Origin of the sequence: Mycolicibacterium celeriflavum (assembly GCF_010731795.1) — a bacterium.
GTDB lineage: Bacteria > Actinomycetota > Actinomycetes > Mycobacteriales > Mycobacteriaceae > Mycobacterium > Mycobacterium celeriflavum.
The window spans coordinates 3,127,060-3,357,745 of the sequence record NZ_AP022591.1; the positions used below are offsets into that span (position 1 = coordinate 3,127,060).

215 protein-coding genes, 3 tRNA genes and 4 pseudogenes (2 of these 222 running past the window's edge) are annotated in these 230,686 nt (G+C 67.1%); 110 read left to right on the forward strand and 112 right to left on the reverse strand.

The window, feature by feature from the left end; all coding sequences use genetic code 11:
• The 12 genes and pseudogenes from G6N18_RS15170 to G6N18_RS15215 form a co-directional block, all read left to right on the forward strand.
• Positions 1–471, forward strand: the 3' portion of a protein-coding gene (locus G6N18_RS15170; protein WP_083003650.1) for a type VII secretion target. The gene continues 243 nt to the left of window position 1, outside the view; the window shows 471 of its 714 coding nt (coding positions 244–714); its start codon lies off the left edge, out of view; its stop codon occupies positions 469–471.
• Between the two features lie 218 nt (positions 472–689).
• Positions 690–1,604, forward strand: a complete 915-nt coding sequence (locus tag G6N18_RS15175; protein ID WP_234806196.1) for an ESX-1 system-associated protein — start codon at positions 690–692, stop codon at positions 1,602–1,604.
• Positions 1,605–1,608: 4 nt separating this feature from the next.
• A pseudogene (locus tag G6N18_RS24955) lies at positions 1,609–1,941 on the forward strand (WXG100-like domain-containing protein); the annotation flags it as partial.
• Positions 1,942–2,727: 786 nt separating this feature from the next.
• The gene (locus G6N18_RS15180; RefSeq protein ID WP_234806195.1) at positions 2,728–3,816 is read left to right on the forward strand and encodes an EspK C-terminal domain-containing protein; all 1,089 of its coding nucleotides are present in this window, start codon (positions 2,728–2,730) and stop codon (positions 3,814–3,816) included.
• Between the two features lie 67 nt (positions 3,817–3,883).
• Entirely contained in the window at positions 3,884–5,143 is a 1,260-nt protein-coding gene (locus tag G6N18_RS15185) for an HNH endonuclease signature motif containing protein (protein WP_083003836.1), read from the forward strand.
• Between the two features lie 278 nt (positions 5,144–5,421).
• A complete protein-coding gene (locus G6N18_RS15190; protein ID WP_083003644.1) occupies positions 5,422–6,600 on the forward strand; it encodes a zinc-dependent alcohol dehydrogenase in 1,179 nt (392 codons plus the stop codon).
• 5 nt (positions 6,601–6,605) lie between these two features.
• Positions 6,606–8,066, forward strand: a complete 1,461-nt coding sequence (locus G6N18_RS15195; RefSeq protein WP_083003642.1) for an aminotransferase class I/II-fold pyridoxal phosphate-dependent enzyme — start codon at positions 6,606–6,608, stop codon at positions 8,064–8,066.
• Positions 8,067–8,147: 81 nt separating this feature from the next.
• Positions 8,148–9,980: a hypothetical protein gene (locus tag G6N18_RS15200; RefSeq protein WP_083003638.1), complete on the forward strand. Its 1,833-nt coding sequence runs from the start codon at positions 8,148–8,150 to the stop codon at positions 9,978–9,980.
• Positions 9,977–10,147 (forward strand): hypothetical protein, encoded by a 171-nt coding sequence (locus G6N18_RS24265; protein ID WP_165606491.1) that lies wholly within the window; start codon positions 9,977–9,979, stop codon positions 10,145–10,147. Before G6N18_RS15200 ends, G6N18_RS24265 begins: the two co-directional genes overlap by 4 nt.
• A complete protein-coding gene (locus G6N18_RS15205) occupies positions 10,144–10,575 on the forward strand; it encodes a hypothetical protein (RefSeq protein ID WP_067224632.1) in 432 nt (143 codons plus the stop codon). The genes G6N18_RS24265 and G6N18_RS15205 overlap by 4 nt, the downstream gene beginning before the upstream one ends.
• A complete protein-coding gene (locus G6N18_RS15210) occupies positions 10,575–11,903 on the forward strand; it encodes a hypothetical protein (RefSeq protein WP_067224636.1) in 1,329 nt (442 codons plus the stop codon). The genes G6N18_RS15205 and G6N18_RS15210 overlap by 1 nt, the downstream gene beginning before the upstream one ends.
• A gap of 10 nt (positions 11,904–11,913) precedes the next feature.
• Positions 11,914–12,465 carry an isochorismatase family protein gene (locus G6N18_RS15215; protein WP_083003635.1) on the forward strand — a complete coding sequence of 184 codons (552 nt, stop codon included), beginning with the start codon at positions 11,914–11,916 and terminating at the stop codon, positions 12,463–12,465.
• Here G6N18_RS15215 and G6N18_RS15220 read toward each other — a convergent pair.
• Positions 12,462–13,280: an enoyl-CoA hydratase/isomerase family protein gene (locus tag G6N18_RS15220; RefSeq protein ID WP_083003632.1), complete on the reverse strand. Its 819-nt coding sequence runs from the start codon at positions 13,278–13,280 to the stop codon at positions 12,462–12,464. The two genes, G6N18_RS15215 and G6N18_RS15220, sit on opposite strands and share 4 nt — an antisense overlap.
• Positions 13,281–13,389: 109 nt before the next feature.
• Between G6N18_RS15220 and glgX the strand changes: the two genes are divergently transcribed.
• Complete coding sequence (gene glgX / locus G6N18_RS15225) at positions 13,390–15,540, forward strand: glycogen debranching protein GlgX (protein WP_234806194.1); 2,151 nt, start codon at positions 13,390–13,392, stop codon at positions 15,538–15,540.
• Between the two features lie 13 nt (positions 15,541–15,553).
• On the opposite strand, the gene G6N18_RS15230 is transcribed toward glgX, so the two are convergent.
• The 3 genes from G6N18_RS15230 to treS are packed head-to-tail and all read right to left on the reverse strand — an operon-like array spanning position 15,554 to position 19,095.
• Entirely contained in the window at positions 15,554–15,901 is a 348-nt protein-coding gene (locus G6N18_RS15230) for a hypothetical protein (RefSeq protein WP_067224643.1), read from the reverse strand.
• Positions 15,902–15,952: 51 nt separating this feature from the next.
• On the reverse strand, positions 15,953–17,287 hold the full coding sequence (locus G6N18_RS15235; protein ID WP_083003626.1) for a maltokinase N-terminal cap-like domain-containing protein: 1,335 nt from the start codon (positions 17,285–17,287) through the stop codon (positions 15,953–15,955).
• On the reverse strand, positions 17,287–19,095 hold the full coding sequence (treS, locus tag G6N18_RS15240; RefSeq protein WP_083003623.1) for a maltose alpha-D-glucosyltransferase: 1,809 nt from the start codon (positions 19,093–19,095) through the stop codon (positions 17,287–17,289). Before treS ends, G6N18_RS15235 begins: the two co-directional genes overlap by 1 nt.
• A 211-nt stretch (positions 19,096–19,306) precedes the next feature.
• On the opposite strand from treS, the gene G6N18_RS15245 reads away from it, so the two are divergent.
• From G6N18_RS15245 to pyrE, 3 genes are read left to right on the forward strand one after another with little or no spacing between them, the layout of a single operon-like run.
• Positions 19,307–19,696 carry a hypothetical protein gene (locus G6N18_RS15245; RefSeq protein WP_083003832.1) on the forward strand — a complete coding sequence of 130 codons (390 nt, stop codon included), beginning with the start codon at positions 19,307–19,309 and terminating at the stop codon, positions 19,694–19,696.
• 43 nt (positions 19,697–19,739) lie between these two features.
• A complete protein-coding gene (locus G6N18_RS15250; RefSeq protein ID WP_067224650.1) occupies positions 19,740–20,540 on the forward strand; it encodes a HugZ family pyridoxamine 5'-phosphate oxidase in 801 nt (266 codons plus the stop codon).
• Positions 20,541–20,555: 15 nt separating this feature from the next.
• Positions 20,556–21,134, forward strand: coding sequence for an orotate phosphoribosyltransferase (gene pyrE, locus G6N18_RS15255; protein WP_067224653.1), 579 nt, complete (start codon positions 20,556–20,558; stop codon positions 21,132–21,134).
• Here the strand turns inward: pyrE and G6N18_RS15260 are convergent.
• From G6N18_RS15260 to G6N18_RS15275, 4 genes are read right to left on the reverse strand one after another with little or no spacing between them, the layout of a single operon-like run.
• On the reverse strand, positions 21,121–22,176 hold the full coding sequence (locus tag G6N18_RS15260; RefSeq protein WP_067224655.1) for an ABC transporter ATP-binding protein: 1,056 nt from the start codon (positions 22,174–22,176) through the stop codon (positions 21,121–21,123). The two genes, pyrE and G6N18_RS15260, sit on opposite strands and share 14 nt — an antisense overlap.
• A complete protein-coding gene (locus G6N18_RS15265) occupies positions 22,173–22,955 on the reverse strand; it encodes an ABC transporter permease (protein ID WP_067224658.1) in 783 nt (260 codons plus the stop codon). Before G6N18_RS15265 ends, G6N18_RS15260 begins: the two co-directional genes overlap by 4 nt.
• Positions 22,952–23,773: an ABC transporter permease gene (locus tag G6N18_RS15270; RefSeq protein ID WP_234806193.1), complete on the reverse strand. Its 822-nt coding sequence runs from the start codon at positions 23,771–23,773 to the stop codon at positions 22,952–22,954. The genes G6N18_RS15265 and G6N18_RS15270 overlap by 4 nt, the downstream gene beginning before the upstream one ends.
• Positions 23,774–23,803: 30 nt before the next feature.
• A complete protein-coding gene (locus G6N18_RS15275; RefSeq protein ID WP_067224663.1) occupies positions 23,804–24,928 on the reverse strand; it encodes an ABC transporter substrate-binding protein in 1,125 nt (374 codons plus the stop codon).
• A 205-nt stretch (positions 24,929–25,133) separates the two neighbouring features.
• On the opposite strand from G6N18_RS15275, the gene G6N18_RS15280 reads away from it, so the two are divergent.
• From G6N18_RS15280 to G6N18_RS15290, 3 genes are all read left to right on the forward strand, one after another.
• Positions 25,134–25,682 (forward strand): hypothetical protein, encoded by a 549-nt coding sequence (locus G6N18_RS15280; RefSeq protein ID WP_083003616.1) that lies wholly within the window; start codon positions 25,134–25,136, stop codon positions 25,680–25,682.
• A gap of 36 nt (positions 25,683–25,718) precedes the next feature.
• Positions 25,719–26,126: a TIGR03668 family PPOX class F420-dependent oxidoreductase gene (locus G6N18_RS15285; RefSeq protein WP_083003612.1), complete on the forward strand. Its 408-nt coding sequence runs from the start codon at positions 25,719–25,721 to the stop codon at positions 26,124–26,126.
• Between the two features lie 109 nt (positions 26,127–26,235).
• Positions 26,236–28,416 (forward strand): elongation factor G-like protein EF-G2, encoded by a 2,181-nt coding sequence (locus G6N18_RS15290; protein ID WP_083003609.1) that lies wholly within the window; start codon positions 26,236–26,238, stop codon positions 28,414–28,416.
• 1 nt (position 28,417) lies between these two features.
• Here G6N18_RS15290 and G6N18_RS15295 read toward each other — a convergent pair whose 3' ends face one another.
• The gene (locus tag G6N18_RS15295) at positions 28,418–28,774 is read right to left on the reverse strand and encodes an STAS domain-containing protein (RefSeq protein WP_067224673.1); all 357 of its coding nucleotides are present in this window, start codon (positions 28,772–28,774) and stop codon (positions 28,418–28,420) included.
• 183 nt (positions 28,775–28,957) lie between these two features.
• Here G6N18_RS15295 and G6N18_RS15300 point away from each other — a divergent pair, with 183 nt between their 5' ends.
• The gene (locus tag G6N18_RS15300) at positions 28,958–30,925 is read left to right on the forward strand and encodes a SpoIIE family protein phosphatase (protein ID WP_083003605.1); all 1,968 of its coding nucleotides are present in this window, start codon (positions 28,958–28,960) and stop codon (positions 30,923–30,925) included.
• 202 nt (positions 30,926–31,127) lie between these two features.
• A complete protein-coding gene (locus G6N18_RS15305; protein ID WP_083003602.1) occupies positions 31,128–31,439 on the forward strand; it encodes an STAS domain-containing protein in 312 nt (103 codons plus the stop codon).
• Positions 31,440–31,459: 20 nt separating this feature from the next.
• Here G6N18_RS15305 and G6N18_RS15310 read toward each other — a convergent pair whose 3' ends face one another.
• Positions 31,460–32,350 carry a DMT family transporter gene (locus G6N18_RS15310; RefSeq protein WP_179962312.1) on the reverse strand — a complete coding sequence of 297 codons (891 nt, stop codon included), beginning with the start codon at positions 32,348–32,350 and terminating at the stop codon, positions 31,460–31,462.
• Positions 32,351–32,444: 94 nt separating this feature from the next.
• Between G6N18_RS15310 and G6N18_RS15315 the strand changes: the two genes are divergently transcribed.
• A complete protein-coding gene (locus G6N18_RS15315) occupies positions 32,445–32,855 on the forward strand; it encodes an aminopeptidase (RefSeq protein WP_407663522.1) in 411 nt (136 codons plus the stop codon).
• Here G6N18_RS15315 and G6N18_RS15320 read toward each other — a convergent pair.
• The 8 genes from G6N18_RS15320 to G6N18_RS15355 form a co-directional block, all read right to left on the reverse strand.
• Entirely contained in the window at positions 32,852–33,127 is a 276-nt protein-coding gene (locus G6N18_RS15320; RefSeq protein WP_083003599.1) for a hypothetical protein, read from the reverse strand. The genes G6N18_RS15315 and G6N18_RS15320 overlap by 4 nt on opposite strands.
• Positions 33,124–34,431, reverse strand: coding sequence for an MFS transporter (locus G6N18_RS15325; RefSeq protein ID WP_083003596.1), 1,308 nt, complete (start codon positions 34,429–34,431; stop codon positions 33,124–33,126). Before G6N18_RS15325 ends, G6N18_RS15320 begins: the two co-directional genes overlap by 4 nt.
• Before the next feature lie 109 nt (positions 34,432–34,540).
• Positions 34,541–36,154 carry an HNH endonuclease signature motif containing protein gene (locus G6N18_RS15330; protein ID WP_163689893.1) on the reverse strand — a complete coding sequence of 538 codons (1,614 nt, stop codon included), beginning with the start codon at positions 36,152–36,154 and terminating at the stop codon, positions 34,541–34,543.
• A 156-nt stretch (positions 36,155–36,310) separates the two neighbouring features.
• Entirely contained in the window at positions 36,311–36,733 is a 423-nt protein-coding gene (locus G6N18_RS15335; protein ID WP_109749352.1) for a hypothetical protein, read from the reverse strand.
• A complete protein-coding gene (locus tag G6N18_RS15340; RefSeq protein WP_083000027.1) occupies positions 36,730–37,983 on the reverse strand; it encodes a DUF58 domain-containing protein in 1,254 nt (417 codons plus the stop codon). Before G6N18_RS15340 ends, G6N18_RS15335 begins: the two co-directional genes overlap by 4 nt.
• Positions 37,980–38,945 (reverse strand): AAA family ATPase, encoded by a 966-nt coding sequence (locus G6N18_RS15345; protein WP_083000028.1) that lies wholly within the window; start codon positions 38,943–38,945, stop codon positions 37,980–37,982. Before G6N18_RS15345 ends, G6N18_RS15340 begins: the two co-directional genes overlap by 4 nt.
• A complete protein-coding gene (locus tag G6N18_RS15350) occupies positions 38,942–39,427 on the reverse strand; it encodes a hypothetical protein (RefSeq protein ID WP_083000029.1) in 486 nt (161 codons plus the stop codon). Before G6N18_RS15350 ends, G6N18_RS15345 begins: the two co-directional genes overlap by 4 nt.
• On the reverse strand, positions 39,424–40,449 hold the full coding sequence (locus G6N18_RS15355; protein ID WP_234806084.1) for a DUF4129 domain-containing protein: 1,026 nt from the start codon (positions 40,447–40,449) through the stop codon (positions 39,424–39,426). Before G6N18_RS15355 ends, G6N18_RS15350 begins: the two co-directional genes overlap by 4 nt.
• Between G6N18_RS15355 and G6N18_RS15360 the strand changes: the two genes are divergently transcribed.
• On the forward strand, positions 40,448–41,110 hold the full coding sequence (locus G6N18_RS15360; protein ID WP_083000234.1) for an O-methyltransferase: 663 nt from the start codon (positions 40,448–40,450) through the stop codon (positions 41,108–41,110). The genes G6N18_RS15355 and G6N18_RS15360 overlap by 2 nt on opposite strands.
• Here the strand turns inward: G6N18_RS15360 and G6N18_RS15365 are convergent.
• Positions 41,103–41,936 carry a hypothetical protein gene (locus G6N18_RS15365; RefSeq protein ID WP_083000031.1) on the reverse strand — a complete coding sequence of 278 codons (834 nt, stop codon included), beginning with the start codon at positions 41,934–41,936 and terminating at the stop codon, positions 41,103–41,105. The two genes, G6N18_RS15360 and G6N18_RS15365, sit on opposite strands and share 8 nt — an antisense overlap.
• Before the next feature lie 10 nt (positions 41,937–41,946).
• The gene (locus G6N18_RS15370) at positions 41,947–42,795 is read right to left on the reverse strand and encodes a rhomboid family intramembrane serine protease (protein ID WP_083000236.1); all 849 of its coding nucleotides are present in this window, start codon (positions 42,793–42,795) and stop codon (positions 41,947–41,949) included.
• Positions 42,796–43,110: 315 nt separating this feature from the next.
• Here G6N18_RS15370 and G6N18_RS15375 point away from each other — a divergent pair, with 315 nt between their 5' ends.
• The 3 genes from G6N18_RS15375 (at position 43,111) to lipE (ending at position 45,362) form a co-directional block, all read left to right on the forward strand.
• Positions 43,111–43,509, forward strand: a complete 399-nt coding sequence (locus G6N18_RS15375) for a heme-binding protein (protein ID WP_067214312.1) — start codon at positions 43,111–43,113, stop codon at positions 43,507–43,509.
• A 101-nt stretch (positions 43,510–43,610) separates the two neighbouring features.
• Complete coding sequence (locus G6N18_RS15380) at positions 43,611–44,108, forward strand: Rv1352/Rv1906c domain-containing protein (protein ID WP_067214313.1); 498 nt, start codon at positions 43,611–43,613, stop codon at positions 44,106–44,108.
• Positions 44,109–44,117: 9 nt separating this feature from the next.
• Positions 44,118–45,362: a lipase LipE gene (gene lipE / locus G6N18_RS15385; protein ID WP_083000032.1), complete on the forward strand. Its 1,245-nt coding sequence runs from the start codon at positions 44,118–44,120 to the stop codon at positions 45,360–45,362.
• Here lipE and G6N18_RS15390 read toward each other — a convergent pair.
• From G6N18_RS15390 to G6N18_RS15415, 6 genes are all read right to left on the reverse strand, one after another.
• A complete protein-coding gene (locus G6N18_RS15390) occupies positions 45,342–46,472 on the reverse strand; it encodes an FAD-dependent oxidoreductase (protein ID WP_083000238.1) in 1,131 nt (376 codons plus the stop codon). The genes lipE and G6N18_RS15390 overlap by 21 nt on opposite strands.
• A 36-nt stretch (positions 46,473–46,508) precedes the next feature.
• Entirely contained in the window at positions 46,509–47,510 is a 1,002-nt protein-coding gene (locus G6N18_RS15395; protein WP_083000033.1) for a tocopherol cyclase family protein, read from the reverse strand.
• Between the two features lie 38 nt (positions 47,511–47,548).
• Positions 47,549–48,355, reverse strand: a complete 807-nt coding sequence (locus G6N18_RS15400; RefSeq protein ID WP_067214316.1) for a glutaminyl-peptide cyclotransferase — start codon at positions 48,353–48,355, stop codon at positions 47,549–47,551.
• A gap of 66 nt (positions 48,356–48,421) precedes the next feature.
• Positions 48,422–52,333, reverse strand: coding sequence for an ATP-dependent RNA helicase HrpA (gene hrpA, locus G6N18_RS15405; RefSeq protein WP_083000034.1), 3,912 nt, complete (start codon positions 52,331–52,333; stop codon positions 48,422–48,424).
• On the reverse strand, positions 52,311–53,468 hold the full coding sequence (locus G6N18_RS15410) for an FUSC family protein (RefSeq protein ID WP_083000035.1): 1,158 nt from the start codon (positions 53,466–53,468) through the stop codon (positions 52,311–52,313). The genes hrpA and G6N18_RS15410 overlap by 23 nt, the downstream gene beginning before the upstream one ends.
• A 39-nt stretch (positions 53,469–53,507) precedes the next feature.
• Positions 53,508–54,401 carry a mycobacterial-type methylenetetrahydrofolate reductase gene (locus tag G6N18_RS15415; protein WP_067214319.1) on the reverse strand — a complete coding sequence of 298 codons (894 nt, stop codon included), beginning with the start codon at positions 54,399–54,401 and terminating at the stop codon, positions 53,508–53,510.
• A gap of 139 nt (positions 54,402–54,540) precedes the next feature.
• Here G6N18_RS15415 and G6N18_RS15420 point away from each other — a divergent pair, with 139 nt between their 5' ends.
• The 3 genes from G6N18_RS15420 to G6N18_RS15430 all read left to right on the forward strand — a co-directional run bounded on the left by G6N18_RS15420 (position 54,541) and on the right by G6N18_RS15430 (position 57,416).
• On the forward strand, positions 54,541–56,031 hold the full coding sequence (locus G6N18_RS15420; protein ID WP_234806095.1) for a protein adenylyltransferase SelO: 1,491 nt from the start codon (positions 54,541–54,543) through the stop codon (positions 56,029–56,031).
• A gap of 22 nt (positions 56,032–56,053) precedes the next feature.
• Positions 56,054–56,284 carry a hypothetical protein gene (locus G6N18_RS15425; RefSeq protein ID WP_067214321.1) on the forward strand — a complete coding sequence of 77 codons (231 nt, stop codon included), beginning with the start codon at positions 56,054–56,056 and terminating at the stop codon, positions 56,282–56,284.
• Between the two features lie 64 nt (positions 56,285–56,348).
• Positions 56,349–57,416, forward strand: coding sequence for a M42 family metallopeptidase (locus G6N18_RS15430; RefSeq protein ID WP_083000037.1), 1,068 nt, complete (start codon positions 56,349–56,351; stop codon positions 57,414–57,416).
• On the opposite strand, the gene G6N18_RS15435 is transcribed toward G6N18_RS15430, so the two are convergent.
• The 4 genes from G6N18_RS15435 to G6N18_RS15450 all read right to left on the reverse strand — a co-directional run bounded on the left by G6N18_RS15435 (position 57,417) and on the right by G6N18_RS15450 (position 60,359).
• Complete coding sequence (locus G6N18_RS15435) at positions 57,417–58,070, reverse strand: hypothetical protein (RefSeq protein ID WP_067214323.1); 654 nt, start codon at positions 58,068–58,070, stop codon at positions 57,417–57,419.
• A gap of 166 nt (positions 58,071–58,236) precedes the next feature.
• Entirely contained in the window at positions 58,237–58,944 is a 708-nt protein-coding gene (locus G6N18_RS15440; protein WP_083000239.1) for a DUF899 domain-containing protein, read from the reverse strand.
• A gap of 66 nt (positions 58,945–59,010) precedes the next feature.
• Positions 59,011–59,232 carry a DUF7218 family protein gene (locus tag G6N18_RS15445; RefSeq protein ID WP_067214324.1) on the reverse strand — a complete coding sequence of 74 codons (222 nt, stop codon included), beginning with the start codon at positions 59,230–59,232 and terminating at the stop codon, positions 59,011–59,013.
• 14 nt (positions 59,233–59,246) lie between these two features.
• The gene (locus tag G6N18_RS15450) at positions 59,247–60,359 is read right to left on the reverse strand and encodes an alpha/beta hydrolase (protein WP_067214325.1); all 1,113 of its coding nucleotides are present in this window, start codon (positions 60,357–60,359) and stop codon (positions 59,247–59,249) included.
• Positions 60,360–60,575: 216 nt separating this feature from the next.
• Here G6N18_RS15450 and G6N18_RS15455 point away from each other — a divergent pair, with 216 nt between their 5' ends.
• On the forward strand, positions 60,576–61,550 hold the full coding sequence (locus G6N18_RS15455) for an aldo/keto reductase (protein WP_083000038.1): 975 nt from the start codon (positions 60,576–60,578) through the stop codon (positions 61,548–61,550).
• Here the strand turns inward: G6N18_RS15455 and G6N18_RS15460 are convergent.
• The 4 genes from G6N18_RS15460 to G6N18_RS15475 form a co-directional block, all read right to left on the reverse strand.
• On the reverse strand, positions 61,547–63,376 hold the full coding sequence (locus G6N18_RS15460; RefSeq protein ID WP_083000039.1) for a fatty acyl-AMP ligase: 1,830 nt from the start codon (positions 63,374–63,376) through the stop codon (positions 61,547–61,549). The genes G6N18_RS15455 and G6N18_RS15460 overlap by 4 nt on opposite strands.
• A 90-nt stretch (positions 63,377–63,466) precedes the next feature.
• Complete coding sequence (locus G6N18_RS15465; protein ID WP_083000040.1) at positions 63,467–64,564, reverse strand: acyl-CoA dehydrogenase family protein; 1,098 nt, start codon at positions 64,562–64,564, stop codon at positions 63,467–63,469.
• 7 nt (positions 64,565–64,571) lie between these two features.
• Positions 64,572–65,747: an acyl-CoA dehydrogenase family protein gene (locus tag G6N18_RS15470; RefSeq protein WP_083000041.1), complete on the reverse strand. Its 1,176-nt coding sequence runs from the start codon at positions 65,745–65,747 to the stop codon at positions 64,572–64,574.
• Positions 65,748–65,831: 84 nt separating this feature from the next.
• Positions 65,832–66,551, reverse strand: a complete 720-nt coding sequence (locus tag G6N18_RS15475; RefSeq protein ID WP_067214330.1) for an NUDIX hydrolase — start codon at positions 66,549–66,551, stop codon at positions 65,832–65,834.
• A gap of 91 nt (positions 66,552–66,642) precedes the next feature.
• Here G6N18_RS15475 and G6N18_RS15480 point away from each other — a divergent pair, with 91 nt between their 5' ends.
• From G6N18_RS15480 to G6N18_RS15490, 3 genes are read left to right on the forward strand one after another with little or no spacing between them, the layout of a single operon-like run.
• The gene (locus G6N18_RS15480) at positions 66,643–66,891 is read left to right on the forward strand and encodes a BatC protein (RefSeq protein ID WP_067214331.1); all 249 of its coding nucleotides are present in this window, start codon (positions 66,643–66,645) and stop codon (positions 66,889–66,891) included.
• Positions 66,892–66,913: 22 nt separating this feature from the next.
• Positions 66,914–68,131 carry a cupin domain-containing protein gene (locus G6N18_RS15485; protein ID WP_067214332.1) on the forward strand — a complete coding sequence of 406 codons (1,218 nt, stop codon included), beginning with the start codon at positions 66,914–66,916 and terminating at the stop codon, positions 68,129–68,131.
• Complete coding sequence (locus tag G6N18_RS15490; RefSeq protein WP_067214333.1) at positions 68,128–69,021, forward strand: ferredoxin family protein; 894 nt, start codon at positions 68,128–68,130, stop codon at positions 69,019–69,021. The genes G6N18_RS15485 and G6N18_RS15490 overlap by 4 nt, the downstream gene beginning before the upstream one ends.
• Before the next feature lie 16 nt (positions 69,022–69,037).
• Here the strand turns inward: G6N18_RS15490 and G6N18_RS15495 are convergent, their stop codons facing one another.
• The 4 genes from G6N18_RS15495 to G6N18_RS15510 form a co-directional block, all read right to left on the reverse strand.
• Entirely contained in the window at positions 69,038–69,649 is a 612-nt protein-coding gene (locus tag G6N18_RS15495; RefSeq protein ID WP_083000043.1) for a TetR/AcrR family transcriptional regulator, read from the reverse strand.
• 20 nt (positions 69,650–69,669) lie between these two features.
• A complete protein-coding gene (locus G6N18_RS15500; protein WP_083000044.1) occupies positions 69,670–72,537 on the reverse strand; it encodes an MMPL/RND family transporter in 2,868 nt (955 codons plus the stop codon).
• Positions 72,534–72,974 carry an MmpS family transport accessory protein gene (locus tag G6N18_RS15505; RefSeq protein WP_067214336.1) on the reverse strand — a complete coding sequence of 147 codons (441 nt, stop codon included), beginning with the start codon at positions 72,972–72,974 and terminating at the stop codon, positions 72,534–72,536. The genes G6N18_RS15500 and G6N18_RS15505 overlap by 4 nt, the downstream gene beginning before the upstream one ends.
• 182 nt (positions 72,975–73,156) lie before the next feature.
• Positions 73,157–74,014: an acyl-CoA thioesterase gene (locus G6N18_RS15510; protein WP_234806085.1), complete on the reverse strand. Its 858-nt coding sequence runs from the start codon at positions 74,012–74,014 to the stop codon at positions 73,157–73,159.
• 44 nt (positions 74,015–74,058) lie between these two features.
• Here G6N18_RS15510 and G6N18_RS15515 point away from each other — a divergent pair, with 44 nt between their 5' ends.
• Positions 74,059–74,541, forward strand: a complete 483-nt coding sequence (locus G6N18_RS15515) for a MarR family winged helix-turn-helix transcriptional regulator (RefSeq protein WP_067214338.1) — start codon at positions 74,059–74,061, stop codon at positions 74,539–74,541.
• Entirely contained in the window at positions 74,538–75,788 is a 1,251-nt protein-coding gene (locus G6N18_RS15520) for an MFS transporter (protein WP_083000046.1), read from the forward strand. Before G6N18_RS15515 ends, G6N18_RS15520 begins: the two co-directional genes overlap by 4 nt.
• 10 nt (positions 75,789–75,798) lie before the next feature.
• On the opposite strand, the gene G6N18_RS15525 is transcribed toward G6N18_RS15520, so the two are convergent.
• Genes G6N18_RS15525 through G6N18_RS15535 form a run of 3 tightly spaced genes read right to left on the reverse strand, consistent with a single transcriptional unit; the run spans position 75,799 to position 79,621 of the window.
• Positions 75,799–76,638 carry an SDR family oxidoreductase gene (locus G6N18_RS15525; protein ID WP_083000047.1) on the reverse strand — a complete coding sequence of 280 codons (840 nt, stop codon included), beginning with the start codon at positions 76,636–76,638 and terminating at the stop codon, positions 75,799–75,801.
• Between the two features lie 30 nt (positions 76,639–76,668).
• Positions 76,669–78,027, reverse strand: coding sequence for a WS/DGAT/MGAT family O-acyltransferase (locus tag G6N18_RS15530; RefSeq protein WP_083000048.1), 1,359 nt, complete (start codon positions 78,025–78,027; stop codon positions 76,669–76,671).
• 16 nt (positions 78,028–78,043) lie between these two features.
• Positions 78,044–79,621, reverse strand: coding sequence for an FMN-binding glutamate synthase family protein (locus G6N18_RS15535; RefSeq protein ID WP_083000241.1), 1,578 nt, complete (start codon positions 79,619–79,621; stop codon positions 78,044–78,046).
• A gap of 104 nt (positions 79,622–79,725) precedes the next feature.
• Between G6N18_RS15535 and G6N18_RS15540 the strand changes: the two genes are divergently transcribed.
• The 3 genes from G6N18_RS15540 to G6N18_RS15550 all read left to right on the forward strand — a co-directional run bounded on the left by G6N18_RS15540 (position 79,726) and on the right by G6N18_RS15550 (position 82,598).
• Positions 79,726–80,457, forward strand: a complete 732-nt coding sequence (locus G6N18_RS15540) for a ZIP family metal transporter (protein ID WP_067214342.1) — start codon at positions 79,726–79,728, stop codon at positions 80,455–80,457.
• A 155-nt stretch (positions 80,458–80,612) separates the two neighbouring features.
• Positions 80,613–81,080, forward strand: a complete 468-nt coding sequence (locus G6N18_RS15545; RefSeq protein WP_067214377.1) for a hypothetical protein — start codon at positions 80,613–80,615, stop codon at positions 81,078–81,080.
• Between the two features lie 48 nt (positions 81,081–81,128).
• Positions 81,129–82,598 (forward strand): amidase, encoded by a 1,470-nt coding sequence (locus tag G6N18_RS15550; RefSeq protein ID WP_083000049.1) that lies wholly within the window; start codon positions 81,129–81,131, stop codon positions 82,596–82,598.
• On the opposite strand, the gene G6N18_RS15555 is transcribed toward G6N18_RS15550, so the two are convergent.
• The gene (locus G6N18_RS15555; protein ID WP_067214344.1) at positions 82,595–83,764 is read right to left on the reverse strand and encodes an RNA polymerase sigma factor; all 1,170 of its coding nucleotides are present in this window, start codon (positions 83,762–83,764) and stop codon (positions 82,595–82,597) included. The genes G6N18_RS15550 and G6N18_RS15555 overlap by 4 nt on opposite strands.
• Positions 83,764–84,171 carry a YciI family protein gene (locus G6N18_RS15560; protein WP_067214345.1) on the reverse strand — a complete coding sequence of 136 codons (408 nt, stop codon included), beginning with the start codon at positions 84,169–84,171 and terminating at the stop codon, positions 83,764–83,766. The genes G6N18_RS15555 and G6N18_RS15560 overlap by 1 nt, the downstream gene beginning before the upstream one ends.
• A gap of 101 nt (positions 84,172–84,272) precedes the next feature.
• On the opposite strand from G6N18_RS15560, the gene G6N18_RS15565 reads away from it, so the two are divergent.
• Positions 84,273–85,046: an enoyl-CoA hydratase/isomerase family protein gene (locus G6N18_RS15565; RefSeq protein WP_067214346.1), complete on the forward strand. Its 774-nt coding sequence runs from the start codon at positions 84,273–84,275 to the stop codon at positions 85,044–85,046.
• A 9-nt stretch (positions 85,047–85,055) separates the two neighbouring features.
• Here the strand turns inward: G6N18_RS15565 and G6N18_RS15570 are convergent, their stop codons facing one another.
• From G6N18_RS15570 to G6N18_RS15615, 10 genes and pseudogenes are all read right to left on the reverse strand, one after another.
• Positions 85,056–85,901 (reverse strand): SDR family NAD(P)-dependent oxidoreductase, encoded by an 846-nt coding sequence (locus G6N18_RS15570; RefSeq protein ID WP_067214347.1) that lies wholly within the window; start codon positions 85,899–85,901, stop codon positions 85,056–85,058.
• The gene (locus G6N18_RS15575; RefSeq protein ID WP_407663524.1) at positions 85,898–87,400 is read right to left on the reverse strand and encodes a flavin-containing monooxygenase; all 1,503 of its coding nucleotides are present in this window, start codon (positions 87,398–87,400) and stop codon (positions 85,898–85,900) included. The genes G6N18_RS15570 and G6N18_RS15575 overlap by 4 nt, the downstream gene beginning before the upstream one ends.
• Positions 87,401–87,585: 185 nt before the next feature.
• The gene (locus G6N18_RS15580; RefSeq protein ID WP_067214348.1) at positions 87,586–88,260 is read right to left on the reverse strand and encodes a L,D-transpeptidase family protein; all 675 of its coding nucleotides are present in this window, start codon (positions 88,258–88,260) and stop codon (positions 87,586–87,588) included.
• A 112-nt stretch (positions 88,261–88,372) separates the two neighbouring features.
• On the reverse strand, positions 88,373–89,509 hold the full coding sequence (locus tag G6N18_RS15585; RefSeq protein WP_067214379.1) for a glycoside hydrolase 5 family protein: 1,137 nt from the start codon (positions 89,507–89,509) through the stop codon (positions 88,373–88,375).
• A gap of 104 nt (positions 89,510–89,613) precedes the next feature.
• Positions 89,614–90,780 carry an acyl-CoA dehydrogenase family protein gene (locus G6N18_RS15590; RefSeq protein WP_067214349.1) on the reverse strand — a complete coding sequence of 389 codons (1,167 nt, stop codon included), beginning with the start codon at positions 90,778–90,780 and terminating at the stop codon, positions 89,614–89,616.
• A complete protein-coding gene (locus G6N18_RS15595; RefSeq protein ID WP_083000050.1) occupies positions 90,773–91,966 on the reverse strand; it encodes an acyl-CoA dehydrogenase family protein in 1,194 nt (397 codons plus the stop codon). Before G6N18_RS15595 ends, G6N18_RS15590 begins: the two co-directional genes overlap by 8 nt.
• A 129-nt stretch (positions 91,967–92,095) precedes the next feature.
• Entirely contained in the window at positions 92,096–92,926 is an 831-nt protein-coding gene (locus G6N18_RS15600; RefSeq protein WP_083000051.1) for an LLM class F420-dependent oxidoreductase, read from the reverse strand.
• A gap of 69 nt (positions 92,927–92,995) precedes the next feature.
• Positions 92,996–93,574, reverse strand: a complete 579-nt coding sequence (locus tag G6N18_RS15605) for a COG4315 family predicted lipoprotein (protein WP_244960057.1) — start codon at positions 93,572–93,574, stop codon at positions 92,996–92,998.
• Positions 93,575–93,722: 148 nt separating this feature from the next.
• Positions 93,723–94,748, reverse strand: coding sequence for a zinc-dependent alcohol dehydrogenase family protein (locus G6N18_RS15610; RefSeq protein ID WP_197931639.1), 1,026 nt, complete (start codon positions 94,746–94,748; stop codon positions 93,723–93,725).
• A 206-nt stretch (positions 94,749–94,954) separates the two neighbouring features.
• Positions 94,955–96,575 (reverse strand): annotated as a pseudogene (locus G6N18_RS15615) (AMP-binding protein).
• 341 nt (positions 96,576–96,916) lie between these two features.
• On the opposite strand from G6N18_RS15615, the gene G6N18_RS15620 reads away from it, so the two are divergent.
• Positions 96,917–97,507, forward strand: coding sequence for a TetR/AcrR family transcriptional regulator (locus tag G6N18_RS15620; RefSeq protein ID WP_067214354.1), 591 nt, complete (start codon positions 96,917–96,919; stop codon positions 97,505–97,507).
• 19 nt (positions 97,508–97,526) lie between these two features.
• Here G6N18_RS15620 and G6N18_RS15625 read toward each other — a convergent pair whose 3' ends face one another.
• The gene (locus G6N18_RS15625; RefSeq protein ID WP_067214355.1) at positions 97,527–98,525 is read right to left on the reverse strand and encodes a glycoside hydrolase family 6 protein; all 999 of its coding nucleotides are present in this window, start codon (positions 98,523–98,525) and stop codon (positions 97,527–97,529) included.
• Between the two features lie 96 nt (positions 98,526–98,621).
• On the opposite strand from G6N18_RS15625, the gene G6N18_RS15630 reads away from it, so the two are divergent.
• Positions 98,622–99,653 carry a fused (3R)-hydroxyacyl-ACP dehydratase subunits HadA/HadB gene (locus tag G6N18_RS15630; protein ID WP_083000054.1) on the forward strand — a complete coding sequence of 344 codons (1,032 nt, stop codon included), beginning with the start codon at positions 98,622–98,624 and terminating at the stop codon, positions 99,651–99,653.
• Between the two features lie 12 nt (positions 99,654–99,665).
• Here the strand turns inward: G6N18_RS15630 and G6N18_RS15635 are convergent, their stop codons facing one another.
• Positions 99,666–100,490, reverse strand: a complete 825-nt coding sequence (locus G6N18_RS15635; RefSeq protein WP_067214357.1) for an alpha/beta fold hydrolase — start codon at positions 100,488–100,490, stop codon at positions 99,666–99,668.
• 75 nt (positions 100,491–100,565) lie between these two features.
• On the opposite strand from G6N18_RS15635, the gene G6N18_RS15640 reads away from it, so the two are divergent.
• From G6N18_RS15640 to G6N18_RS15655, 4 genes are all read left to right on the forward strand, one after another.
• Positions 100,566–101,153, forward strand: coding sequence for a TetR/AcrR family transcriptional regulator (locus G6N18_RS15640; RefSeq protein WP_083000055.1), 588 nt, complete (start codon positions 100,566–100,568; stop codon positions 101,151–101,153).
• Positions 101,154–101,327: 174 nt separating this feature from the next.
• The gene (locus G6N18_RS15645; RefSeq protein WP_083000056.1) at positions 101,328–102,329 is read left to right on the forward strand and encodes a Bug family tripartite tricarboxylate transporter substrate binding protein; all 1,002 of its coding nucleotides are present in this window, start codon (positions 101,328–101,330) and stop codon (positions 102,327–102,329) included.
• Positions 102,326–102,871 (forward strand): tripartite tricarboxylate transporter TctB family protein, encoded by a 546-nt coding sequence (locus G6N18_RS15650; RefSeq protein WP_083000057.1) that lies wholly within the window; start codon positions 102,326–102,328, stop codon positions 102,869–102,871. Before G6N18_RS15645 ends, G6N18_RS15650 begins: the two co-directional genes overlap by 4 nt.
• A complete protein-coding gene (locus G6N18_RS15655) occupies positions 102,871–104,406 on the forward strand; it encodes a tripartite tricarboxylate transporter permease (RefSeq protein ID WP_083000058.1) in 1,536 nt (511 codons plus the stop codon). The genes G6N18_RS15650 and G6N18_RS15655 overlap by 1 nt, the downstream gene beginning before the upstream one ends.
• A gap of 144 nt (positions 104,407–104,550) precedes the next feature.
• On the opposite strand, the gene G6N18_RS15660 is transcribed toward G6N18_RS15655, so the two are convergent.
• From G6N18_RS15660 to G6N18_RS15690, 7 genes are all read right to left on the reverse strand, one after another.
• The gene (locus G6N18_RS15660) at positions 104,551–105,942 is read right to left on the reverse strand and encodes an alanine/glycine:cation symporter family protein (protein WP_083000059.1); all 1,392 of its coding nucleotides are present in this window, start codon (positions 105,940–105,942) and stop codon (positions 104,551–104,553) included.
• 170 nt (positions 105,943–106,112) lie between these two features.
• On the reverse strand, positions 106,113–106,526 hold the full coding sequence (locus tag G6N18_RS15665) for a type II toxin-antitoxin system VapC family toxin (protein WP_264007177.1): 414 nt from the start codon (positions 106,524–106,526) through the stop codon (positions 106,113–106,115).
• Positions 106,523–106,741: a type II toxin-antitoxin system CcdA family antitoxin gene (locus tag G6N18_RS15670; protein WP_109749356.1), complete on the reverse strand. Its 219-nt coding sequence runs from the start codon at positions 106,739–106,741 to the stop codon at positions 106,523–106,525. Before G6N18_RS15670 ends, G6N18_RS15665 begins: the two co-directional genes overlap by 4 nt.
• Positions 106,742–106,809: 68 nt before the next feature.
• On the reverse strand, positions 106,810–107,883 hold the full coding sequence (locus tag G6N18_RS15675; protein ID WP_083000060.1) for a zinc-binding dehydrogenase: 1,074 nt from the start codon (positions 107,881–107,883) through the stop codon (positions 106,810–106,812).
• A 14-nt stretch (positions 107,884–107,897) separates the two neighbouring features.
• Complete coding sequence (locus tag G6N18_RS15680) at positions 107,898–109,148, reverse strand: sulfotransferase family protein (protein WP_109749357.1); 1,251 nt, start codon at positions 109,146–109,148, stop codon at positions 107,898–107,900.
• Entirely contained in the window at positions 109,145–110,230 is a 1,086-nt protein-coding gene (locus G6N18_RS15685; protein WP_083000061.1) for a DUF1214 domain-containing protein, read from the reverse strand. Before G6N18_RS15685 ends, G6N18_RS15680 begins: the two co-directional genes overlap by 4 nt.
• Positions 110,227–110,772 (reverse strand): TetR/AcrR family transcriptional regulator, encoded by a 546-nt coding sequence (locus G6N18_RS15690; RefSeq protein ID WP_083000062.1) that lies wholly within the window; start codon positions 110,770–110,772, stop codon positions 110,227–110,229. The genes G6N18_RS15685 and G6N18_RS15690 overlap by 4 nt, the downstream gene beginning before the upstream one ends.
• A 129-nt stretch (positions 110,773–110,901) precedes the next feature.
• Between G6N18_RS15690 and G6N18_RS15695 the strand changes: the two genes are divergently transcribed.
• Entirely contained in the window at positions 110,902–112,389 is a 1,488-nt protein-coding gene (locus tag G6N18_RS15695) for a sugar porter family MFS transporter (RefSeq protein WP_197931640.1), read from the forward strand.
• Positions 112,390–112,399: 10 nt separating this feature from the next.
• Here G6N18_RS15695 and G6N18_RS15700 read toward each other — a convergent pair whose 3' ends face one another.
• Positions 112,400–113,035 (reverse strand): TetR/AcrR family transcriptional regulator, encoded by a 636-nt coding sequence (locus G6N18_RS15700; RefSeq protein WP_067214381.1) that lies wholly within the window; start codon positions 113,033–113,035, stop codon positions 112,400–112,402.
• Between the two features lie 53 nt (positions 113,036–113,088).
• On the opposite strand from G6N18_RS15700, the gene G6N18_RS15705 reads away from it, so the two are divergent.
• Genes G6N18_RS15705 through G6N18_RS15720 form a run of 4 tightly spaced genes read left to right on the forward strand, consistent with a single transcriptional unit; the run spans position 113,089 to position 117,652 of the window.
• Positions 113,089–114,096, forward strand: coding sequence for an alpha/beta hydrolase (locus tag G6N18_RS15705; RefSeq protein ID WP_083000063.1), 1,008 nt, complete (start codon positions 113,089–113,091; stop codon positions 114,094–114,096).
• 27 nt (positions 114,097–114,123) lie between these two features.
• A complete protein-coding gene (locus G6N18_RS15710; protein WP_083000064.1) occupies positions 114,124–115,050 on the forward strand; it encodes a reductase in 927 nt (308 codons plus the stop codon).
• Positions 115,047–116,510 (forward strand): flavin-containing monooxygenase, encoded by a 1,464-nt coding sequence (locus G6N18_RS15715; protein WP_083000065.1) that lies wholly within the window; start codon positions 115,047–115,049, stop codon positions 116,508–116,510. Before G6N18_RS15710 ends, G6N18_RS15715 begins: the two co-directional genes overlap by 4 nt.
• On the forward strand, positions 116,507–117,652 hold the full coding sequence (locus G6N18_RS15720; RefSeq protein WP_083000066.1) for an acyl-CoA dehydrogenase family protein: 1,146 nt from the start codon (positions 116,507–116,509) through the stop codon (positions 117,650–117,652). The genes G6N18_RS15715 and G6N18_RS15720 overlap by 4 nt, the downstream gene beginning before the upstream one ends.
• Here G6N18_RS15720 and G6N18_RS15725 read toward each other — a convergent pair.
• A complete protein-coding gene (locus G6N18_RS15725) occupies positions 117,649–118,944 on the reverse strand; it encodes a DUF2786 domain-containing protein (RefSeq protein WP_083000067.1) in 1,296 nt (431 codons plus the stop codon). The genes G6N18_RS15720 and G6N18_RS15725 overlap by 4 nt on opposite strands.
• A gap of 78 nt (positions 118,945–119,022) precedes the next feature.
• Positions 119,023–119,643: a TenA family protein gene (locus tag G6N18_RS15730; RefSeq protein ID WP_067214370.1), complete on the reverse strand. Its 621-nt coding sequence runs from the start codon at positions 119,641–119,643 to the stop codon at positions 119,023–119,025.
• 65 nt (positions 119,644–119,708) lie between these two features.
• Here G6N18_RS15730 and G6N18_RS15735 point away from each other — a divergent pair, with 65 nt between their 5' ends.
• Both G6N18_RS15735 and tnpB read left to right on the forward strand, forming a co-directional pair.
• Positions 119,709–120,290 (forward strand): IS607 family transposase, encoded by a 582-nt coding sequence (locus G6N18_RS15735; RefSeq protein WP_083000068.1) that lies wholly within the window; start codon positions 119,709–119,711, stop codon positions 120,288–120,290.
• Positions 120,290–121,939: an IS607 family element RNA-guided endonuclease TnpB gene (gene tnpB / locus G6N18_RS15740; RefSeq protein ID WP_083000069.1), complete on the forward strand. Its 1,650-nt coding sequence runs from the start codon at positions 120,290–120,292 to the stop codon at positions 121,937–121,939. The genes G6N18_RS15735 and tnpB overlap by 1 nt, the downstream gene beginning before the upstream one ends.
• 65 nt (positions 121,940–122,004) lie before the next feature.
• Here tnpB and G6N18_RS15745 read toward each other — a convergent pair whose 3' ends face one another.
• Positions 122,005–122,442, reverse strand: coding sequence for a hypothetical protein (locus G6N18_RS15745; protein ID WP_067226638.1), 438 nt, complete (start codon positions 122,440–122,442; stop codon positions 122,005–122,007).
• 125 nt (positions 122,443–122,567) lie between these two features.
• Here G6N18_RS15745 and G6N18_RS15750 point away from each other — a divergent pair, with 125 nt between their 5' ends.
• Together G6N18_RS15750 and G6N18_RS15755 are read left to right on the forward strand one after the other, a co-directional pair.
• Positions 122,568–123,200, forward strand: a complete 633-nt coding sequence (locus G6N18_RS15750; protein ID WP_067226635.1) for a dihydrofolate reductase family protein — start codon at positions 122,568–122,570, stop codon at positions 123,198–123,200.
• A gap of 116 nt (positions 123,201–123,316) precedes the next feature.
• Entirely contained in the window at positions 123,317–125,554 is a 2,238-nt protein-coding gene (locus G6N18_RS15755) for a beta-glucosidase family protein (protein WP_234783761.1), read from the forward strand.
• On the opposite strand, the pseudogene G6N18_RS24920 reads toward G6N18_RS15755, so the two are convergent.
• From G6N18_RS24920 to G6N18_RS15780, 5 genes and pseudogenes are all read right to left on the reverse strand, one after another.
• A pseudogene (locus tag G6N18_RS24920) lies at positions 125,481–125,875 on the reverse strand (type II toxin-antitoxin system RelE/ParE family toxin). The gene G6N18_RS15755 and the pseudogene G6N18_RS24920 overlap by 74 nt on opposite strands.
• Before the next feature lie 13 nt (positions 125,876–125,888).
• Positions 125,889–126,578, reverse strand: a complete 690-nt coding sequence (locus G6N18_RS15765) for a type 1 glutamine amidotransferase domain-containing protein (RefSeq protein ID WP_067226625.1) — start codon at positions 126,576–126,578, stop codon at positions 125,889–125,891.
• 41 nt (positions 126,579–126,619) lie between these two features.
• Entirely contained in the window at positions 126,620–127,018 is a 399-nt protein-coding gene (locus tag G6N18_RS15770; protein ID WP_067226622.1) for a VOC family protein, read from the reverse strand.
• A gap of 85 nt (positions 127,019–127,103) precedes the next feature.
• Positions 127,104–127,601, reverse strand: coding sequence for a flavin reductase family protein (locus G6N18_RS15775; RefSeq protein ID WP_067226619.1), 498 nt, complete (start codon positions 127,599–127,601; stop codon positions 127,104–127,106).
• Positions 127,585–128,094, reverse strand: coding sequence for a hypothetical protein (locus tag G6N18_RS15780; RefSeq protein WP_067226616.1), 510 nt, complete (start codon positions 128,092–128,094; stop codon positions 127,585–127,587). Before G6N18_RS15780 ends, G6N18_RS15775 begins: the two co-directional genes overlap by 17 nt.
• Positions 128,095–128,282: 188 nt before the next feature.
• Between G6N18_RS15780 and G6N18_RS15785 the strand changes: the two genes are divergently transcribed.
• The 5 genes from G6N18_RS15785 to G6N18_RS15805 all read left to right on the forward strand — a co-directional run bounded on the left by G6N18_RS15785 (position 128,283) and on the right by G6N18_RS15805 (position 132,056).
• Positions 128,283–128,450 carry a hypothetical protein gene (locus tag G6N18_RS15785; protein ID WP_163689895.1) on the forward strand — a complete coding sequence of 56 codons (168 nt, stop codon included), beginning with the start codon at positions 128,283–128,285 and terminating at the stop codon, positions 128,448–128,450.
• Positions 128,451–128,470: 20 nt separating this feature from the next.
• Positions 128,471–129,334, forward strand: coding sequence for an SDR family NAD(P)-dependent oxidoreductase (locus G6N18_RS15790; protein WP_067226613.1), 864 nt, complete (start codon positions 128,471–128,473; stop codon positions 129,332–129,334).
• 10 nt (positions 129,335–129,344) lie between these two features.
• Complete coding sequence (locus tag G6N18_RS15795; protein WP_067226610.1) at positions 129,345–130,418, forward strand: NAD(P)H-dependent amine dehydrogenase family protein; 1,074 nt, start codon at positions 129,345–129,347, stop codon at positions 130,416–130,418.
• 1 nt (position 130,419) lies between these two features.
• Positions 130,420–131,064, forward strand: coding sequence for a TetR/AcrR family transcriptional regulator (locus G6N18_RS15800; RefSeq protein ID WP_067226607.1), 645 nt, complete (start codon positions 130,420–130,422; stop codon positions 131,062–131,064).
• 188 nt (positions 131,065–131,252) lie between these two features.
• A complete protein-coding gene (locus tag G6N18_RS15805) occupies positions 131,253–132,056 on the forward strand; it encodes a DUF1906 domain-containing protein (protein WP_067226603.1) in 804 nt (267 codons plus the stop codon).
• Between the two features lie 65 nt (positions 132,057–132,121).
• Here G6N18_RS15805 and G6N18_RS15810 read toward each other — a convergent pair whose 3' ends face one another.
• A complete protein-coding gene (locus G6N18_RS15810) occupies positions 132,122–133,150 on the reverse strand; it encodes a VldE C-terminal domain-containing protein (protein ID WP_067226641.1) in 1,029 nt (342 codons plus the stop codon).
• A gap of 358 nt (positions 133,151–133,508) precedes the next feature.
• Here G6N18_RS15810 and G6N18_RS15815 point away from each other — a divergent pair, with 358 nt between their 5' ends.
• The gene (locus G6N18_RS15815) at positions 133,509–135,497 is read left to right on the forward strand and encodes an aconitate hydratase (protein ID WP_083000072.1); all 1,989 of its coding nucleotides are present in this window, start codon (positions 133,509–133,511) and stop codon (positions 135,495–135,497) included.
• A gap of 1,024 nt (positions 135,498–136,521) precedes the next feature.
• Here G6N18_RS15815 and dnaB read toward each other — a convergent pair.
• From dnaB to G6N18_RS15855, 8 genes are all read right to left on the reverse strand, one after another.
• On the reverse strand, positions 136,522–137,916 hold the full coding sequence (gene dnaB, locus G6N18_RS15820) for a replicative DNA helicase (protein ID WP_067226593.1): 1,395 nt from the start codon (positions 137,914–137,916) through the stop codon (positions 136,522–136,524).
• A gap of 483 nt (positions 137,917–138,399) precedes the next feature.
• Entirely contained in the window at positions 138,400–138,858 is a 459-nt protein-coding gene (gene rplI / locus G6N18_RS15825; RefSeq protein WP_067226589.1) for a 50S ribosomal protein L9, read from the reverse strand.
• A gap of 13 nt (positions 138,859–138,871) precedes the next feature.
• Positions 138,872–139,126: a 30S ribosomal protein S18 gene (gene rpsR, locus G6N18_RS15830; protein WP_083000074.1), complete on the reverse strand. Its 255-nt coding sequence runs from the start codon at positions 139,124–139,126 to the stop codon at positions 138,872–138,874.
• Positions 139,127–139,169: 43 nt separating this feature from the next.
• Positions 139,170–139,673, reverse strand: a complete 504-nt coding sequence (locus G6N18_RS15835; protein ID WP_067226584.1) for a single-stranded DNA-binding protein — start codon at positions 139,671–139,673, stop codon at positions 139,170–139,172.
• 91 nt (positions 139,674–139,764) lie between these two features.
• Entirely contained in the window at positions 139,765–140,055 is a 291-nt protein-coding gene (gene rpsF / locus G6N18_RS15840) for a 30S ribosomal protein S6 (protein ID WP_014818429.1), read from the reverse strand.
• Positions 140,056–140,190: 135 nt separating this feature from the next.
• Positions 140,191–141,852: a glycosyltransferase family 87 protein gene (locus tag G6N18_RS15845; RefSeq protein ID WP_407663525.1), complete on the reverse strand. Its 1,662-nt coding sequence runs from the start codon at positions 141,850–141,852 to the stop codon at positions 140,191–140,193.
• Positions 141,849–144,383: a transglycosylase domain-containing protein gene (locus tag G6N18_RS15850; RefSeq protein WP_083000075.1), complete on the reverse strand. Its 2,535-nt coding sequence runs from the start codon at positions 144,381–144,383 to the stop codon at positions 141,849–141,851. The genes G6N18_RS15845 and G6N18_RS15850 overlap by 4 nt, the downstream gene beginning before the upstream one ends.
• The gene (locus tag G6N18_RS15855; protein ID WP_067225567.1) at positions 144,376–144,810 is read right to left on the reverse strand and encodes a DUF5318 domain-containing protein; all 435 of its coding nucleotides are present in this window, start codon (positions 144,808–144,810) and stop codon (positions 144,376–144,378) included. The genes G6N18_RS15850 and G6N18_RS15855 overlap by 8 nt, the downstream gene beginning before the upstream one ends.
• A gap of 128 nt (positions 144,811–144,938) precedes the next feature.
• Here G6N18_RS15855 and G6N18_RS15860 point away from each other — a divergent pair, with 128 nt between their 5' ends.
• The 10 genes from G6N18_RS15860 to G6N18_RS15905 all read left to right on the forward strand — a co-directional run bounded on the left by G6N18_RS15860 (position 144,939) and on the right by G6N18_RS15905 (position 154,251).
• The gene (locus G6N18_RS15860) at positions 144,939–145,781 is read left to right on the forward strand and encodes a thioesterase family protein (RefSeq protein ID WP_109749359.1); all 843 of its coding nucleotides are present in this window, start codon (positions 144,939–144,941) and stop codon (positions 145,779–145,781) included.
• 28 nt (positions 145,782–145,809) lie between these two features.
• Complete coding sequence (locus G6N18_RS15865; protein WP_179962442.1) at positions 145,810–146,682, forward strand: DUF1707 SHOCT-like domain-containing protein; 873 nt, start codon at positions 145,810–145,812, stop codon at positions 146,680–146,682.
• A gap of 122 nt (positions 146,683–146,804) precedes the next feature.
• Positions 146,805–147,359 carry a PadR family transcriptional regulator gene (locus tag G6N18_RS15870; protein WP_067225573.1) on the forward strand — a complete coding sequence of 185 codons (555 nt, stop codon included), beginning with the start codon at positions 146,805–146,807 and terminating at the stop codon, positions 147,357–147,359.
• Between the two features lie 38 nt (positions 147,360–147,397).
• Entirely contained in the window at positions 147,398–148,474 is a 1,077-nt protein-coding gene (locus G6N18_RS15875; protein WP_067225240.1) for an inositol-3-phosphate synthase, read from the forward strand.
• A 79-nt stretch (positions 148,475–148,553) separates the two neighbouring features.
• Entirely contained in the window at positions 148,554–149,459 is a 906-nt protein-coding gene (locus G6N18_RS15880) for an Rv0045c family esterase (RefSeq protein ID WP_083000077.1), read from the forward strand.
• Positions 149,460–149,626: 167 nt separating this feature from the next.
• Complete coding sequence (locus G6N18_RS15885) at positions 149,627–150,427, forward strand: LLM class F420-dependent oxidoreductase (RefSeq protein ID WP_067225242.1); 801 nt, start codon at positions 149,627–149,629, stop codon at positions 150,425–150,427.
• Positions 150,428–150,506: 79 nt separating this feature from the next.
• The gene (locus G6N18_RS15890) at positions 150,507–151,184 is read left to right on the forward strand and encodes a GntR family transcriptional regulator (protein ID WP_083000078.1); all 678 of its coding nucleotides are present in this window, start codon (positions 150,507–150,509) and stop codon (positions 151,182–151,184) included.
• An 81-nt stretch (positions 151,185–151,265) separates the two neighbouring features.
• Entirely contained in the window at positions 151,266–153,014 is a 1,749-nt protein-coding gene (locus tag G6N18_RS15895; RefSeq protein ID WP_407663582.1) for an ABC transporter substrate-binding protein/permease, read from the forward strand.
• Positions 153,014–153,748, forward strand: a complete 735-nt coding sequence (locus G6N18_RS15900) for an amino acid ABC transporter ATP-binding protein (protein WP_067225244.1) — start codon at positions 153,014–153,016, stop codon at positions 153,746–153,748. The genes G6N18_RS15895 and G6N18_RS15900 overlap by 1 nt, the downstream gene beginning before the upstream one ends.
• Before the next feature lie 56 nt (positions 153,749–153,804).
• Positions 153,805–154,251 carry a MarR family winged helix-turn-helix transcriptional regulator gene (locus G6N18_RS15905; protein ID WP_083000079.1) on the forward strand — a complete coding sequence of 149 codons (447 nt, stop codon included), beginning with the start codon at positions 153,805–153,807 and terminating at the stop codon, positions 154,249–154,251.
• Between the two features lie 4 nt (positions 154,252–154,255).
• Here G6N18_RS15905 and ggh read toward each other — a convergent pair whose 3' ends face one another.
• Positions 154,256–155,596, reverse strand: coding sequence for a glucosylglycerate hydrolase (gene ggh / locus G6N18_RS15910; protein ID WP_067225577.1), 1,341 nt, complete (start codon positions 155,594–155,596; stop codon positions 154,256–154,258).
• 53 nt (positions 155,597–155,649) lie between these two features.
• On the opposite strand from ggh, the gene G6N18_RS15915 reads away from it, so the two are divergent.
• A complete protein-coding gene (locus tag G6N18_RS15915; protein ID WP_083000080.1) occupies positions 155,650–156,318 on the forward strand; it encodes an SDR family oxidoreductase in 669 nt (222 codons plus the stop codon).
• Between the two features lie 37 nt (positions 156,319–156,355).
• Here the strand turns inward: G6N18_RS15915 and G6N18_RS15920 are convergent, their stop codons facing one another.
• Complete coding sequence (locus tag G6N18_RS15920) at positions 156,356–157,213, reverse strand: PDDEXK-like endonuclease domain-containing protein (protein WP_083000081.1); 858 nt, start codon at positions 157,211–157,213, stop codon at positions 156,356–156,358.
• A 98-nt stretch (positions 157,214–157,311) separates the two neighbouring features.
• The gene (gene leuS, locus G6N18_RS15925; RefSeq protein ID WP_083000082.1) at positions 157,312–160,155 is read right to left on the reverse strand and encodes a leucine--tRNA ligase; all 2,844 of its coding nucleotides are present in this window, start codon (positions 160,153–160,155) and stop codon (positions 157,312–157,314) included.
• A gap of 176 nt (positions 160,156–160,331) precedes the next feature.
• On the opposite strand from leuS, the gene G6N18_RS15930 reads away from it, so the two are divergent.
• Entirely contained in the window at positions 160,332–161,339 is a 1,008-nt protein-coding gene (locus G6N18_RS15930; protein ID WP_083000083.1) for an LpqN/LpqT family lipoprotein, read from the forward strand.
• 78 nt (positions 161,340–161,417) lie between these two features.
• The gene (locus G6N18_RS15935) at positions 161,418–161,765 is read left to right on the forward strand and encodes a hypothetical protein (protein ID WP_083000255.1); all 348 of its coding nucleotides are present in this window, start codon (positions 161,418–161,420) and stop codon (positions 161,763–161,765) included.
• Positions 161,766–161,772: 7 nt separating this feature from the next.
• Here G6N18_RS15935 and G6N18_RS15940 read toward each other — a convergent pair whose 3' ends face one another.
• Positions 161,773–162,378: a YqgE/AlgH family protein gene (locus G6N18_RS15940; protein ID WP_059100502.1), complete on the reverse strand. Its 606-nt coding sequence runs from the start codon at positions 162,376–162,378 to the stop codon at positions 161,773–161,775.
• A gap of 112 nt (positions 162,379–162,490) precedes the next feature.
• Between G6N18_RS15940 and G6N18_RS15945 the strand changes: the two genes are divergently transcribed.
• Both G6N18_RS15945 and G6N18_RS15950 read left to right on the forward strand, forming a co-directional pair.
• On the forward strand, positions 162,491–163,774 hold the full coding sequence (locus G6N18_RS15945; RefSeq protein ID WP_083000084.1) for an MFS transporter: 1,284 nt from the start codon (positions 162,491–162,493) through the stop codon (positions 163,772–163,774).
• A gap of 9 nt (positions 163,775–163,783) precedes the next feature.
• Positions 163,784–164,560, forward strand: a complete 777-nt coding sequence (locus tag G6N18_RS15950) for a TIGR03084 family metal-binding protein (protein ID WP_083000085.1) — start codon at positions 163,784–163,786, stop codon at positions 164,558–164,560.
• A 105-nt stretch (positions 164,561–164,665) separates the two neighbouring features.
• On the opposite strand, the gene G6N18_RS15955 is transcribed toward G6N18_RS15950, so the two are convergent.
• The 4 genes from G6N18_RS15955 to G6N18_RS15970 all read right to left on the reverse strand — a co-directional run bounded on the left by G6N18_RS15955 (position 164,666) and on the right by G6N18_RS15970 (position 169,408).
• A complete protein-coding gene (locus tag G6N18_RS15955) occupies positions 164,666–165,397 on the reverse strand; it encodes a hypothetical protein (protein WP_133052437.1) in 732 nt (243 codons plus the stop codon).
• Between the two features lie 1,410 nt (positions 165,398–166,807).
• Positions 166,808–167,164 (reverse strand): hypothetical protein, encoded by a 357-nt coding sequence (locus tag G6N18_RS15960; protein WP_083000086.1) that lies wholly within the window; start codon positions 167,162–167,164, stop codon positions 166,808–166,810.
• Between the two features lie 173 nt (positions 167,165–167,337).
• Positions 167,338–167,826: a pullulanase gene (locus G6N18_RS15965; RefSeq protein ID WP_083000087.1), complete on the reverse strand. Its 489-nt coding sequence runs from the start codon at positions 167,824–167,826 to the stop codon at positions 167,338–167,340.
• A gap of 136 nt (positions 167,827–167,962) precedes the next feature.
• Positions 167,963–169,408, reverse strand: a complete 1,446-nt coding sequence (locus G6N18_RS15970) for a CCA tRNA nucleotidyltransferase (RefSeq protein ID WP_083000088.1) — start codon at positions 169,406–169,408, stop codon at positions 167,963–167,965.
• A gap of 85 nt (positions 169,409–169,493) precedes the next feature.
• Between G6N18_RS15970 and G6N18_RS15975 the strand changes: the two genes are divergently transcribed.
• The 8 genes from G6N18_RS15975 to G6N18_RS16010 all read left to right on the forward strand — a co-directional run bounded on the left by G6N18_RS15975 (position 169,494) and on the right by G6N18_RS16010 (position 180,470).
• On the forward strand, positions 169,494–170,315 hold the full coding sequence (locus tag G6N18_RS15975; RefSeq protein WP_067225254.1) for an NUDIX hydrolase: 822 nt from the start codon (positions 169,494–169,496) through the stop codon (positions 170,313–170,315).
• Positions 170,312–172,738, forward strand: coding sequence for a DUF6049 family protein (locus G6N18_RS15980; protein WP_234806088.1), 2,427 nt, complete (start codon positions 170,312–170,314; stop codon positions 172,736–172,738). Before G6N18_RS15975 ends, G6N18_RS15980 begins: the two co-directional genes overlap by 4 nt.
• Entirely contained in the window at positions 172,735–176,388 is a 3,654-nt protein-coding gene (gene murJ / locus G6N18_RS15985; RefSeq protein WP_083000090.1) for a murein biosynthesis integral membrane protein MurJ, read from the forward strand. Before G6N18_RS15980 ends, murJ begins: the two co-directional genes overlap by 4 nt.
• Before the next feature lie 65 nt (positions 176,389–176,453).
• Positions 176,454–177,029: an RNA polymerase sigma factor SigM gene (sigM, locus tag G6N18_RS15990; protein ID WP_083000091.1), complete on the forward strand. Its 576-nt coding sequence runs from the start codon at positions 176,454–176,456 to the stop codon at positions 177,027–177,029.
• A gap of 57 nt (positions 177,030–177,086) precedes the next feature.
• The gene (locus G6N18_RS15995; RefSeq protein ID WP_083000092.1) at positions 177,087–177,704 is read left to right on the forward strand and encodes an RsmA family anti-sigma factor; all 618 of its coding nucleotides are present in this window, start codon (positions 177,087–177,089) and stop codon (positions 177,702–177,704) included.
• Between the two features lie 94 nt (positions 177,705–177,798).
• Entirely contained in the window at positions 177,799–178,773 is a 975-nt protein-coding gene (trxB, locus tag G6N18_RS16000) for a thioredoxin-disulfide reductase (RefSeq protein WP_083000093.1), read from the forward strand.
• 10 nt (positions 178,774–178,783) lie between these two features.
• Positions 178,784–179,119: a thioredoxin gene (gene trxA, locus G6N18_RS16005; RefSeq protein ID WP_083000094.1), complete on the forward strand. Its 336-nt coding sequence runs from the start codon at positions 178,784–178,786 to the stop codon at positions 179,117–179,119.
• A gap of 154 nt (positions 179,120–179,273) precedes the next feature.
• The gene (locus G6N18_RS16010; protein ID WP_067225261.1) at positions 179,274–180,470 is read left to right on the forward strand and encodes an N-acetylmuramoyl-L-alanine amidase; all 1,197 of its coding nucleotides are present in this window, start codon (positions 179,274–179,276) and stop codon (positions 180,468–180,470) included.
• Positions 180,471–180,486: 16 nt separating this feature from the next.
• On the opposite strand, the gene G6N18_RS16015 is transcribed toward G6N18_RS16010, so the two are convergent.
• From G6N18_RS16015 to rpmH, 9 genes are all read right to left on the reverse strand, one after another.
• Positions 180,487–181,260, reverse strand: coding sequence for an acetyltransferase (locus G6N18_RS16015; protein ID WP_067225262.1), 774 nt, complete (start codon positions 181,258–181,260; stop codon positions 180,487–180,489).
• Positions 181,261–181,468: 208 nt separating this feature from the next.
• Complete coding sequence (locus tag G6N18_RS16020) at positions 181,469–182,467, reverse strand: ParB/RepB/Spo0J family partition protein (RefSeq protein ID WP_067225263.1); 999 nt, start codon at positions 182,465–182,467, stop codon at positions 181,469–181,471.
• A 22-nt stretch (positions 182,468–182,489) separates the two neighbouring features.
• On the reverse strand, positions 182,490–183,533 hold the full coding sequence (locus tag G6N18_RS16025; RefSeq protein WP_083000095.1) for a ParA family protein: 1,044 nt from the start codon (positions 183,531–183,533) through the stop codon (positions 182,490–182,492).
• On the reverse strand, positions 183,530–184,210 hold the full coding sequence (gene rsmG / locus G6N18_RS16030) for a 16S rRNA (guanine(527)-N(7))-methyltransferase RsmG (RefSeq protein ID WP_109749364.1): 681 nt from the start codon (positions 184,208–184,210) through the stop codon (positions 183,530–183,532). Before rsmG ends, G6N18_RS16025 begins: the two co-directional genes overlap by 4 nt.
• Before the next feature lie 65 nt (positions 184,211–184,275).
• Positions 184,276–184,821, reverse strand: coding sequence for a Jag family protein (locus tag G6N18_RS16035; protein ID WP_067225266.1), 546 nt, complete (start codon positions 184,819–184,821; stop codon positions 184,276–184,278).
• A 35-nt stretch (positions 184,822–184,856) separates the two neighbouring features.
• Positions 184,857–185,960 (reverse strand): membrane protein insertase YidC, encoded by a 1,104-nt coding sequence (gene yidC, locus G6N18_RS16040; RefSeq protein WP_083000096.1) that lies wholly within the window; start codon positions 185,958–185,960, stop codon positions 184,857–184,859.
• The gene (gene yidD, locus G6N18_RS16045; RefSeq protein WP_234806089.1) at positions 185,953–186,333 is read right to left on the reverse strand and encodes a membrane protein insertion efficiency factor YidD; all 381 of its coding nucleotides are present in this window, start codon (positions 186,331–186,333) and stop codon (positions 185,953–185,955) included. Before yidD ends, yidC begins: the two co-directional genes overlap by 8 nt.
• Positions 186,330–186,689 (reverse strand): ribonuclease P protein component, encoded by a 360-nt coding sequence (gene rnpA, locus G6N18_RS16050; protein WP_083000098.1) that lies wholly within the window; start codon positions 186,687–186,689, stop codon positions 186,330–186,332. Before rnpA ends, yidD begins: the two co-directional genes overlap by 4 nt.
• Before the next feature lie 32 nt (positions 186,690–186,721).
• A complete protein-coding gene (gene rpmH / locus G6N18_RS16055) occupies positions 186,722–186,865 on the reverse strand; it encodes a 50S ribosomal protein L34 (protein WP_059165437.1) in 144 nt (47 codons plus the stop codon).
• A gap of 555 nt (positions 186,866–187,420) precedes the next feature.
• Here rpmH and dnaA point away from each other — a divergent pair.
• The 11 genes and pseudogenes from dnaA to G6N18_RS16105 all read left to right on the forward strand — a co-directional run bounded on the left by dnaA (position 187,421) and on the right by G6N18_RS16105 (position 199,402).
• Positions 187,421–188,908 carry a chromosomal replication initiator protein DnaA gene (dnaA, locus tag G6N18_RS16060; RefSeq protein WP_083000099.1) on the forward strand — a complete coding sequence of 496 codons (1,488 nt, stop codon included), beginning with the start codon at positions 187,421–187,423 and terminating at the stop codon, positions 188,906–188,908.
• A gap of 563 nt (positions 188,909–189,471) precedes the next feature.
• Positions 189,472–190,665 carry a DNA polymerase III subunit beta gene (gene dnaN, locus G6N18_RS16065; RefSeq protein ID WP_179962313.1) on the forward strand — a complete coding sequence of 398 codons (1,194 nt, stop codon included), beginning with the start codon at positions 189,472–189,474 and terminating at the stop codon, positions 190,663–190,665.
• Between the two features lie 40 nt (positions 190,666–190,705).
• Positions 190,706–191,614, forward strand: a pseudogene (gnd, locus tag G6N18_RS16070) (phosphogluconate dehydrogenase (NAD(+)-dependent, decarboxylating)); the annotation flags it as partial.
• 5 nt (positions 191,615–191,619) lie between these two features.
• Positions 191,620–192,777, forward strand: a complete 1,158-nt coding sequence (recF, locus tag G6N18_RS16075) for a DNA replication/repair protein RecF (protein WP_083000101.1) — start codon at positions 191,620–191,622, stop codon at positions 192,775–192,777.
• The gene (locus G6N18_RS16080) at positions 192,774–193,328 is read left to right on the forward strand and encodes a DUF721 family protein (RefSeq protein ID WP_083000102.1); all 555 of its coding nucleotides are present in this window, start codon (positions 192,774–192,776) and stop codon (positions 193,326–193,328) included. Before recF ends, G6N18_RS16080 begins: the two co-directional genes overlap by 4 nt.
• A 234-nt stretch (positions 193,329–193,562) precedes the next feature.
• A complete protein-coding gene (gene gyrB / locus G6N18_RS16085; protein ID WP_067225275.1) occupies positions 193,563–195,599 on the forward strand; it encodes a DNA topoisomerase (ATP-hydrolyzing) subunit B in 2,037 nt (678 codons plus the stop codon).
• A 22-nt stretch (positions 195,600–195,621) separates the two neighbouring features.
• Positions 195,622–198,117, forward strand: a complete 2,496-nt coding sequence (gene gyrA / locus G6N18_RS16090; RefSeq protein ID WP_083000103.1) for a DNA gyrase subunit A — start codon at positions 195,622–195,624, stop codon at positions 198,115–198,117.
• Positions 198,118–198,146: 29 nt separating this feature from the next.
• On the forward strand, positions 198,147–199,049 hold the full coding sequence (locus tag G6N18_RS16095; RefSeq protein WP_083000104.1) for a DUF3566 domain-containing protein: 903 nt from the start codon (positions 198,147–198,149) through the stop codon (positions 199,047–199,049).
• 71 nt (positions 199,050–199,120) lie between these two features.
• Positions 199,121–199,194, forward strand: a tRNA-Ile gene (locus G6N18_RS16100).
• 16 nt (positions 199,195–199,210) lie between these two features.
• Positions 199,211–199,339 (forward strand): hypothetical protein, encoded by a 129-nt coding sequence (locus G6N18_RS24740; protein WP_264007176.1) that lies wholly within the window; start codon positions 199,211–199,213, stop codon positions 199,337–199,339.
• Positions 199,330–199,402: transfer RNA gene (locus G6N18_RS16105), tRNA-Ala, on the forward strand. The genes G6N18_RS24740 and G6N18_RS16105 overlap by 10 nt, the downstream gene beginning before the upstream one ends.
• A 31-nt stretch (positions 199,403–199,433) precedes the next feature.
• Here G6N18_RS16105 and cwsA read toward each other — a convergent pair.
• Positions 199,434–199,841, reverse strand: a complete 408-nt coding sequence (cwsA, locus tag G6N18_RS16110) for a cell wall synthesis protein CwsA (protein WP_083000105.1) — start codon at positions 199,839–199,841, stop codon at positions 199,434–199,436.
• A 106-nt stretch (positions 199,842–199,947) separates the two neighbouring features.
• On the opposite strand from cwsA, the gene G6N18_RS16115 reads away from it, so the two are divergent.
• A complete protein-coding gene (locus G6N18_RS16115; protein WP_083000106.1) occupies positions 199,948–200,475 on the forward strand; it encodes a peptidylprolyl isomerase in 528 nt (175 codons plus the stop codon).
• Positions 200,476–200,484: 9 nt separating this feature from the next.
• Here G6N18_RS16115 and G6N18_RS16120 read toward each other — a convergent pair whose 3' ends face one another.
• A complete protein-coding gene (locus G6N18_RS16120) occupies positions 200,485–200,907 on the reverse strand; it encodes a PH domain-containing protein (protein WP_083000107.1) in 423 nt (140 codons plus the stop codon).
• Between the two features lie 155 nt (positions 200,908–201,062).
• On the reverse strand, positions 201,063–201,326 hold the full coding sequence (gene crgA, locus G6N18_RS16125; RefSeq protein ID WP_067225281.1) for a cell division protein CrgA: 264 nt from the start codon (positions 201,324–201,326) through the stop codon (positions 201,063–201,065).
• A gap of 102 nt (positions 201,327–201,428) precedes the next feature.
• Between crgA and G6N18_RS16130 the strand changes: the two genes are divergently transcribed.
• Together G6N18_RS16130 and G6N18_RS16135 are read left to right on the forward strand one after the other, a co-directional pair.
• Positions 201,429–202,199, forward strand: coding sequence for a DUF881 domain-containing protein (locus tag G6N18_RS16130; protein WP_234806090.1), 771 nt, complete (start codon positions 201,429–201,431; stop codon positions 202,197–202,199).
• Between the two features lie 67 nt (positions 202,200–202,266).
• Positions 202,267–202,947 carry an aminodeoxychorismate/anthranilate synthase component II gene (locus tag G6N18_RS16135; RefSeq protein ID WP_083000109.1) on the forward strand — a complete coding sequence of 227 codons (681 nt, stop codon included), beginning with the start codon at positions 202,267–202,269 and terminating at the stop codon, positions 202,945–202,947.
• On the opposite strand, the gene pknB is transcribed toward G6N18_RS16135, so the two are convergent.
• From pknB to G6N18_RS16170, 7 genes are all read right to left on the reverse strand, one after another.
• Positions 202,925–204,802 carry a Stk1 family PASTA domain-containing Ser/Thr kinase gene (gene pknB / locus G6N18_RS16140; RefSeq protein WP_083000110.1) on the reverse strand — a complete coding sequence of 626 codons (1,878 nt, stop codon included), beginning with the start codon at positions 204,800–204,802 and terminating at the stop codon, positions 202,925–202,927. The two genes, G6N18_RS16135 and pknB, sit on opposite strands and share 23 nt — an antisense overlap.
• Positions 204,799–206,142 carry a protein kinase domain-containing protein gene (locus G6N18_RS16145; RefSeq protein WP_067225285.1) on the reverse strand — a complete coding sequence of 448 codons (1,344 nt, stop codon included), beginning with the start codon at positions 206,140–206,142 and terminating at the stop codon, positions 204,799–204,801. Before G6N18_RS16145 ends, pknB begins: the two co-directional genes overlap by 4 nt.
• Positions 206,139–207,617 carry a D,D-transpeptidase PbpA gene (gene pbpA / locus G6N18_RS16150; protein ID WP_083000111.1) on the reverse strand — a complete coding sequence of 493 codons (1,479 nt, stop codon included), beginning with the start codon at positions 207,615–207,617 and terminating at the stop codon, positions 206,139–206,141. The genes G6N18_RS16145 and pbpA overlap by 4 nt, the downstream gene beginning before the upstream one ends.
• Positions 207,614–209,026, reverse strand: coding sequence for a peptidoglycan glycosyltransferase RodA (locus tag G6N18_RS16155; RefSeq protein WP_083000112.1), 1,413 nt, complete (start codon positions 209,024–209,026; stop codon positions 207,614–207,616). Before G6N18_RS16155 ends, pbpA begins: the two co-directional genes overlap by 4 nt.
• The gene (locus tag G6N18_RS16160; RefSeq protein WP_083000113.1) at positions 209,023–210,609 is read right to left on the reverse strand and encodes a PP2C family protein-serine/threonine phosphatase; all 1,587 of its coding nucleotides are present in this window, start codon (positions 210,607–210,609) and stop codon (positions 209,023–209,025) included. The genes G6N18_RS16155 and G6N18_RS16160 overlap by 4 nt, the downstream gene beginning before the upstream one ends.
• On the reverse strand, positions 210,606–211,073 hold the full coding sequence (locus tag G6N18_RS16165) for an FHA domain-containing protein FhaB/FipA (protein ID WP_059100541.1): 468 nt from the start codon (positions 211,071–211,073) through the stop codon (positions 210,606–210,608). Before G6N18_RS16165 ends, G6N18_RS16160 begins: the two co-directional genes overlap by 4 nt.
• 142 nt (positions 211,074–211,215) lie before the next feature.
• Positions 211,216–212,652 carry an FHA domain-containing protein gene (locus G6N18_RS16170; RefSeq protein ID WP_083000256.1) on the reverse strand — a complete coding sequence of 479 codons (1,437 nt, stop codon included), beginning with the start codon at positions 212,650–212,652 and terminating at the stop codon, positions 211,216–211,218.
• 260 nt (positions 212,653–212,912) lie between these two features.
• Here G6N18_RS16170 and G6N18_RS16175 point away from each other — a divergent pair.
• The 5 genes from G6N18_RS16175 to G6N18_RS16195 all read left to right on the forward strand — a co-directional run bounded on the left by G6N18_RS16175 (position 212,913) and on the right by G6N18_RS16195 (position 216,583).
• Positions 212,913–212,995 (forward strand) — tRNA-Leu (locus G6N18_RS16175).
• A gap of 285 nt (positions 212,996–213,280) precedes the next feature.
• Complete coding sequence (locus G6N18_RS16180; RefSeq protein ID WP_083000114.1) at positions 213,281–214,468, forward strand: DUF7373 family lipoprotein; 1,188 nt, start codon at positions 213,281–213,283, stop codon at positions 214,466–214,468.
• Between the two features lie 50 nt (positions 214,469–214,518).
• Positions 214,519–215,019, forward strand: a complete 501-nt coding sequence (locus G6N18_RS16185) for a pyridoxamine 5'-phosphate oxidase family protein (RefSeq protein ID WP_083000115.1) — start codon at positions 214,519–214,521, stop codon at positions 215,017–215,019.
• A 4-nt stretch (positions 215,020–215,023) separates the two neighbouring features.
• The gene (locus tag G6N18_RS16190; protein WP_067225300.1) at positions 215,024–215,503 is read left to right on the forward strand and encodes a nitroreductase family deazaflavin-dependent oxidoreductase; all 480 of its coding nucleotides are present in this window, start codon (positions 215,024–215,026) and stop codon (positions 215,501–215,503) included.
• 120 nt (positions 215,504–215,623) lie between these two features.
• Positions 215,624–216,583: a hypothetical protein gene (locus G6N18_RS16195; protein ID WP_067225301.1), complete on the forward strand. Its 960-nt coding sequence runs from the start codon at positions 215,624–215,626 to the stop codon at positions 216,581–216,583.
• A gap of 194 nt (positions 216,584–216,777) precedes the next feature.
• Here the strand turns inward: G6N18_RS16195 and G6N18_RS16200 are convergent, their stop codons facing one another.
• Genes G6N18_RS16200 through G6N18_RS16210 form a run of 3 tightly spaced genes read right to left on the reverse strand, consistent with a single transcriptional unit; the run spans position 216,778 to position 218,519 of the window.
• Entirely contained in the window at positions 216,778–217,110 is a 333-nt protein-coding gene (locus tag G6N18_RS16200; protein WP_067225302.1) for a GNAT family N-acetyltransferase, read from the reverse strand.
• Between the two features lie 7 nt (positions 217,111–217,117).
• The gene (locus tag G6N18_RS16205; RefSeq protein WP_067225303.1) at positions 217,118–218,083 is read right to left on the reverse strand and encodes a pirin family protein; all 966 of its coding nucleotides are present in this window, start codon (positions 218,081–218,083) and stop codon (positions 217,118–217,120) included.
• A gap of 16 nt (positions 218,084–218,099) precedes the next feature.
• Positions 218,100–218,519: an EVE domain-containing protein gene (locus G6N18_RS16210; protein WP_067225304.1), complete on the reverse strand. Its 420-nt coding sequence runs from the start codon at positions 218,517–218,519 to the stop codon at positions 218,100–218,102.
• Between the two features lie 94 nt (positions 218,520–218,613).
• On the opposite strand from G6N18_RS16210, the gene G6N18_RS16215 reads away from it, so the two are divergent.
• The gene (locus tag G6N18_RS16215; protein ID WP_083000116.1) at positions 218,614–220,182 is read left to right on the forward strand and encodes an acyl-CoA carboxylase subunit beta; all 1,569 of its coding nucleotides are present in this window, start codon (positions 218,614–218,616) and stop codon (positions 220,180–220,182) included.
• 211 nt (positions 220,183–220,393) lie between these two features.
• Here the strand turns inward: G6N18_RS16215 and G6N18_RS16220 are convergent, their stop codons facing one another.
• Positions 220,394–220,684, reverse strand: a complete 291-nt coding sequence (locus G6N18_RS16220; RefSeq protein WP_059165408.1) for a WhiB family transcriptional regulator — start codon at positions 220,682–220,684, stop codon at positions 220,394–220,396.
• Positions 220,685–220,996: 312 nt separating this feature from the next.
• Between G6N18_RS16220 and G6N18_RS16225 the strand changes: the two genes are divergently transcribed.
• A complete protein-coding gene (locus G6N18_RS16225; RefSeq protein ID WP_083000117.1) occupies positions 220,997–221,728 on the forward strand; it encodes a helix-turn-helix domain-containing protein in 732 nt (243 codons plus the stop codon).
• A 10-nt stretch (positions 221,729–221,738) separates the two neighbouring features.
• On the opposite strand, the gene G6N18_RS16230 is transcribed toward G6N18_RS16225, so the two are convergent.
• Positions 221,739–223,103 (reverse strand): MinD/ParA family ATP-binding protein, encoded by a 1,365-nt coding sequence (locus G6N18_RS16230; RefSeq protein ID WP_083000118.1) that lies wholly within the window; start codon positions 223,101–223,103, stop codon positions 221,739–221,741.
• Positions 223,104–223,709: 606 nt separating this feature from the next.
• Between G6N18_RS16230 and G6N18_RS16235 the strand changes: the two genes are divergently transcribed.
• The 6 genes in view from G6N18_RS16235 to eccCb are tightly spaced (at most 40 nt apart) and all read left to right on the forward strand, a layout consistent with a single transcriptional unit that may run on beyond the window.
• Positions 223,710–224,543 carry an ESX secretion-associated protein EspG gene (locus tag G6N18_RS16235; protein ID WP_083000119.1) on the forward strand — a complete coding sequence of 278 codons (834 nt, stop codon included), beginning with the start codon at positions 223,710–223,712 and terminating at the stop codon, positions 224,541–224,543.
• A gap of 40 nt (positions 224,544–224,583) precedes the next feature.
• On the forward strand, positions 224,584–225,078 hold the full coding sequence (locus tag G6N18_RS16240) for a secretion protein EspD (protein ID WP_083000120.1): 495 nt from the start codon (positions 224,584–224,586) through the stop codon (positions 225,076–225,078).
• A complete protein-coding gene (eccA, locus tag G6N18_RS16245; RefSeq protein WP_083000258.1) occupies positions 225,071–226,792 on the forward strand; it encodes a type VII secretion AAA-ATPase EccA in 1,722 nt (573 codons plus the stop codon). The genes G6N18_RS16240 and eccA overlap by 8 nt, the downstream gene beginning before the upstream one ends.
• 2 nt (positions 226,793–226,794) lie before the next feature.
• Complete coding sequence (gene eccB / locus G6N18_RS16250; RefSeq protein WP_083000121.1) at positions 226,795–228,276, forward strand: type VII secretion protein EccB; 1,482 nt, start codon at positions 226,795–226,797, stop codon at positions 228,274–228,276.
• Positions 228,273–230,507: a type VII secretion protein EccCa gene (gene eccCa / locus G6N18_RS16255; RefSeq protein WP_083000122.1), complete on the forward strand. Its 2,235-nt coding sequence runs from the start codon at positions 228,273–228,275 to the stop codon at positions 230,505–230,507. The genes eccB and eccCa overlap by 4 nt, the downstream gene beginning before the upstream one ends.
• A protein-coding gene (gene eccCb / locus G6N18_RS16260; RefSeq protein ID WP_083000123.1) for a type VII secretion protein EccCb crosses the window boundary here: on the forward strand, positions 230,504–230,686 show its 5' portion. It continues 1,575 nt past the right edge of the window; the window shows 183 of its 1,758 coding nt (coding positions 1–183); its start codon is at positions 230,504–230,506; its stop codon lies beyond the right edge, outside the window. Before eccCa ends, eccCb begins: the two co-directional genes overlap by 4 nt.

Here is a 230,686-nt window from a genome sequence, read left to right on the forward strand (position 1 = left end):
GACGCGGTAGACAGCCAACTCGCCGAGGAGATTCTCAAGCGCCTCGAATTGCTCGACGAGGCCGCGCGTACGGGCGGCGACGGTGCCTCAGGGGGTGGCGTTTCGGGTGCAGCGCTAGGCGCAACAGGCGTTGCTCCGGGCGGGGCCATGCCAGCGGCTTCGCCAGTCCAAGGTGTGGCGCAACAGCCGATGCAGGTGCCGCAGCAGGCGGCGCAGGCACCGATACAGATGGCCGGCATGGCCGGGGCGATTCCGCAAGCAATGACGCAGGGCACGCAACAGGCAATGCAGCAGGCCGGTCAGTTGTCGGACGCGGTCCGCACGGGCGACGAGGAGGCCACGCCCGAAACGACTTCCGGCCCTGTGCGGGATGAGGCAGAACCGGCCGATCGTGCAGAGCGTGTGCCGGATGGTGCGCTCGCACCGAGCCCGATGCGTTCCGCTGAGGGGGGACCGGAGATCACCCTGTGAGCTATCCGCCGCCACCAGGAGGTCCGCCGCCAGGAGGCCCGCCGCCAGGGGATTATGGGCCCCCGCAAGGGAATCCGGGCCAATGGGGTCCGCCGCATCAGCCGCCGTGGCCGCAGCAGCAGTGGTCGCCGGGCCCACCTCCGAAGAAGCGGGGCAATGGCTGGAAGTGGGCGCTTGCCGGAGTAGCTCTCCTGGCTGTCATCGGAGTGACTGCAGCAGTGACGATTTCGGTGACTTCAGATGAGGGGGACGACGGAGACCCGACACCATCGGGCGAGACCTATGGCCTAGCAAGCGCTGACGATAGGGGCCCAGCCAACATCATCACCGAGGACCCGACTTGCGCTGCCTGGACACCGATCAATAACACTCTCGTTGAAATTGAGAAGAAGGGCTGGGATAAGCGAGATATCGCTATCCCTGCATCAGCTTGGGCGCCCGACCTGCGACAGCAGTACGAGGAGGTTCGCCGGGCGATGCTGGCCGCGGCGGACCAAACGGTCACGTTAGCGAAGCTGACCACCCACCGTGTCTTGCGTGAGCTGTACGAACAATTCATCGCATACGCGCGAGCGTATTCTGCAGCGGTCCCGACGTATGTGCCCTCGGACAATCATCTGGTCGGCACGGTGGCGGCTACCTCTATCGCACTCGTTCATATCTGCACCGCAATCGACAACGGCTCAGCCGACGCGAGGTCTCCGTTGGTGCCAAAGCCGAACCCGCCGAAGAGATTTTCTTCCCTGATGGATCCAGCGAATCCGAAGAAGTTCATGCCTGAGCCGGATCCGACCTGCCATGAGTGGGACCGCCTCCTGAACGATTTCGCTTCGAGCACACGCGAATGGCAGGCGTTGAATGCTGCAACCCCGGCAAGCGGCTGGACACCCGAGGAACGCGCGACAGTCGACGCAGTAGTTCCTGTAATGGCTAAGTTCGCTGACGATGTTGAGGAGCTTGGACGGCGTAGCGATAATCCGTACATTCAAGATTTCGCAAGTTTGGCTGCGCAGTATCGCCGGGCATACGCGGCCGCGCTTCCCAGCTATACCCCGGCTGATTCATATCTATCTGGCGCTTCAGCCAACGCTGGCTCGGCAATCTTCGAGGCTTGCAAAGCGTCTGGAGCCTAAGGGGATGGGTATAGGCAGACCGCCCGATCCATACGATTTGACCGCTCCCCCCGCGTGGCCTGAAGTTGACGAGGACGTACTTCGAACTTCTGCCGATGCGTTCGAAACCATTTCGAACTCTGTTGCTTCCGTGCTCGAATTGGCGAAACAAGAGCGCGCACAATTGTTCAACGGAGCCGGCATTTGGTCGGGTGCTGCCGGGAGCGCTGCCAACCAGGCGCTACATGAACGAATCTCTAGCATGGAAACGTTAACAAGAAATCTGGACCATGCCGCCAAGCTTTTTCACGACAGCTTCACAGCGACAATCACCGCGAAGAATCAAATAGCGAGCAACGTAGAGATTGCCAACAAGATCCTCGACTGGGTAAGGACCCATCCCGACATACCCGATGATGCGAAGAGGACTTTCCTTTTGGAGGGCGTTGCCGCCGCTCGCAACGAGAACCTGTCGGTGGTCGCAATGGCTGCCATCAGCATCTCCGGTGTTTCGGCAGAAGTTCATGCTGATCCTCAACTTCCAGAGGGCGATGTTGCAGTGTTCGGGCCTCAAGAAGAGGCCAACACGGACGTAAGTCCCGTCAGTAACATCGTCTCTCCCAGCAAAAGCGGAACTGGCGAGCTAGGGAACGCGGGCGCGACGCCGCATAATCCGCCGATTGAAGCCAATGGTGACGTTGAGCCCGCTAGAAGCGGAACCGGTGAAGAAACCGACGCTTTCGGCGAGTCGAATTCAACGCCTACACTGCCCGGTCAACACGTCGACCCCTCTCGAGGGGGAGTCGGTGAGGAGGCCAGTTCGCCTGCACCTGCGATACCCGCTGCGCCCCTAGCCCCTTCGGCCGGACCTGGCATAGCTGGCGCCCCTGGCGGTTCCGGCGCATCGGCACCTCCACGCATTAGCGTCCCAGCGACTCCTCTATCGTCCGGTACCTCTGCGCCGTCGACACCATCCGCTCCCTCGACACCATCGACTTCTACCACGCCAAGCACACCCAGCACCATGAATCATGCTGCGGCGGCACCGAATCAACCGCAGGTGACCGACCTTCAGCGGTCATTTGCCGAGGCGGCAACCCGAGCTGCGCAAGCGCCTATTCCGCCGCTTCAACCATCCGCTCCGATGCCCGCCGGGCAACCAGCTGCTCCTCCCCCACTTTCCGACGCACCCGCAGCAACGCAGCCCAGCCAAGCCCCGTCTGCCGCCGCCTCGACGACCAGTGGCGGCCCGGCACCCGTCGCGCCGCCGCCAACCGCGGCCGCCCCAGCTCCGGCGCCGCCCGTCCAACTCGGTCCGCCCGCGACACCTCCACCCGCGGCACCTGTCGCCCCCGCCGTTCCGGCTGGCCCTGGCATTCCCCCGGCCGCCGCAGCCGCGGGTTCGGGAACCGTCGGCGCCCCTGCGCCCGTTCCGGTTTCGGCTGCCCGCGCCCAACGCGAGGCGGTCGCCGCAGCCACCCTACGGAGGTCCGGCAGCGATCCCGCCCAGTTGGCCCACCGTATCGCCGCAGCCCTCAACGTCGGCAACACCGACATGGGCTTCTTCTGGGTCACCGGGCTGGCGAAAGACGGAACCATCGTCGTCGCCAACAATTACGGTCTCGGCTACATCCCCGAAGGCGTGAACCTGCCCGAACGGGTCACGATGGCCACCGCCGACGAGAGCATCCCTGCCAATGTTCGTGGCAGCTGGACGACGTATCCCATTCTCGCACTTCATGGTTGGTCGCAGCAACACAACACCGACCTGCGCGCCGTTATCGCCACCGAAGACCAGTTCAAAGGATTCGATGCGGGCGCACCGAAGATCGTCCTGCGCCCCGACGACATTCCCGAGAACGGGCGGATGGAAGGCCGCCACCGACTCCAAGTCATATCACCAGAGGCAGCAACAAAATTGGCGGCCATCGCCCCCAGCGGACTCACCGAGGTACTTCCCCCGCCACCCGCCGACGCCACCCCACCCGATGACAACCGCGCGCTGCTGTGGTTCGAGGTCTTCCGTCCCTTGCTCAGCAATACCCCGGAGCGCAGTCAAGTCCAATTGCAGCATTTCGTCACCTATGCCGACCACGCCCAGGAACTCGCGCTGCACAAGGCGCACACCGCGACAGAAGTCGCCGACCAGCGTGCCGCGATCGCCGACTGGATCTACTGGCAGCACCTCAGCGTGCTGAACTCCGAGGCGATCACCACCAACGCCACCGTCTGACACGGGGGCACACCTTCGCGCCATCGGCTGGCCCGGATTTGTCATACCCCGCTGCGATGATGTGGTCATGGTTTCGTTCGCTCCTTCCGGCGTGGAGGTGGATTTGAGCCGCCTCGAGCGTCTGGAGGTGTTGTTCGAAGAGTTGGCGGAGTTGGCGGGTCAGCGCAATGCCATTGATGGGCGCATCGTGGAGATCGTCGCCGAGCTCGAGCAAGACCGGTTGTGGGGGATCACTGGGACGCGCTCGGTCAAGGCGCTGGTGGCTTGGAAGCTGGGCATGTCCGAGGCGACGGCCAAGACGGTCGCCGCGATCGCGCATCGGTTCCAGGAATTCCCTGTTTGTACCCAGGGTCTACGGGAGGGCCGGTTGTCGCTGGATCAGGTCGGCATCATCGCCAAGCGAGGGGGCAGAGGTTCTGATGAGCACTACGCGCAGCTGGCGTCGGTGGCCACGGTCAACCAGTTGCGCACCGCGATCCGCCTCGAGCCGCGCCCCGAGCCCGACCCCGTACCTGAGCCTGAGCCGGCGCGTTCGATCAGCAAGCACACCGACGAGCAGTTCAATTATTACCGGATCAAGCTGCCCCACACCGATGGGGCGGTGTTCGACGCGGCGTTGCAGTCGCATCTAGACGCGTTGATCACCGAATACAAACGTGAGCACGACGCCACCGGTCCGGTATGTGAGCAGCAGCCCCCGTTCCCGGACACCGCGGATGCGTTTATGCGGTTGGTCGAAGCCGGGTGGGACGCCGAGGTCGCGCGGCGCCCGCACGGGCAGCACACCACCGTGGTGGTGCATCTGGATGTCAAGGACCGTGTCGCCGGGCTGCATCTGGGTCCGCTGCTGTCGGATGCTGATCGCCAATACCTGTTGTGTGATGCCACGTGTGAGGCCTGGTTCGAACGCGACGGCCAGCTCATCGGCGCCGGGCGCACGACGCGCCAGATCAGCCGCCGGCTGCGCCGCGCGCTCGAGCACCGCGACCGCACCTGCGTGGTTCCCGGCTGCGAGGCCACCCGCGGTCTGCATGCGCACCACATCGTGCATTGGGAAGACGGCGGCGCGACCGAGTTGGACAACCTGGTGCTGGTGTGTCCCTATCACCATCGGCTGCATCATCGCGGCGGCATCACCATCACCGGACCCGCACGCGACCTGACCGTCACCGATCCCACCGGCCGACCGCTGGCAGACGCATCACTGGCCCGGCCCCCGACCCAACCTCCACCGGCGGTCCCACCATGTCGCGGACCGATCGGTGAACGCGCCGACTGGTGGTGGTACGACCCCTTCGAACCACAACCACCACCCTCCACCAACTGAACCGGCCACCGCGGCCGACCCCAACACCACGTCAAGTCTCAAACCCTTTGATGCTCAAAAGGATTCACCAGCAGCCGGCGCATGGTCGGACCGGCCCAGTGCGTAGGTCGCGGCGTGTAGACCGCCGCGCGCCGGACCGCGCGGCGACCGAGCCCCGGACCGCGCGGCAACCGCGCGCGCCGTCCGGAACTCCGAAGCGATCGCAACACCTCAGTACCCGCAGGATTAGACACCCTCCGCAGTGGGCACGCCTTCATCCAGATAATCAGGAGGCACCCATGCGAGCAGTGACGTGGCAGGGCCGACGGAAGGTGTCCGTCGACAACGTGCCCGACCCGGCGATCAAGGAACCGACCGACGCGATCATCCGGGTCACCAGCACCAACATCTGTGGCTCGGACTTGCATCTCTACGAGGTGCTCGGCGCCTTCATGACTCCCGGCGACATCCTCGGCCACGAAGCGATGGGCATCGTGGAGGAAGTCGGGCGCGAGGTCGACGGTCTGCAACCCGGCGACCGCGTCGTGATCCCGTTCAACATCTCCTGCGGGCACTGCTTCATGTGCGACCACGGGCTGCAGAGCCAGTGCGAGACCACGCAGAACCGCGACCAAGGCACCGGTGCCGCATTGTTCGGTTACTCCAAGCTCTACGGCGAAGTCGCCGGCGGGCAGGCGGAATACCTGCGCGTCCCGCAGGCCCAGTACACCCACATCAAAGTGCCCGAAGACGGGCCCGACGACCGCTACGTCTACCTCTCCGACGTGCTGCCCACCGCCTGGCAGGCCGTCGAGTACGCAGCCGTGCCCGACGGCGGCACGCTCGTCGTCCTCGGCCTGGGACCGATCGGCTCGATGGCGTGCCGTATCGCGGCGCATCGCAAGGGCTGCAAGGTGATCGGCGTCGATCTGGTCGACGAACGGATCTCACGCGCCCGCGCCTATTGCGACGAGCTCATCGACCTCCGAACCGACAACGCCGACGAGGTCGTCAAGAGCCAGACCGACGGCCGCGGCGCCGACTCCGTCATCGACGCCGTCGGAATGGAAGCCCACGGTTCACCCGTCGCCGAAACCATGCAGACCGCAAGCGGATTCTTGCCCTCGCCGATCGGGCGCGTCGTGATGAAGAATGCCGGCGTCGACCGGCTCGCTGCCCTGAATTCCGCCATCTCCCTGGTCCGCCGTGGCGGCACCATCTCTCTTTCCGGCGTCTACGGCGGCGCCGCGGATCCGATCAACATGATGACGTTGTTCGACAAGCAGATTCAGCTGCGGATGGGCCAGGCCAACGTCAAGAAGTGGGTGCCCGACATCATGCCGCTGCTGACCGCCGAGGACCCATTGCGCCTCGAGCAGTTCGCGACCCACCGGCTCCCCCTCGATGCCGCACCCGAGGCTTATGAGACCTTCCAGAAAAAGGAGGACGGCATGGTGAAGGTGGTCCTCAAGCCGTGAGCCACATGGACCAATCAGAAGCACCGCTGCTCGACGCGCTTGTCGACTATCGAAAGCGCAACCGCTACGGCTTCACCCCGCCGGGGCACCGGCAAGGTCGCGGCATCGATGACCGCGTCCTCGAGGTGCTCGGCCGTGAGGCGTTCGCCGACGACCTGCTCGCCAACGGCGGACTCGACGACCGTCGCAGCAGCAACAAATACCTCCAGCGCGCCGAGGACCTGATGGCCGAAGCGGTCGGCGCCGAGGTCGCCTGGTTCTCCACCTGCGGCAGCTCACTGTCAGTGAAGGCCGCGATGATGGCCGTCGCCGGCGGGGATGGCGGTCTGCTCGTCCCCCGCGACAGCCACAAGTCCATCGTCGCCGGCCTCATCTTCTCCGGCGTCCAACCGCACTGGGTCACCCCGCGCTGGGACGCCGAGCGACACTTCAGCCATCCGCCGTCTGCGCAGGACTTCCGCGATGCCTGGGACCGTCATCCCGACTCCGCCGGAGCCCTCGTCGTCAGCCCCAGCGCGTACGGCACCTGCACGGACCTCTCCGAAATCGCCGAAGTCTGCCACGAACGCGGCAAGCCGCTGATCGTCGACGAGGCCTGGGGCGCACACCTGCCGTTCCATGAAGACCTGCCGACCTGGGCGATGGACGCTGGGGCCGACGTCTGCGTGGTGAGCGTGCACAAGATGGGCGCCGGTTTCGAGCAGGGTTCGGTCTTTCATCTGCAGGGCGACCTCGTCGACCAGGACCGCCTCTCGGCGTGCGCCGACCTGCTGATGACGACCAGCCCGAACGTGTTGATCTATTCCGCGATGGACGGCTGGCGCCGGCAGATGGTCGAATGCGGCCGCGAACTGCTCGGCGACGCACTGGGACTGGCGCGTCAGCTGCGCCAGGACATCGACCTCATTCCCGACGTCGCGGTGATGGAGGACGAACTGCTCGGCAATGAGGCGTCCCACGACCTCGACCCCTTGCAGGTCCTGATCGACGTCTCCGCCACCGGCACGTCCGGTTACCAGGCACACGACTGGCTGCGCGAACACAAGCAACTCGACCTCGGCATGAGCGACCACCGGCGCATCCTGGCGACCATGTCGTTCGCCGACAACAAGGCCAGCGCGGAACGGTTGCTCGACGCGCTGTGGGCGTGGCGCAAGCAGGCCAACGACTTCGATCCGCCTCCGCCGATGCACCTGCCGTCACCCGAGGAGATCGAACTGGAGACCGTCGACCTGCCTCGTGACGCGTTCTTCGGGCGGGTCGAGGAGGTGCCGATCGAGAAGGCGAGCGGGCGCGTCTGCGCGGAGCAGATCACCCCCTATCCGCCGGGCATCCCGGCGGTCGTCCCCGGCGAACTGCTGAATGAAGCGGTGCTCGACTACCTACGAACCGGATTGAAAGCGGGCATGAACATTCCCGACGCGGCAGACACATCGCTTGAGACAATTCGCGTAGTCGCCACCTGATACCCCTGGTTTCGGGTCGGCGGCTTCTGGCAACATTACCGACGAGTAAGAAGTTTCCTCCGACAGTCAGCAGGTGGGCAGATGACGGGAAGTACGGAAATTTCGTTTATCGCGCAGGACGAGGGCGGGGGTGCCGCGCTCAACGAAGTGATCGGCCTCTCGGTCGCCGGCGCGGTGGTCGCGGCATTGCTGTTGTGGATCGGCTGGATGCACCGCAACCACAAGATCACCTGGTTGGCACGCCTCGGCGACTGGTCCGGACGGCGTTTCAAGCGCCCGTCTTGGGTGGCGCTGCCCATCGCGTTGTTCATCGCGTCGATCATCTGCGCCTTGTTCGGCTTCATCTGGGACGTCAGCCTGCACATCGGCAACGGCCGTGACGACGGCGCACTGGCCAATCCGGCGCACTACTTCATCCTGATCGGCCTGTTCGGCATCTTCGTCGCGGGCTGCACCGCGATGGTGCTGCCCTATGAAAAGCCCGGTCCGGCCGCCGTTCGCATCACCGACGACTGGTACGCCCCGGTCGGCGGGGTCGTGATGGCCGGCTGCGGGCTCTACGCACTGATGGGTTTCCCGCTCGACGACATCTGGCACCGCATCTTCGGCCAGGACGTCACGCTGTGGGGCCCGACGCACCTGATGATGATCGGTGGTGCCGGCTTTTCCACGTTGGCCGCGCTGTACCTGGAGAAAGAAGGCCAGCGCGTCCGGACGGACGACACCCCACCCGACGGCATCGGCCTCAAGTTCGTGCAGTACCTGGCGTTCGCCGGCGTGCTCATCGGCGCGTCCGTCTACCAGATCGAATTCGACTTCGGGGTACCGCAGTTCCGGCAGGTGTTCCAGCCCATGCTGATCGCCGCCGCCGCGGCGCTGGCGCTGGTGGCCGCCCGCATATACATGGGCCGAGGCGCGGCCCTGCTCGCGGCGATCATCGCGATCGGGCTGCGCGGCCTGGTAGCGCTGGTGGTCGGCCCCGTCCTCGATGCGCCGATCAACTGGTTCCCGCTCTACCTCGGGGCGGCACTGGTCGTCGAACTCCTGGCACTGACCCCTCTGTTGAAGCGGCCCGTCGTGTTCGGTCTGGTCGCCGGCCTCGGTATCGGCACCGTGGGGCTGTGGCTGGAATCGCTTTGGATCAACGCCGTCTATCACCTGCCGTGGCCCACCAGCCTCTGGCCGGAAGCATTGGCCATGGCGGTTCCGGTCGCGGTGCTCGTCGGCGCCTGCGGCGCGATGGTCGGCATGGTGTTGACCTCGCAGCGGCTACCCCGCCGCGCCGTCGGGGTCGGCCTCGTCGTGCTGACGGTGTTGGCCATCGGCGGTGCAACGGCCAACGGACTTCGCTATGACGTCCCCGAAAGTGCCTCGGCGGCAATCACTCTCACCGAGGTCCCGAACGCCGAGGGTGAGCGGTACGTGACCGCGGACGTGCAGATCACGCCCGCGAACCTGGTGAGCGACGATCCGAACTGGGTTTCCGTGCTCGGGTGGCAGGGTGAACTGCCCAATGACCGCGGCATCTTCATCGACCACCTCGAACAGGTGGGGCCGGGCCACTACCGATCCACCGAACCGATGCCGGTGTCCGGTACGTGGAAGACGTTGCTGCGCGTGCACGACGGCCGCACGCTGGCCGCGGTGCCGATCTACCTGGCGGGCGATCCGGGGATCGGCGCCGAAGAGGTGCCCGCCGAGGCGTCGATGACACGTCCCTTCGTCTCCGAGATCACGATTCTGCAGCGTGAGCGCAGCCCGGACATTCCCCAGTCGCTGTGGCTGATCGGCTGCCTGATCGTGCTGGTCTGCAGCCTCGCGATGGTCGCGGGCGTCACCTGGGGCGGCGGCCGGATCAACAACAGCGAACCGTCGGGCAGGGAAGCAGAACTACAGCCGACCGCCCAAGCATGATCGGCCAACCGGACGGCCCAGATGTCCTGATTCTGGCCGACCACCCGGTGTGGCTTGCGGTGCCCGCTTTCGCCCCGGCGATCGTCGTCGCCGGGGTGGTGGTGTATATCGCGGTGAAGAACCGTCGCAAACGCGAAACCCGACCGACCGACGAAGGGACACCGTGATTCCCACCCTCAGCCGACGATCCGCAATCGGCATCGTGGCCGCTGTCGCGCTCCTGACCGCCGGGTGCGGCGGCTCCCAGAGCACCGACACCGAAGCAGGCAGTCCGGCGCAGTCGACGGTGAGTCCGTCCGACATGCCCGATCAGCAGCGGCCGCCTGATCGGCTCACCATCGACATCACGATCGAGGGCGGCAACGTCACCCCCACCAACGCACAGGTGCAGGGCAAGGTGAATGAGCCGATTGTGCTGCGGGTCAACAGCGACGCGGCAGACGAGCTACACGTGCACTCGGTGCCTGAGCACACGTTCAAGGTGGCGCCGAAGCCCGGTCAACAGTTCCAGTTCACCGTGGATGTGCCCGGCAACGTCGACATCGAACTGCATGAGCTGAACCGGGTCGTCGCCACCGTCCAAGTCCAGCAGTGATGCCGGGGCCGTCGGTTTCCGTACTGGCCCACGGTCTCGGTGGTTCGACCGATCTGCCGATTCCTTTCACCTATGCGCTGATCGGTGCGGCGTGGGCGTTGACGTTCACGTTCGCGGTGGTCGCGCTCGCTTGGCGGAAGCCGCGGTTCGATCCGGCCAATTCCGTACGGCCCCTTCCCCGTTGGGTGTCGACGGCGGTGGACGCGCCGGTGACCCGCTGGATCGTCGCGCTCGCCGGGTTGGCGTTCGCGGTGTGGGTGGGCATCGCCGCGGTGGCGGGCCCCCAAGACGAGAGGAATCCGCTACCCGGCGTGTTCTACGTCTTGCTGTGGGTCGGCCTGGTGGCGGTGTCGCTGATCATCGGCCCCGTGTGGCGGGCGATATCGCCGGTGCGGGCGGTTCTTCGCCTGTTGGGCGGTCGTTCGCTGGGCCTGATCTACCCGGCGTGGCTGGGCTACTGGCCGGCGGTCTTCGGCCTGTTCGCGTTCGTCTGGCTGGAACTGGCCAGCCCCAACCCGGGTTCCGTTGCCGCCATCCGGATCTGGCTGCTGATCTACCTCGGGGTCACCCTGGCCGGCGCGCTGCTTTGTGGTGAGCGGTGGTGTGCGCGGGCCGATCCGTTCGAGGTGTACAGCGTGGTGGCGTCACGCGTGTCGCCGTTCCGCCGGGATCCCGACACCGGCCGGGTCGCGATCGGCAATCCGTTCGACCACCTTGTGTCGCTGCCGGTGCGACCGGGCACCGTCGCGGCCGTCGCCGTCCTATTGGGATCGACTGCGTTCGACAGCTTTTCGGCGATGCCGGCCTGGCGAACCTTCGTCGACGACAACTCCTCGTCAGGGCTGACGGCAACCCTGATCAGAACCGCAGGCCTGTTCTCGTTCGCGGCGATCGTCGCCTGCACGTTCTGGCTCGCGTCGATCGCCACCGGCGGTGTCGACCGCGACCGCCGCCGCCGACTGCCCGGCCTGATGGCGCATTCGCTGATCCCGATCGTCATCGGATATGTGTTCGCCCACTACCTGACGTACCTCATCGAGCGTGGACAACAGACCATCATCTTGCTGGCCGATCCGCTGGGCCGCGGCTGGAACCTCCTCGGACTCGGCAACGCCGAGGTGAGCTATTTCCTGTCCCAACATCCCACGGTGCTCTCGACCCTCAAGGTCGGGTTCGTCGTCGCCGGCCACATCGCCGGGGTGGTCGCGGCGCACGACAGAGCGCTGCGGATACTGCCGTCCGGCTATCAGCTGACCGGACAACTCGCGATGATGCTGGTCATGGTGGGCTACACCTTCACCGGGCTGTACCTGCTGTTCGGGGGGTAGCGTCGGAAGGATGAAGGCGCTCATCATCGTCGACGTGCAGAACGACTTCTGCGAGGGCGGTTCGCTGGCCGTCACCGGCGGCGGCGACGTCGCACGGGCCATCAGCGAGTTGCTCGCGGGCCAGACCGACTACGCACATATCGTGGCCACCAAGGACTTTCACGTCGATCCCGGCGACCACTTCTCCGACAACCCGGATTTCGTGACGTCCTGGCCGCGGCATTGTGTGGTCGGCTCGGCCGGCGTCGACTTCCATCCGCAATTCCGACCCGACGCGGTCGAGGCCGTCTTCACCAAGGGTGAATACTCGGCCGCCTACAGCGGGTTCGAAGGCACCGACGACGACGGCACGTCGCTGGCCGACTGGCTGCGCAACCGCGGGGTCGACGAGGTGGACGTGGTCGGCCTCGCGACCGACCACTGCGTCAAGGCGACCGCCGCCGACGCCGCGGCCAACGGCTTCTCCACCCGGGTGCTGCTCGACCTGACGGCCGGTGTCGCGCCCGAGTCGACCGCCAAGGCACTCGCCGACTTACGCGAGGCGGGCGTCGAAATCGCCTAGCCGGCCGTCGGATCCACCGGCCTGCCCGTCCACGACGGCGCCCGCCCCTGCAGGTAGGCACGCACGCCTTCCCTCGCGTCGTCATGGCCCATGAGCGCGAGGTGAATCGCCGTCTCGCGTGCGCCCACCGCAGCGCGGTCGAGGTCGAACGAGTCCCACAGCAACCGCTTGCTGGCCGCCACCGACATCGGCGCGGTATTCGTCGCGATGTCGTGGGCGACCTCCAATGCCGCAGGCAATACCTCCTCGGCCGGCAGCACCCTGTTGGCCACACCCAGCTCGACAGCTCGGTGGCCGTCGAAAACCGCACCGGTCAAGAGTATTTCGGCGGCCCGCGCGATGCCGACCACCCGCGGCAGCACCCAATGTGAAGAGGCGTCTCCGACGACGCCGCGCCGCACCTGCACCACGCCGTAGCGCGCATCCGCCGCGAAGAAACGGATGTCGCACTGCAAGGCCAGGGTGAGTCCGAGCCCGATGGCGTGCCCGTTGACCGCCGCGATGACGGGTTTGCCCAACGTCCATGCGGGAACGTCGATGCCCGCGGCGCTGAAGCCCACACCGGGCGCGGCGAAGGTGTCCTCGCCGGACCCGAGGTCGGCACCCGCGCAGAAAGCGGGCGGGGTCCCGGTGAGCACGACGACGCGGATCCGGTCGTCACGGTCGAGCCTTTGATAGGCGTCGGCCAGTTCTTCGCGCATGCCGTCGCCGACCGCGTTGCGTTGCCGCGGCCGGTTGAGCGTGACAGTGGCCACACCAGCATCGACGTCGGTCAACAACGTCCGATAAGTGGGCAGGTCGGGACGGCTGGACACATGATCTCCCTGCGCTGGCGGACTTCGGTGCGATGTGGTTGCGATGTTGCCTCACCGGGCACACCCGTATGGTTCGGATGGTCTGTTCGTTCGTCGTCTGGAGTGTGCATTGACCCAAGCCGCCACCCCGCAAGCCGCTCCCGTGGAGATCTGGCCGGGCAAGCCCTATCCACTCGGTGCCACCTACGACGGCTTCGGCACCAACTTCGCGGTGTTCAGCGAAGCCGCCGAGAAGGTCGAGCTGTGCCTGTTCGACGCACAGGGCACCGAGACCCGGGTGACGCTGCCCGAGGTCGACGCGTTCGTGTGGCACGGCTTCATCCCGAACATCGAGCCCGGCCAGCGCTACGGGTACCGGGTGCACGGGCCTTATGAGCCGGTCGCAGGGCATAGGTGCAACCCGAACAAGCTGCTGATCGACCCGTACGCGAAGGCCATCGACGGCCAATTCGATTGGGGCCAGTCGCTGTTCAGCTACAACTTCGGTGACCCCGACAGCCGCAACGACGACGACTCGGCGCCGAACATGCCGAAGTGCGTGGTGATCAACCCGTACTTCGACTGGGGCGTGGACCGCCCGCCGGGCCACGAGTACGCCGATTCGATCATCTACGAGGCTCACGTAAAGGGCCTGACCCAAACGCATCCCGACATCCCCGAACAGATCCGTGGCACCTACGCCGCGGTGGGCCACCCGGTCATCATCGAGCACCTCAAGTCGCTGGGCGTGACCGCGATCGAGTTGATGCCGGTGCACCATTTCGCCAACGACTCGACCTTGGTCGACAAGGGCCTGTCCAACTACTGGGGTTACAACACCATCGCCTTCCTCGCACCGGATTCCAAGTACAGCTCGAACCCCAATCCGGGCGGTCAGGTGCAGGAGTTCAAGGCGATGGTGCGCGCGCTGCACGAAGCCGACATCGAGGTGATCCTCGACGTGGTCTACAACCACACCGCCGAGGGCAATCACCTGGGCCCGACGCTGTCGTTCCGCGGTATCGACAACTCCGCGTACTACCGGCTCGTCGACGACGACAAGCGCTACTACATGGATTACACCGGCACGGGCAACAGCCTCAACGTCGGCCACCCGCATTCACTGCAGTTGATCATGGATTCGCTGCGGTACTGGGTCACCGAGATGCACGTCGACGGCTTCCGGTTTGACCTGGCCTCAACGCTGGCCCGCGAGTTCTACGACGTGGACAAGCTCTCCACGTTCTTCGAACTCGTGCAACAGGATCCAACCGTCAGCCAGGTCAAGCTGATCGCCGAGCCGTGGGACGTCGGCCCCGGCGGCTATCAGGTCGGCGGCTTCCCGCCGCAATGGACGGAGTGGAACGGCAAATACCGCGACACCGTCCGCGACTACTGGCGCGGCGAATCCGCGACCATCGACGAGTTCGCGTCTCGGCTCACCGGTTCGTCGGACCTCTACGAGCACACCGGCCGCCGTCCGGTCGCCTCCATCAACTTCGTCGTCGCGCACGACGGCTTCACGCTGCGGGACCTGGTGTCCTACAACGAGAAACACAACGAGGCCAACGGCGAGGACAACCGCGACGGCGAGAGCCACAACCGGTCGTGGAACTGCGGCGCCGAGGGGCCCACCGACGACCCGCAGGTCAACGCGCTGCGGGCCCGCCAGCAACGCAACTTCCTCACCACGCTGCTGCTGTCGCAGGGCGTGCCGATGATCGCGCACGGCGACGAACTCGGCCGCACACAGCAGGGCAACAACAACGTCTACTGCCAGGACAACGAGCTGTCCTGGATCGACTGGGCCACCGCGGATGCCGACCTGATGGACTTCACCCGCACGGTGTCGGCCCTACGCGCCGCGCACCCGATATTCCGTCGGCGCCGGTTCTTCTCCGGCCGTCCCGTGCGGCAGCGCGGCGGTGAGCGGCTGCCAGATATCTCCTGGTTCGCACCCGACGGTTCGGAGATGAGCGACGAAGACTGGGAAAGCGGCTTCGCCAAGACGATCGCGGTCTACCTCAACGGCAACGGAATCCCCGACCGCGACGTCCGTGGGCAGCGCGTGGTCGACGACTCGTTCGTGCTGTGCTTCAACGCCCACCACGAGGCCATCGAGTTCACGCTCCCGAGTGAACAGTTCGGTCCGGCGTGGACGCCGGTGATCAACACCGGGAAGGACCCGGCCGACGAGTCGGAGCCCAAGCCGCTCAACGCCGGTACCGCCATCACGGTCGAGGCCCGGTCAGTGGTGGTGCTGCAGGCGCAGAGCGGCTAACCGAGGGACCAACTCATTCGACGACCGGAAAGAACGAATCCCCGTCTTCCGGCGTCCCACTGACCTGGCCCTCGTCGGAGCCGTGGTCGTCCGGATTGATGCGGTCCATCTGCACGCCCTCGTCGGTCGGCCGCTGGGCCACGTCGGGCTCCTCGGCAGCGAGTTTCTCGTCGAGGGTCTCGTCGACCTCACCATCGGCGTTGACCTTGTCGGCCTCCCGCCACTCCTCCGGCGGGTCGACGGTTTCGTCGCCGTCGTCATTGCGCACGTCGTCGGAGTCGAACGCCTCCGTCGGGCTCAGCGTGTCGCCGACACCGCCGTCGTCGTTGGGTGAAGAACCTGGGTCCGGATTTGCGCTCACAGTAGTTCGGTTGCCCGCCTGCCCCGTCGCTAAACGCGGCCGCGGGCCGGGTCAGCCGACGATCCGGGCGATCGACTTCAGCGGGATCGGCAACCAACTCGGCCGGAAGCGCGCCTCGTAAGCGGCCTCGTAGACCGCCTTGTCCAGCTCATAGGCCGCCAGCAGCTGCCCGGAGTCGCGCGGATCCGCGCCGGACACCTCGGCGTAGCCCTCGCAGAACGACGCGGCGTTGCGGTCCACCCACTCGCGTGCCCGCGCCCCGAGCTGACGGTCGTGGTCCTCGTCGGAGGACTGTTCCATCAGGCGTTGATAGGCGGCGTACTCGAAGGACCTCAGCAGCCCGGCCACATCGCGCAGCGGTGAGTCGGGGCGACGGCGTTCCTCGAGCGGCTGGCCTGGCTCGCCTTCGAAGTCGATCAGCAGCCAACCCTCCGGAATGCGCAGCACCTGGCCGAGATGCAGGTCGCCGTGGATGCGCTGAACCTTTACGGTCTCCTCGGAAAGCTTGCGGTATCGCTCCTCGATCAGCGGCGCGTACTGCTCGAGGGCGGGCACCGACCTGGCCGCCGACGCCAGCCGCTCCAGCGCGGTGTCGGCCGGGAACACCGTGGTCTCGGTGCCCAGTTCGTCGGCCAGCGTCGCATGCACCGACGCGACCGCCTCGCCGAGCCGGTAGGACTCCCCGGCGAAGTCGCCGCCCACCTCGTCGGCGTACAGGTCCCCTTCGGCGAACAGGTCGCGGGTGCTGGCGGTCGCCATGTCCCAGCCCTCGGCCGAGGTCGCCGCGAACTCCGTGAGCATGCCCAGCGCGCACGGTTCGCCGTCCCAGGTCGTCTCGAAAGAACCCAGCAGCCGCGCCACATGCGGGTTGCCGGCGCGCGCCAGCACGCGGTTCAACTCGATGTCGGGGTTCGTCCCGGGCGTGATGCGGCGGAACAGCTTGAGGATCGCCTCCTCCTCGAACACCACGCTGGTGTTGCTCTGTTCGGCCGCGGACACCCGCGGTGCGGCTTCCAGCGGTAACTCGACCCCGGGCTCCTTGACGAAGCGCACGGTGTTCTCGCCGGAGCCCACGGTCGCCGACGAGTCGATGAGCGACAGCAGGTACTGCGCGGCGGCCGGCTCGTAGAGCGCGTCGTAGGCGGTGCGGTCGCCCTCGGCACCGATCGTCGCGACGTCGAGGAACTCCTCGATCGGCCCGGTATCCCACCGCACCAGTAACTGATACCGCTCACTCGAGCCGTCGGTGTAGGACACGTCGAGCAGCATGAGGTCCAGATCGTCGCGCAAGGAAACGCGTGCGGCCTCCTGAACCGAGGCCAACTCGCGGCTGCGGCCGGCATACCACCGCTGGTGGGGTAGCCATTCGTCGAAGGGCAGGGACATCACTGTTCTCCAAGCTCGGGGCTGGGCGCCTTCAGCGAGAACCAGTAGAACCCGTGGCCGGGCAGGGTCAGCAGGTAGGGCAGCTGGCCGATGCGGGGGAACTCAACGTACCCGGTCATCTCTACCGGCGTGTACCCGTTGTAGGCCTGCAGATTCAACTCGATGGGTTGCGGGAAACGGGACAGGTTGTTGACGCACAGCACGGTGTCCTTCTCGCCGCTTTCCTTCTCGATCTCGCGGACGTAGGTGAGCACGGACGGGTTCGAGCCGCCCAATTCGTGGAAGCTGCCGATGGCGAACGCGTCGTGGCGGCTGCGCACGGCGAGCATGGTGCGGGTCCAGTTGAGCAGCGAGTTCGAGATGTCGCGCTGGGCTTCGACGTTGACCGCTTGATAACCGTAGATCGCATCCTGGTTCGGCGGCAGATACACCCGGCCGGGCGTCGCGGTCGAGAAGCCGGCGTTGCGGTCGGGCGTCCACTGCATCGGGGTCCGCACCGCGTCGCGGTCGCCGAGCCAGATGATGTCGCCCATCCCGATCTCGTCGCCGTAGTACAGCACCGGCGAACCGGGCAGCGACAGCAGCAGCGCGGTGAACAACTCCATCTGATTGCGGTCGTTGTCCAGAAGCGGTGCCAGCCGTCGCCGGATCCCGACGTTGGCCTTCATCCGCGGATCCTTGGCGTACTCGGAGTACATGTAGTCGCGCTCTTCGTCGGTGACCATCTCCAACGTCAACTCGTCGTGGTTGCGAAGGAAGATGCCCCACTGCGCCATCTCCGGGATGTCGGGCGTATGCGCCAGGATCTCGGAGATCGGGAACCGCGATTCGCGGCGGACCGCCATGAAGATCCGCGGCATCAAAGGGAAGTGGAACGCCATGTGGCATTCGTCGCCGCCGGTGTCCGGGTCGCCGAAGTACTCGACCACGTCGGCGGGCCACTGGTTCGCCTCGGCCAACAGCACGCGGCCCGGGTACTCGTCGTCGATCACCTTGCGGCAGTGCTTGAGGAACGCATGCGTCTCGGGCAGGTTCTCGCAGTTGGTGCCCTCTCGCTCGAACAGGTACGGCACCGCGTCCAACCGGAAGCCGTCGATGCCGATGTCGAGCCAGAACCGCAGGACGTCGAGCATCGCCTCCTGCACGGCGGGGTTGTCGTAGTTGAGGTCGGGCTGATGGCTGAAGAACCGGTGCCAGTAGAACTGCCGCCGCACCGGGTCGAAGGTCCAGTTCGATTCCTCGGTGTCGACGAAGATGATCCGGGCGTCTTTGTACTTGTCGCTGGTGTCGCTCCACACGTAGAAGTCGCCGTACGGCCCGTCCGGGTCCCTACGTGACTCCTGAAACCATGCGTGCGAGTCGGACGTGTGGTTCATGACGAGATCGGTGATGACCCGGATGCCCCGGCGGTGCGCTGCGTCGAGCAGATCGACGAAGTCGTCGACGGTGCCGAATTCGGGCAGCACCTTGTAGAAGTCCCGGATGTCGTAGCCGCCGTCGCGCAGCGGCGAATCGTAAAACGGGGGCAGCCAAAGGCAGTCCACCCCAAGCCACTTCACGTAGTCGAGTTGTTCTGTCAGCCCGCACAGGTCGCCGATGCCGTCGGAGTTCGAGTCGTAGAACGCGCGCACCAGCACTTCGTAGAAGACGGCGCGCTTGAACCACGTGCGATCCTCGGGCAGCACCCGGGCGTGGCCGAAGTCTTCGGCGGTGGGGTGCTCGACGACACCATCCTCGACGTGACTGCCCTCCGCCGGGTCGTGGTCGGCGGATGCGTCGGAAGCTCGGACACCGCTGCGTTGATCCATACGGTCTCCAACCTACCCACGACGCTAAGAATCGAATCGCCGTAGCTCCGTGCCCTGGGCGCGTGGAGCGGTTGAATCGGCGTTCCAGACAAGCTACGGTTTCGACGTCTTGCGATCTTGATCCCCGAACGAAGCGAGTGTTGTGGCTGATTCGACGCCGAACGACGGTGAAGCTCCGGTAATTGTCGGGATGGCCGATGCGGCCATGCACATGTACGACGCCGCCATCGAAGCACTTCCCGGCCATGGCGATCCGGAGTTCTCGGAGCGCGCAGGTGTCATCCTCGCCGGACTGCGCAAGCTGCAAGGCTCGCTGACGGAGGCGGCGGGTCGCAGCCGCCCCACACCGTCGGTCATCGTCGCGCTCAGCGGTGTCCGCAAGCGCTACGACGAGTTGATGGAGAACGCCGCGACGGGACCGAACGCCACGCTCGGACAGCGCCTCTACGTCGCGCGGGTCAACGCCAAGCTGTCGAGCAAGGAAGCCGCGAACGGCGTCGGACTGCGCAAGGACCTGATCGAAGCCGTGGAGGCGGAGGAACCCGCCACCGAGGAAGAAACCACCCGGATCAAGGACCTGATCGCCGCGCTCGGTGGCTGAGGCTCGAGGCGGCGACGGGCGGCCGCTTCGGTATCGTTCCGGCGTGGCAACACGTGATCACGGCGACCCCGGTGACGCACCGTCCGTTCCTCCGCCGCTGACGGAGGTGGTCAACGCGGTCCGGCCGTCGGCGGCCGAGGAAGCCCGCACGATCGCCGCGTCCACCAACACCGGAACACTCGCGACGCTGACCGCCGACGGCGACCCGTGGGCGTCGTTCGTGACGTACGGGCTGCTCGACGGCTCCCCGGTGCTGTGCGTGTCCAACCTCGCCGAGCACGGCCGCAACCTCGGCAAGGATCCGCGGGCCAGCATCGCGATCGTCGCGCCGGCCTCGGAGACCGACCCGCTTGCCAGCGGACGGATCACGCTGGCGGGCGTGGCGGACCGACCCGTCGGCGACGAGTTGGCCGCCGCGCGGGAAGCGCACCTGTCGGCCGTCGCGGCCGCGAAGTACTACATCGACTACAGCGATTTCACGCTGTGGGTGCTGCGGGTGCACCGCGTGCGGTGGGTCGGTGGGTACGGCCGCATGGACTCGGCGACGGGTGAGGCCTACGCCGCCGCGCGCCCGGACCCGGTGCAGCCACTGGCGGCCGGCGCCGTCGAACACCTCAACGCCGACCATGGCGACGCGCTGGTCGCGATGGCCAAAGTCCTCGGCGGCTATCCGGACACCACCGCGGCGACCTGCACGAGCGTCGACCGCTACGGCCTGGACCTGCGGATCATGACCGACCGGGGCATGGCCTACACCCGGATCGGCTACCGCGCGCCGATCGACTCCATCGGCGAATTGCGTTCGGCCGCCGTGGAGCTGACGCGGCTGGCGCGCCGGGGCTGAAATACGATCGCGGGTATGTCTGCAGCCGCCGGGCGACCGGCCTCCTGGCAAGCGGCGTTCGACCTCATCGCCACCCGCGGTCACGAACGTCGCGAGGAGCCGTTCAAGTTGGCCAGCGGCCAGCTCAGCCACGACTACATCGACGGCAAATACGCGATCGACACCGGTGAGCGGTTGACGATCGTCAGCCGTGCGGTCGCGGAGTTGGCCGAGCGCCGCGGCATCGAGTTCGACGCGGTCGGCGGGCTGACCATGGGCGCAGACCCGTTGGCGCACGGCGTCGCGATGGTGACGGGCAAGGCCTGGTTCTCGGTCCGCAAGGAACAGAAGCAGCGGGGCCGCGAGCAGTGGATCGAGGGCACGCGCTTGCAGGCGGGTACGCGGGTACTGCTCGTCGACGACGTGATCAGTACCGGCGGCTCGACCGAGATCGCCTTCGACCGGGTGACCGCGGTGGGCGCGGTGGTCACCGGGGTGATTCCGATGGTGGACCGCGGCGACATCGCGGCCAAGCGCTTCGCCGATCGCAACGTGCCGTTCGCCGCGCTGGTGACCTACCGCGACCTGGGCATCGAGCCGGTCAAGGACGTCTAGCTCCCGGAGGCACCACCAGCACGCCGTCGGCCTGGACTCCGACCGTCACGGCGTCCCCCGGCGCGAAGGCGCGGGCCGCCGAACTGACCATCTGCGCGCTGACGCTCACGCCGTCGGGCAGCGTCAGGTACACGCGGGATGACGGACCGAGGAACACCACCGAGCGCACCGTCGACGTGCCGGCCGGGTCCGCGGTCACCGTGACCGCTTCCGGACGCACCATCGCCAGCCCCGCTCCGGAGGCCAGTGACCCCGGCAGCGTTGGCACCGACGTGTCGAGCAGATGCGCACGGCCGTCGGAGATCACCGCCGGCACTTTGTTGTTCAGCCCGACGAAGTCTGCGACGAACGGCGTCGCCGGGTTGGCGTAGAGGTCTGCGGGCGCCGCCACCTGTTCGAGCTTGCCCTGGCTCATCACCGCGACGCGGTCGGCGACGGCGAGCGCCTCCTCCTGGTCGTGGGTGACGAACAGCGTCGTCGTGCCGACTTCGGACTGCACACGGCGGATCTCGTCACGCAACTGCGACCGGACCTTGGCGTCCAGTGCCGAAAGCGGCTCGTCGAGCAGCAGCACGCGCGGCTGGATGGCCAGGGCGCGACCCAGCGCGACGCGCTGCTGCTGCCCACCCGACAACTCGCTTGCGAATTTGTGGGTGTGTTCGGACAGCCCCACCAAGTCGATCATGTCGGCAGCCCGAGATAGCCGCTCACGCTTGGGCGTTCGACGCATCTTCAGGCCGAACGCAATGTTGTCGAGCACCGTGAGGTGCGGAAAGAGGCTGTAGGCCTGAAACACCATGCCCATGTCGCGCTTGTTCGCCGGCACCGCGCTCACGTCGCGGCCGTCGACGGACACCGTCCCCGAGGTGGCTCGGTCGAGGCCCGCGAGGATGCGCAGCGCGGTGGTCTTGCCGCAGCCGGACGGGCCGAGTAACGCGACCAGTTCACCCGGTTCGATGTGCAGGGTCAGTCCGTCGAGGGCCTTCACCGGCCCGTAGACGCGCGTCAGGTCGTTGAGTTCGACGGCCACTCCGGCGGTCATGGCGCGACTCCCCGCACGCCCCGACGCCCGCGGCTCACGAGCGAAAGGGCAAGCAGCAGAATGAAAGCGAGTAGCAGCACGGCCAACGACGCCGCCACCGAGGTCGGGCCGTCGGACTTACCGATCGCCACGATCTGCACCGGCAACGTCTGGTACCCGCTGAGCGACGCGATCGTGTACTCGCCGAGCACGACGGCGATCGAGATGAACGCCGCGGAGAGGATGCCCGACCAGATGTTGGGCACCACGACGCGCAGAATCGTCGACGTCCATCCGGCGCCGAGCGAGCGCGCCGCCTCGGTGAGCGTCGGCAGGTCGATCGACGACAGCGCCGCGTCCAGCGCGCGGTAGGCGAACGGGAACACCAACACGAGGTAGACGAACGTCAGCGTCAATGCGGATTCACCGAACAGGTACGTGACCCAGAGGTACACGTTGCGCAGGCCGACGACGATGACCAACGCCGGAATCGTCAAGGGCAGCAGGCAGGAAAATTCCAGCACTCCACTCATCCACCGCGCACGCAGGCGCACCCAGATCATCGTCGGCAGCAGGATCACCAACACCCCGATCACGGTGAGCACCGCAAGCAGCAGTGAGACCACGATGGACTGGTACAGCGCATCGTCGGCCACGAGGTTCGCCCACGCCGCCAGAGTGCGTCCGTCCGCAATCATGTTGCGCGTGGAGAAGTCGGCCATCGCATACAGCGGGAACAGGAAGAACAATCCGAACAACACCCACAGCGTGGCTCGAAACAGCTTGGCGCCGAGGTTCATCGAAGCCACCCCGCCGTGCGTCGCACCAACCTGCTGTAGGCCACCATCACCACGGCCACGACGACGATCATCTCCAGCGCCAGCGCGTAGGCGAAGCCCGCCTGACCCAACACCACCTCGCTGGTGAGCGCCGCCCGGATCAGCAAGGGCACGATCGGACTGCCCTGGCTGACCAACGCCGCAGCCGTCGCGTACGCCGCAAAAGCGTTGGCGAACAACAGCAGCGTGGCCCCCAGGAATGCCGGCATCAGCAACGGCACGACCACTTCGCGGAAGTACTGGCCACGCGATGCCCCCAGGCTCACCGCCGCTTCCCGCCACTGCTCCCGCAGACCCTCCAGTGCCGGCACGAACACGATCACCATCAGCGGGATCTGAAAGTAGGCGTAGACGACGATCAGTCCGGGGAGACCGTACAGCCAGCCCGACGCCGCCAGATTCCACCCGAGCAGCTGCTCGATCCACAGCGTCAGGACTCCGTTCAGCCCGATCGTCGCGAGGAACGCGAAAGCCAGTGCCACGCCGCCGAACTGCGCCAGCACGCTACACAGCGCGGTCACCGCGCGGCGCACCATCGAAGTGGCTGGGCTGGACACGATCAACCACGACAGCACGGCGCCGGCCAGCGCGCCGATGAGCGCGGTGCTGCCCGACAACACCAGGCTCCTTGTCAGCGCCGAGAGCGCCGGGCCGGAGAACAACGCGCTGATGCGGGTCAGCGTGAACACGCCGTCGGCGAAGAATGCGTTGACGATCACCGTGACGGTCGGGACGACCAGGAACGTCACCACCACGGCCAGAAACGGCAGCAGCGGCACGGCATCCCGCAGTTTCTTCAGCGTCGCTCCTCAGCCGATCGCGGCGGCCCAGTGCTCGGACAGGTACTTGGTGGCCGCCTTCGTCTGCTGCGGAGAAGGCACGGTCACCGGCCCGTCGATGACCGGGACCGTTGCCGCGGCGTCCAATTTGCCGTCGGCGGCCATGATGTCGGCGCGGACCGGTCGCACACCGCCGAGCGCGTACAGATTCTGTCCCTCGTCGCTGTACAGGAATTCCTGCCACAACCGGGCGGCGGCCGGATGCGGCGCATCTTTGTTGATCGCCTGGTAGTAGTAACCCGCGACCGCGTGTGCCGGCGGCACCAGCACCCGCCACGACGGCAACCTCTTGGTTTCGGCGGCGTTGGTGAAGTTCCAATCGATGACGACCGGTGTCTGCCCGGACTCGATGGTGGCCGGCGTCGGATCGACGGGCAGGAAGTTGCCGGCGTCGGCGAGCTTTGCGAAGAACTCGACGCCCGGCGCGATGTCGTCGACCGAACCGCCTTGGGAGAGCGCAACCATCAGCACACCGGAGAACGCGGCACCGGCCTGGGTGGGGTCGCCGTTGAGCGCGACCATGCCGCGGTAGTCCGGCTTGAGGAGATCGTCGATAGCCGTCACCGGCGGCACCTTGGCCGAGTCGTATCCGATCGACATGTATCCGCCGTAGTCGTTGACCCAGGTGGCGTTCGCGTCCTTGAACGCCGCGGGGATGTCGTCGAAGTTGGCCACCTTGTACGGCGCGAACATCGCGGTGTTGGCCAGCGCAACGGACTGGCCGAGGTCGAACACGTCGGGAGCGGTGCTCTTACCCTTCTGCTGGGTGGCCGCGTTGATCTCATCCTGGCTCGACGCGTCGGGCTGCGCGGAGTTCACCTTGATGCCGTACTTGTCGGAGAAGGCCTTGATGATGGCGCCGTAGTTGGCCCAATCCGGCGGCAGCGCAATGACATTGAGCTCGCCCTCCTTCTTGGCCGCCGCCACGAGCCCATCGATTCCACCGAAATCCTCGGCGGAGGTGGCTTCGGCGGCTTTTCCGCCGGACTCCGTCTGTACGCCGTCATCGCCCTTCTGCGGCGGTGCGCACGCGGTCGAACCGGCCAGCAGGAGAACGGATGCGGCCGCTGCGGCCACCGGGCCTGTGAAGTTCATTGCCGAACCTTCCAATGGTCTCTTCAGAAACTGGTCGGGAACGGCGCAGTGGCGCTGCGGTTACCGCACCCGATCGCCGCGGTGAATCAATCCATGCGAGGCGCTCGAACCTTATCGCGAACGGCCAGCGGACATGAACGCGCTTTCTCCCTTCAGTTTGTCCGACCGGACGTTTGTGCAGGTCTTTCGGCGTTAGCATTCCTGTGTGGCGGAACGCGAAGCCTCGGGGGACTTCGACGACCTGTGCGATGACATCGTCGACGTCGCGGACGCCGATGAGGCGGGCGACGACGAACTGCCCGAACCGGACAGGACGTTCGACGCGTTCGACGAGCGCACCTGGTATTTCGAACCCGCCCCGCCGCCCTGGTATCGAACCAAGCCCATGTTGACGGTGCTGGTCGCCGCGGCGGTCGCGGCCGTCGCACTGGTCGTCTCCGGTGTCCTGCTCATCGTCCGCGGCTCCGGCGAGCCCGCCCGCGAGGAGGCCACCACGGTCAGCCCGACCGCGCAGACCACGGCCGCCCCGGCGCGCACCGAATCGGCGGCCAGAAAGTCGCCGCCACCGCCTGCGCCACCGCCGCCGGTCCAGAGGTCGGCGGCCCCCGACGCCCCGCCGCCTGCCGCGACGTTCCGGCCACGCTCCCCGTCGACGAGGGCCAGCCGCGCTCCGGAATTCGACGTGACGCGGACCCAGGTGACCCGATCGCCGATCAGCGTCGCCCCGCAGCGGCCGGCCCAGAGTCAACGATGACGCCACCGCCGCAAGCATCCGGAATACGCTGAACGCATGGCCGAATTCGATGCCGAGGCCATGTTCGCCGAGTCTCCGGTGGCGATGCTGGCCACCGTGGGTCCGGAGGCGGCGCCGCACGTTGTGCCGGTGGTGTTCGCCGTGCACCGCGACGTCGTCTACACCGCGGTGGACGCCAAGCGGAAGTCGACGCACCGGCTGCGCAGGCTGGCCAACATCGAAGCCAACCCGCAGGTGAGCATGCTGGTCGATCACTACGACGACGACTGGACCAAGCTGTGGTGGGTGCGCGTCGACGGCCGCGCCGAAATTCATTACAGCGGCGAGGAAATGGCGACCGGTTACGCGCTGCTGCGCCGCAAGTATCCGCAGTACCAGCGGCTCGAGCTGGCCGGTCCGGTGGTGACCGTCGACATCGAGCGATTGTCGTCGTGGCAGGCGTGAACAGCTGCGCCCAGCCCTTGTGCTCGCTGACGGTTAGCGGAATTGTGGTCTAACACACACTGCGGCGGCTGGGCGGCCGCCATCGGACAGGCGGTGGGAAGGGAACGTCATGGCCGACAAGACGACACATGCCCAGGGCGCCGGAGCCGCTCCAACCGCGGACAGTCCGGCCGCCATCCGCAACGTGGTGCTGGTGGGCCCATCGGGTGGCGGCAAAACCACACTGGTCGAGGCGCTTCTGCTGGCCTCGGGTGTCCTGACCAGAGCCGGCACCGTGCAGGACGGCACCACCGTCTGCGACAGCGACGAGGCCGAGATCTCCCAGCAGCGTTCGGTGGGCCTTGCGCTCGCGTCGCTGCGCCATGACGGCATCAAGGTCAACCTGATCGACACGCCCGGGTATGCGGACTTCGTCGGCGAACTGCGCGCGGGGCTGCGGGCCGCCGACTGCGCGCTGTTCGTGATCGCCGCAAACGAGGGCATCGACGGACCCACCAGGTCGCTGTGGATGGAGTGCAGCCAGGTCGGCATGCCGCGCGCGGTGGTGATCACCAAACTCGACCACGCCCGCGCGAACTACGACAACGCGTTGGCCGCAGCGCAGCAGGTGTTCGGCGACAAGGTGCTTCCGCTGTATCTGCCCGCGAACTCACCGTGCACGGGTCTGATCGGACTGCTGTCCCAGACGCACTACGAGTACGCCGACGGCAAACGCACCGCCACCCACGACCCCGACGACTCTTACGCCGACGCGATCGAGGAGCACCGCGGCGCGCTGATCGAGGGCATCATCGAGGAGTCCGAGGACGAGACGCTGATGGAGCGCTACCTCGGCGGTGAACAGATTGATCAGTCGGTGCTCATCGACGACCTGGAGAAGGCCGTCGCGAGGGCGTCGTTCTTCCCGGTCATCCCGGTGTGCAGCAGCACCGGGGTGGGCACCGCCGAACTCCTCGAGATCATCACCGCGGGCTTCCCGTCACCGCCTGAGCATCAGCTGCCGGAGGTCTTCACGCCGCAGGGCAAAACACGCGACCGGCTGCCGTGCGACCCGGCCGGCCCGCTGCTGGCCGAGGTCGTCAAGACCAACTCCGATCCCTACGTCGGGCGGGTCAGCCTGGTCCGGGTGTTCTCCGGGACCATCTCACCCGACGCGACCGTCCATGTGTCCGGCCACTTCTCGTCGTTCTTCGGCGGCAACGGTTCCCTCACCGGTTCACCGGCCGGCTCGCTGGCCGGGCATGTGGACCACGACGAGGACGAGCGCATCGGCACGCTGTCCTTCCCGCTCGGCAAGCAGCAGCGGCCCGCACCGTCGGTGATCGCCGGTGACATCTGCGCGATCGGGCGGCTCAGCCGCGCCGAAACCGGAGACACGCTGTCGGACAAGACCAATCCGCTGGTGTTGCGGCCGTGGACCATGCCCGAGCCGCTGTTGCCGATCGCGGTGCAACCCCGAGCGAAGACCGACGAGGACAAGCTTTCCGTGGGGTTGCAGAGGTTGGCTGCCGAAGACCCCACTCTGCGCATCGAACAGAATCCCGAGACGCACCAGATCGTGCTGTGGACCATGGGTGAGGCGCACGCCAACGTCGTGCTCGACGCGCTGTCGCGACGCTACGGTGTCGCCGTCGACACCGTCGAACTGCGAGTGCCACTACGAGAAACGTTCGCGGGCAAGGCCAAAGGTCACGGCAGACACGTCAAGCAGTCCGGCGGTCACGGTCAGTACGCGGTCTGTGACATCGAGGTCGAACCGCTGCCGGAGGGCTCGGGTTTCGAATTCGTCGACAAGGTGGTCGGCGGCGCGGTGCCCCGCCAGTTCATTCCGAGCGTCGAGAAGGGCGTGCGCGCGCAGATGGAGAAGGGGGTCGGGCCGGGCTACCCGGTCGTCGACATCCGCGTCACGCTGTTCGACGGTAAGGCCCACAGCGTGGACTCGTCGGATTTCGCCTTCCAGATGGCGGGCGGACTGGCGCTGCGCGAGGCGGCCGCGGCGACGAAGGTGAACCTGCTCGAACCCGTCGACGAGGTGTCGATACTGGTTCCCGACGACTTCGTCGGCGCGATCATGGGCGATCTGGCGGGGCGGCGGGGCCGTGTGCTGGGCACCGACAAGGTCGGCGAAGACCGCACGCTGGTGAAGGCCGAGATCCCCGAGGTCGAGTTGACCCGTTACGCCGTCGATCTGCGTTCGCTGGCCCACGGCGCCGGAACCTTCACCCGCTCGTTCGGTCGATACGAACCGATGCCCGAGCACGCCGCCGCGAAGGTCAAGGCGTCGGCCTGACTCAACCGGACTTCAGCGCGGCGAGGGCCTCGTCCAACGTCGAATACAGCGAGAACACCTGATCGAGCCCGGTCAGCTGGATCGGTCGACTTGTCGCCGGGCCGTCTGCCACCACCGCGAAGCGGGCGGCCTTGCTGACACTCTCGTGTGTCGCGACCAGCGCCTGCAGCCCCGCGGATGCGAGGAAGTCCACCGCCGACAGATCCACCACCAGCGCCGACGGCTCCTGTGTGAGTGCCTCGGTGATCGCCGCCTGGAACGCTGGGACGGTGGCGAGGTCGACGTCGCCGCCCACCTTCAGCACAGCGATACCGCCCTCGTACGAGATCGAGGTGGAAATCGGGTCAGTACGTGACAAGGCCGTCCTCCGGTCAGCGCCGCCACCACGACGGCAATGGGCCGAGCTTAACCCGTGACGTGCGGTCGGATATCGAAGCTTCAGCTGATCGGGCTGCGATGCGCAGGCTACTGTCGAATCGACAGACCTGAGGTGCTCGGGGATTCCGGTGAGCGCGAGCGGGGAGGGCCGACTGCGTCGAACATGACCGACCCCGGAGATTTGTACCACCGCTATGAGCGGGAACGGGCGCGCGCCGACGATCTGGCCGATCGCGACGAGTTCCGCGGCGCCTTGGTCAATTCGTTGCAAGAGGGCTTCTTCGTCGCCGACAACCACGGGTGCGTCGTCGAGATCAACGACGCCTTCGCCGAGATCACCGGGTACGGCCAAGAAGGCCTGCCCTACCCGATGCCTCATCCGTGGGTGATCGACGAAGCAGCGGCCGACGAGCGGAAGACGGCGCTCCTCCGCGACGGCAGGGACACCGCCGAGATCAGGATCCGGCACCGCGACGGGCGCCTCCGGTGGGTGGCGGTCAGCATCAATGCGGTCCCGGATCATCACTCCCGCCGAGGTCTGTACGTGGGCACCATCCGCGACGTCACCGGGCCGCGCGCCGCCGCGGAGCGCGACCGTGCGGTTGCGCGGCTGGCGACCGCGGTCAGCGTCGCCAAGAACGTCGACGAGGTGCTGGCGATCACGTTGGCCCAGTGCCGCATACCGCTGGATGCGCGCCGGCTGATGGCGATCATGTGGCCGAAGACCGAGGGCGAGCAGCCGACCGTTCGCGTCGCGGGCGAACCAGCGGTGGCCGGCTGGGAGGACCTGGACGAGGACTGGCGCCGCACGTTCGAGGACGCCCGCAGGTGGATACCGCTGACCGTGACGCCGGTCGGCGGGGCGCCCAGCGTCGGCACCACCCGCGGCTTCGTCGCCGTCCTCTCCGCTGCGCGCGACGTCGTGCTGTGCCTCGAGCACCGGGCCCCGCGGGTTGTCAGCGCGGAGGACCGGCGCTTGATCGGGGCGCTGGTCGGCCACCTAAGCCTGGCCATGCAACACGTCCGGCAGTTCGAAAGCGCCCGGGAGACGTCGCTGACGCTGCAGCGGTCGCTGCTGGCGCCGACCGACCTGCCGCCGGGGTCCGCCGTGCGCTACGAGCCGGCGGTGCATCCGCTGGAGATCGGCGGTGACTTCTACGACGTGCTGCCCGTCGGTGAACACCGGATCGGGCTGGTGGTCGGCGACTGTGTGGGCCGCGGCCTGTCGGCCGCCGCGGTGATGGGCCAGTTGCGCGCGTCGACGCGGGCGTTGCTGCTGACCGGGGCGCAGCCGTCGACCGTGCTCGAACACCTCGACTCGGTCGCCGAGTTCATCCCGGATGCCTTCTGCACCACGGTGTTCGTCGCGATCATCGACACCGAAACCGAGACGGTGCAGTACAGCAGCGCCGGCCATGTGCCGCCGGTGCTGGTGTCCGAAGCCGCGCCGCCGCAGTTGCTGGACGCGGCGTCCTCGGTCCCGTTGGCGGTCAAGCACCCCCAACCGCGCCAGCAGGCCACGCATCCGTTGGCTCCGGACTCGACGCTGATGCTCTACACCGACGGTCTGGTCGAACGCCGCGGCCGACCGATCGACGCCCAGATCGAGCGGGTGGCCGCCGTGGTGGCCGATACCGCGGAACTGCCGATCGAAGAAGTCGCCGACGCGGTGCTGGCCAGAATGGCGCCCGAGGCCGGCTACGACGACGACGTGGCGATCGTGCTCTACCGGTCCACCCGCGCTGCGCTCGTCATCGACGACACGGCGACCGCGCCGAAGTTGACGGAGGTGCGGCATCGGCTGGCGGCGTGGCTCGCGGCGAACGGTGTCTCCGACGCGTCGGCGGCTGACCTCATCCTCGTCGTCAACGAGGCGTGCTCCAACAGCGTCGAGCACGGTTACCGCGGACGTGAGCCCGGGCGCATGCGGGTGGAAGCCGAGATGCACGACGCCGCCGTGCATGTGCGGGTCACCGACTTCGGATCGTGGAAGGCGCCGGCCGCCGATCCCGGCACGCGTGGCCGCGGCCTGGTGTTGATGCGCGCGGTCAGCGATCACGTCGATCTCGACGGCACGCCGGCAGGCACAACCGTGGCTATGACGTTTCAGTTACCGGAGATTCGACTTTGACGAAGTTCTGCGCGGCATTAACGCCGTCCGCGTGGTATTACATCTATCGCCAAGGACGTCTGTCGAGGAGAGGCAGCGGTGCGGACTGTTTGACAAGCAGGGAGGCGGGTGCGCCTCTAGGACACGGAGGTGCTGTGATTCGAACCGCTCACGCTGCCGTCGACAGCTGCTGCGCCCCGCCGACGGTGGGGATCTGAAAGGCATGGGCCGCAACCAGTTCCGGTTCAACGCCGGAAGCGCCGAAGCATGTCCGGTCATCACCGCGGTGGGTGAGATCGACTTGGCGAACGTGGACGAGTTCAGCGAAGTCTTGTCGCGCGCCGCGGCGGACAGCTCAGCCGTAACAGTCGATCTCACGCGAGTGACATACTGCGACAGTGCCGCGCTGCGCGCGCTGTTCTCCGTCGCGGAGAGCGCCAAGCTGGACTTGATCGTCCCCGCGAAGGGACCGATCACCACCCTGCTCGCCATCTCCGGCCTCGACAAGGTCGCGGCGGTCACCGTCGTCGACTGATGGTCGAACGCGCCTGACTGCTAGGACCCGCGCTTCGCGGCCGCCTCGAGTTCCTCTTCCAGCGCGCCCTCGTCCCGGCCGAGCGCGATCGTCGCCGCCGCCATTGCAGCGACCGCGATCGTGATCGCGACGGCCTTTCCGCCGTCGACGGTCAGATCCTCGCCGAGCACCACCGCGCCCAGCACGACGGCGATCACGGGTTCGAGCACCAGCATGGTGGGCACGGAGGTCTGCAACGAGCCGGCGTGAAATGCGGACTGCTGCAGGAACACCGCGACGACGCCCAGCACGAGGAGTAGATACAGTCCCGGCGCGGTGAGCACGGTTCGCACGCCCTCGTGCGTGAGCAGGTGCATCACGATCTTGGTCAGCACCGCGACGACGCCGAACAACACGCCCACCGCGACCGCCAGGAGCACCGCCCGCTTCCAACCGCCGCTGCGGACGGCGACGGTGACACACACCATCACCGCCCCGGTACAGACGACGGCGACGAGGGCCGACAGCGGGGCAGACGCCTCGTAGTCGCCGGGCCGCGTCTTGGCCAGCAGCACGAAAACCGCCAGCGACGTGGTGAGCACCAATGCCCACATCCACTCGGCGCGGGTGACCCGCCGGTGGGCCAGTCGCGCACTCAGCGGCAGCGCGAACAACAGAGCCGACACCAGGATCGGCTGTACCAGCAGCAGCGAACCCTTGGCCAAGGCGAGCGCTTGAAAGACGTAGCCCGCCACCGCCGCGGCCGTACCCGCCCACCACAGCCGTCGACGCAGCAGCGTCATCACCATCACGGTGCTGACACCGTGCTCCTCGGGCACATCCATGGTGGCGCGCTGTCGAACCACGATGCCGATCGCCAAGAAAACCGCGGCGAGCAGGGCAAGCACGACGACCAGGCCCTGGCCTAACACGTCGGACCTACCAAAGCGGGCCTACCAAAGCATTCCGCCCCTTTCCGGCCACGGCGAGCACATCGGACAAGCACAACATACGGTCGGGCGGTCCGTGCAGCCGGCGACCGCCCGCGAGGTTTGGTGCCCCGACGATCGGGGCATCAAACCGATCATGAACATGCGACGTTTGATCCTGCTGGTCGGCGCTGTCGTACTCCTCGTCGGGGTCATCGGACTGCTGATGCCCGTCTCCATCGCCGGGCCCGACAACCAGGAGATCGGATGTGGCAACGCCATCGCCGCGGACGACTCCGCCGCCCGCGAAGCCAACACCAACGATCCAAACCAGCTGAAGAACCTGCCGGTGATCGACGAGCTGACTGAGGATCCACCCGATTACGTCGCGCAGTGCCAGTCGGCGATCTCCGACCGTCGCACCTGGTCAATCCCCGTGGCCGTCATCGGTTTGGTGGTGCTCGTCGGTGGCTTCCTGGTCGGCGGACGCACGACGCGCGCGGGCTAGCTCGCCTCGCGACCGCCGGCGACCACTCGAAGAGTCGGGGCCGTGCTGTCGGGCCCGATCCTGTCGTTGACGTTGGCGACGACCGAATCGACGCGATGGACCGCCCGGTCGCACAGGCCGCGCACCCTGTCGCTGGCCGTGTCCACGTCGTCGGCCGCACTCAGCAGATAGGCCCGCACGTTGACGCGCAGTCGTTCGCCGGCGGAGCGCACGCGGCGGCGCAGCCGATCGTCGATCTCGACCGTGACGTAGGGCATCACGCGAAGCTTCATAGGCCCACCCTAGCCGCGGGCACCTGCTGGTCGCTGGTTTGGACAAGCGGTCGGCCCGCGAACTCTCGCAGGGTGAGGACCGCCCCGAGCGAGACGACGGCGGCGACGACGAGGTACCACGCGGGCGCCAGGTCGTTGCCGGTCTCGGCAGCCAGCCAGGTGACGACGTAGGGCGTCGTACCGCCGAACCCGGCGACGCAGATGTTGTAGCCGATCGAGAACCCGCTGTAGCGCACGGTGGTGGCAAACAGTTCGACGCCCGCCGACACCGCGGCCGAGACATAGATCGACTCGATGACCGCGAGGCCGCAATGGGCGGCGATCGCGGCGACCAGCGATCCGGAATTCAGCAGTAGGAAAAGCGGGTAGCCGAGCACCGCGAACGCCACCGAACCGGCGATCAGCATCGGCCGGCGGCCGATCCGGTCGGACAGTGCGGCCAGCGGAAGTATGAGTATCAGCGCGACCAGGCTGGCCAGGCTGATCGAGAGGAAGGCGTCGGTCTTGCTGAAGTCGAGCGTCTTGATGAAATAGGTCGGCAGGAACGTGAACACCACGTAGTAGCCGATGTTGAAGACGATGAACAGGCCGATCACCTGCAGGATCGGCCGCCACGACGTCGTCACCGCTTCGCGCAGCGGCGACTTGGCGACCCGGTCGCTCCTGCTGAGCTCGGCGAACTGCGGTGTGTCGTCGAGGCGAAGCCGGATGTAGAGGCCGACGAGGCCCAGCGGCCCGGCGATCAGGAACGGAATGCGCCAGCCATAGCTCTCCATCGCCGCGGCGGGCAGCAGCGCCTGCAGCAACGTCACGGTCACCGAGCCGAGAAGGAAGCCCAGGACACCGGACCAGGCCATGAACGTGATGGTCAGGCCGCGGCGCCGGTCGGAGGCGAACTCGGCGAGATAGACTGCGCCGCCGCCATATTCGCCGCCAGCCGAGAAGCCCTGCAGGCAGCGCAGGAAGAGCAGCAGCAGCGGGGCGGCCACGCCGATCGAGGCGTATGTGGGCAGCAGACCGATCAGTACCGTTGCGGCGCTCATCAGCAGGATCACCAGTGCCAGCACCCGTTGCCTGCCCAGCTTGTCACCGAGCGGGCCGAAAACGAACCCGCCCAGCGGCCGCATGAAGAAGGCCGCCGCGAAGATCGCGAAGGTGTTGAGCAGCGCTGCCGTCTCGTTGCCCGCCGGGAAGAAGTTGGCCGCGATGAACGTCGCCAGGAAGCCGTAGATCGCGAAGTCGAACCACTCGACCGCGTTGCCGATCGATGCGCCGGTGATCGCCTTGCGCACCTCGCTTGGCATGCCGACCTCCCGAAAGTAAGCGTGCCGCTGAACATTTCGCCTACCGTTTGGTAAGCGCCCTAAGACGATATCGGGTCCGCCTTCCTCTTCGCAGAGGCCGACGAGTTCGTCAGAACGGTGGGGGTTCGGCGTCGGGGTTGTCGGTGCCGACGTCGAGGTTGATCTTGCCCGGGTGGTCGGGTGGTGGTCTGCTGGGTTCGGCGGTGACGGGGGCTGCGCGTTGGTGGCGTTCGAGGGCGTTGAGGGCGCGTTCGTGTTCGATTCGTCGCATCCGGTCTTGGGCGCGGGTGCGTCGTCGGCGCGGCATCATGGCGCCTTTGTCGCCGTTTCCCGCGGGGCGTTGTGCCGCTGGCAGGGCGGCGGTCGTCGTGTCCCAGCCGGGGTAGAAGAAGCGGCTGCCGGGGTGGGTGACATAGGTTCTGCCCGACGGGGCGGTCCAGGTGACGGTTCCGTCGGCGCGTTGTTCATCGAGCCACCCGCCGAAGGTTTTGAGTAGGTGGTGGATTCGGCACAGGCACTTGGTGTTCGACGGATGCGTGGCACCGGCCGGATACGGCGTGGTGTGGTCGATGTCGCAGCACTGCGCCGGGCGCCCGCAGCCGGGGAATCGACACGTCAGGTCGCGCATCCGGACAAAGCGTGCGGTCTTCTGCGATGGCCGGTAGCCCGATTCCGGTGCCGCATCGGGCTTGTGCACCCAGCGAACCTTTGCGCCGTTGTTGATCAGTTCGGCCAGCAGCGGGGTCGGAATCAGTCCGCCGCCGAGGATCAGCCCCGCAGCAGGTTTCGGCCTCGCGGGCCCGGCCGCCGGTTCGGCCGGTTCGCCCGGGGGTTCGGCGGGTTCGGCAGGGGGTTCGGCAGGGTTGGGGTGGCCATCGCCGGACATCTGCGGATCCGGTTGTGCGTCTATGGCCGCGGGTTCGGCGAGCACGTTGATGACGAAGTTGGCTGCGCGGGGATCCTCGCCGGCAGAGGCGCAGTCGGGGCTGCCGCATTGGCAGGTCAGTCGGTCCGCGAACGCGGCGATGGCACCCAGGGAATCCGAGCGCCGCTGCCCCACGGTGCGCGGATCCGCGCTGCACACCCCGCTCGACATCTGGGCGAGACGACGTTCGATTAACTCGGCGTCGGCGGCGGATAAGCGCCCCCACAGCGAGGCCGTTCCGGTCACATCGTCGCGCTTACCGAGCCGGACGTCTCGGCTGCGCGCGGCCTCGCGCAGGCGCCGGCGCGCGTCGGGGTCGTGTTCGTCGACCAGCGCGTCGATCGCGGCCTCGAGCTTGGTGACCGACAGCGCACCCCATTTGGCCGCGCGCGCGGCGATGGCGGCATCGACCCGTGCCTGGATTGCGGAGTCCACGATCAGTTGGGTGCGCCAGGTGATGGTCGCGACCAGCCCAACGCTCAACCGGCCCTGGGCGAACAATGCAGCGACTCGGGGCAGCCGCTCGCGCAGGGCCATCGCGATACACATCTCCCGCGAGGCAGCCCGATCCCCGATCCCCATCGCGGCCGAAACCTCGGCCGAGGCCATCCGCCAGCCATCGACCGCCAAATGCTCACGCTCGGCGTCGGGCTCGGTGTAGCGCGCGGTCAGCTCGGCGGTGGCCGCCAGCCGGCGCGCGGCCAGCACCGCCTCCGCGCGGACGCAGTCGGCGATCGCGGCCACGACAGTGCTGTCATCGACGGCCGCGAACTCGGCATCGAACGTGTGTTCGATCATGGTTTCGATCCTGCCACACCCGGCCGACAAAAATCAGCGGCGGTAATCGCCCCTGTGGACAAGCTCATCGAGCTCGGTGATCGACCACGGTGGCGAATCGTGCTGATCGCGGTACGCGAGGACCGCCGGCATCTGCCGGTCGCGAACCTGGAATGTCTAGCATCGCCGCCCGCCCACCCAGAACGGCCGCGTCGCCAACACCACCGCCGTCAGAACGGCAAGCGGCGCGAGCAATGGCACCCACGGCAGTTCCAGCGGTACCGCCACCGCCGCCAGCCCGATGGCCGTGAAGCCGAGCGTCCCGATCACCGTCGGGGCGCTGACGTCCGCGGTGTGCCGCAACACCAGATACCCGGCACCCGACAGGCCGCACAGCGCCGCCAGGGCAGGAGGCGCCGAAGCGAGGACGATCGCCGCGGCCGTCGACACCACCGCCAACGTCGCTGCTGCACGAAACACGTTGCCCGCCAGAACCAATATCACCGCCAGGCCGCATGCGACCAACGCCGCACCGTCGGACTGCAACGCGGCCGCGGCCACCATGACCAAGCCGAACGCCGTCGACAATGCCCGGTTCACCGTCGCCCCCCTACCGGTCGCCGGCGACGGGGCACCAGTTGCATGGCCTGGTCCAGAGTGTCCTCGTCGCGCCACGCCACGATGTCGACCCCGACCGTGCCCATATCGCGATACATGAACGACCGCTGCAGCGACCACATCCGGGCCACCAGCCCGTCGCACTCATCCTCGAACGGAGCGCCCTGCAACACGTCGACCGCGATGACGGTGTGGCCGCGCTTGCGAAGGTCGATCAGCGCCAGCGCGAATTCGGTGTCGAGCAGCGTGGAGAACGCGACGACGATGGCGCCCGGCGGGATCGCGGCGCGCGGCGCAAGTGTGCCCGAAGTGGTGTCGTAACCACCACTGACCCCGAGCATCGCGTCGAGCACCCGGTAGAACTGCCTGCGGCCGATGTCTGCGCTCAGCCACCGCGGATGCCGATCCCCGAGTGCGACGACGCCCGCCCGGTCACCACTGCGCAACGCGCTCTGCACCACCTGCACCGCACCGCGTGCGGTGCGTTCGGTGGCTTCGGTCGCAGGGCCTGCCGGTTGCGCATAGTTGTCGATGAGCACGACCACGTCGACCGCGCGATCGGTCAGTCGCTCCGTGACGTGCAGGCTGCCCCGGCGGGCACTGACCGCCCAGTTGACCGTCCGGAGTTGATCGCCCGGCACGTACCGCCGGACATCGGCGTACTCCACGCCGGGACCGATGTGCCGGGTCAGGTGGGTGCCGAGGCGATCGAGCAGTTCCGTGCGCGGGGTCGCCGTCGACTGCGGCGAGGCCATCGGAAACACGTAGACGTCTGCGGCGTCGACCACTGCGGTGCCCTCGACGAGACCGCCCCGCGCAGAGACGGTCACCTGTGCGCGCAGCGGATAGCGGCCCCACCGTTTCGCGGCCGCCACCACGGTCTGCCGGCTTACGCTCTCCCGCTCGGCGACCTCCAGCGTCATTCCCTCTACCGCAGCGGCTTTCATCGCCACCGGGTCGTTCTCGGCCTCCGCCCACAGCGTGATCCGCGCCGGTTCCCCTTCGAAGCACCGGTGGATGCCGGGGTCCGCGTGCACCTGAACCTTTGGCACCCGCCGCTGCCAGCCGACCGAACACAGCACACCGATCAGCGGCGCGGCGAACACGACGAGTTGCCAGCGCGACCCGATCACCGCCGCGGCCATCGACACCACCGCGCAGGTCAACAGTGCTCGCGCGAGGGGCGATGCGCGCCAGTCCAATTCGACGTCAGTGCAGCGGATTTCGATCACGTATCGGTCCGCGGCACGGGTAGCCGTCGTAGCAGCTCGTCCACCACGTCACTGCCACGAACCCGCCGCACCCACATCTCCGGACGCAGGGTGATGCGGTGCGCGATCGCGGGCACGGCAAGCGATTTCACATCCTCGGGGACGACGTAGTCGCGGCCGAGCAGCAGCGCGCGGGCGCGGGCGAGCGCAACGAGGTCGAGCTCGGCCCGCGGGCTGGCGCCCACCGCGATCTGCGGGTGCTGGCGGGTGGCGGCGGCCAACGATACGACGTAGCGCAGCACGTCGTCGTGCACGGTGACCTGCTCCACAGATTCCCGCATCGCGACGACATCGTGCGCGTCGACAACCTGCCCGACCGTGGGCTCCACCGATCCGCGGTCGATGCGGCGACGCAACATCGAGGCCTCCTCCTGCTCCGACAGATACCGCAGTTCGAGCCGGATCGTGAAGCGGTCGAGCTGAGCTTCCGGCAGCGGATAGGTGCCCTCGTACTCGATCGGGTTGTCGGTTGCCAGCACGATGAACGGCGACGGCAGCTTGTGTGTGGCGCCGTCGATGCTCACCTGGATTTCGGCCATCGCCTCGAGCAGTGCCGCCTGTGTCTTGGGAGGCGTGCGGTTGATCTCGTCGGCGAGCAGCAGGTTGGTGAAGATCGGGCCGGGCCGGAACTCGAAGCGACCCGACTGCATGTCGTACACGGTCGAGCCGAGCAGGTCCGCAGGCAGCAGGTCCGGGGTGAACTGAACGCGCTTGAACTCCAGCCCGAGCGCCGCCGCGAACGACCGGGCGATCAGCGTCTTTCCGAGGCCGGGCAGGTCCTCGATGAGCACGTGGCCGCCGGCCAGCACGGTGGTGAGGATCAGCGTCAGCGCCCCGCGTTTACCGACTACCGCCCGTCCGATCTCGTCGAGCACCGTTTCGCAGTTCGCGGTGGTGGTCGCCGCAGGCAATCCTGCCGTCATACCCGCTCCAACCGTTGCAGGATCTCATCGAGCGTCGCCCGGCCCGGACCAGGTTGGTCCGCACCGCTTTTCACGACGTTTTCAGGGTTGACCCAGTCCCACAGTTCCGGGCCGAACAGCATCTCACCGGTGGCGTGATAGGCGGCGCGGTTCCGGTTCCGCCGTTGGCCCGTGGCCAACTCGAACTGCCGGGCGAGCATGGGCCGCAGGTGCCGGTCCCAATCCTTGCGGGTGGCCTCCGCGCGGCTGATCAACGTCTCCGTGCGTGACCGCCAGCGGCGCAGCGACTCCGCGGCGTCGTCGGAAGGTGTTGCCTCATAACTGGTCTCGTCTTCGCGCGCGAGCTGCCAGCGCACGCCGAGCAGCGCCAACGCCAGCGCGCCACCCGAGACGATGAGGATCAGTTGGCGGTCGCGGGTTGCTATCGCGATCAGTTCGGCACCGGCCACCAACAGAAATGCCGCTGCGACAAGCTTTTTCATGGCGCCGCCTCCGCGGTGCGCTGCGGCAGTTCAGCGAGCACCCGGCTGAGGACGTGCACGGCGGCGTCGCGGTGTGACTCGCTCATCACATGGGGTGAGAATCGCGCCTCCTCGAACAGATCGACCAGTTCGGTCGCGCTGTCGGAGCGCAACGCACCGCTGGCGACGGCCCGGGCGAGTACCTCACTGGGGGTGTCGCATGCCTGGGGCACCGCACCGGGCACCCGGGTGAGCTCGCGCTCCATCGCGGCGTAGCACGCAATGATCGCCTCTCGCGGTTCTCGGCTGAGATCGCCGATCTCGGCGAGCCCGATCTCGGCGGCCCGGGCAAGCGACATCGTGGCCGCCGGCCTCGCCGGTTCGTCGACGTCATCGAGGACGGCGGTCGGGACAGGGACGCGGGCCCGCCGCCGCGAAGCGACCGCCATGCTGACCACCATCAGCGCCATCAAGATCAGCATCGGCGGGATGAGGTAGCTGACCACGTTCCCGCCGGCGGCGTCGTCCTCGGCGGCCGGGCGCGGAGCAGCCGGATCATCCGGAACCGGTGCGTCCGTCGGGGTGCTCGGCGGCGGTTCGATCGGCCCCGGATCGGGCACCCGCGACAGCAGCGCGACCAGCAGCAGCAACACGATCACGGCCGCGAGCGCGACGATCGCGAGGCGCCACGTCGGCCGCGCGGAAGTTCCTATGCTGCGCGGCAGGTCGCCCGCAGGCACGCGGTGTGGTCGTCGGTCGCGCATCCGCGCGACGATCGCGATACCGATGATCGCCACTGCCGCACACAGCAACACGATCACGGCGGCCAGCGCCGCCGGGTTGCTTCGCTGCGGTTCTGCCGGGTCGACTGTCCGCTCGACGCCGGGGACGTAACCACGCAGCGCCCACGCGGCAAGCACCATGAGCGTGATCACCGCAATCACGCGTCGCGTCGACGTGCCGGAAGCGCCCATGGCCCTATCGCCATCCTGGCACGCCAAGTCGTCGGCCATTTCAGATCCGCCCGATACGTTGGACGCCATGGGCATCTCACTGCACGACCCCGAAGTCGCCTCGGCGCTCGACCGGATGTACGCCGAGGCCCGCGACCAGATGGCGGCGTTGCGCGACGGGGGCGCCTTCTCCCGCCTTTCGGAGGCGAGCCCGCAGGAGCGCGCCGATGCGCTGAGCGACTTCTATCTGCCTGTCACCCCGGAGGCGGGTCGCCTGCTCTATGCGCTGGTGCGCGCCAGCAGACCCGCGACCGTCGTCGAGTTCGGGATGTCCCTGGGGATCTCCGCCATCCACTTGGCGGCCGCTGTGCGGGACAACGGCAGCGGTCGCGTCGTCACGACGGAGCTGAGCGAGGCCAAGGTCGCCGCCGCGACCAAGACCTTCGCCGACATCGGGCTCGACGATGTCATCACCGTGTTGGCCGGTGATGCGCTCACCACCCTGCAGACGCTGGAGGGCCCAGTCGATTTCGTCCTGCTCGACGGCTGGAAGGAGCTCTACCTGTCGGTACTCGAGCTGCTGGCGCCCCGCCTGTCGCCGGGTGCACTGGTCATAGCGGACAACACGTCGATGGCCGACCTCGTGCCGTACCTCGAGCACGTCCGCGACCCGAGCAACGGGTACGTCAGCGTCCCGTTCCCCGCGAGGGAGAGCGACAGCATGGAGATCAGCTGTCGCGCAGTCACTTAACGCGCCGCAACCGCGTCTTGGCCTCCTTCACCACCGCCGCCGCATCGCGGCTGGCCTGCTTGGCCTTGTCGTAGGCGTCCTCGGCGGCGGCCAGGGCGCGTTCGGCTTCCTGCCACCGCCGCTTCGCATCCTGGTGTCGTAGCCGCGCGGTCGCCAGGTCGGACTGCAGCTCGGACAGCGCATCGTCGGCCTCTGCTTTGGCGTGTTCGGCAGCGGCCAGCGCGGCGCGCGCCTGTTGCCGTTCCCGGCTGGCCGCCGCGTCGTTGTCGTCGCGCGGCTCAGCCTTCGTCGCGGGTTCGGGTTCGGGTTCGGATTTGCGCTCCGGTTTACGTCTGGCCGTCGGGCTGACAACGGTTGCGGTGTCGCCGAATTCGCCGAATCCGGACCACTCCTCGGCCTTGGCCAACCGGCCCAGCCGGTCGGCGACGTCCGGGTCCGCGACGGCTGCCTGCAGCGTGCCGGTGACGTCGTCACGCAGCGCACCGGCCGGGCTCTTGAGCTCCGCCTCCTCGAACGCGGTGCGGGTCAGGTCGTTGACCAGGCGGCGCTGCTCAGCGGACAGCTCGCGGATGCGTTCGCCGTCCATCGCCGCGTGGGCATCGCGCAGCCGCTCGCCGAGATCCTTCAGGCGCCTCTTGACGTCCTCGTCGCCGAGCGCCAGCCGGTTGACCACCCAGGCCGCGGTCGTCGGTTTGCGCGCGGCCGAGACTCGTTTGGCGGCATCGCTATCGCCACTCTTCTTCGCCTCACCGGCGAGCCTGGTGCGCAGCGCGGTGAACTCTTCCGGCTTTGCGGCATAGAGCTCGTCGAGCGCATCGTCGGCCATCGTCTCACCCTCAGGCCATGCCGAACGGCGCCAGCAGAACGGCCGTACGCCACCAGATCAGCAATGCGAACACCACGAGCGTGGCCGCGGTGGCGCCGGCCTGAACCAGGGTGCGGGAGCCGCGCGGCGCGTAGGCGTACGCCGTGGCGATCGCGGCGCCGGTGACCAGCCCGCCGATGTGGCCCTGCCAGCTGATGTTCTGCGAACTGACCAGCGGTATGACGAATGTGAACGCCAGGTTGATCGCGATGAGCGCGATCACCCACCGCACGTCCATGTTCAGCCGCTTGCCGACCACGAACACCGCGCCGAACAACCCGAACACCGCACCCGAGGCCCCCGCGGTCTGCGCGACGGGCGAGGACAGCAGGTACACCAGCACCGAGCCGCCCAGCGCGCTGAGAAGGTACAGGCTCGAGTACCGCAGCCGGCCCAGCGCCGCCTCAAGCGGCGGGCCCACCACGTACAGGGCCCACATGTTGAACAGGATGTGCGCCGCACCGTAGTGCAGGAACGCCGACGTCAACATGCGGTACAGGTCGCCGTCGGCCACCGCGTAGGACTGCAGCACCAAGTCCCGCTGCAGGCCCGGGACCAGGATCTGCAACGCGAACATCACCACGTTCAGGCCGATCAGTACGTAGGTGACCGTCGGCTTGGCGGCCGGCACCCCGCCGAACTGGGTGCGCACTTGCCGGACCTGTCGTGCGCCGGAGTTCACGCAGTCCACACACTGATGGCCGACCGACGCGTCGCGCATGCATTCCGGGCAGATGTAGCGGTTGCACCGGGCGCAGCGGACATACGTCACCCGGTCGGGGTGCCGGTAGCACGTCGGCGTCACGGGCGGGGTGGACATGGACACCACCTTAGATTCAGCCCCGCCGGGGCCATCTCGACGACCAGGTCGATAACGATTCGGTCACCATCCACATCACGATCAATTAAGGGCGGTCGGCGAATTCTGAGGGTTTTCAAGATCTGCGCATCGCTCTGGCCGCGCGCTTATCGAATTTGACCAGAATTGCGGTACAGATCACGCCGATCCGGTGTAACGCCTGCTGGTAAGCCATTTTCGGGTCGCGCGGCCGCGTTTGCATCTGTTTGCCTTGGGTACCTTGGATTTGCGGACGGGGGAATCCGCGACCATCGCAATTCGAAGGAAAGAAACAATATGACAATCCGTGGAATCGCCGCGCGTCGGCGAATCGCAGGCGCCTGTGCTGCCAGCCTGCTAGGGGGTTTGGCCGCAGCAACCATCGCCGCACCGTCGGCGGCGGCCGCGCCGGACTGCAGTGCCAGCGCCGTGTCCGGCACCGTCAGCTCGGTGACCGGTTCGGCCCGGTCCTATCTGGACAGCCACCCGGGTGCCAACCAGGCCGTGACCACCGCGTTCAGCCAGCCACGTGCTGAGGCGGCGGCCACTCTTCGCGGCTACTTCACCGCGAACCCGCAGGAGTACTACGACCTGCGCGGCATCCTGTCGCCGATCGGCGACGTGCAGCGCACGTGCAACATCCAGGCGCTGCCGCCGGATTTGGCGTCGGCCTATGACGAGTTCATGGCCGGCTGATTCTCCAGTTGGATCCGTTCGAAGTGACCCGCCGCCGCAGCTCCCGCTGTGGCGGCGGGTTTTTGATTGCCATCGACAACTTGCGCTTAGACTGGCTCCCTATGAAGCTGACGCGACCCGCAACCGTCGCTGCGACGGTGCTCCTGGCCCTGGGTGGGGCGGGTGCCGCGCAGGCCCAACCGGACGAACCCCACCACCCGGATCCAGCCGCCCCGGGACCGTCTGCCGCGCCCGGGCCGTCGCCGGCACCGGGGCCCGGACCGGCGCCGCAGGCTGCGCCCGCAACGCGCATCGACCGCGACGGCACCTACAAGGTCGGCACCGAAATCCTGCCCGGTACCTATTCGACGGCGGGGCCGATCGCCGAAGGCGCCTGCTACTGGAAGCGGGTCAACAACGACGAGGTCCCGGACAACGCGCTCACCAAGAAGCCGCAGGTGGTTCGCATCGAAGCGACCGACACGGCGTTCACCACAAGCGACTGCCAACCGTGGGAGAAGACCAACGCCGCGCCGCCGCCCCAGCCCGCGCCCGGCGATCTGCTCGGAGCGCTCGGCGCGTTCATCGGCAAAGGAATCCTGAGCGGCGGCCCCGGCTAGCCTGGCGGCGTGACTGATCTTCGCGCCGAGGGCAGGATCCGCGTGCCCGCCGATCTCGACGCCGTGACCGCGGTTGGCGAAGAGGACCATTCCGGGGTCGACCCCGCGTCGATCGAGCGCATCTGGGACGCCGCTCGACACTGGTACCGAGCCGGTATGCACCCCGCGATCCAGGTGTGCCTGCGGCGCAACGGCAGAGTCGTGCTGAACCGGGCGATCGGGCACGGCTGGGGCAACGGTCCCGCCGATCCGCCCGACGCGGAGAAGGTGCCGGTCACGACCGAAACACCGTTCTGCGCGTACTCGGCGGCCAAGGCGATCACGTCGACGGTGGTGCACATGCTCGTCGAGCGCGGATGTTTTTCGCTCGACGATCGCGTCTGCGAATACCTGCCCAGCTACACCAGCCACGGCAAGCACCGCACCACGATCCGACACGTGATGACCCACAGCGCGGGGATTCCGATCCACACCGGGCCGCGCCCGGACCTGAGCCGCATGGACGACAGCGAGTACACCCGCGAGAAGCTGGGCGAACTCAAACCGCTGTATCGGCCCGGACTCGTGCACATTTATCACGGGTTGACCTGGGGTCCGCTGATCCGCGAGATCGTCGGCGCCGCAGCGGGTCGCAACATCCGCGATGTCCTGGCGTCCGAGATCCTCGAGCCGCTCGGCTTCCGGTGGACCAATTACGGCGTTGCGGCACAAGATGTTCCGTTGGTTGCCCCGAGCCACGCGACCGGTAAGGAGCTCCCGCAACCGGCCGCCACCGTGTTCCGGTTGGCGGTCGGCGGCTCGTTGTACAAAATCATCCCGTTCTCCAACAGCCCGCAGTACCTCACCAGCGTCCTACCGTCGTCGAACACCGTGTCCACCGCCTTCGAGCTGTCACGGTTCGCCGAATTGTTGCGCCGCGGCGGCGAACTCGACGGTGTGCGGGTGCTGGCGCCCGAGACGCTACGCGCGGCGACCGCCGAATGTCGAAGGCTGCGACCGGATGTCGCGGTCGGGCTGGCGCCGCTGCGCTGGGGCACCGGTTACATGCTGGGGTCGAAGCGGTTCGGGCCGTTCGGCCGCAATGCAGCGTCGGCGTTCGGGCACACCGGGCTGACTAACATCGCCGTCTGGGCCGATCCGCAACGCGGGCTCGCCGCGGGAGTGATCAGCAGCGGCAAGCCCGGACCGCATCGCGAGGCCGACCGGTACACCGCACTGCTGGACTGCATCACCTCAGAGCTTGCGCGAAACTGAGTCAGCGCGCACACCGCGGTAGATGCCGCGCCAGACGATCCAGGGCATCAGCACCCGATCGATCGACCAGCCGGGAAAGCCGACTGCCTGACCACGGGGCGTGAACACCTCGAGCCCGTCGGGTTGCGGTCCGAGCACCGAACCCCAGCGACGGCTCGCCGGCCGGTAGGACCGCAACGGCTTCCCAGCGAATTCGGCGCGAATGTTGTGGGCCAACAGGCCGTCGGCGCGGTTGCGGGCCGACGTGCGCAGCGGATCGGTCGCGGCGACGTCACCGATCGCGAACACACCGCGCTGCCCCGGAACCCGAAGCTCCGGCGTCACTCGGACGAAGCCGTGCTCGTCGAGTAACTCCGGTGGCAGCCACTGCGTGTTGGGGCGAACCCGGCCGATCGCCCATAGCACCGCATCCGCGGCGGTTTCGGGTTGGCCGGTGCTCCACCGCACCGGCCCGGTGGTGAGGTCGTCGCACCCGAAGCCGTCCGGCACGATGGCCCGGTGACCGGCGTGCACTTCGACGCCGAACTCGCTGAGTCGGCGGCTCACCCTGCCCCAGACGCGGGGGTGGTGATGCACCAGTGCGCGGTCGCCGGGGAGGTACAGCCCGATGCGCTTGTCGGGGTGGGTGCGGGCCAGGTTGGCGGCACTGCTCACCGCCGCGGCGCCGCCGCCGATGACGATCACCGAACGGGCTGCGGCCAGGCGCTGATGCGCCGCACGGAGGTCTGCGGCGATCTCGTCGGCCGACTGCAGGCGCGATTGGCGCCAGAACCCGTTGGTGACGCCCGTCGAAATGACCAGGGCGTCATACGGTTCGGCCAAGGTGCTGCCGTCGCCCCGCTGTACGAACACCTTTCGAGCGGCCAGGTCGACTCCGGTCAGCGTGCCGTGCAGCGTCCGGACGCGGTCGAGGCCGCGGAACCGGTCGAAGGTGATCCAGTTGTAGCGGGCCCAGTCGTCCGGTCGGCTCAGCCGCATGCCGAGTTCCTGGCCGCTGAGCAGACCGGGTTTGGCGGAGATGCCGACGACGTCGGCGTGCCGCGCGAGCTTGATCGCGGTCAGCACACCGCTGTCACCGAGGCCCGCGACGACCACCCGTGCGCGGCTCATCGCCCGCCGGTCCGTCAGGTGTCGCACCCGGTCACCCTAGCCAGTCGGCAGGCTGCCGACCTCCAGACCCGCGATCTGAGACTCCCCGTCGAAGATCACCCGGCCGAAGTCTTTGACCACGCAGCGCAACCGGCCGCCGAGATGCTCGAAGTCGGTGTCGACGTTGCGCCGCTCGGCGGGCAGCGGCACGGGCAGGGTGTGTGGCTCCAGATGCGTACCGTCGCCCTGTAATTCGATCTGGTAGCGCAGCGACGACGCGCGCACTCGCCACGTGCGGTCCCCGATGTCCGAGCGGACCCATGCGGTCGGCGGTGTCAAGCGCAGCACCCGCTCCCCCAGGCGCACCACGACGCCGGCTACGTCCTGCTTCAGCGGGCCGAGCGCGAGCAGACCGCCGGAGAACGCCACGGACACGTCCGCGTCGCCGAAATCGTGCGCCTGACCCCACCACCACCGCTGCGGGAACCCTGCTCCCCAGTTGCGCTCGGTGTAGAGCTTGGCCCCGTCGAAGTCCCACCGGGTTTCGTCGAATTCGACGGTGCCGCTGGCAGATCCGCCGAGCCGGTAGGGATGCCAGTACTGGCTGAGGAAAGGCACCACCGACGCGACGCCGCCGCCGGCAAGCGCCTTGGGCCACCGAACCGGGTCGTCGAACCGCATGTCGACACGGACGCCGGGCAAGGCGACGCGCAGCCGGTCGTACGTCGCGTGGAACTGCCCGTCGCCCGCATCGAGTTGAAACGGGCCGGCCCCGGCGCTCGCGTCGTCCAGCGCTGCGCTGTACACCCGGCCGCCCGGGTGCAGTGCCACCGCGGTCGTCGCCCAGTCGCCGTCGGGATGCTTGTTGACGCTGAACAACGCCACCAGCGCGCGTCCCGACGCGGCGTCGGTGATCCGCCAGAACCAGCCCTCCATCTCGGTGCCGTGCGAAGTCAGCGGATCGCTGAACGGCAGATCGGCGCCGGTGCGGCGATACAGGCCGGCAAGCGGTCCCGCGACGGACCTGGTCGCGTCCCTGGTGGTGTCGACGGTGGTCATGGGCACTACGTTGACCGTTGCGGCTGAACGCAAACCCGCTATGGCGGCGGCTGCAATCGGACCCGGTACATCGTCGGCCAGTACTTGCCGGTCAGCAGGTATTCGTCGCCGTCGACGTGGGCGATGCCGTTGAGCACCTTCTCGCGGCCGGCGTTCTGCTCGGGCCACAGCCCGGCGGCATCGACCACGGTGTCGACCCTGCCCGTCGCCGGATCGATGCGCACGATCATGTCGGTCTGCCAGACGTTCGCCCAGACCCGGCCGTCGACGCACTCCAACTCGTTGAGGTTGCGCAGCGGCTGGTCGTCGCGGGTGACGGCGACGGAGCCAGTCTCGGCGAACGTCGACGGGTCGTGGAACCGCAGCCGATCGGTGCCGTCGCTGCGGACCACCCGGTCACCATCTAGGCACAACCCCCAGCCTTCCCCGTCGACCGGAACCTCCCGCAGCGGGGTGAGGGTGGTCTTGTCCCATTCCACCGCAACCCCGTTCTGCCAGGTCAACTCCCAGATCCGGTCGCCGACGACCGTGATGCCCTCGCCGTAGTAATTGTTCGGGGCGGGCGCCGCGCGGCGCAGCGCGCCGGTGGTCGGGTCGAGTTCGCGAACCTGCGAGCGGCCGGCGACGCCGGTGCCCTCGTACAACGTCGACCCGTCTAGCTCGAGCCCCTGGGTCCACGCCGTGGGGTCGTGGGGAATCTCTGCCAGCACAACGGGTTTGATCACCGGCGGCGGGCCGGTCTGCGTCGACGGGTCGCTCTGTGCGGCCGGCGACGAGCCGCCACACGCCACGGGAACGACGGCGAACAGCACGACCGCCGCGCGACGGGCAACACAGGAATACATAGGCCCTATGCCTACCGGATGCGACGGCGTCGCGCGCGGTTGCGACGAACTAGGCGTTGTCGGGCGTCAGGGCCGGACCGCGTCGATCGCGCGGTGGATGCGCTGTTCGCTGACCGGCCGCGGGGTGCCGAGCTGTTGCGCCCACAAACTGACCCGCAATTCCTCGATCTGCCGCCCGATGTCGCGGACATCGGCGCCCGCCGCGCGAGCGGGCGACAAAGCGCGCACCAGTTCGTCGTAGGCGTCCTGCACCGCGTGCACCCGCTGCATCCGGTCGCGATCGGCGCCGGGCGCATGCGGCAGCCGCTCGAGCCGCCTGCCGATCGCGAGAAGGTAGCGGCGCAGGTCTGCCAGGTGCGCGGCCCCCGTCGCCGTCACGAAGCCTGGGGGCAACAATCGGTCGAGCTGGGCGCGGATGTCGGCGATCGCGTCGGCCTGCGCGTCCGACGGCGACGTCGGCGCCGACGGCAGCGCCACCTCCACGTCGTGAGCCGCCGCGAGCACCTGCTCGACGCGAGTGACGATTTCCATAGTGCTGCCCACCAGGTCGGCGGCGACGCGGCCGCGCAGCGCGGCAAACTCGTCACGGGTCCACGCCGGTGTGGGCGCCAGCAGGTCGGTCGCCGTGTCGGCGCAGTCTTCGAGCAACGCCTGCAGCGAGCCGCCCGGATTGGCGCCGAGAACCAGCCGGGTCCGCGGCTGTAATCGGCGTTCGATGGCTTTCACCGGAGACGACACCATGAGTCGCAACAGCCTTCGGGTACCCGGCCCCATTGAGGCCTGCTGTTCGGCAGCCGTCGGAAACACGTGCACGTCAACCGCGACGCCCGCGTCGACCAGAGCAGGGTATCCCCGCACGGTGTGGCCGCCGACGACACGTTCGACGCTGCGCGGCAACACGTCCAGGTCCTCGGGCCAGGCACGCAGCCCGGTCCGGTCCAGGTCGCCGGCGACCGCGTCGGCGACCGCGCGCCGCACCGGGGCGGCGAGCCGGTGCTGGAGCGCCTCGAGGTCCTTGCCGCGCGCCAGTTCGGTGCCGTCGGCGTTCTCGACGGCGAATGTGACGCGCAGGTGCGACGGCAGCTTGTCGAGGTCGAACGCGTCGATCGGCACCAGAACACCGGTGCGCCTGTGCAGTTCGCGCTGCACGGCCTCGAGCAGCGGTTCGGCGCCGGGTGCGATGCCGGCCAGCACCGCGCGCGCCGTGTCCGGAGCGGGCACGAAGTTGCGGCGCAGGTTTTTCGGCAGCGACCGGATCAGCGCGGTGACCAGTTCTTCGCGCAGTGCGGGTACCTGCCAGGCGAACTCGTCGCCGCCGAGCCGGGCGAGCACCTCGACCGGCACGTGCACCGTGACCCCGTCGTCCTCGGCGCCCGGCTCGAAGCGGTAGCTCAACGGCAGCGACAGGTCGCCTGCCTGCCACGCATCCGGCTGCCCATCGGCCGCATCGTCTGTTCGCAGGAGGTCGTCGCGGGTGAAGGTCAGCAGTTCCGGCGACACATGGCGTTGCTTCTTCCACCATGCGTCAAAGTGCCGCGCCGACAGGACATCCGCGGGGATCCGGGCGTTGTAGAACGCGAAGATCTGGTCATCGCCGACGAGCAGGTCGCGTCGACGCGCCTTCTCCTCGAGCTCCTCGAGTTCCACCCGCAGCCGGGCGTTGTCGCGGAAGAAGTGGTGGCGGGTCTGCCAGTCGCCCTCGACGAGGGCATGCCGGATGAACAACTCGCGCGCCAGATCCGGTTCGATCTGCGAGTAGTTCACGCGGCGGCGCGGCACCAGCGGCAGCCCGTAGAGCGTCACCCGCTCGTAGGCCATCACGGCGCCGCGCTGGGCGTCCCAGTGCGGCTCACTGTAGGTGTGCTGCACGAGATCCCCCGCGATGCGCTCGACAACTTCAGGTTGGATTCGCGCGCCGATTCGCCCGTAGAGCCTGCTGGTCTCGACGAGGTCGGCGACGACGATCCAGCGCGGCGGACGTTTCGTGAGCACGGAACCCGGCGCGAGGACGAACTTCGCGTTGCGTGCGCCTTGATACTCGCGGCCGTCACCCTCGCGTAATCCGATGTGCGACAACAGGCCGGCGAACAGCGCGGCGTGCACCCGCGCCGGATCGGCGGGCTCGTCGGACTCCCTGATGCCCAAGTCCGCGGCGATGCTGCGCAACTGCCCGGTGAGGTCCTGCCACTCGCGGATCCGCAGGTAATGCAGGAACTCCTCGCGGCACATCCGTCGAAACGCATTGCCGGACAGCTCCTGTCGCTGCTCACGCAGATAGCGCCACAGGTTGAGGTAAGAGACGAAATCCGAGTGGTCGTCGGCGAACCGGGCGTGCTTCTGCCGTGCGGCCTCCTCGCGGTCGGCTGGCCGTTCCCGTGGATCGGGGATCGACAGCGCCGCGGCCAACACCAGGATCTCCCGCACGCAGCCCTCGATGTCGGCCTGCAGGATCATCCGGCCCAGCCGGGGATCGACCGGCAGCTGCGCGAGCCGTCGGCCGACGTCGGTGATCGCACCGTGGGCGTCGAACGCGCCGAGTTCCTGCAACAGCTGCACACCGTCGCGGACGCTGCGCCGATCCGGCGGGTCGAGAAAGGGAAAGGTCTCGATCTCACCGAGATTCAACGCCGCCATCTGCAGAATCACCGCGGCCAGGTTGGTGCGCAGGATCTCCGGGTCGGTGTAGCGCGGCCGCGACGCGAAGTCCTCCTCCGAGTAGAGGCGGATACACACACCTGGCGCCGTGCGGCCCGAGCGTCCGGCCCGCTGCGCGGCGGAGGCCTGTGAGATTGGCTCGATCGGCAACCGCTGCACCTTGGTCCTGCGGCTGTAGCGGGAGATTCGGGCGGTGCCCGGGTCGACGACGTACCCGATGCCGGGCACCGTCAACGACGTCTCGGCGACATTGGTGGCCAGCACGACGCGGCGCATTGCGCGGCTGGGTTGAAACACCTTCTGCTGCTCGGCCGTTGGTAACCGGGCGTAGAGCGGCAACACTTCCGTGTTCGTCAGCCCACGTAAAGCTTCTGCGGTGTCGCGGATCTCGCGCTCGCCCGACAGGAAGACCAGCACGTCGCCCGGCGGCTCCCGCTCCAGTTCACCGATCGCGTCGACGATCGCTTCGGTCTGGTCGCGCATCTGCGTGCGCACCAGCTCGTGGTCGGGATCGTCGGGGTCGGCGGCTTCCGGGTCGTCGACCGGCGCGACGGCGACTTCCAAAGGGCGGTACCGGATCTCGACCGGATAGGTGCGCCCCGACACCTCGACGATCGGCGCACCGGCGAAGTGCGCGGCGAAGCGTTCCGGCTCGATCGTCGCCGAGGTGACGATGACCTTGAGGTCCGGCCGCCGAGGCAGCAGTTCGCGCAGGTATCCGAGCAGGAAGTCGATGTTGAGGCTGCGCTCGTGGGCCTCGTCGAGGATCAGCGTGTCGTAGCGCAGCAGGCGGCGGTCACGTTGGATCTCCGCGAGCAGGATCCCGTCGGTCATCAGCTTCACCAGCGTTCGGTCACTCGCTTGATCGGTGAAACGCACCGTGTAGCCGATGGTCTCGCCCAACGGAGTGCGCAGTTCGTCGGCGATGCGCGCTGCGACGGTGCGGGCGGCGAGGCGCCGCGGCTGGGTGTGCCCGATGGTGCCGCGCACGCCGCGGCCGAGTTCGAGGCAGATCTTCGGCAGCTGCGTCGTCTTGCCCGAACCGGTTTCGCCGGCGACGACCACCACCTGATGCGCGTTGATCGCCTCGGCGATGTCGCCGCGGCGTTCGCTGACCGGCAGGTCGGGATAGGTGATTTCGGGCCTCGCGGCCAGCCGGGTGGCCACCAGCGCCTCTGCGGCGGCGATCTGTTCTGCGATCCGGCGCAGGTTCTCCGGTCGCTTGTCGCGAAGGTTCTTCAGTCGTCGGCCGATGCGGGCCGCGTCGCGGATCGTCAGGGCGTCTAGACGCGCTCGCAACTCAGCGACTGACGGTCCGGACACTCGGGTCAGAATAGGCGTCGCGCGCGGAGTCAATCTCCTCGCAGAGGCGCTGGGCGTCGGTGTAGAGGCCGCCGTAGATGGCCCACTGTGTCGGCCGGTCGAGCTCGCGGTTCCGGACATGCGCCGTCAGGTCGTCGAACGCCGACGTGCACCTGCGGGCCTCCTCGGTCAGCGGTTCGTCGCCGAAGTCCGCGACGGTGTGCATCGCTCCTGCGGCAGCGACGGCGTCGCGCACGGCCTCGAGCAGGGTGCCGTAGCGGCGCAGGAACTCATCGTGTTGCGAGCCCGACTCATCGCGCTCGACGGCACGGGCCAAACCGGTGGTCACCCATCGCAGCTCCTCGGCGATCCGCTCGAGCGCGTGCAGTGTCACCCGGTGTCCCGCGATCCCGGTGTCGGAGCGCACCAGCAGTCGGCGCGGGTTCAGCTTCGTTGTGCGCACGGCATGGTCAAGGGTGTGGCGCGCCTGCGCCGCCTTGTTCGGCAGGGCCTCGGCGCGCCACCGCCAGTCGCGCGCCGATTGGATGCTGACGTCGCCGTCCACCAGTCCGTCGGTCATATCCGACAGCAGCTCGACCATCGACCCGCTGACCGATTCGACGGCGTAGCGGGCGCTGCGATACCGCAGCGGCGGAGCGATGACCAGCGTCACCACAAGCGCCACCGTGGCGCCCAGCAGGACCATGCCCGCGATCGACGGCAGGGGGCTGCCGGCCGAGGAGTTGCCGGACGGCAGCACGAAGGCGCCGTACGCGAAGATCACCGCCACCGCGACATTTGTCCCCTGCTTGCCCAGCCGGTGCCAACGCCCGATCGCCAGCGCGACGATGAGCATCACGGGAAACAGCCACAGCTGCACTCCCCACAGCCACACCGCGCCGCCGACCAACCCGATCCCGACCAGCATTGCCGCGGTGTACCGCACCGCCATCGCGACCGAGTCGGCGATCGTCATACCGACGAGCAGTAGTGCCGAGAACGCGGCGAACGTCGCATGCGCCCCGCCGAAAACCTCGGTGGCCAGGACCCACGCGATCGTCGACGAGACCGCGGCTTTGGCCAGGGCGAGCGCGGATTCGCGATCCAGTCTGAGTCGACCGGCGCCGCGCTCAGCGCGCTCTACGAGGCTGGGCATGTGACCGCAGATTCCCGCTGCGGTGCGGATGAAACGCCGTCAAGCCTTGTCGGGCGCCCAGTACTCGAGCATCTCGGCGAACGTCTCGAACGCGGGCGTGGACACGCCGTAGGTCGCCTCGAGGTGGATGCTCAGCGGAAAGCCGAGCTCGCCGACGCCGTCGATGACGCGCTTGTACAGGTCGAGCATCAGCTTGCGCTTTTCCGCCGGCTCCGTGGCGGCCAGCCGTTTGACGAACTCCTGCTCCTCGGCGACCGCGGCATTGCCCGGATCCTGAATCAGCCAGTTGATCAACCCGACTTTGCTCTCCATCTTCGGCACGAAGCCGAACGACAGCAGGATCTCGGGCCGGTGATCGGTGTTCGCGGCGAAGTCGCGCAGGAAGCCCACGATCGCATCCGAGTACAACAACTGGGTCATGCCGTAGGTGGCGCCGCGCTCGCACTTGAAGGTGAACCGGCCCTGCTCGCCGTCGCGGGTCGGAATGAGGATCGCCCCGCGGTTCGGCACCAGGTCGTCGTAGATCGACAGCGCATCCACCGGTGCGACACCCGAGCCTTCGCCGTCGTTCATCGTGCGCGGCACCCCGACGAACGCGATGCCGTCGAACCCGGCACGGGACAGCTCGGTCAGCCGTCGCCGCAGCGTCGGCTCGTCCATGAACGCGGTGACCTGAGTGCACAAGCCGTTCACCCCGGCAAGCTCGGGCGTGATGATCGACCAGAAATCGAGCACGTCCAGTTTCGGCTTCATCTCGATGGGCCGGTCGGTGTCCTCTTCGATCATGCCGGGGATCATCACGTGCCTGATGCGGCCCTCGAGACCCGTCTCGGCGGAGCATCGCAGCATCTTGTGCGCATCGGCCAGCGCCTGCTCGCGGCCCCGCTCGACGTTCGGCGGGACGAGCTCGAGCGCGATGGTGTTCAGCGTCACCGGGCTGCTCCTCATCAGACATTGATTCCCGCGGCGCGGCAGGTTCTCGATGACCAATGGTCGCCGATCCGCGCTGTTTCCCCGGGAGCATCACCATACAGACCGCGGCGAATCCGCTCGTACTGTGGAAGGGGTGAGCATCGCACCCTCGAGCCCCGGCCAGTTCACGGCCTTCGCCGACCACTACGCCAGCGAGCTGCCGGAGTTGGCGGTGCGTTGGCAGGCCGAGGCGGCGCCCGACCCGCGGTTGCTTGTGCTCAACGAGTCGTTGGCCGCCGAACTGGGTTTCGACGCTGCGTGGTTGCGCGGGCCCGAGGGGCTGCGGCTGCTGGTCGGCACGCTGGTGCCCAGCAGCGCCACGCCGGTCGCGCAGGCGTATGCCGGGCACCAGTTCGGCGGTTATGTCCCGCAGTTGGGTGACGGACGCGCCCTGCTGCTCGGCGAGCTCACGACAACCTCCGGAGAGCTGCGCGACCTGCACCTGAAGGGGTCCGGCGCGACGCCGTTCGCCCGCGGCGGCGACGGGCTCGCGGCGGTGGGCCCGATGCTGCGCGAGTACATCGTCAGCGAGGCGATGCACGCGATGGGGATACCGACCACCCGCTCGCTGGCCGTCGTCGCGACCGGTCGCCAGGTGCAGCGCGAGACGCCGCTGCCCGGCGCGGTGCTGGCTCGGGTCGCCCGCAGCCACCTTCGTGTCGGCACGTTCCAGTACGCCGCGAACACCGGCGATATCGACCTGGTGCGCCGCCTCGCCGACCACGCAATCGAACGGCACCATCCGGCGGCCGCCGACGCGGGCAACCGCTATGTCGCGCTGTTCGAAGCCGTTGTGGCGGTGCAGGCGGCGCTGGTCGCGAAGTGGATGCTGGTCGGTTTCGTGCACGGCGTGATTAATACCGACAACATGACGATCTCCGGGGAGACCATCGACTACGGCCCGTGCGCATTCATGGAGGCCTACGACCCCGAGACGGTGTTCAGCTCGATCGACTCGTGGGGTCGCTACGCCTACGGCAATCAACCGGCGATCGCCGCGTGGAACTTGGCCAGGCTGGCCGAAACGCTGCTGCCGCTGTTCGCCGACGATCAACAGCAGGCGATCGCCGTCGCTGAAGGCAGCCTCGGCGGCTTTGCGCCCCGTTTCCAGGAGGCGCTCTCGGCGGGCATGTGCGCCAAGCTCGGCCTCGCGGCCACCACACCGGACGAGATCGCGGTGCCGCTGATGAACGACCTGATCGCGCAACTGCGCGAGAGCCACGTCGACTTCACGTCGTTCTTCCGGCACCTGGGTCAGGCCGCCCGCGGGGACGACGAACCCGCCCGCGGCCTGTTCCTCGACCTCGCCGCGTTCGACGACTGGCTGGCGCGGTGGCGCGCGTTGAAGCCGGACGCGGCGGTGATGGACCGCGTCAACCCCGTCTACATTCCACGCAATCATCTGGTCGAGGAGGCGCTGATCGCCGCGACCGGCCCGATCGGGGGCACCGCCGCCGAAGGCGACCTCGAGCCGCTGCACCGGCTGCTGGAGGCGGTGACCGCACCCTACGACGAACGCCCGGGGCTGGAGCGGTACGCCGAGCCCGCTCCGGAGGACTTCGGGAAGTACCGAACCTTCTGTGGGACCTGAGCCGCGCCCCTAGACTGCGCTCATGACTTTGCGACGGTCACTGATCGCAGGGCTTTTCGTGGCCGCGCTGTCCGCGGCGCCGGTGTCGCCCGTCCTTGCCTCGGCTCAACCCGGCAACTGCTGCTGTCCGCCGGGCCAGACCGGCGTCATCTACGGGTGTGCGTCCTTCTGTGTCGACGGCAAGGCCCTGGACACCAGCACCGGGTTGTGCGTGCCGGTGCCGCCGCCGTATCCGCATCCGCCTGTCGCCTAGTCTCAGGCGCCCCGGGGTCGCCGCGAAGATTAGCCCGACGGCGTCGCGGGCAATATCAAGATCTATGGCGACCGGCGATGCGCTGAACCGCGCCTTGCTCCAGGAATTGCTTTACGCGTACGGGCCGTGCGGACAGGAAGACGCCGTGCGGGAGATCTGCCGCCGCGAGTTGGGTCCGCACGTCGACGAGATATGGGCCGATGAGGCGGGCAACCTGGTGGGCCTGATCCACGGTGCCAACAGCGAGGCGCCTGCCATTCGCCTGATGGCGCACATGGACGAGTTGTCGATGCTCGTCAAGCGCATCGACAGCGACGGCACCCTGCACATGACACCGCTGGGAACGATGTATCCGGGCAATTTCGGACTCGGCCCGGTGGCGGTGCTCGGGAGCAACGAAACGATGATCGGCGTGTTGACCCTGGGCTCCGAGCACACCACCAAAGAAAGCCAGCAGATCTGGGAGACCAAACCGGACCAGGGCGACAAGGCACTCGATTGGCTGCACGTGTACGTGTTCACCGGCCACTCCCCCGACGAACTGTCCGCCGCAGGCGTGCTGCCGGGCACGCGCGCATGCGTGCACCGAAGCAAGCGCACTCTGATCGACGTCGGTGCCGACTATCTCGGTTGCTATTTCATGGACGACCGCGCGGCGGTGACTGCGCTTCTGGACACCGCGCGCCGGATGGCCGAAGGCGACCGACGCCCCAACGGCGACGCCTATTTCGTCTTCACCACCAGCGAGGAGGTCGGCGGCATCGGCGGATCCTATGCGAGCCGCACCCTTCCCGGTGACCTGACGATCGCACTGGAAGTCGGCCCGGCCGAAGCCGAGTACGACACCCGTTGCTCTCGAGGGCCCATCGTCGCGTACAGCGACGCCGAGGGCGTGTACGACAAGCCGGTCGCCGACCGGTTGCTCGCCATCGCGACCGACCTCGGGCTGTCGCCGCAACCGGCGGTGCTGGGCGCCTTCGAGTCCGACGCTTCACACGCCAAGGCCAGCGGGCTGGTGGCGCGGGCCGGGCTGTTGTGCCTGCCGACCCTGAGCACTCACGGCTACGAAGTCATTGCGCGACGGGCCATTCCGGACATGACCGCGGTGCTGCTCGAATTCCTGCTGCGCTGATTATCCGTCGAGTTCGCCGGCGATTCCCTGCTCGATGGCGGCCCGGGCACGCTCGGGCAGCACGATCAACCCGTCGAGTTCGCGACGCGCCAGCTCGTAGGCGCGTTCGCGTTCCTGCGGGGTGGCCGCGGTGTCGGTGGCGACGAGCAGCATGTTCTGGGCGCGGGCGAGGCGCTGCTGCTCCTGCGTCGAGAAATCGCTGCGCCGACGCCGGACCGCCTCGTTCTCCGCGGCGTCGAAGGCGGTGACGTAGTCGGTGACCGCGTCGACGTATTCACGAGCCGCCGCACCGCCGTCGACGAGGTCCTCGGCCTTCGCCGGCCGCAGCAGGTCGGCGCGCAGCTTGGTGCGGTGGAACCGCTCGGTCAGCGGGTCGCGCATGTCGGTCATCAGCGGGAAGTCGAGCAGCTTGGCCAGGTCGAGCTCGTACTCCAGCCAGCGGGTGTCCGTACGGTCGTGCTCCTTGACCGCCCGGGCGATCGCCTGCCAGTGGACTGCGGTGGTCGCACGCTGCGGTTCCGGCGCGGCGCGGGGTTCGCGGCGTTCGTCCTGCCGGGCCCGGGCCGCCGAGAACGCCCGCCATCCGCCGTACAGCACGCCGGCCAGTGGGACGAGCAGGATCAGCAGCTCGACCAGTCGGAAAATCAGGCCCATACCGGCTCCATGGAGCCAGGATGCCACCGCGGCGCGACCCTCGGTCGGTGTCGGTCCGTGGACCTACGCGCGAGATTGCACTCATGGTTGCGGATGCGCGCTTGAATCGGAGGCGGCGAGCACGACCTTGACCGCAATCTCGGCGGTAGCTTCGAGCGACGGCCAGCTACTCGGCGTCAGACCCGTACACGCGCGCGATGTCGGGCGAGTCAAGCCAGCCCGAGTACGTCGGCCGCTGCGGCCAGCCCTCTGGCGAATCCTGCCACTCCTCCTGGCGGCCCCAGGGCAGCACGTCGATGAGCGCGAACGAATGGCTGAGTTGTTCGGTGCCGCGGCCGTTGGTGTGCCACGTCCGGTACACGGCGTCACCGTCCCGCAGGAACACGTTGACCGCGAACCCTTCGCCGGGCGCGGCGTCGACGTCGGCGCCGAACGAACTCTCCGACGACGAGTACCAGGTCATCTTGTTGCCGACCTTGGTGCGGTAGGCCAACGCCTCTTCGATCGGGCCGTTGGTGACGATCACGAACCGAGCGTCGTAATTGTCGAGAAACTCCAGCCGGGTGAACTGGGAGGTGAAACCGGTGCAGCCGCCGCACTGCCACTCCGCGCCGTCGGTCCACATGTGGTTGTAGACGATCAGCTGGGAGCGCCCCTCGAACACGTCGGCGAGCCTGACCGGACCGTGCTCGCCGATCAACGTGTAGTCGGGCATCCGGACCATGGGCAACCGCCGCCGCTGGGCGGCGATGGCGTCCAGTTCGCGCGTCGCTGCCTTCTCACGCCTGCGCAGGTCGTCTAGCGCGGCCCGCCAGGTCGCGTCGTCGACGACGGGAGGTAGGGCGGCCGGTTGAGTCGTGACGGGGTTCGTCATCATCTTCAATCCTCCTGCGGGTGTGCACTCGCAGGTAATGACCGGCTCAGCGACCGAAAGTCATCGTCAGCTCTTCTTGGACCCGCCGGACTTCTTGCCGGAGTTCTTGCCGCCCTTCTTCGACGCGTCGGGCGTGTTCGCGATCGCCGCCGCGCGCGATTTGCTCATGCCCTTCTTGCGCAGGCCCTCGTACTGTTTGTCGTTCTTGACGCTGGAACCGTGATCCTTCGCCATCGTGGCCTCCTCCATCGTGGTGCGTTGGGGATACCCGCCGATGACGGCCTCCACACCGCAGCCCAGAACTAGACCGCCGCCGCGGCCTCACCCCGCAATTGCCGGTCGCGAACATCGCTGAGGAAACCGCTCACCTCGACGGCGAGCCGCCGAGCATGCGACGAGTCGACGAGGTCGAACGCGTGACCTGCGCGCGGTATCTCGCTGTACTCCACCGCATTACGCGATATCGCGCGTAACCTCTCGCTGAACTCCCGCGCCTCACGGACCGGGATGATGGTGTCGTGCTCACCGTGGACGAGGAAGAACGGCGGCGCATCCTTGTGAATGCGCGCCAGCGGAGAAGCAGCGGTGAAGATGTCCGGATTACGAGACTGCCTGCGCCCCACGACAACTCGCTCCAAGAAGTTCATGAAATTCTTGCGAGACGGAGTCGAGCGGTCCTGCCAGTCGTAGCGGCCGTAAATGCCGACGACCGCGTCGACGGAGGTGTCGGCGCCGTCGGTCAGCTCACCGCGGAACGCCGGGTCGCCTGGTGTGAGGGCCGCGAGCGAGGCGAGGTGCCCACCCGCCGAGCAGCCCGCCACCGCGACGAAGTTCCGATCTCCGCCGTACTTGCCGACGTTGGCGCGCGCCCACGCGATCGCTGCGTTGACGTCGGCAATGTGACGCGGCCAGCGGTACACCGGTGACACCCGGTAATCCATCGTCAGGCACACCCAACCCTGCTTGACCAGGTGATGAAGCATCGTGTGGCCCTGCATGACGCGGGAGCCCTGCACCCAGGCACCCCCGGGCACGAACAGCAGCACCGGCGCGTCGGGCGGCAGGTCGGGCAGCCGCCAGACGTCGAGAAGCTGGGCGCGGTGATCGCCGTAGCGCACCGAGCTGCGGTACAGGCACTTCTGCCGCTGCGCGCGGAAGCGCAGGTAGGGCGGAATCCGGCTGCCGCCTTGTGACGCGATCGACTCGTCGGCGACGTCTGCCGGTGCGGCCTCCGTTGCCGAACCGAAGCGCCTGGTCACCATGCCCCGCACCGCAGCGGGCGCGTAGTGGTGCCCGTACATCGCCATCGCGGTCAGGCCGGCGAATGGCTCGAGGTGCTTGCCGACCACCGGCAACGACGAGTACATCCTCGTCGAAGCCATGACCAGGTCGAACGGGTGAAGGGACATCGTCATCCCGCCATCGCCAAGTCGTTGTCACCGGCGCGGCCGCCACAGGATTCGCAGGCCATTTCTTCAATGCTGAAATGCCCGCAGGTGGGGCAGATGAACTCGAGCATGCGCTACGCCTTTCGAGACTGGTGTAAACACGCCGACCTTCTGCAGCCCGCGTCGCATACCCCGGCCTTTCAGCCGCAAAACCCATCCGATGCGTTCAGTACCGTGGGCAGGGTGAAGTACTTGGACGTCGACGGAATGGGGCGGGTCAGCCGTATCGGCCTCGGGAACTGGCAATTCGGCTCTCGCGAATGGGGTTACGGCGACACGTATGCGGGTGGCGCAGCCCGCGAAATCGTGCAGCGGTCGCTCGCCCTGGGTGTAACTCTGTTCGATACCGCCGAAATTTACGGGTTCGGCAAGAGCGAGCGCATCCTGGGCGAAGCACTCGGCGACGCGCGCGCTGACGTGGCGGTCGCCAGCAAGGTGTTCCCGGTCGCCCCGTTCCCGGCAGTGGTGAAACAGCGCGCGCACGCCAGCGCGCAGCGGTTGGGGCTGCAGAAGATCCCGCTGTATCAGATCCATCAGTCGAACCCTGTGGTGCCCGATTCGGTGATCATGCCCGGTATGCGCGAGCTGCTCGACAGCGGCGTGATCGGCGCGGCGGGCGTGTCCAACTATTCGTTGGACCGCTGGCGCAAGGCCGACGAGGCGCTGGGCCGGCCGGTGATCAGCAATCAGGTGCACTTCTCACTGGCCCATCCGCAGGCGCTCGAACATCTGGTGCCGTTCGCGGAACGGGAGAACCGCATCGTGATCGCCTACAGCCCCCTGGCTCAGGGGCTGCTCGGCGGCAAGTACGGACCGGACCACCGCCCAAGCGGCGGCGCCCGTGCCATGAACCCGCTGTTCGGCACGGAGAACCTGCGCCGCGCTGAACCGCTGCTGCAGACGCTGCGTGATGTCGCCGCTGACGTCGGCGCCAAACCTGCACAGGTGGCGCTGGCGTGGCTGATCGGCCTGCCGAACGTCGTCGCCATACCGGGCGCGTCCAGCGTCGAACAACTCGAGTTCAATGTGGCCGCCGCCGACATCGAGCTCAGCGCGGACGCTCAAGCAGCGCTCACGGCTGCGGCCCGGGCGTTCCGGCCCGTGGGGACCGTCCGCTTCCTGACCGACACGGTCCGCGAGAAACTCGGCGTCGGTTAACGGCGCAGCTTTCCACCGATGTATTCGGCGCGACAGGCGCCGCGGGCGAGCTTGCCGCTCGTCGTGCGCGGAATGGCCCCGGCGGCGACGAACCGGACGTCAGCGGTTGCGATGCCGTGTCGCTGCAACACGGCATCGCGGATCGCTTCGATCGCCGGCGCTGGATCGAGTCGTGCCGTACCGGTCGCGCGTTCGGCGACGATGACCGGGGCCGCCTCGCCATCGGGTCCGGGCACCGTGAACGCGGTGACGTGTCCCGGTCGCGCCATCGCCGAGGCCCGTTCGGCGGTGGCCTCGACATCCTGCGGGTAATGCTGCCTGCCGTCGATGACGATCAGGTCGGCACGCCGGCCGGTGACGTACAGCTCGCCTTCCAGGTGAACGCCCAGATCACCGGTGCGCAACCAGTTCGCTTGCGGTGCAACTCCTTCGGCGTGGCTGCCGGAGGACAACCGAGACGTGAGCCGGGCGTCGAAGGCTCGGCTCGTCTCGTCGGGCCGGCCCCAGTAGCCCCTGCCGATGTTGGCGCCGTGCAGCCAGATCTCGCCGATCCGGCCGTCCGGCAGTTCGGCGCCGGTGTCGGGGTCGGGGTCGGTGATGACGGCCCACTGGGTGCGGGCCACCTGCCCGCAGGACACGTGCGCCACCGCGTCGGGCGCACCGGCGGCGATCGGCACGGCGCGGCCGTGGGCGAGTTGCTTGCGGTCGAAATACACCGCCTTGGCGTGGGCGTCGGGTGAGATGGTCGAGACGAACAGCGTGGCCTCGGCGATACCGTAGGATGGTCGAAACGCGTTGGGCGGCAACCCGTATGGTGTGAACGCGGCGTTGAAGGTGTCGATCGCCTCGATGCTGACGGGTTCGGAGCCGACGATCAGCACCGCCTTGCTCAGGTCGAGGTCGTCGCCGGGCGCGGGCAGGCCCCGCTGCGCCGCGTACTCGTAGGCGAAGTTCGGCGCCGCCGTGACCACCCGGCCCTCGCGCGCACCGTCCGACAGCGCCTTGATCCACCGCTGCGGGCGGCGGATGAACGCGGTGGGCGACATCAGCGTCGAATGCCCGCCGTACACCGCGGGGAACCCGATCATCGACAAGCCCATGTCGTGGAAGAGGGGTAGCCAGCTGACGCCGTGCACTTTTCGGTCGAGCAGGTCGATGGACAGGATCATCTGGATGAGGTTCGTGCCGACCGCACGGTGGGTGATCTCTACGCCGACCGGCGGCCGCGTCGCACCCGAGGTGTACTGCAGATGCGAAATGTCGTCGAGACGCAGTGGCACAGGTTCGAAATCGTCACCGGAGTCGGTGATTTCGTCGAGCACCACCACCCGCGGGGTGGAAACGCCGTCGAGGTCGGCGAGGAAGTCGTGCACGTTCGCCGCCGCTGCCGCAGTCGTCACCACCACCGAGGGCTCGGAGTCGCGCAGCGCGGTGCCGAGTCGTCGGGCGTGGCCCTGTAATTCGGGTGCGAACAACGGAACCGCGATGGCACCCGCCTTGATCGCGGCGAAGAATCCGGTGACGTAGTCGAGGCCCTGCGGCGCCAGGATGGCCACCCGGTCTGCGCGCTGCGCGACCCGTTGCAGGTGCGCGGCGACCGTTCGCAGGCGAACGCCGAGTTGTGTCCAGGTGAGTTCGGTGGCCCGCCCGTTGGTGTTGCCGGTGTAATCCAGGTAGCGGTAGGCCGGCGCGTCGCCGACGTTGGCGATGTTGCGGTCGATGAGCGAGATCAGGTTCACGCCTGCAGGCACCGCGACCCGGCCGTCGGAGTCCAGGCAGTCCTCGATCCGCAACAGCCCGTCGTGGGTCACGGTCCGTTCACCCATGAGCGCAGTCTAGGTACCGTCGCCCTAGGTCGTGGTACGTCCGTACCAGAGCCGGTTACGCCTCGCGTTCGAGTGAGGATGCGATTTCGACTAGAGCGAGACAGTGCCGTAATCGCCGACGTGGCCGACCAGCGTGCGCAGCTGGTCGTCGGCCGTGCCGAACGTGTTGTCGATCGCGGTGAGCCGCGCGGCGTAATGGCCGACCGGGTACTCGGCGGTCATGCCGATGCCGCCGTGCAGCTGGATCGCCTCCTGTGCGATGTGCCGCCCGGACCGGCCGATCTGCAGTTTGGTCCGCGCCGCGATCACCGGATCGAACCGCCCGTCGGCGATCGACATCGCGGCGTAGAAGTTCATGCTGCGCGCGAGCTCCAGCGAGACGTACATGTCCGCCGCGCGCTGCGTCAACGTCTGGAACTTGCTCAGCGGAACACCGAATTGCTTACGGCTGGTTAGGTACTCGGTGGTGAGCCGCAAAGCCTCCTCCATGACGCCGACCGCCTCCGAGCACAGCGCCGACTGATAGCGGATGACGGTGCGGGCGACGTGTTCGGCCGTGTCGCCACCGTCGCCGAGCGGTTCGGCGGGTGCGGAGTCGAAGTCCAGTTGAGCACCGCGGCGGCCGTCGAAGGTGCGATAGGGCTGCCGGTTCGTCGCGGCCGCCTCGACGAGGAAGAGGCCGGTTCCGCTGTCGGGCAGCGCCGCGGTGACGACCACGGTGTCCGCCGAATCGCCCGCCAGCACAGGGTTTTTCCGACCACTGACCGTCCACGTGTCGCCGTTTCGCTGTGCGCGAGCAGCGGGTTCGGCGGACGGGACGCGCGCACCCGGCTCGGCGTGGGCGAAGGCCAGCAGCGTCTCACCCGCCGCGACACTCTCGAGGAGTTCCTTCTGTTGGTCGCTGCCCAATTCGGCGATCAGGCCGCCCGGGACGAGCGCGGCCTGCGCGACCGGTTCGGGTGCGAGCTGCCTGCCGATCTCGGTCAGCACCACCATCGCCTCGATCTGGCCCGCTTCGGTGGGGTCGAAACCGAGGCCGAGGATGCCCACCTCGGCCAGCTGCGCCCACACCTCGCGACGCCAGCCGGGCTCGGCTTTGGTGAGACCGGCGATGTCGTCGCCGCGCGAGAGCACGTCGCGGGTGACGTCGCGGAGCAGTTGTTGTTCCTCGGTCAGGTCGAAGTCCACGGTCGGCTCACAATCCCAGGATGGTCGAAGCGATGATGCTGCGCTGAATCTCGTTGGTACCGCCGTAGATCGACGTCTTGCGATAGTTCAGGTAGCGGGGGGCGGCGTCCTGCGCCCATGCCGGCGTATCGACGTCAGCGCCGGCGTCGAACGGCAGGGCATCCGGTCCGGCCACCTCGACGAGCAGCTCGGTGGCGGCCTGCTGCAGCTGGCTGCCGCGCAGCTTGAGGATCGACGAGGCCGGGTTGGGTTTGCCGTCGGCCTCCGATCCGCTGACCCGCATCTGCGTGAGCTCCAGCGCCAGCAGCCCGGTTTCGATTTCGGCGACGCGCGCGGCGAACAGCGGGTCGTGCAGCAGCGGAGCGCCGTTGACCTGCAGCTGCGCGGCATGCTCTTTGACCTGGGACATCCACAGTTTCGTCAGCCCGATGCGGGCGATGCCGGTGCGTTCGTTGCCGAGCAGGAACTTGGCGTAGGTCCAGCCCTGGTTCTCCTCGCCGACGAGTTGGTCGGCCGGAATCCGGACGTCTTCGAAGAAGATCTCGTTGACCTCGTAGCTGCCGTCGATCAGCTCGATCGGGCGAAGCGTTATGCCGGGTGTGGACATCTCGGCCAGGAGGAACGAGATACCGGCCTGCCGCTTGGGTGCGTTCGGATCGGTGCGCGCGAGCAGGAAGATCCAGTCGGCGTACTGCCCGAGAGTCGTCCACGTCTTCTGGCCGTTGACGACGTAGGTGTCGCCGTCGCGCACCGCGGTGGTGCGTATCGACGCGAGGTCCGAGCCCGCCTCGGGTTCGGAAAAGCCCTGACACCACCAGATGTCGATGTTGGCTGTCGCCGGCAGGAAGCGCTCCTTCATCGCTTGCGAGCCGAACTGGGCGATCACCGGGCCGACCATCTTGGTGTTGAAGGCCAGCGGTTCGGGCACACCGGCCAGTTGCATCTCATCGAGCCAGATCTGCCGCTGCAGCGGAGACCACTTCTTACCACCCCACTCGACCGGCCAGTTCGGCACGGCCAGGCCGTTGGCGTTGAGGATCCGCTGGCTGGTCACCATGTCGTCCGGGAAGCTCGGATGCCCGGTCTTGCCCCGGTCACGGATGTCTTCGGGAATCTCGGTGGCGTAGAAGCGCCGCAGTTCGTCGCGGAACGCAGCGTCCTCGTCACTCAACGCCAACTTCAAGGTCCACCCCGTTCTGTCGTGCGGTTGGTCACGGGATACCCGCGGCCGCCGAATCCATGTGAGTGCATGTGCATTGTGCCCGTCCTACTTCCACGCGAAGACCGGTTGCTCGAGTTCGTCGACCGGATCGTGGCGGCCTTCCAGGCACAACCACCGCAGTTGCAGGAGCACCGCGCCCGTCGGCGCGTGGATCAGGTCGTTGCCCAGCGGGACCTGGACCACAGGTCGCGGGCTCTCGGGGATCTCGATGAACCGCGGCGAGTCGTCGCGCTGCAACTGGTGTAACCCGACCCGGTACACCGCGACCACCTCCTCGGGCGCCGGCTGCGGATCGAGCCGTCCACCACCCCAGATCACCACCGGGGTGATGACGTATCCGGATCGCGTCGGGTAGTCGTCGAGCAGGCCCAGCACCGTCGACTCCGGCAGCCTGACCCCGACCTCCTCGTCCAGCTCGCGCAGCGCCGCGTCGATCACGGTTTCACCCGGGTCGAGCCGGCCACCGGGCAGCGCCCACTGCGCGGCGTGCGACGTCAACCGGGATGCCCTGCGACACAACAGGAAAGCCGCTCCGCCCGAGACGTCGACCATGCGTCCGTCGAGACCGGCTTCCGGCATCGGGCGCCCGTCGATCCAGTCGTCGACGTTCGCCGGATCCACCCGATCCTCGCCGACCTCGGAATCGACGAGCACCACCGCGACCGCCGCGTGCCTCTTGGTCGGATCGGTCACGGCGCGACGCCGGTGTCCCGACAGGTTCGCCCTGATCCGCTCGTGCAGCGCCGCGTCGTAGGAGATCGTCACCGCTCGACCATAATGACGCGGTGTTTCGTCGTCGCGGTCCGGGGCAACTCCGTCAGCACGCTGCCGTATCAGCCGAACGGAAGGGATCGACATGGCACTCGACGACGACGACATCACCACCTCAGGCGGAGGCGGCGAAGGGCCCGCTGACGGCGGCTCGAACCCGGAAGGCCACGACGGCGGCGCCGACGGCACGGCCGGCGGCGAAGGCCCCGCTGACGGCGGCTCGAACCCCGAGGGTCACGACGGCGGCGCCGACGGCACGGCCGGCGGCGAAGGCCCCGCTGACGGCGGCTCGAACCCCGAAGGCCACGACGGCGGCGCCGACGGAACCGCCTGACGCCTGCTGAATTCTGAGCCCGATGCTTCAGCGCTGCGTTGCGACCGATGCTCGTCGGTTCGCCGACGAGTACTGGGGCCGCAAACCGTTGCTCAGCCGGGCCGACGCGTTGCCCCGCGACTTCAGCGATCTGCTGTCGCCCGACACGGTCGACGAGTTGATCGCCGAGCGTGGGGTGCGCGCGCCGTTCATCCGGTTGGCAAGAGAGGGTGACGTCCTGCCCAAGGACTGCTACCTCGGGCCGGCGGGCTTCGGCGCCGAGATACCCGATCAGATCGACTCCGCGAAGCTGCTGAGCCAATTCGTCTCCGGCGCAACGATTGTGCTGCAAGGCCTGCATCGGTTGTGGCCGCCGCTCATCGATTTCGTCCGCCAGGCAGTCGACGAGCTCGGTCATCCCGCGCAGGCCAACGCCTACGTCACCCCGCCGGTCAATCGCGGCTTCGACCCGCACTACGACGTGCACGACGTGTTCGTCCTGCAGGCATCGGGCAGTAAGCGCTGGATCGTGCACGAGCCGGTTTTCGAGCACCCGCTGTCATCGCAGCCGTGGACACAGCACCGCGCGGAGATCGAGGAGCGGGTCGCCGACGCACCGGTCATCGACACTGTGTTGTCCGAAGGTGACGCGCTCTATCTACCGCGGGGCTGGGTGCATTCGGCGCAGGCCCTGGAGATGACCTCGATCCATCTCACCATCGGGGTGGCGCCGGTGACCGGTGTCGATGTGGCCGGCGCCGTCGTCGACCAGTTGGCGAGCAGCGCGTCGTTCCGGGAATCACTGCCGATGGGCGCCGCGGACGCCGATGAGACGATGGCGACGGTGAGCAAGGTGATGGCGCACATGGTCGGGGCGTTGCGGGACGAGGCGGCGACGCTCAGCGCAGGGGCCGCCGCGCGACTTTCGCGGCGTCACGCCGACAGGACCCGTCCCGTATCCGTCCGCCCGTTGGCGGCGTTCGCGGCGGCCGAGCGCGCCACTGACGCGGTGGTGCAATGGCGGCACGGGCTCTGCGCGACCGTCGACCGATCGGGCGACCGCATCGTCCTGCGCCTGCCCGACCGGACCATGACCTTCCCCCAGATATGCGGCGATGCGGTCCGGACCCTGCACCTCGGAGGCGTCGTCGACGCGACGAGCCTGCCGGGTCTCGACCGCGCCGACGCGACCGTGCTGATCCGGCGGCTGCTGCGGGAGGGAGTCGTCGTTCCGGTGAACTCCCCGGCCGACGCCGGATGACGGCCGCGAAGCGAATCCCGTGCAGCGACCAGTCGCTGGCCCGCGACGACCCGATGTACGGCACGGCGTCGGCGGGGTCGTCGTGGGTGCTGCTCGAGTTGAGCGGGGCCTGGGGGCCGTCAGCGTTCCTGCAGTCGCCGACCTGCATCGATCCCCAACTCGGCCGCGCCATCGTCCGCCGGGTCGAGAAGGCGGGCATGCGCATCGCGGCCATCCGTCGCCATGGCCGCCGCCCCGACATTCCCCGCTGGCGCTGGTACATCGCGCACTCCGGCGTCGGCAGCGAGGCGCTGCACCACGGAGAGGTCGAGGGCCCCGACGGATTCCTCGAGCTTGCGCTGGACGGCAGCGATGGGCAGTTGTCCACCGATCCGCTGATCGCGATCTGCTCGCATGGCAAACACGACCAGTGCTGCGCGGTCCGGGGCCGCAGCGCGTGCGGTGCGATTGCGGCCGAGTACCCCGAATTCACCTGGGAGTGTTCGCATCTCGGCGGTGACCGGTTCGCCGCCACCATGCTCGTCCTGCCCGAGGGGCTGTGCTACGGGCGGGTCGACTCGACCGATTCGGCCGGCCTGGTGCGCCTGTACCTCGAAGGGCGGCTGGACAACCGGTTCCTGCGCGGGCGCACCTCGCTTCCGCATGCCGTGCAGGCCGCCCAATACTTCGCCCGCGAGCGCTACGGCGATGACCGTATCGACGCGCTGCACCCCCTGCACGTCGAACGCGGCGAGCACCTGATTCGTGTTCTGCTCGACGGTCAGGCCGGGCCGATCGAGGTGATACTGCACGAGGAGTTGTCCGAACCCCTACTGTCCCAATGCCATGCCCAGGTCGCCGGCCAGGTCCGCGTCTTCACGCTGGGAACCCTTGGCCTTGTGGACGCTTAGGCCTCGGCGGTCGCCCTCAATCCAGGTAGCGCACCGCAGGCATGACAAGGGTCTCGATCACCTGACGTATGAACGTCGAGTCGACGCGCTGACCGTTGACGACCCGCATGAGGCTCATCGCGGTGGTCACGTCAGCCACCAGCGACCAGTCGCGGCTTGCGGAGATCTCCCCGCGGTCGGCTGCCCGTTGCAGGATCGCTGAGATCTTGCGCCGTCCCCTCAACAGCATCAGATCATCGAGCGCAGAGGCCAGTTCGCGATCGTGCACCGCCTCGAGCGCGACGCGCAAGATCAGATCGAAAGAGACCATCGCGTCCTCATTGCGCTCCGCGCGTTCGATCAGCGCGTCCAGATCACCTTCCAGACTGCCGGTGTCGGGGCTGTCGTCGGTGAGCAGGTCGGGGCGCCAATACACGAGCGCATCGGTCATCAACGCGGCCTTCGACGACCACCGGCGGTAGATCGCCGCCTTGCCCACGCCGGCGCAGGCGGCAATGTCGTTCATGTTGGCGGCGTCGTAGCCGTGTTCCTTGAGCGCGGCCAGCGCCGCGTCGAGGATCGCGGGATCCCTCGATCGGTCCAGCCGCCCCTCGGTGCGCTGGCGCAGCCTCGACTCCGACTCTGTCATCGCCCACGAGCCTAAGGTCGCTACGACGCAGGTTCGCCGGATTGGTGCGCCAACTGCGACGAAGCCGCCCGGCCAGGCCGTTGGACGATCTTGAACGTGTTCAGCGGCCACCAGAACCACCGGCCCAGCGCCGCAGCGATCGATGGCGTCATGAACGCCCGCACGATCAATGTGTCGATGATCAGGCCGATCCCGATCGTCATGCCGAGTTGGCCGACCACGCGCAGGTCGCTGACGATCATCGCCATCATGGTGAATGCGAACACCAAGCCGGCCGCGGTGACGACGCGTCCGGTGGCCCCGACACCTCGGATGATCCCCGTGTTGAGTCCGGCATGTATCTCTTCTTTGAGGCGCGAGACCAGCAGGAGGTTGTAGTCCGAACCCACTGCCAGCAGGATCACCATCGACAACGGGATCACGATCCACTGCACACCCAGTCCCAAGATGTCTTGCCAGAGCAGGACTGACAAACCACACGCGGTACCCAAGGATGCGGCTACGGTACCGACGATCACGAGGGCGGCCACCACGCTGCGCGTGATCAACAGCATGATCGAGAAGATCAGGATCATCGACGCGATGAGCGCGATCGTCAGGTCGGTTCCGACGCCCTTCTGCATATCGGCGTACAGCGATGCGGTGCCGGCCAGCGAGACCTTCGCGTTCGCCAGCGGAGTGCCCTTGAGGGCGTCTGCGACAACCGCTTTGAGGTCCCGGACATGCTCGATGCCCTCCACCGAAGCCGGGTCGCCCTCATGGGTGATGATCATCCGGACCGCCTTGCCGTCCGGCGATACGAACATCTCGAGCCCACGCTCGAAATCCGGGTTTTGGAATACATCCGGCGGCAGGTAGAAGAAATCATCGATGCCGGCCTGATCGAAGTACAGGCCGATTTCGGTCGCTCCTCGGGCCAGTTCTTGTTGTTGGGCCTGGGTACCCGCCATCGTGCTGTGTGTCGCGAGCATGAAGTCGCGCATCGTCTTCATCGACGTGATGGTGTTCTCCAGGACCGGCAACATCTGCGGCAGCAGCTGATCCAACCGGTCCATATCCACGGTGACGCCTTGTATCTGGCCGGCGAGTGTGTCGATGCCGTCCAGGGAGTCGAAGATCGACCGCAGGGCATGGCACACCGGGATGTCAAAACAGTGTGGCTCCCAGTAGAAGTAGTTGCGCAACGGGCGGAAGAAATCATCGAAATCGGCGATGCTGTCGCGCAACTCATCGGTGGTGTCGGCCATCTCATGCGTCCTGCCGACCATGCTGTGCGTGGTTTCGGTCATCTCCTTGGTGATGGCGTACATGCGTTCCATGTTGGCCACGGTCTCACTCAGCTCGTCGGCCTGCTCGAGCATCTGAGCCGAGTTGTCATTGTTGAACTTCGCGGCCTGCAGCGTGCCGGCGTTCTGCGCGCCGAGCAGGAACGGGATGGAACTGTGCTCGATCGGCGAGCCCAGCGGGCGGGTGATGGTCTGTACCCGTTCGATCCCCCGCATGTCAAAGACCTTCCTGGCGACCTGTTCGATCACCAGCATGTCCGCCGGGGTGCGCAGATCATGGTCTGCCTCGAGCATCAACAGTTCGGGGTTCATGCGGGCCTGGGAGAAATGGCGGTCCGCGACGGACATGGCAACGTTGGCAGGCATGTCGGCGGGGGTGAACCGCTGGTCGTTGTATTGCGGCACATAGGTCAGCAGGCTCACGAAACCGATGATGGCGATCAGGCTGGTGACAAAGATGATCGGGACAGGCCACCGAACTGTGGCGGTACCGACTTTGCGCCAACGGCGCGTGGACAGTTCGCGCTTGGCGTCGAGGAGTCCGAACCGGGACGCCACGGTGAGTACCGCAGGCGCCAATGTCAGTGCCGCGGCGATGATCACCAGAATTGCGATCGCGCACGGCAAAGCCATGGTCTGGAAGTAGGGCAGGGTGGTGAAGCTGAGGCACATACAGGCGCCGGCAATCGTCAACCCAGAACCCAAGATGACGTGTGAGACGCCGTGATAGGCAACGTAGAACGCGTCTTCCTGATCGAGGCCCTTCGATCTCTCCTCTTGATATCGGCCAAGGAGAAAGATCAAGTAGTCGGTGACTGCGGCCAGCGACAGCATCGTCACCATGCTCACCGCGTACGGGGTCAGACCAATGATGTCCAAGTTGCCGGCGGCGGCCGTAACGCCCTGTGCAGCAAATAGTCCCAAACCGATGACGACCATGGAGATGAGCATCGTCACGATGGAGCGGTAGATGAGCAGGAGCATCGCCACAATGATGGCGACGGACACTATCTCCATGATCTGCATGCTTTGATGCCCGGCCACACTGGTGTCGGCATTGAGCACCGTGTTGCCCGCGACGTGGGCTTTGATACCGGGCGGCGGGGTAACCGAAGCGACGATGTCACGAACGGCGGCCACCGACTCGTGGCTGGCGCTGGTGCCTTGGGAGCCGTTGAGGAAGATCTGCACATAGGCGGACTTGCCGTCCACACTCTGCGAGCCTGCCGCGGTCAGCGGATCACTCCAGAAATCCTGAACGCTCTGCACGTGCTCGTGGTCGGCGATCAGCTTGGCGACGATCTCGTCGTAGAACTTGTGCGCGGCATCGCCGAGCTTGTCCTCGCCCTCCAGCACCACCATCGCCGTGGAGTCCGAATCGTACTGCTGAAACACCTTGCCGATATTGAGCATTGCCTGATATGACGGCGCGTCGGTGGGGCTCAGCGGTACCGACCGTGTTGCCGCGACTTCGCCCAGAGATGGCACCGCAGTGCCGAGCACCACCACGAGGAGCACCCAGAACAGGATGATCGGCAACGAGAAGATCCGAACCATCCGGCTGAGGAATGGGCGACGAGATTTCACGGGCGGGTTGCTCATACCGATTTCACCAAGCAGTAGACGAACGGTTTGATTGTGTCGTCGCTCGCCCGCTCGTCGCGTATCTCGCCATCGACGGTCACCCGACACCCGAGGTCACTGACACCGCGATCGCCCTGAGCCATGATGTTGGCCGACATCGAAGGCAATGTCGTCACAATCGTGAACGACCATGGCAGCGGAGCGCTTTCGACGAGATGCGGTTGACCCCTCTCGTCGAGATAATTCAGGTTCGCGGTTCCCCCCGACCCGGTCACCTCATACTTGATGTATTTCGGGTTGAAGGGATCGGTAATGCCGGAGCCCTCAGCGGTTTTCGGGGGTTGAGGCGCCGCGGACTCGCGAACACGAACGATCACATACGCACCGACGGCCACGACAACCACAAGCAGTAGCGGTATCCAGAACCGCTTCAACACCCCGACCACCGCGTGCATGCCTCCCGTCCAGGTCAACCACGTCCAGACGTGCGCGGGCAACTTCGCCGCTTACGCAACGTGCAATCAAGCAGAAAGCGAACTGCCCGGCCGTGGCGGAACTTGAGTTCCGTATGGTCCGCCGCGGAGAACAGTACCGGAAACGATCCTGTGAGTTCTGACCGGCTGAACGTGCTCGACGCTCAGGCGGTCGCCCTGCCGAAGTAAAGTTCCTGCGTCGCGAGGCAGACCAACTGCCCGGCCCGGTTGTACATCGTCGACGTCGTCAAGCCCCGCCCGGCGATGCCACTGGGCGAAAACTGGTCGGACAGAATCCAATCCGACAGGTCGGCAGGCCGGTGGAACCACAGCGCATGGTCGATGAGCGCGTTGAAGGTGCCGATCGGGGTGGCGCTTCGCATGGCGAGCGCCGTTTCGACCATCGTGGTTCCGGACAGGTAGGCCAGCAAGCAGCTGTGCAGCACCTCGTCCGCCGGGACCGATTCGCTCGGCCGCCACCACATTCGCAGCCTCGGCGACGGGTTCTCGGATTCGACCGCGAGCCGTGGCGGCGGGTCGACGTAACGCAGGTCGAACGGCTGCGGCCGCACCCAGTAGCCGTCCAGTTCGTCGGCGAACCCGGCCAGTTGCTCCTGGACTGGCGGAAGCGAATCCGGTTCGGGTACTTCGGGGATGGGCTGCTGATAGTCGAGCGACTCGACGGGTGCGCTCAGCGACACCAGCGCCTCGAGAAGGATCTGATCGTTCTGCCGGGCCGTAACCTGCCGGGTCGACAGCGTGCCGCCGTCTCGGGCCACATCGACGTGGAGGTCGACGGGGTAGCGGGCATCACCGGCGCGCACGTAATAGACATGCGCGCTGTGCGGTATCCGGCCCGGCGCGGTCCTGCTCGCCGCCATCAGCGCCTGCCCGGCGATATGGCCGCCCACGATGTGGTGTGCCGGATTGTCGAGTTGCGTCGCGACGAAATGCCGGTCGCCGCGCCGGTCCACCTCCAGTGTGGTGACGATGTCGGCCAGGGACGGCGAGCGGTAAGCCACCCGAGCATCATGCCCGAGTGCACGATTTCGCCCCTGATACATGTATGTGCTATGCATACTTCGTGGCGCCGTCACGATACGACCAACTCGACGAACTGCTGACCCGCATCGCGATAGCGCGGCAGCGACCGAGTTGGCGTGACCGCCTTCTCGCCGGCGCCGGGCCGGTGACCAGCGCGTCCACCCTGCGGGTACTCCGAGCGGTCGAGCAGTGCCAACAGCTTTCCGGCGGCGCCTCGATCCGCGAGGTCGCCGACTTCATGGCCGTCGAGCACTCGACGGCAAGTCGCTCGGTCGCCGCGGTCGTGAGCGCAGGACTCGTCACCAAGACGTCCGCCGCCGATGACCAACGGCGATGCACACTCGTGCTGACCGAGGCCGGTCGCCAGGCGCTGGACACGGTGGCTGATCGGCGACGCGAACTGGTCGCGGAGATGATCGCCGACTGGCCCGAAGCCAGCGTCGACACCCTGGTCGACCTCCTCGACCGGTTGACCGAACGATTCGAACGCCCGGCGGTCCGATGACCGCCGAAGCCACCGTGCGGTCGCCGGCGCGCGGCGCTTTCGGGTTGATCGTCGACCCGGTGTTCGGCGCGCTGTTCTGGGGCAAGATCTTCTCCGTCGTGGCGGTGTGGACGCACGGCATCGTCGCGGCGATCGTGATGTACGACGCGACCGGGTCGGCGCTGATGGTCGGCATGGTCGGCGTCGTGCAGTTCGCGCCGCAGTTGATCCTCAGCCCCACCAGCGGCAAGTGGGCCGACACCGGCGACCCCGCCCGCCAGATCCTGCTCGGCCGGGTGTTGTGTGTCGCCGGTTCCGGTCTGACGGCGGCCTGGCTGTTCGCCGAACCGGCGCAATCCGGCATGTCTGCGGCCATTCCCGTGCTGCTCGGCACCCTGCTGGTCGGCTTCGGCTTCGTGGTCGGCGGGCCGGCGATGCAGTCGATCGTGCCGAACCTCATCCGCGATGGTGAACTGTCGACGGCCAGGGCGCTCAACAGCTTTCCGATGACCGTCGGGCGCGTCGTCGGGCCCGCGGCGGGCGCGTACATCGCTGCGCACCTGGGTTCGGGAGCGGCGTTCGCAGTCAGCGCCGCCCTGCATCTGGTGTTTGCGATCGTGATAGTCGCCGTTCGCTTCCCGGCCCCGCCGGCGCGGCTCGCGGGCACTGACTTTCGCGTACGAGTGGCACTGCGATACGTATGGCGGGACCGTCCGCTGTTCCTGGCGCTGGTCGCAGTGACGACCGTGGGGCTGGCCTCCGATTCGTCAATCACGTTGACCCCGTCGATGGCTGACGAACTCGGCGGCGGCGCCCGCCTGGTCGGAACCCTGTCCGCGGTCTTCGGTGTCGGCGCAGCGGTCGGTATGGCGGTGCTCGCGTTGATGCGCGGCCGGCTCGCGTCGCACAAGGTGTCGACGATCGGCATGGCCGGGCTCGCGGCCGGCTGCACGGTGCTCGCCATGGCGTCGACGCCTGCGGTGGCGGTCGCGGGATTCGTGCTTGCCGGCCTGGGGTTCGGCTGGGCGATGACCGGCCTGTCCACCGTCGTGCAGGAGCGCGCGCCTGAACAGTTGCGCGGCCGCATCATGGCGCTGTGGCTGGTCGGCTTCCTCGGTTCACGACCGATCGCCGCGGCGCTGCTGGGTGGCACCGCCGACGCGTTCAGCGTGTCGGCCGCGTTCGCGGTCGCGGCGGTGTTGTGCGCGATGGCCATGCTGTGGTGCCGGCCGGCCAAACTTGCCGGTCCGCTGCCCGCATCGCTGTGACCGTTGCGGCTCAGGCGGTTTCGGCGGCTAACCTGGCCCGCTCGGTCATCGACGCGATCACTCCGCCGTCGTTGAGGATGTCGGTGCCGGTGAGGTACCCGGCCTTGGAACTGGCGCAGAACGCGAGCAGTTCGGCCATCTCCTCCGGCCTCCCCCACCGCGGAACCGCGGCGTCGGCGACCATCGCGCCGGCGCCGGCCTGCTCCTCCAACCGGCCCATCTCGGTGTCGATGGATCCCGGCGACACAGAGACGATGCGCAGGCCCTTGCCGTTGAACCGTTCGGCCTGCGACGTGCTGTACCACCTGACGAAGCTCTTGCTCAGCGCGTACGCGATACCCGATCGCGCTTCTGGCGGAACGATGTCGCAGGCGGTGAGCATGCCCGTCATGAATGCCTCCGGCTCGCTCAGCGCTTGGGGGAACTGGTTTTTCGGGATCATCTCGTCGGGCAGCATGTGCGCAGCCATCGAGGCCACGTTCACGATCGCGGCGCCCTCGGCGGCCACCTCGAAGAACACCTCGTCGACATTGGCCGTGCCGATCGCGTTGGTGCGCATGACGTACTCGGCGTCGCCCATGCTGGGGCTCACCCCCGCGGTGTGGATCACGGACGCGATGGTGCCCAGGCCGCACGCCGTCTCGAACAGGCGGCCGACCGCCAGCCGGTCGGTGACGTCGCAGTGCACGACGGGGGCCGTGATGCCGAGATCGGCCAACGTCGCCGCCGCACCGTCGAGCCGGTCCTTTCGGACGTCGCAGAGGACGACGGTGTGGTCCAGGCCCACCACCTTGGCCGTCGCCTGACCCATGCCACCCGCGCCGCCCGTGATCACCGACACTCGACTCATACCCGGACGGTATACCGCTACGGGGATGCCTCAGACACCCACCGCGCGTTCCAATTCCTTGAGCGACGTTTCGAGGTGGCCGAGTATCCGCTGAAGATGCGGGACCCTTCTTCGGTCGCCGACCAGCCCGAAGTCGAGGTTGCCGGCGCTGTTGGCCAACGTGATGTTGAGCGCCTGCCCGTCCAGCGGAATCGAGAACGGGTAGTTGCCGTCGAGGCGGGCGCCGTTCCAGTACATCGGCTCCCTGGCCCCGGGGACATTGGAGATCACGATGTTGAACGGCGGCGGCGCGGTCGCGACGAAACCCGGCAGCAGCGCCAGCGCCAGCCCGCCGATCAGCATCGCCGACACCGCGAGTTGTTGAACTCGCGGCAGTTCGGAATAGACCTTCTTGTTGTCCCGCATCGAGGCGGCAACGGCGTCCAGCCGCCGCACCGGATCGTCGAGATCGGTGGCGAGGTTGCACAGGATCGCGCCGACCAGGTTGCCGCCGCCGTCGGCGTCCTTCTCGGTGCGCAGGTTGACCGGCACCATCGCGACGAGCGGGGTGTCCGGCAGCGCGTTCTCCTCGGCCAGGTATTCGCGCAACGCCCCCGCACACATCGCCAGCACGACGTCGTTGACGGTCACCCCGGCGGCGCTCTTGACCTTCTGGATGCGCTCCAACGCCCAGGACTGCGCGGCGACCCGTCGAGCGCCGCCGATGCGGACGTTCAACATGGTCTTCGGCGCCCGGAACGGCAGCGTGAGTTCCTGCTCGAGCAGCGCGGCGCGGGCCAGCATCAGCGTGCTCGGCGCCGCGCCGACGACGGAGCCGGCGGCTTGGCCCAACGTCTGCAGCAGTGACGCACCGGGCTTGGCGCCGGTCCCGCGTCGGGGCGGCAGACTCCAGGGTGCGCGCAGGTCCGTGTCGGCCGGGTCCGTCGTCAACGACCGCTGCATCAACTTGCTCGCTGACACGCCGTCGATCAGCGCGTGGTGGAACTTCGTGTAGACCGCGAAGCGCCCGTCGTCGAGGCCTTCGATCAGGTGCGCCTCCCACAACGGGCGATGACGGTCGAGCAGGGTCCCGTGCAGCCGCGAGACCAGCTCGAGCAGCTCCCGCACCCGACCGGGCGCGGGCAGGGCCGAGCGGCGCAGGTGATACTCGAGGTCGACCTCCTTGTCGGACGACCAGACCAGGTTGGTCACCCCGCCGAAGAACGCCGGGTGCTTACGGAACGTGGACTGTATTTCGGTCTGCTCGACCAATGCCTCGTAGGTTTCGCGCAGAAATTCCGGGCCGGCCCCGTCCGGCGGTGCGAACAGCTGCAACCCGCCGACATGCATTGGGTGCTCACGGGATTCACCGAGCAGAAAGATCAGGTCGGTCGGCGATATCGGTTGCATACGGCCTCCGGGCGTGTCATCCGACGGCGGACGTCGATGCCGGCGCGGAGTCGCCCTGCGACTCGCGAACCGACATCAACCGGACGATCTCCTTGCGGTCGGCCGCGGACGGCAGGCCCATGTCCGGCTCGTAACCGTACACCTCGTGTAACGGTGTGGAAGCGGTTCGCGTGTCGAGGATGTCGACCGCGTCGGTGGTGATCAGCCCGGGATGCTCGACACCGCACGCCTCGGCCACCTTGACCAGGTCGCGGCGCAGCGTCTTGATGTAGTTCGCGACGCGCTCGGCCTTGACGTCGGGCACCAGGCCTCGGGCCAGCCACGCGTTCTGGGTGGCGACTCCGGTGGGGCATGTGTCGGTATGGCATTTCAGCGCCTGGACACACCCGATCGCGAGCATCGCCTCCCGCGCGACGTAGACCATGTCACAGCCGAGGGCGAAGCCCACGACGGCGTTGTCCGGCAACCCGAGCTTGCCGGCTCCGATGAAGACGAGGTCCTCGTGCAGGCCCCGCTCGGCGAAGATCCGATACGTCTGGGCGAAGCCGAGTTGGAAGGGCAGCGACACGGTGTCGGTGAAGATCAACGGCGCCGCGCCGGTGCCGCCCTCGCCGCCGTCGATCGTGACGAAGTCGACGCCTCGGCCCGTGTCCCGCATGAGATCGGCCAGTTCGTTCCAGAAGTCGAGATCGCCGACGGCTGACTTGATTCCCACGGGCAGGCCGGTTTCGGAGGCCAGCAGTTCCACCCAGTCGAGCAAGCTGTCGGTGTCGGAGAACTCGGCGTGCCGCGATGGGCTGACGCAGTCGCGTCCCTCCGGAACCCCTCGGGCGGCGGCGATTTCGGTGGAGACCTTGGGAGCCGGTAGCAGTCCGCCGATGGTCGGCTTGGCGCCCTGGCTGAGTTTGATCTCCAACGCGCGCACCGGCGCGCCGGCCACCACATCCTTGAGCTTGTCGAGATCGAAGCGGCCTTCGGCGTCGCGGCAGCCGAAGTACGCGGTGCCGATCTGGAAGATCAGTTCACCGCCGTGGCGGTGATAGCGCGAGATACCGCCTTCACCGGTGTTGTGCAGGCAGTCGGCCAACACCGCGCCCTTGTTCAGCGCCTCGACGGCGTTGGCCGAGAGCGACCCGAAGCTCATCGCCGAGATGTTGACCACGGAGTGCGGTCGGAATGCGCCCGGCCGACCCCGCGCCGCGCCGATCACCTTGGCGCACGGCACCTTTGTCTCGAGCGTCGCGGTCGGCGCCGACGGGGGTACGGCGCGTGGGAACGTTCGGTGCTTGATGACCGGGTAGCCGGAGGTGTATTCGAGGTCGTTGTCGGTGCCGAACCCGAAGTAGTTGTTCTCCTTCTTGGCCGAGGCGTACACCCACCGACGCTGGTCGCGGGTGAACGGGCGTTCCTCGTCGTTGGCCGCGACGATGTACTGCCTCAGCTCCGGTCCGACGGCTTCGAGCAGGTACCGGGCGTGCCCGACTATCGGAAAGTTGCGCAGCAGCGCGTGCTTTCGCTGGAAGAGATCACGCGCTGCCACGGCGCCCAACGTCGATGCGGCCACGGCAGCGAGACCACGAACTGTGCGGCCCATGCCGTCAGTGTTGCCACGCACCGGCGGACCGAAACCGACTCGGCGTCGAACGTGCCGACGGCGTCTCGGGTTTGAGAATTCACCGGGCGGGGCATCAGGGCGCGGTGTTGACAGCTGTCTGGTTCGGGTTGGCCGCCTCCAGCGCGCTTGTCATCGGCTCGCTCATCGGCGCGAAATGGAGCCCGCCGAAACGGCTGACCGGTGTGCTGCTCGCATTCGCCAGTGGAGCGTTGATCTCGGCTCTGGCCTTCGAGCTGTTCGAAGAGGCGTTCAAGATGGGCGGTCCCGCGCGATCAGGCCTCGGGTTGCTCGCGGGCGCCGCGACGTTCGTCGCTGTCGACACCGCCCTGGACCGGTACATCAGCGGGAAGTCGGGCCCCGACAGCCGGGAAGTCGCGGCCTCCGGAACGCGCAACGGGGTCGGCCTCGCGTTGCTCGCCGCGGTGACGCTGGACGGTGTGCCGGAGAACCTTGCGCTGGGCGTATCGCTGGTCGGCGGCGCGTCGCTCTCGCTGTTGGTCGCGATCTTCTTCTCCAACCTGCCGGAGTCGCTGGTGGGTGCGGTCGCGATGCGGAACTCGGGGACCAGCGCGCGCGCCGTCGTCGTCACCTGGTTGCTCTGCGCGTTGCTGCTGGCCGCCGCGGTGGTGTTCGGCCGGTCGGTCGCAGCGGGGATGAGCGAACACGTGCTGGCGGTGGCGCTGTCGTTCGCCGGCGGCGCGGTGCTGGCCTCGCTCGCCGACACGCTCATGCCCGAGGCGTTCGAACACGGTCGCCCGCTCAACGCCTTCGCCACCGCCGGCGGGTTCTTCCTGTCATTCGTGCTGGCCGGCTAACGGGTTTCACCCTGCCGCATGCCGCCGCGCCAAAAACTCGGTCGCCGGACCGTTATCAAGGTTTGTCTCAACTGTCACATGGGTAACTTCTATAACAGGGCGGTGAGCCGATGCCGACCCTTCACAACGAAGAAAGAGACGAATGGGAATTCAGAATGAACACCGTCCTGTACTTCAGCACCAGCGGCACAGTCTATGAGACCCGCGCCTACACCGAGGCCGACATCGATCAACTCGTCGAGGATCAGGGCCTGCACTGCCTGACCAGCACCGACCGGCAATTCGACTTCTGGTTCAGCCCATCGACACACGGGTGCGAACGGCGCACCAACCGAAAAGCCACTGAACTGCTGCTGGCGACAACCACTTTCACGGCGAAGACGGTGCCGCTGCTGCGCGGCTGCGTCGTTGTTGCCACCCATGACGAAGACGGCGATCTCGACGGGCTCAGCTGGCATCAACTCGAACTCCTGGTCCGCAGCCGCCGCGCACTGAGCAAGCGGGACGAGCGGGTGCTCAATCGACGGATGACTCGTGACGATCACCGTCAGCAGCGCATCGCCCCGATCACGCCAGCTGTTCCCGTCAGTTGCGCGAGACCGCGCACAGCGGCCAACCGCTGACAATGACGTGACACCGCACGCCGGCGCCCGAACACGTACGGTCAGGCGGTGAAGTTCGACGAGTATCGGGCGCACGACGCGACCGGGTTGGCGAAGCTGGTCGCCGACAAAGAGGTCACCGCGGCGGAGTTGCTGGCAGTGGCGAAGGAGCGCGCGGCGGCGGTCAATCCGCGGATCAACGCGGTCGTGCGCGACGTTCCCGCATCGCCGTCCGATGAGCTCAGCGGCCCCTTCGCCGGCGTGCCGTTCCTGATCAAAGATCTCGCGCAGGACTATGCCGGGCTGCCCAGCTCGCGCGGGTCGCGCGCCCTGATGTCGACGCCGGTCGCGGAGCATTCGGCGGTCGTCCAACGGTGGATCGACGCCGGCCTGGTCATCTTCGGCAAGACCAACACCCCGGAGTTCGGGACGAAGGGGATCACCGAGCCGGACGCCTGGGGTCCGGCACGCAATCCGTGGGACCTGTCGCGGACACCGGGTGGCTCGTCGGGCGGATCGGCGGCCGCGGTCGCGTCGGGAATCGTGCCGTGCGCGGGCGCGAACGACGGCGGCGGATCGATCCGAATCCCGGCGGCATGCTGCGGGCTGGTCGGCCTGAAACCGGGCCGCGGGCTGACTCCGTCGGGGCCCGCGACCGGTGAGTCCATGCACGGCGCGGCGGTGCAGGGCGTGGTGTCGCGGACGGTGCGCGACACGGCGGCGATCCTCGACGTCATCCGCGGCGGAGAGCCGTGCGGGCCGTATGTGCCCGGCGTGCCGGACTTTCCGTTCGCGTCATGTGCCGGCGCCGATCCCGGCAAGCTGCGGATCGGCGTGCGGATTCCGTCGGCGATCAACCCGGCACCGCACCGTGAGTCGTTCGCAGCCGTCGAGTCGACCGTGCAGATCCTGACCGATCTGGGTCACCACGTCGACGAACTGCCGCGCGCCCCGTTCGACGACGCGGCGCTGGCCCGCGACTTCCTGCTCACCTGGTTCGTCTACACCGCATGGGAACTCGATGAGGCGAAACGGATCTCCGGCGCGGGCGACGAGTCCTTCGAACGCGACACGCTGATCCTGGCCGCGCTCGGCCGGGCGACCAGCGGCGTCGACTACGTGGACGCCGTCGAGCGGCGCCACGAGCACACGCGGCGGCTGACCACCTTCTTCGAGTCCTACGACCTGTTGTTGACGCCCACGTTGGCGACCCCGCCGCCGAAGATCGGCGCGTTCGATCTCCCGGTCGCGCTGCAGCATGCCGCCGACGTGTTGATCAAGACGCGCACCGCTCGGCTGCTGCGCTACACAAAGATCGTCGACGACATGGTGGACAAGAACCTCGGTTGGGTGCCGTACACGCAGCTGGCGAATCTCACTGGGCGACCGGCGATCTCGCTTCCCCTGCACTGGACCGCGGACGGCTTGCCGCTCGGCGTTCAATTCGTCGCACCGCTGGCCGGTGAATCGCTGCTCATCCGCCTCGCCGCCCAACTCGAGCAGGCCGCGCCCTGGGCGGATCGCGTCGCACCGGTTTAGCTCTCGCTGTCCGACGCGAGCTGACGGAGAGTGGCGGCGCGCAGCGTGAGGTGATTGCGCTCGGCAATATTCTGTGCCTTCGCGGCGGCCTCCACGTAAAGCGTTGCCGCCGTTGCGGTGTCGCCGGACCGCTCATGGAGGTAGGCGGCTGCTGCGGTGTACCGCGGCAGTGTCGGGTCGAGTTCCAGTAGCGCCGCCAGCCCCGCCTGCGGTCCGTCCGCCTCACCGACGGCGACCGCGCGATTGAGCCGCACGACCGGGCTGTCTGTGAGCCGGACGAGTTCGTCGTACCACTCGACGATCTGCACCCAGTCGGTCTCGTCGGCGGTCTGCGCGTCGGCGTGCAGCGCCGCGATCGCGGCTTGCGCCTGGTACTCGCCGAGCCGGTCACGCGATAGCGCGGCCTGCAGCACGGCCACGCCCTCCGCGATCATCTCGCGCCGCCACAGGCGGCGGTCCTGTTCGGCCAGTGGCACGAGGCTGCCGTCGGCGCGGGTCCGGGCCGGGCGCCTGGCGTCGTGAAGCAGGAAGAGGGCGAGGAGCCCCGCGACCTCCGGGTCGTCGGTCCTCGCGGCCAGCTGTCGGGCCAGCCGGATGGCCTCCGCCGCGAGGTCCACTTCGCCGGTGTAGCCCTCGTTGAACACCAGGTACAGCACCCGAAGCACGGTGTGCAGGTCGCCGGGACGGTCCAGCCGGACATCGGAAACTGTGCGTTTGGCGCGGCTGATCCGTTGAGCCATCGTCGCTTCGGGCACGAGGTACGCCTGCGCGATCTGTCGGGTGGTGAGGCCGCCGACCGCCCGCAGGGTCAGCGCGACGGCCGACGCGGAGGTGAGGCTGGGGTGCGCGCACAGGAAGTACAGCGCCAGCGTGTCGTCCACCGAAGCAGCCGGTCCGGGCGCCGGTTCGTCGGAGACTTGGAGCTCGCGGCGACGCCGCGCCGCCTCCGACCGGCTGAGATCGACGAAGCGACGCCACGCCGTGGTGATCAGCCAGCCCTTGGGGTCGTCGGGGCGCTGGTGCGGCCAGATCTCGATGCCCTTGATCAGTGCTTCCTGGACCGCGTCCTCTGCGGTCGCGAAGTCAGCCCCGCGGCGGACGACTGCCGCCAAGACCCCGGGAATCATGTCCCGCAGCTCGGCCTCGTCCACCGCGTGGTCGGCCATTACTCGGTCGAGGCGGGCGCCGCGGTCAGGAACGGCCGCACCTCGAGCCACTCGTGGATCGGCTTCCCGCCCGCGCCGGGCGCCGCGGACAACTCGCCCGCCAGTTCGATGGCGCGCTCGTAGGAGTCGACGTCGATGATCATCCAGCCCGCGATCAGGTCCTTGGTCTCCGCGAACGGTCCGTCGGTGACGGGTGGTTTGCCTTCGCCGTCGTAGCGGACCCAGACCCCCTCCGGGGCAAGCGCCTGCCCGCCGACGTACTCGCCGCTGTCCTCCACACGGGCGGCGAAGTCGTTCATGTACTTCATGTGCGCGTCGATCTCGGCGGGCGTCCACTGGTCCATCGGCACGTCGTTCACGCCCTGCGGCGCGCCTCGGTAGTGCTTGAGGAGCAGGTACTTGGCCATGATGTTCTCCCTTCAAAGTGGCAACCCTGGTTGGTCGCTCACCCCTGGGACGGAGCCATCGCGACGTTCTCGACATCCGCCGTCATGGCTATGGTGCAGCCATGGATCTCGTCACCTACGAGTTGGACGACCACATCGCCACCATCACACTCAATCGCCCCGAGGCGCGCAACGCCATCAACGGCGCGCTGCGGCGCGATTTGAACGCGGCATGGGACCGGTTCCGCGATGACGAGGACGCGTGGGTCGGCATCCTCACCGCCAACGGCGACGTGTTCTGCGCCGGCGGCGACCTCAAGGACGGCGAGGGTTCGGTGGGCACCTTTGGCGGCACCTTCTGGGAGAAGCCGACGATCAACTCTTTCGAAAGCGGCATGGAACTCTTCAAGCCGACGATCGCGGCGGTCCACGGGCCCTGCATCGGCTACGGGTTGACCGGCGTTCTGTTCTGCGACTTCGTGATCGCGTCGACCACCGCCACCTTTGCGTTCCCGGAGGTGTCGCTCGGTGTGCCGACGATCGTCGGGGCGATCCGGCTCCCCGAGCGGGTTCGGTGGGCCGACGCCATGGAACTGTTGTTGACCGGAAAACCGATCGCGGCCGAGCGCGCCAAGGAGATCGGGTTGGTGTGGCGACTGGTCGAGCCCGACGACCTGCAAGCCGAAGCGCGCTCGTGGGCACAGACGCTCACCGAGGCGGCGCCGCTGGCGCAACGGGCCACCAAGGAGGTGGCGTCGCGCACGGCCAACATGGGCTGGATCGAGTCGGTCCGGTTCGGAGAGACGATGCGCAAGGTGGCCGCCGCGACCGAGGACGTCGGCGAGGGACTTCAAGCCTGGCAGGAGAAGCGCAAACCGCAGTGGCGCGGGCGCTGAACACACGACCTAACCGAACGTTCGCTTCTCCCACCAGAGAACCAACCGCGCATGAGCCCGCGGCAATAAGCGGACCAGCAGATCGACGCCCTTGGCGTCTTTGCCCACCAGCACTCGACTGCGGTTCGCCGCGACGCCGGACAGGATGGTCTCGGCGGCCCGAACCGGCGACATCTTGAGCAGTTTGGCGTTGTACGCCTCGGCTCGTTGCCGTTGCTGGTCGGTGATCTCGCGGCCGGCACGCTCGGCATCGGCCAGTGCCGAGGTCGCGATGTTCGTGGCGATGCCGCCGGGATGCACCACGGTGACCCGCACCGGATGGCCTTCGGCGAGCATCTCAGCTCGAAGAGATTCGGTGAACCCGCGGACCGCGAATTTCGTTGTGCAGTAGGCAGACATCGATGCTTGCGCCAGCAATCCGTTCAGGCTGGAGATGTTCACGACATGCCCGTCTCCGGACGAGATGAGGTGCGGCAGGAACTCTTTGGTGCCGTTGATGACACCCCACAGGTTGATGTTGACGATGCGCTCGTAGGTCTCATAATCGCTCTCGCTCAGAGGAGCGGCACCGCCGGCGACGCCGGCGTTGTTGTAGAGCTGGTGGACGACACCGTGGTGTTCGGCCACGGCCGTTGCGTAGTCGCGCACCGCGTCCCGGTCACTCACGTCGAGCACTTCGACGTGAGGACCCTTGCCGACCGCACTGACCCTCGCGGCCGTGCTCCGCAAGCCGTCCTCGTTGACGTCGGAAATCGCCGTCAGCGCCCCGCGGCGGGCCAGTCCGATGGCCAACGCACGTCCGATCCCCGACCCGGCGCCGGTGACCACCGCCACCTTTCCGTCGAATGACCTCACGACACGTCCACAGGTCGGGTCGTTGCCGCCGTCTCGTAGGCGTCGACGTCGAAACGCTTGGTCTGTCTGCGGAATCTGAACGTGAAGTCGGGCCAGAGGGTGGTGTTGTTGCCGTGAGCGTCGAGATACCAACTGGCGCAACCGCCTGTCATCCACACCGAGTTGGCCAGTTTGCGCTGCAGTTCGTCGTTGTACGCGTCCTGTTCGTCCTGGCGGACATCGAGACGGCTCAGGCCGCGGCTCTCCATGGTGGTGATGGCGTCGACCACGTAGTTGAGCTGGGATTCGATCATGTACACCATCGACGTGTGGCCGAGTCCGGTGTTCGGGCCGACGAGGACGAACAGGTTGGGATAGCCGGCGATCGTCGTGCCCTTGTACGCGCGCATTCCCTTGTCGGCGAAGGCCTGGCTCAGGCTCCGCCCGTCGCTGCCGCAGATCGTTTCGAACATCGGCGAGTCGGTGACATGGAAGCCGGTCGCCACGACGATTGCGTCGACCTCTCGGGCGGTACCGTCCGCGGTGATGATGCTGTGGCCGTCGATCTGACCGATGCCGTCGGTGATGAGCTCGACGTTCTCGCGGTCCAGCGCGGGATACCAGTCGTTGGCGATCAGCATCCGTTTACATCCGATGCGGAAGTTCGGTGTCACCTTGCGTCGCAGTTCGGGGTCGCGGATCTCAGTGCGGATCTTGGCGCGTGAGATCAGCTCGAACAGCTTCATCAGGCGGGGATTTTTCGCCAGCCCGAGCACCTGAATCTCGCGAGCGGCGTAGATACCGGCGCGCGCCAGCCGCAGCACACCCGGGATGTTACGGAAAATCCACCGTTCGATGCGGGTGAAAGGACGATCGAAGCGCGGCAGCAGCCACGGTGCCGTGCGCTGATACACGTCGATGTGGGCGACCGTGTCGGCGATCGCCGGGACGATCTGGATCGCTGATGCCCCGGTGCCGATGACCGCGACGCGCTTACCGGTGAGATCCGCCTCGTGGTTCCACTGCGCCGAATGGAACAGCTCCCCGTCGAAGTCGTCGATGCCGGGGATCGGGGGCAGAGACGGTTCGGCCAGCGCGCCGAACCCGCCGATGACCACATCGGCCGTCATTGCTCCGCGGCTCGTCGAGAGCTCCCAGCGATGGTGGTCCTCCTGCCACGCCACTTTTTTGACGTCACAACCGAATACGTGCCGATCCAGGACACCGGCGCGACGCGCGACACCGCGGATGTACTCCTCGATCTCGGCCTGGGTCGAGAACGACCGAGTCCAATTCGGGTTCAGCGAGAACGAGTACGAGTACAGGTGGGACGGAACGTCGCACGCCGCGCCCGGATAGGTGTTGTCGCGCCAGGTGCCGCCGACGTCGTTGCCACGCTCGAGGACGAGGAAGTCGCGGTGTCCGGCCTCGTTCAGTTTCACCGCCGCGCCCAGACCGGCGAACCCGCTTCCGATGATGGCGATGTGCACGTGACCGGGGAGAAGCGATTCGTCGGCCACGATGCCCCCTCGCCTGGCTGTTCACCACCTACGGCTTCGCAGGTGACTAAGGATTAACCATTGGCGCCGCTCCTTACACCACATCCGTTCGTCACCGGGCTTTTGCGTTTTGATTGCACCCACGCAGGTCGCTACTTGCACTTTCTCTGTGGGCGCAATCTGTCGGGGTTGCGATGGGCCGCGGGTCACGCCCGTGACGGCACAAGCGACGGGCTCCCGACGCCGATGGTGATCCGCGGGGCCGCCGACGGATCCAGCCACTTCAGCACCGAGCGCATCTCGTCGCGGCCGATGGCCACACATCCCCAGGTGGGGTTGCCGTCGGTCACGTGGAGAAAGATCCCGGAGACCCGCCCCGGGATGCGTTGCGGGTTGACCGCGATGTTGACGGCGTAGTCGTAGACGGGTCCGGAGTCGTACAGGTTCTCCGCGATCGACGACGGTTTGCGCGGTCCGCGCACGTGGGTGTTGTACGTGGGCGAGTCAGCGTCCTCGTCCCACCAGTCCTGGTTTGTGGTCTGGAAGTACGGCATCTTGGTGCCGGGATTGGGCTCGCGTCCGAAGGCTTGGTCGAACGTGAACGTTCCGACGGGTGTGCGGTGGACACCGTCGGCGGGGGCGCCGACGCCGAGCGCGCCCACCTTCGCGGGCGTCGGTCCCAGGACCGCTTTCCATTGTCGGCCGACTCTCTGAAATGCAGTGAGGGTTCCTGATGTTGCGTCCGCAGCAGGGACGCCGACAACGATCCACTGCGTGGACTGCCCGACGGGCGTGGTCGCAGGCTGCGCCGCGGCAGGCGCAGCGAGTGACAGACTCAGGAGCAGAGCCCCGAGTTGCGCCAGTGCTTTTCGCAGTTTCACAGGAACCTCGGGACCGGGATCTTTGACGAGTCCGGTGATCTTCTCAGAGACTTCCGCGCAATCGCGTCACCGAGATACGTTCGCTATCAAAGAGAAATGCGGTCGCGACACGTCAGCTGGCGTTGCTCACCCCGGCCAGCTTCTGGATGACGCGTATCTCGTCGTTGTCATGGGCCCGCCCGTCGGGGTGGATCAGGTCGCTGAACCACGTCTCCGGAAGCGTCGTGTAGGGCTCCTTCCACGAGTCCCACGGCAGGTACGTCTGCGTTCGCCCAGCCACGAAACCCCAGTTGTAAGCGCCCACATTCCGCCTCTTGGCGACCGGCAGGATCCCTTCGACGGTGCTGCCCAGGCTCCGCGCCAGATACTCGGTGCACAGGATCGGGCGCCCCAGCGGCGCGAGTTCGTCGATGCGGGCCTCGAATTCGGCGGCATCGCCGTAGCTGTGGAAGCTGATGACGTCCGATTGCTCGAGCTGAATGCTGCAGATCTGGCTGCGGCTTGCCGGGTCTTTCCAGTGGCCCTGCCACACACCACTGGTCAACGGTTGAGTCGGCTTGACCGCACGCGCCCACTGGAAGACATGTGGGAGGAACGCGGCGACCAGTTCCAGCTTGTCCTCGTGTTCGACCTCGCGGTAATCGCGCGCCGGGTTGTCCGGCTCGTTCCACACGTCCCATCCGAGGACACGTGGATCGTCGCGAAACAGGCCCACCACCCCGGTCACGTAGCTTTGCAGCACGCGGGTGTAGGCGGGATCCTGCAGCCGGAAGGCGCCTGGGCTCTGCACCCAACCGGAGTTGTGCACTCCTTTGATCGGCGGGCGCTGGCGACCCGCCTTGGGCAACGGATCCCAGCACGAGTCGAACAGCACGAAAAGCGGCTTGATGTTGTGACTCGCCGCGATGGAGACGAACTGTGACAGCCGTTGGCTGAAGCCGGCCCGGTCGGTAGCCCACAGCTGATCGTGCAGAAACACCCGCATGGTGTTCATCCCGATCCGCTTGGCCACGCTGAGCTCGCCGTCGATGCGGCGCGCGTCGTAGGTGCCCGCCTGGAACATCTCGAGCTGGTTGACGGCGTTCGAGGTGACATAGTTCGCGCCGAGCAGCCAACCCTGCTTCGCGTACCAGGCGTTGGCGCGGTCAGCTGACCATCGGCCGGTCTCGCCGGATGCGAGAGGAAGCTTGGTCAGCGCCGCGGCCGCTGCCAGGTACAGCGGAAGCTTGAGAGCGGTTCGCCGGTGCACCATTCGAACATAGTGTTCGTGGCCGAACCGACACTGGCCATGTCTCGTCCTGCAACACAACAGGTTTCGAATCGTTATCGACGAAGGTGAGGAAAGTCACGACGTCAGGCGGGCTGACCGTCCGCTACGCGTGGGACTCGGTCGGCGGTGGCGTCGTCGAGCACCATCGCCGCGACCCGATCACGATGCTCTTCGGCGCTGCCCAGCAGGACCGCGTCGGTCGCGGCACGCTTGTAATAGAGATGGGCCTGGTGCTCCCAGGTGAACCCGATCCCGCCGTGCACCTGGATGGTGTCGTTGGCGACATGGCTGAGCGCGGCCGAACACACCGCTTGGGCGATGCTCGTCGCGAGCGCGGGATCGTCAGATCCGTCGGACAGCGCCCAGACCGCGTGGTAGGCAGTCGATCTCGCGTGTTCGACGTCGACCAACAGATTCGCGAGGCGGTGCTTGACCGCCTGAAACGACCCGATCGGCCGGCCGAACTGCAGCCGCGACTTCGCGTACTCGACGGACAGGTCGAGCAGATGCTGCGCTGCGCCGACCTGCTCGACGGCGAGCAGCGCGGCACCGACCGCAAGAGCGTGGTCGAGGACTCGCGGGGTTTCGTCGGGACCGGCGATCAGGCGCCCGGAAGCGCCGGAGAATGTGACGTTCGCTTCGGGCCGGGTGAGGTCGAGGGTAGCCAACGGCGTTCGCTGTACCTCCCCGGCGGCGGTGTCGACGGCGTACAGCGCGACGCCGTCGGACCCGCGCGCAGCGACCAACAGGACATCGGCGGCGCCGCCGTCGACGACCTGAGCCACCGTGCCCGACAACGCGTCCCCGTCGGCGGTCACCGTCACCGCATCCGGTTCGAAGACACCGGCGCGGTCCACCACCGCGACGGCCGCGGTGCGCCGACCCTCGACGAGGTCGGCCAACAACTCGTCACGAGCGGAGCCGGTCGGAGCGGCGACCAATGCAGGGATCGCGAGGTACACCGTGCCGAACAGCGGTCCACACGCCAACCGCGCGCCGAGTTCCTCGATCGCGACGGCCTGATCCACCAAGGTGCCGCCGACGCCGCCGTCGGCTTCGGGCACCGACAGGCCCAGCACCCCGAGCTCGCCGCCGAGCCGCGCCCAGACCTTCGGGTCGAACGGCGGGTCGGACTCCATGAGTTGGCGGACCTTGTCCTCCGCGAAATTCTCGGCGCTGAATTTGCCTACCGCGTCGCGCAATTGCGCCTGCTCATCGGTGAACGTGTACTCAGCAAGCTTGTCAGCCACGGGGAATCTCCTTCCAGGGCATGCCGGCGTCGGCACGCAGATCACCGGGCAGCCCGAGGATGCGTTCGCCAAGAATGTTGCGCATCACCTCGGAGGTGCCGCCTTCGATGGTGTTCGCGCGGCTGCGCAGGTACCGCTGCTGAATCGGGCCCTGCCAGTCCCGCTCGCCGGTGCCCGCCCCCTGTTGATACCCGTGATACAGAAGTCCTTCAGGGCCAAGGAAATCCATACACCACTGATAGATGTCCTGGTTGAGTTCCGCGCCGACCAGCTTGCCGATCGAACCCTCCGGGCCCGGACCGCCGACCGTGGCGGTGGCTCGCGACCGTTCGGAGGTCAGCCGCTGCGCCTCCGAGCGCAGCCACAGCTGCGTCAGCCGGTCACGCAGAACCGGTGTGCGGCGCTCCGGCCGCGACGCCCACAGCCCCGTCGCATCGGCGATCGTGCCCGCGCCTCGCCGGCTGCCACTACCGCCGAGCGCGGTGCGTTCGTTCATCAGTGTCGTCATGGCGACGGCCCACCCGTTGTCGACGTCGCCGAGGCGGTGCCGGTCCGGGATGCGCGCGTCGGAGAAGTACACCTCGTTGAACTCGGCCTGCCCCGTCATCTGGCGCAGCGGCCGGGTTTCGACGCCCGCGCCGTGCATGTCGATGACGAAGTACGTCAGGCCCTTGTGTTTGGGCACATCGGGGTTGGTGCGTGCGAGCAGCAGACCCCACCGCGCCCGGTGGGCCAGACTCGTCCAGACCTTCTGGCCGTTGATCACCCAGTCGTCGCCGTCGCGGACCGCGGAGGTGGCCAGGCCGGCGAGGTCGGACCCGGCGCCGGGCTCGGAGAACAGCTGACACCAGAGGTCCTCGGTGGTGGCCAACGGCCGCAACCACTTCCGCTTCACCTCCTCGGTCTGGGCGTGCTCACGGATCGTCGGCGCGGCCATGCCGTAGCCCATCGGGTTGAGCCCGAGCGGTACCGGGCCGCCTGCGCCCTGCAGAACGCGGTCGGCGACCGCCTGAAGTCCGCGGGACACTCCAAGCCCGCCCAGGCCCTCGGGGAAGTGCACCCAGGACAGGCCGGCGTCGTAGCAGGCGCCGAGGTATTCGGGGATGGGCACGCTCTTCGGGTCGTGGTCGGCGACGACTTCGCGCGCCAGCTCGGCGACGCGTTCGGCGTCAGCGTCATTGCTCATGCGGCCACGATAGAAACTCGACATGCGTCGTGCGTCAGCGGGATGCGGTCGTGTGGCCGTTAGCGGGTGGATCGCAGGCATCGGCTGGCTGCGATCCACCCGTTAAGCAGGCCCAGTCGGCCCCGCGGCTCAACCGCGATATCCGGCGACCTTCTCGGCGTATTCGTCGAGCAGACGAAGCGAGTCATCGCGCGCCTTGGTGGGCAGCAGCAGGTTCGCCTGCCGGTAGCCGAGATCCTCGAGCGCGCGCCAGTAATCCGGGTCGATCGGTGTGCCGAATGTCGTCAGCGGGACGTCGTGGCTGGCGCCCGCACGCATCTGGTCGATGCGTTTGGTCAGCCGCTCGACCGGAAGTGGGTTCGACATCCAGCCCGCGCCGTGGCGGATCACCCTCTTGACGGTGGCATCTGAGTCGCCGCCGATGAGGATCGGTGGGTGGGGGTTCTGAACCGGTTTGGGGCGCAGGTACGACGAGTCGAAATCGACGTAGCGGCCGTGGTATTCGGCGGGTTCGTCCGTCCACAGCGCTTTGATGGCTTCGATGCGTTCGTCGAGTAGCGCGCCGCGCGTCTTCGGGTCGGTGCCGTGATGGCTGAGTTCCTCGATGTTCCAGCCGGCGCCGACACCGAACACGAACCGGCCACCCGAGATCAGGTCGATGCTGGCCGCTTCCTTCGCCGTGATGATCGGGTCACGCTGGATGAGCAGGGCGATTCCGGTGATCAACTCGATCGTCGAGGTCACGGCCGCGGCGGCGGCGAGTGTGACGAACGGGTCCAGCGTGCGGTAGTAGATCTTGGGCAGGTCCCCGCCCATCGGGTACGGGGACTGCCGACTGGCCGGGATGTGGGTGTGCTCGGCGATCGCGAGCGCGTCGAAACCGCGTTCTTCGATCGCGCGGGCCAGCGACACGGTGTCGATGGTGTCGTCGTTGACGAAGGTGGAGATCCCGAACTTCATGTGTGCACCTAACTGCTGTCGTCAGGCGCTGGCAACGCCCATTGGTTCGACGCTATTCCGCTCCGACCCTCAGGCCAGGGGCTCGCCGTTTTTCGTCAGGACGTGCCATTCGCCGCCGAACATGTCCAAGCCCTGTCCCTTGGCGTCCCTGTCCGTCTTGTCGCCTGCGTATCGATAGAGCGGGATTTCCTTGTAGGTCACCTGGTCACCGCCGTCGCGGCGCGGCACCGTGCGGGCGGCCGCCACGTTGATTCCCGTGCCGCCCGCCGGATCGCTGTCGGACAGCACTGGCAGCCAGGTGTCGGCGCATTCGCCGTAGCAGGTTGGTTCGTTCGCCGAGTCCGCCGAGAAGGCATACAGGGTGCGGCCGCTGCTGTCGACGATGATCTCACCCAGGCCGGGGCGGTCATCGATGGCGAGCGAGACGTCACCGACCGGCAAAATCCGTTCGACGGACGGCGGCGGGTAGGGCGCCGGGGCGGTCGCCTCCGTTCGCAGCGCGGTCGCCGACGTCCGCGTGCCGGCGGCCTCGGAGCCGTTCACTGCATTGTTGTCGAATGCCGAACAACCGGTCACGGCCATGACGCTGAGCGCGACGGTCGATGTGCAGACGACGTTCCGGCATGCTGCAGCCAGGATTCGAGGCATGGGCATTCTGAATCAATACCAGTAGCGCCGCGGCTCAGACGTGTCGGGGCGCCTTTTCAGCCGCTGGTGGCGCCGGTGACGAATGCGACGCGGCCGGAGGATTCGTCGGTCGGGTTCATAAGTACAGCCTCGTTCGGTGTCAAACGTCTCAGAGCTCCAGCAGCATCTTGATGGCCCGGCGTTCGTCCATCGCCGTGTAGCCCTCGGCGGCCTGCTCGAGCGGCAGGGTGAGGTCGAAAACTTTGCCCGGGTTGATCTTTCGATCCCAGATCAACTGGATCAGCTCGGGCAGGAACCTACGCACAGGCGCGGGACCCCCGTGTAGGTGCACCTCGGCGAAGAACAGTTCGTCCGCGGGAATCGACACACCTTCGTGGGCGACACCGACGAAGCCGATGTGCCCGCCGGGCCGGGTAGCGCCGAAGGCCTGCAGGAACGATTCCTGTGTCCCAACCGCCTCGATCACCGAGTGCGCGCCGAGCCCGTCGGTGAGCTCCTTGATCTTGGCCACGCCCTCATCACCGCGTTCAGCGACGATGTCGGTCGCACCGAACTCGCGGGCAAGGGCCTGCCGGTCGGCATGGCGGGACATCGCAATGATCCGTTCCGCGCCCAGCTGCTTGGCGGCCAGCACGCCCATCAGTCCGACGGCGCCGTCGCCGACCACGGCGACGGTCTTGTCCGGACCGGCCGCCGCGGCGACGGCGGCGAACCAGCCCGTTCCGAGGACATCGGATGCGGCCAGCAGTGAGGGGATCAACTCCGCGTCCGGTTGACCGGGTGTGGCGACGAGCGTGCCGTCGGCGAACGGGATGCGGGCCTTGTCAGCCTGAGTGCCGATGGTCGCGGAGACGAACTCGGCGTGGAAGCAACGACTTTGGTATCCGGCCTGGCAGATCTCGCAGCTGTTGTCGGAAATCACGAACGAGCCGACAACGAAATCGCCCACCTTCAGGGTCTTCACCTCGTCGCCGATCTCCTCGACGACGCCGACATACTCGTGTCCCATCGGCGTATGGTCGACATCCTCGACGCCCCGGTAGGGCCACAAATCCGATCCGCAGATGCATGTCGCCGTAAGGCGGATGATCGCGTCGGTCGGCTCGACGATTTTCGGGTCGTCACGCTCTCCGACGCTCACATCACGGGGTGCATTCATGAAAACTTGACGCATGGCTTCTCCTTAGCTCGATTCTGGCTCGCCGACGGCGACGGTTGCAGGCAGGTCTGGAAGCCCTGGATTGTCTTCCCGGCATGTGCACCACGAAACCAGCACTGCCAGCCGGTGGAGGAGTTCCTGAGAGGTGTATTGACACGACATCCCATCTGCCGCGATGCACTTGTCGTCAGTTCTCTTCGCCTGGGGCCGCTACTCGGCCACTAGCGGTCGAGTCCGAGGATCTCGACGCTGCGCTCGCGCATCTCGACCTTGCGTACCTTGCCCGTGACCGTCATCGGGAACTCGTCGACCACGTGCACGTAGCGCGGAATCTTGTAGTGGGCGAGCTTACCTGCGGCGAACGCGCGCACGGCTTCGGCGTCGAGCGCGGGACGGCCCGGCTTCATCCGGATCCACGCGCAAGTCTCCTCGCCGTACCGGTCGTCGGGCACACCGATCACCTGGGCGTCCTCGACGTCCGGGTGCGTGTAGAGGAACTCCTCGATCTCGCGCGGGTAGATGTTCTCTCCGCCGCGGATGACCATGTCCTTGATGCGCCCCACCACGTTGCAGTAGCCGTCGTCGCGCATCACGGCCAGATCACCGGTGTGCATCCAGCCGTCGGAATCGATTGCCTGAGCGGTCTTCTCGTCGTCGTTCCAGTAGCCCAGCATCACCGAGTAGCCCCGTGTGCAGAACTCGCCCGGTTGTCCGCGCTCGACGATGTCCCCGGTGTCGGGGTCGACGATTTTGATCTCGACGTGGGGATGCGCCCGGCCGATCGTCGAGGTACGCCGTTCCAGATCGTCGTCGATGAGCGTCTGACACGACACCGGCGACGTCTCGGTCATGCCGTACGCGATCGCCACCTCGGACATGTTCATGTCGTTGATGCAGCGCTTCATCACCTCGACGGGGCATACCGCACCGGCCATGATCCCGGTCCGCAGCGTCGACAGGTCGCGGTCGGCGAACTCAGGATGGTTGTGCATCGCGATGAACATCGTCGGGACGCCGTACACGCCGGTACACCGTTCGCGTTCGATGGCCGCGAGCGTCGACCCGGGGTCGAAACCCGGTGCGGGAATGACCATCGTGGTGCCGTGACTGGTGCACCCGAGGTTGCCCATCACCATACCGAAGCAGTGGTAGAAGGGCACGGGGATGCACAACCGGTCGGCCGGGCCGAGCTTGATCAGCTCCGTGGTGAAGTAGCCGTTGTTGAGGATGTTGCGGTGCGACAGTGTCGCACCCTTCGGGAAACCCGTTGTACCCGAGGTGTATTGAATGTTGATCGGGTCGTTGTTGGACAGGCTGGCCGTCCGCTGCGCCAAGTCCTGGCGCGGCACCTCTTCGGCGCCCGCGCGCAACGCCTCCCAGTCGGCCGTCCCGATGTAGACCACGTCGGTCAGCCCGGGCACGTCCGCGCGGACCTGCTCGATCATCGCCACGTAGTCAGACGTCTTGAACGACGTCGCGGCGATCAAGGTGCGCGCTCCGGACTGGTTGAGCACGTAAGCCAGTTCATGGGTGCCGGTAGGCGGGGTTGACGTTGACGAGGATCGCGCCGATTTTCGCCGTCGCGTACTGGGTGATGGTCCACTGCGCGCAGTTCGGTGCCCAGATGGCGACCCGCTCGCCCTTGCCGATCCCCAAGGCCACGAGTCCCCGGGCGACGACGTCCACATCGGCGTCGAGTTCGGCGTAGGTGTAGCGCAGGTCTTGCGCGACGTCGACGAGCGCTTCGACGTCGGGGTGACGCGCGACGGTGGCTTCGAAGTTGGCGCCGATCGTCTGCTCGAGCACCGGCGCGTCGGTCGGTCCTGCGTCGTAAGACTCCACGGTCGCGGTCATCGCACAAGGTCCTTGCATCGGTAGGCGGGCTCGATCGATACGTCTCATCCTCGTTCCTGCGCAACTCGGCGGGGCGGAAATTTCCGAGATCGTCACGGACGAGCGGGAGAATGCGATGCCACGACGACCGTCCAGCGCCGTCTCACCAGTCTGCCCACCGAAAAACGGCACACCCGAAAACCTTTCGACATCCCGTCGAAAACGATCTGGCCCTAGCATGCTGCACGGCGCGCCTGTGAGGCGCGAAATGGAACGGTACGGTACCGTATCGGGGAGCGCAGGCGCTATGTCATCTAGAACGCGCAGCCAAGCTCGGTGAAGGAGGGGTCGTGCCGCCCGAATCCGCGAAGGATGCGCCGGAATCGCGGTGGACCGCGCGCGAAGCGGAACTGCTGGCGATCACGCTGCAGCAGTTGCAGCAGCACGGGTACGACCGATTGACCGTGGAAGCCGTGGCGACACAGGCGAAGGCGAGCAAGGCGACGGTATACCGGCGCTGGCCGTCGAAGGCGGACCTTGTACTCGCGGCTTTCGTCGAGGGCACCCGCGTCACCGCTGTCCCGCCGCACACCGGCACACTGCGTGGCGACTTGCTGGCGATCGGCATCTCGGTGTGCCGGCAGGCGTGTGAACACGGCAGCACGATGCGGGCGGTGCTGAACGAGATGTCGCACAACCCGAGGTTGAAACAAGCCATGCAGGACGAGTTCCTCCATCAACGCAAGCTCGTGATCGACGAGGTTCTGGCCGAGGCGGTCGAGCGCGGAGAGATCGACGCGGCGGCGATCAACGACGAGATCTACGACCTGCTACCCGGATATCTGGTCTTCCGGGCGCTGGTCTCCGCGCGGCCGCCGACCGAGGAGACGGTCCGAATTCTGGTCGACGAGGTGCTGCTGCCGAGCATGGGTCATCGCTGACCGTTGGCGCGCAAGGCTTTTACCGCGGACGAGCGTTGCTAGCCAACTCGATGGCGTACTGATTGACGAAGGTGCCCGCCGGCGGATCACCTTTGTCGCACGTTCCGTCGGATTCGCCGGGCCGTTTGATCCACAGGTAGGCGTCGGCGTGCGCGCCCGCCGTCTGCGTGGTCGGCGGAACACCCAGCGCTCGGCCGTCCGGGTTGCACCAGTGCAGCGGCGAGTCGGGAGCCGCTCCGTTGCCGTTGCGAGACGTGTCGATCACGTAGTGCGAACCGTTCGTGAGCCCCGAAATAGCTTCCCCGTAACCGATTTCCTCTTCGGTGGTGAAGAAGTTGGCGACGTTGAGGCTGAACCCCCGCGCGCGGTCGACGCCGGCCTCGTTGAGCCTGGCGGCCATCTCCTCCGGGCTGTGCCAGCGCAAGTGACCTGCGTCGACGTACACGGCCGCTGCCGGATTGCGGGTGAAGGTGTCGACGGCGTAGCGAATCAGGTCGAACCGCTCCTGGCGCTGATCACCCGACAGGCAATCGGCCATGGCGAGCGCGTCGGGTTCGAGGATGATCGCCACCCGCGAGCCACCCACGTCGGCCGCGATGCCGTCGATCCAGCCCCGGTAGTCGGCACCGGACGCGAAGCCACCTGCGGCGAAGCTGCCGCAGTCGCGGTGCGGAATGCCGTAGAGGGTCAGCACCGGCAAGGCGCCGGCTGCTTGCGCATCACCCACGTACTTCCCGACCGTCGCCGCGGAAGCACCGGGGACCAGCCAGTACGCCTGCGGCGTGTTTGCGATGGCGGTCAGCTCGGGGCTCGGCGGATCGGCCTTCTGAGCGGCACGCATGGCCGCCGACGCGGGGTTGACGTAGAACGGCGTCCCGGCCAACGGGTTCGCCTCGCTGGCCAGGCGCACTGCCGGGGCCGAACCCGTCGGGATAGCCACGAGTCCGGCGCCGACGACAACCGCGGTCAGGACGGGAGTGAGCCACCGGGCGAGCGCACGAGCGGGAGAGTTGAGCACCCGATGAACTTAGCGGCTCGGTCGGCCGACATGGTGAGCGCGTTAGGGTGCTTCCGTCGGCCTCAACGAACAAGCTGATAGAAGAGTTGGACACCCATGACCGCAGCAGCAGAAACGTCGGCGCTCGAGGCGCGGGTCGGCCACTGGTACCAGATGGACGGCACCTACCTGGTCGGCCGCGAGAAGGTGCGCGAATACGCCCGTGCCGTGCAGGACTATCACCCCGCACACTGGGACGTGGCGGCCGCCGCCAAGCTGGGATATTCCGATGTGGTGGCACCGCTGACGTTCACCTCGACGCCGGGTATGACGTGCAATCGCCGCATGTTCGAAGAGATCGTCGTCGGCTACGACACCTACATGCAGACCGAAGAGGTCTTCGAACAGCACCGTCCGATCGTCGCGGGCGACGAGTTGACCGTCGACGTCGAGCTGACGAACGTGCGCAAGATCGCCGGCCGAGACCTCATCACGGTGGCGAACACGTTCACCGACACCGCCGGCGAGCGGGTGCACACCCTGCACACCACCGTCGTTGGCGTGACCGCCGAGGATGTCGATCCGGCGATCAAGTCCGCCGTGCAGAACGCGATGATGCACGACGTCGATTTCTCGGGGATCGGCACACTCGATGCGACCTACGAGAAGACGGTGCGCCCCGAGGGCGAGGTCCGGATCGCTGAAGGGGGATTGACGCGCGCGCCGGGGACGCCGTCATTCGACGAGCTCAAGGTCGGCGACGACCTGCCGGTGCATCACACCCGGCTGTCGCGCGGCGACCTGGTGAACTACGCCGGAGTTGCCGGAGACGCCAACCCGATCCACTGGGACGAGGACATCGCCAAGCTGGCGGGGCTGCGGGACGTGATCGCGCACGGGATGCTGACCATGGGGCTGGGTGCGGGATTTCACTCGGCGTGGTCGGGCGATCCCGGCGCGGTGACCCGCTACGCGGTACGGCTGTCCGCACCCGCGATCGTGACGGCCAAAGAGGGCGCCGACATCGAATTCAGCGGCCGGATCAAATCGTTGGACCCGGCCACTCGCTCCGGCGTCGTCATCGTGGGCGCAAAGTCCGCCGGCAAGAAGATCTTCGGCTTGGCGACGATGACCGTCCGCTTTCGCTGACGAGGCTGAAGCTCACGCGACGAAGTCCCGCAACGCATTTGCGATGGCTTCGGGCTGGTCCTCCGGGATCAGCGTCCAGGAGTCGTCGATGACCACCTTGGTTGCGTTCGGGAACAGCTCGACCAACCGATCCGCATGCGCCAACGGCATCATCCGGTCTTCCCTGGCCCATACGACGAGCACCGGGCGCGTGAACGTCCGCATCTGTTCGGACAGTTCGAGCAGCCGGCGGCGCGACGGAGCGCCGGTCGCGAACTTGACCAGATCCCGGCGGATCGCGGCACTCTCGACGGCGGGCCGGAACCAGTCGTCGAACAGGGAGTCGGGCAGGCCCTTCTTGGTCAGCGCTCCGTAGGCGCGGCGACTGTGCCGGAAGAACTTCGTGCCGAGCATCCTGGACAGTAGCCATCCGCCGCCGGGCAAGCGACACAGCAGGGCCGCCGGCCGCGCCGGTTTGGGCGGATAGTTGTCGAACGCCGTACATGACGCGAGCACCAGTCGTCCCACCCGCTTGTCCCGTCCATCGGAAATCAGGAACTGCCCGCCGCCCCAGTCGTTGAGGACCAGGGTCACGTCGTCGATGCCCAGCGCATCGAGGAAATCGGCGAGGATGCCGGCCACACCTTGCTCGCTCAGGTCTGCGTCCGGACTCATCGGTTCTTTGTGCGCGCCCATCGGCAGCGTCGGTGTGATGCAGCGGTATTCGGACAGCAGCGGGAGGACTTTGCGCCATTGCCGGCCATCCATGAGCAGGCCGTGGCCGAAGACCATGATCGGCCCGTCTCCACCGGTGTCCTCGTAGGCGATGGAACCTGACGGCAGGTTGACTGTCGGCATCGCGGTCTCCTAGATAGATCGTTCTACTCAGATCGACGATATGCTGTCACTGCACGCTGCGCAAGGAGAGACGTCATGGTGGATCGCGGCACCCGTGATCGGATACTGGAAGCCACAGCCGAGTTGTATCGACGCCAAGGAATGTCGGCCACGGGTCTAAAACAGATCTCGAGCGCAGCGCGGGCGCCGTTCGGATCGATCTACCACCACTTCCCTGGAGGCAAGGAGTCGATCACCGTCGAGGTCATTCGTTGCGAGGGCATTCGTTACGGGGAGTTCGTCGGCGGCCAATTGGCGCACACCGATCCGGCCACCGGGATACCGGAGTTGTTCGAGAACGCCGGCAGGCTCATGGAATCCCAGGATTACAGCGAGGCCTGCTCAATCGAAACCACCGCGCTGGAGGTGGCGAGCACGAACGAGCGGCTCCGGCTGGAAGCTGCTGAGGTGTTCGAAGGTTGGCTGACGGGGCTCTCGCAATGGTTCGGACAACTCGACATCAACGCGGACCAGAGCCGACGGTTGGCGGTGATGACGCTGACGGCACTCGAGGGCGCATTCGTGCTGTGCCGCACGCTGCGGTCGATTGAGCCGATTGTCGTTGCGGGACAAGGAGTTCAAGCCGCTGTTTCAGCCATGCTTGCGCAACAGAGGACGATGTGATGGGCGAGGTCTGCTGTCAGTCAACGAATCGGTAGTCGACCTCGAGTGAGCGATTTGTGCGCTCTGACCGACGAGGGCGTCGTAGACCGATCCGCCGACATTCCGAATACCTGACCGCAGGTCGCGTGGAAGGGTCAGTATGTGGCTGGGACGGTGATCGCGAAGGGATAGCGCATGCGGATTCCGACAGCTGTCCGGTGGGTCCTAGGGCTTGTCTGCGTCGGCGCTTTGGTAGTGGCGGCGGGTGTCAACGCGAACCGAACCGGCTCCGGAGCCGAAGCCCGCGCCAAGCTCACGTTGGTCGCGCCCGCGGCTGCCGGTGGCGGTTGGGATCTTGTCGCACGCGAGTCTCAGCAGGCGTTGCGGTCGAATCGCATCGCCAACAACGTTCAGGTGGTCAACGTTCCCGGTGCCGCCGGAGCGATCGGGCTCAGTCAGCTCTCTCGGCTCGGCGGCGACCCCACGACCATGATGGTGACCGGCACGGTGATGCTCGGCGGGGTCGAGCGCAACGACTCACCTGTCGCACTGTCCGATATGACACCCATCGCCCGGCTCGCCGAGGACTTCGAAGTCATTGTGGTACCGGCTGACTCGCCATACCAGACGCTCGGCGAGCTGATCGAAGCGTGGCGAGCCGACCCCGCGGCCATGCCTATCGGTGGCGGCTCGGCCGGCGGGATTGACCATATGGTCGCCGCCCAACTCGCGCGCGAAGCCGGAATCGACCCTGAGCAGATCCGATACGCCGCCTACGCCGGCGGCGGCGAACTGACCATCAACCTGCTGTCCACGGCGCCCGGCACACCCGACGTCGGGATCAGCGGATACAACGATTTCCGGGACATGCTTGTCGAGGGACGACTGCGGACGCTGATGGTCGTTGCGCCGGAACGGCTGGAGGGCCTCGACGCCCCGACCGCCGCAGAGGCCGGCTATCCGGCCGTCGACCTGGTGAATTGGCGCGGGTACGTCGCACCGGAGGGGCTGACCGACGCTGAGCAGCAGGAACTCATCGAAATTGTCGGCGAGATGGTCAAGACCGAGCACTGGCAGAGCGTCGTCGCGCGGAACCGCTGGAAGGAGACCTTCCTGACCGGGGACGACTTCGGTCGGTTCATCCGCTCGGAGGAGAAGCGGGTGAAGACCATTCTGGACGATCTGGGGCTGGCATGACGATTAGCGACCACGACACCGCCGCGTCGGAAAATCCCGCACCGACGCACAAGTTCTGGGCTGGCAAGAGCGCACTGATCATGCCCGCGCTGATGGTGGGGCTTGGGCTGGTGCTGGTGTACGGCATCTTCGACATGGAGATCGCCGACGACTCGGAACTCTTCGGGCCCAAGGCATTCCCCTGGATCACCGCAGGGTTCTGTTTCCTCATCGCGGCGTTGCTCACCCTGGTCATCCTGCGCAATCCCGAAGTGTCCGAGCCTGTGTTGGACGACCAGGGGCGGCCCGTCGCCAGTCTGTTCAGCAACTGGCGATCCACCGGAATCACGATCGGGTCGTTCGTGGCCTTCACAGTGCTGCTCCTGCCCGCCGGCTGGATCGTCGCCGGAGCCATCGTCTTCTGGGGAGTGACGGTCGGGCTGGGCAGCACCAGGTATGTCGTGAATCTGCTGATCGGCCTGGCGATTTCGTCGATCATGCAATTGATATTCGCCGGCATGCTCGGTTTGAGCCTGCCCCCCGGCGTGATGGGGATGTTCTGATGGACTCGCTGACTGGACTGATCGCGGGGTTCGGCGACGTCCTCACCCCGGTCAACCTGCTCTACGTTTTCATCGGCGCCGTTATCGGCACCGCAGTCGGGGTGCTACCCGGACTGGGGTCGGCGATGGCGGTTGCGTTGCTGCTGCCGGTCACGTTCACCCTCGACCCGTTGGCCGCGCTGGTGATGTTCGCGGGCATCTATTTCGGCGGGCTCTTCGGCGACTCGATCGCCGGAATACTGATGAACACGCCGGGAAACTCGACGGCCATCGCCGGATCGCTCGAGGGGCACCGAATGGCCAGAAAGGGCCGCGGCGCACAGGCATTGGCGACCTCGGCGATAGGCGCGTTCATCGGGGGCATGGTCGCCACGGCCCTGGTGGTGTTCTTCGCACCCGCGCTGGCGGAGTGGGCGACCAAGTTCGGTCCGGGCGAGTACTTCGCGCTGGCATTGTTCGCGTTCATCGCCACCTCGGCCGTGGTGTCCGAGTCGGTGGTCAAGGGCGCGGCGGCGTTGCTGATAGGTCTGGTGTTGGCCATGATCGGCACCGACGAGGTCAGTGGTTCTCAGCGGTTCACCTTCGGCAACGTCGCGCTCTTCGACGGCATCAGCATCGTCGTGATCACCGTCGCGATGCTCGCCGTCGGCGAGGTCATCTTCGTCGCGTCGCGTATCGGACGGCCCGACGACCGCAGCTTCACCCCGTCGACGGGGCGCCCGTTCCTGTCCATGGCCGAGTACCGGGAGGCGTTGCCGGCATGGTTGCGCGGCACCGCCGTCGGCGTGCCGTTCGGCGTCATCCCGGCCGGCGGCGCCGAGGTCCCGACGTTCCTCGCCTTCGGTGTCGAGAAGCGGTTGGACAGTCGGCGAAAGGTGCCGATGTTCGGCAAGGGCGCGATCCGTGGCGTTGCGGGCCCAGAAGCGGCCGGCAATTCCACGGCGGGTACGGCCATGGGTGCGCTGCTGGCGTTGGGGCTACCGACGTCGGCCACCGCGGCGATGCTTCTGGCCGCATTTCAGCAGTACGGCATGCAGCCGGGCCCTCTGCTGTTCGACCGCAGCGCCGACATCGTCTGGGCACTCATCGCCAGCCTGTTCATCGGGATGGTCGTATTGCTCGTGTTGAATCTGCCGTTCGCTCCGCTGTGGGCAAGGCTGCTCTCGATCCCCAAGGAGTACCTCTATGCGGGGATCGCGGTGTTCGCCTGCTTCGGTGTGTACGCCGCGAGTTCGGCGATCATCGACGTCGTTTTCATGCTGGTGCTCGGTGTGCTCGGATTCGCCATGCGTCGCTACGGAATCCCGCTTGCACCGGTGCTGATCGCGGTGATCCTCGGCCCGCTCGCCGAGTCGTCACTGCGCGCCGCGATGAACAACTCGCAGAACAATCCGCTCACGCTGGTGAGCACACCGATCACGATCACCCTGTATGCCCTGCTCGCCGTCGTCATCGGAATCAGCACGTACAACAAGCTCAGGCTGCGCAAGGAGGTGCCGGCGTCGGCCCGTAGCACCGAGGAAGTCGCCGGCTGATTGCTGAAGAACTTGGCGGGGGCCAAGGGCACTCGACGCGCAATTGACGCCCGGCGGAGTTCGTGTCTCCGGGTGCGGCACACGCGGTTAAGGACTCGCTGAATACCCCGCCCAAGCCGACATCATCGGTCGGCCGCGCCGACTTCATACCCCGCTACGCGGCCGCGACTCATCCGCGTGCTCGTCGCCACGGAAGTAGGCGCGGGTCTCGCGGTAGACCAATGGGGACAAGATGATCAGACCGACAAGGTTGGGCAGAGCCATCAGGCCGTTCATGACGTCGGAGAAGGTCCATACCGGCTTCAGGGCGATGGTGGCTCCGATGTAGATCACGATGATGAAGACGATCCGGTACGGGAACACCGCCTTTCGTCCGAACAGGTACTCCATGCACCGCTCGCCGTAGTAGGACCAGCCGAGCAGGGTCGAGAACGCGAAGAAGATCACGCTGAGCGTGACGATGATGCTGCCCCATGTTCCGGGTAGACCCTCGGCAAATGCACGTGCGGTGAAACTCGCCGCCTCATCGGGTCCGGCTTCCTTCCATACGCCCGTGACGACGATCGTCAGCGCGGTGAAGCTCACCACCACGAGCGTGTCGATGAACGTCTGGGTCATCGACACCAGTGCCTGCCGGACCGGGTGGGTGGTCTTCGCTGCGGCCGCGGCGATGCCGCCGGTACCGAGGCCCGACTCATTGGAGAAGATGCCGCGCGCGACGCCGTAGCGAATCGCGGCTGCGACGGCCGCTCCCGCGAAGCCTCCGGTGGCGGCGGTGCCGGTGAAGGCGTCGGTGAAGATGAGGCCCAAGGCCCCGGGCACTTCGCCGATGTTGAAGGCCAACACGGCGGCCGCGCCGACGATGTATATGACGATCATCACCGGGACGAAGAGGCTGGTGACTCGGCCGATGCTCTTGATGCCGCCGAGGATCACAGCGGCGGCGAGCATCACAATGATCGCGCCGGTGACTGCCGCGGACACTCCCCACTCTTCGTTGACGTTGGCCGCGACGGTGTTGGCCTGGGTCATGTTCCCGATGCCGAACGAGGCCAGTGCTCCTGCGACCGCGAAGAATCCGCCGAGGAAGATGCCCAGCGGCCCTTTGATGCCGCGCCGCAGGTAATGCATCGGGCCACCGGATTGTTCACCGGCGGCGTCGGTGCGGCGGAACCGTACACCGAGGAAGGCTTCGCTGTACTTGGTTGCCATACCGACCATGCCGGTGAACCACATCCAGAACACGGCGCCGGGGCCGCCGAGCGCGATCGCGGTCGCGACGCCGGCGATATTGCCGACACCGACGGTGGCGGCCAGCGCCGTCGACAACGCCTGGTAGTGCGAGATGTCGCCTTCGGCACCCGGATCCTTACGCCTGACGAACGCTAGCCAGAACGCCAGTCGGAACCGGCGCACCTGAATCCCGCGCAACAACACAGTCAGATAGAGGCCGGTCAGCAATAGTAGCGGGATCAATAGCCAAGGGCCCCAGATGAAGGAGCTGGCATCGCCCAGAAGGTTGTCGAGAGTCGTCATCGCACCGCCGTATCACAGAGACATCGGACGCGTGAAACCGTAGTGCACCAGCTGCGGCACGACTCAACGCGGGCGGTGTCGTCGAAGTGATCCGAGGTCGGCGACGGGCTTGCCGGCGCGGGCAATCGTCAACCTACAAAAGCCTTGTCTCCGTGGTCAGTACAACTAGCTCAGCCGATGGCGTCGGCCGACGGCCAGGCACGCGCCAACCGCTGGTCCGTGGTGAGTAACACCAGATCTGCAGTGTCGGCGAGTTCGACGTAGAGGGCATCAGTAAGGCGCAGGACGTCGCGGCGCCCCCAAGCTCCAGCAAGCAGCGGTGATAGATCGTGCCGAGTCACCGGGGCCTGCCGCAGCTCGTCAAGCGCGGCCTCGACCTGAACGTCGGTGAGTACGCCAGCGCGGTGCATACGCCCCAGTGCCGATAACACCTCGGCGTCAAAGTGGGCCGGCGCGTGCATCACCGTGCCGGCCAATCGTGCGCGTACCGCCGCGAACCGATCGTGCGTACGAGCAAGTAGATCCACCATGGCGCTGGCATCGATGACCACGCGCTCCGATGGCGATGTGGAGGGCGTGCTCACGTTCCGAACTCATCGCGGGCGGCATCGATCGCCTCCAGCACGTCGTCATGCCGGGCGTCTGTGCTTCTGGCCTCCAGCCCATCGAGCCAGGCGTCGGTTGCAGAATTCTCCAATTCGGCCCGGATCGCGGCCTGAGTCAGCGCCGAGACGTTCAGGCCCCGCGCCCTGGCGCACTCTGCCAAATCGTCCGGAACATATACGTTCAACCGAGCCATACACACTAATGTACACACAGTGTGGGCACGGGCTGCCGAGATCCCACGGCCCGACGGCCGGGTATTTGCTAGCCGTGCGCCCCGGTCGTGACCACGAGGCGGCCGGTGGTCGCGCGCGCTTGCATGCGCTCCAGGGCGGCCGGTAAATCTGCCCACGACACCTCGGCGCCGACGACGGTCCGGATCGTCCCGGTACGAATCATCTCGAGGATCTTGGTATGGGCTTCGAGTCCGTCCGAGCGCGCCGGCCAGTTGAAACCCAGGGTGCGACGGACGGCGAGCGGATCGGTGACGTAGACCAAACACACGCCGCACACGTCGAAATTGCCGTATGCGATCGGCCGCGGCGAGAGGTAGTCACCGTCTTCCAACGCGATGTCCTCGGCGAAGCCTGCCATCAGATGGCGTCCGTTGAGCCCCATACACCGGAACGTCTGCACGGTCACGTCACCACCCACGGCATCGAAGGCGACGTCCACGCCACGGCCGTAGGTCAACTCCATGACCTCGTCGACCCAATCGCCGCGCCGATAGTTGATGGCGTGGTCGGCGCCGAGTTCCATGCAGAAGGCCACCTTCTCGTCACTACCGGCCGTCGCGATCACCCGGGCCCCCAGCGCTTTGCCGAGAACCAAAGCGCCGGAGCCGGTTCCGCCGGCTGCAGCGTGCACCAACAAAGTCTCACCGGCCTGCAGTCGGCCCCGTTCCTTCAGCGCGAACCAGCCCAGATGGAACGGATAGTGCAGCGCCGCGCCGTCGATGTCGCTGATCCAGTCGGGCAGTTCCAGAGCGGTCGCCGCGTCGACGATTGCGTAGGAGGCATAGCCGCCGAACGCCATCACCGGAATGCCGACGATGCGGCGACCGACAAGATGCTCGGCGCCCAGGCCCGCACTTTCGACGACTCCGACCGTCTCCATACCCGGTACGAACGGTGCCTGCAGGGGCAGCGTCGAGTAGCGCCCTCGGATGATGTCGATGTCGTTGAAGTTCAAGCAGAAGGCCCGAACGGCGACGCGGATTTCATTCGGTCCGGGAGGCGGCACGTCCACCGTCTGCTGCTCGAGCACCTTGGCCGGGTCACCCAAGCTCGTGGCGACCCATGCCGTCGCGGAGATCGGTTGGGGTGTGGTTTGATTCATGGTTCCTCCAGGCTTCAATTGCTGACAAACCGGTCGCGGTAGGCGCGAAGTCGCGTATTGACATCGTCGATGTCCAACCCGAGGTCGGCGGGCTGGTAGAGCACGCCGCCATAGCGGCCGCGCGGGTGGTCGGTCCGGAACTGCGCCATTGCAGCGCGCGAGTCCGCATCGAGCGGCTGATCGGCGAGTTCGTAGATCGCCGCGATGGTGCCTTCTTCGTCGGCCATGAAGTCCTCGAACCGCACGTCGACCGATTGTTCGGCGGGCAGTGCGTCGCGGTCACGCACACAGCCGTTGAGCAGGTCCTCGGCGCGCTCGAGCCAGTAGCGAGAAATGATCCGCGGATCCGGACGAGCACAGGACATGCGCGCCGCATAGCTGACCATGGTCGCCATCGACTGCGTCACCTCGACCGGATCCCGATGCGTCACAACGAAGACGGCATCCGGAAAGGTGGAGACCAGCGCCGGGAACTGCTCGAGATACTGCGGTGACTTCAGCACCCACCGGGATCCGCCGCGCAGCCACTGCAACGCCTGCAGGCTGCGTTTCAGGTACGCATACGATGGTGCCTGGTCGTTCGCCTTGTAGTGCGCCGCGAAACTCGGCACGTGGTAAGTGGTTTCGAACAGCATGCCCGAGACGTCGTTCGCCAGGAGCTGGATCTCCTCGTGCGCATGGTCGACCGTCATGTCATGCATCCGCTTGAACTCAGGCATCGACGTGTTCACCAGTTCCAGGCCGGCCGCGCACCGCTCCCGCCGGGGTTGCGGACCGTGTTCATCCGGCGCCGGGAACGGCTCGAGGCTTTCCCAGTACGGCAGATAGCGGATCGCGGGGTCGGCGGCGATCAGGTTGTGCAGGTGCGTCGTTCCGGTGCGGGGAAGTCCGCAGATGATGATCGGCCGCTCGATTCCGATTTCCTCGATCTCCGGGTGCTCGGTGATCAACGCCGCCAACCGAAGCCGGTTGACCAGGTTGCCCACCAACTGCTCGAACACGATGGCGGTGCCGGTGTCGGAAAGCCCGGCCTCCTCGACGAGCGCGCCGCACAGCACGTCGAGGCGTTCCCGAAACCCCGGGTCACCCCAGTCGTCCAAGCCGGTGCGTTCGGTCGCCGTCGCCAGCAACACCTGCGGTGTCAGTTCCAGCGTTGCACCGTAGGCGGCCAACGCTTCTCGCATCGGCTGCGCCTCGGGCGGATACACCGGATCGGCCAGGTCCGTCAGCCTGATCGACGCCGGCCGCGTCACTCCGTCGATCACGAACAGAACTCCGCGACATCCATTACGCAACACCGTGGATGGGCGGGAGTTTCCTCCGGCAGGAACCAGCGCAGCCAGATCAGGCCCTTGGACCTACCGGCGGTCGAGACCCAGTTCGGGTGTCCCGGATCCTGATCGCTGATCACGATCCGCCACGAACCGTCGTCCTCATAGCTGACCTGGGCGCCGTTGATGGTGACCCGCTCGTGCGTGTAGTCGTAGGTGTGCAGGAAGGGGTTCCACAGGCAGAGATTCCAGAACGCACAGTCCGGCGAGGTGCCCTCGACGACCAGTGCCTGGTGCGGTTCGAGTTGGTAGGCGCCCATGGCGTATGCGGCGTCGCCGGCCGCCCACCCGTAGGTCTGGCTGGGCACCGGGAACGGCTCGTGAATCTCGTTGGGCGGCTGCACTCGAACGGGCAGCATCTTGCACTGCTCGTTGAGCCACGTCCGGGCCGCGCGCAGCCGGCGGGTCAGGTCCGCACGGTCGTCGTGCCGACGCGCCGGCGGATCGACCGCCTCGATCTTCCATACCGGGCGCCGCCCGTCCTCGGGCGCTTCCATGTAGTCGCGGGTGAGGGCGAAAACCGCGTCGGGCTCGAGTTTGAGCCACGCGCCGGCCTCGGGTGGTGTGGCGCTGAGGGTGAACTCGAAGTTGCCGTCGGCGTCGAACTCCAAGGCCCGGTCATTGATGGTGCCGACGATCCGGTCGCTGTATCGCCCGTCGTCGGGGCCGCCGTAGACCGTCATGGACAGATAAACGGCGTCGCCGCGGTTGCCGGTGACGCGATATCGGCGGTCGGGATCAATGGGCGAAAGTTGGTAGAAGGCATCGGAATTGTCGCCACCCCACTTCAGGTAAGGGCTGATGACGTCGACCAGGATGGGTTTGTCTTTGTCGCCCCAGACGTAGGCGTCCACGGCGACGCGCAACAGGCTGAAGGCCAGTCGGTAGCCGTCGAGGATGTCCGGCTCATCCAGCGGCGGATCGGCGTCGCGCACCCGCCGTTCGACGGCGCGGACCTCGTCGAGCAAGTCAGTGAATGCTGCCGAAAGGTCGTCGGCCGGTTGCACATCGGTCACGGGTTCTCCTCATTCGTGGTTCCGGCTCCCTGCATGACCAGGGAGCAGAGTCTGCCGACGACGTCGTCGCTGTCGTCGCGCTGCAGCACCTGCGCGGCGTAGAACGTGGTGCCGACCAGGAGGTCGTAGATCATCTCGACGTCGAGGTCTGGCCGGACCAGTCCCTGCTCGATGCCTGAGCGCACCAAGGCCGCGAAGTCGAGACGGGTCTGCTCATCGAGAAGTTGCTGCGTCCTGATCACGAGCGCAGGATCGCGGTGGCGGTCGGCCAGGATGCCCATGGTGGCGCTGGCTACCACGGGTTCACTCCAAAACCTGAATACGCCCTCAACGAATAGCCTTAGGTCTGAATGGAATTCACCCGAGCCCGCCAATACCTCGGCGCTGTCCGCGGGACCGAACACGGCATCGAAAACGACATGGGTCTTCGATGGCCAGCGCCGATACACCGTCGGTCGGCTGACGTCGGCTTCCCGGGCGATCGACTCGATGGTCACCTGGTCATAACCGTCGCGCGCCAACAGTCGACGCGTGGCCGCCATGATGGCCTCCTGTGTGCGCGGGTCGCGTGGACGACCGCGGACAGGTTCCGCCGTCGTCACCGACGACGCCCGGTCATTGTGAGTCGCCGCATGAGCATTATCTTTACACTACGTAACGTAAAGACGTCAATGGGTTTGGTCCCGCTGTCCGAGTTCTCCGACTGGCTGCGCAAGCGCGACGACGACGTCAAGGTGGTAGTCATGGCACAGGGTTTCTCCAGTGCACCGGGGACCGAGGGCCCGCTCGCGGAGGTGCCCGCCGCGGGGCTGCGAAAGATTTGGACTTGGGCGATCCTCATCGCGGTCGGCGGCTTCCTGTTCGGCTTCGACACCGGAGTCATCTCCGGCGCGCTGCTGTTCGTCAAGACCGACTTCGCGCTCAACGCGTTCGAGCAAGGCAGCGTCGTGAGTGTCCTTCTGTTGGGCGCGATGGCCGGCGCGCTGAGTTCGGGGCGCATCGCCGATCGGATCGGCCGCAAAAGGATCTTCGGGCTGCAGGGCGGGGTCTTCCTGCTCGGCACTGCGATCGCAGCCTTTTCGACCGGCTACTGGACACTGCTCGCCGGCCGGTTGGTGCTCGGCCTCGCGGTGGGGGCCGCCTCGGCAACCGTTCCGGTCTACCTGTCCGAAATCGCGCCGTCAGAGGTTCGGGGCCGGATGCTCACCCTCAACCAGCTGATGATCACGATCGGAATCGTGGTCGCCTATCTGGTCAACGTGGTGTTCTCCAGCGCTGCAAATTGGCGCGCGATGATCGGCTTCGGTGCGGTCCCCGCCTTGGTGATGGTGGTCGCCGCGATGTGGGTGCTGCCTGAATCGCCGCAGTGGCTGTTGACCCACGGCCGCGCCGACCAAGCCCGCCGGTTGATCGCGTCGGTCACCAACGAAGCGACCGCGGATCTATTGCTGCAGCGACGTCAACAGCGTCTGGGGCAAGCCCCCGATGAACAGGACGACGATCGGGACGCCAGCGGATGGCGTGCGCTTCTGGCCTCGCGGGTCCGTCCGGCGCTCGTGGTCGGGCTCACGCTTGCTGCCATCCAGCAGTTCGGTGGGATCAACACGATCATCTACTACGCGCCGACCATCATTTCGCAGTCGGGGCTGACCGCGTCGAACGCCATCGTCTATTCGGTGGCCATCGGCGTCATCAACCTGGTCATGACGCTCGTCGCGATTCGTCTGATCGACCGGCTGGGACGCCGCCCCCTGTTGATCGTCTCGCTGGCCGGCATGACCGTCATGCTCGCGTTGCTCGGGCTGTCGTTCGTCGCGGGAATGAGTGCCGAGCTGTCGCTGGTATTCATGGTTGTCTACATCGCCGCCTTCGCGGCGGGCTTGGGCCCGATCTTCTGGGTGCTGGTGGGCGAGCTCTTCCCACCACGGGTACGGGCATCGGGCTCGAGCGCGGCGACCGCGGTGAACTGGACGTCGAACTTCGTCGTCAGCCTCGTCTTCCTCACCGTGGTGAACGCGATCGGCCAGGGCCAGACGTTTTGGCTCTTCGGATGCATTTGCGCGTTCGGCCTGTGGTTCGTCGCGCGCTACGTACCCGAGACCAAGAACCGCGAGTACGACCAAGTCGACGGTGACCTGCAACACCGATTTGGGCGTTGACCAGAGCCACTCAGGTGGCGGTCAGGCCCAGCAGCGGCGGGACGAGATAGCGGCGCGCGAAGGCCCGCGCAGCATCGTCGTCGCCGAGTGCGATGTTCTGCGACGGAGTCAGCAAGAACGACAAGATGATCCGCACCGTCACCTCCGAGACTTCGAGCAGTTCAAGCTGCGTGCGGTCGTCGTCGGGCAGTTCCACCGACAGCTGGTAAGCGAGGAACGATGACGCCGTCTGAACGACGCCGTCGCCTTCGACGGTCAAGAACGGCAGCACGGTTTCGGGTTCGGTGGCCAGTATCCGCTGCAGCAAGGTGTGCTGGCGCAGTGTGTTGAGGGTGAAGACGAACCCCTCGACGAGCTTGTCTTCCTTCCCGGAATAGCGGGCCGCCTCGTCGCGCAGGTCGGCAAGGAACCGCTCGAGCTCGCGCAGCAGGACGGCCTCGATGATGTCGTCCTTGCTGGGGAAGTGCCGGTAGATGGTGACCCGGGCGAGTCGGGAACGCCGGGTGATGTCTTCTACGGTCGAGCGGTTGATGCCGAACAGCTCGAACTGTTTCAACGCGGCGTCGAGGATGCGTTCGCCGGTGCCCTCCACTGCCGGCGAACCGAACCGCTGCACGGCTTTCGCGAGCAAACCCGTGTGTTTCACGGCCCGCACCTCCCCCTTGAAACAAACACACTCAATATGTACCTTCGTTCTTCATGGAACGCAATGGGGCTTCCAAAGTTCCTGTCCCAACGACGGCCCGGGCAGTTGCCGTGCCGAGCCCCGCCAGCAGGGCATTGTTCGCGCTGAGCTCGGCGGTGATGCGCCCCGTCACTGCACTGCTGCCGTCCAACGCGCTCGGGGTCTGCGGACTCGATGCCATCCTGCGGATCTTCCTCGCCGCGACCTCCGCACCCCGCCGGGGACTGACGATCGCGCCGGTCGACACCGTGTTCGGCGACCGGCGCGTCCGCGGTGAGTGGGTGTGCGCTCCGGGCGTCGACCCTGACGGAGCGGCGGTGCTCTACATCCACGGCGGCGCCTTCGTCGCGTGTTCACCCCGAACCCACCGAGGCCTGATCGGCGAGCTCTCGGCGTCGTCGGGTCGCCCGGTGTTCGCCGTCGAGTACCGCAAGGCGCCGCGTCACCGCTTCCCGTGCGCAGCCGACGACGCCCTGGCCGCCTACGAATGGCTGACGTCGGCCGGGCGGGCCGTCGCGGTCGCGGGCGACTCGGCCGGTGGTCAGCTGGCGGTGGCCACGACGTTGGCCGCGCGCCGCCACGGCCTGCCGGATCCGGCGGCGGTGCTGCTGTACTCACCGGCGTTGGATCTCACCGGCGCGTTGGCTCTCGCGCTGGACGGGCGACGACGCGACGCGTTCGCGCCGGCGCGACGCGTGGCACCGACCTTCGCCCTCTACGTCGGCGACGCCGACCCGTGCGAGGAACTGCTGTCGGTGCTTGACGCCGACGTTGCCGGCTTTCCGCCGACGATGATTCACGTCGGCAGCACCGAGATGTTGCTCGACGACTCACGTCGCCTCGCACAATGCCTCCGCGACGCCGGCGTGGCCGTAGACCTGCACGTCGCGCGGGGGCAGATCCACGTCTTTCCCGCGATGTTCCGCTTTGTTCCCGAGGCACGCACCGCGATCCGGCACAGCGGCACGTTCCTCGCCGACCATCTTGCGCCCGGGGCGGCCCGAGCGCCATTTTCAGCCTGAAAAGACCACGACCGCAAGGAGTTCGCCATGGCCATGGACCTGCCCGAGATGCTGGCCAAGATCAAGGACCGTCAGTGGGCACTCGGCGACATCGACTGGGACGCCCCCGGCGCCGAACTGATCACCGACGAGCAGCGCCCGAAACTCAAGGAATTCATGTCGGATCTGGTGTGGATCGAGCAGGTTGGTGCCCGCGGGTTCGCCGCGCTTGCGCTGAAGGCGCCCGACGACACCCTTGCCGAGATCTACCGGTATTTCCACGCCGAAGAGCAGCGCCACGCCAACGCCGAACTGGCCCTGATGCGCCGGTGGGGCATGCTCTCCGAAGACGAGATCCCCGAACCGAACATCAACATCCGCCTCGCGATCGACTGGCTCGACACCTACGCCGACAAGGCATCGCTGAGCATGCTCGGCACAATCATCCCGATGCTCGAGGTTGCACTGGACGGAGCTCTACTCAAATTTCTGCTCGACGAGGTCCAGGACCCCGTGTGCCACCAAGCATTCAAGCTGATCAACGCCGACGAATCCCGGCACCTCGCAGTCGATTTCCACGCTTTGGAGTTGCTCGGCAACGCACCTGCCCGCAAGCTGCTGATCAACACCGTCGGCGCCGTGGCCAGCCCGGCCTTCCTGGTCGGCGTTCTCATCTACACCCCGTTGCTGTCGAAGATGCGTGACAACGTGGTCGCAATGGGACTCAAAGAGGAGAGCCTGTTCGCGGCCATCAAGCGGTTCTCCAACGTGGGTGACCGCAGCGAGTACACCAGCCGAAACCCCATGTACCGCATCGTGCGGGGCCACGGAAACCTGGTCGTCGAGAGCAACGTGCGGTTCCGACGGTTCGTCGCAGATCCGTTGATCGCGCTGTCGGCTCGCTATCCGAAGCGGATGCTGCGACCGGTGCCGTCCTGGATCCGCGAACTCACCCCCGAACCGGTGGCGTCATGACCGCCTCGGTGGTGATCATCGGCGCCGGGTTCGCAGGGCTCGGCGCGGCAATCCGGCTGCGCCAGAGTGGGTTCGACGACTTCGTGATTCTCGAACGTGCCAGCGCGGTGGGCGGTACCTGGCGCGACAACACCTACCCGGGTGCGGCCTGCGACATCCCGTCGCTACTGTACTCGTACTCGTTCGCCCAGAAACCGGACTGGCCGCACGGCTACTCGGGCAGCGACGACATCCTGAGCTACATCGAGTGGATGGTCGAGAAGTTCGACCTGCACCGGTTCATCCGGTTCGACACCGAAGTCACCGGTCTGTCGTTCGACGAATCGGCGGGCGTGTGGTCGATCGCCACCGCCGCCGGGCAGACCTATTCCGGCGTCTCGGTCATCATGGCGCAGGGGCCGCTGTCGAACGCGAGCCTGCCGCCGATTCGCGGTCTCGACACCTACACGGGCAAGAAGATCCACAGCGCCCGTTGGGATCACGACTACAATTTCAGCGGCAAACGGGTCGCCGTCATCGGGACCGGCGCCAGCGCGGTGCAGATCATCCCCGAGTTGGTCAAGACCGCCGCACAGGTGAAGGTGTTCCAACGCACTCCGGGCTGGGTGCTGCCGAGGCTGCAGTACCGCACTCCGGAGTGGAACAAGCGTCTCTACCGGCAGCTTCCGGTCACCCAGCGCGCGGCCCGCAAAGGCGTCTTCTGGATCCATGAGTTCATGGCGCTCGGCTTGGTGTGGCCGACGGTGATGACGCGGGCGGTGCAGGGAATCGCGAAAGTGCAGCTGCGCCTGCAGGTCAAGGACCCGTGGATGCGACGCCAGCTCACCCCGCGGTTCACCGCCGGCTGCAAACGGCTCCTGGTCACCAACGACTACTACCCCGCCCTGACCAAAGAGAACTGCAAGCTGATCACCTGGCCGATCGCGACGTTGTGTCCCAACGGCATTCGCACCTCCGACGGAATCGAGCACCACGTCGACGCGATCGTCTTCGCCACCGGCTTCGATGTATGCAAGGCGGGCACGCCGTTCCCGGTCACCGGGCTGGGCGGGCGGTCGCTCGATGACGAATGGTCTTCCGGCGCATACGCTTACAAGAGCACAAGCGTCGCCGGCTACCCGAACCTGTACCTGACCTTCGGTCCGAACTCGGGGCCGGGCCACAATTCGGCGCTGGTGTACATGGAGGCTCAGATCGAATATGCGGTGCGGGCGATCCGGACGCTGAACCGATGGGGCCTGAAGTACCTCGACGTCCGCGACGATGCGCAACGCCGCTTCAACGAACAGCTTCAGCAGAGGCTGGCGAAGACCACCTGGAATTCGGGATGCCGCAGCTGGTACCTGACCGAAGACGGCTTCAACGCCACCATGTATCCCGGCTTCGCCACCCAGTACCTCAACCAGATGTCCGACCTGCACTACCCCGACTACCGCGCTGTCCAGAAAGTGACGACATGACTGCATACCGCTCCAGCTGGCTCGACGACGACCTCGACGCGCTACGCGAACTCGCCCGCTCGTTCTGCGAGAAGGAGATCAAGCCCAACGCCGAGAGGTTCATCGATCAGCATCACGTCGACCGCGAGCTGTGGACCAAGGCCGGTGAGTTGGGTCTGCTATGCATGTCGATCCCTGAGGAATACGGCGGCGGCGGAGGCACTTTCGCTCACGAGGCGGTCCTCATGGAGGAGCAGGCACGCATCGGCGACACGTCATGGGGCCAGTCGGTGCACAGCGGGATCGTCGCGCATTACCTCAACGCGTACGGCACCGACGAGCAGAAACGGCAGTGGCTGCCGAAGATGGCCACCGGTGAAGTGGTCGCGGCGATCGCGATGACCGAGCCGGGTACCGGCTCAGATCTGCAGGCCGTCAAGACGAAAGCCATCCGCGAGGGTGAAGAGTACGTGGTCAACGGTTCGAAGACCTTCATCACCAACGGTGCTCAGGCCGATCTGATCGTCGTCGTCGCCAAGACCGACACCGCCGAAGGCGCGAGCGGTATCTCGCTGGTGCTGGTCGAGGCCGACCGGCCCGGGTTCCGGCGCGGGCGCGTGCTGGACAAGATCGGCCAGAAGGGCCAGGACACCTCCGAACTCTACTTCGAGGACGTTCGGGTTCCGACGTCGAACCTGCTCGGCACCGAAGAAGGCCAGGGTTTCGTGCAGCTCATGCTGCAACTGCCGCAGGAGCGGTTGATCATCGCAGTTGGCGCGGTCGCCGGCGTCGAGGAGGCGTTGGCGCAGACCGTGCAGTACACCAAGGACCGACACGCATTCGGCAAGCCGCTCTTCGCCTTTCAGAACACCAAGTTCAAACTCGCCGAGGTGGCCACCGAGGCGCGCATCGGACGGGTGTTCGTCGACGACTGTGTGTCACGGCATCTGCGCGGCGAACTCGACATCCCCACGGTCGCGATGGCGAAATGGTGGACCACCGAACGCTCGATGGCCGCGTTGGACGAATGCCTGCAGCTCTACGGCGGCTATGGATACATGACCGAGTACCCGATTGCGCGGGCGTGGGCCGACAACCGCGTCCAGAAGATCTACGCCGGCACCAACGAGATCATGAAGGAAATCATCGCGCGGTCCCTCTAACTCGCGATCGATTCGTTGACGTTGAGTTGCGCCCTGTCCGCGGCTGCGCGTCCGGCGCCCCAACCGGCGCCATTGGAAACCGATACGGCGCGAGCCACCGTCGACGGGAAGAGGCGGGCGGTGAGCTCATCGGCCGCGCGGCTGGTGGCCGCCAGCGCGGGAAGCAGTGCGCCGTCACGGTTGATTTCGGCGGTGACCGATGCGCTTGTGGTGTCGAGCCGCTCGCCGATGCGCTGGGCGTAGGCGACGAGAAACGATTGGCGAAACGACCTCGTCCGCGTCTGCCGGTCATTGTTGGCCACGCGCCCAGCGGCCAGCATCGCCCGATTGGCCTGCAGGAGCAGCGATGTCGCGAGCACTTCGACCAGGTTGAGGTCGGTTTCGGAGCCGACGACCGTGACGAATCCGAGTTCTTGCGCCCACACCACGCGACAACGGTTCGCTTGGCCGACCGCCTGCACGAGCGATGCCTTGGCGGCGGCGTAGGGATTGTCGATCCAGATTCGGCGCGCAGCGGCCACCGGCACCTGACCGCTGTCGTGGTGGGCCACCGCCTCTTGCAGCGAGTATCTGCTCATCAATTCTTGGGCCTTGGCCGAGAGGGCTTCCGCCTCGTCAGGGAATTCGGTGGCCTCGGCTTTGGCCAATAGCGCGCGTACCCGCTCGAGGGCCCGGCCGTCCACTTCCCCTGGTGCCGTTGGCATGTGGTGATCCTCGCCGGGCAGCGGGAGAATCTTTTCGAGGGACGGAAGTCTGCCGAGGAGGTTCAACACCGTCACGACGACGATCAGGGCCTCGACCGGTTCGACATCATTTGCCGCTGCCCATTGCCGCATCTGTGGCGCCCGCGCAGTCTGAACGATGCCGGCTGAGATGGCCGCCAGGCCGGCGCGCCATCTCGGGTGCAGGGTGGACGACGCGTAGCGCCGAGCCTCCAGGACAATCGCTTGTCGGAGGTATTCAGAGCTCGGGGCCGCGAGTCGACGCCGAGCGATCTCATACAGGTCGGATGGTGTCCAGCCGTGCTCCCAGGCGGCTCGGATGGCCTCTGTCACGGCGATGTCGGCCGCGATGTCGATGTCGGGCGCCGAGTACTCATCGTGCAGCTCGGCCGCGCGCCGTGCCACGCGGTCGGCGGGCCCCGTCGCGGCCAGGCTCAAAGCAACGACGAGCCGTTCCAGAAGCGCCGCCCGATCCGGCCTCGGGTCGGATGCCCCGCGCTCTCGTCGGGCTCCACCGCGACGCCGGTCCTTCTGCTTGGCGGCCCGCTTCTCGCGGTTGCGTCTGCTCATGCCCGGGAGTCTGGCGCACGGGTCTGACAGACCGAAGTAAGCGCGCCGAGGCTGGCCTCGCTCGTGTGGGGTGCGTCGTCAGCCCCGAGGCGTGAGGGCCGCATCGAAGAACGCCAACTCCAGCCGCATCGCCCGCCGGTAGGCCACCCGCTGGGCGGGGACGTCGTCGGCGTGTTGATCGAGCAGTCGCTCCAGCAGTGCAGCCACCTCCTCGAAGCCCGGATCCGCATAGGTCTGCACCCACTGGGCGTACGGTCCGGCGGTGTCGGCGTCCAATGTGGTCCCGACGTGCGCATAGAGCCGCATGCACGGTGTCATCGCCGCACACACCACCCCGAGACCCCCGGTTGCGGCGGTCGCCAACAGGAACTCCGTGTAGGCCAGCGTCGCCGCGGCAGGCTCGACGCCAGCCATGTCGATACCCCACGAGGCCGCATAGGACGCGTGCAATCCGAGTTCCTCACGCACCCCGGCGAGCAGATCGGCGAACGCCATCAGGGTGGCCGTGTCCGAGCTGCGGGCCAACGCCAAACCGTAGGCACGGGCGAACGATTCGAGGAAAAACGCATCCTGTGCGATATAGCCGGCGAAGAGATCGCGGTCCAGCGAGCCGTCTCCAATACCTCGCACGAACGGGTTGGCCAGCACCTCGGCCACCACGTCAGCGTTCTCCGCCCATAATTGGGTCGCCAGCGTCATGCCGCCTCACTAGCCACATCGAAATCGAGTATCTGACGGACTCTAGTCGTGGGGTTCGAACTGGTGTGAATTTGGCGGATTGGGCGGAGTCGGTTGGGGTGAACCGGCATACGGCCTATCGCTGGTTTCGTGAGGGGACGCTGCCGGTGCCCGCGGAGCGGGTAGGCCGGTTGATTCTGGTGCGTACGACACCGGTCGACGAGGACGCAGCGGGTGGCGTGGTGATTTATGCCCGGGTGTCGTCGCATGATCAGCGTGCCGATTTGGACCGGCAGGTGGGCCGGCTGACGAGGTGGGCGACCGGGCAGGATCTGACGGTTAGGCAGGTCGTTACCGAGGTTGGGCCGGGCATGAATGGCAAACGCCCGAAGTTGCGCCGCGTCTTGTCGGACCCTGATGCGAAAGTCATTGTCGTGGAGTATCGGAACCGGCTGGCGCGCTTGGGTGTGGAGCACCTGGAAGCGGTGTTGTCGGCGCAAGGCCGCCGGATCGTGGTGGCCGATCCGGGTGAAAGCAGCGACGATCTGGTGCGCGACATGATCGAGGTCCTCACCTCGATGTGTGCCCGACTGTACGGGCGGCGCGGCGCGCGAAACAGGGCGATGCGCGCGGTGACGGCCACCAAGGCCGAACCGGTGTCGGGCTGATGATCGTCGCGATGCGTACCCGCGCCCAGGCCGCGAAGGTGGCCGAGGCGACCGGTGGTGTGCAGTTGGCGGGCAAGGCGAAACCCGATGGCACACCGACAGTGTCGCGGCTGGTGCAGGTGGGATCTGATTTCGAGGCCCATCGGTCTGCGGTGGAGTCGGTATCGGTGCTGTTCGACCTGTTCGATGGGGACGCCGCCAGCTATGCCGCGACCGGATCACCGGGTAGGCACCTGTCGACGGGCTGGATGGTGACCGCGGCCAAGTTCGAGGTCGAATGGCCCGCTGATGAGGCCCGTGCCGGGTTGGTGCGTTCGCATTTCGGTGCCCGCCGCATAGCGTTCAACTGGGGCCTGGACCGGGTGAAAGCTGACCTGGACGCGAAGGCAGTTGATCCGGCACATGAGTCGGTGGGCTGGGATCTGGGATCGCTGCGCAAGGCGTGGAACCGCGCGAAGGATGAGGTGGCGCCATGGTGGGCGGACAACTCCAAGGAGTGCTACTCGGCGGGTTTGGCCGACCTGGCGCAGGCACTGAGCAATTGGAGCGCGAGTCGCAACGGCACCCGCAACGGCCGGCGGGTGGGTTTCCCACGGTTCCAATCCGCGCGCCGCGATCCGGGCCGGGTGCGGTTCAGCACCGGCGTTATGCGACTGGAGGATGACCGCCGCACGATCACGATGCCCGTCATCGGCGGGTTGCGCGCGAAAGAGAACACCCGACGGGTTCAACGCCGCGTCGCGTCGGGGCGGGCCCGGATCCTGAATATGACACTGTCGCAACGGTGGGGCCGGTTGTTCGTCTCGGTCGGCTACGCGCTACGCACCCCCGACACGGCGCGAACGCCGACCCGACCCAGCGTGCGCGCCGGCGTGGACCTGGGCGTGCGAACACTGGCCACGGTCGCCACCATCGACACAGCTACTGGTGCCCAAACGCTTGTCGAATACCAGAGTCCGGCCCCGCTGAAAGCCACCCTGGCAGCGAGGCGCCGGGCTGGTCGCCAACTTTCCCGCCGCATTGCCGGCTCCCACGGTCATCGGGCAGCGAAAGCCAAACTGGCCCGCTTGGACCGGCGGTGCGTGCATCTTCGGCGGGAAACTGCCCATCAACTCAGCACCGAGTTGGCGCTCACCTACGGGCAGGTCGTGATCGAAGATCTCGACGTGGCCGCGATGAAACGCAGCATGGGCAGACGCGCCTACCGGCGCGCCGTCTCCGATGCTGCGATGGGATTGGTCGCGCCGATGCTGGCGTATAAGACCACCCGATCCGGCAGCACCCTGATCGTGGCCGATCGCTGGTTTGCCTCCAGTCAAATCCACCACGGCTGCACCCAGCCTGATGGCACACCGTGCCGGTTGGTCGGTAAAGGGCGTATCGATAAGCACCTCAGGTGTCCCATCACAGGCGAGGTGATCGATCGGGACCGCAACGCTGCCAAAAATCTCCGTGACTGGCCGGATTCTGCCAGTTGTGGTCCAGTCGGGACCACGGCCCAATCGGTACCCGGGCCCACCACGGTGGGTACAGGCCATGGCGCGGACACCGGATCATCCGGTGCCCGCGGAGCATCCCTAAGACCCCGCCCACGCGGGGCCGGACGCAGCGAGGCCAAAACCCAAACCCCGCAAGGGGACGCCGCATGAGCGTGCAACTCAAACACACTCAACGGCAACGGTGCTTGGCAGTGGTTGGTCGAGGCGCGTGGGTCTCAGGCGGTGATGCGCATTTCGGCGCCCGGATGAGAGCTCAGTGTGATGACCACTGTCCCGCTGCCCGTCTCGAACATGGTGTTGGCGTAGCCGATGAACCCGTAATGGCCGTCGATCGTCGATACTGCGGTGATGTCGTCACTTCCTGAAGCGCCGGTGTCGAGATTCGCCCAAGCGGCGGTCACGGTGAGCGCACAGGAACCGTCGTAGATGCCGGCGTCGTAGTGGATGGCAACCCGGACACCATCCTCGACACGATCGCCGATCTGCACCGGCGCGACCTGGGCCTCGGCGCTGACGGTGCCGGCACACGTCGGGGAAGCCACAACTGGAACTCGGTCGAGTTGAGCGAAGCCCTCCGCGTTCGCTGTCGCCGCCCACAACCAGGGCGCCGTCAGCGCGACGGCGAGCGCGCCGGCAGCACGAAACAGAGGCATACCCCTGTAATCGGCGGACACGAGGAGGGTGTTAGCGCATGCCTCGGATCCCGGCGACGATGATTCTGCCGGCAGCCGCGGGTCTATCTGTTGACCGCGACCACCGACGTATCAGGAGTCTTCCCATGGGCCTCATCTACCTAGAGCTGTTCGCAACGCTCGATCTCGTCGGTCAGGCACCCGGCGGCCCCGAGGAAGACCCCGTGGCGTTTCCGTTCGGCGGATGGCAGGCGCCGCTGATGAACGAGGTCACCGGGGCCCAGATTGCTGCTGCGTATGAGGGCACAGACGCGCTGCTGGTCGGCCGACGCACGTACGACATCTTCGCCGCCCACTGGCCGTACCAGGAGGGTGAGATCGCCTCGCTGTTCAACCGCGTACCGAAGTACGTCGCCTCCCGCGGCAAGCCCGACCTCTCGTGGGCTGGCTCCACGCAGCTGGGCCTCGACCTGGGTGACGCCGTGCGTGAGGTCCGCGATCGGCACGAGAACGTGAAGGTCGTCGGCAGCCTGGACCTGGTGCAGACCCTGTTGCGTGAGAAGCTCTTCGACCGTCTCGATCTCTGGGTGCACCCGATCATGCTCGGCGTGGGGAAGAAGGTTTTCGACGGCGGCACTGTGCCCACGAACATGACGCTCCTCGAACCGCCGGCAGTCAGTCCCAAGGGGACCGTTTACTTGCGCTACGGCCTCGCCGATGGCATCCCGGCGACAGGGGACATGAGTGCGTCGGAGGCGGGCGATTCCAGGAACGAATGATGCGACCCCGGCTCTGAACCGTCGAACATGCCATCACCAGGCACAGCGCATGACAGGCTGGGGAGGTCTGAGACGAAAGGCCCCGGATGTTCGATCCGAAGACGGTCGTTGGCGAGATGACGCTTGCGGAAAAGGCCGCCCTTGTCACCGGCGCGGACATGTGGTCGACGGTTGGGGTCGATCGGTTGAATGTGCCCTCGCTGACCTTGACCGACGGACCGCACGGGGTGCGGCGGATGGCCGAAGGTGCTGCGCCGCACGACTTCTACGAGTGCGAGCCCGCGACGGCGTTCCCGACGGCAGCGGCGACCGGATCGTCGTGGGATCCGCAGCTGCTCGAGGAGATCGGCGCCGCACTCGGCGCGGAGAGCCGCGCGCTGGGAGTCGACGTCCTTCTCGGCCCGGGCGTGAACATCAAGCGGAGCCCGTTGTGCGGACGTAACTTCGAGTACTTCTCCGAAGACCCGGTGTTGTCTGGGCACCTGGGTGCGGCGTGGGTGCGGGGTCTTCAACGCTACGGTGTCGGCGCGTCGGTCAAGCACTTCGCGGCCAACAATCAAGAGACACATCGCATGCGGGTCAGCGCAGAGGTCGATGAACGGACACTTCGCGAAATCTACCTGCCGGCGTTCGCACACATCGTCCGGGAAGCGGACCCGGCCACGGTGATGGCGGCCTACAACGCCGTCAACGGTGTTCCGGCGGCACAGAACCCATGGCTGCTCACCGAGATTCTTCGCGACGATTGGCAGTTCGGCGGTGCCGTCGTGTCCGACTGGGGCGCGGTCGTCGATCCTGTTGCATCCCTGCGGGCCGGGCTTGATCTCGTGATGCCGGGGACCGGCGGCGGTGCGGCGACGACCGTACTGCAGGCCGTCGCCAGCGGAACTCTCGAGGAGTCGGTTGTCGACCGAGCCGCCGAGCGGATCCTGGCGGTCGCAGCGCGTCTGCACAACAACCGCGACACGGACGTCGAGGTGGTCGACGGCGATCGTCATCATCGACTGGCGCGCCGGGCTGCTGCCGAGTCGGCCGTTCTCCTCACCAATGACGGTTTCCTTCCGCTTGATTCGGGCCCTGGGGGGCCGGTGGCGGTCATCGGGGAGTTCGCCCGGTCCCCGCGCTACCAAGGCGGCGGAAGCTCGCACGTGCGGCCAACCCGTCTCGAATCAGCACTGACCGAATTGACGGCAATCGTCGACGGTCGGCGCGAGATCCGATTCGCGGCCGGGTTCACCCTCGACGACGAAAGCTCCGAACCGCTGCTCGCCGATGCCGTGGCGACGGCACGGGGTGCTGAGGTTGTGTTGATGTTCCTCGGCCTACCCGAGGCCGCCGAGTCGGAGGGCTTCGACCGCACGACGCTCGACCTGCCCGTCGATCAACTCCGACTGCTGGGCGCGGTGGCCGCCGTGAATTCCAACGTCGCGGTGGTCTTGAGCAACGGCGGTGTCGTGTTGACCGCCGGCGTCGAGCAGCACGCCCGTGCCGTCCTGGAGATGTGGTTGCCGGGACAAGCAGGCGGAGGTGCGACCGCCGAAATCCTGTTCGGGTTGGCGGAACCGGGCGGGCGGCTCGCCGAGACGATTCCCTTGGTATTGACCGACACCCCGGCCTACTGCAACTTCCCGGGCACCGCGCAGCGGGTGCTTTACGGCGAGCGGCACTACGTCGGCTATCGCTGGTTCGACACGACACATCGCGCGGTCGCCCACCCGTTCGGACACGGCCTGTCTTACACCACTTTCGATTACGGCGACCTTCGCGTCGACGTGCCGGATCCCGAGCGTAACGAGGCGACGGTGGCGTTCACGGTCACCAACACCGGAGGCCGGGCCGGAAGCGATGTCGCCCAGGTGTATGTCAGCGATCTGGCCGCGTCGGTCGACCGGCCGCAGCGTGAACTCAAGGCATTCGGCAAGGTGCATCTAGAGCCTGGGCAAAGTCGGCATATCGAAATCCGGTTGTCCGAACGTGATTTCGCTTTTTGGGACGAACAGCGCGCGGCCTGGACCGTCGAGCCCGGGACCTTTCGTATTGTGATCGGCGCGTCCTCACGCGACCTGCGTCTGGCGGCCGACATCGATCTCGTTGTGCCCGCTCCCGCCCTGCCCCTGACAATTGACTCGTCGGTCGGAGAGTGGATGGCCAGGCCGGCCGGACGCGAGTTGTTGCTGTGCTTGATGGCGGAAAGCAACAACGATCACGCGTCAGCCCTGCAGCAGCACCCGGAGATGCTGCCGATGGTGGCCTCGATGCCGCTGAGCCGCGTCCTGGCCCTCACCGGGCAAACGCTCTCGTCGGCCGCCACCGCGGCGCTACTCGACGCGGTGAACACAGACGTTGGGGCCTAACAGTTCTGGCGCCCAAGAAAGCAGTATCCCCATGATTCTTCTCATGCTCGCAAGCGATCCGCCCGCCTTCTTCGGCGGACTCCATCCGCTTGTGGAGCACGCGCACCACATCAATGAGATCATCGCTGGCAATTCGGTAGTACAGCGTCTGCGAACCGACCGCATACCGGCGGTAGCCCGCGCGTACCTCATCGGACGGCGCCCGATCAGCGGATTGTCCACAATTCGTTCGATCGCCCGCTGGATCTCGCGCAGGTACCTCTCGGCCTGATCGTCGCTCCAACGCTCTCGGGTGTAGTCCCAAATGTCATTCACGTCCACCTCCGGGATTGGCTCAGCCTTCCAGGACGGAGACGACTTTCTTCGCCGTTGCCTTGGCCGACCCGGGATTCTGGCCCGTCACCAGGCGTCCATCGGCGACGGTGTACGAGGCGAAGGGAAGCAGGCCCTTCTCATACTGTGCGCCGCGCTTCTTGACTTCTTCCTCGGCGTTGTAGGGCACCAGCTTGTCGACGCGGGCCAGGACCTCCTCCAACCAAGCGAAACCGGTCAGCTTGCGGCCAGCGACCAGCAGCGATCCGTCCGACAATCGGGTGTTGAGCAGACCGCAGTAGCCATGACACACCGAGGACACAACTCCGCCGCGCTCGAAGATTTCCCGTGTAATGCGTTGCAAGCCCTCACTATCGGGGAAATCAAACATCACCGCATGACCGCCGGTGAAATAGATCGCGTCGAAGTCCGCCGAGTCGATCTCATCGGGTGCGGCGGTGTCGGCCAGCAGCGCCATCTTCGCTTCGTCGGCATTCCAAGCCTTCGCAGTCTTGTCGTAGTTCGGAAACTTCAATGACCGCGGCTCCAACGGTGACAAGCCTCCCTTCGGGCTGACGATCGACTGCTCGTATCCCGCTTCGGCGAAGACGTGGTAGGCGTGCGTCAACTCCGAGAGCCACAGTCCAGTCGCCTCGGAGGGGTCCTCATAGTGCGCGACGTTGGTGACAACGTTCAAGATGCGCTTGGTCATCCTCTAAGGATCGCGCTGATCGCTGATCGACGCCAGTGTCTTCAGTCGCGGTCGTAGTGACACACGGCTTCCAACATGATCCCGAACGGATCGAGCCAGAACGTGGCGTAATACGGCGGCGGGTACTCCGGAAAGAACCGCGGTCGATGGATCACGTTGCCGCTCCGTGACAGCACGTGGCGATGTACCCGCTCCACATCGCTCCGCGTCTTCACCATGAACGCCAAGTGCTGCAGGCCGATCGTGTCGCGCGAGTACGGCGTCGGCTCTGCAGCCGGGTACAAGAACAGGTACGTCCCTGGCTTTCCGCCTGCGGGCTTATAGGCGCACTGATCACTGGCGGCGAGGAACACCTCGAAACCCAGCAACGGCAGCAGCTCGTTGTAATATGCCTGCGCGCGTGCGAGATCCGGAACATTCAGCCCAATATGCCCGAGCACGCCACGTATCCTGCCACAGCAAGCGCCAACACAAAGGTGCCCGAAGATCGCCAAACCGGGGCCAGCTTCGGCGCCGATGACTGAATCAGGCCTCGTGTCCCGGCGTCAGGCCCCGGACGTCGGCGAAGGTGATCCAGTCCTCGAGAGCATCTGGTGATTCGCCGGCCACGGGCTCGAGCAAGTGACCAACGTGATCGCCGAGATCGAAGCGACGACGTATCGCCCCGATGAACCATGCGTCGGCGTCGTCGAGAACCGGTAGCCCTTCGGGCCCGCTGTGCCATGCACAGCGATCGAATTTGTTGATCTGATCGCCGGTCTCGCTGCCGAACAACTCCGCCAACGATAGGTGCCGGCGAGCCACCACGTGGACGGCCAAGTGGGTCGCGTTCTGCGCCACTCGAAATGTGTGGTTCTTCTTGGATAGGCCGATCATGAAGCGGGCTGGGTTGATGCTGGTTTGACTGGCAAATCCGACCAGACATCCCGCTGAATCATTACCGCCACGCGTGGTGACCAAGAACATCGGGTAGTCCAACCGCCCGACTACTGCCTCGAACGCGCCGCTACCCGATTCCGACATCGCCTGCAGTATGTCTGTCCCCATATGGGTTCGGGCGCAAATCGGGCGAGCGGCGAGTCACGCAGTTTTTCGCGTCCCTGAGTGATGAAGAGCGGGCGCAGAGAAAGCAACTAGCTGGACTGCCTGCTCCGGTCGATCGCAAGCCAGAATTCATCAACAATTCGGGGTGGATCCTCTTTGGATCGCCCATGCTCTTGGCCGTCTGCGTTGAGTAGGTGAGCGTACGGGTCACCGTCCCAACGTGTTCGGGGATCGGATAGTAGGTCTTGATGAGCAGGTCGCCGGACTGATCCCAGGCGAAGGTCTCGATACTGTACGCAGATTGGACGTCGGGCTCGGTGCCGAAGAAGTTCTCACATGCCCAAGCCATTTCGTCCCCGTTGACCTGGACCGTGATCATCTCGATTCTGAGGATTGCCTGGAACATGTCGAATGCATCTGACGTGGCGGCCGCGAAGCCGTGCTTCTCCTCAGTGCCGACCGGATCGAACATTCGCACGTCACCTGGGAGATGGTGCGCCGTGAGGCGACCCACTCGTCTTTCTTGCCGGCGTTCCACAGCTCAGCATGTTTCGCGGCGTGCGCCTATCTCGCGCGCCGACTCGAAACGTTGCTCATCGTCTACTCCATCAATGTTGGTGATACCGCGTCACCATAAAATGACGGATGTAATCTTTTGTCATGCCCGTTCGGAATGCTTCGCCGACGACGCACCACGTGGTGATCGCGGTATCCGGCCGGCGGATCGAGCGCGCGGCTCTCGGCTTCCGATTCTCCGAGTTCGAACTCGACGATGTCGGTCTACGCGTCCTCCTGCCCATCACCCTGCTGTCGACCGATCTTCCATGACCACAGAGACGAGTGTTGAAATGGCCGAATTACAAGGAAAAGTCGCGATTGTCACGGGCACGAGCCGCGGTGTCGGCGTGGGGATCGCGCATGAGCTCCTTCGCGCCGGAGCAACGGTCATCGGATGCTCGCGTGCACCACTGGACGCATTGCCCGGCACCGAGACCAACCCCGGTTGGTCCGGCCGGTCCGCTCAAATGGTGTGCGATCAAGGCGATTACCGGGCCATCGACGCCTTTGTCACACAGGTCGTCGACAACTACGGGCGCGTAGACATCCTCGTCAACAACGCCGGCGGCACTGTCCCTTCCCCGTCGGTAGATGCCGTCCCTAGCTTGGTCTCGCGCATCCAGGGCGCACCGGCGAGTGACGACGACTACGAACGCAGCGTGCTGTTTCATGCCTTCGCCGTGCAGATGAACCTGATCAGTCCGATGTGGTTCGCGATCCGCGCGTACCGGCAGATGAAAACCCAAGACGGCACGGGCTGCATCATCAACATCTCCAGCGGAGCGAGCCATCCCGCCGGCTCCCCCACTCTGGTGTCTTACGGCGCGGCCAAGGCGGGCCTCAACCACATGACACGATCGCTGGCCCAGGAATGGGGCCCCACCGTACGGGTGAACTGTGTGGCGCTCGGACCCACCATCACCGAGAACTTCCAGTCATTCGTCCTGCCCAAGGATGATCCGGACGGCGCCAAATACTTCGAGCCCATTCCCCTCAAACGCGGAGGCGAGCCCGCAGAAGTGGGACGCACATGCGTGTTCCTCGCCTCCGGGGCGGCGGACTACATCAACGGCACCACCATCGAAATCGACGGCGGGATGCTCCCCGGGGTCCTGTACGACGCCGGCCTCAAGACCATCACCGACCTACTGTGAAGGAAACACCGTGAGCCGTCGCGTCATTCAATTCTCCACCGGTAACGTTGGTGTCCACGCACTGCGCACCATCATCGGGCGTCCAGACCTCGAACTCGTCGGTGTGCACGCCGCTTCGCCGGACAAGATCGGCCGAGATGCCGCAGACCTCTGCGGCCTGCCCAGCCCGACCGGAGTCGTCGCGACGTCGGACATCGAAGAACTCGTTGCGCTGCAATCCGACTGCGTGGTCTACACCTCGCAGGCCGAGACACGCCCGCATGAGGCAATGGCGGACTTGACCCGCTTCCTGAGCACCGGGACCAACGTGGTCGGGACGTCCTTTGTCTGGTTGGTCGCACCCGACTTCACCGACGCATGGTTGCGCGAACCACTGCAGCGGGCATGCGAAGAGGGCGACTCGACGCTGTACGTCAACGGCATCGATCCGGGCTTTTCCGGCGACACGCTCGTGTACGCAGCACTGACCCTCGCCGGCCGGGCCACCGCCATCACCGTCCAGGAAATCTGCGAATACGGCAGTTACGACGACGCCGAATTCACCGGTGTCAGCTTTGGTTTCGGCACCGATCCCGAGCACGAGCCCATCCTCTTCGCGCCGGGAGTGCTCGCGTCGATGTGGGGAGCGCAGGTGCGCAGCCTGGCCCGCGACATCGGCGTGACGCTCGACGAGGTGCGCGAGCGGCACGAGAAGTGGGTGACGCCGGAACCGATCTCCACGACCATGATGGACGTCTCCCCCGGCCAGGTAGCCGCAGTTCGATTCGGTGTGGAAGGCATCCGCGACGGCGAGGTCATCATCACGATGGAGCACATCAACAGACTCACCCCCGCCGACGCACCGGACTGGGCCTACCCGCCGGACGGCAGACCGGGCGTGCACCGCGTCACCGTCGCCGGCGATCCCGGCATCCGAATCGACACCCATGTCGGTGGATCCGGCGTCGACCACAACATCGGGGGTGTAGTCGCCACCGCGGCGCGGGCCGTGAACGCCGTCGAGGCAGTGTGTCGGGCGCCCGCCGGCATCCTCGCCGCACACGACCTACGACCCCTCGACCATCTACGCGGCACCATGTGGTGACATGGGTCGCATAGCAGGGCCGCCAGGGCCCCGGCGGCCGCCGAGCGGTAACCAGGAACGCGCCGAACGCAGCCGCCGAGCCGTCATCGACGAAACCGTGCGCTACATCCTCGACGAAGGTTTCGTAGCTCCCAGCGTGCGACGTATCACCGAACGCGCCGGTCTCACTTGGGGAGTGGTGCAGTACCACTTCGGAGACCTCGGCGGCCTCCTGATGGCCGTGGTCGACCAGGGACTCGCCGAACTCACCGAAGCGCTCGAAGGTCTGCGCGAGCAGACCGCGAGCCTGGCCATCGATCGCCGAACCCAGGTCGTCGTCGACGCGATGTGGCAGGCGTTCTCCAGCCCGACATCAATGGCCGCGCTCGAAATCCTCATCTCCACCCGCGCAGCGCGCGGCAGTAAGGTCAACGCTCAATTGTCGGACACCATGCGCCAATTCACCGAACTCGGCAGGCATCTAGGCGAAGACCTGGACGCACCGCAGGCCATGGAGATCGGCAACCTCATCTGGGCGACGCTGCGGGGAATCGTGCTCGCGCAAATGGTGTCACCACAACCGATCGACACCAGCAGAGACCGCAAGGCGCTCATTGATGTGCTGAACACCTACATCCGAGCACAGGGCCGCGGCGTCGGCAGTTGAGTTCTGCGGTACGCAGGCGTGTCTACGCGCGCGGTTTCCTGGATGTCGAGATCGGCGCTGATGAGGCCGTCGGCCTGGTCCGCGGCGAAGCGTTTGGCCGAGATCATCACTCTCGCACGGCTTCGCGACACGGCACTCGCCCGGCGTGGCTACACCCTTAACAGGAGTCTCATTGTTAACATCCTGCCGTGGAAGGCCCGCCGGAGACATCGAGCCTTCGGCGACCCGTTTCCCGGCGCGACGCATTGCGCTACGCCGCCACTGCGTCGGCGCTGGCCGGGTTGGGTGCGGCATCGGCGAGTGCCGGCAGTCCCACCGCAGCAGCCGCCGCTCCAACTCTCATCGACTACGCCATGCGCCAGATTCCCGCCCAAGCCATCCGAGCCGCCGGCCACTCCGGGGTGATCAACTACGTATCGACCTCGCGGCCCGGCTCGTCCTTCGGCGCCAAGCCGATCACTCTTCCCTACGCCAAATCCCTGACCGCCGCCGGTTTGGTCATCGTCAGCAATTACCAATACGGAAAGCCGGGGGGAACAGCACCGTCGGACTTCACGCGGGGGTACGCCGGCGGCGTCGCCGACGCGCGCACCGCCTGGAGTCTGCACACCGCGGCCGGTGGTGGTCGGAGTGCACCGATTTTCTTCAGCGTCGACGACGATATCGACCGCACTACGTGGAACGACGTTGCGCTGCAGTGGTTTCGGGGAATCAACTCGGTGCTCGGCGTGCAGCGCACCGGTATTTACGGAGGGATCAATCCCTGCCAGTGGGCCGCGGCCGATGGTGTCATCGGGCGGTCACAATCGCCCGGCCACGTCTGGGCGTGGCAGACCCGGTCCTGGTCTCGCGGTCAGATCTACCCCGCGGCGGTTCTGTACCAGCGCATCATCGACACCGCGTCGAATCCGGGACCGATCGTCGGCGGCATCCGCGTCGACGTCAACGACGTCCTGGCCAGCGATTGCGGCCAGTGGAATCTACATCCGTAGGGCCAGGGCGGCGGCAATGGCGCGGCACAGCGTCGTCGAAGCAACAGGGTCCCGGGGCGTCTCGGTTAGCGGCGTGGTGTCGTGGTGATGTGCACGTGGTCGTAGTGCCCGTAACCCGACCCTGCCGGACCGCTGGGCGTGTAGTACGTCCCGCGCCAAATCACATCCTGTAGCCCGAATTGGGCCGCATTGGCCATCGCGAACGCGAGAATCTGGTCTCCGAGCGCGATGCCCTCGGGGCTGTCAGGGTTGGGAATCATGATGTCGATCGCCAGGCCGTTCGGGTGCCACGGCTTCGAGTCCGGCCGGACACCGTCGATGTCGGCAATCTGGGGGAACCGTTGGCTGACGGCGCGGGCAGCCAGGATGGTGTTGGGCTGTAGCCCGGCCTCATGCGCGACTCCGACGGGCAACGCCTCCGGGATGCCCACGGCAGCGGCGGGTGGAGGTTGGCCGGGCATCGCGTTGAGTAGGGGGCCGGCCGGAGCGGGCGCAGCCTGCGGTGGCGGCGGTGCGTTGTCGACCGCCGCCTGCTGAGCGGGTGTCAACGCCGCGTACTGAGCCTCCGCGGCGGCAATCTGACGCAGCAGCTCGTTCAGTTTCGACTGCAGGTCTGCGCGCACGGCGGCAGACCGCTCGGCCGCTGCGCGGGCGTCAGCTGCCGATGTCTCTGAGGCCTTCGCGGCGGCGGCCGCGCGCTCGCGGGCTACTCGAAAGGCCTTCAACTGATCGGCGGTTACAGCGGCTACCGCCTGCTGGAGAGACAGCTGGTCGATCAGCTGTTGCGGGGAGCTTGCGGTCAGCAACGCCGCCCCCTGGCCGGTGCGTCCACTCACGTACGTCATCGCCGCCACCCGGTTGGCCGCGGCTTGGCGGGGAGCGAGCTGGGCGTTCGCGGCGTCGAGAGCTGCCAGGTCTGCGCGGTGCCGGTCTTCGGCCGCGGTCTGGGCGGCCAGTTTTGCGTTGGCGTCACGCTGCGCGACGGTGACGGCTTCGCGACTCTGCAGCGCCTGCCGGGACAACTGGTCGAGCCTGGCCAGTGCGTCGGCAGCGGGATCCGCGTTGACGTCGGCCACCAGCGAGGTAGCCAGCATCAGGACCGCGGCGGCAAACCCGCCCACTGTTCGCCGAAGAGAGTGGCGCAATGCGATCCGTCGGATTGTCGCGATCCTTCGCTGCAGGGATAAATCTTGGTCAGCCGCACATGTGACTCGGAAAGGTTACGAACTAGCGTCGCCGATGTCTACTCGTCCTTTGTCTCGGTAGTCGGGGGTTTTCGGCAGACGAGCCGGTGTCGGCGATCCGCTTGCATGCCACATACCGACTCGATCGAGTGCGCCCCGGCTACAACCGTCACTTTCTTCGTCACGTGGGTACCCGAATCGTGCGGGGCGGTGCCCGGAAGAGGAGTGCAGGCCGCGCTGGCCGCGAATTGAATGGCAGGAGAATGCGATGGCAGCGAACGTCACCCACAAGTTGATCGAGCCCCACCTGGTGTCCGGTGACATGACACCGGGCGAGGAGATCGCCATCCGCATCGACCAGACGCTGACGCAGGACGCCACGGGCACATTGGTGATGCAGGAACTGGAGGCGCTGCACCTGGACCGCGCACGGACCGAGGTCAGTGTGCAGTACGTCGACCACAACCTGTTGCAGACGGACGAGAAGAACGCCGAGGATCACGAGTATCTGCGCACCGCGGCAGAGCATTTCGGCCTGTGGTTCTCCAAACCGGGCAACGGGGTGTCACACCCGACGCACATGCAGCGCTTCGGCGCACCCGGCAAGACCATGGTCGGCTCGGACTCGCACACTCCGGCCGCGGGCTCACTCGGCATGCTCGCGATCGGGGTCGGCGGGCTCGAGGTCGCGATCGCAATTGCGGGCAAGCCGCTGCACATACGGATGCCAGAGGTATGGGGTGTCCACCTGGAAGGTGCACTGCCGCCATGGTGCTCAGCCAAGGACATCATTCTGGAGATGCTGCGCCGCCACGACGTCAAGGGCGGCGTGAATCGCATCATCGAGTATCACGGACCCGGACTGGCCTGCCTTACAGCGATGGACCGCCACGTCATCGCGAACATGGGCGCCGAACTAGGTGCCACTTCCACGGTATTCCCGAGCGACGACGCGGTGCGGGACTTTCTGCGCGCCGAGGGACGCGGGGACGACTGGTGCGAACTGGTGCCCGACGATGGAGCGGGGTACGACATCGAGGAGACCATCGATCTGTCGGAGATCGAACCGTTGATTGCCAAGCCGTCGTCGCCGGGCAACGTGGTGCCGGTGCGCGAGGTCGCCGGCGAACCAATCGCACAGGTCGTGATCGGATCCAGCGCCAACCCGGGGCTGCGCGACTTCGCGATCGCCGCAGCGATCGTCGAGGGACGCCAGACGTCTCCGCACGTGAGCTTCGATGTCAACCCGACGTCGCGCGAGATTTTCACGGACCTGACGAGGATGGGCGCGACGACGTCGCTGATCATTGGCGGCGCCCGGATCCACCAGGCCGGCTGCATGGGCTGCATCGGCATGGGCCAGGCGCCCGCGACGGGACAGAATTCGTTGCGGACGATGCCGCGCAACTTCCCCGGGCGGTCGGGGACCAAGGAGGACAAGGTCTGGCTGTGCTCGCCCGAGACAGCCGCGGTCTCGGCGCTGACCGGTGTGATCACCGATCCACGTCAGTGGGCGACGGACAATGGCGTCGACTACCCGGCCCTGAACCTGCCAGAGCGGCACAGTGTGAACATCGACATGCTGGTGCCTCCCCTCGAACCCGACGAGGCGCGACGGATCACTCCGGTCAAGGGCCCCAACATCTCCCGTTTACCCGATCCCGAACCACTGCTCGATGCATTCGAGGCGCCCGTGCTGCTCAAAGTCGGCGACAACGTGTCCACGGACGAGATCTCACCGGCAGGCGCGCGCGCTCTACCCTATCGGTCGAACATCCCCAAGCTGGCTCAGTTCAGTTTCACCCAGATCGACGAGTCGTACCCCGAGCGTGCCCTGCAAGCGCGCGAAACCGGGCACATCGTGGTCGGCGGCGAGAACTACGGCCAAGGGTCGTCCCGCGAGCATGCGGCAATCGCGTTGCGCCACCTCGGGCTGCGCGTGGTCGTCGCGAAGTCGTTCGCCCGGATCCATTGGCAGAACCTCGCCAACTTCGGGGTACTCGCATTGGAATTCATCGACGACAGCGACTACGACGACGTGGATCAAGCTGACACGCTGGCCTTGAGCAACCTCCACGACGCCCTGGACACCACGGAGCCGATCACCATTGAGAACACGACGAAGAAGACGTCGTTCCAAGTGCGGCACCGACTGTCGCCACGGCAGGCCGAATACGTGCTGGCGGGCGGGCTCATTGCCCAGTTGACACGCGAGGACGCAAATGGGGCTGCTCCGGCCGACGCACCGCCGGCCTGAGAGCACCTGCCCAGACTGAAGGCAATCACCGTCGAACCATGTCTCATCCGCTACCGGTCGGACAGACCGCCGGCCAAAGCCAACAGCTGCGGCGGCCAATACGCACGGTCGCTGGCCGCGCGCTGTCCCGACCACACCTCCCACATCGCTCTGGCCGGCGCCGTCGCAGATACCGTACGCTTCGCAACCTGTTTCGAGTGTGGACGCATCGACTTTGCTGATTGTGTTTATTGCGCGTAGGAGGGGGCATGCGTTCACCATGAGCCACGCCCCAAGCTCCTCGTCGGACGATGGCTACTTGCAACAACACCTGACGGAACGCCTGAAGTGCTTGAGGCCAAGTTCCCGAGACAACCGGTGCCCGGTCGCACCGGCCGTTAGCTGACCCTGCTTCCAGAAGCCAACCATGCAGGCCGAGAACTCGGAGCACACGCGTTGAACGTCCAAAAAGGTTTCCTTCTATTAGCCACTTGCCTAGCCGCGACACTCCTATTCGCGGCGAATGCACCGGCGGTGCCACGGCCGACGATCCCTGGAGCCGATGCCGCCATCGCCAAGGCCGAAAGCCTCCTCGGGACAGACCAATTCGGGCCGTACGGATGTGAGGCTCTGGTGGCCCACGCATTCGGTGTGCCGCAAGATCGATACGGTTGGGACGGCGCTTCTGAGACCATGTACCAATCGCTCCTCGAGCAAGGGGAGATCCACACTGACATGAACCCCCCGCGTGGGGCACTTGTCTTCAGCAGAGGGCCTTTCGGTCCCCATATCGACATCGCCCGCGGGGATGGAACCTACGTATCCGGCGGCGTTCAGGGGTTATCACCGGGATACGGCGACGGGAGCAACATCCAAATTCTGCCCAGCCCCAATGTGGCCCGCGACTGGACCTACCGAGGCTGGAGTCTGGGCTACCCGAAGTAGGTCCGGGTCGACATAACGTCAGCGACCTGGAGAGATTGGAGACAGTCCCGGGCCAGGAAGTGTCGATTGAAGACGGCGCCAACGCCGACGCCCCCGCTCTCTATTGCTTGGCCATGTTCGCGAAGCGACTCAAATGCAGTTGATGCGCAACGGTTATCGTCTTGGTCGGGCCGTTGCGGTGTTTCGCGAGGATCAGATCCGCCTCGCCGCCCCGCGGATCGTCACGTTCGAACGCATCCGGCCGGTGAAGAAGAATAACGACGTCGCTATCCTGTTCTATCGCACCGGATTCGCGTAGATCAGCTAACATTGGCTTCTTGTCGGTGCGCTGCTCTGGGCCACGGTTCAGCTGACTCATCGCAACCACGGGGACTTCGAGTTCCTTCGCCAAAAGCTTGAGCTGCCTTGAGAATTCGGACACCTCCTGCTGACGTGACTCCACCTTCTTACCAGAAGTCATCAGCTGCAAGTAGTCGATGACGATCAACCTTAGGTCTGCCTTCTGTTTGAGCCGGCGCGCCTTTGCGCGTATTTCCATCATCATCAGGTTCGGCGAATCGTCGATATACAAAGGCGCTTCGCTGATCTCGCTCATCCGGCGCGCGAGCCTGGTCCAGTCGTCATCGCTCATCCTGCCCGCGCGCATGTCGGCGAGCTTGATCTTCGCCTCGGCCGACAGTAGGCGCATCACGATCTCGGACTTGCTCATCTCCAGGCTGAAAATGACGCTCGACATCCGGTGCTTGATCGAGCACGACCGTAAAAAATCCAATCCCAGAGTCGATTTGCCCATACCAGGCCTCGCCGCGATGACGATCATCTGACCCGGATGCAGACCGTTGGTGACCTCATCGAGTTCGACGAATCCAGTCGGCACACCCCGGGCGAGTCCGCCCTGAGAGGCGATCGCGTCGATCTCGTCCATCGTCGGCTGCAGCAGCTGCTCCAGTGGCACGAAGTCCTCCGAGGTGCGGCCTTCGGTCACGTCGTAGATCTCGGCCTGTGCGCGGTCGACGATCTCGGTGACGTCGGCGCCCTCCGCGCCGGCATACCCGTACTGCACCACCCGGGTGCCCGCCTCCACCAGCCGGCGCAGCAACGCCTTCTCCGCCACGATGCCTGCGTAGAAGCCGGCATTCGCGGCCGTCGGAACCGTCGAGATCAACGTGTGCAAGTACGGCGCCCCACCAATGCGGCGCAGCAGCCCACGCCGGTCCAACTCTGCGGCCACCGTCACCGCGTCGGCCGGTTCGCCGCGGCCGTACAGGTCGAGGATCGCGTCGTAGACGTTCTGGTGCGCGGGACGGTAGAAGTCACCCGGACGCAACTTCTCGAGCACGTCGGCGATGGCGTCCTTGCTCAGCAGCATCCCGCCGAGAACCGCCTGCTCGGCCGCCTGATCTTGCGGGGGTTGGCGCCCGAAGTCCTCACTGGGCGGCGCGGTGTCCATGCCGGGGTGGCCTGCGCTATGGCCCAGGTCGTCCACGACAGCCACGAAGCGTCTCACCCCCTATATTCACTATCGAACGTACATTCGATACCCGCTCATCGCGACTGTAAGCCAGACCGCCGACAATCCGCTTCCGCGGCCTCGGATCTGTCCCGCCGACGGCTTACGCTAGACGTTGCTGGCGGGGGCGCAACCCGCCCTTGTTCATAGACCTGTGGATGGCGTGTGGATAGTGCTGGACAGCCATGTTGAGCCCTTGGGGAGAACCTGTTAATCAACCACTTCGCTCACTGCGTCTGTGCAGATAGCCGCACCATAAACCGCTTGGGATGCTGTGGATGAGAATTGCTTCGGCGTGTCGGCCGGGGTTGCCAAGTCGGGCGTGTTGTATTACGGCCCGGGGCCAGCCAGGTGAACAGCAGGTTAGCTTCGCTGGGACCGAACCCGCCCGGAGAGTTCGCCAGCGCGCACAGCAACGGCCGGGTGAAGATCGATCATGGCTTCACCCGGCCGTATCTGACGCTGTTACTACTTTCCGGCGACGACTTCCAGCGGTACCGAGGCGGCGATCTCGGGATGCAGCCGCACCGCGACCGGATGGGTTCCCGTCGTCTTGATGTGCGCCTTGGGCAACTGGACGGTGCGCTTGTCGAGATTCGGACCGCCGGCGTTCTTGATCGCCGCGACCACGTCGGCCGTCGTCACCGAGCCGAACAGCTTGCCGCTGTCGGCAGCCGCCTTGACGGGCAGCTGCACCGGACCCAGGTTCTCGATCGCGGTCTTCAGCTCGACGGCATGCTCGCGGCCCTGGACGGCCTTCTGCTCGCGCGCCCGGCGGATCTCCTCGGCCTGGCGCTCCGAACCGCGCGACGCCATGACGGCCAGTCCGCGCGGCACCAGATAGTTGCGGCCGTAGCCGTCCTTGACCTCGACGATGTCGCCCTGCACACCCAGGTGCTCGACGTCGGCGGTGAGAATCAGTTTCATCGTCTGTTCCTCCCTATCGCGTCGACGAGCTGAACGGCAGCAGCGCAACCTCGCGCGCGTTCTTCACGGCGATCGCGATGTCACGCTGGTGCTGCACGCAGTTGCCGGTGACGCGGCGGGCGCGAATCTTGCCACGCTCGCTGATGTAGGTGCGCAGCAGCGCGGTGTCCTTGTAATCGATGGGCTGCCCCTTCTTGGAGCAGAACACGCACTTGCGGGTCTTGACCGGCTTCTCGGGAGCCGGCCGACGCTTGGCGGCCTTGGCCATGTGTCTATCTCTTTCTTACTTCTTCAATCGGATCAGTTGTGGGTCAGAAGGGTGGCTCGTCGTCGGCTCCGGAGAACGAGCCCGACGCCGGGGCGCTGCCCCACGGGTCGTCCTTCGGCTGCTCGGCGGGACGCGAAGCGCCACCGCCACCGCCACCGAATCCGCCGCCGCCACCGCCGCTGCGGCTGGCCTTGTTCACCTTCGCGGTGGCGTACCGCAGCGACGGGCCGATCTCGTCGACTTCGAGCTCGACCACGGTGCGCTTCTCGCCCTCGCGGGTTTCGAACGAGCGCTGCTTGAGCCGGCCCTGCACGATCACCCGCGAACCACGGGTCAGGCTCTCGGCCACGTTCTCGGCGGCCTCGCGCCAGATGTTGCAGCGCAGGAACAGCGCTTCGCCGTCCTTCCACTCCCCGCTCTGGCGGTCGTAGATGCGCGGTGTCGACGCCACGGTGAAATTGGCGACTGCCGCACCCGATGGCGTGAAACGCAGTTCCGGATCGGCGGTCAGGTTTCCGACGACGGTGATGATGGTGTCACCAGCCACGATGTCCTCCTGGGTTGGCGGTGTAGCTCAGGCGAGCGGTCGCAGGCGAGCCTACGGAAGCACTCCGACGCGTACAGCCTGTTCTTCGGGACTAGTGCTTGTCTGTCCGCATGACCTTGGTCCGCAGCACGGACTCGTTCAAGTTGAGCTGACGGTCCAGCTCGGTCACTGTCGCGGGCTCGGCCTTGACGTCGACGACGGCGTAGATGCCCTCGGCGTGCTTGGCGATCTCGTACGCCAGCCGCCGGCGGCCCCAGATGTCGACCTTGTCGACGCTGCCGCCGTCCTTGCGGATGACGTTGAGGAATGTTTCCAGCGACGGCGCCACGGTGCGCTCGTCAAGGGTGGGGTCGAGGATGACCATGATTTCGTATGGACGCATGAAGACCTCATCACCTCCTACGGTCTTGTCGGCCACGGTCGATCCGTGGCAGGAGGGTCGCCTGCGTCGGCAACCGGCCCAGGCTACAGGAAACCGCGCTGATCTGCGAAATCGCGCTGTTCGGCGGCAACCCCTCTACCTCGAAACTGCAGCCAGATCGTGTTCTTCGGCGGATTCGCGATCTGTGCGCAGTCTCGACGCATCCGGCCGCAGCCAGTCGGGCAACCAGCGCGGCGGCGCGTCCGGCGCCTGATCGAACACTCCACCCGCCGGGTCGTCGACCGTCCCGCGCATTCTCACCAGGTCCTGTTCCGGACGGTAGATCTGGCGGATCACCAACGCGCACAGCCCAATCACAGCGATGTCGCGCAGCAGCACGGTGATCGTGAACGGCTGCTCCGGCAGGCCCCGGTTCGCCTCCCCGTAGAGGTAAAGCATCCGCGGCACCCACACCAGCGCGTCGATCGTCATCCACGCCAACAAGAGTCGACGGTGCGGCAGCGCCAGCACCGCCAACGGCACCAGCCACAGCGAGAACTGGGGACTCCACACCTTGTTGGTCAACAGGAACGCCGCGACAACCAGGAACGCCACCTGTGCCACGCGGGGCCGCCGCTTGGCGGTCAACGCGATGTAAGCGATTGCGATGCAACACGATACGAACAGGATCGCGGACACCGTGTTGGTCACCGTCGGCGGCTGCCAGAAGCCGAGATCGGGATCGAAACCGCGCCAGCCGGTGAACGACTTGATGACGTTGTAGATCGAGTCCATGTCGTCGCCGCGACGGGTGTTGAGCCGGAAGAACTCCGACCATCCCCTCGGGAACAACACCATGATCGGCAGGTTCACCACCAGCCAGGCCAGCACGGCGCCCGCGGCGGTCTTGCCGACCTCCCGCAGCTTGCCGGTGCGCACCGCCAACACCGCCAGCGGCGCCAACAGCAGCAGCGGATACAGCTTGGCCGCCACCCCGAGCCCGATCAGCGCGCCGGCCAGCACCGGTTTTCGCCGGGCCCAGGCGAGTAGCGCCCCGGTCGCGAAAGCTACTGCCAGCGCGTCGAAATTCGTGAAGATCTGGAAGATCACCAACGGTGACGCCGCCACCAACGCGGCGTCCCAGACCCTTCGCGGCCCGGCCAACCGCGACGTCGCCCACACCGTGATCAGCCACGCCAACGCCAGCCCGAACGCCGCGATGTTGAAGAACATCACCACCTCGGCAATGACCGGCACCGCCGACAGCTTCGTCAGCGCGGTGTAGGTCTTGGCCAGCGACATCGACAGGTACTGGTACATCCCCGTCAGCACCGGATACTCCATATACCGCACCGCAATGTTGCCGTCGTACTGGATTCGCGGCGCTCCAGTGGCGTCCTTCTCCACCCAACTCGACTTGTACGGGAACTTGCCGAGATTGAGCAGTTCGGCGGTGTAGAGCGGAACCGTGTCGGAGTAGCACAGCTGGTAGTACGCCCGCTGGTTGTCCCAGTTGCCCACCCGTTGATCGGCGGTGCCGGTGCCGGTGGTCTGCAGGCATGCGGCCTTCGTCGCGTACCCGAGCGCCAGGAACACCAGCGCGATGACCAGCATCACCCGCAGCGGGGTGAGGAACCGCTGCCGACCGATCAGCGCGTGCCTGCCGACCGGCCCGCCGATCACCTCGGACAGCGCGGAGCCGATCGCGTCGGTGCGGCTCGGCAGGTCGCGGTCGTCGAGGCTCCTGAGGTCGCGCGCCGGTGTGCCGGGCGACACCGTCGACGGTTCGCCTGTTTCCTCGCCCCCCACCTCGGTCACGGAGGCGGCAGGGGGGCGCCTGGCGCTACGGGTGCTCCGACCGGTCCCGGTGGCGGCACCCCCGGCGGCGCAGGCACGGGCGCGCCGACCGGTCCGGGCGCGGGCGCGGGCGGTGGCGGCGGGCCGACGGGCACCGTCGTCGGCGGGCCCCACGGAATGGTGATGCCCGGCGCGACTTCGATGGTCGGCTGGATGACGGTCTGCGACGGTGTTGTCGGGGGCGTCGTCGGGGCGGCCGTCGTCGACGGCGGGGCCGGTGCCTGCGGAACCCCGGCGTAGCCGCCGATCTCCTCAGGCTCGGGGAACTCCTCGACGTCGGTGCCCTCCAGCGCGCCGTCCATCGTGGCTTTCCAGATGTCAGAGGGCAGACCGGAACCGTAGATCGGCGCACCCCACTTGTTCTCCAGCGGCTTGGTGCCCTCGGTGGTGCCCACCCACACGGCGGTCGACAGCGACGGGGTGTAGCCGACCATCCACGCGTCGCGGTTGGCGTCGGTGTCCCCGAGCTGGTTGGTGCCCGTCTTGGCCGCCGACGGCCGCCCGCCTGCAAGCGCATGACCGTTGGAGTAGGCGGCGATCGGCTGCATCGCGCTGGTGACGTTGTCGGCCACCTTCTTGTCGATGCGCTGCTCGCCCGAGTTGTCCTGCTGCGACGCGTCGAACAGCACCTCGCCCTCGGAGTTGACGACCTTCTGCACGAAGTGCGGTTTGTGGTACACGCCCGAGGCCGCCAGCGTCGCGTACGCCGACGCCATGTCGATCACCCGAGACTGGTACTGGCCCAACACGATTCCGTTGTTCGGCGGACCGCCTTTGCCGTCCTCGGACAGCGTGTGTTCCACCCCGGGGAAGCTCTCGGCGATGCCGGCCTGATGGGCGGCCTCGGCGACGTCTTCGGGCCCGTTCTTGAGCTTCAGCATGAGGCGGTAGTAGCTGGTGTTGAGCGAGCGCTTCAGCGCCTCGGCGATGTTGCAGGTGCCGCAGCCGCCGCCCTCGACGTTGGTGATCTTGATTCCGTTGACCTCCAACGGCGAACTGTCGACCTGGGTGCCCAGCCCCATGCCCTGCTGCAGCGCGGCGACCAACGCGAACACCTTGAACGCCGATCCGGTCGGCAGGCCGGCCTGGGCGAAGTCGAAGCCGTTGGCGTCCGTGCCGCCGTAGTAGGCCTTCACCCCGCCGGTGCGCGGATCGATCGACACGATCGCGGTGCGCATGTCGGGATCCTGGCCGTCGAGGTACTCCGTCGCCGCCTCTACCGCGGAGGCCTGCGCGTCCGGGTCGATCGTCGTGGTGATCTGCAGGCCCTCGGTGTTCAGCGTCTGCTCGTTGATGTCGAACAGCTCGAGTAGTTCCTTCTGCACCTGCCGCTCGATCAGGCCGTTGGGCCCGGTGGTCTGGTTCTGCGAGCGCGCCAGGTCGGGCGGCACGGTCGGCGGGAACACCTGCGCGGCGCGCTCCTGCGGAGAGAGCGCACCAATTTCGACCATGCCGTCGAGCACCCAGTTCCAGCGCGTGGTGGCGCCCTCGAGGTTGACCGCGGGGTCGAGTCCGGACGGCCGCTGGATCAGCGCGGCCAGAAGGGCGCCTTCGGCGACGTTGAGTTGTTCGACCGGCTTGTCGAAGTACGCCTTCGACGCTGCGGCGATGCCGTAGGAGCCGCGGCCGAAGTAGATGATGTTCAAATACGACTGCAGCACCTGGTCTTTGGACCATTCGCCGGACATCTTCGTCGAGATGACCAACTCCTTGGCCTTGCGGATGAGCCCGCCGATACCCGAGCGCTCCGAACCGACGAGCGCGTTCTTGACGTACTGCTGGGTGATCGTCGACCCGCCCTGCAAGTCTTCACCGGCGAGGTTGTTCTTGATCGCGCGAGCAAAACCGGTGAACGAGAACCCCGGGTTCGAGTAGAAGTTGCGGTCTTCGGCAGCCATCACCGCGTTGCGCACCTGCACCGGGATCTGGTCGATGTTGACGTCGACGCGGTTGCCTTCGGGCGGAACGATTTTCGCCAACTCGCTGCCGTCGCTGGCCAGAATCGTCGACACCTGGTTGGTGCGGATGTCGCCGGGCTCGGGCACGTCGACGATCAGGTAGGCCATCGCGAACGTGATGAGCGGCAGCACGATGAACACGGCCGCGCCCGCGAGCAGCCCCCGGCGCACCCACTTCCAGTTGATCTGCTTGGGCATGTTGCGCCGCGGACCCGACGGACCCCCCGGCGGTCCCCCACCGCCGCGCGGTCTGCGCGGCGGCGGGGGCGGAGGCGGAGGCGGCGGTTTGGGCGCCGGCGTGCCGTCCAGCGCCGCCTTGACGACGTCGACCGGGTCGCGCAGGTGTGGTGGTCGCGCCTCGCGAACCGGTGGCAGCACCGCGGTGTGCCGATCGTCGGGCGGCGCCGACCGCCGCGGTCCCTTCGCCGGACCGCCAGCAGGGCGCTGCTGTGGAGGTGGCGCGTTCACACCATCAGCCCCGCGTCCGGAACGGACATCGTTGGCTGACCGGTCGTGGCGCCCTTCGCTATTCACTGGCCGTGCGCGCACGCTCGCGCGCGGTCCGAGTGCTGCGTGATCCCCGAGAACCTCCGGTTGGCGGGACCTCGCCCAGCACGTACGACTTGACCAGGTGATTCCAGCTGCAGGTGCGGCATACCTCCACCACGTGTACCGAGAACTCGTCGTATCGGGATGCCAGCAGGACCAACTCCTCGGCGGTTCGCGCGGAACCCGACACCGGGCCCAGATGGTCACCGAATACCCACGACACCAGGGTGAGCTGTTCCTTGCGGCAGATCGGACATGTCACCGAACTGGGCTTGCCGTGGAACTTGGCGGCGCGCAGCAAATAGGGATTGGCGTCGCAGACCTCTGAGACGCCGGTGCGCCCCGAATAGACCTCGGCCAGCAGGGACCGTCGCCGAAGCGCGTAGTCCACCACCTGTCGCTGCAATCGCACGAGGACCAGAGTACGTCGGCGATCGGACTGCCGGAGCGTGACGGCACGGTCCGGCGCATCTCTAAGGTGTTTGATCACCGACATTCGGGCCGGCAATCGGCCGCCGTCCGTGACCTCAGGAGAACTGCATGCTGGACGGGCGCGACTTCGCCCTCGAGGGTGTATCGGCCGTTGACGGCATCAGCCGCTTCACGCGTGAGCTTCCCGAGCGCTGGTGCTTCGACGGCCGCGCGTTCGGCGGCTACACATCGGCGCTCGCGCTGGCCGCGATGTTCGCGCACAGCGGCCGCCCGGCGGCGGCGTCGCTGTCGGTGACCTTCGTCGACGCCGGCGCACCGGGCCCGCTTGAACTCGACGTCCGCAGCATCCGCGGCGGTCGTACGGCCGCGGCCGTCGAGGCGACCGTCCGCCAGCGCGGCCGCACGATTTTGATCGCGAACAGCTGGTTCGCCGACGGCTGGCTCGGCCCGCCGTCGGTAGACGCGGCGGTCCCGTTCGAGCGCTACGGCACCGCGGCGTCGCCGCTACCGGATCCGTCGGCGGGGTCGTCGCTGGACTGGATCGGCGCCGAGTACCCGCCGCTGCGGTTCGCCCAGCGCCGCGGCGTGGACTACCCGGAAAGCCTCACCCACTTCGCGGACCGGCGGCCGGAGGTGGCGTTGTGGGTCAGCACCGGTCCCGCCGACGCGCTCGACCCCCTCGAGCATCCGCAGATCGCCGACGTGCTGCACGCCGACGCCCACCTCTTCGACGCGCCAGGCAAGGTCTGCGGCTTCGTGGACGCGTGGCTGCTGAGCCTGGATCTCAGCCTGGTGTGGCAGCCGGGCGCGCACCTGGTGCCCTCGACCGCGTGGCGGTTGCTGGAGTCGCGCGGTTCGGTCGCCAACGGAGGCGTCTCGGCGTACGGCTCGCTGCGCGGCTCCGACGGGTCGCTGCTGGCCGTGCTGACTTCGCAGGGCCTCATCCGGTGATGATCCGCTGATCTTTGCTTCTACGATCATCGACGTCGCAGCGAGCTGGTCTGGGCGACAGACACCGGGAACGCGCGCGAAAGACAGCGACCGCAACGACACCTGCCAGATCCTCGACAGCGCGCTGAGCGAGGGCCAGCTGTCGATGACCGAGCACGGCGAGCGGGTCAAGGCCGCGACCACCGCCATGACACTCGGCGAACTCCAGGCCCTGGTGGCCGACCTTCAGACCGGCAACGCGCCGGTTCAACTTCCGACGCTGAAGAAGCCCCGCGCGCTATCGGTCGCCGGCGCCGGCTGGGGCCTGCGCATCGCCGTGGCCGGCGTGCTCGTGGCGCCCGGCATCGCGATCGGCTGGGGTCTGTACGGCAACACCCCGTCGCCGCTGAACTTCACCTCCGACCCGGGCGCCAAGTCAGACGGCATCACGCCGGTGGTGCTCACGCCGCCCAAGCAGTTGCACTCGCTCGGCGGGCTCACGGGGCTTCTGGAGCAGATGAAACAACGCTTCGGCGACACCAGCGGCTACCGCCTCGTCGTCTATCCGGACTACGCGTCGCTGACCCGGCCGGACCCGAACGAGGACCGTCGCGAACTGAACTACAGCTACCGCGGCGGCTGGGACGATCCGACCTCGAGCTCGAAGACCAGTGACGCCGTCGAGGTCGATCTGAGCAAGTTCGACGCCAAGGCCGTCGTCGGTGTCTTGCGGGGAGCCCCCGAGACACTGGGCATCAAGCCGGAGGACGTCGACAGCACCTACCTGAGCATCGACCCGGCCGACGACCCGACGACACCGGGCGCGCTGTCGGTCGACGTCTACGTGTCCAGCGACTTCGGCAGCGGCTATATCGAGCTGGCCGGCGACGGCACGGTCAAGCAGGTCCGGTACCCCGGCTGACGCCCGAGCGTTCGCGCTACGGTAACCCGATGTTCGCGCCGAATATATCGGCGCGATACTATGGTGCGAGGTGTCGAACCGCCGTAACGGACAAGCTGCGATTTCTTAAGGGGGTGTCCTCGGTGCTGGAATTGGCCATCTTGGGACTCCTGCTGGAATCGCCGATGCACGGCTACGAACTTCGCAAGAGATTGACCGGGTTGCTCGGCGCCTTCCGCGCGTTTTCGTACGGCTCGCTGTACCCGGCGCTGCGGCGTATGCAGACCGACGGGCTCATCGTCGAGGATGCGGCGCCGGACGGCACCCCGAAGATGCGCCGGGCGCGACGCGTCTACCAGCTCACCGAAAAAGGCAAGCAGCGCTTCGCCGAGCTGGTGGCCGACACCGGCCCACAGAACTTCTCCGACGACGGTTTCGGCGTCCATCTCGCCTTCTTCAACCGCACCCCGGCCGAGGCCCGGATGCGGATCCTGGAGGGGCGTCGTCGTCAGGTAGAGGAACGCCGTGAGGGTCTGCGTGAAGCCGTCGCGCGGGCTAGCAGCTCAATCGACCGGTACACCCGACAGCTCCATCAGCTCGGGTTGGAGTCCAGCGAGCGCGAAGTGAAATGGCTCAACGAGTTGATAGCGGCGGAACGTCTGAGCCAGGGGCGCTCGGACAACGCAGTGCAGCCCTAGGCAAAACCGAACCAGTACGGAAGAGGAGAGAAGTCGTCATGGCATCAAACGGAGAGGTGCGGGTCGCGATTGTCGGCGTGGGCAACTGCGCGTCGTCGCTCGTACAGGGCGTGCAGTACTACCAGGACGCCGATGAGACGGCCACTGTGCCCGGTCTGATGCATGTGCGTCTCGGCCCGTACCACGTGCGCGACGTCAAGTTCGTCGCCGCGTTCGACGTCGACGCCAAGAAGGTCGGCTTCGACCTGTCCGAGGCGATCTTCGCTTCCGAGAACAACACGATCAAGATCGCCGACGTGCCGCCCACGAACGTGACGGTGCAGCGCGGCCCGACGCTCGATGGCATCGGCAAGTACTACGCCGACACCATCGAGGTCTCCGACTCCGATCCGGTCGACGTGGTCAAGGCGCTCAAGGACGCCGAGGTCGACGTGCTGGTGTCCTACCTGCCGGTCGGCAGCGAGGAGGCCGACAAGTTCTATGCGCAGTGCGCGATCGACGCCGGCGTGGCGTTCGTCAACGCGCTCCCCGTCTTCATCGCCTCGGACCCCGAGTGGGCCAAGAAGTTCGCCGATGCCGGGGTGCCGATCGTCGGCGACGACATCAAGAGCCAGATCGGCGCGACGATCACCCACCGCGTGATGGCCAAGCTGTTCGAAGACCGGGGCGTGCAACTCGACCGAACGATGCAGCTCAACGTCGGCGGCAACATGGACTTCCTCAACATGCTCGAGCGTTCGCGGCTGGAGTCGAAGAAGATCTCCAAGACCCAGGCCGTCACGTCCAACCTGCAGCGCGAGTTCAACACCAAGGACGTGCACATCGGCCCGTCCGATCACGTCGGCTGGCTCGACGACCGCAAGTGGGCCTACGTGCGGCTGGAGGGCCGCGCGTTCGGCGATGTGCCGCTGAACCTGGAATACAAGCTCGAGGTGTGGGATTCGCCGAACTCGGCCGGCGTCATCATCGACGCGGTGCGCGCGGCGAAGATCGCCAAGGACCGCGGCATCGGCGGACCTGTCGAGGCGGCGTCGGCCTACCTGATGAAGAGCCCGCCCAAGCAGTTGCCCGACGATGTGGCTCGCGCGCAGCTCGAGACGTTTATCGAGGGCTGATTCTCCGCCGCGACTTGTGGAGTCCTGGCGGCGCTGAGCGCCGCTGCGGCTCCACAAATGCGTTTTGTAGGGTTCGTTCGTGACCGAGATCTCGCCTGACGACGAACTGGCCGCGCTCGACGAGTTCATCTTCCTCGACGAGAACGCGCGCCAGGCCGGTGTCGATGAGGTGCCGCCGGCCAAGCGCATCGACGCCGGGCCGATCAGCGCGCTGAAGTTCGGCGACGGTGCCCCGCGGGTCGTGTTCCTGCACGGCGGCGGTCAGAACGCGCACACCTGGGACACGGTGATCGTCGGCCTCGGCGAGCCGGCGCTGGCCGTCGATCTGCCCGGCCACGGCCGCTCGGCATGGCGGGAGGACGGCGACTACGGCCCCAAGCGTAATGCGGTGGCGATCGAACCCGTGATCCGCTCGCTCGCCCCGGACGCGGCACTTGTCGTGGGCATGTCACTCGGTGGCCTGACCGCGTTGCGGCTTGCGGTGGCGGCACCCGACCTGGTGCGCCGGCTGGTGCTCGTCGACGTGACACCGTCGGCGCCGGAGCGGCACACCGAGATGACCGAGGCGCAGAAGGGCACCGTGGCGCTGGTGCAAGGCGACCGCGTCTTCCCGTCGTTCGAGGCGATGTTGGAGAAGACGGTCGCCGCGGCACCGCATCGGGACCGGGAGTCGTTGCGCCGCGGGGTTTTTCACAATGCGAAGCGACTCGAGGACGGCACCTGGACCTGGCGCTACGACTCCATCAGCAAGGGCGAAGGCTTCGAAGGCTTGTGGGACGACGTGCCGCGGCTGACGGTGCCGACGACGTTGGTGCGCGGCGCGAACTCGTTCTTCGTCAACGACGACGACGCCGCCGAGTTCGCCCGGACCGCACCGGGTTTCAAGGGAGTCCAGATCGTCGAGGACTCCGGGCACTCGGTGCAAAGCGACCAACCCGGCAAGCTGATCGAGATCCTGCGGGATGTGCTCGCGCGCGGCGATTAGCGGGTTGATTACTCGCATCACGTGCATGCGATCAACCCGCTAAGGCCAAAGGACCGCGTCTCTAGCCCGCGCCGGGCGTCGAGACCGACGCAATGGCTGATTCGCGGCCCACTTTCCAGCCATTTCGTCGGTTTCGCGGTGGGTCATGGGTAAGTACGCTCGCGTGGGTGAGCTTCCCCATTCGCATCGGCGTGCAACTGCAGCCGCAACACTCCCCGAAGTACAGCCACATCCGCGACGCGGTCCGACGCTGTGAGGACATCGGTGTCGACGTCGCGTTCAACTGGGACCACTTCTTCCCGCTCTACGGCGATCCCGACGGCGCGCACTACGAATGCTGGACGATGCTGGGCGCCTGGGCCGAGCAGACGTCGCGCATCGAGATCGGCGCGCTGGTGACATGTAACTCGTACCGCAATCCCGAGCTCCTCGCCGACATGGCGCGCACGGTCGACCACATCAGCGACGGGCGGCTGATCCTCGGCATCGGCTCAGGATGGAAGCAGAAGGACTACGACGAGTACGGCTACGAGTTCGGCACCGCGGGCAGCAGGCTCGACGACCTCGCCGCGGCGATGCCGCGCATCACGTCGCGGCTGGCCAAGCTGAATCCGCAGCCCACCCGCGACATCCCGGTCCTGATCGGCGGCGGAGGTGAGAAGAAGACGCTGCGACTGGTCGCCGAGTACGGAGACATCTGGCACAGCTTCTCCGACAGCGCCGAGTATCCGCGCAAGGCCGACGTTCTGGCCGGCCACTGCGCCGACGTCGGTCGCGACCCGGCGGCGATCGAACGGTCGGCCGGTGTGTCGGGAAAGAGTGTGGACGCGTTGCTCGCCGAGGCCGACGCGCTGGCCGACCTCGGCGTCACGATGCTGACCGTCGGCGTCAACGGACCCGACTACGAGTTGTCCGACGCCGAGGCGCTCTGCCGGTGGCGTGACCGTCGTCAAAACGAAGGCGGCTGAAGCGGCGTAACGGCCAACGGCACGACGGGCAGCGTGAGAGACTGTCGCCGCACCGCGCAGGCGAGGAGCGATCCCACCCATGCCCAAGAAGTACGGGGTCAAGGAAAAAGACCTTGTGGTCGCGCATGTCGTCAACTTGGTCCTGACCGGCAAGCTCCGCTCCGGTGATCGGATCGACCGCAACGAGATCGCGCACGAACTCGGGCTGTCGCGCGTGCCGATCCAGGAAGCCGTCGTGCAGCTGGAACACGACGGCATCCTGTCCACCCGGTATCACCGCGGCGCATTCGTCGAACGTTTCGACGAGGACTTCATCCGCGAACACCACGAGCTGCACGGCTTTTTGACCGGCATGGCCTCCGCCCGCGCCGCGGCAGAACCGGATCCACGCATCGTCGACCGACTGACCATGTTGACCGAACTGCTGCGCAGCACCCGCGAGTCCCGCGCCTTCCACGATGCGGCCTGGCAGTACCGCAGCGTGATCACCGACGCGTATGCCGGTCCGCGGTTGGCAGCGCTGATCAGGTCGGTGCAAGCCTTCATCCCGCGCCAGTTCTGGGTCGCGTACCTGAGCAACCACGACGAGATGCTGCCGTACTACGAGAACGAGACCGCCGCGATCGGCCGCGGCGACGAGGCGGCCGCGCGCGGCGCGTGCGTCGACCGCACCGAGTTGATGGGTCGGATCATGCTCGCCGAACTGGTCCGCCGCGGGGTGTTGCGCGCGGCAGGTGCCTCACCGGTTGCGTTCTGATCGAGCCCAACACGGTGCGGGCGCGCTGCTGACGGATACGTTGCTGAGGTGACCCCGTTCGTGCGGCTCTGCAGGACTTCAGTGGTGGCGCTGACCGCGGTGTTGGTGACCGGTGTCGGCCTGGCCGGGCCGGCACACGCCGACGTCGACCAGTGCGCACCGCCCGGCATCGAGAGCGCCAGCGCGCTGCCGACCAACCTCGCCGCGGCGGCGACGGGCCCCGACGAGGACCGGCACACCACCGCCGGCGTCGAACCGCTGTCGGCGGTGAATGTCGGCGCATTGGGCCTGAGCCAGCCGGGCACGCTGACCGTCGGCACACTGTCGGATGCGCCGCCGAGCATCTGCATCAACTCGGCCGGTCAGTTCACCGGCTTCGACAACGAAGTGCTGCGCGCGGTCGCTGACAAACTGGGCCTGCAGATCACCTTCGTCGGCACCGAGTTCTCGGGGCTGCTGGCACAGGTCGCGGCGCACCGCTTCGACGTGGGGTCGTCGTCGATCACCACCACCGAGGCGCGGCGGCGCACGGTCGGATTCACGAATGGCTATGACTTCGGCTACTTTTCGCTCGTCGTGCCGACCGGGTCGCCGATCACCGGATTCGGCGAACTGGCGGAGGGCCAGCGCATCGGCGTGGTGCAGGGCACGGTGCAGGAGTCCTACGTCATCGAGACGCTGCACCTGCAGCCGGTCATATACCCGGACTACAACACCGTCTACGCCAGCCTGAAGACACGGCAGATCGACGCGTGGGTGGCGCCGTCGCAGCAGGCGTCGGGCACCGTGCAGCCCGGCGACCCGGCGCAGATCATCGAGAACACGTTCAGCTTGGACAATTTCGTCGCGTGGGCGGTGGCCAAGGAGAACCAGCCCCTCATCGACGCGTTGAACTCCGGTCTGGACGCGGTGATCGCCGACGGCACCTGGGCGCGGCTGTACTCCGACTGGGTGCCGCGTGCACTGCCGCCCGGCTGGAAGCCCGGCTCGAAGGCGGCACCCACGCCTCAGTTGCCGGACTTCAACGCGATCGCCGCCGAGAACCAAAGTGTGCCCGCGGCGCCGGCAGCGCCGAAATCGACTCTGGCGCAGTTGAAGGATGCGTTCCTGGACTGGGACCTCTACCGGCAGGCGATTCCGAATCTGGTCAAGACCGGCCTGCCGAACACGCTGATCCTGACCGTCAGCGCCGCGGCGATCGGCTTGGTGCTGGGGATGATCCTCGCGGTCGCGGGCATCTCGCGGCACCGCTGGCTGCGCTGGCCGGCCCGGGTGTACACCGACATCTTCCGCGGCCTGCCCGAGGTGGTGATCATTCTGCTGATCGGCCTGGGTCTGGGTCCGGTCGTGGGTGGGCTGACGGGCAACAACCCCTATCCGCTGGGCATCGCCGCATTGGGTTTGATGGCCGCGGCGTATGTCGGAGAGATCTTCCGGTCCGGCATCCAGAGCGTCGAACCGGGTCAGTTGGAAGCCTCACGCGCGCTGGGCTTTTCGTATACCACGTCGATGCGGTTGGTAGTGGTTCCGCAGGGCGTACGGCGGGTGCTCCCCGCGCTGATGAACCAGTTCATCTCGCTGCTCAAGGCGTCGTCGCTGGTGTACTTCCTTGGCCTGGTGGCCGATCAGCGGGAGCTGTTCCAGGTGGGCCGCGACCTCAACGCCCAGACCGGCAACCTGTCCCCGCTGGTGGCCGCGGGATTCTTCTACCTGATGCTGACCGTGCCGCTGACGCATCTGGTCAACTACATCGACAACCGGTTGCGGCGCGGCCGTCGGCCGACCGAGGAGGATCCGCTGGAGTTGTCCACGTCCCAGGAGATGATCTGATGGCCTTCGATCCGGTGTCGTTGAACGCCAGGGATATTCATCTCTCGTTCGGCCCCAACCCGGTGCTGCGCGGCGTCGACATCGACGTGCCCGCGGGCAGCACCACGGCGGTGATCGGGCCGTCGGGGTCGGGCAAGTCCACGTTGTTGCGGACGCTGAACCGGCTGTATGAGCCCGACCGCGGCGACATCCTGCTCGATGGTCGCTCGGTGCTCGCCGACAACCCCGACCAGTTGCGTCAGCGCATCGGGATGGTGTTCCAGAACTTCAACCTCTTTCCGCATCGCAGTGTGCTGGACAACGTGACGCTGGCGCCGCGCAAGCTCAAACGGCTCAGCGCCGACGAGGCCCGCGAGCTGGGGATGGCGCACCTGGACCGGGTCGGGCTGCGCAACAAGGCCGAGGTGCGGCCGACGACGCTGTCGGGCGGGCAGCAGCAGCGGGTGGCGATAGCAAGGGCGTTGGCGATGGCGCCGCAGGTGATGTTCTTCGACGAGGCCACCTCGGCGCTCGATCCCGAGCTCGTGAAAGGCATCCTCGCGCTGATCGCCGACCTCGGCGCAGACGGCATGACGATGGTGGTGGTCACCCACGAGATGGGCTTCGCGCGGTCGACGTCGGACGCCGTCGTCTTCATGGACCACGGCAAGGTGGTGGAGGCCGGGCCGCCGGAGCAGGTCTTCGACGCCGCCGAAACTGACCGGCTGCAGCGGTTCCTCTCCCAAGTGCTCTGAACTTACGTGCCCGTCACGCATCGTGGCAGCGTCGGACAGGTTAGACTGCCGAAATTATGGCGGAAGTCGTAGAACCGCAGGTCGCGGAGCTGTCGGGAGAGCTGCAGCGGGTGCTGTCACGAGTTTTCTCCGTGCTGCGTCGCAGTGACACTCGCCGTAACGACGCCCAAGACCTGACGCTGGCCCAGCTGTCGATCCTGTTGACGCTGCTCGAACAGGGGCCGATGCGGATGACCGACCTGGCCACCCACGAGCGCGTGCGCACCCCGACGACGACCGTCGCGATCCGTCGGCTGGAGAAGTTGGGCCTGGTCAAACGCTCCCGCGACCCGTCTGACCTGCGAGCGGTGCTGGTCGACATCACGCCGGAAGGCCGCGCGCAACACCAGGAGGCGCTCGAAGTTCGGCGCGCTTATCTGGCCAACCTGCTGGCCAAGCTGAGCCCGGAAGACCTCGAGACCCTGACCAAGGCGATCGCCCCGCTCGAGCGGCTGGCCGAGTAGCCGCTCAGCCCAGCCAGTCCAGCACCGCGGCCGCGGTCCACGACTGCTGCATGCTGCCCAGCGGCTCGCCGGTGAACGGTTCGTAGTACTCGGCGAACGCCCCGTCGCTGGCTTGGCGCAGACCTTCCTGGCGCAGGAGTCGGGCGCGCTCGGCCCAGCCGCGGCGTGCGAAGCACCAGGAGAACAGCCACGTCATCACCGGCCAGACCGGGCCGCGCCAGTACTCCCGCGGGCGGAAGTCGCGCGACACCGGCGACGTGGACGGGATGCCGGCGTACCTCAGGTCGGGATGACCGCAGAACCGCGGCCCCTCCAGCAGCTTCACCAGCGTCCGTTCCTTGTCGTGCGGCAAGCCGCCGCACAGCAGCGGAGCGAACTGCGCGACCGTCTCCGTGGCGACCCACTCGTCAGCGCGGACGTCGTAATCCCTTGCCGCGCCAGTTCGTTCGTCGGTCGCGTCGATGACACCGCGGCGGAATCGCTCGGCCCAGCCGTAGAGCTCGCGGACGTCGGAGTCGGGACGGCCGTAGTCCTCGCCGATCTCGGCGAGCACATCGCATGCGACCGAGAAGATCGCCGAGACGAACACGTCCTCGACCGCGAAGCTCATCACCTTCGGCAGCAACTCGTCGTCGTAGCGGGCCGACTTCATCTCCTCGAGCAGCCACAGGTAACGGTCGTACTCCAGGTCGGTCGGGCGCTGGGTGGCGTCGGTGACGATCGTGTTGTCTTCGCGCTGGTACTCCGGCACGCTGCCCGGAATCACGTTGGCGTAGGCGCTGTCCCAGCGCGGTGAGTTGTCCATACCGGACTCCCAGCCGTGGTACAGCGTGACCCGGCCATGCATCTGGGGGTCGCGCGCGTCGGCGAGCCAGCGGTGCCAGTTCACCAGGTCGTCCCATCGGCGATCGAGGAACGCCTCGGCGACCGCGCGGGCGGATCGGCCGCGGGTCCTGGCGTGATCGAAGATGCGCTGGACCGCGATCGCGTGCACCGGCGGCTGAGTGATGCCGGAGGTGTGCCGGTTGCGGGGCGCGTGCACGGCGAGCGCCGAGGTGGCCCAGCGCGCCGGCCCCGGGAAGTAGCCGTCGACGCCGTTGGCGAACACGATGTGCGGGATCATCCCGTTGGTCCACTGCGCTGAGAGCAGGGTGTCGAGTTCGACGACGGCGCGCTCGACGCTCAACGGGGCCAGTCCGATCGCCACGAACGCCGCGTCCCAGCTCCACATATGCGGGTACAACAGCGGTGCGGCGGTGGTCATGATGCCCAGGTCGTTACCCCGCAGCAGGTATGCGGCGCGGGCTGCGAGTTGGGTCGGGGCAAAGCTGTGGTCGGGGGGCATCGGTTCCATGATGCGACGTCTGGCCGCGAAGCGCAGGTCGGTAGGGTTTCGACATGCCGACCGCGATGATCACGGGCGCCTCGCGAGGGCTCGGCGCGGCGATCGCGACGGCGCTCGCCGATAGCCACACACTGTTTCTGGCGGGACGGCCGTCGGCGGCGCTCGATGCGGTGGCCGGGCAGTTCGGGGCGACGACGTGGCCGATCGATCTGGCAGACGTTTCCGGTATCGAGGCCGTGGTGGAGCCGATCGTCGGGCTGGATGTGTTGGTGCACAACGCCGGGGCGGCGTTTCCGGCTCGGGTGGCCGAGTCGACCGTCGACGAGTGGCGCGCCACCATGGAGGTCAATGTCATTGGCGCCGTTGCGCTTACACTCGCGCTGCTGCCGGCGCTGCGTGCCGCCCACGGGCATGTGGTGTTCGTGAACTCCGGGGCGGGCATCAACGCGTCGCCGGGTTTGGCGTCGTATTCGGCGAGCAAGGCCGCGTTGCGGTCGTTCGCGGACTCGCTGCGCAACGACGAGCCCTCGCTGCGGGTGACGTCGGTGCATCCCGGTCGGATCGCCACGGAGATGCAGGAGGGTCTGGTCGCGTACGAGGGCGGCTCCTATGACCCGTCGCGGTTTCTGAGCCCGCAGAGTGTGGCGCGTGTCGTCGCCGATGCGGTGCACTCACCGCCGGACGCGCACGTGCACGAGGTCATCGTCCGCCCCCGTAAGTAGTGATTTGGGTGTCGTTGGTCGCGGTTGGCGCTACCGGCTACACCGAAATCGCTGACCGGATGACCGCGATCACGCGTTCGGGGTACACCGTCAAGTCGAGCCAGGTGAATCGCAACACCTGCCAGCCCAGCAACGTGATGTTGTTCTGTCGCACCCGGTCCTGATGAAACTCGTCAGAGCCGACGTGGAAAGCGAGGCCGTCGGTTTCGATGGCGACCTTGGGCCCGGGAAATCCGACATCGACTTTGTACCCGCCGACGCGATAGTTCGCCTTCCAACCCGTGATGCCGGCTTCCCGCAACAGCTTGATGAGCAGCCGTTCGGCCGCCGATTGTGCGCCGTCCGACGTCGCTTGTAAGAGGATTCGCGCTGCCGGTGAGCCGTAGCGGCCCTTGTTTCGGAGCTGGGCCCGCCACAACTCCCGCAGCTCGATGTCCTGTTGAAGAGCCCGATCCATGATCTTGACGCCGTCGCGCGTCCGAACTGCCGCCTCGATGACCGTCAGAGGGAATGCGGTGACTCGAAGGCCGACACGCTCGACGACGTCTTCGGGTGGCAGGTCTCGTCGGCGTAGCCGCGCGCCCTCACGGGTCCGGCCGCTGCCGTTGCGAGGCATCGTGACCTCGACAGTGTCTGGTGCGAACCTAGTGAGACCGTGCCACCAGGCGGCTGCCAATCCACTCCCGACGGCGTGCTCGCCGAAGCTCCATACGGCGACGCGCATGCGTGCGGCATCGGTGAACGGTCTGTCATCGACGAAGTAGACGCCGCGGGCACATTGTCGCCAAGCGCCCGATCGCACGCGTCTATTGACCGCATGCTTGCTCATTCCCAACTCGCGCGCATGTTCAAGGGTCAGCACGCCATCGTGCCGACGGAGATAGTCACCTAGCACCTAATGATGGACGCGACGAGCCGTCGATCGGTTCCATCGTCGGTGATTTCGGTGTCGACAGTCGCGATCAGCGCGACCAACTACACCGAAATCACCGGTTAAACGACGATGTTGACCAGGCGGCCGGCCACCACAATGACCTTTTTCGGTGTGGCACCGTCGATGAACGCCTGCACCTTCTCGTCGGCCAGCGCGGCCGCCTCCAGCGCGTCGGCATCCGCGTCGGCCGCGACCGTCACCCGGCCGCGCACCTTTCCATTGACCTGGACCGGATACTCGACGGTGTCCTCGACGAGATACTGCGGGTCGGCCACCGGGAACGGGCCGTGCGCCAGCGACAAGTCGTGGCCCAACCGCCGCCACAACTCCTCGGCCAGATGCGGGGCCAGCGGCGCCACCATCAGCACCAGCGGCTCGAGCGCCGCGCGCGCCGTCACCCCCTGCTTGGTCAAGTGGTTGGTGTACTCGATGAGCTTGGCCGCCGCGGTGTTGTTGCGCAGGTTCATGTAATCGTCCGAGACTCCGGCGATGGTGCGGTGCAACAACTTCAGCGTCTCTTCGTCGATCGCCTCATGCTCCGAGACGCGCTTTGCGCCGGTGCTCTCGTCGACCACCAACCGCCACACCCGCTGCAGGAACCGGTACGCGCCGACGACGTCCTTGGTCGCCCATGGCCGCGACGCCTCCAATGGGCCCATCGACATCTCGTACACCCGCAACGTGTCGGCACCGTAGTTGTCGCAGATCTCGTCGGGTGACACCGAGTTCTTCAGGCTCTTGCCGATCTTGCCGAACTCCTGGAAGACCTCGGTCTCGCCGTCCGGTCCCGGCCAGTAGAACTTTCCTTCGCGCTCAACGACTTCCGCCGCCGGAACGTACGCCCCGCGCTCGTCGGTGTAGGCGAACGCCTGGATGTAGCCCTGGTTCACCAGCCGGCGGAAAGGCTCGCGCGAACTGACGTGCCCGAGGTCGTAGAGCACCTTGTGCCAGAACCTGACATACAGCAGGTGCAGCACCGCGTGCTCGACACCGCCGACGTACAGGTCGACGCCACCGGGGTCGTCGGCGCCGTGTTCGGCGGGCCGCGGACCCATCCAGTAGGCCTCATTCTCCTTGGCGCACAGCTCTTCCTGGTTATGCGGGTCGGTATAGCGCAGCTCGTACCAGGAACTGGCGGCCCATTGCGGCATGACGTTGGTGTCGCGGGTGTAGGGCTTGAGTCCGTCGCCGAGATCCAGCTCCACGTGCACCCAGGAGGTCGCCTTGCCCAGCGGCGGCGACGGCACGCTGTCGGCGTCGTCGGGGTCGAACAGCACAGGCGAGTAGTCGGGTATATCGGGCAACTCGACCGGCAGCGCCGACTCGGGCAGCGGATGCGCGCGGCCGTTCTCGTCGTACACGATCGGAAACGGCTCACCCCAATACCTTTGCCGGGCGAACAGCCAATCGCGCAGCTTGTACTCCACCCGCGGCTGCGCGCGGCCGTCTGCCGCCAGCCGTGCGGTGATCGCCTCCTTGGCCGACGCGACGCTCAACCCGTCGAGCTCACCGGAGTTCACGATCTCGCCGTCACCGCTGTACGCTGCCTGTGAAACATCGCCGCCGGCAACGACTTCCACGATCGGCAAGCCGAACTCGGTGGCGAACTCCCAGTCCCGCTGGTCATGTCCCGGCACCGCCATGATCGCCCCGGTGCCGTAACCCAGCAGCACATAGTCGGCGATGAAGACTGGGACTCGTTGATCATTGGCGGGGTTCGTCGCATACGCGCCGAGGAACACGCCCGTCTTGGCCTTGTTCTCCTGACGTTCGAGGTCCGACTTCGCCGCGATCGCCGTGCGGTAGGCGGCGACGGCTTCGCCCGGTGTCGCCGCGCCGTACGTCCAGCGCTCATCGACGCCCGCCGGCCACTGGTCGGCGACCAGCCTGTCGACCAGTTCGTGTTCGGGCGCCAGCACCATGTACGTCGCGCCGAACAGCGTGTCCGGCCGGGTGGTGAACACCTCGATGTCGCCGGCGTCGGTGCCGAAGAGTACCGCCGCCCCGGTCGACCGGCCGATCCAGTTGCGCTGCATGGTTTTGACCTTCTCCGGCCAGTCCAGCAGTTCGAGGTCGTCGAGCAGGCGGTCCGAGTATGCGGTGATGCGCATCATCCACTGTCGCAACCGCTTCCGGAATACCGGGAAGTTTCCGCGCTCACTGCGGCCGTCGGCGGTGACCTCCTCGTTGGCCAGCACGGTGCCCAGTCCGGGGCACCAGTTCACCAGCGAGTCCGCCTGGTACACCAACCGGTACGAGTCGATGAGGTCGGCGCGCTCCCCCTCCGAGAGCGAGGCCCACGTTCGGCCGCCGTCGAGAGGACGTGCGCCGGATTCGAACTCGGCCACCAACTCCGCAATCGGCCTGGCCTTCTGCGCGGCCGCATCGAACCACGCGTTGTAGATCTGCAGGAAGATCCACTGCGTCCACTTGTAATAGTCGGGGTCGGTGGTGGCGAAGCTGCGCCGCGAGTCGTGACCGAACCCCAATCGTCCCAACTGGCGCTTGAAGTTGACGATGTTGGCTTCGGTCCGAATGCGGGGATGCGTCCCGGTCTGGATCGCGTACTGCTCGGCCGGTAGGCCGAAGGCGTCGAACCCCAACGCATGCAATACATTTCGCCCGCTCATCCGAAAGTACCTGGCGTAGACGTCGGTGGCGATGTAGCCCAGCGGATGTCCGACATGCAGACCCTCGCCCGACGGGTACGGGAACATGTCCTGGACGAACATCTTGTCGGCGGGCACCTGCGAACCGTCGGCCGGCGCCAACGAGCCGACGGGGTTCGGCACGTGGAAGGTCCCCGCTTCCGCCCACCGCTGTTGCCAGGTGCGCTCGATCTGCCCGGCCAACTCCGCGGTGTAGCGGTGCTGGGGGCTGTCGGTGGTCGGCGCGTCTGTCACGTGAACAGGGTATAAGCACCCGGATCGCGGCTCGCCCGGCCACGGGTTGGTCTCGGTTGCGTTGCGGGGAAGTCAGAACACTGTTGCAGCTCGATTCCGACGCTGGTGGCCACGCTTCGCCCACCGATACAGTCAGCGCCTGACCCTCCCCGTGCTGTTCGAAAGGACCAACGCAGATGATCGAGATCGCCCCTCGCTGGCGGATTCTGGCCGCAGGTGTGGCCGCCGCCACCGCCGGCGTCCTCGGCTTCGCGGGCACGACCGCCTCGGCCGAACCCCTCGTACCGCAACCACCGCTACCCGCCCCCGCCACGGTCACCCAGACCGTCACGGTCGCGCCCAACGCGCAGGCCCTCACCCAACCCGGTGTGAGTTCGGCCACTGGAGTGGTGTCACCCGCGGCCAGCGCGTCTCCCGGCGTAGCCGCCGCGCCCGGCTTGGCCGCCGCGCCGGTACCCGCGCCGCCGGTCGCCACCATCCAACCCGCCCGTTCCGGCACGATGTTCGAATTCTTCGGCGAGAAGGGCGTGAAACTCGAACCGCAGTCCAGCCGCGACTTCAAGGCGCTCAACATCGTGCTGCCAATGCCACGCGGCTGGGCGCACGTTCCCGACCCGAATGTGCCCGACGCGTTCGGCGTGATCGCCGACCGGGTTGGCGGCAACGGCCTCTACACGTCCAATGCGCAGGTGGTGGTGTACAAGCTGGTCGGCGACTTCGACCCCAAAGAGGCCATCAGCCACGGTTTCGTCGACAGCCAGCAGCGACCGGCCTGGCGCACCACCGACGCGTCGCTCGCCGAGTTCGGCGGCATGCCGTCGGCATTGATCGAAGGCACCTACCGCGAGAACAACATGACGTTGAACACCTCGCGCCGCCACGTCATTGCCACCGCCGGGCTGGACAAGTACCTGGTGTCCCTGTCGGTGACCACGAGTGTCGATCAAGTCGTCCCGGACGCCGAGGCGACCGACGCGATCGTCAACGGATTCCGGGTGAGCGTTCCCGGCCAGCCCGCCGCGACACCCGCGCCGGCCGCTCCAGGCGCTGCGGCTGCGCCAAGCGCGACGGCTGCGGCTGCGCCCAGCGCGGCTTCCCCCGACGCGACGGCCGCGGCATCCTCCGGCGCTACGCCCCAGCCGCCGGCCGCTCCGGTTTCCAGCCAGCTGGGACTGCCGCAATAGACCTGTCCCCCGGGCGAAGCCTGGCGCCCGGGGGACGCCCCATCCTCGCGAAGCAACGCTCCTCGTATCCTCGTGCTCATGCTCATCGCCGCGGTGCTCTGCTTGTGTGCTGCCGCCGCGACCGCCGGGGTCGGTGGGTGGCTGCTGCGCCGACCCCCGTCCGGAGAACCGGTGCAGGTAGTGCTGCGGTCAGTGGCACCCACCCAACTGGCGGCTGCTGCGATGCTCGCCGCCGGCGGCGGTGTCGCGCTGGCGGCCGAGCCCGGGGTCGCCGTCGTCGTGCTGACCGTCTGTGTGCTCGGAGCGGTGGGCACGGTGGCGGCCGGATGCTGGCAGAGCGCGAAGGCAGTCGCGCGCAGCGAGGCGACGACGAGTTCCGGTGGCTGCGGCGGCGCGTGTGCCACCTGCACGCTGCCCTGCAGCTGACGCCGTTCTAGTTGCGGCTGACGTCGATCGGGTGGGTGGCCAGCAACGACAACGGCAACGGCTGCCTGCGCAGCACCCGCGACCACAGGTCGACCCGCGGTTCCACGAGAACGTCGGACGGCAACGCCGACAAGACGATCCAGTCGTCGCGTTCGATCTCGGCGTCGAGTTGGCCGATCGTCCATCCCGAATAGCCCGCGAAGATGCGCACCCCCTCGACCACGGGGGCGATCGAGTCGGGATCGGCGTCGAGGTCGACCATCACCATGCGTCCCTGCACATGCCGCAGACCCGGTACACCGGCGGCCTCCATCCCGGCGCGCAAGGTCGCCAGGCACAGCGCCGCATCGCGTTTCACGGGCCCGCCGATGAACATGGTCTTCGGTTTGGCGGCCACCTTCGCCCACTGCGGCAACACGTTGTACACCGCCGTCTCGCTCGCCCGGTTCAGCACCACTCCGAGCGTGCCGCCGTCGTTGTGTTCCACGACGTAGATCACGCTGCGGCGAAACGTCGGCTCCAACAGGTCGGTATTGGCCAACAGCAGCGTTCCGGCCCGCACACGCGGCGCCGCAGGAGCGATGAAATCCTCCGGATCCTCTGACTGCGCCACGTGTCCATCATGGCACCGGCAACCGGCATCGTGGCGGACAAGCACGACCCCGCCGCGATATTTGTACTGTGGATGCGGTCCCGATCCGAAGCTTCTAGGAACGTGATCTCCCGTGCCCGATCTCCGCGCGCCCATCGCCGTCTGGCGGTCGGTACGCGAGCTGCCCGACTTCTGGCGGCTCCTCGAACTGCGGCTGGTGAGTCAGTTCGGCGACGGCCTGTTCGCGGCGGGGCTGGCGGGCGCGATCCTGTTCAACCCGCAGCGGGCGGCCGAACCGTGGGCGATCGCCGGGGCGTTCGCCGTGCTGTTCCTGCCCTACTCGCTGCTCGGCCCGTTCGCCGGCGCGCTGCTCGACCGCTGGGACCGCCGCCTGGTGCTGATCGCGGCGAATGCCGGCCGTCTGGCGTTGGTGCTCGCGGTGGCCGCGCTGCTCGAATCCGGGGCGGGCGACCTGCCGATCCTGTGCTGCGCGCTGATCGTCAACGGGTTCACCCGGTTCGTCTCGTCCGGGCTGTCGGCGGCGTTGCCACACGTCGTGCCGCGAGATCAGGTGGTCGCGATGAACTCCGTCGCCACCGCGACGGGCGCGGCGGCCGCCTTCATCGGCGCCAACTTCATGCTGCTGCCCCGCTGGCTGTTCGGCGCCGACGACGCCGGTGCCGCCGCGATCATCCTGATCGTCGCCGTTCCGGTGGCGCTGGCCCTGCGGCTGGCGTGGCGCTTCCCGCCGCACCTGCTCGGCCCCGACGAGAGCGTGCGCGCGATTCACGGGTCGGTGCTCTACGCGGTGGCCACCGGCTGGGCCCACGGCGTGCGCACGGTGGCGGCGGTGCCCACCGTGGCCGCGACACTGACCGGACTGGCCGCGCACCGGATGGTGTTCGGCATCAACAGCCTGCTGGTGCTGGTGATGGTGCGGCACAGCGACACTCATGCGGTCGCGGGCCTCGGCACCGCGGTGCTGTTCGTCGCCGCGACCGGCACGGGATCGTTCATCGCAGCCGCCGTCATGCCGATGGCGGTGCGGCGGTGGGGCCGTTACGCCACCGCCAACGGCGCGTTGGCGATCGCCGCGCTGATCCAGTTCGCCGGTTCCAGCCTGCAGCTGGCGGTGATGGTGGTGTGCGGCTTCCTGCTCGGCACGGCGGGCCAGGTCGTCAAGCTGTGCGCGGACAGCGCCATGCAGCTCGATGTCGACGACGCCCTGCGTGGGCACGTGTTCACCGTGCAGGACTCGCTGTTCTGGATGGCCTTCATCGGGGCAATTGCATTGTCGGCGAGCGTGATTCCGCCCGACGGGCATCAGCCGGCGCTGGCGTTGGCGGGTGTCGGGGTGTATCTCGCCGGCCTGGCCGCGCACGCTGCGCTCGGCAGGCGCACGTCGTCGCCGGGCTAAGGTGAGCGCATGGCTGGTGCCGCGCCGATGGTGGCCGATCTCCGCGCCGAGAGCGACGAACTCGACGCCATCGTCGCCGAGCTCCCTCCTGAGCGCTGGGCCGAGCCCACTCCGGCCCAAGGATGGACGATCGCCCATCAGATCGCGCATCTGTTGTGGACCGACCGGGTCGCGCTGACCTCCGTCACCGACGAGACCGCGTTCGCCGCTCTGCTCGAGGAGGCGGGCAAGGACCCGGCCGGCTTCGTCGACGCGGGCGCCGAGGAGTTGGCGGCGGTGCCGCCCGCCGACCTGCTCGCCGACTGGCGACGGACCCGCGCCCGGCTGCACGACGAGCTGCTGACCGTCGCCGACGGGCGCAAGCTGCCGTGGTTCGGGCCGCCGATGAGTGCGGCGTCGATGGCGACGGCCCGGCTGATGGAAACCTGGGCGCACGGCCTCGACGTCGCAGACGCGCTCGGGGTGCGTCGGCCGGCCACCGCACGCCTGCGCTCAATCGCGCACATCGGCGTGCGCACCCGGGACTTCTCGTTCGCGATCAACGGCCGACAACCGCCGACCGAGCCGTTCCGGGTGGAGTTGCGCGCCCCCGACGGGTCGACCTGGTCGTGGGGACCGGAGGACGCCACACAACGGGTGACCGGCTCGGCGGAGGACTTCTGCATGCTGGTCACGCAGCGGCGGCCGCGGTCGACGCTGGACGTACGGGCGGACGGCGCCGATGCGGAGCAGTGGCTGAGCATCGCGCAAGCATTCGCGGGCCCGCCGGGCGCCGGCCGCGATTAGCCGACTAAAGCTCGCCTGCCGAGTCCGCGCGGCCGTGGCCGACACATCGAAATCCGTTGACGCCGTCCCTTATCGTTGCCGAGGCTGTCAAGGTCGGCCGGTACCTCAAGCCAAGGTCGGTGCCGACTCGTACAGAGCGACTTTTGCAGTGTGACGTGCTATCTCGACAGTGGCTGTGTCGTCGGCTAGAACTACGTGGTCGCCTGCTCTGATTGCACCGAGCACGTCGTCTTCTGCGGTGAGAACCAGAACTCGTGCCCGTGGCGGACCAAGAAGTCTCATTCGAGTCCGGACATCATGCAGCACGGTTGTGAACGGTTGCATAACCGGCGCCAGGGCAGTCGCACGCGGCCAGACGAGGTCGTCAACTGCGCAAATGAGGTCTTGAAGGCCGGAACGAATCGGTCGAAGGCCCGGAAGAACTCTGCTAACGAAGGGCCAATCCGGCTCAGGCACCACTACGGGAGTTGCGATCACCGTTCCCCACGCATTCAGTGCCGCACTCGCGAGTGGCACCCACTCTTCGGCCCGCACGATAGGCATCGACTCCCTGAAGACACCCAACGCGTGAACTTGGGCGGCGGTCTCGACCTGCTGATTTCCGGACAACTTTGCTTCAACCACAGCGACGACAGCCGCGATTAACCGTGCGGTTAATGCCTGCTCGCGGCTAACGCGTTTCCTCGCTGTGGTGGATCCGTCGCGATCAAACCCTGCCAACCGAAGATTGTTGGCCACCGCCGAAAGTAGCGGCCGCGGGTCTTCGTCGTTTGACTCCATCGCCGCGATGGCGCTGATAGCCATCAACAGCGCTGTTTCAGCGCGTTCATCGCTCACTGAAGCCTGCCGAGGTGTCCATAGGTCGACCGACTTTCGAAATGAACCGACCAGCTTGTCTAGGTCGCTTATGCGAGAAGTCCGTATGGTCCAACGGACGGCGGGTCTACCGGCAGTACCACCATGTTGAGTCCCGGCTTTCTCGAAGAACTCTTCGTACCTACGCAAAACCGCGTCGACCGTTGAGCGGGGAACGTCGACAGCATCCGATATCTCGGCGATTGTGAATGTCGGCGTAGACGCGGCGGCAGTCAAAACTTTCAATGTCTCCAAGCCAAGGGGTTGCATCGCTACATCCCTTTCTCCTTCCGGCCAGCTCGGTAACTTTGGCCTTCCAAGATCGCGTCAGCACGATCGAGCAATACAGCAAGCATAGTTGTCCTTCAGGTGCGGGACAATCTTAATCGGCGAAGTGGAGTACGGCTCTCGCATCGGTTGTTCCCTCGACCCACGCACGAAGCCGCAAGCTCAGTCTGCAACGCAAGGACGCATCCTCCTCGCTCAGCTGGACTGCCGAAACGAAGGCCATCCGTTGTCCGACTGTGCACCTGACCCGATTGAGCTCGATAGAGAGCTGCTCGAACAAGCCTGGAGCGCTTCCGAATTTCTCGAAGGGTCTGAGCCATTCCTTTACGACCCCCGCAGCAGCCCAACCTTGGCGCCGCGAAGCCCGGCTCCAGGGTTGCGGACGAGGGAGGCCAGACAGGTTCATTCTCAGCAGCTCCGAGAGCTGTGCTGACTCGTCTCGAGCGAGTTGGGCAGCTAATGGAAAAAGGCAGCCCGACCAAACTTGAGCGAGCGCTAACGAAACGCGATCCATCCAACCCTCGGCGAAGGGATCGTCGTTGCGGTGATCGGCGCCTTGGTAGGCATGGCAGATCAACTCGTGGCAAAGCAGGTAAGGGAGAGTTGCCACTGTCGGAGGCCCAAGGTGAGAAGGACAAACGGTTAGCTGCACGGTCGGCGTACGCGAGACCGCGTCTAGCCCGTAACTTGCTGCTGCACCGCAAGCCCCAATAGGTATGGGGCCTTGATACTGCGGATCGTTAACTCGGTCGACCTTCAGCGGCACCGGGCCCCTTTCGTTGGGCCAAGCAGCGTATAGAGCAAACACAAGGACGCTGACGCGGTCGTAGATCGCACTTAGTACGTCATCGGTGCTTACTCTCGCCTCGACAAGCGCCCGCCTCGGCTCACCTCGAAGTTTCGAGCCAAGGACGCCTTGCAAGTACTGCAGATGCTCGCCAGCCGACGAATGAGTGTAAGTCTCTAGGTCCCAAGATTTCAGTTCAGACAAAACGCTTTGCTGACTGACCGAGCTAAGTTGTGTCCATACTCTCGCTAATGCAAGCGACAGTGCGAGGTGGGCGTCGGCGGCTGCCCGCAGCCCGACTACCATCAGGCCGTCTACTACTGCTTATCCGGAGTAGGCCGTTCGTTACCGAGGGCGTCGGATCCGCGCTCCTCGCGGATTTTCCTAGCAATCATGTTCCAGACTGCCTTGGCCGTTGCCTTTGTGGCGTCTGCCGCGAGTTTGCCTCCAGCTCCGATCACGATAGCTATCAAGACGGACCCAGGGTCGAATCCGGAACGCTCCTTGACATTGAACCCTTCGCCGAGATCGCCCGCCGTCAGACCGAGCTCGGCCAATGCACCCGGGTCGCCTGCAAGTTCGTTCGTGGCATTGTCAACTGCTTCTTGAAGTTGGCTGCCGAGTAGTGCGCCCTGCTCGTAGACCGCAAGGACGACTTCGTCATTGTTATTCAAGGTTCCCTCCCCAGCCCGGACCCCAGGCCTTTTCAAGCGATGTTAGCCAAGTGCGACGTGGTGGCGAGCGACTTCTACGGCAAGCTCACGCCATCTGCTTGCAATTACTGAACAGTGGCTGGGCATCGCGCAGGCATTCGCGGGCCCGCCGGGCGCCGGCCGCGATTAGTCGCCTAAAGCTGGCCTGCCGAGTCCGCGCGGCCGTCGCCGTCGCTGTCGGTCAGCTTGATGTCCCACCGGCCGTCGGCATCGGTGTCGATGAACGCCGACCCACCGCCCAGTGCCCGGTCCGCAAGCCCGTCACCGTCGACATCGAGCAGCCGGTCGTCGGCCTGCCCGTCGGCGTCGAGATCGACCAGCGGCCCGCCCAACTGCTCCACGCCGTCGAGCCCGAACCACCGCAGTTGCCCGGCCCGGTCCACGCTGACCATCCACGTGCCGGTCCCGTCGTCGGAGAAATAGGCCGCCGCGCCGGCGTGGTCGCGCACGAGACGATCGGCGAGCCCGTCCGCGTCGAGGTCGGCCATCGCGTCGTCGACCAGGCCGTCACCGTCGAAATCGAGCCCGACCGCGTCGAACGACCCGTCACCATCCACATCCACGTCGGGCTCGGCGGACCAGATCGTCGCCGACCCGTCGCCGTCGCTCAGGCAGTAGTCCATGCCTGATCAGACGCTGCGCCGCCGCGGAGCGTTCCGCGGGGTCATCCGATCTGCGCGAGCGACCGCCGTCGCACACCCGCGAGCGGCGTGTCGCGGGGCAGACGCGGTCGCTCGCGGAAAAGGGGCAGAAGGGGGCTCACCGTCTCGCGTTCCACCACGCCAGCAGTTCCTCGACGGCCTCCTCGCGCGACAGCGGCCCGCGGTCCAGCCGCAGTTCCTTCAGGTACTGCCACGCCTCGCCGACCAGCGGGCCGGCCGGGATACCGAGAATCTCCATGATCTCGTTGCCGTTGAGATCGGGCCGCACCCGCGCGAGATCCTCCTTCTCGGCGAGCTCGGCGATTCGGTGCTCGAGGTCGTCGTAGTTGGCCTGAAGCCGCGCCGCGCGGCGCTTGTTGCGGGTGGTGCAGTCGGCGCGCACCAATTTGTGCAGCTTCGGCAGCAGCGGACCCGCGTCGGTCACGTACCGGCGCACCGCCGAGTCCGTCCACTTCCCGCCGCCGTAACCGTGGAACCGCAGGTGCAGATACACCAGCTGCGACACGTCGTCGATCATCTGCTTGGAGTACTTCAGCGCCCGCATCCGCTTGCGGGTCATCTTCGCGCCCACGACCTCGTGGTGGTGGAAGCTGACCCCGCCGTTGGGTTCGTGCTTACGGGTGGCGGGCTTGCCGATGTCATGCAGCAGCGCCGCCCAGCGCAGCACCAGATCGGGTCCGTCGTCCTCCAACGCGATGGCCTGCCGCAACACCGTCAGCGAATGCCAGTACACGTCCTTGTGCTGATGGTGCTCGTCGATGGCCATCCGCATCGCGCCGACCTCGGGCAGCACCACATCACCCAACCCGGTCTGCACCATCAGGTCGATGCCCGCGACCGGGTCGGCGCCGAGCAGCAGCTTGTCCAGTTCGGCGGCCACCCGCTCGGCGGTGATGCGGTTCAACTGCGGCGCCAGCTCCAATAGCGCCGTCACCACCCGCGGAGCCACCGTGAACTCCAACTGCGAAACGAACCGCGCTGCGCGCAGCATGCGCAGCGGATCGTCGCCGAATGACACCTCCGGCGCGGCTGGCGTATCGAGCGACCTGGCACGCAACGCCGCCAGACCGTTCAGCGGATCGTGGAATCCGCCGAGGCCGCCTGGCTGCTCGGGGTCGACCCGCACGGCCATCGCGTTGACGGTGAAATCGCGCCGCACCAGGTCGTCGTCGAGGTTGTCGCCGAACCGCACCTCGGGGTTGCGCGACACCTGGTCGTAACTGTCGGCGCGGTACGTGGTGATCTCCAGCCGCAGCCCGCCCCTGCCGACGCCGAGCGTGCCGAACTCGATGCCGGTGTCCCACAGCGAACCGGCCCACGGCCGCAGGAACTTCTGCATCTGTTCGGGCCGGGCGTCGGTGGTGAAATCGAGGTCGGTCAGCAACCGGCCGAGCAGCGCGTCGCGGACACTGCCGCCGACGAGGTACAACTCGTGACCGGCGTCAGCGAACAGCCGACCGAGATCGCGCAGCACCTCGCGGTGGCTGTTCAGCGCAACTTGCGCGGTGGCAAGCAGTTCGGCGTCGGACGCGGCTTCGGGCACGTTCGGACAGCTTAATCGGCAACGGCTCAGTCACGACCGGTGAGTGCGACGGGGGCGTATGTAGGTGGCAGCTACTATCGCTTGGGTGTCGGACGGCGAACAGGCCAAACCACGACGGCGCCGGGGGCGGCGCCGCGGCCGACGCGCGGCAGGCCCCCCCGAGGCAGTGTCCGACCCATCCATCCAGCCCCGCAAGCGTCCGGTCCCGCAGCCCGTTCCCGGTGGCCACCACAACAATGCCGCGCTCAACGGCAACGCCGACACCAAGGGCAAGCAGTCGAAGAAGGGGCGCCCGCGCCGACCGCCCGACCGGCTGCGAACCGTGCACGAGACATCGGCCGGCGGACTGGTCATCGACGGACTCGACGGCCCCAAGGACGGGCAGGTCGCGGCCCTGATCGGGCGCATCGACCGGCGCGGCCGGATGCTGTGGTCGCTGCCCAAGGGGCACATCGAGATGGGCGAGACCGCCGAACAGACCGCCGTCCGCGAGGTCGCCGAGGAGACCGGGGTCGAAGGCAAGGTGCTCGCGGCGCTGGGCAGCATCGACTACTGGTTCGTCACCGAAGGCCGCCGCGTGCACAAGACCGTGCACCACTATTTGATGCGGTTCCTCGGCGGTGAACTGTCCGACGAGGACGTCGAGGTCAGCGAGGTGGCCTGGGTGCCGCTGAAGGAGCTGCCGTCCCGGCTGGCCTACGCCGACGAACGCCGGCTCGCTGAGGTCGCCGGTGAGCTGATCGACAAGCTGCACGCCGACGGCCCGGCCGCCCTGCCGCCGCTTCCGCGGTCGTCGCCGCGGCGCCGGCCGCAGACGCATTCGCACACCCGCAACCGTCGGCCCGACGGACCCGCGCAACCGTCCCTGGGCGCCGAGCGGACGAACGGCTGCGGACAGGGCCCGTGACCTCCGGCGCGCTGCTGCGCCTGCTGACCGCGCTGATCCTGCTCGCGCTCAGCGCCCTCCCGATCGCCGTACCGCACCCCGCCGCGGGCCAACCCGGTTCGACGCCGTTCCTGCAGGTGCGCATCGACCGCGTCACCCCCGACGTGGTCACCACGACCAGCGAGCCCACCGTCACGGTCACCGGCACCGTGCTCAATGTCGGGGACCGGCCGGTGCGCGACGTGGTGGTGCGGCTGGAGGACGCCGGTGCGGTGACAACGTCCAGCGGGCTGCGCACCAACCTCACCGGCGACGTCGGCCAGTTCGAACCGATCGGCGACTTCGTCACGCTGACCCCGGAACTGCCTCGCGGACAACAGGTTCCGTTCGTCCTGTCGTATCCGCTGCGCTCGGCCGGCCAGCCTTCGCTCAGCATCGACCAGCCTGGCGTGTATCCGGTGATGGTCAACGTGAACGGCACCCCGGACTACGGCGAGCCGGCCCGCCTCGACGACGCCCGCTTCCTGCTGCCCGTACTCGGCGTTCCACCGGATCCGGCGACCGAGTCCACGACCGACGCAGTGGCCGCGGTCGAACCGCCCGACACCTCCAAACCCGTCGAGCTGACCCTGCTGTGGCCGATCGCGGACCGGCCCCGACTGGCGGCGGGGGCACCCGGCGGCGCCACCCCGGTTCGCCTGACCGACGACGACCTCGCCACCTCGCTGGCCGCGGGCGGCCGGCTCGACACCCTGTTGTCGGCGGCCGAGTTCGCCACCAGCCCCGAAGTCGACCCCGACGGAAGGGTGCACGCGGCGACGTGTCTGGCCGTCGACCCGGATCTACTCGTCACCGTCAACGCGATGACAGGCGGCTACGTCGTCAACATCGGCCCCGACGCGGGACCCGGCACGCCGACCCGTCCGGGCACCGGCCAGGCCGCCGCGGTGGCGTGGTTGAACCGGCTCAAGGCGTTGGCGCAGCGAATGTGCGTCACCGCGACCACCTACGCACAGGCCGACCTCGACGCGTTGCGCCGCGTCGGAGATCGCGGGCTCAGCCGGATCGCCACCACCTCCGCGAGCGACATCGTCGACCAGATTCTCGGCATCGCATCGGTCCGCGGCGTCAGCCTCGTCGGCGACGGACCGCTGACCACCCCCGCCGTGCGGCTGTTGTCCGAGCGGGGCGGCCAGACGGTGGCCATCGCGGCCGGATCCGGCTCGGAAAACGGCTCGGACGCCGCGCAAGCCGGCACGGCCGACACCACGCCGGTGCGCTACACGCCGCAACTCGTCGCCGCACCGTTCGATCCGGCGGTGGGGGCCGCGCTCGCGGGCGCGGGCACCGACCCGGTGGCCCCGGGGTATCTGGACCCGTCCCTCGACATTCCGCTGCAACGCGACTCGGCGGTGGCGCGGCGTCAGGATGCGCTCGGCGCGGTGCTGTGGCGCGGGCTGAATCCCGACGTCGCGCCGCGCACACAGATCCTGATGCCGCCGCTTGCGTGGAGCCTGCAGCCCGACGACGCCCGGGCGCTGTTCACGGCGGTGGCCACCGCGATCAACGCCGGGCTGGCGCGGCCGCGTCCGCTGCCCGCGGTGATCGCCGGGGCCGGCGCGGTCCCACCGCAGGAGATGGCCCCGCTGCCCGGCGACGACATCGGCGATCCCGACGCCCGCTTCGACGATGAGTTGATCTCGGGTATCTCGGCGGTCACCGGACGGCTGTGGGGGCTGACCGCGGCGCTGACCACCGACGTGCGGACCGGCCTGACGGGGTACGGGTACACCGCGCCGCTGCGCGAGGACATGCTGCGGGCGTTGAGCCAGTCGGTACCGGCCGACGCCCGCAACGGCCTGGCCCAGCAACGGCTCACCACCGTCGGGCACACGGTCGACGACATTTTCAACGCGGTCACCATCGTCAACCCGGGCGGCTCCTACACCCTGGCCACCGAACGCAGCCCACTGCCGCTGGCGCTGCGCAACGACCTGCCGGTGCCGATCCGGGTCCGGCTCCACGTCGACGCGCCACCCGGGATGACCGTGACCGACATGGGTGAGATCGAATTGCCGCCGGGCTTTTTGCCGTTGCGGGTGCCCATCGAAGTGCACTTCACTCAACGGGTCGCCGTCGATGTCGCGCTGCGCACGGTCGACGGCATTCCGCTCGGGGAGCCGGTGCGGTTGTCGTTGCACTCCAACGCGTACGGCAAGGTGCTGTTCTTCATCACGCTGTCGGCGGGCGCGGTGCTGGTGCTGCTCGCCGGCCGCCGGCTGTGGCACCGGTTCCGCGGCCAGCCGGACCGTGCCGACCTCGAGGCCGACCCCCACCGTCCCGATCCGCTCGATGTCGCGCTGCACTACGACGACGACTCCCCCGACGCGCCGCTGAGCCGGTCCGGGCGCAAGGGCACCGGCTCCTCCGGTGAGACCGGATGAATACCGCCGTGCCGCCGCGCCGGCCGCCGCGCCCTGCCCCGCCGCGGCTCAGCCGGGGTCCGGCGCCGCGTAGACGGGCCGGACGCCCCGAACTCTCCGACGCCGCGGTGGTGTCGCGGTCGTGGGGCATGGCGGTCGCGACGCTGGTCAGCCGGCTCACCGGATTCGCCCGCATCGTGCTGCTGGCGACCATCCTCGGTGCCGCGCTGTCCAGTGCGTTCTCGGTCGCCTACCAACTGCCGAACCTGATTGCCGCGCTGGTCCTGGAGGCGACGTTCACCGCGATCTTCGTGCCGGTGCTGGCACGCGCCGAGCGCGACGACCCCGACAACGGCACGGCGTTCGTGCGCCGGCTGGTCACATTGGCGACGACGCTGCTGCTGATCGCCGCCGCGCTGTCGGTGGCCTCAGCGCCGATGCTCGTCGGGCTGATGCTCGGCGGGAATCCGGAGGTCAACCGAGACCTCACCACCGCGTTCGCCTACCTATTGCTGCCCCAGGTGCTGTTCTACGGGCTGTCGTCGGTGTTCATGGCAATCCTCAACACCCGCAACGTGTTCGGGCCGCCCGCATGGGCGCCGGTGTGCAACAACCTGGTCGCGTTGGCCACCCTGGGCCTGTATCTCGTTGTGCCGGGCAAACTCTCGGTCGATCCCGTGCAGATGGGCAACGCGAAGCTTCTGGTGCTGGGTATCGGGATGACGCTCGGCACGGTGACGCAGGTCCTGGTGCTGTTGGTGGCGATCCGCCGTGAACGCATCAGCCTGCGCCCGCTGTGGGGCGTCGACGAGCGGATGAAGCAGTTCGGCGCGATGGCCGGGGCGATGGTGCTGTATGTGTTGATCAGCCAGATCGGGTTGATCGTCGGCAACCGAATCGCCAGCGGCGCTGCGGCTTCCGGCCCCGCGATCTACAACTACACGTGGTTGGTGCTGCAGTTGCCGTTCGGCATGATCGGCGTGACGGTGCTGACGGTCGTGATGCCGCGGTTGAGCCGTAACGCCGCCGCCAACGATCAGCGCGCGGTGCTCGCAGACCTCTCGTTGGCCACCCGGCTGACCATGGTGACGCTCATCCCGATCGTGGCGCTGATGACGGTCGGCGGTCCGGCCATCGGCAGCGCGCTCTTCGCCTACGGCAACTTCGGCGAGGTCGACGCCAACTACCTCGGCATGGCGATCACGCTGTCGGCGTTCACGTTGATTCCCTACGCGCTGGTTCTGCTACAGCTTCGGGTCTTCTACGCCCGCCAGCAGCCGTGGACGCCGATCCTGCTGATCCTGGTGATCACGACCGTCAAGATCATCGCCTCGATCATCGCGCCCTATCTCACCGACGACCCCGATCTGGTGGCCGGGTATCTCGGCACCGCGAACGGCCTGGGCTTCCTGGCGGGCGCGACCGTCGGCTACTTCCTGCTGCGGGCCAATCTCGACCCGCCCGACGGACGGCTGATCAGCCTGCAGGTGGTCCGCACGATCCTGGTCACCATCGCCGCCTCGCTGCTCGCCGGCCTGCTGGCTCATGTCGTCGACCAACTCCTCGGGCTGGAGTCGCTGACGCGCAATTGGGGCGGCGCCGGGTCGCTGCTGCGGCTGGCGGTGATCGGCCTGATCATGGCGCCGGTCATCGTCGCGGTGCTGCTGGCCGCGCAGGTGCCCGACGCCCACGCGGCACTGGCCGCCGTGCGTCGCCGCCTGGGCCGTCCGACGCGGATGCCCCCGACCCGTGCCGCCGCCGCCGACCGGCCACGCGGACGCACCCCCCTCACGTACCCTGAACAGAGGAATTCGTCCCCGCCAGGGCGGCGTCACAGCCCGTCGACCGTCCGGCGCGGACCACCTCCCCCAGGTGCCTGGGACCGGATGCGGAAAGGACCAGCGGTGAGCGACGAACCCGCCAGCGGCTCCGCGCCCAGTCCCGACAGCACCGCCACCACCAAGATGCCGCTGTCCTCGAGCGGGCAGTCCGAGGTCGCCGCCGACGACCTTCAGCCCGACGTGCCCGAGCCCACCAGCGGCTCTGCGACCACGGAGTTCGCGGCCGACAACGGCACCGCCCGGATACCGGTGTCGGGCCGGCCGCCGTCGGACTACGGCGGCGACCCCACCCGGGAACCGCTCGCGTTCGACCCGCCGCGCGAACCGGCCATCGAGGCCGCCACCTCCGACGAGGACGTCCACCTCATCCCCGGAGCGGTGATCGGCGGGGGCCGCTACCGGTTGCTGGTGTTCCACGGTGGACCCCCCACCCTGCAGTTCTGGCAAGCGCTCGACACCGCGCTGGACCGTCAGGTCGCGCTCACCTTCGTCGATCCGGACAACACCCTGCCCGACGCGGCGCTGCGCGAGATCCTGGCCCGCACACTGAAGCTGAGCCGCCTCGACATGCCCGGTATCGCGCGGGTGCTCGACGTGGTCAACACCGGATCCGGCGGTCTGGTGGTCTCGGAGTGGATCCGGGGCGGCTCGTTGGCCGAGGTGGCCGACACCTCGCCATCGCCGATCGGTGGGGCCCGGGCCATCCAGTCGCTTGCCGCGGCGGCCGAAGCCGCGCACCGCGCGGGCGTCGCACTGTCGATCGACCACCCGAGCCGGGTGCGGGTCAGCATCGAGGGCGACGTGGCGCTGGCTTTCCCGGCGACGCTGGCCGACGCGACCCCCGAGGACGACATTCGTGGCATCGGCGCGGCGCTGTACGCGTTGCTGATCAACCGGTGGCCGCTGCCCGAGCACGGGGTCCGCAGCGGCCTGGCCCCCGCCGACCTCGACGCCGCCGGGCAGCCGATCGAACCGCGCGCGGTCGATCGGCACATCCCGTTCCAGATCTCCGCCGCGGCGGCGCGCGCCGTTCAGGAAGGCGGCGGGATCCGCAGCGCGCCGACCCTGTTGAACCTGCTTCAGCAGGCCACCGCGATCGCCGACCGGACCGAGTTGATCTCCCCCATCGACGACCCCGAAGATCCGGCGTCGCGCACCCGGGAAGTGGCCGTCGACGATCCCGAGACCCGCGCACGCCGCCGCAAGGCGCTGATGATCGGGCTCGGTGTCGGCGGCGCCATCGTCGTGGTCGCGCTGGTGGTGTTGGCCACCGTGCTGAGCCAGATCTTCGGCGACGTCGGCGACGGCCTCGGCGGCGACCGGCTCGGCCTCAACGATCCGACGACCACGGAATCGGGTGACACCGGCGGCGCCACCGGCAACGTCGTCGAACCCACTGCGGTGACGGTCTTCTCACCCGAGGGTGAGGCCGATGCGCCGGCCGAGGCGGACAATGCGATCGACGGTGACTCCTCGACGGTGTGGCCGATCGACACCTATACCGACCGGGTGCCGTTCCCGAACTTCAAGAACGGTGTCGGGCTGATGCTGCAACTTCCGGAGCCCACCACGATCGGCGAGGTGGACATCGAGCTCAACAGCACCGGCACGGCGGTGGAGATCCGCTCGGCGCAGACGTCGACGCCGTCGTCGCTGTCCGACACCACCGTGCTGACGCCCGCCACCCAGCTCAAGCCCGGGTCCAACACCATCAAGGTGGAGAACGCCTCCCCGACGTCCAACGTGCTGGTCTGGGTCTCCACCCTCGGGCAGGTCAACGGCGAGAGCCGCTCCGACATCGCCGAGATCACGCTGCGGTCGGCGTCCTGATCCTTCATCCCCAGGCCGACAAAGATGTGTCGGAAGGCGCCCGCGCGGCCGTTTAGTGTTCGCCTGTGGGGACCTTCGGGGTGCAGTCCGGCGGGGAGCGCAGCGATGCGGAGCTACTGGCCGCGCACGTCGCCGGTGACCGGTACGCGTTCGAGGAGCTGTTCTACCGCCACCACCGCCAGCTGTACCGGATCGCCCGGATCACCAGCCGCAATCCCGAAGACGCCGCCGACGCGCTGCAGGACGCGATGCTCAAGGCGCACCGCACGGCGCCGGCCTTCCGCTATGACGCCGCGGTCACCAGCTGGCTGTATCGCATCGTCGTGAATGCGTGTCTGGATCGGTTGCGGCGCAATAAAATCCGGGTCACCGAGGCGCTGTCCGACGAGCTCGGGTACATCGGCGACCCGGCAGCTCGGGTGGACACCGTGATCGTCGTCGAGCGGGCGCTGATGCGCCTACCCGTCGAGCAGCGCGCCGCGGTGGTGGCCGTCGACATGCAGGGCTACTCGGTTGCGGAGACGGCGCGCATGCTCGGCGTACCCGAGGGCACGGTCAAGAGCCGCTGCTCGCGCGCCAGGGCCAAGCTGGCCGAGGCGCTCGAGTATTTCGACGCTGAGGCGACCGCGCGTTCCGATTGAGCGGAACCGGAGGCGTATTCCCTGCGTCTTACCTCTCGTGGTGGAGACTGGCTAGCGATGCAGACGGGAACGGACGACACCTCGGATCCGGCGGTCGGTCGGGTGCGTCACGAATTGGCCCGGTTGGGCCGCAACGCGGCTTCGGCGCCGGACGTGCCACCGGAGATCCCCGCGCGCATCGCTGCCGCGTTGCAGGCCGCCGGCGATCCCGCCCACGCCGTCGAACGGCCCCGGCTGCGGCGCATCCACATCCTCGGCCTGGTGGCCGGCCTCGCCGCCGCGACGGCCGGGATTGTCATCGGAACGTCGATGCTGACCCGCGATCCGGCGCCGCGCTTCTCCCAGGCCGGCCCGACGGCCGAGCGCATCACGGTGTCGCGACCGCCGGCGGTGATTCCGCTGACCGCTCAACAGCTCGTCGCGCTGTTGAGCGCGCCGCCCGATTACGGCCCGCTATCGGACCCGGCGCGGCGCGCGGCCTGCCTCGACGGGCTCGGCTACCCGCCGACCACCTCGATCCTCGGCGCCCGGCCCGTCGACATGGGCGGGCGCCCCGCGGTGGTCCTGCTGATTGCGGCGAACTCCGCCGCCGATGTGGCCGCGCTGGTGGTCGGCGCGGGCTGCGACGCTGATCACGGTGGCCTGCTGGCCGAGACCGTGGTCCAGCGACCGTAGGCTGTCCACCGACGTTGCTCTCCGAAGTCCGGGAACACCACCGCCTACGCTGGTGTTGGTACCGGTGCCGACTTGGTGCGGCAGAAAGGCGCTCATGACCACCACACCCACGGTTCATGATCTGATCATCATCGGATCCGGCCCCGCCGGCTACACCGCCGCCATCTACGCGGCCCGCGCGCAACTCAAGCCGCTGGTGTTCGAAGGCGTTCAATTCGGTGGTGCGTTGATGACGACCACTGAGGTGGAGAACTACCCCGGTTTTCGCAACGGCATCACCGGTCCGGAGTTGATGGACGAGATGCGCGAACAGGCGCTGCGCTTCGGCGCGGACCTGCGGATGGAGGACGTCGACGCGGTCGACCTGGACGGGCCGGTCAAGACGGTCACGGTCGGCGACGAGACGTTTCGGGCACGCGCGGTGATCCTCGCGATGGGCGCCGCGGCGCGTCACCTCGGCGTGCCGGGTGAAGAGGCGCTGCTCGGAATGGGTGTGAGCACGTGCGCGACCTGCGATGGGTTCTTCTTCCGAGAAGAAGACATCATCGTGGTCGGCGGCGGCGACTCCGCCATGGAGGAGGCCATCTTCCTGACGAAGTTCGCCCGCAGCGTCACCCTGGTGCACCGCCGCGACGAGTTCCGTGCCTCGCGCATCATGCTGGACCGCGCCCGCGCGAACGAGAAGATCACGTTCGTCACCAACACCGAGGTCGTCGAGATCGAGGGCAGCCCGAAAGTCAGCGGAGTTCGGTTGCGCAACACCGTCACCGGTGAGGAGTCCAAGCTGGCCGTCACCGGCGTGTTCGTCGCGGTCGGCCACGATCCGCGCTCCGATCTGGTGCGCGGCCAGATCGACCTCGACGAAGAGGGCTACGTCCTGACGCAGCGCGGTTCGACCAGCACATCGGTCGAAGGTGTCTTCGCCGCAGGCGATCTCGTCGACCGCACCTACCGCCAGGCCGTCACCGCCGCGGGGACCGGCTGCTCGGCCTCCATCGACGCCGAACGCTGGCTCGCCGAAATCGGTTCTGGTCCAAGCGATGAAACCACCGAAACCCCCGTTCGATAGGAGCACCACGATGACCGACAGCGTTACGTCGACAGTAGCCGTAACCGACGACTCCTTCTCTGAGGACGTGCTGTCCAGCAGTACCCCAGTGCTGGTTGACTTCTGGGCGACCTGGTGCGGTCCCTGCAAGATGATCGCCCCGGTGCTCGAGGAGATCGCCGCCGAGAAGGCCGGCGCGTTGACGGTCGCCAAGCTCGATGTCGACGCGAATCCGGCCACGGCGCGCGACTTCCAGGTGGTGTCGATCCCGACGCTGATCGTGTTCAAGGACGGTGTGCCGGTCAAGCGGATCGTCGGCGCAAAAGGCAAGGCTGCGCTGCTGCGCGAGCTCAGCGACATCGTCTAGCCCTGGTGCGGCGGGGGTCTGGCCATACAACCCGCCGCGCGGACACCGGCCTGGGGTTTTCTTGAATCCGCGGAGTGTCTGCGACAATCGTGCCTAGCCCGTCAACCTGGTCAGCGCCCTCGCGCAGCTGACAACCGTGACCGAAAGGCCGCATATGTCCAGTCTGCGTCGCGGTGACCGCGGTGCCGCGGTCACCGAGATCAGGGCTGCACTGACGGCGTTGGGCATGCTCGACAACGCCGACGAGGAGATCACCACCGGCAGACACGTCGTGCTGGACCTGTTCGACGGGGAACTCGACCATGCGGTGCGGGCATTCCAGCAGCATCGCGGGCTCTTGGTGGACGGGATCGTCGGTGAGGCGACTTACCGTGCGCTGAAAGAGGCGTCGTACCGCCTGGGCGCACGCACCCTCAGCCACCAGTTCGGCGCCCCGATGTTCGGCGACGACGTCGCGACGCTGCAGGCCCGGTTGCAGGATCTCGGCTTCTACACCGGCCTGGTCGACGGCCACTTCGGTCTCGCCACGCACAACGCGTTGATGTCGTACCAGCGTGAGTACGGCCTGTACCCCGACGGCATCTGTGGTCCTGAAACGTTGCGCTCCTTGTACTTTCTCGGTTCCCGAGTCACCGGTGGATCCCCCCACGCGATCCGCGAGGAGGAGTTGGTCCGCAGCTCCGGTCCCCGGCTGTCGGGCAAGCGCATCATCATCGACCCGGGCCGCGGTGGCGACGACCACGGGCAGATCATGCAGAGCCCCGGCGGGCCGATCAGCGAGTCGGACATCTTGTGGGACTTGGCCAGCCGGCTCGAGGGCCGGATGACCGCAATCGGTATGGAGACGTTCCTGTCGCGGCCGGCCAATCGTGCGCCCTCGGACGCCGAACGGGCCGCGACCGCCAACGCTGTCGGGGCCGACCTGATGATCAGCCTGCGCTGCGCGACCCAACCCAGCCCCGCCGCCAACGGCGTCGCGTCGTTCCACTTCGGCAACTCACACGGCTCGGTCTCCACCATCGGCCGCAACCTGGCCGACTTCATCCAGCGAGAAGTGGTGGCGCGCAGCGGATTACGTGATTGCCGCACCCACGGCAGGACATGGGACCTACTGCGGCTGACCCGCATGCCCACCGTGCAGGTCGACGTCGGCTACATCACCAACCCGCGGGACCGGGCCATCCTGGTGTCGACGCAGACCCGCGACTCGATCGCCGAGGGGATACTCGCCGCGGTCAAGCGGCTCTACCTGCTCGGCAAAAACGACCGTCCCACAGGCACTTTCACCTTCGCCGAACTGCTGGCGCACGAACTCTCGGTCGAACAGGCCGGCCGCGTCAGCCCGTCCTGACCGCGATCACTTCACGTCATCGCGACGGGCTCACGCCCGCCCCGACCGGCAACTGCGCGAACTCGAACAACCGCTCCAACGCCGCCTCGACGTCGGCCTTCCAGCCCAGCCCCTGTTCCAACTCCAGGCGCAACCGGGGGAAGTAGCGGTGAGGGGCGACCACGACGAAGCCCGCGTCCAGCAGCAGGTCGGCATCGAGCACACACTGCTCGACAGAGCAGTCGCCGAGCACCTCGACGACGGGTCGCAGCGACGGCGACACCGCCCCAGGGTCGAGTAGTTCGCTGACCTCGGCCGTGTGGGCGAACGCTTCGAGCGCGCGCGCTCCCCGGCGGACCAGGTCCCCGACCACGGCGGAGATCAGCATGCGCGACAATCCGTCGGCTTCGGCACCGGACTCGATGCCCAGCGAGGTCAGTAGCACCGCGTCGGCGCTCACCGGTGCGGTCGGAAAACGACGAGCACGCGGCACGGCATTCGCTGGCGCGTAGAACGCATAGCCCAGGCACGCCTCGTTCCCGCTCAGCGGCGCAGGTCCGTCGTCGGTCTGCTCGTCGCTGCACTGCACTGCGACCTGCCCGCAGGAGCCCCACTCGAGCATGACCATCGACAGCCAGGCTTCCTTCTCGAACTCGGGGTCGGACAGGTGGTCGTCGACGCCGGGGACGGCGGCACCCGCCGCATCACGCCCCAGGGTCAGCGGATCGACTTCCCAGTACACGCACCTGCGGGCATGCTTCGGCAACTGCTCGAACGCTTCGAGCCGTAGAGGCGTGACGCGTGCCGACACTAGACTCCCCGGGTCCTACACGGTGCGAAAATGCACAGCTGCCACTCCAGGATAGAAGGGTGCGGCGGGGTCGGTCCCCGGTTCTGCACGGCTATCGGGTGCGGATGCGAAACACGTTGTCTCACAATTGGTTTCCTTCAAACGGCGGTGCCGACGACGGCGAATCCGGGGGTTGTGTCACAGTGACGTAATTACCCGGTGTCGTAGGTCAGCGGTCGGACGCGCTCATCAGTTCGACTATGCGCTGAAGATCGTCGACCGACCCGAACTCCACCACGATCTTGCCTTTTCGTTTGCCAAGGCTCACGGTGACCCGGGTGTCGAAGGCCGTCGACAGCCGTTCAGCAACGTCTTGCAGGCCCGGCATGCTGATCGGCTTACGCTTCGGCGACGACGGCGCCGCTGGCCCGGCCCGGTTCGCCAACGTGACCGCTTCCTCGGTCGCGCGCACCGAGAGCCCTTCGGCGACGATGCGCGCAGCCAACTCCTCCTGCTGTTCGGGTCCCGCCTCGAGCGCCAACAGGGCGCGCGCATGGCCGGCCGACAGCACACCGGCGGCCACCCGCCGTTGCACCGCGATCGGCAACCGCAGCAGCCGGATCATGTTCGTGATCAACGGACGCGACCGGCCGATCCGCGATGCGAGTTCGTCGTGGGTCACCCCGAATTCGTCGAGCAGCTGCTGATACGCGGCCGCCTCCTCCAACGGGTTCAACTGGACGCGATGGATGTTCTCCAACAACGCGTCGCGGAGCATGCCGTCGTCGGAGGTCTCCCGCACGATCGCCGGGATGGCCTCGAGGCCGGCTTGCTGGGCGGCGCGCCACCGCCGCTCCCCCATGACGAGTTGATAGCGGATCGGTCCTGGTGCATCGCCGGGCAGCGCACGCACCACGATCGGCTGCATGAGCCCGAACTCGCGGATCGAGTGCACCAGTTCGCCGAGCGCCTCCTCGTCGAAAACCTGACGGGGCTGTCGCGGGTTCGGCTCGATCGACGACGGGTCGATCTCGCGGTACACCGCGCCGACGTCGTTGGCCGCGGTGGCCGCATTGCCGTTCGACGACGGTCCCCCGATCACCACATCGGCGGCCGCGTCGCCCATCCGTGGCCCGAACCCGGACTGATCCCCTTCGGCGGGTCCGGTCGGAATCAGCGAAGCCAGGCCGCGGCCGAGGCCGCTGCGCTTGCGTGTCGGTTGGGTCATGGCGTCTCCTGTTGTCGCGCGCTCATCGATGGTTTCGCTTCCGGCCGCGGTCGGCGATCTCCCGGCTGGCGTCGAGATAACTCATCGCCCCCCGGGAGCCGGGGTCGTAGTCGAGGATCGTCATCCCGTAACCGGGGGCCTCGGACACCTTGACACTGCGCGGGATGACCGTCCGCAGCACCTTGTCGCCGAAGTGCGCCCGGACATCGTTGGCGACCTGGTCGGCGAGCTTGGTGCGTCCGTCGTACATCGTCAGGATCACCGTGGTCACGTCGAGTTGCGGGTTGAGGTGTGCCTTGACCATTTCAATGGTGCGCATCAGCTGCCCCACTCCTTCGAGGGCGTAGTACTCGCACTGGATCGGGATCAGCACTTCGGGCGCCGCAACGAACGCGTTGATCGTCAACAAGCCCAACGACGGCGGGCAGTCGATGAACACGTAGTCGAAGTTGTAGTCGTCGAGGGCAGCCAGCGCGCTGCGCAACCGCCCCTCCCGGGCCACCATGCTGACCAACTCGATCTCGGCGCCGGCCAGGTCGATGGTCGCGGGCACACAGTAGAGGCGCTCGCTGTGCGGGCTGCGCTGCAAGGCATCGCGCAACGGGATCTCCCCGATCAGCACCTCGTACGAGGACGGCGTCCCCGGGCGGTGCTCGATGCCCAGCGCGGTGCTCGCATTCCCCTGCGGGTCGAGGTCGATGACGAGGGTCTGCAGCCCCTGCAGGGCGAGCGCCGCCGCGACGTTGACGGCCGTCGTCGTCTTACCGACACCGCCCTTCTGATTGGCGATCGTGAAGACGCGTTGGCGGTCGGGCCGCGGGAGGTTGCCCTTGGTCGCCGCGTGCAGCAGACGCACCGCCCGTTCAGCCTCCGCCCCGATCGGGGTGTCGACGCCGGCGGTCGCATCCCACCCGTTGTCGGGCGCGGTTTTGTCCGACCATGTTTCACGTGAAACGTCGGGCCGCGTGGTTTCACGTGAAACGTTCGGCGGCGTGGTTTCACGTGAAACATCGGGGCGCGTCTGGGCCGCGGCGTCGCCCGCGGAACCATTCTGCGGCGAACTCAACCTCGTCTCCTGCCCGTTGCTCGGTGCGTTACCGCCTTCTCCCGCCGTGCCACGACGACGGTCGCGGGTGGATCCAAGTAGTTCGCGCCACACCTCATTACCCTTACATCGGCCGCCCCGAGCGACGCCATCACACGCCGGTGGTCGCGGATCTCCTCTTCGGCACGCTCGCCCTTCATGGCGAGCATGTGGCCGTCGATGTGCAGCAGCGGCATGCTCCATCGAGTCAGCTTGTCCAGAGAGGCCACCGCCCTGGACACCACCACGTCCGTCTCCCCCACCTGTTTCCTCACCGCCGACTCCTCGGCCCTCCCGCGCACGACCGTCACCCCGACCCCGAGCTCGTCGACCACCTCGCGCAGGAACTCGCTGCGGCGCAGTAGCGGTTCGATCAGCGTCACGTGCACCTCCGGCCGAGCCAACGCCAACGGTATCCCGGGCAGCCCCGCGCCACTACCGATGTCGGCGACTCGGCAGCCGTCGACGATGAGTTCGGACACCGCCGCGCTGTTGAGGATGTGGCGGTCCCACAGCCGGTCCACTTCGCGAGGACCGATCAGGCCACGCTCGACACCGGCGCCCGCAAGGATCTCGGCGTACAGCTGAGCGCGCGGCAGGCGGTCCCCGAACAAGGTGGCGGCCGCATCCGGGGGCGCCGACACCTCGTCGTGTTTCACGTGAAACATCCTCCGGATCGTCGCGTCGAGCGGACGGCCACTGAACTACACGCGTGTAACTCTCGTCAGTCGGAGAGCACGACGACGCGCCGCGACGGCTCCACGCCCTCGCTCTCGCTGTGCACGCCGTCGACCGCGGCAACCGCGTCGTGCACGATCTTGCGCTCGAACGGCGTCATGGGCGCGAGCTCTTCGCGCTCGCCGGTCTCGAGCACCCGCCGCGCGACCTTCTCACCGAGCGCCGCCAACTCGTCGCGGCGCCGGCGTCGCCACCGGGCGATGTCGAGCATCAGGCGGCTGCGCTCCCCCGTCTTCTGGTGCACGGCCAGTCGCGTCAACTCCTGCAACGCGTCGAGAACCTCGCCCTTGCGGCCGACCAACTTGTTCAGGTCGCTGCCCCCGTCGATGCTGACGACCGCGCGGTCGCCTTCGACGTCGAGGTCGATGTCGCCGTCGAAGTCGAGCAGGTCCAACAACTCCTCGAGGTAGTCGCCGGCGATCTCCCCTTCGGCGACCAACCTCTCTTCGAGGTCATCCTCGGCGACCGGTGGCGCGGCACCGTTCTCCTCTTCCGTCAGGTCGTCGCGTTCCGTCGTATCGGCGTCTGTCATGTCGGTATCTCCTCATCCCCACCGGTGTCGCCCGGTCAACGTTTACGCTTCTTCGGCCGTGCGCCGGGGCGTGGACTCGCGCCCGGACGCGGCGTGCGGTTTCCTGCCCCGGACGCCGTCTTGTCGGTGCCGGCGCCCGTCGGCTTCTTCTCGGTGGACCCGTTCTCGGATACGGTGTCGACGATTTCGGGCTCACCGCTCGCCGCCGGCTCCGGCGTCTGACCCTTGCGCGTCCGCTTCGGCTTGGCACCTGGCGGCGGCGCGTTCTTCGCCTGCCGCTCCTGCGCCTCGAGTTTCTTGGCCTCTTCTTCCTTTTCGATCTTGCCGAACACGTAGTGCTGCTGACCGAACGTCCAGATGTTGTTGGCAAGCCAGTACATGATGATGGCCAACGGCAGGAACGGCCCGCCGACGACAACGCCGAGCGGAAACACATACAGCGCCAGCTTGTTCATCATCGCGGTCTGCGGGTTCGCCGCGGCCTCCGGGCTCTGACGCGCCACCGACGCCCGACTGTTGAAGTACGTCGCGATGCCGGCCAGGATCATGATCGGCACACCCACACCGATGACCGCCGCGCGGTTGAACTCCGTGAAGGCGTCCAGGCCCGAGGTTTGAATCATGGTGGCGCCCAACGGTGCACCGAACAGATGCGCGTCGAGGAAGTGGGCGACGTCGGCGGGGCTGAAGACGTAATTGCCTGTGGCGCGGTTCTGTTCGACGGAGAGCTGGATCTGACCGAACCCGCCCTGCGTCCGGTTGAACGACCGCAGCACGTGAAACAGGCCCAGGAACACCGGCACCTGGGCCAGCATCGGCAGGCAGCCGAGGATCGGGTTGAACCCGTGCTCCTTCTGCAGCTTCTGCATCTCCAGCGCCATCCGCTGACGATCCTTGCCGTACTTCTTCTGCAGCGCCTTGATCTGCGGCTGCAGCTCCTGCATCTGGCGCGTGGTGCGAATCTGCTTGACGAACGGCTTGTACAGGATCGCGCGCAGGGTGAAGACGAGGAACATCACCGACAGCGCCCACGCGAAGAAGTTCGACGGCCCCAGCAGGAAGGCGAACAGCTTGTACCAGACCCACATGATCGCCGACACCGGGTAGTAGATGATGTCGAGGCTGAACCAGTTAAACACGCGTCTCGCTTCCTGCTCGCAATGCTGGTGTGCCGCCGTTGACGTCGCCGACGGTGTCCCGATCCTCTGAGGACTCGGCCGCGGCCGCACACGATGCGTCCGCGTCGCCTTCGCGTTCAGGTGTCGGGCGCTCGGGTATCGGGTCCCATCCTCCCCTATGCCACGGTCCGCATTTCAGCAGCCGTACCGTGGCAAGCCAGCCACCGCGCAGCAGGCCGAACTCGCTCAGCGCGTCCACCGCGTACTGACTGCAGGTGGGCGTGAACCGGCACGTGGGCAGCCGCAGCGGCGAAACCGTGTGCCGATACAGCTGGATCAGGTAGATCACGACGCGGGCTGTCCTCGCCCCGATCGACCTCACTGAAGTTCTCACCCGGCCACCTCGTTCTTGGGCCTCATCCGGCGCAGGGCGGTGCGGAGCTCCTGCTCGAGTCGCGCCGATATCGCGTGCCTGCTGCTGGGCAACGCGCGGATCACCACCCGATCGGCGGGATCGAGTTCGTCGAGCACCGTACGCGCGACATGCCGTAACCGCCTGGCCACCCGATGCCGTTGCACCGCGGTCCCGACCGCCTTCGACACCACCAGCCCGATCCGCGGACCCGGCTCGCCGTCCCCTTCGGATCGCAACGCATGCACGACGAGGTCGGGCTGCACCGCGCGCACCCCTCGACTGACCGTGATTCCGAACTCCGTCGACCGCGTCATCCGGTACCGCGCCGGAAGCACCGCGTCAGACTCCGCTTGAAGTCACGTGGGAATCACGCAGTCAGCTTGCGCCGACCCTTGCCGCGACGGTTCGCCACGATCGCCCGGCCGGCCCGGGTGCGCATCCGCAGCCGGAAGCCATGCACGCGCGCCCGGCGCCGGTTGTTCGGCTGAAAGGTCCGCTTGCCCTTGGCCACGGCTGTCTCTCCTTGTTGCGTCTGGCATCCGCAGCCCGCACCGATCGACGTACGAATCGGTGTGGACGCAGTTGCCGTTGGTAAGCTCGTCCGTCTTGCTAGCCGGCGCGGTCCCCGATCGGAGCCGGGTCGCAGCCGTATCGCCTCGTACGGGCGACTGTTCGAGGGTACTGACGAGTTTTCGCTGGGTCAAACCTCGCCCGATGCCCCAGCCGACAGCCACAATTGCACCACCCGTCACGATGCAGCGTGAGCCCGAAATATCCACCCGCGCAATGTTGCAGAACGGTTGGCACCCGCCGAGAAAACTGTTAGCTTCTGCCAAGGCCGATTCGATAACGAAACGGCGACGAACAACGAAGCGAGGACGCCCGACTAGTCGTGAGCCCACAGGATGCCTCACCACCGTGATGTGCCCCGGCCCGCGGCGTTCCCGCCGGTAGACAACAGAACGACGACGACTGTCCTGTCTCCACAGCCTGTGGATAACTTTGTGGACAGATCGTCCTCGTTCCATTGGTCGTCTCCGGGTCGACCGCAAGGGGGTAGTCGTCGTTGACAGCTGACCCCGACCCACCGTTCGTGGCGGTATGGAACACGGTGGTCGCCGAACTCAACGGTGGCGCCGGCGCCGGAACGGTCGGCGATTCCGCCCCGACCCTCACCCCGCAGCAAAGAGCGTGGTTGAAGCTCGTCAAACCGCTCGTCATCACCGAGGGTTTTGCCCTGCTGTCGGTGCCGACCCCGTTCGTCCAGAACGAGATCGAACGCCATCTGCGCGAGCCGATCATCAGCGCGTTGAGCCGTCAGCTCGGCCAGCGCGTCGAACTCGGTGTGCGCATCGCCGATCCCGGCCCCGACGACACCGCCGACGAACCGCTCAACGGACTGTCCGCCCTCGCCGAACCCGACGAGGTCGACGAGGACTTCGAAGCGCGCATCAGCGCCGAGGAAAGTTGGCCGACGTACTTCACCAGCCGGCCACCGAACACGTTGACCGACGACCCCAGCGCGGTCAACCTCAACCGCCGCTACACGTTCGACACGTTCGTCATCGGCGCGTCGAACCGGTTCGCCCACGCCGCGACGCTTGCGATCGCCGAGGCCCCGGCCCGCGCGTACAACCCCCTGTTCATCTGGGGCGAGTCGGGCCTGGGCAAGACCCACCTGTTGCACGCGGCAGGGAACTACGCGCAGCGATTGTTTCCCGGCATGCGGGTGAAGTACGTCTCGACCGAGGAATTCACCAACGACTTCATCAATTCGCTGCGCGACGACCGGAAGGCGTCCTTCAAGCGCAGCTACCGCGACATCGATGTGTTGCTCGTCGACGACATCCAGTTCATCGAGGGCAAGGAAGGCATCCAGGAGGAGTTCTTCCACACCTTCAACACCCTGCACAACGCCAACAAGCAGATCGTCATCTCGTCGGACCGGCCTCCCAAGCAGCTGGCCACGCTCGAGGACAGGCTGCGCACCCGCTTCGAGTGGGGGCTGATCACCGACGTCCAGCCACCGGAGCTGGAGACGCGGATCGCGATCCTGCGCAAGAAGGCGCAGATGGACCGGCTCGATGTGCCCGACGATGTGCTCGAACTCATCGCCAGCAGCATCGAACGCAACATCCGTGAACTCGAGGGCGCGCTCATCCGCGTCACCGCATTTGCGTCACTGAACAAGACGACGATCGACAAGTCGTTGGCCGAGATCGTGCTGCGTGATCTGATCTCCGATCCCAGCACCATGCAGATCAGCACCGCGGCGATCATGGCGGCCACCGCCGAGTATTTCGAGACGACGGTCGAGGAACTGCGTGGCCCCGGCAAGACGCGCGCTCTCGCGCAGTCCCGACAGATCGCCATGTACCTCTGCCGCGAGCTCACCGATCTGTCCCTTCCGAAGATCGGCCAGGCCTTCGGGCGCGACCACACCACCGTCATGTACGCCGAGAAGAAGATTCGCGGTGAAATGGCCGAACGGCGTGAGGTCTTCGATCACGTGAAGGAACTCACGACACGAATTCGTCAGCGCTCCAAGCGCTGAGTCGCCCGCTTTTGCGCCGCCGGTTGTGTCGTGCCGCGCCCAGATTCGCCGTCTCGTGCGACGACCAGGAAATTTCTTCAAAAATCTTCTGTCCCGCCCACACCATGAGTCACATCGCGTGGTTGTGCACGCCGATGTGGAGAACCTGGGATCAACCAATGAACTACCCGCCGATTCCTGCACAACCGCCGGGCTCTCCACACTCATTCCCACCCTGGCGTGCACTCATCCACAGCTGGCTCACACCGTCGCACGCTTGTCAGCAGGGCGGACATCGATTCATCCCCAACATCCACAGGCCCTAATACTGTTGCTTGTATATCTCCAAAGTTTCCTCTTCGAAGAAGGCGGCTGGGGAAGCACAGAACCGGCCTGCCGCGAACCCAGCGGAAAGCGTCGATGTCACCCCGATCGATTAGCTTTCAAGTTGGGGCGGAAAGCTCTACGGTGATTCATCGACAGCCGTTACGGTCGTCGGGACGCATCGGTCAGACGCGTGGTGAGACACCGGGAAACCGCTGCTTAATGCTTGTCGTGGTATTGATCGAAGGGACCCAATGGACGTGGCGACGACAACAGTTGGTGTCACCGATCTGAAGTTCCGCCTGGTCCGAGAGGACTTCGCCGACGCGGTCGCGTGGGTGGCCCGCAATTTGCCCACCCGGCCAACCGTTCCGGTGCTCGCCGGCGTGTTGCTGACCGGTTCCGAGGACGGGCTGACGATTTCGGGATTCGACTACGAAGTTTCGGCCGAGGTGCAAGTACCGGCCGAGATCGCTTCACCAGGCAGCGTTTTGGTGTCCGGCCGGCTGCTGTCCGACATCACCCGGGCGTTGCCGGCGAAGCCGATCGATGTCAGCGTCGAAGGCACTCGGGTGTCGTTGACCTGTGGGAGTTCCCGGTTCTCGCTTCCGACGATGGCCGTCGAGGACTATCCGACGCTGCCCGCGTTGCCGGAGGAGACCGGTGTCATCTCCGCCGATCTGTTCGCCGAAGCGATCGGCCAGGTTGCCATTGCGGCCGGCCGCGATGACACGCTGCCGATGCTCACCGGTATCAGGCTCGAAATCGCCGGGGAGAAAGTCGTTTTGGCGGCCACCGACCGGTTCCGGTTGGCGGTGCGCGAGCTGACGTGGTCAACGGTGGGCGCCGACATCGAGGCCGCGGTTCTGGTGCCGGCCAAGACGTTGTCGGAGGCCGCCAAGGCCGGCGCCGACGGTGGCGATGTGCACCTTTCGCTGGGGGCGGGTTCGGCGGTCGGCAAGGAGGGATTGCTCGGAATCAGCAGCGGCGGCAAACGCAGCACCACGCGTCTGCTCGATGCCGAGTTTCCGAAGTTCCGGCAGCTGCTGCCGACCGAGCACACCGCGATGGCGACAATCGGGGTCGCTGAACTCACCGAGGCGATCAAGCGTGTCGCATTGGTCGCCGACCGCGGTGCTCAAGTGCGGATGGAATTCTCCGGCGACGCACTTCGGCTCTCGGCCGGCGCGGACGATGTGGGGCGCGCGGAAGAAGACCTCCCTGTCAGCTTCGTCGGAGACCCGTTGACCATCGCGTTCAATCCGACGTATCTGACCGACGGGCTTGGTTCGCTGCATTCCGAGCGGGTGACATTCGGCTTCACCACTCCCAGCCGGCCCGCGGTGTTGCGCCCGGCCGGTGACGACGACGCGAGTGTCGCTGCGGCGGGGCCCTTCCCCGCAGAGCAGACCGATTACGTGTACCTGCTGATGCCGGTGCGGCTTCCAGGCTGACCGGCCGCCGCGGACGCGAGGAGCAAAGGCAGACAACGCCACGGAAGGGGCGCATATGCAACTCGGGCTGGTCGGTCTGGGAAAAATGGGCTTCAACATGCGCGAACGCCTGCGTGAAGGCGGGCACGAAGTCGTCGGCTATGACCCGAGACCGGAAGTGACCGACGTCCCGACGCTCGCGGCGCTGGCCGATGCGCTGGATGCGCCGCGGGTGGTGTGGGTGATGGTGCCGTCTGGGCCGATCACCCGCGACACGATCACGGCCCTGGCCGACGAACTCGGTGAGGGAGATCTCGTCATCGACGGTGGCAACTCCCGCTACACCGAAGACGGACCACACGCGAAACTGTTGAACGCGAAGGGAATTGCGTTCATCGACGCGGGCGTGTCCGGCGGTGTCTGGGGTCTGAAAGAAGGGTACGGCCTGATGGTCGGCGGTAGCGACGCCGACGTCGAACGCGCGATGCCGATCTTCGACGCGTTGCGACCGCCGGGACCTCGTGAAGACGGGTTCGTGCACGCCGGACCGGTCGGTGCGGGGCACTACGCGAAGATGGTGCACAACGGCATCGAATACGGCCTGATGATGGCGTACGCCGAGGGCTACGAGCTGCTTGCGGCCGAGGAGCTCATCACCGACACGCAGGCCGTCATTCAGGCGTGGACCAACGGCACGGTGGTGCGGTCATGGCTGCAGCAGTTGCTCGCCAAGGCGTTGAAGGAAGACCCGAAGTTCACCGACATCAGCGGCTACACCGAGGATTCCGGCGAAGGGCGCTGGACTGTGGAGGAGGCCATCAGCCACCGGGTGCCGATGCCGGTGATTGCGGCGTCGCTGTTCGCGCGCTTCGCTTCGCGCCAGGAGGATTCGCCGGCGATGAAGGCGGTTTCGGCGCTGCGCAACCAGTTCGGTGGGCACGCGGTCAAACGGGTCAGCGAGTCCGGCTAGGTGCCGTGTACGTCCGCCGTCTTGCGCTGACCGACTTCCGGTCGTGGCCGCGCATCGAATTGGACCTCGAGCCGGGTCGCACCGTGTTCGTCGGACCGAACGGCTATGGTAAGACGAATCTCATTGAGGCGCTGTGGTATTCGTCGACGCTTGGTTCGCATCGGGTGGCCGCTGACGCGCCATTGATCCGGACCGGGGCCGAACGCGCGGTGGTGTCGACGATCGTCGTCAGCGAGCAACGCGAACTCGCCGTGGACCTCGAGATCACCGCGGGGCGCGCGAACAAGGCACGGCTCAACCGCTCCCCCGTGCGTTCGGCGCGAGAGATCCTCGGTGTGTTGCGAGCGGTGCTGTTCGCCCCCGAGGATCTCGCGCTGGTGCGCGGCGACCCCGGTGAACGACGCCGCTATCTGGACGAACTCGCGACCACGCGCCGCCCGCAGGTGGCCGCGATCCGCGCCGATTACGACAAGGTGTTGCGTCAGCGGGCGGCGCTGTTGAAGACGGCCTCCGGCGCGCGATTCCGCGGGGACCGCGGCGTCTTCGACACCCTCGACGTCTGGGACGGCCACCTGGCCGAGAAGGGTGCGCGGCTGATCGCGGCGCGGGTGGATCTCGTCAATCAACTGGCGCCGGAGGTCGAAAAGGCCTATCAACTCCTGGCGCCCGGGTCGCGGTCGGCGGCGATCCGCTACCGCAGCGGGGTGGAAGCGGTGGAAGAGTCGGCCGGCACGGGCGACGCGGACTTGTTCGAGGCCGCACTGCTCGATGCGTTGGCTCGCCGCCGGGATGCCGAAATCGAACGCGGGGTCTGCCTGGTGGGTCCGCACCGCGACGACCTCGAATTGCGGCTCGGCGATCAGATCGCGAAAGGCTATGCCAGCCATGGTGAATCGTGGTCGATGGCGTTGTCGCTGAGATTAGCGGCCTATGAGTTGCTGCGGGCCGAAGGCGGCGATCCAGTGCTGCTCCTCGATGACGTGTTCGCGGAGTTGGACAACGCTCGCCGGCAGGCGCTGGCCACCGTGGCGGGATCGGCGGAGCAGGTGTTGGTGACGGCCGCGGTGCCCGAGGACGTTCCCGGCGACTGGGATGCCCGCAGGATCGGGGTCACGATGCGAGACGACGAGGACGCGGGGCGGATTTCGGTGGTGCAGACATGACGTCGGACGAGAACGAGGCGGGCCCACCCGACCACCTGGCGAACCTGCGAGGAATGGATCTGGTGCGGCGCACGCTCGAGGAGGCCCGCGGCGCAGCGCGCAGCCAGGGCAAGGATGTCGGTCGCGGTCGCGGATCTGCCCCGCGCCGGATCGCGGGCAACAGTCGACGGCGCTGGTCGGGACCGGGCCCGGATTCGCGGGATCCGCAACCGTTCGGACCCGCGGCCAGCGACCTCGCCCGCAACCGCGGGTGGTCGGGCCGGGTTGCCGAGGGTGCGGTGTTCGGCCGTTGGCCCGGCGTCGTCGGCGAGGGCATCGCGGCGCACGCGACGCCGACGTCGTTGAATGACGGCGTGCTGACCATCTCGGCGGAGTCGACCGCATGGGCGACTCAATTGCGGATGGTGCAGGCCCAGGTACTGGCCAAGATCGCGGACGCGGTGGGCGACGGCGTCGTCAGATCGCTGAAAATCGTCGGCCCGGTCGGGCCCTCGTGGCGCAAGGGCCGCTACCACATCTCCGGCAGGGGTCCGCGCGACACGTACGGATAGCTGTGCTCCGCGCCTGTTGGCTGAGAGGCGCGAGGACGACGCGATCCTACTTCTCAAGCGTCCTCAGGCACCTTCAATCGAGAAATTCCACAGGCGGCTCAAATAGGTGTGCAGAAACGCCCCCTCAGAATCGGTCCTGTCGCCATCGGACGGTAGACTGGGAAGCGATCCGCAGGCGGGTGTCGACCGCCTAGCCAGCTTTCCCAGGCAAGAGACCAAGGAGACCCGTCCAACGTGGCTGCCCAGAAGAAGAAGGCTCCGAAGGAGTACGGCGCCGACGCCATCACCATTCTCGAGGGCCTCGAGGCTGTCCGCAAGCGTCCGGGCATGTATATCGGCTCCACCGGTGAGCGCGGCCTGCACCACCTGATCTGGGAGGTTGTCGACAACGCCATCGATGAGGCGATGGCCGGCTACGCCAGCCGAGTCGACGTACGCATCCTCGGCGACGGCAGCGTCGAGGTGACTGATGACGGCCGCGGCATCCCGGTCGAGATCCACAAGCAGGCCGGCATCCCGACCGTCGACGTCGTCATGACGCAGTTGCATGCGGGCGGCAAGTTCGGCGGCGAGAACAGCGGATACGCGGTGTCCGGTGGTCTGCACGGCGTCGGGGTTTCCGTCGTCAACGCGCTGTCCAGCCGGCTCGAGGTCACGATTCTGCGCGACGGACACGAGTGGTTCCAGTACTACGACCGCTCTGTTCCCGGTGAATTGAAGCAAGGCGGAGCGACCAAGAAGACGGGCACCACCGTCCGGTTCTGGGCGGACGCGGACATCTTCGAGACCACCGAATACGACTTCGAAACCGTGGCCCGGCGACTACAGGAGATGGCGTTCCTGAACAAGGGCCTCACCATCGAGTTGACCGACGAGCGGGTCACCGCCGAAGAGGTCGTCGATGAGGTGGTCAGTGAGACCGCCGAAGCGCCGAAGAGCGCCGACGAGAAAGCCGCCGAAGCCACCGCCCCGCACAAGGTCAAGCACCGGACGTTCCACTATCCCGGCGGTCTGGTCGACTTCGTCAAGCACATCAACCGGACGAAAACGCCTATCCAGCAGAGCGTCATCGACTTCGAGGGAAAGGGTCCCGGGCACGAGGTCGAGATCGCGATGCAGTGGAACGCCGGTTACTCCGAGTCCGTGCACACGTTCGCCAACACGATCAACACCCACGAGGGCGGCACCCACGAAGAAGGCTTCCGCGCCGCGTTGACGTCGGTGGTCAACAAGTACGCCAAGGACAAGAAGCTGCTGAAGGACAAGGACCCCAACCTCACCGGCGACGACATCCGTGAGGGTCTCGCCGCGGTGATCTCGGTGAAGGTGTCCGAGCCGCAGTTCGAGGGCCAGACCAAGACCAAGCTCGGCAACACCGAGGTGAAGTCGTTCGTGCAGAAGATCTGCAACGAGGAACTCACGCACTGGTTCGACGCCAACCCCGCCGAGGCCAAAACCGTTGTCAACAAGGCGGTGTCGTCGGCCCAGGCGCGAATCGCCGCGCGTAAGGCGCGCGAATTGGTGCGCCGCAAGAGCGCCACCGACATCGGCGGGCTGCCCGGCAAGCTGGCCGACTGCCGGTCCACCGATCCGCGCAAGTCGGAACTGTATGTGGTGGAGGGTGATTCGGCCGGCGGCTCGGCCAAGAGCGGCCGCGACTCGATGTTCCAGGCAATCCTGCCGTTGCGCGGCAAGATCATCAACGTCGAGAAGGCCCGCATCGACCGCGTGCTGAAGAACACCGAGGTCCAGGCGATCATCACCGCATTGGGTACCGGTATCCACGACGAGTTCGACATCTCCAAGCTGCGCTATCACAAGATCGTATTGATGGCCGACGCGGACGTCGACGGGCAGCACATCTCGACGCTGCTGCTGACGCTGTTGTTCCGGTTCATGAAGCCGCTGGTGGAGAACGGGCACATCTTCCTGGCGCAGCCCCCGCTGTACAAGCTGAAGTGGCAGCGCAGCGAGCCGGAGTTCGCCTACTCCGACCGCGAGCGCGACGGCTTGCTCGAGGCGGGCCGCAAGGCGGGCAAGAAGATCAACACCGACGACGGCATCCAGCGGTACAAGGGTCTCGGCGAGATGGACGCCAAGGAGCTGTGGGAGACCACGATGGACCCGTCGGTGCGGGTGCTGCGCCAGGTTACCCTCGACGACGCCGCAGCAGCCGACGAGCTGTTCTCGATCCTGATGGGCGAGGACGTCGAAGCGCGCCGCAGCTTCATCACCCGCAACGCCAAAGACGTCCGCTTCCTTGATGTTTAACTCAACCCGCTAAGGCTGATTGATGACTGATACTTTGCCGCCCGAAGGCGACCGGATCGAACCGGTCGACATCCAGCAGGAGATGCAGCGCAGCTACATCGACTATGCGATGAGCGTGATCGTCGGGCGCGCGCTGCCCGAGGTGCGTGACGGCCTCAAGCCCGTGCACCGCCGCGTGCTCTACGCGATGTACGACTCGGGCTTCCGACCGGACCGCAGCCACGCGAAATCCGCACGCTCCGTTGCCGAGACGATGGGTAACTATCACCCGCACGGCGACGCGTCGATCTACGACACCCTGGTCCGGATGGCCCAGCCGTGGTCGCTGCGGTACCCGCTCGTCGACGGCCAGGGCAACTTCGGCTCACCGGGCAACGATCCACCGGCCGCGATGCGCTACACCGAGGCGCGGCTTACCCCGCTCGCGATGGAGATGCTGCGTGAAATCGACGAGGAGACAGTCGATTTCATCCCGAACTACGACGGTCGGGTGCAGGAGCCGACCGTGTTGCCGAGCCGGTTCCCCAACCTGCTGGCCAACGGCTCGGGCGGCATCGCCGTCGGCATGGCCACCAACATGCCACCGCACAACCTGCGCGAGCTGGCCGAAGCCGTGTACTGGTGCCTGGATAACCACGACGCCGACGAAGAGGCCACGCTGGCCGCGGTCACCGAACGCGTCAAGGGCCCCGACTTCCCGACGCATGGCTTGATCGTCGGCTCTCAAGGCATCCACGACATGTACACGACCGGCCGCGGGTCGGTGCGCATGCGCGGCGTCGTGGAGATCGAAGAGGACAACCGCGGCCGCACCGGCATTGTCATCACCGAGTTGCCGTATCAGGTCAACCACGACAACTTCATCACCTCGATCGCCGAACAGGTCCGCGACGGCAAGCTGGGCGGCATCGCCAACATCGAGGACCAGTCCAGCGACCGTGTCGGGCTGCGAATCGTGGTGGAGCTCAAGCGCGATGCGGTCGCCAAAGTGGTGCTGAACAACCTCTACAAACACACCCAGCTGCAGACCAGCTTCGGCGCAAACATGCTCTCGATCGTCGACGGCGTGCCCCGCACCCTGCGCCTCGACCAGCTGATCCGGCACTACGTCGACCATCAACTCGACGTCATCGTGCGGCGCACCCGCTACCGGTTGCGCAAGGCCAACGAGCGGGCCCACATCCTGCGCGGCCTGGTCAAGGCGCTCGATGCGCTCGATGAGGTGATCGCGTTGATCCGGGCGTCGGAGACCGTCGACGTCGCGCGGCAGGGCTTGATCGAGTTGCTCGACATCGACGACATCCAGGCCCAGGCGATTCTCGACATGCAGCTGCGCCGGCTGGCCGCGCTGGAACGTCAGCGCATCGTCGACGACCTGGCGAAGATCGAAGCCGAGATCGCCGACCTCGAGGACATCCTGGCCAAGCCGGAGCGGCAGCGGGCGATCGTCCGCGACGAGCTCAAGGAGATCGCCGACAAGTACGGCGACGACCGTCGCACCCGCATCGTTGCCGCGGACGGCGAGGTCGCCGACGAGGACCTGATCGCCCGTGAGGACGTCGTCGTCACGATCACCGAGACCGGCTACGCCAAGCGGACCAAGACCGACCTGTACCGCAGCCAGAAGCGCGGCGGTAAGGGCGTGCAGGGCGCCGGACTCAAGCAGGACGACATCGTCAACCACTTCTTCGTCTGCTCCACTCACGACTGGATCCTGTTCTTCACCACTCAGGGCAGGGTCTACCGAGCGAAGGCCTACGACCTGCCCGAGGCGTCGCGCACCGCGCGCGGCCAGCACGTCGCGAACCTGCTGGCGTTCCAGCCCGAGGAGCGGATCGCGCAGGTGATCCAGATCAAGAGCTACGAAGACGCGCCCTATCTTGTGCTGGCCACGCGCAAAGGCCTGGTGAAGAAGTCCAGGCTGGTCGACTTCGACTCCAACCGGTCCGGCGGCATCGTGGCGGTCAACCTCCGCGACGGCGACGAACTGGTCGGCGCGGTGTTGTGCTCGGCCGACGACGACCTGCTGTTGGTGTCGGCCAAGGGCCAGTCGATCCGGTTCTCCGCCACCGACGAGGCACTGCGGCCGATGGGTCGCGCGACCTCCGGTGTGCAGGGCATGCGGTTCAACACCGACGACGAGCTGTTGTCGCTGAACGTCGTGCGGGAGAACACGTATCTACTGGTCGCGACGTCGGGCGGGTACGCCAAGCGCACGGCGATCGAGGAGTACAGCCCGCAGGGCCGCGGCGGCAAAGGCATCCTGACGATTCAGTACGACAAACGCCGTGGCAGTCTTGTGGGTGCGTTGATCGTCGATGACGACACAGAGTTGTACGCGATCACATCAGGTGGAGGTGTCATCCGGACGGCGGCTCGCCAGGTTCGCAAGGCCGGGCGGCAAACCAAGGGCGTTCGGTTGATGAACCTGGGTGAGGGCACGACACTGATAGCCATCGCGCGCAACGCGGAGGAAGGCGACAGCACCGACGAGGTCAACACCGACCCCGGTGCGTGAGCAGTGACGGGACCAGTGAGGAGCCGTAGGTGAGCTCACCCAACGAGCCGGGACGCCCACACGCGGGCGAAAGTCCAGGGGGCGCCAACGGCTCCGCGGCCAACAACGACGCTCTCGGTGCGGCCCGGCCCGATGTCTCCGACCGCGGAGACGTCCCGCCGTGGCAGCGCGGGCCCGCGGCGCGGGCGGCGCAACCCGGGGCCCGGCCGCCGGAGCCGCCGAGGCGGGGTCCGGGTCCGGCGCCGCGTGGCGACGGTCCCGGCGATGACGGTCATCCGCCGGAGCGGCCGGCCGACGACGTCCGGGGAAATCCGAACAACTCCCCCGGCCCCAGTCCCCGGCTGAACCGCTTCGTGTCGGGTGCTTCGGCGCCAACTGAGGAGGTGCCGCCGCGCGGCGACCGGCCTGAGGCGCCCCGGCCTGAGGCTTACGCCAGCGAACTCCCAGACCTGTCCGGGCCGATGCCGCGTCCGCCGCAGCAGCGTAAGCCTGCCGAGCGGTCGAGCGCAGAACCTGCCGCCCGCCCGGCTTCCGGGGCCCGCGTCCAGGTCGGCACCCGGCACAAGGGCCCGGTGCGGGCCAGCATGCAGATCCGCCGGATCGACCCGTGGAGCACGCTGAAGGTCTCCGCGGTGCTGTCCGTCGCGCTGTTCTTCGTGTGGATGATCGCGGTTGCGTTCCTCTACCTCGTGCTCGGCGGCATGGGCGTGTGGAGCAAGCTCAACAGCAACGTCGGTGACCTGCTCACCAGCGCCGGCGGCGGTTCCGGCGGCGAGCTGGTGTCCAGCGGCACCATCTTCGGCGGCGCGACCTTGATCGGCTTGGTCAACATCGTGCTGCTGACGGCCATGGCGACCATCGGTGCGTTCGTCTACAACCTGACGACGGACTTGGTCGGCGGGGTCGAAGTCACGCTCGCCGACCGGGACTGAAGGCGCGCTCCGCGGTTTGGGCGCGGGCCTACGATTGCGGTAATCTCGTCGCTCGGCCGTAGCGGCGCTACGGGGCTATAGCTCAGGCGGTTAGAGCGCTTCGCTGATAACGAAGAGGTCGGAGGTTCGAGTCCTCCTAGCCCCACGGAAAGGTGCACACCATGAGGCGGGTGCTGTTGATCGCGACCGCGATTGCCGCAGCAGCCGCCGTCGCCCTCTGGCGGTCCCGCCACGGCGTCGAGGTGTGGCATGCGGCGCCCGACGCGCCGTCGGCGGACCAGGGGCCTTAGCTCAGTTGGTAGAGCGCTACCTTTGCAAGGTAGATGTCAGGAGTTCGATTCTCCTAGGCTCCACTTCGATTCTCGTGCGGCCGGCCCGGCAGTCTCACGGCCGCGGCGCCACCTCCACGCTCGGCGGCAGGGGCGAGGGCTCCGGCTGCGTCGACCGCCGCACGATCGAGAACGCGACCGCTCCCCCGGCCACCGCCGCGACGCCGACGCCGATCAACACCAGCCTGCGCCTGCGCAGCTTGCTCTTCGCGGTGCGCGCCGGCGACGCGCCGAGCAGCGCCTGCGACACGATCTCCTGCGCGGTGGCCAGATCCTCGCTCAGCTGAGCCTTGAGCCGGCCGCGGCGGTAGCGTTCGCCCACCCATTCCGCCGAGGACTGCGCACCGGTGATTCCCAGCCCCAGCGCGCCGCGTGTGACGTCGACCGGGCCGACCGCCGTGTACTTCAGGCCGCGGCTCAACCGCTCGCCTGGGGTCAACCGGACGTCCGTCTTCGAGCTCATGGCGCACCTCTTTCCGCGGCGTGGATGGGTCGACAACAGCCTGCCATCTACCGCAAGGCAGCGGTGCCCGTTGGGCGGTTAAGGCGGCGTGGCACACTGACATCCCGTGACGAGCCCCATTCAGACAGCGACCGCGACCCTGCACACCAACCGCGGCGACATCAAGATCGCACTCTTCGGAAACCACGCGCCCAAGACCGTCGCCAACTTCGTCGGACTGGCGCAGGGAACCAAGGACTACAGCGGCGAGAATGCATCGGGCAGCACAGCGGGCCCTTTCTACGACGGCGTCGTGTTCCACCGTGTCATCGAGGGCTTCATGATCCAGGGCGGTGACCCGACGGGCACCGGCCGCGGCGGGCCGGGCTACGAGTTCGCCGACGAGTTCCACCCCGAGCTGCAGTTCGACCGGCCCTACCTGCTCGCGATGGCCAACCGCGGCCCCGGCACCAACGGCTCGCAGTTCTTCATCACCGTCGGCAAAACGCCGCACCTGAACCGCAAGCACACCATCTTCGGTGAGGTTGTCGACGCGGAGTCCCAGAAGGTCGTCGACGCGATCGCATCCACTGCGACCGACCGCAACGACCGGCCCACCGATCCGGTGGTCGTCGACTCGATCACCATCGCCTGACCGAAGCGGTCAGGAGCCGGCGCCGGCGTAGCCCGCGTCGGTCAACACGTCGAGTACCTGCAGCGGGTCGGTGCCCAGATCCCATCGGGTGAACACGAGCAGCCGGTCATCGATGGTGTCGATTTCAAGTAGCCGGACTTTGCGGGCCAACCGGCGGAACTCGGTGATCCGGATCAGCTTGATGGTGGTGCGCGGCAAAATCTCGGTGCCGAACAGACCGCGGGTCACCAGGCCGGCGTCTTCGATTGCCAGCTTTGGTCGGGCGCGCCATGAAAGGATCGCAAACACGATCAATCCCACCCCGGCAACGCCCGCCAGAATGCGGCCCGGAGGGTCTGTGATCAGGGTCACAGCGGGAATGGTGAGGATGACGCCGGCTATACCGCATGCGGCAATGCCCGCTGCGGGCGGACTCCACTGAGTTTGCTGCATCCGTTGTGCACACCCTTTCACCGCCCCTTACGCGGTTATCCACAAGTGCTATCCCCAATGGGGATGAATCACATCGGTGTGATCCGATTACTCGGAGGTTGCTGGGAGGATAACGATCAGCGACCAGAATGAATTCATGTCGTCGGATCGACGGTTCAGCGCCACCGCATCGTGAGCAACAGCCCGGTAATCATGAAGGCAAACGCAATCGCGTAGTTCCACGGGCCCAGTTCGGCAAGGAACGGGATCGCCGACGACGCCAACTGGAAAACCAGAAGCCAGATCAGACCGATCAGCATCAAGCCGACGAACAACACCACGAACCAGGTACTGGACGGACCCGCCTTGACCTTGACGGGCGTCCGGCTCACCGGGCTGCTGGTGAAGTCGTTCTTCTTGCGGACCTTGGACTTGGGCATGGGTACCTTCGGGACAACTGGTGCGACGATGTAGATACGAGCCTAACGTAGGCCCGCCACAGCAGAGTCAGGGAAGCCGGGTGGCAGCGGATGCAGCGGTCAGTGCGCAGTCACGGGACGCGAGGGTCCACGCAGCGCGCAGGCCTGTGGCGGTACGGCGTGCCGGTGATCTGCCTGCTTGCGGGTCTTCTGCTGGCGACCACCCACGGCGTCTCCGGCGGTGACGACATCCGGCGCAGCGACGCCCCGCGGCTGGTCGACCTCGTCCGAGAGACCCAGCAGTCGGTGGACCGGCTCAGCGCCGAACGTGACTCCCTCGCGACCGCGATGGACACCCGCCACGGGGGCAGCCCCCGCGCCGACGCGGCCCTGACCGCCATCACCGCCCGCGCTGACCGGTTGGCGGCCGTCGCCGGTCTGGAGCCCCTGCGCGGGCCCGGCCTGGTGGTCACTCTCAACGACGCCCAACGCGACGCCGAGGGTCGGTTCCCCCGCGACGCCTCGCCCGACGACCTGGTGGTGCACCAGCAGGACATCGACGCCGTGCTCAATGCGCTGTGGAGCGCCGGCGCCGAGGGCATCCAGATGCAGGACCAGCGGATCATCGGCACGTCGGCGCCACGGTGCGTCGGTAACACCCTGCTGCTCAACGGCCGCACGTACAGCCCGCCCTACGTGATCACCGCGATCGGCGATGCGGCTGCCATGCAGGCGGCGTTGGCGGCCGCTCCCCTGGTCAACCTCTATCGCCAGTACGTGGTGCGCTTCGGGCTGGGTTACTCCGAGGAACCCCGCGCCGAGGTCGAACTCGTCGGGCACACCGAACCGGTCCGGATGAAGTTCGCCAAGCCGGCGGGGCCGATCGGATGGTGACTTCGGTCTGTTCGTCGCGCCAACCGCGACCAGGTACACCGAAAATCGCAACCAGTAACCTGGGCTGATGCAGGTCCTGGTCGTCGACAATTACGACAGCTTCGTGTTCAACCTGGTTCAGTACCTGGGTCAGCTCGGGGTGCATGCACAGGTCTGGCGCAACGACGACGACCGCCTGGCCACCGACACCGACATCGCGAAGGCCGCCGACGAGTTCGACGGGGTGTTGCTCAGCCCCGGCCCGGGGACCCCGGAGCGGGCCGGCGCGTCCATCGCCCTCGTCAAGGCGTGCGCGGCGGCCGAAACGCCGCTGCTGGGCGTGTGCCTGGGCCACCAGGCGATCGGCGTGGCCTTCGGCGGCACGGTGGACCGCGCCCCCGAGCTGCTGCATGGCAAGACCAGCGTCGTCCATCACACCAATACCGGTGTGCTGCAGGGGCTTCCGGATCCCTTCACCGCGACCAGGTACCACTCGCTGACCATCCTGCCCGACACGGTGCCCACCGAATTGGAGGTGATCGCTCGCACGGAAGGCGGCGTCATCATGGGCGTGCGGCACGCCGCCTTGCCGATCCACGGTGTGCAATTCCATCCCGAGTCGATTCTCACCGAGGGCGGGCACCGCATGCTGGCCAACTGGCTCGGCTACTGCGGCGCCGCGCCCGCCGAGTCGCTGGTGCGCAGGCTGGAGGATGAGGTCTCGAGCACCGTCCAGCGCGCGACCGCTACGACGCGAAACTCAGCGTGATCGTCGCGCCGAAGTCCACACTGGCGCCCGGTGCCGGGCTCTGAGTGACCACCGCGTTGGCCCGCTGGCCGCTGTTCGGCACGTCGGCGCCCTTGTCCAAGGAACCCGTCCACCCCAGCGCGCGCAGCCGCGGTTCGGCGTCCACCCAGAACATCCCGCGCACGTCGGGCATCAGGAACTGATTGCACGCCGACTGCTGCAACTGGACCGGCGCGTCCACCGGGGAGTCCTGTCCGGCGGGGGGCAGCGTGCCGATGACCTGTCCGCACGGTTCGGGGCTGTCGACCTGGACCGGCACCACATTGGTGAACCCCGCTGCGGTCAGGATCTGCCGCGCGGATGCCTCTGACTGGTTGGCGACGTTGGGCACGGTGCGGCTTTCGGGCCCCGAGCCCACGACGATGGTGATCTCGTTGGTGATCGCCGAGGTCTGGTTCGCCGGCGGATTCGTGCCGAGCACCCGGTTCTTCAGCTCCGGCGTCGACGGCGACGACGTCGGCTTGAACTTCTCGAAACCCGCCTCGGTCAGCTTCTGCGCCGCCTCGTCGTAGGTCAGGTTCTTGACGTCGGGTATCTCCCGCTGCTCCGGACCGGTGGAGACGTTGATGGTGATCTCCTCGCCGGCCTCGACCGATGTGTCGGCGCTGGGATCGGTGCTGATGACGTGGTCGGGCGGCACCGTCGAGTCGGGCCGCTGTTGGGTGCGTGTCTTGAATCCACGGTTCTGCAGTTCGGCGATCGCGTCCGCCGACGGCTGGCCGCTCACGTCGGGCACCTCGACGGCACGGGTGTCCCCGCCGAACATGTTGATCGCGACCGTCACCACCACGGTGAGCACGGCCAGCACCGCGACGGCGGCCAGCCACCGCCCGACCGAGCCGCGACGCTCCCGTTCGGCGTACTCGCGCGGCTGCGGCATCGGCGCCGGCTCGATCGGCTCGGTCCGCTCATGGTTGGGCGGCGTCGACAGCATCGAGTTGCGGTCGGCGTCGGTGAACACCTTCGGCGCGTCCGGTTGCTCGCCGCTGTGCACCCGGACCAGATCGGCCCGCATCTCCGCGGCGGTCTGATACCGGTTGTCAGGGTTTTTCGCCAACGACTTGAGCACCACGGCGTCCAGTTCCGGGGTGATGTCATTGTGCCGTTGCGACGGCGGAACAGGATCCTCGCGGACATGTTGGTAAGCCACCGCGACGGGGGAGTCACCGATGAAAGGTGGCTCCCCGGTGAGGATTTCGTAAAGCACACAGCCCAGCGAGTAGACGTCGGAACGGGCATCGACCTTTTCGCCGCGGGCCTGCTCCGGCGACAGGTACTGGGCGGTGCCGATCACCGCCGCGGTCTGCGTGACGCTGTTGGCGTCGGCGAGCGCGCGGGCGATACCGAAGTCCATCACCTTCACCGCGCCGGCCTTGCTGATCATGATGTTGGCCGGCTTGACGTCGCGGTGGATGATCCCGTGCTGGTGGCTGAAGTTCAACGCCTGGCAGGCGTCGGCGATCACCTCGATGGCCCGCCGCGGCTCCATCGGGCCGTCACTGTGCACGATGTCGCGCAGCGTCACCCCGTCGACGTACTCCATCACGATGTAGGGCAGCGGACCGCTCGGCGTCTCGGCCTCGCCGGTGTCGTAGACCGCAACGATCGCGGGGTGGTTCAATGCGGCCGCGTTCTGCGCTTCGCGGCGGAAGCGCAGATAGAAGCTCGGGTCCCGGGCGAGATCGGCCCGCAGCACCTTGATCGCGACGTCGCGGTGCAGACGCATGTCGCGTGCGAGATGAACTTCGGACATGCCGCCGAAGCCGAGGATCTCGCCGAGCTCATAGCGGTCGGACAGATGTTGCGGGGTCGTCATTGCGTTGTCTGTTCTGGAGCCGAAAGTCGCAGTTCCAGCTCCTGTGCCGGGGTCGACGGCGGCACCAGCGGCGGTGCCGGTGACGCAGTCGCTTGCGGTGTGATTACCCCTGATTCTCCCTCACCATCAACTTCGCCCCCGCGCCCGGTCCTATCCGGTAGCGCCGCCGGCGACTCGTAAGGGGTGGTCTCGGTGATGGTGTTGGTGATCGTCGGTGGCGGCGTCTGCTTGTCCTGGCGGTCCTGGGCATTGAGCACGATCAGGATCGCAATGATGATCGCCAGCGCCCCCAACACCCCCGCGGCCCACAGCAGCGCGCGCTGGCCCGACGAGAAGGTGCGCCGCGGCGGCGGCGGGCGGTGGCTGCCGGTCGCCGGGCGTGGGCGCGCGACGGTGGCCGGGGCGCGACCGGTCATGTCGGCGGCGGCGCGGGCCTGCGTGGCCGATGGCACGGCGGTGGGCGCGGCCCGACCGATCGACGGCGCGGCGTTCGGTCGCGGCGGGCGCCGTCCGGACCGCACCGCGGCGACCGCGTCCGCGAACGCCCCGCCGGAGCGATACCGCATACCGGGGTTCTTGACCAGGGTGATTTCGATCAGTTCGCGCACATTGGGCGGCAGATCGGCGGGCAGCGGCGGCGGGGTCTCCTTGATGTGCTTCATCGCCACCGTCAGCGCGCCGTCGCCGGTGAACGGGCGCTTGCCCGAAACCGATTCGTAGCCAACGACTCCCAGCGCGTACACGTCGCTGGCGGCGGTGGCGTCGTGGCCCAGCGCCTGCTCGGGTGCGATGTACTGCGCGGTGCCCATCACCATGCCGGTCTGCGTCACCGGTGCGGCGTCGACGGCCTTGGCGATGCCGAAGTCGGTGAGCTTGACCTGACCCGTCGGCGTGATGAGGATGTTGCCCGGCTTCACGTCGCGGTGCACCAGGCCAGCGGTGTGGGCGACCTGCAGAGCGCGTCCCGTCTGCTCGAGCATGTCGAGCGCATGGCGCAGGGAGAGCCGACCGGTCCGTTTGAGCACCGAGTTCAGCGGTTCGCCGTTGACCAGTTCCATCACCAGGTAGGCGGTGCGGCCCTCGCCGTCCATGTCGGTCTCGCCGTAGTCGTACACGCTGGCGATGCCGGGGTGGTTCAGCATCGCGACGGTGCGGGCCTCGGCGCGGAACCGCTCGACGAACTCGGGGTCGGTGGAGTACTCGGCCTTGAGCACCTTCACCGCGACCCGCCGGCCCAGCCGGGAGTCCACGGCTTCCCACACCTGGCCCATGCCGCCGGTGGCGATCAACCGCTGCAGCCGGTAGCGGCCGGACAGGGTGACTCCGACGCGAGGACTCATGAGCCCTCCCGCAGGGCGGCGGCTATCGTGGCCCGGCCGATCGGCGCAGCGAGCGCCCCACCCGTTGCGGACAGCCGGTTACCGCCGTTCTCGACCAGCACCGCGACCGCCACTTTGGGGGCCTGAGCCGGGGCGAAGGCGATGTACCAGGCATGCGGAGGGGTGTTGCGCGGGTCGGTGCCGTGCTCCGCTGTCCCGGTCTTGGATGCGATCTGCACGCCGGCGATGGCTCCCTTCTGCTGCGTCACCTGCTCGGCGGCGACCATCAAGTCCGTAAGTGTATCGGCGACCTGCTGCGACACCGCCCGGCGCTCTTCCTGCGGGGCCGTCGTCGCGATGTTCGAGAGGTCGGGTCCCTTCAGGCTATCCACGAGATACGGCTTCATCGCCACCCCGCCGTTGGCGATGGTCGCGGCGATCTGAGCGTTCTGCAGCGGAGTGAGCGCGACGTCTTTCTGGCCGATACTCGACATACCCAACGCGGCGGCGTCCTCGATGGGGCCGACGCGCGACTCGACCACCTGAAGCGGAATCATCGGCGCGGACCCGTCGACACCGAACCCACGGGCCGTCGACCGCAGGGCATCAGCGCCAGTGTCGATGCCCAACTGGACGAACGCCGTGTTGCACGATCTGGCGAAAGCCTCCCGAAGCGATGCGGTCGGGCCATCGCCGCAGGACGCGCCGCCGAAGTTCTCCAACGTTGCGGTGCTGTCGGGCAACGGGATTCGCGGTTCGGCGGTGAGCTGGGTGTCTACCGTCGCGCCCCGTTGCAGCGCCGCCGCGGTGGTGATCACCTTGAAGGTCGACCCCGGCGGGTACGTCTCGGAGATCGCCCGGTTCAGCAGCGGCGAGTCCGGGTCGTCGCGCAGCCGCTGCCAGGCCTCCGTCTGGGCGGCCATGTTGTGGGTGGCCAGCAGGTTCGGGTCGTAGGACGGGCTCGAGACCATCGCCCGGATCTTGCCCGTCGTGGGCTCGATGGCCACCACCGAACCCTTGCACGGGCCGCCGTCGCAGCCGTCCTCCATCGCCTCCCAGGCGGCCCGCTGGACCTGCGGATTGATCGTGGTGTTGACGTTGCCGCCGCGCGGATCGCGGCCGGTGAAGAAGTCTGCGAGCCGCCGGCCGAACAACCGTTCGTCGGACCCGTTGAGAATGGAGTCCTCGGCGCGCTCCAGGCCGCTGCTCGAGTACTGCAGCGAGTAGAAGCCCGTCACCGGCGCGTACGCCAGGGGATTGGGGTACACCCGAAGGAACCGGAACCGACCGTTGGTCGACACGGAGTAGGCCAGCAATTGACCGCCCGCGGAGATCTGACCGCGTTGGCGGGAGTACTCGTCGAGCAGCACGCGCTGGTTGCGCGGATCGGAGCGCAACCCGTCGGCGGTGAACACCTGCGTCAGCGTGGCGTTGGCAAGCAGCAGCACGATCAGGGCCATGACCGTGACGGCGATGCGGCGCAGCGAGGTGTTCATACCTTCTCGATCACCTCGGTGCCGGCCGCCGCGATCGGCGTCGGTGTCTGAGGCGCGGAGACGATGGGGCGACGCGCCGCATGCGAGATCCGCACCAGGATGGCGAGCAGCATGTAGTTCGCCAGCAGCGAAGACCCCCCGTAGGACATCCACGGGGTGGTCAGCCCGGTCAGCGGAATGAGGTTGGTGACACCACCGACGACGATGAACAACTGCAGCGCCAGCGTCGAAGCCAGGCCCGCGGCGAGCAACTTCCCGAAGCTGTCACGCACGGCGATCGCAGTGCGCAGCCCACGGATGATAACGATCGTGTAGAGCATCAGCACCGCGGCCAGGCCCACCAGGCCCAGTTCCTCGCCGACGGCCGCGATGATGAAATCGGTTGATGCGGCGGGCACGGTGGCGGGTTGACCATTGCCCAGACCGGTGCCGAAGATCCCTCCGGTCGCAAAACTGAACAGCGACTGCACCATCTGGTAACCCGCGCCGTCGGGGTCTGCGAAGGGGTCCAGCCACGTCTGCACGCGGACCTCGACGTGATCGAAAAGGTGATATGCGGCAACGCTTCCCGCCGCGAACAGGGCCAGACCGATGACGACCCAACTGAGCCGGTCGGTGGCCGCGTAGACCAGCACCAGAAACGACGCGTACAGCAGCAGCGAGGTACCGAGGTCCTTCTCGAAGATCATCACCCCGACCGAGGCGATCCACGCGGCGAGAAGTGGCGCGAGGTCGCGGGGCCGGGGGAGATCCATCCCGAGAACGTGCTTGCCGGCGCTGGTGAAGACATTACGCTTGGACACCAGCACCGCCGCGAAGAAGATCAGCAGCAGGATTTTCGAGAACTCGGCGGGCTGAATCGAGAAGCCGGGGAACTGAATCCAGATCTTGGCACCGTTCTGCTCGGACATCGAGCGGGGCAGCACGGCGGGAATGGCCAACAGGACCAGACCGGTCAGCCCGCACAGGTAGCCGTAGCGGGACAGCAGTCGGTGATCGCGCAGGAAGATCACGATCAGCGAGAACCCGATGACGCCGAGCAGGGTCCACAGCATCTGCTGGTTGGCGGTGCCGCCCAAGCCGTCCTGCCTTAGCTCACCGGATCCGAGGTCGAGGCGGTGAATCATCACCAGTCCCAACCCGTTCAGCAGCGCGACCACCGGCAGCAGGAGCGGATCGGCGTACGGCGCGAAACGTCGCACCGCGAGGTGCGCACCGCTGAACAACGCCAGATACGCAACGGCGTACTGCGCGAGATCCCAGTGCAGGCCCTTCTCCCGGTTCGCCTCGACGAGCAGCAGCGCGAGAGTGGTGATGAGCGCCGCGAAGCCGAGCAGGAGCAGTTCGGCGTTGCGCCGGTTCGGAAGTGGCGGCGTGACGGCGATGGCGGCTTGCGGCTGGGTGGTCATGCCACTTCCCGGCAGTTCGTTCCCGGTTCGGGTGGCGGCGGGGGCAACGCGGTGACAGTCGGCGCCGGCGGCGGCTTGGGCGACGACGCGGGCGGCGACGGTTCGCCCGGCTGTGGCGGTGCACCGGGCGACGGTTGCGGCGACTCCGGTTGCGGAGACGGCGAGCGCGGTTCCGGCGGTGGCTGCGGCTGCGTTACTGTCCGCGGCGTCTCGGGCGCCGGGCTGCCGGTTTCACCGCGGGTCGGCGGATTGTTCGGCACGCCAGGCGAATTCGTCGGTACCGGGCTGTGCGGCGCCTCACTGGTGCGAGGCGGTGGCGGTGGCGGCGCGCAGATCGGAAGCAGCGAATCGCTTGCCAGCTGGTTGATCTGGCTGATGGCCTGATCTTCCGAGCCCGTCGGCAGTCCCGCGATGACCTGCCGTTGTTCGGACTGCTTCAGATCGCTGACCCGAAAGATCTGGCAGTCGCGCGGCTGCTGCCCGGGACTGATGAGGTTGAGACCGTTGCGTTCGGTCAAGCAGCCTTGTCGGTACGGTTCCTGCAACGAATAGCCGAGTATCGATCCGGGCACACCCCGCATGATCGACACGGTGCCGTTGTGGGCGGCGACGTAGAAGTTGTTGCGGATGATCTCCCGGCCGACGGCCAACCCGGCCAATACCGCCAGCACCAGCAGAACGGCGGCGATGAACATTCGCCGCCGCGACTTGGGCGGCCGCGGCGGTTCCTCCGGTTCCGGTAGAACGCGTTTGGCTTCGTTGCGGCGCGGATTGAACGCCGACGCGCGACCAGCTGCGGTATTGGGCGGGGGCTGGTCGTCGTCGCCGGACACCGCACCGGCCAGGATCGGCTGGGTCTGCCCGTAGTCGTAGTCGACGACGTCGGCGACGACGACGGTGACGTTGTCCGGCCCGCCGCCGCGCAGTGCCAATTCGATGAGCCGGTCGGCGCTTTCGGCCACATCGGAAATCTGCAGTGCCTCGAGGATGGTGTCGTGGCTGACCGGATCGGAGAGCCCGTCGGAGCACAGCAGGTAACGGTCGCCGGCGCGCGCCTCACGCATGATCAGCGTGGGCTCCACCTCGTGGCCGGTCAGCGCGCGCATGATCAGCGACCGCTGCGGATGGCTGTGCGCCTCTTCCGCGGTGATTCGGCCTTCGTCGACGAGCGTCTGGACGAACGTATCGTCCTTGGTGATCTGGGTCAGCTCCCCGTCGCGCAGCAGATAGCCCCGGGAGTCGCCGATGTGTACCAAGCCAAGTCGGTTGCCCGCGAACAGAATTGCGGTCAACGTGGTGCCCATGCCCTCGAGCTCGGGGTCGGCCTCGACATGCGCGGCAATCGCCGAGTTGCCTTCGCGGACCGCGGCGTCGAGCTTGGACAACAGGTCGCCGCCGGGCTCGTCGTCATCGAGGTGGGCCAGGGCGGCGATCACCAGCTGGGAGGCGACCTCGCCCGCGGCGTGGCCGCCCATACCGTCGGCAAGCGCGAGCAGTCGCGCACCGGCGTAGACGGAGTCTTCGTTGTTCGCCCGGACCAGGCCGCGGTCGCTGCGCGCGGCATAGCGAAGCACCAGTGTCACGGGCGCAGCTCGATTACCGTCTTGCCGATCCGAACCGGCGTGCCCATCGGAACCCGTACCGCCGTCGTCACCTTCGCCCTGTCGAGGTATGTGCCGTTGGTCGATCCTAGGTCCTCGACGTACCACTCCGAACCTCGAGGCGAGAGCCGGGCGTGCCGCGTCGAGGCGTAATCGTCGGTGAGTACGAGAGTCGAATCGTCGGCGCGGCCGATCAACACCGGCTGGCTGCCCAGCGTTATCCGGGTTCCTGCCAGCGCCCCCTCGGTGACGACAAGGTGCCGCGCAACGTTACGACGGCCGCGGTTGGGCAGCAGCGAGGCCCGAAGCGGCAGCCCACGGCGCACCATGACGGCGCCGGTGGGCGCGTAGAGGTCTGTGCGCAGAATTCTGAGCACCGACCAGATGAACAGCCATAGCAGCAACAGGAATCCGACGCGCGTCAGTTGCAGTACCAACCCCTGCATCTGACGTCCTCTCCGTCCCCGTCCCGTTCTAGTCGCGTCGGCACCACGCAGCCAGCCTCGGCACCGTCACGATACTTGGACGGTCACCGACATGAGCGGGAAGCGACGAGCTTCGCGCTCCGGCCGCGCGCGGCCGCGGTGCTCAGTGCACGCGGACGATGATCTCGGAGTGGCCCAGCCGGATCACGTCGCCGTCCGCGAGCTGCCACTCCTGCACCGGCGCGTTGTTCACGGTGGTGCCGTTCGTGGAGTTCAGATCGGACAGCAGCGCGACCTGACCGTCCCAGCGGATCTCCAGATGGCGCCGGGACACCCCGGTGTCGGGCAGCCGGAACTGGGCATCCTGGCCGCGGCCGATCACGTTCGTGCCCTCGCGCAGCTGGTAGGTCCGGCCGCTGCCGTCGTCGAGCTGCAGCGTGACGGTGGCGCCGCCGGCGGCGTAGTCGCCCGGGCCGTACCCGGCGCCGTAGCCACCCTGCTGGCCGTAGTCGTAGCCGCCCGCGGGCTCGGCGTATCCGGGCTCGGCGTAACCGGCGGCGGGTGCGTCACCGTAGCGGCCGTAGTCCGGCGGGGCGCCGTAACCTTGATCTTGGCGACCGTACGGCTGAGCGCCGTAGCCACCCTGGTCGGGATAGCCACCCTGGTCGGGGTAGCCGCCCTGATCCGGGTAAGCGGGCCGCGGCTCGGGTCGGCCGTAACCGCCGTCTTCGTGACGGCCCGGCGCCGGCGGGCGACCATAGTCGTAGTCACCGGCGGGGGGACCGCCATAGCCGGGCTGCCCGCCCTGCGGGGGGCCGTAGCCCCCGGGTGCCTGGCGATAGCCCTGATCGGGGTAACCGCCCTGCGGCGGCGGGCCGTACCCGCCGGCGGGAGGCCGCTGTTCGTACGACGGCGGCGGATAGCCCTGGTCGGGATAGCCGCCCTGGTCCGGGTAGCCACCCTGCTGCTCTGGATAGCCACCCTGGTCGGGGTAGCCGCCCTGACGCGGCGGGTAGGGATCACCCTGAGGCGGATATCCGCCTTGGTCCGGTGGGGGATACTGACCGCGGTCGTCCGGACGGCCGTACCGCTCGTCGTAATAGTCGTCGGCTGGCCGCCCCGGCCCCTGGCCGCCGCGGTAGGTCGGGTTGTCGCTCATCGCTGCTACTCCTGATTCTGCGCTGGACGCACGTACTCGAGGTGGTGGGGCGGGTTCGCCAGTGGTCGAGTCGGGATTGACCGCTCCACGCGCGCGAAACTGTCCGGTGTGCAGGGTGGATGATTCTTCGAACCTGACGACAACATCACCATACGTTTGCCATCCCTGCTCACGGATGTATCCCTCCAAGTGCTTGGCAAAAGTCGCTGATGTGAGGTCTGGGTCGGCGCTCACCTTCTGATAGTCAGGCACACTGAGGGTAATGACGTAGTCGTTCGGGGCCAAAACCTGGCCGCCGAGCACTTCCCGTGCACCGGTGTCGGCTTCCCGGCGGAGCATCGTCTCGACTTCCTGCGGAACTATCGAACCGCCGAACACCCGGGCGAAGGCGTCACCGACCGTCGACTCGAGCTTGCGCTCGATGCGGTCGACTAGACCCATGTCACCGCCCGCCTCACTCGTCGTCGTTTCGTTCGTCCTGCTCATCGGCATGGATGCCCAGCGTGTCGCCTGGCCACAATGCTCATGTGCATGGTATCGGCCCAGCGCCGCGCTGCGGGACCAACAGAATTCTGAGAATCAGATCAACCCAGCTCAGAACGGATGAATCACGATCGGTCCAGCTGCATAACACGGGTCTGGGTGCCGCCGGTACGGTTGGGGAGCGGGGTGCCGAGCGTGATAGGCTCCCTCGGTCGTTGGGGCGAGTGGCGGAATGGCAGACGCGCTGGCTTCAGGTGCCAGTGTCCTTCGGGACGTGGGGGTTCAAGTCCCCCTTCGCCCACAAAACGAACTGCAAGGGCTAAAGGTCGCGAACTCATTGGGATCGCGACCTTTGTCTTTGGTGGGGTGGAAATGGGTCCCGGATCGTCGATGACGTGCTCATGCCCCGACGTCGTGGCCGGGTTCCGATCCGCCGTCGCAGGCGGTCACGACGAGTAGAGCGATAAGGGACAGCGCGATCCCGGCACCGTTCAGCAGAACCGCTTTGGGTTCTGCGCTCGAGTACCTCGACACCCAGCGGCATGCCTGAACCGCAGGTCCTGTCGCGACGGGTAGTTTTCACTGGATGCGGCACGCAATTCTTGCGCTTATTTCTGTAGTCGCGCTGCTCGCAACGGCGTGCACGTCGACCGTCGAGGGCGTGGCCGTCAAGGCCACCGGCGGACCGTCGGGGCCGGCGCTGGATTTCGATCGACTGGACTCGGGCCGGTTCCCGACGACACCCAGGCAACCGCTGGGCGTCGCCGGCGACCCGATGCTGGGCGCTGTGCTCGAGGGCCAGCGGCTGGCCGATTATGTCGTCGGGCCCTGGGAAGTCGATTCGGCGCTGAAGGAGGGCTTCGGCTTCGGCGCGGTGGTGTTGCCGCGCGCCGAGGCTCTCGCGCTGATCGGCCCGATGGAGCTCGCCGGGGCGGCAGCGCGGCACGACTTCGTCACCGGCTTCGCCACGGTGCGCACCGAGAAAAAGCGCCGGGTGTTGCTGAATGCGGTGCTGCGCTTCGCCGACGACGACGCTGCGGCAGCCGCGGCGACCGACCTTGGCGAGGCGGCAGCGCAGCAGCAAGGGGCCGACGGACCGGCGACGCTGGAAATCCCGGGCCACCCGGAGGCGCGGGCGACCAGTTACACCGCGAGTGATCGGACGATCGGCTCGTTCGGCGCGGTGCGCTCCTTCACCGCGCACGGCCCTTACGTCTTCATGCAGCAGGCGCAGGCGACCGCCGGCATCGACGCCGCGGCCAGGCTGGTCGCGAAAAGCATCGAACTCCAAGCGCCAGTGATCGACGAGTTCCGCGCCACGGACTTGAGCGAGCTCGCCGACATCTCGATCGATCCCACCGGCCTGCTGGCCCGCACGATCCCGCTCGACGGCCGGGACGTGACGTTCACCAAGAACACGACGTACGAACGCCGTGGCGCACTGCACTTCCAATCCGACCCAGTCCGCTCGGCGAAGCTGTTCTCCGACACGGGAGTAGACCTCGTCGCGATGGCAGGCGCAACCGTCTACCGGGCCGAGGACGCCGACGGCGCCGAGGGCGTCGTCGAGGAGTTCTTTGCCGAGGTGTCACCGACCGCTTCGCCCACCAACCCGGTGCCGAACATGCCGGGCAGCCGCTGCCTGAAGATGAGCGACGAAAGCTTCTACTGCCTGGCCACGGCCGACCGGTACGCGATCGAGACGAGCGCTCCGACCCTGCTGGCCACACAGCAGATGACTGCCGCGCAGTACATCATGTTGATGAGTAGCTGAACGGCATCCCCGTGACGGTGGCCTCGGCCGCGACCTGACAGTATTCGACCGTGGGCAAGAACGAGCGCGCGAAGATCGTCATGTCCGACGAGGAAATCGCCGAATTCATCGAACGCAGCCGCACCGCCACCATGGCGACCGTGCTGCCCGACGGGCGACCGCACCTGGTCGCGATGTGGTACGCCGTGCTCGACGGCGAGATCTGGTTCGAGACCAAGGCCAAGTCGCAGAAGGCGGTGAACCTGCGTCGCGATCCGACGGTGACCGTGATGATCGAGGACGGCCAGACCTACGACACCCTGCGCGGCGTCTCGATCGACGGGCGGGCCGAGATCGTCGACGACCCGGAAACCGCACTGCGCGTTGGCATCAGCGTGTGGGAGCGCTACACCGGACCGTACTCCGACGACATGCGCCCGTTCGTCGACCAGATGATGAACAACCGGATCTGTGTGCGGGTGGCGCCCATCCGGACCCGCAGTTGGGACCACCGCAAGCTCGGTATGCCTGCCATGCCGCTGGGCGGCAGCACGGCGCAGTACTTAGGTTGAGCACATGGACCCGAACAACAAGCCCAAGCAGCTGAACTCGCCAGTCGTCACCAAGATCATGAAGTACGCGGGCAAGGCGCACGTGTGGGCGTATCGCCGCTCCGGCGGAAAGATCGGCGCGAACTGGCGAGTGGGGGCCGGGTTCAAGAAGCCGGTACCGACCCTGCTGCTCGAACACATCGGCCGCAAATCCGGCAAGCGGTTGGTGTCCCCGCTGGTGTACATCCACGACGGCGATGACGTGATCGTTGTCGCGTCGCAAGGCGGCCGCGACACGGACCCGCAGTGGTACCGCAACCTGGTCGCCAACCCTGAGGCCCACATCGAGATCGGCTCGGAGCGCCGCCCGGTGCGCGCGGTGACCGCCACCCCCGAGCAGCGGGCCAGGCTGTGGCCGAAGCTGGTCGAGGCGTACGCCGATTTCGACACCTATCAGTCCTGGGCCGACCGCGAGATTCCGGTGATCATCTTGGCGCCGCGCTGACGCGATTGCGATCCATCTCACATCCGGGGCGCGTTCGTCTGCCCCCACACGCCGGGTAGTCAACGGACCAGGTGCAGCCCAGCGCCGACCGAATCCGTCAACGCTTGAGGGGCTATATCAATGACCACCACCGAAACCACACTGCTCACGCAGTTGCGCACGATTCTCGACCTCACCCACACCGAGATCCAGGTCGCCGAGACCCGGATCGCGCAGGCCAGGACCGAGGCGGTCCGCCGCGAGTTGACCGAGAACGCCGAGAACGGCCGCATCCGAGCCGAGGCAATCGAGAAGGCGATCCGCGACCTCGGCGGCTTCCCGGACACGATCGGCCCGTTCCTGGGCCGCGCCGCCGCGGCCGTGAAGGCACTGACCGAGCAGGCGCAGCCGTTCGACGAGGCGCTGCTGGGCGATCTGGCGCTGGAGGATCAGCTGCTGGATCGCGCCCGCTACATCAAGGCGCTCGCCGTCGCGGCGAAGAAGCCGGATATTCAGGACCTGGCCGACCGTCTGATCACCGCGCACTCGGCGACGGTGAACTGGCTGACCACCGTGCTGGCCGAGGACGCGCTCGGTGGTCCGGCAGCGCTGCAGCGCACCCCGCTGCAGGCCGCCGCGGGTACCGCGGTGAAGATCGTCAACCTGCCGGGGCAGTGGTCGGCGCAGTCGGTCGAACGCATCGCCGAGCTGGTGCGCTCAGCGGGCCCGGCCGTCGACGACCTGCGCCAGCGTGCGCAGCGCGCCAGTGAGATCACGCTCAAGGCGCTCGGCGCCTCGCGTGACGGCGCACTGAAGCGAGCCGAGGAGGTCGTCCGCCGCGAGGGCGCCAATGAGGCGGCCGACGCGCTGCACAAGGCGCGCGCGGAAGGCGGTGTCGTCGACGCCGAGGAGCTCCCGATCGCCGGGTACGAGGACCTCAACCTCAACGATGCGGTGGCAGCGGTCAAGGACCTCGAGGATCCGAGCGACATCCGCACGATCATCGCCTACGAGGAGATGCACAAGAACCGGCAGCGGCTGGTGTCGGCGGCGCAGACCCGCCTGGCCGACATCGCTCAGGAGGTCGTCGGCCTGACCTGATCCATGGCTGGCACGGAAACACCCCGCGAAAACTTCGCGGGGTGTTTTCATGTGCCGCTGAGGTTTCGGCGCTTCGCGTCGCCGACTTCTGCAACAGGGTTGTCGATCGTGAAGGATCGCGACCCTTCGGCAGAATTCGGCGGGCGTTACGAGCGGGCGCAGACGCGAGGCGACGGCAGCACGGGCTGGCGGCGCTAGCGATTCGCCAGCCAGCGCCTGACGTCCTCCGACACCGGATCGACGACGTCAGCGAACTCCTCGTGCTTGTCGAGGTAGGAGGCCACCATCTTGCAGACCGGCACGATGCGCAGACCGGCGTCGCGGGTGCTTTGCAGCGCCTCGCCGATCAGGATCGTGGCCAGACCGCGGCCCTCGAACTCGCCGTCCACCTCGGTGTGGGTGAAGACGCGCTGTCCGTTGCGGTCGGCGAACTCGGCCAGCCCGACGCGCTTGCCGTCCACGGAGATGGTGTATCGGTCGGATTCGGCGGTGACTTCGGTGGGCGCACCGGTCTTGTCGGTCGTCATGGTTCTTCTATACCCCCGGGTTGGGTCTCGGACGCAATGTCACGTTGGGCAGGGGAGGAGCGGGTAGGCGCGCGACCGCGCCGTGATATCCCTGTACCGCGCCGAACCGGTCATCGCCTTCCTCCCACTGCGTGCGGTACGTCGCGATCTCGTCATGGTTGCGGCCGACGAAGTTCCACCACATCACCAGCTCTTCGGGAAACGGTGGACCGCCGAGCAGCAGCAGTCGGGCCGAACCTTCTCCATCGTTCGTCACGCTCAACCGATCGTTTCCGGCCGCCTGGAACGCAAGATCTGCCACATTGAGCGCCGTACCGGCGACCGAGACCTCGCCGTGGTCGAGCAGCACGCCGTGTTCGAAGGCCGGGTCCACCTCTAGCGTCAGTTCCGCGCCGGGCTCGAGGTCGACCTGGGCGCCTAGCAGCGGCGTGAACGTGTGCACGGGGGAGCGCTCGCCGGCGAGCTCGCCGAGGAAGACCCGCAACGTGGCACCGCCGAGCATGCGGGGCGTCGGCACGAAGTGCGCGAAATCGCGTGCGGTGTCGCGCGCAACGTCGGGCAGCGCCACCCACAACTGCACGCCGTGCAGGATCGATGTGGCGCTCGTCGACACCTCTGAGTGGCAGATGCCGGCGCCGGCCGTCATCAAGTTGAGTTCACCGGGCCGCACCATCGCGTGCACGCCCGCGCTGTCGCGATGCTCGACCTCCCCGCTGAACAGCCAGCTGACTGTCTGCAGTCCGGTGTGTGGGTGGGGCGGAACATCCATCCCTCCGCCGCTGCGCGCGTCATGCGGGCCGTAGTGGTCGACGAAGCACCACGCCCCGATCAGCGACCGCTCCCGCTGGGGCAGCGTCCGTCGCACCCTGATGGCCCGCGGCCCACCCAACGGCACTTCTCGCGGATGCAGGACGCCGGCGAACGGCGATGCCGCGCAGGCGACTTCGGCCGGCGCAGGCTCGGTATTGCTCACCTGGACACAGTAGGCCTCAACCCGAGCCGGTCATCGCCGAACGGATCACCTCCAAGTCATCGTCGTCGATTCTGAACACGCCGAACCGAAACTTGTATCCCCACCGGGTCTTGTCCTCGATGAACCTCAGCTTCTCGATGAGCGGGCGGATCGGCGTTTCGGCGCACTCGAGGAAATCGACGTTGCGCCGCCACCGCTCGACATCGGGCGACACCCGGTCCTGGTAGGGCTCGTCGTCGGCGATCTGGCCGATTGCGGTGAACGCCTGCAGTGGCGGACCGTCGGGATACACCGTGCGCGGGGAATAGAAGACGATCCAGTCCCCTCGCGCCATCTTGCGCAACATGTTCGGCTTGCCGTGGTTTGCCTGAGTGAAGCGGCCGCGGACGCCGAGTTCGACGTGGTCGCGGCTCACTGTGTTTATCCAGTTCGTCATGTCCGCACGCTAAGCGCGGCGGCCGACAGTTCAGGCGTGCCGAGCGCACGGCCTGTGGATAACTTCCGGGTGGTGGTGATTAGCATCGGACGCCGTGAGTGACGAGTCGCTACGCGATGACCACGCCGAACTGTTGCGGCGCCGCGAACTCACCGAAGACGCGGCCCGGCCCGAGGCCGTCGAGCGCAGGCATGCGGCGAAAGCCCGCACCGCGCGAGAGAACATCGCCGACCTCGTCGACGAAGGGTCATTCGTGGAGTACGGCCGCTTCGCCATCGCCGCGCAACGTCATCGCCGTGACCTCGACGACCTGATCGCACGCACTCCGGCCGACGGCCTGGTCGCGGGCACCGCACGAATCAACGGGCCCCTCTTCGGAAATGACCGCAGCGCTTGCGCGGTGCTCTCCTACGACTACACGGTGCTGGCCGGAACGCAGGGCGCGCTGGGCCATCGCAAGAAGGACCGGCTCTTCGAGCTGATCGAGCGGATGCGCCTGCCGACCGTGTTCTTCGCCGAAGGCGGCGGCGGACGCCCCGGCGACACCGACATCCCGGTCGTCTCGGCGCTCGACGCGCGGGCATTCAAGCTGTGGGCGGCGCTGTCGGGCGTGGTGCCGCGGATCGCTGTCGTCAACGGACGCTGCTTCGCGGGCAACGCCGTCATCGCCGGGTGTTCGGACCTGATCGTGGCGACGGAGGATACGTCGATCGGCATGGGCGGTCCGGCGATGATTGCTGGCGGTGGACTGGGCGACGTCCCGCCCGACGAAGTGGGCCCGATCGGCATGCAGGCGCCCAACGGCGTGGTCGACGTCGTCGTCGCAGACGAGGCCGAGGCGGTCGCGGTGACCAAACAGTTGCTCGGCTATTTCCAGGGCAGCACCGGGCCTGGACAGGGCGGCGACCAAACCTTTTTGCGCACAATGGTTCCCGAACGTGCGCGCCGGGCATATTCGGTAGCGCCGGTGATCGAGACGCTGGCCGACCAGGGGTCGGTGACGTTCTTGCGCCCCCGATTCGCACCGGAGATGGTGACGGCGCTGGCGCGTCTTGACGGTCGCGCGGTCGGCATCATCGCCAACAACACGATGGTGATGGCCGGAGCAATCACCGCCGCGGCGGCCGACAAGGCGGCCCGCTTCTTGCAACTGTGCGACGCGTTCGGGCTGCCGGTTGTCTCGTTGGTCGACTGTCCCGGGTACATGGTGGGACCGGCGGCAGAATCCGAGGCGCTGGTCCGGCGCGCATCCCGGATGTTGGTGGCGGGTGCCGCGCTCGAGGTTCCATTGGTGGCGGTGATACTGCGCCGGGGATACGGATTGGGCGCGCAGGCGATGACCGGCGGGAGCTTGCGCGAGCCGGTGCTCACGGTGGCCTGGCCGGGCGCGCATCTGGGACCGATGGGGCTGGAGGGCGCCGTCCGGTTGGGCATGCGCAAGGAACTCGACGCGATCGCCGACGATGCCGAACGCGAGGACCGCGTCCGCGAAGCGACGGCGGCCGCGCAGGCGAATGCCAAGGCGCTCAACGCCGCTCAGTTGTTCGAGATCGACGATGTGATCGATCCGGCGGAAACCCGAGACGTCGTCATCAACACGCTGACCGCGGCCACCGCGCACGCATATCGTCGCGCCGGCCGACGATTCGTCGACACCTGGTAGCCGCCAACCCGTGGCTGGCCAAGTAAGGAGACGGTGCCGCCTGCGCCTCTCGGCGAGTGGTCGCTCGCAGCGACGAATGTGATTGGGGCCCGGGGCATGCCCGGCACCGTCGCCTCTGTCAACCACCCGCTGCGGCGCCTTATTCCGATACGAGAACGGGTGTCGGCCGCCCGCCGCCGAGCCCCCGATCCGGCGGCGGACGAGCCGACGGTCAGGCGGATTCTGCGTACGCTCGACGCTCACGCACCGGCTGGCCGTTGCGTTCCGCCAGCGACTTCAGCTGTCGCAAAGCAAACGTGCGACCGCGTCCGGCCTCGGGCACGAAGATTCCCGCCCAGAGGCCCTCGGCGCGCGGCAGCTCGCATGCTTCGCGGGCGCAGAGCCAGCGCCGCGGGCAGGCCCGGCAAATCGCCTTGGCCTCCTCGTCGGCCGACGTGGTCCACCGCTCCGGATCCCGGGTGCAAGCCCCGACGGGGATTTCGTCCCATTCCGTCGTGTTCATCAGTCTCGCTCCTATTGCGCTATCGGCGGCGAACCTGCCGCGGTGCAGAAAACGTAGCGCAGTAACCGTAGCGATGCAACAGTTATGGACGAGGTGATCGGACGTTTTTCGAAGCGATCCGTAATAAATGCAGGTGAGAGCGCCGGTCCGGGAAATGGAAGCGTAGCGTTGATGACGGTCCATCCCGGTCGTAACCACAGCATCGAGACGCCTCTGCTTCGGCACGCCAGGCCCAAGCCGTAGCACTGCGCTTGATGATGGCTACGATTACGGGGCCGTTCCGCCCCGCCCGCCCCTGAGGACCGCCGCGCCATGACCCACCCGGAGTCGAGCGACCAATCGACCGAGGCACCCGATCCCGGCATGGCCCGAGCAGGCGCGGCGGCCGCGGCGCGGCGTCGTGAACTCAACATCAGCCAGCGCAGTCTGGCCGCCGACGGCGTCATCAACGCCGGTGCCCTGATCGCGTTCGAGAAGGGCAGGAGTTGGCCGCGGGAGCGCACCCGAGCAAAGCTCGAGGAGGTGCTGCAGTGGCCGCCGGGCGCGATCGCGCGGCTCCGGCAGGGCGAACCGGTCGCCGGCTACGGCCGTACGCCGCCGACACCGCCTGCCGACGAGGCGCCCCTGATCGCGCAGGCGGTGATCACGGCGGTCAGCACGTTCGACTCGGCGATCGCGGCCCTGCCTGCGCAGGACGATCAGGAGTTCGGACCGAAGGTGACGAAGATCCTGGCCGACCTCCGCCAACTGGAGGCCGTCGCGGTCCGGGCGACTCGGATCAGCAAGGTCACCCCGTCGCTGATCAAGGCCTTGAGCGCGGTCCGGACGCGTTACGACGCTCTGATGCTGCGCGCGGCGCGGGGTCCGCAGCCGACGCTGGGCCAGCGGCTCTACGCCGCCCGCCGCGGTGCGAACCTGACGATCTCCGAAACCGCGCAAGCTGCCGGGGTGTCCGACGACGACGTGATCCACCTCGAAGCCGAACAGCCGGTGCCCGTGGCGGCCGCCGAGGCGATCGAGGCGCTCGTCGGCGAACTCGCCTGAGAGGCCGACGTCAGTACCGCTCCCGGCTGCGGTCATCGCTGCCCGGGAAGTGCTCGGCCAGCGCGGCGGCGATCTCGAGGAACCGACGCCGCGTCGCCGCTGACATCTCCGACGTCCCGTTGATGACGCCACCGGGCCGCAGGTGTCCGTCGAACGGCACCTCGATCACCTTCTGGCCTTGTCCCGAAAACTGTTGCGCCAGAATGGACCGCGTCCGTTTGTCGGCGTGCCCGTCGGAGTCGTTGAGGACGATGACCGTGCGCTCGAGCAGCCCCGTCAGGCCGCGCGCGGCCAACCAGTCCAATGTCTGGCCCGCCGCCGCGGCGCCGTCCACCCACGGTGAAGACACCACGATCAGCGCGTCCAGATCGCGCAGCGCCTCCTGGGTGACCGGCGCGTCCATCGTCGAACTGCAGTCGATGATGGAGATCGTGAAGTGGCGGTCCAACCGGGAGGTGGCTTCCCGGTAGATGGCCGGATCGAGGACGCGGCGGCGGGCCGGGGTGGCCTCGCCGGCGAGCACGAACAAGCCGGCGGCGTTGTTGCCCACCCGGCTGCGAACGTCGGCGAACGTCTCCAGATGCTGGTCGGACGCGAGCTCCCAGTAGGAGCCCTGCGCCGTGGGGTCGACGCGGCTGCCGAGCTTGCCGAACGCGGTGTCCGCATCGACGGCGACCACGCGGTCGTCCTGGCGCAGTTCGGCGAACACCGAGCCGATGCTGGCCGAGACCGTCGTCTTGCCGACCCCACCCTTGCCCATCACACCGATCTTGAAGTGGCCCCGGAGCGGGCCCCGGATCTTGGCTTCCATTTCGGCCTGCCGGATCTCGTCCGGGCCGGGTCCGAGATTCACCAGTCCGAAGGTCGCCCGGTACAGAACGAAGCGCCAGCCCCGGCTCGGCGGAACCTTGCGCGGGGGAACCAATTCGTCGGCCCTGATCCGCTCGGCATACGAACCGGTCGGCGGCGGCGCTGCCGCCGGCCGGCCTTCCGGACCGTACCCGGCGCCCGGCCAGTGGGCAGATGACGAGCCCTGCTGCTGGAGTGGGGGACCCGGCCGCTGAGGTGGGCGAGGCGGCGCCTGCCTGGCTGGCGACTGGCTCCAGGCGGGCGGGTCGGGACGGCCGATGGTGGGCACCGGCCCGGTGTCGCGCGGCGACCCCGGCGGCGGTCCGAATCGGGAAGGCGACTGACGGAAGCTGACTTCGCGGCTTTCGGGCGGCTCGGGAGCGGGATGGTCGACGGGCGGTCGCGGCGTCACCGGCGAGTGCGGGGGAGTCGCCGGATCCGGGTCGGGATCCGAGGGCTCGTAGTCGGTCTCTTCGGGGCCTGTCCAGCCGAGTTCTTTCCGCAATGCGTCATCGCGGTCGGTCACTGCGATCTCCTCCGGATGTCGGTGCGTCGGCCCCTTCTCAAGTATCAACTACGGGACCACGCGTCCCTCGAGCGTGCCACTGGCTCCTGAGGTCGCGCGCCAGCAAACACAGTAGACAAGATTTCCGTGGGGGGAGAAGCCGTCTCCGAGCAGCGCCACCAGTAACTCGAAGGACCCGAAGCGGCACCCGGAGAGCCCCGGCGCCGTTCGTCGTATCGAGGCGCGGGTAAGGCCGGCCAGAGCGTCGACTACGTTTGCCAAGACCGGTATCACGCCCTAGCGAAGGGTATTCGGTAATTAACTGGCAGCGGTGGTCGATGGCCTCCGATGGGCCCCAAAATTGGTGACGTGGGCGGCGCTGTAACGCTGGTACGCTGACGTGCGGCAAACGGGTTTACGCCGGGGGATCACCGCGACGCGGGCGTGAGCTGCGGCAAAGAAGCCGCGGACTACGTGCAGTGAATTCGACCGGCGGTTAGGTTGGTCCGGGAAATTCTCCCGGGCCGCCGGCCGGGCTGCCACGACCAGAAGTGAGGAGCGAAGATCCATGTCCGGCGAAGACCTGCGCGCCACTACCGCCCACCTTCGCGTGCTGGCGGATCGGCCATGAGCCCCGACGCGGCGCAGATCGACGACGTCGTCGGCGTCGAGGTCACGATCGACGGCATGCTGGTGATCGCCGACCGGCTGGGGCTGATGGAGTTTCCGACCGCGCTGGGAATCCGGCTGAACATTCCGCAGCCCGATCTGCGTGACCGGGTGTGGGAGCAAGTGGCCCGGGACCTGACCGAGCAAGCGGTGCTTGACGCCTTCGGCCAACCGCACCCTGAGGTGGCGGCCATGGTCGACACCTTGAGTAGGGCGGACCGGACGTTGGAAGCCCGGTGGTGGCGGCGCGACGTCGGCGGGAAGATGGTGCGTTTCGTCGTCTGCCGCAAGGGCGATAGGCATGTCGTCGCGGCGCGTGACGGTGACATGCTGGTGCTGCAGCGGATCGCCCCGCAGGTCGGGCTCGCGGGCATGGTGACGACGGTGCTGGGCTCCGCGACGGCGGCCGATGTGGAACCCCTGACGGGTATCGCCAGCAAACTGGCCGAGTGCCGAGAAGCAAACCAGATCGCTGCCTATGGCATCGCGCCGGCCTCCGCCCGGGCCTATGCCGAGATCATTGCCGAGCCGGAGAGCTGGGCAGAGATCACCGCGATCGAACGCCATCCCGGTGGCACCTTCACCCAGGCCGATGTCGCCGCCGGCGTGCTCTACTCGAGGCACGGCCGGATCGTGTCGATACCGCGCCGGGTCAGCGGCGAACTGTACGGCAGCTTCCTCCCGGGCACTCCCGAGAATCTGCAACGGGCGCTCGACGGGTTGATCGAGTTCCTGCCCTCGGGCACGTGGTTCGACCAGACCACGGACACAGCGGAATCCGGCCGGGACTGACGCGACGTGAGGAAGTCATCAGGGGTGAGGAAAGCACTGCATGGCAGGTGAGATGCCGCCAGAAAGGTTCGACGACGAGCGCGACGATCTGGTCGCGCTCGGCTCCTTCGACCGCGGCGATGCCCCCGACGACGACTCGAGCGACTCCGTCCTCGACGCACTGGCGGTCTACGCCCCGGCCGAACCCGTCGAGAACCCCGAAAGCCCCTTGTTCACCGTGACGAACCCGACCGGCACCGTCGGCGTCAGCACGTTCCTCGACGGTCGGATCAGCCAGATCGATCTGTCGCCGAAGGCTGCCGAGCTGACCGAAGCCGACCTCGCCGCCGAAGTCGTGGTCATCGCCGGCCTGGCGACCCAGGAGGCGAAGTCTGCCCAGCACGCGATGATGCTCGAGGGCATGCGGGAGCAGGGCCACGACGACGCGGCGACCCGCGACTTCCTGAGCCGCGATCTTGAGCTCCCCAGCCCGGAACAGGCCCGGGCCGAGCGTGCACGGGTGTTCGCGACAAGATATGCGGGTGACGATGACTGAGCACCTCGCCAGCCTGTTCGGTAGCGCGGTCGGCATGCTGCCCAGCGCACCCGCGCGCTCGTTCGAGATCTTCACCGAGATAACCACTCTGGACGAATCGGCCTGCGACGCGTGGGTGGGCCGCATCCGCTGCGGCGACACCGACCGGGTCACGCTTTTCCGGGCGTGGTATTCCCGCGCCAACTTCGGCCAGCTCGCCGGCTCCGCCGAGATCTCGATGAACAGCCTGAACGCGCGGGTGCCGATCGGCGGGCAGTTCGGGGACATCACCTATCCGGTCAACTCCCCGTTGTCCATCGCGATGGGTTTCGCGGTGAGCGAGGCGACAGTCGGCAACTACGCCGACGCGATGGAGGCGCTCGAGGACCTCCCGTCGGCCGGTGCCGAGCACCTGGTCTCCTGGGTGAAGGCCGTCGTCTACGGTGCGGCCGGACGTTGGACCGATGTGATCGAGCAGGTTCGCGGGGCAGCGGGCTGGCCCGACAAGTTCCTCGCGGCGGCCGCAGGTGTGGCACACGGTGTCGCCGCGGCCAACCTGGGCCTGTTCACCGAGGCCGAGCGCCGCCTGACCGAGTCGAACTCCTCGCCCGCGGGAGAAGCATGCGCACCCGCCATCGCGTGGTTCCTGGCGATGACCCGTCGCAGCCAGGGCAACGAAGACGCCGCGGTGGCGCTGCTGGAATGGCTGCAGGCTACCCATCCAGAGCCGAAAGTCACTGAAGCGCTGCGGGATCCGGCGTACCGGCTGACCACGACGACCGCGGAGAAGATCGCCGCCCGCAAGGACCCGTGGGACCCCACGAGCGTGGAGGCCGACACCGCGGGCCGTGACCGGCTGTTGGCCGAGGCGGAGGCGGAACTGGACCGCCAGATCGGGCTGGCGCGGGTCAAGGAACAGATCGAGGCGTACCGCGCCGCCACGCAGATGGCGAAGATCCGCGCGGCGCGCGGCATGAAGGTCGCGCAAGCCTCGAAGCACATGATCTTCGCCGGGCCGCCCGGCACGGGGAAGACGACGATCGCCCGCGTGGTGGCCAACATCCTGGCCGGCCTCGGCGTGATCGCCGAGCCGAAACTCGTCGAGTCCTCCCGCAAGGATTTCGTCGCCGAATACGAGGGGCAGTCGGCGGTCAAGACCAGCCGAACCATCGACCGCGCCGTCGGTGGTGTGCTGTTCATCGACGAGGCCTACACGCTGGTGCAGGAGCGTGACGGGCGTGCCGACCCGTTCGGCACCGAGGCGCTGGACACGCTGCTGGCCCGGATGGAGAACGACCGCGACCGGCTGGTGGTCATCATCGCCGGCTACAGCGCGGACATCGACCGGCTGCTGGAGTCCAACGACGGCCTGCGGTCACGTTTCGCCACCCGGATCGAGTTCGACTCGTACACCCCCGACGAGATCGTAGATATCGCCAAAGTCATTGCCAAGGCGAATGATTCGGCGCTCGACGAAGATGCCGCGAAACGGGTACTGGAGGCCGCCACGCTGCTGAGCCAGCGGACGCTGAACGGCAAACCCGCGCTCGACATCGCGGGCAACGGCCGTTACGCCCGCCAACTCGTCGAGGCCGGTGAACAGAACCGCGACATGCGGTTGGCCCGCTCGCTCGACATCGACAGCCTCGACGTCGAACAGCTCAGCGAGATCAACGGTGATGACATGGCCGCCGCCATCGGCGCGGTGCACGCACGTCTGAGCATCGGCGAGTAGGCATGGCGGGATTCCGGCTCACCACCAAGGTGCAGGTCAGCGGGTGGCGCTTCCTGCTGCGGCGCGTCGAGCACGCGATCGTGCGGCGGGACACCCGGATGTTCGACGACCCGCTGCAGTTCTACAGCCGCGCCGTGTCCGCCGGCGTGATCATCGCGGTGCTGATCTGTCTTGGCGCCGCGCTGTTGGCGTACTTCAAGCCGCTCGGAAAGCGCAGCGGCGACACCCTTCTCGTCGACCGCAGCACCAATCAGCTCTATGTTGTACTGCCGGACAGCGGACAGTTGCGGCCGGTGTACAACCTGACCTCGGCGCGGCTGGTTCTCGGCAATACGGGAACGCCGTCAGCGGTCAAGTCCGACGAGCTGAACCGGATGCCCAAGGGGCAGCCCATCGGAATCCCCGGCGCCCCGTACGCGACACCGGTCGGTGGCGCGAATTCGATGTGGACGCTGTGCGACACCGTCACCAAGCCGGAAAGCGTGGCGCCGGCACTGGAGACGTCGGTGATCGTGCGACCGCTGGCGACCGATGCGTCGGTCGGACCGATGCGACCCAACCAGGGCATGCTGGTGTCTTACGAGAACGAGAGCTGGCTGGTCACCGAAACCGGCAGGCACGACATCGATCTCGCCGATCGCGCGATCACCTCGGCGGTCGGCATCCCGGTCACCGCCAAGGCGACACCGATCTCGGAGGGCCTGTTCAACGCCCTGCCCAACGCAGGACCGTGGCGGCTCCCGGAGATTCCGTTCGCGGGTGCTCCGAATTCGGTCGGCTTGCCGCCCAATCTTGTGATCGGTGCGGTGTTCAAGGCGCTCACCGAAGACGGCGAACAGCATTTCGTGGTGTTGCCCGACGGGGTTGCGCGGGTCAACGACACCACCGCCGCAGCCATCCGCGCCACCGATTCGTTCGGCCTGGTCACGCCGCCGCCGGTGGCGGCGAGTGTGGTCGCGAGGATCCCCGAGCAGGTGTTCGCCTCACCGCTGCCCGCCGAGCCTCTGGACATTTTGTTGCGCGAGGACGCCCCGACGCTGTGCTGGGCCTGGCAACGGGAACCGGGCGACCAGGCCCCGAAGACGACGGTGATCTCCGGTCGCCATCTGCCGATCCCGGCATCGGCGATGAACACCGGGATCAAGCAGATCGGCGGCGACGCAACGGTTTACATCGACGGCGGACAGTACATCCGGCTGCAGTCGCCCGATCCCCGGTACGGGGAGAGCCTGTATTACGTCGACCCGCAGGGCGTGCGCTACGGCCTACCCAACGAGGACACCGGGAACACGCTCGGGTTGAGCGGGCCGACGACAGCACCGTGGCAGGTGGTCGGCCTTCTGGTCGACGGACCGGTGCTGTCGAAGGAGGCGGCGCTCATCGAACACGACACCCTGCCACCGGATCCCAACCCCCGTAAGGTCGGCGACGGCTCCGCAGGTGCGGCCCAGCCGGCCACGTCCCAGACCGGAGGCGGCCGATGACTACGAAGAAATTCACCCCGGTCATCAAGCGCGGACCGCGGCTGACACCGGGTGAAATCAACGTCGCGCCGCCCGACGACCTCGGCGTCGAGATCCCGCCGTCGGGCATTCAGAAGGCGCTGCCCTGGGTGATGGGCGGCGGCATGCTCGGAATGATCGCGATCATGATCTTCACCGGCATTCGGCAGCTCTCGCCGTACATGCTGATGATGCCGCTGATGATGATCATGGCCACGGTCGGGTTCATGGCGGGTGGCGGGCCGGGCGGCAAGCGGGTGCCCGAAATCAACGCCGACCGTAAGGAGTACCTGCGCTATCTGTCCGGGCTGCGTACCCGGGTCACGTCGTCGGCAGCGGCACAGGTGACGTTCTTCAACTATCACGCGCCACATCCGGCGGACCTGTTGTCGATCATCGGCACGAACCGCCAGTGGTCCCGGCAGACCAACGCCGACTTCTACACCGCGACTCGGGTCGGGCTGGGCGCCGAACCCGCGGTCGACCGGCTGCTCAAGCCCGCCGTCGGCGGCGAGTTGGCGGGCCCGCAGGGAGCGCCACAGCCGCACCTGGAGCCGGTGAGCCACATGTGGGTGACGAAGTTCCTGCGCACGCACGGACTGATCCACGATTGCCCGAAGCTGTTGCAGCTGCGCACATTTCCGACCATTGCCGTCGGCGGCGACCCTGGGGGAGCCGCGGGCTTGCTGACCGCCATGATCTGCCACCTCGCGGTCTTCCATCCGCCGGACCTGCTGCAGATGCGGGTGCTCACCGACAACCCCGAGGACCCGAACTGGGCGTGGCTCAAGTGGTTGCCGCATGTGCAGCATCAGAGCGACACCGACGCGGCGGGACCGACCCGGATGATCTTCACCCGCCCCGACGGCCTCAGCGACCTGACCGCCCGCGGCCCGCACACCGCGGACGCAGCGCCGAGCGGACCCTACGTCGTGGTCTTCGACCTCACTGGCGGCAAGGCCGGTTTCCCGGTCGACGGCCGGGCCGGCGCGACCGTCATCACACTCGGCAACCACCGCGGCTCGGTGTACCGGATCCGCGTGGCGGCCGACGGCACTGCCGATGATCGCTTGCCCAATCAGACATTCCGGCTGATCACCTCGACGGTCGACCACATGACAGCCGACCAGGCCAGTCGCGTCGCGCGGAAGCTGGCCGGGTGGTCGATCACCGGCACGATCATCGACAAGAGCGTACGGGTGCAGAAGAAGGTCGCCACCGAATGGCACCAGCTGGTCGGCGCGCAGACTATCGAGGAGGTGACTCCTGCGCGGTGGCGGATGTTCAGCGACACCGACCGCGACCGGTTGCGCATCCCGTTCGGCCACGAGCTCAAGACCGGCGACATCATGCACCTCGACATCAAGGAGGGCGCCGAGTTCGGTGCCGGTCCGCACGGAATGCTTATCGGCACAACGGGTTCGGGTAAATCAGAGTTTCTCCGGACGCTGATCCTGTCATTGGCCGCCACGCACCACCCGGATCAGGTCAACCTCCTGCTCACCGACTTCAAGGGCGGCTCGACGTTCCTCGGCATGGAGAAATTGCCCCACACCGCGGCCGTCGTCACCAACATGGAAGAAGAAGCCGAACTGGTCAGCCGGATGGGCGAAGTGCTGTCCGGCGAATTGGATCGCAGACAGTCGATCCTGCGGCAGGCTGGTATGCAAGTCGGTGCGGCGGGCGCGCTGTCCGGTGTCGCCGAGTACGAGAAGCATCGCGAGCGGGGCACCGATCTGCCGCCCTTACCAACGCTTTTCGTGGTGGTCGACGAGTTCGCCGAGCTGCTGCAGAACCACCCGGACTTCATCGGGCTGTTCGACCGCATCTGCCGTGTCGGCCGGTCGCTGCGTGTGCATCTGCTGTTGGCCACCCAGTCGCTGAATACCGGCGGCGTGCGGATCGACAAGCTCGAACCGAACCTCACTTACCGGATCGCGCTGCGCACCACGAGTTCTGCGGAGTCCAAGGCGGTGATCGGAACGCCTGAGGCGCAGTACATCACCAACAAGGAGAGCGGTGTCGGTTTCGTCCGTGTTGGCATGGAGGACCCGGTGAAGTTCCAGAGCGTCTACACCGGTGTGCCCTATACGCCGACGGCTACGCAAAGGGACGACGGCGAATCGAAGCCACGGACCAACGGTCAGAGCCGACTGCAGATCCGCCCGTTCACCGCGGCGCCGATCCTCGACGCGACGGCGGTGACATCTTGAGCGTCCAACCCGAGCAGCGCGTCCTACGCGAGGTCGTCCTCGACCAGCTGACCACCGGCGAGACCCGGGCCTATCGAATGTGGTTGCCGCCGTTGGCCGATCCCACCCCGGTCAACGAACTCATCGAACGCGATGAGCAGCGCGGGCCGTTGCGGTTCGGGCTGGGAATCATGGACGAG

What these genes read in the sequence shown, in the direction of transcription:
- trxA (WP_083000094.1), top strand. Translation starts at nt 178,784, where the DNA reads ATGACCGACAGCGTTACGTCGACAGTAGCCGTAACCGACGACTCCTTC.
- G6N18_RS24740 (WP_264007176.1), top strand. Translation starts at nt 199,211, where the DNA reads ATGAGGCGGGTGCTGTTGATCGCGACCGCGATTGCCGCAGCAGCCGCC.
- G6N18_RS16165 (WP_059100541.1), bottom strand. Translation starts at nt 211,073, where the DNA reads ATGCAGGGGTTGGTACTGCAACTGACGCGCGTCGGATTCCTGTTGCTG.
- G6N18_RS15210 (WP_067224636.1), top strand. Translation starts at nt 10,575, where the DNA reads ATGCCGGGGCCGTCGGTTTCCGTACTGGCCCACGGTCTCGGTGGTTCG.
- G6N18_RS15555 (WP_067214344.1), bottom strand. Translation starts at nt 83,764, where the DNA reads ATGGCCGACCACGCGGTGGACGAGGCCGAGCTGCGGGACATGATTCCC.
- G6N18_RS15430 (WP_083000037.1), top strand. Translation starts at nt 56,349, where the DNA reads ATGGCGACCGGCGATGCGCTGAACCGCGCCTTGCTCCAGGAATTGCTT.
- G6N18_RS15810 (WP_067226641.1), bottom strand. Translation starts at nt 133,150, where the DNA reads ATGCTGGCTACCTCGCTGGTGGCCGACGTCAACGCGGATCCCGCTGCC.
- G6N18_RS15425 (WP_067214321.1), top strand. Translation starts at nt 56,054, where the DNA reads ATGACTTTGCGACGGTCACTGATCGCAGGGCTTTTCGTGGCCGCGCTG.
- murJ (WP_083000090.1), top strand. Translation starts at nt 172,735, where the DNA reads ATGAATACCGCCGTGCCGCCGCGCCGGCCGCCGCGCCCTGCCCCGCCG.
- G6N18_RS15285 (WP_083003612.1), top strand. Translation starts at nt 25,719, where the DNA reads ATGGCCGAATTCGATGCCGAGGCCATGTTCGCCGAGTCTCCGGTGGCG.
- G6N18_RS15600 (WP_083000051.1), bottom strand. Translation starts at nt 92,926, where the DNA reads ATGAAGTTCGGGATCTCCACCTTCGTCAACGACGACACCATCGACACC.
- G6N18_RS15360 (WP_083000234.1), top strand. Translation starts at nt 40,448, where the DNA reads ATGGGCATCTCACTGCACGACCCCGAAGTCGCCTCGGCGCTCGACCGG.
- G6N18_RS16210 (WP_067225304.1), bottom strand. Translation starts at nt 218,519, where the DNA reads ATGACGAACTGGATAAACACAGTGAGCCGCGACCACGTCGAACTCGGC.
- G6N18_RS15325 (WP_083003596.1), bottom strand. Translation starts at nt 34,431, where the DNA reads ATGCCAAGCGAGGTGCGCAAGGCGATCACCGGCGCATCGATCGGCAAC.
- G6N18_RS15815 (WP_083000072.1), top strand. Translation starts at nt 133,509, where the DNA reads ATGGCAGCGAACGTCACCCACAAGTTGATCGAGCCCCACCTGGTGTCC.
- G6N18_RS15730 (WP_067214370.1), bottom strand. Translation starts at nt 119,643, where the DNA reads ATGACGCTGGCGACCCAATTATGGGCGGAGAACGCTGACGTGGTGGCC.
- G6N18_RS15800 (WP_067226607.1), top strand. Translation starts at nt 130,420, where the DNA reads ATGGGTCGCATAGCAGGGCCGCCAGGGCCCCGGCGGCCGCCGAGCGGT.
- G6N18_RS16135 (WP_083000109.1), top strand. Translation starts at nt 202,267, where the DNA reads ATGCAGGTCCTGGTCGTCGACAATTACGACAGCTTCGTGTTCAACCTG.
- G6N18_RS15330 (WP_163689893.1), bottom strand. Translation starts at nt 36,154, where the DNA reads ATGATCGAACACACGTTCGATGCCGAGTTCGCGGCCGTCGATGACAGC.
- G6N18_RS15450 (WP_067214325.1), bottom strand. Translation starts at nt 60,359, where the DNA reads ATGACGATGTCCCTTCACCCGTTCGACCTGGTCATGGCTTCGACGAGG.
- ggh (WP_067225577.1), bottom strand. Translation starts at nt 155,596, where the DNA reads ATGCCCCCCGACCACAGCTTTGCCCCGACCCAACTCGCAGCCCGCGCC.
- G6N18_RS15350 (WP_083000029.1), bottom strand. Translation starts at nt 39,427, where the DNA reads ATGAAAAAGCTTGTCGCAGCGGCATTTCTGTTGGTGGCCGGTGCCGAA.
- G6N18_RS15890 (WP_083000078.1), top strand. Translation starts at nt 150,507, where the DNA reads ATGCCCAAGAAGTACGGGGTCAAGGAAAAAGACCTTGTGGTCGCGCAT.
- G6N18_RS15305 (WP_083003602.1), top strand. Translation starts at nt 31,128, where the DNA reads ATGGGCCGCAACCAGTTCCGGTTCAACGCCGGAAGCGCCGAAGCATGT.
- G6N18_RS15560 (WP_067214345.1), bottom strand. Translation starts at nt 84,171, where the DNA reads ATGGCCAAGTACCTGCTCCTCAAGCACTACCGAGGCGCGCCGCAGGGC.
- G6N18_RS15785 (WP_163689895.1), top strand. Translation starts at nt 128,283, where the DNA reads ATGCCCGTTCGGAATGCTTCGCCGACGACGCACCACGTGGTGATCGCG.
- G6N18_RS16180 (WP_083000114.1), top strand. Translation starts at nt 213,281, where the DNA reads ATGCGGCACGCAATTCTTGCGCTTATTTCTGTAGTCGCGCTGCTCGCA.
- G6N18_RS15695 (WP_197931640.1), top strand. Translation starts at nt 110,902, where the DNA reads ATGGGTTTGGTCCCGCTGTCCGAGTTCTCCGACTGGCTGCGCAAGCGC.
- G6N18_RS15320 (WP_083003599.1), bottom strand. Translation starts at nt 33,127, where the DNA reads ATGAAGCTTCGCGTGATGCCCTACGTCACGGTCGAGATCGACGATCGG.
- G6N18_RS15655 (WP_083000058.1), top strand. Translation starts at nt 102,871, where the DNA reads ATGGACTCGCTGACTGGACTGATCGCGGGGTTCGGCGACGTCCTCACC.
- G6N18_RS15755 (WP_234783761.1), top strand. Translation starts at nt 123,317, where the DNA reads ATGACGCTTGCGGAAAAGGCCGCCCTTGTCACCGGCGCGGACATGTGG.
- G6N18_RS15545 (WP_067214377.1), top strand. Translation starts at nt 80,613, where the DNA reads ATGAACACCGTCCTGTACTTCAGCACCAGCGGCACAGTCTATGAGACC.
- G6N18_RS15345 (WP_083000028.1), bottom strand. Translation starts at nt 38,945, where the DNA reads ATGACGGCAGGATTGCCTGCGGCGACCACCACCGCGAACTGCGAAACG.
- G6N18_RS15410 (WP_083000035.1), bottom strand. Translation starts at nt 53,468, where the DNA reads ATGCCCAGCCTCGTAGAGCGCGCTGAGCGCGGCGCCGGTCGACTCAGA.
- G6N18_RS15965 (WP_083000087.1), bottom strand. Translation starts at nt 167,826, where the DNA reads ATGGACTACTGCCTGAGCGACGGCGACGGGTCGGCGACGATCTGGTCC.
- G6N18_RS15900 (WP_067225244.1), top strand. Translation starts at nt 153,014, where the DNA reads ATGGCCTTCGATCCGGTGTCGTTGAACGCCAGGGATATTCATCTCTCG.
- G6N18_RS16220 (WP_059165408.1), bottom strand. Translation starts at nt 220,684, where the DNA reads ATGAACACGACGGAATGGGACGAAATCCCCGTCGGGGCTTGCACCCGG.
- G6N18_RS15635 (WP_067214357.1), bottom strand. Translation starts at nt 100,490, where the DNA reads ATGCCGACAGTCAACCTGCCGTCAGGTTCCATCGCCTACGAGGACACC.
- G6N18_RS15995 (WP_083000092.1), top strand. Translation starts at nt 177,087, where the DNA reads ATGCAGACGGGAACGGACGACACCTCGGATCCGGCGGTCGGTCGGGTG.
- G6N18_RS15290 (WP_083003609.1), top strand. Translation starts at nt 26,236, where the DNA reads ATGGCCGACAAGACGACACATGCCCAGGGCGCCGGAGCCGCTCCAACC.
- G6N18_RS15480 (WP_067214331.1), top strand. Translation starts at nt 66,643, where the DNA reads ATGGCACTCGACGACGACGACATCACCACCTCAGGCGGAGGCGGCGAA.
- treS (WP_083003623.1), bottom strand. Translation starts at nt 19,095, where the DNA reads ATGGATCAACGCAGCGGTGTCCGAGCTTCCGACGCATCCGCCGACCAC.
- G6N18_RS15380 (WP_067214313.1), top strand. Translation starts at nt 43,611, where the DNA reads ATGAAGCTGACGCGACCCGCAACCGTCGCTGCGACGGTGCTCCTGGCC.
- G6N18_RS15860 (WP_109749359.1), top strand. Translation starts at nt 144,939, where the DNA reads ATGCTGGACGGGCGCGACTTCGCCCTCGAGGGTGTATCGGCCGTTGAC.
- G6N18_RS15710 (WP_083000064.1), top strand. Translation starts at nt 114,124, where the DNA reads ATGGCCATGGACCTGCCCGAGATGCTGGCCAAGATCAAGGACCGTCAG.
- G6N18_RS15525 (WP_083000047.1), bottom strand. Translation starts at nt 76,638, where the DNA reads ATGAGTCGAGTGTCGGTGATCACGGGCGGCGCGGGTGGCATGGGTCAG.
- G6N18_RS15950 (WP_083000085.1), top strand. Translation starts at nt 163,784, where the DNA reads ATGGCTGGTGCCGCGCCGATGGTGGCCGATCTCCGCGCCGAGAGCGAC.
- G6N18_RS15485 (WP_067214332.1), top strand. Translation starts at nt 66,914, where the DNA reads ATGCTTCAGCGCTGCGTTGCGACCGATGCTCGTCGGTTCGCCGACGAG.
- G6N18_RS15375 (WP_067214312.1), top strand. Translation starts at nt 43,111, where the DNA reads ATGACAATCCGTGGAATCGCCGCGCGTCGGCGAATCGCAGGCGCCTGT.
- G6N18_RS15365 (WP_083000031.1), bottom strand. Translation starts at nt 41,936, where the DNA reads ATGGCCGACGATGCGCTCGACGAGCTCTATGCCGCAAAGCCGGAAGAG.
- G6N18_RS15720 (WP_083000066.1), top strand. Translation starts at nt 116,507, where the DNA reads ATGACTGCATACCGCTCCAGCTGGCTCGACGACGACCTCGACGCGCTA.
- G6N18_RS15750 (WP_067226635.1), top strand. Translation starts at nt 122,568, where the DNA reads ATGGGCCTCATCTACCTAGAGCTGTTCGCAACGCTCGATCTCGTCGGT.
- G6N18_RS15505 (WP_067214336.1), bottom strand. Translation starts at nt 72,974, where the DNA reads ATGCACGCGGTGGTCGGGGTGTTGAAGCGGTTCTGGATACCGCTACTG.
- G6N18_RS16155 (WP_083000112.1), bottom strand. Translation starts at nt 209,026, where the DNA reads ATGACCACCCAGCCGCAAGCCGCCATCGCCGTCACGCCGCCACTTCCG.
- G6N18_RS16035 (WP_067225266.1), bottom strand. Translation starts at nt 184,821, where the DNA reads ATGACAGACGCCGATACGACGGAACGCGACGACCTGACGGAAGAGGAG.
- G6N18_RS16080 (WP_083000102.1), top strand. Translation starts at nt 192,774, where the DNA reads ATGACGTCGGACGAGAACGAGGCGGGCCCACCCGACCACCTGGCGAAC.
- G6N18_RS15670 (WP_109749356.1), bottom strand. Translation starts at nt 106,741, where the DNA reads ATGGCTCGGTTGAACGTATATGTTCCGGACGATTTGGCAGAGTGCGCC.
- G6N18_RS15390 (WP_083000238.1), bottom strand. Translation starts at nt 46,472, where the DNA reads ATGAGCCGCGCACGGGTGGTCGTCGCGGGCCTCGGTGACAGCGGTGTG.
- pknB (WP_083000110.1), bottom strand. Translation starts at nt 204,802, where the DNA reads ATGACGACCCCGCAACATCTGTCCGACCGCTATGAGCTCGGCGAGATC.
- cwsA (WP_083000105.1), bottom strand. Translation starts at nt 199,841, where the DNA reads ATGAGCTCGAAGACGGACGTCCGGTTGACCCCAGGCGAGCGGTTGAGC.
- G6N18_RS15610 (WP_197931639.1), bottom strand. Translation starts at nt 94,748, where the DNA reads ATGCGTCAAGTTTTCATGAATGCACCCCGTGATGTGAGCGTCGGAGAG.
- rplI (WP_067226589.1), bottom strand. Translation starts at nt 138,858, where the DNA reads ATGAAACTGATTCTCACCGCCGACGTCGAGCACCTGGGTGTGCAGGGC.
- G6N18_RS15725 (WP_083000067.1), bottom strand. Translation starts at nt 118,944, where the DNA reads ATGAGCAGACGCAACCGCGAGAAGCGGGCCGCCAAGCAGAAGGACCGG.
- G6N18_RS15515 (WP_067214338.1), top strand. Translation starts at nt 74,059, where the DNA reads ATGTGCTATGCATACTTCGTGGCGCCGTCACGATACGACCAACTCGAC.
- G6N18_RS15875 (WP_067225240.1), top strand. Translation starts at nt 147,398, where the DNA reads ATGGCATCAAACGGAGAGGTGCGGGTCGCGATTGTCGGCGTGGGCAAC.
- eccB (WP_083000121.1), top strand. Translation starts at nt 226,795, where the DNA reads ATGGCGGGATTCCGGCTCACCACCAAGGTGCAGGTCAGCGGGTGGCGC.
- eccCa (WP_083000122.1), top strand. Translation starts at nt 228,273, where the DNA reads ATGACTACGAAGAAATTCACCCCGGTCATCAAGCGCGGACCGCGGCTG.
- G6N18_RS16120 (WP_083000107.1), bottom strand. Translation starts at nt 200,907, where the DNA reads ATGCAGCAAACTCAGTGGAGTCCGCCCGCAGCGGGCATTGCCGCATGC.
- G6N18_RS15435 (WP_067214323.1), bottom strand. Translation starts at nt 58,070, where the DNA reads ATGGGCCTGATTTTCCGACTGGTCGAGCTGCTGATCCTGCTCGTCCCA.
- G6N18_RS15605 (WP_244960057.1), bottom strand. Translation starts at nt 93,574, where the DNA reads ATGCCTCGAATCCTGGCTGCAGCATGCCGGAACGTCGTCTGCACATCG.
- G6N18_RS15595 (WP_083000050.1), bottom strand. Translation starts at nt 91,966, where the DNA reads ATGAGCAATGACGCTGACGCCGAACGCGTCGCCGAGCTGGCGCGCGAA.
- trxB (WP_083000093.1), top strand. Translation starts at nt 177,799, where the DNA reads ATGACCACCACACCCACGGTTCATGATCTGATCATCATCGGATCCGGC.
- G6N18_RS15530 (WP_083000048.1), bottom strand. Translation starts at nt 78,027, where the DNA reads ATGCAACCGATATCGCCGACCGACCTGATCTTTCTGCTCGGTGAATCC.
- G6N18_RS15775 (WP_067226619.1), bottom strand. Translation starts at nt 127,601, where the DNA reads ATGTCGGAATCGGGTAGCGGCGCGTTCGAGGCAGTAGTCGGGCGGTTG.
- G6N18_RS16235 (WP_083000119.1), top strand. Translation starts at nt 223,710, where the DNA reads ATGAGCCCCGACGCGGCGCAGATCGACGACGTCGTCGGCGTCGAGGTC.
- gyrA (WP_083000103.1), top strand. Translation starts at nt 195,622, where the DNA reads ATGACTGATACTTTGCCGCCCGAAGGCGACCGGATCGAACCGGTCGAC.
- G6N18_RS15275 (WP_067224663.1), bottom strand. Translation starts at nt 24,928, where the DNA reads ATGAACTTCACAGGCCCGGTGGCCGCAGCGGCCGCATCCGTTCTCCTG.
- G6N18_RS15715 (WP_083000065.1), top strand. Translation starts at nt 115,047, where the DNA reads ATGACCGCCTCGGTGGTGATCATCGGCGCCGGGTTCGCAGGGCTCGGC.
- G6N18_RS15440 (WP_083000239.1), bottom strand. Translation starts at nt 58,944, where the DNA reads ATGACGAACCCCGTCACGACTCAACCGGCCGCCCTACCTCCCGTCGTC.
- G6N18_RS16010 (WP_067225261.1), top strand. Translation starts at nt 179,274, where the DNA reads ATGTCCAGTCTGCGTCGCGGTGACCGCGGTGCCGCGGTCACCGAGATC.
- G6N18_RS15190 (WP_083003644.1), top strand. Translation starts at nt 5,422, where the DNA reads ATGCGAGCAGTGACGTGGCAGGGCCGACGGAAGGTGTCCGTCGACAAC.
- G6N18_RS15200 (WP_083003638.1), top strand. Translation starts at nt 8,148, where the DNA reads ATGACGGGAAGTACGGAAATTTCGTTTATCGCGCAGGACGAGGGCGGG.
- G6N18_RS15565 (WP_067214346.1), top strand. Translation starts at nt 84,273, where the DNA reads ATGGATCTCGTCACCTACGAGTTGGACGACCACATCGCCACCATCACA.
- G6N18_RS15690 (WP_083000062.1), bottom strand. Translation starts at nt 110,772, where the DNA reads ATGGCGGCCACGCGTCGACTGTTGGCGCGCGACGGTTATGACCAGGTG.
- G6N18_RS15355 (WP_234806084.1), bottom strand. Translation starts at nt 40,449, where the DNA reads ATGGCGTCCAACGTATCGGGCGGATCTGAAATGGCCGACGACTTGGCG.
- pbpA (WP_083000111.1), bottom strand. Translation starts at nt 207,617, where the DNA reads ATGAACACCTCGCTGCGCCGCATCGCCGTCACGGTCATGGCCCTGATC.
- G6N18_RS15195 (WP_083003642.1), top strand. Translation starts at nt 6,606, where the DNA reads ATGGACCAATCAGAAGCACCGCTGCTCGACGCGCTTGTCGACTATCGA.
- G6N18_RS15915 (WP_083000080.1), top strand. Translation starts at nt 155,650, where the DNA reads ATGCCGACCGCGATGATCACGGGCGCCTCGCGAGGGCTCGGCGCGGCG.
- G6N18_RS15780 (WP_067226616.1), bottom strand. Translation starts at nt 128,094, where the DNA reads ATGTTCGATCCGGTCGGCACTGAGGAGAAGCACGGCTTCGCGGCCGCC.
- G6N18_RS16145 (WP_067225285.1), bottom strand. Translation starts at nt 206,142, where the DNA reads ATGAGTCCTCGCGTCGGAGTCACCCTGTCCGGCCGCTACCGGCTGCAG.
- G6N18_RS15185 (WP_083003836.1), top strand. Translation starts at nt 3,884, where the DNA reads ATGGTTTCGTTCGCTCCTTCCGGCGTGGAGGTGGATTTGAGCCGCCTC.
- G6N18_RS15790 (WP_067226613.1), top strand. Translation starts at nt 128,471, where the DNA reads ATGGCCGAATTACAAGGAAAAGTCGCGATTGTCACGGGCACGAGCCGC.
- G6N18_RS15650 (WP_083000057.1), top strand. Translation starts at nt 102,326, where the DNA reads ATGACGATTAGCGACCACGACACCGCCGCGTCGGAAAATCCCGCACCG.
- G6N18_RS16190 (WP_067225300.1), top strand. Translation starts at nt 215,024, where the DNA reads ATGGACCCGAACAACAAGCCCAAGCAGCTGAACTCGCCAGTCGTCACC.
- G6N18_RS15645 (WP_083000056.1), top strand. Translation starts at nt 101,328, where the DNA reads ATGCGGATTCCGACAGCTGTCCGGTGGGTCCTAGGGCTTGTCTGCGTC.
- rpsR (WP_083000074.1), bottom strand. Translation starts at nt 139,126, where the DNA reads ATGGCCAAGGCCGCCAAGCGTCGGCCGGCTCCCGAGAAGCCGGTCAAG.
- G6N18_RS15640 (WP_083000055.1), top strand. Translation starts at nt 100,566, where the DNA reads ATGGTGGATCGCGGCACCCGTGATCGGATACTGGAAGCCACAGCCGAG.
- crgA (WP_067225281.1), bottom strand. Translation starts at nt 201,326, where the DNA reads ATGCCCAAGTCCAAGGTCCGCAAGAAGAACGACTTCACCAGCAGCCCG.
- pyrE (WP_067224653.1), top strand. Translation starts at nt 20,556, where the DNA reads ATGTCTGCAGCCGCCGGGCGACCGGCCTCCTGGCAAGCGGCGTTCGAC.
- G6N18_RS15460 (WP_083000039.1), bottom strand. Translation starts at nt 63,376, where the DNA reads ATGGGTGAACGGACCGTGACCCACGACGGGCTGTTGCGGATCGAGGAC.
- G6N18_RS15660 (WP_083000059.1), bottom strand. Translation starts at nt 105,942, where the DNA reads ATGACGACTCTCGACAACCTTCTGGGCGATGCCAGCTCCTTCATCTGG.
- G6N18_RS16170 (WP_083000256.1), bottom strand. Translation starts at nt 212,652, where the DNA reads ATGGGTCTAGTCGACCGCATCGAGCGCAAGCTCGAGTCGACGGTCGGT.
- G6N18_RS15765 (WP_067226625.1), bottom strand. Translation starts at nt 126,578, where the DNA reads ATGACCAAGCGCATCTTGAACGTTGTCACCAACGTCGCGCACTATGAG.
- G6N18_RS15235 (WP_083003626.1), bottom strand. Translation starts at nt 17,287, where the DNA reads ATGTCCCTGCCCTTCGACGAATGGCTACCCCACCAGCGGTGGTATGCC.
- G6N18_RS15265 (WP_067224658.1), bottom strand. Translation starts at nt 22,955, where the DNA reads ATGAACCTCGGCGCCAAGCTGTTTCGAGCCACGCTGTGGGTGTTGTTC.
- G6N18_RS15490 (WP_067214333.1), top strand. Translation starts at nt 68,128, where the DNA reads ATGACGGCCGCGAAGCGAATCCCGTGCAGCGACCAGTCGCTGGCCCGC.
- G6N18_RS15535 (WP_083000241.1), bottom strand. Translation starts at nt 79,621, where the DNA reads ATGGGCCGCACAGTTCGTGGTCTCGCTGCCGTGGCCGCATCGACGTTG.
- G6N18_RS15745 (WP_067226638.1), bottom strand. Translation starts at nt 122,442, where the DNA reads ATGCCTCTGTTTCGTGCTGCCGGCGCGCTCGCCGTCGCGCTGACGGCG.
- G6N18_RS15500 (WP_083000044.1), bottom strand. Translation starts at nt 72,537, where the DNA reads ATGAGCAACCCGCCCGTGAAATCTCGTCGCCCATTCCTCAGCCGGATG.
- G6N18_RS15675 (WP_083000060.1), bottom strand. Translation starts at nt 107,883, where the DNA reads ATGAATCAAACCACACCCCAACCGATCTCCGCGACGGCATGGGTCGCC.
- G6N18_RS15630 (WP_083000054.1), top strand. Translation starts at nt 98,622, where the DNA reads ATGACCGCAGCAGCAGAAACGTCGGCGCTCGAGGCGCGGGTCGGCCAC.
- G6N18_RS16020 (WP_067225263.1), bottom strand. Translation starts at nt 182,467, where the DNA reads ATGACCCAACCGACACGCAAGCGCAGCGGCCTCGGCCGCGGCCTGGCT.
- eccA (WP_083000258.1), top strand. Translation starts at nt 225,071, where the DNA reads ATGACTGAGCACCTCGCCAGCCTGTTCGGTAGCGCGGTCGGCATGCTG.
- G6N18_RS15930 (WP_083000083.1), top strand. Translation starts at nt 160,332, where the DNA reads ATGATCGAGATCGCCCCTCGCTGGCGGATTCTGGCCGCAGGTGTGGCC.
- G6N18_RS15905 (WP_083000079.1), top strand. Translation starts at nt 153,805, where the DNA reads ATGGCGGAAGTCGTAGAACCGCAGGTCGCGGAGCTGTCGGGAGAGCTG.
- G6N18_RS15245 (WP_083003832.1), top strand. Translation starts at nt 19,307, where the DNA reads ATGTACGACGCCGCCATCGAAGCACTTCCCGGCCATGGCGATCCGGAG.
- G6N18_RS15260 (WP_067224655.1), bottom strand. Translation starts at nt 22,176, where the DNA reads ATGACCGCCGGAGTGGCCGTCGAACTCAACGACCTGACGCGCGTCTAC.
- G6N18_RS15495 (WP_083000043.1), bottom strand. Translation starts at nt 69,649, where the DNA reads ATGACAGAGTCGGAGTCGAGGCTGCGCCAGCGCACCGAGGGGCGGCTG.
- G6N18_RS15180 (WP_234806195.1), top strand. Translation starts at nt 2,728, where the DNA reads ATGCCCGCCGGGCAACCAGCTGCTCCTCCCCCACTTTCCGACGCACCC.
- G6N18_RS15520 (WP_083000046.1), top strand. Translation starts at nt 74,538, where the DNA reads ATGACCGCCGAAGCCACCGTGCGGTCGCCGGCGCGCGGCGCTTTCGGG.
- G6N18_RS24265 (WP_165606491.1), top strand. Translation starts at nt 9,977, where the DNA reads ATGATCGGCCAACCGGACGGCCCAGATGTCCTGATTCTGGCCGACCAC.
- G6N18_RS15215 (WP_083003635.1), top strand. Translation starts at nt 11,914, where the DNA reads ATGAAGGCGCTCATCATCGTCGACGTGCAGAACGACTTCTGCGAGGGC.
- G6N18_RS15395 (WP_083000033.1), bottom strand. Translation starts at nt 47,510, where the DNA reads ATGACCACCGTCGACACCACCAGGGACGCGACCAGGTCCGTCGCGGGA.
- G6N18_RS15400 (WP_067214316.1), bottom strand. Translation starts at nt 48,355, where the DNA reads ATGTATTCCTGTGTTGCCCGTCGCGCGGCGGTCGTGCTGTTCGCCGTC.
- G6N18_RS16240 (WP_083000120.1), top strand. Translation starts at nt 224,584, where the DNA reads ATGGCAGGTGAGATGCCGCCAGAAAGGTTCGACGACGAGCGCGACGAT.
- G6N18_RS16225 (WP_083000117.1), top strand. Translation starts at nt 220,997, where the DNA reads ATGACCCACCCGGAGTCGAGCGACCAATCGACCGAGGCACCCGATCCC.
- G6N18_RS16200 (WP_067225302.1), bottom strand. Translation starts at nt 217,110, where the DNA reads ATGACGACCGACAAGACCGGTGCGCCCACCGAAGTCACCGCCGAATCC.
- G6N18_RS15705 (WP_083000063.1), top strand. Translation starts at nt 113,089, where the DNA reads ATGGAACGCAATGGGGCTTCCAAAGTTCCTGTCCCAACGACGGCCCGG.
- G6N18_RS15370 (WP_083000236.1), bottom strand. Translation starts at nt 42,795, where the DNA reads ATGTCCACCCCGCCCGTGACGCCGACGTGCTACCGGCACCCCGACCGG.
- G6N18_RS15935 (WP_083000255.1), top strand. Translation starts at nt 161,418, where the DNA reads ATGCTCATCGCCGCGGTGCTCTGCTTGTGTGCTGCCGCCGCGACCGCC.
- G6N18_RS15300 (WP_083003605.1), top strand. Translation starts at nt 28,958, where the DNA reads ATGACCGACCCCGGAGATTTGTACCACCGCTATGAGCGGGAACGGGCG.
- rpsF (WP_014818429.1), bottom strand. Translation starts at nt 140,055, where the DNA reads ATGCGTCCATACGAAATCATGGTCATCCTCGACCCCACCCTTGACGAG.
- G6N18_RS16195 (WP_067225301.1), top strand. Translation starts at nt 215,624, where the DNA reads ATGACCACCACCGAAACCACACTGCTCACGCAGTTGCGCACGATTCTC.
- tnpB (WP_083000069.1), top strand. Translation starts at nt 120,290, where the DNA reads ATGATCGTCGCGATGCGTACCCGCGCCCAGGCCGCGAAGGTGGCCGAG.